Here is a 225758-nt window from a genome sequence, read left to right on the forward strand (position 1 = left end):
GGTGTCGAGCGTGCGCGACATTTCGATCCGCTTGGTAATCGCGCCGCCATCGACGCTGTCGCCGTTGCGGTCGCGCAGGATGTAATCTGCCGTCACCAATGCCGTACCCCAGCTTGTGCGATACGAGGCATCGCCGCGCACAGGCTGGCTAGTTGCAGGCGGGGTGGAGGAAATGTTCGAGATGCGAATGTCGAGCGTGTAGCCCCCTCGCCCGACAGTCAGCCTGCCGGTCGAGGCAAGCGAGGCTTCGACAGTGCTGCGAAGGCTTGCGAAGTTATCTTGGCAGTCTTTCACGACCCAGCTGCGCCAGGTGGTGTGCGACAGGTAATACCGCCTCGCCGCCGCCGCACCCCAGTATCGCGCATATTCCGCTTCGGAGTATGTGAGGCGGCTGCCTTCATAATTGCGCCACGTGGTGCAGGTCTGCCCCGCCGTGATCGTACCCACGCGCACGCGCGCCTCGTCCTGTGCGCTTGCCGAGGTAGTCGTCAGGGCGAACAAGCCGCCGAGCAATCCGAGCGCGAACGCTATGCGTGCAAGAAAAGCCTTCATCGTGTTCCCCCCTCTTTGGGATGCACCTTGAGCGCCGAGGCCAGGCAATCCTGCCCGCCTCCGAGCGCGTCTGTCAGCGGCGACGCCTTTGTGCGCGTTCGAGATCGCGTACCGTGTCGCTGTCCGTCGGGCGCGCAATAGCGCCGACCTGCAAAGGCTGACTGAACTGGGTCACCTGCACTGCGCGGCTGAAGCCGGTCTGCACATCGGTGACCTGGATCGCGCCGAATTGCTCACCATCGATCTTGATGGTGCCGGTGCCCGAGGGGTCCGGAATTTCGGTTGCTTCGCCGTAGATCATGAGGAAGTCGCCGCGCTGCACCGCGCCTTGTCCAAAGTTGAGGATGACCGTGCCATCGCCCTGAACCGCTGCAACCTGGATCGGGAAGATCGCGGTGACCAGGCCAGTCGCGATCTGGTCAGCCGATGAACGCAGCAGAGCCGCTGAATCGATCTGGCTGCCCCCGCCGCACACCGTTGCCGAATCCTGTTCCTCGCTGATGCGGGTTGCGTAGCGCACTTCGCCGGAATTGGTGTCGGTGATGCGAATGTCGGCTTCCATGCGGACCCGCGTTTTGTAGCAGTCGGGCTGGCTGCGGCTGCCGCCCAGAAGCCCGCGAAGCATGCTTCCGCCGATATCCGAACGGTTGGTCGCCGAAATGGACGAGATCGTGCCGTAAACGAGGTAATCCACCCCTTCGAAACCGCCGGTCTGGCCGGGACGATTGGTGGTGGTCGTGCCGCTGAGCGCCAGTCCCTGCTCTTCCATCAGCGTCGCAAGGCGCGCGCGTTCGATGATGCGGAACTTTCCCGAACCGATGATCGCGGTCTCGATCATGGCGACAAAGTTTTCTGCGTTGCCGCCGCCGGTCAGGTCTTCCATCTGCGCGATGCCGACAATCGGGCGATTGTCGTCCTGCGCTGCCGCTGGCGAAATGCCTGCAAAGCCCAAAGCCAGAATTGCCGCGAATACAGCAAACAGCCGTTCGAATTTCATGATTGCCCCCATCGAATTCCCCGATTCGGTGAGGATTAAAGCGACAAGCCGCCAGCTTGTCACCCTCTTATCTAACCAATGTTAGTCTCGTCTTGAGGATAACAAAGCCGCTGGCGGACGCTCGCGCAATGATCTTGCCGACGACTTTACGATCTGGTCGCAGCTTCAAACAGGCTTTTGCGAGCGGGCACCATACCCGGCATTGTTATCGCTTGGGCTTGAACGACTTCTTGGGACCGCCGCCCTTGCTGGGCTTGCCATGCTTTGGCTTGAAACCTGCGCCCTTTTCCTTGGGTTTGGCGTTCTTGCCTCGGCTAAACGGCTTCACGAAGGGTTTGCCCGCATTGTTCTTGCGATTGTTTCGAGCCTCCATCCGGGGGCCTTCCGCCGATTCCTCGATAAGGATGGCATCCTGATCGTCGTCGCTTGAAACTGTCTGCTCAATCGTGGCTGCAAACTTGGCAGCGATCGGACGGGGTATCTGGAACCAGGTTTCATTCTGTCCAACCCGGATCGCGCCGATTTCGTTACGGGTGATGTGACCGCGACGGCAGATAAGCGGCAGGAGCCAGCGCGGTTCGGCATTCTGCCTGCGTCCGATTCCCATCTTGAACCAGACGGTGTCTTCAAAGCCGGGACGGTGACTGTCCTTCTTGGCCTTGTCGCGCGCTTCCGGCGTGTTGGCGAGCATCTCTTCGGGTTCGGGCATCTTGGCCCGGTGTGCCTTCACCAGTGCGGCGGCAATGTCGGCAGGCGACATGCGGTCAAGCAGTTCGCTGGCAATCGCGCGGTCGTCGGCTTCGTACTCATCGGGCAGAGTCAGCTTCTCCATCAGCCGCGCGTGATCCTTCTTGCGGATCGCCTCGGGCGTGGGAGCATCGATCCACTGAGCCTTGATCTGCGCACCGCGCAGCATCGAATCGACGCGCTTGCGCCGATTGAAAGGCACGATGATCGCCGCCGTGCCCTTCTTGCCAGCGCGGCCTGTTCGGCCAGAGCGGTGCTGAAGCGTTTCGGCATCGCGGGGCGTCTCGACATGGATGACGAGGCTGAGCGTCGGCAGGTCGATCCCGCGCGCCGCAACGTCGGTCGCAACGCAGACACGCGCACGGCGGTCGCGCATGGCCTGCAGCGCCTGATTGCGTTCGGACTGCGAATTCTCACCCGACAGGGAAACGACGCCAAAGCCCCGGTTCTGCAGTGCGGAATGAAGCCGCCGCACGCTCTCACGCGTGGCGCAGAAACAGATCGCCGATTCCGCCTCGTGGAAACGCAGCAGGTTCACGACAGCGTTCTCGATCTCGGACGGCGCGACGGTGATCGCCTGATATTCGATATCGCCATGGCCGCGATCCTTGCCCCCGAGCGAGAGGCGCAGCGCGTCCGACTGATATTTCTGAGCGAGCCGCACGATGGCCTGCGGCATAGTCGCCGAGAACAGCAGCGTCCGGCGCTTGTCAGGCGTCGCGTCGAGGATTTCTTCAAGGTCTTCGCGAAAGCCCATGTCGAGCATTTCGTCCGCTTCATCCAGAACGACACCCACGAGCCCGGAGAGGTCGAGCGGACCGCGTTCGAGGTGATCGCGCAGACGGCCCGGCGTGCCCACGACGATGGCGGGGCCAGACCGCAGGGCGCGGCGTTCCTTGCTTGCGTCCATACCGCCGACACAGGTGGCAATCCGCAGACCGGCCTTGGCGTAGAGCCAGCCAAGCTCGCGGCTCACCTGAAGCGCGAGTTCGCGCGTGGGCGCGATCACGAGTGCCAGCGGCTTTTCCTGAAGCGGCGTCGCGCTGATCTCGTTGAGGATGTCCTGCGCCAATGCGATCCCGAATGCGACGGTCTTGCCCGACCCGGTCTGGGCCGAGACGATCAGGTCGCGTCCGGCGGAATCGGGGGACATCGCAGCGGCCTGAACGGGAGTGGGCTCGGAATAGCCGCGTTCGGCCAATGCCTCGCCAATGGCGGGCGGAAGTGTTTCAAATGACATGGTATTTCGCTTGAATGTCAGCGCACGGGAAGCGCGCTTGGAAAAGGGACGAGCCCAATGCGTTCTGAGCGCACGACTCGATCAGGCCGCTGCACGTGCAGCAAGGCCCTGTGTGCCGCGCTCATAGCGCAAGAAAGCGGTCTTGGCTTGTCTTATTTCGCAGGTGCAAAAAAGTGTCTGCAATCAGCCGCTTGGCCGGCGATGTTATTCCTCACCCATCCGCAAGGCGGCAATAAACGCCTCCTGCGGGATGCTCACATTGCCGTATTCGCGCATGCGCGCCTTACCCTTTTTCTGCTTTTCGAGCAGCTTCTTCTTGCGCGTGATGTCGCCGCCATAACACTTGGCGGTGACGTCCTTGCGCAGGGCCGCGATGGTTTCGCGGGCGATGATCTTGCCCCCGATTGCCGCCTGAATGGGGATCTTGAAAAGGTGGCGCGGGATGAGGTCTTTCAGCCGCTCGCACATACCGCGACCGCGCTCTTCGGCGACGGAGCGGTGTACGATCAGTGAAAGCGCGTCGACCGGTTCGTTATTGACGAGGATGTTCATCTTCACGAGGTCGCCTTCGCGAAGGCCGATCTGCTCGTAATCGAAGCTCGCATAACCGCGCGAGATCGACTTCAGGCGGTCGTAAAAATCGAACACCACTTCGTTCAGCGGCAATTCGTAGGTCACCTGCGCACGGCCACCGACATAGGTAAGGTTCGTCTGGACGCCGCGACGATCCTGACACAGCTTCAGGATAGAGCCGAGATATTCGTCCGGCGTATAGATCACCGCCTTGATCCACGGCTCCTCGATGGTCGCGATGCGGGTGACATCGGGCCAGTCGGCAGGGTTGTGGATGTCGATAGTGGTCGCGTCTTCGGTCTTCGATTTGTTGAGATGGACGCGGTAAACCACGCTCGGCGCGGTGGTAATGAGGTCAAGATCGTATTCGCGGCTAAGGCGCTCCTGAATGATCTCCAGATGCAACAGGCCTAGGAACCCGCAGCGGAAGCCGAAGCCCAGTGCAGCCGAGCTCTCCATTTCGAAGGAGAACGAGGCGTCGTTCAAACGCAGCTTCCCGATGCTTTCGCGCAGCTTTTCAAAGTCGGCGGCATCGACCGGGAACAGGCCGCAGAACACCACGGGTTGGACTTCCTTGTAGCCCTTGAGCGCTTCGCTCGCCCCGTTCTTCACCGTCGTGATCGTGTCACCCACGCGGGCCTGTTCGACCTCTTTGATCTGCGCGGTGATAAAGCCGATTTCGCCCGGTCCAAGTTCAGGCAGCTGCTCGATCTTGGGCCGCATGCAGCCAACACGGTCGACAAGGTGCTGCGTCCCGCCCTGCATAAACTTGATCTGCTGACCCTTGGTCAGAACCCCCTCGATCACTCGCACGAGGATGACGACGCCGAGATACGGATCGTACCAGCTATCGACGAGGCTGGCCTTTAGCGGCTTGTCACGCTCGCCCGTGGGCGGCGGGATCTTGGCGACGACCGCTTCGAGCACATCTTCGATGCCGATGCCGGTCTTGGCCGACGTAAGGACCGCATCCGATGCGTCGAGACCGATGACTTCCTCGATCTCTTCCTTCACGCGCTCTGGCTCGGCAGCGGGAAGATCGACCTTGTTGATGATGCAGACGATTTCGTGATCGTGCTCGATTGACTGGTACACGTTGGCGAGCGTCTGCGCCTCGACGCCCTGCGCCGCGTCAACCACCAGCAGCGCGCCTTCGCATGCGGCAAGGCTGCGGCTTACCTCGTAAGCGAAGTCGACGTGACCTGGCGTATCCATCAGGTTTAGCTGATAGGTCTCGCCATTCTTCGCCGTGTAGTTGAGGCGAACGGTCTGGGCCTTGATGGTGATCCCGCGCTCGCGCTCGATATCCATATTGTCGAGCACCTGCTCGGACATCTCACGATCGGTCAGGCCGCCGGTGAACTGGATCAAACGGTCAGCCAGCGTGGACTTGCCGTGGTCGATATGCGCGATAATCGAGAAATTGCGGATTTTGGAGAGGTCAGTCATTTGGATGCGCATTTAGCGACCCGTCACCCCAATGTCATTCGCGAAAATTGCAATCGATCGGCGAAGTGTTTCAGGCCGCTTCGTTGCGAGGCGGCGGTGCATATGCAAATTGCGGAATACTGCCGGATTGGCCGATCCCGCCACCCGGCATCGCCTTGTAGTCACCCTGCGCCAAAGCTTCGAGTGGCCGGCCTGCCGAAGCGAGCGCATAGGGGCTGACGCGGTACCGGGTGCAAAGCCCGCCTGAACCATCGTCGATCAGCGACTGCTCGAATTCGAGGCCCTGAATATCGCCATTGGTCCGTATCACCGTCGCGACCGCGAGCTGTCCGGCACCGAGGTCAACCACGAATTGCGTACCCTTGGGCACGTTCGCGAGCCCCTGGATCAATGCGCCGCTCTTGGAAAGATTGCGCAACGTAACTTCGTAGGAGTGGTCGTCGTGGATGACCTGGATCTTGCGGAAGACCGTGCGGCGGCGTGCCCGCTTGGTGCGGTCGCCGCTTGGTGCGATCTTCCATGCCTCGCCGACCAGTTCGGTCTCGACTACATCGCGGTTTACCGGCTCGGAATAGATCGGGCCTTCCATGAATTTGACGCCGCATGCCTTGAGACGGTCGAACAGCGCCACAGATTCGATCCCATTCGCGATCGTGTCCATTTCGAGCGCGCCGGCAAGCGCGACAATCGCCCGGATAAGGCCAAGCTCGCGGCCGTCATGCTCTTCCGCCTCGGCGACCAGTTTCTGATCGATCTTGATCGTGTCGAAAGGCGCACGGCGAAGGTAAGCGAGCGACGAATAACCGGAACCGAATTCGTCGAGCGTCAGCCTGATGCCCTGCTTGAACAGCAATGCCAGCACGCGGTCGACAACGTCGGTGTCGCCAAAGAAGACCGCTTCGCTGATTTCAAGCTCGAGGCGATGCGGCGGCAGATCGGCTTCTTCCAGCGCTTCAGATACCGAGTCTACAAAGCCATCGGAGGTGAACAGCGCAACCGGCACGTTTACAGCGACGCGAATACTGTCGGGCCATGTGCTCGCTTGCTGACAGGCCTCGCGAATGGCCCACAGACCCACTTCGGCGACCTGGCTGGAGCCTTCGAGGATGGACGCAAATTCGATCTCGTCGATCTCGCCGCGCTGTTCGTGGTTCCAGCAGACATGCGCTTCGAGCGCGCGCACGGTCTCTGTCGCTGCATCGACCATCGGTTCGTATTTGAGGAAAAGCTGCTCGTCGCGGACGGCCTGACCGAGATTTTCTTCCAACCGGCGCCTGAAAATCGCCTCGTTCTCAAGTTCGCCCGAGAAGAAGCGGTACTGACCGCGCCCGCCATTCTTGGCAGCATAGAGAGCAAGGTCAGCGTTTCTGACGATTTCGTCGAAGGTAACACCGTCATGCGGGGCAACTGCGATCCCGACCGAACAGCCAATGATGGCGCGGCCTTCGTCGAGGGAATAGGGCTGTTTGAGCATCGTGATGATCTTCATCGCGATTTCGCTGAGCACGCCGCGATCGTCCTGATCGGGGATCATGATCTGGAATTCGTCACCGCCCAACCGGCCAATCTCGCAATCGACCTCAATCGAGCGCTGGAGGCGATCGGACACCTGTCGCAGCAATTCATCACCAGCCGAATGGCCCAGCGTGTCGTTGACGTGTTTGAACTTGTCGAGGTCGAGCATCAGTATCGCGCAATTGCGCTTCGCCGCTTTGAACGCGGTGAGCGTCGTCTCGATCTGGTGCTTCATGCGGTGGCGGTTGGAAAGGCCGGTGAGCGAATCGTACTTGGCCAGTCGCTCGGTTTCTTCCTCGCGGTGATATTCATCGGTGATGTCGGAACCGGTGCCGCGAAACCCGATAAAGGTTTTGCCTTCAAAGGTCGGTTGGCCTGAAAGCCTCAGCACAGCGCTATCCGGACGCTTCTCTGCCCGCACGGCAAAGCCGCTGAACGACTTGTGCGCGCCAAGCATCAGCGAAAGCGACTTCGTGCGCCCTTCCCGTTCTGCCGATACAAACACGCTTGCCAGCGGTTGTCCGATAATGTCGTTGAGCGGAAGGTCCAGCCGTTCTGCGATGGCCGCACTGAGATAGGTCACCTTGCCGGTCTGGTCGCTCGCCCAAAACCAGCCGAGGCCGGATCTCTCAAGCTCGTCGAGCATGGAAAGTTTCTCTGAATCCGACAGCGCACTTGCAGCACTGCCTGCGCCGCTTCGTTTCGATGACAAGAAACCCTTGAGGGGCACCCGGTGACTTCCCTTTCCCTACGCCCGCCATTGGACGCGTTGCGTTCTTGCTCAGCCGTAAATCCGGTTGGTTATTATTACACTAATGGCATGGGTTAACGTGTAAAAAATCCTGACAATCGCCGCGAAAAGTCGGCCTGCCGCAGATCAGAGACCGTATTTGGTAATGTCGACCTCAAGGAAGGCCTTGGACCCGCCAGAGCCGCCCATGACGGCTGCAACGTCTCTGTCGTCAATGGCTCCGTAACCGCGTCCAGCCGCCTCGATCTGATATGGCGAAACACGGTGACGGGTGCAGAGGCCGCTCGATCCGTTGCTGATCAGCGGGGTTTCAAATTCCACCCCCTGGATCGAACCGTCCGACCGCTTGACGGTCGCGACCGCCAGCTGGCCACCGCCAAGATCGAGGACCACGTCCGTATCGACCGGCACATCAAGCAGCCCGTCGATCATGGCGCCCGTCTTGGAAATGTTGCGCAGGATAACATTGTATCGCGCATCGCCATGGACGAGCCCGATCTTGCGGAATTCGGTGTGGCGCTCTGCACGGTATTTTTCCGGGCCGCGCGGCTTGAATTCGATCTCACCCGCCTCGAAGCGCTCCATGAGCTGTTCGAGCGTAAGCGCGCCGGAGAAGAGATACCCCTGAAGGAGATTCGCGCCATGCTGGACGACCATGTGGTACTCGTCCTTGGCCTCGACACCTTCGGCGACGGTTTCCATGCCCATTGCCGACGCCATCGAGACGATTGCGGCGACGAGAATCCCGTTATTCGCGTCTTCGGAAGCACAGCCGCGAACGAAGCTCTGGTCGATCTTCAGTTTGTCGAACGGTGCGTTCTGCAAATAGCTCAGCGACGAATAGCCTGTCCCGAAATCGTCGAGCGCCAGTCGGATACCGATGCGCTTCAGCTTCTTGAACTGCGCGATGGTTGCTTCGAGATCGCCCACGAACACGCTTTCAGTGATTTCGAGCTCGATCCGGGACGGCTTTACCCCGGTGTCCTGAATGACCTCCTTGACCATGCCGACGAAATTCTCGCCCTGGAACTGGATCGCCGACACGTTGACGGCAACCCGGATCTCGGGCGGGCAATGGACCAGATCCTCGCACACCTTGCGCAGCGTCCATTCACCGATCTCACCGATCAAGCCCTGCTCTTCTGCAACGGGGATGAAGTCGGCAGGTGAGACGAAACCACGATGTGGATGCTCCCAACGGAGCAGCGCTTCAAGACACGCGACCTTGTGCGTGCGGGCGTCGACGATCGGCTGATAATGAACCGCGAGTTCGTCATTCGCGATCGCATCGCGCAAGTCATCCTCGATGCGTTGACGAAAATCGGCGTCCGCGCTCAATTCAGCGGAATAGAACTTGAACTGCCCGCGCCCTGAATCCTTGGCGGAATAGAGCGCCAGGTCGGCAGACTTGATCAATTCGTTTGCGTCGATCCCGTCATAGGGAGCCACCGCGATACCGATCGAGCAACCGATTATCGCGCGCGTCCCTGCAAGCGTATAGGGCTGCGAAATCATCTGAACCATTTTGTTCGCAAGGTCGGCCAGTTCACCGCGATCGTCGACATCGGGCAGGATGACCTGGAACTCATCGCCGCCCAGACGCCCGATTTCGCCGCCGCGCTGGTCGAAAATGCGGTTGAGCCGCTCTGCCACCTGCACCAGCAATTCGTCGCCTGCCGGATGACCGAGCGTGTCGTTAACCTTCTTGAAGCGGTCGAGATCCATCAGCATGATCGCGACCGAACGCTTGGACTGCTTAAAGGCGCTCAGCGTGGATTCAAGCATGCGGGTCATTCGTGAACGGTTGGCAAGACCGGTCAGGGAATCGAATTGCGCGGCATGCTCCGCCTCGCGGGCCTCTGCCAATGCCTTGGTAACATCGCGCGCGGTCCCGTGCAGGCCGCGAAATTCTCCCTGCTCGTCAAGCCGAGGTCCGGCGGAGATTTCCCACCACACTTCCTTGTTCGCAGCGGTAATCTCGACATTCAGGCACGAGATCGGACTGCGCGACTTCAGGCGAAACCTGAGCGGTCGCGAAGTGCCCCCGGTGGCAGCCGAATTGTCGGTTGCCATGAAATCAGTCAGTTCCTTGCCAAGCAGTTCATCCGGATTCAGCCCCAGAGAAGAGCTCGCCTTGGGTGAAATGTAGGTCAGACGGCCCGACGCGTCGGTCTGCCAGAACCAGCCCAGATCGGCTTTCTCCAGACCTGAAAGAAGGTCTGCGCGCCGGTCCTGTTCCTGCGCCACTTCTTGCGCAGCCTGTTTTGAAGCAGATCCAGCCCCGCCACCGCCGGCCAATTTCGAAAGCAATGAAGCCATTTTCCCTAACCGTGATTTCTAATGCACCAAATTCCAGTAACCATGAACTGGTGAAGGAATGGCTAACCCAGACAAACGCGCAATCCGCCGGTTCGTGGCGACAACCCCGCTTGCCTCTCGCCCAAAGGCACGCCATCTAGGCGCATGACACGCGCTATATGCTTAAGCATAAGCTGCCGGAAACAAGGGGAATAGGATGTCGGAAGCCAAGGTAACGCTCGAGAACGAAGCCGCACAATCGACCAATGCGCTGGGGCCGCTGATCGGTGTTGCGCGCGAAGATTTCGTCGGAGCGGTCGCATTGCTTCTGCGCGAGACCGCTTCCGATCCGAGCCGCGCCATGCGCCATGCGCGCACGATGGGCGAAGACATGGTCAAGATCATGACCGGCCAGAGCGACCTTGCCCCTCACCCCAAGGACAAGCGTTTCATGGACCCGGCGTGGCAGTACAACCCGTTCTTCCGGGCTGGCGCGCAGTATTATCTCGCGATCCAGAAGGGGATGAGCAACTGGCTCAAAGAGCTTGAACTGGACGAGCTGGAGCGCAACCGCGCGAACTTCATCGCCAACATCATTCTTGACGGCATCGCCCCGACCAACACGCTTGCCGGCAACCCTGCGGCGCAAAAGCAGATCATCAATTCCGGCGGCCTCAGCCTAATCAAGGGTCTGCAAAACGCCTATAACGACCTCGTCCATAACAAGGGCATGGTCAGCCAGGTCGACAAGCGCCCGTTCAAGCTGGGCGAGAATGTCGCGACCTCGAAAGGCAACGTCGTCTACCGCGATGAGATCATGGAGTTGATCCAGTACGCGCCGACCACGGACGAAGTATACGAGACCCCGCAACTCACCATCCCGCCTCAGATCAACAAGATGTATATCAACGACCTCTCGCCCGAGAAGTCGGTGATCAAGTGGCAGGTCGACAACGGTATCCAGACCTTCGTTATCTCATGGCGCAACCCGTCCAAGGAACAGGGCCACTGGGGCATGGACGATTACATCGCCGCTTGCGAGAAAGCGCTGGAAGTCACTTCCGAAATCACCGGATCGCCCAAGGTCAATGTGTCTTCGGGCTGTTCGGGCGGTCAGACGGCGGCGGTGCTCGCATCGAAGCTGGCAGCGCAGGGCAACGATATTCTCGGCACGCTGACGATGATGGTGTGCGTGCTGCACCCCAAGGCAACCGATATCGAGGCAGGCTCGCTCGTCAGCGAGAACGGTATGCAGATCGCCCGCCAGCGTGCGGAAAAAGCCGGGATCATCAAAGCAGACGATCTTGCGCGCGGCTTTGCCTGGCTGCGCCCCAACGATCTCATCTGGAATTACGTCATCAACAACTACCTGCTCGGCATGGACCCGCCCGCATTCGACGTGCTGTTCTGGAACGCCGATGCGACCAACCTGTCGGCGAGCCTCATGGGCGACTTCCTGACGATTTACGAAACGCTCGCTTTCACCAAGAAGGGCGAGGTCGAGATGGCCGGCCACAAGATCGACCTGTCGAAAGTCACCAGCGACCTGTTCATCCTCGGCGGCGTGACCGACCACATCACCCCATGGAAAGCAACATACCGTTCGACCCAGCTGTTCGGTTCGAAAGACGTGACCTACGTTCTTTCGCAGTCGGGCCACATGCAGGCAATCCTCAACCCACCCAGCAACCCCAAAGCCAAGTATTTCGTCCAAAAGAAGAAGGACAAGCTTCCCGCTACAGCAGACGAGTGGCTGCAGGGCACCGAAGAGGTAAAGGGCAGCTGGTGGCCGCTATGGATGGAATGGATTCAGAAACGGTCGGGCAAGAAGGTGGCAGCGCCCGAAACTGTGGGCAGCGACGCGCATCCGCCGATGGAAACCGCACCGGGACTCTACGTTCTCGAAGAAGTCTGATAAGGCCCGTTTCAGATAACAACCAAAGAGCTTATGGGAGGCACGTTTCGCAAGGGATCTGCGACACGTGCCTCCCACCCAATAAAGCGCCGGGATCGCGCGCATGAAAAGGACGATACTTACGTGAGCGAAACCAGGGACGACCCCATGCACGGGGCGGACGTTTCGATGGAGCAGGTGGGCGGCCGGACGCTCAGGGTGGCACGCTGGAGGCTTGATGAGCCTTCCGACCATCTGCCGGTCCTTTTCTTCAACGGCATTGGCGCGAATATCGAGGCGGTGGCCCCGCTGGCTGAGGCTTTGCCAGAGCGTCCGTTCATCATGTTCGACATGCCGGGAGTGGGCGGTTCACCTGACCCGCTCATGCCTTACAATCCCTTCACCATGAGCTGGACGGCTGCACAGCTGCTCGATCATCTGGGCGTTGGCGATGTGGATGTCATGGGGATCAGCTGGGGCGGCGGCATGGCACAGCATTTCGCGATGCAGCATGCAGGCCGCGTGCGCCGCGTTGTCCTGATCGCCACCAGCGCGGGCATGCTGATGATGCCGGGCAGCCCCAAGGCGCTGACCAAGATGGCCAACCCGCGTCGCTACGTCGACACAGACTACATGATGCAGAATTTCGAGACGCTCTATGGCGAGGGCCTGGGAGCAGGTCCGGGCAAAAAGGGGCACATGTCGCGCCTTCAGCCGCCATCACCGCGCGGCTATATGTACCAGTTGCTCTGCATGATCGGCTGGACCAGCGCGCCTGCCCTGCCTTTCCTGCTCAATCAGGAAACGCTGATCATGATGGGCGATGAAGACGCCATTGTTCCGCTGGCGAATGGCAAGTTCCTGAACACGCTCATTCGCAACAGCGAGCTGAAAATCATGCTGGGTGGCGGGCACCTGTTCCTGCTCAGCCACAAGGATGAGAGCGTGGACGCGATCCGCGAGTTTCTTGACCGGGCCGATAGTGAAAGAAAAGCAGCAGCCGCCGCCTAAACGTCGGGTAGCCATTCGCTCATGGCGGCGTTGATTTCATCGGGAATATCCTGCTGAACCCAATGCGAGGCGTGGGGATAGCGGCGCACGGTGAGGTCGCTCACATATTCCTCCATCCCGTCGAGGACGTGGATGTCGATCGCGACATCCTGCTCACCCCAAAGCACCAGCGTCGGCACGTCGACCAGCCCCGCGCCGGTGTCGCGCGCATCGGGCCGCCTTAAAAGCGCGCGGTAGTAATTAAACATCGCCGTCAGAGCGCCGGGCTGCGCCGCCGCTTCGCGATAGGGAGCGACTTCCTCGCGGGTGAAGAGTGCCTTGTTGACTGCGGAATCCCGGAAGATGCGCCCGATTGGCGCTGCCCTTCCCCGCCCGAGCAACCATTCGGGTATCCATGGCAGCTGGAAGAAGAAGATGTACCAGCTTTTCTTCTGCTGACGCCACTTCTTCAATTCGCGCCTCGCACAGCGCGGATGCGGAACGTTGAGGATGATGAGGCGGGTCAAAGGGCGCACCTTCAGGATTGCAAAGTACCACGCGATGATCGCGCCCCAGTCATGCGCGATGAGCGTGACCTTCTTCGCGCCGCTTCCATCGATCAGCGCCGCCACGTCCTGTGCGAGCGTGCGCAGGCGGTATGCGTCCGTCCCCTTGGGCCGATCCGTCGCTCCATAGCCGCGAAGGTTCGGTGCCCAGACGCGGTAACCCTTGCCAGCAAGCATCGGCATCTGGTGCCGCCACGAATAATGCAGCTCGGGAAAGCCGTGCAGGCACAGGGCCAGATGTTCGCCCTCACCCGCCTCGGCGACTTCGAATGTCAGCCCGTTCGCCTCCACCCAGCGGATGGCGATGTCGCTATCTGCGGGCGGGTTCCAGCTTGGTTTTCTCTCCATCCCGCATCGCTATCATCACCTGTTCACAGGAGCTAGCCTTCGCCGCGGATGACCCCGCATGATCCGGCCTGCGGCAACCGCCCCGCCTCGGCTAGCGCGGCAGCGGCTTCGCGCGGGCGATCGGTGGCGAGGATATCCACCCCGCCTTGCGAAAGTTCGGCATACCGTTCGTCAGTGCCGAAGCGGTCGATCACATTGTCGATCGAATTGGGAGAGCGGCCCAAGGTCCCGAAAATGACTTCGATGTCTTCGCCATCCAGCTGCGAGTAGAGGTCGGGTCGCGGAATGCGCGTTCCGGTGAAGGCTATGATGTTTGCATCCGGGATTCCGGCGGCCCTCGCCGCGTCCAGCTCGCCCAGATCACTGAGCGATAATGACAACGGCGCCTCGGGCCACAATTCGAGCATCCGGTTCGCAGCGTCCAGCGAGTAGGCGATCAGGATCACGTTCCCCTCGCTTGCGGTTTCCCGGACAAGTCCGATCACTTCCGCATAATCGGCAGTGCGCTTGAAATCGATCTGGAGCACGGTGCGACCTTTCGCCCATTCGAGCGCAGCGCGCAGGGTCGGCACGCGGTACGGCGTCACCCAGCCAGCTTCGTCGACCAGCCGCAATTGTTCGACTTCGCTCCACGCAACGTCTGTTACCGCGCCGGTGCCGGTTGTGGTCCGGTCGAGCGTGCGATCGTGCATCAGGTAATGCACGCCATCAGGACTGCGCGCGACATCGACTTCCATGATAGCCGGGATGGCGGTGAGGACAGCGTCCATCGTCTCAATCGCATTTTCCGGCAGGCCCGGCGACGGACCGCCGCGATGAGCCGAGATCAGGGTCCGCCCGTTCTCCTCGTGACAATCCACCATCGCCGACAGCCCGTTTGCTGGCACAATTCTCCAGCCGCCATCGTCAGACTGACCATGGGCCGGAAGGGCGAGAGCGGCGATCGCCAGAGCGGCAACGAGGGGTTTCCAAACAATCATCAAGGGCATCTCCTTCGATCCGTCTGATAGCGAGATCGCCCTGCATTTGCATGACTGTCTCGTTCTGGACAATCAGGTTTCATTGTGAGACCTTCCGCAGCCGAGAGAGGAGACATTTCATGCCAGCATTCGACCTCATCATCAGGGGCGGAACCATCGTCGATGGAACCGGGCGAGAGCGCTTCACCGGAGACGTCGCAGTAAGGGACGGCATCATCGCGCAGGTTGGCACTGTCACCGGCGATGCGGAGCGTGAAATTGACGCAAGCGGCAAGATCGTCGCGCCCGGCTTTGTCGACATCCATACGCATTACGATGGGCAGGCGACCTGGGATCAGGAGATGGCTCCGTCGAGCTGGCATGGCGTCACGACGGTCGTCATGGGCAATTGCGGCGTCGGCTTTGCCCCTGCCAAGCCCGACCGGCACGAATGGCTGATCAGTCTGATGGAAGGGGTCGAGGACATTCCCGGCACTGCTCTTGCCGAAGGGATCACCTGGGATTGGGAGACCTTCCCCGAATATCTCGACGCGCTCGAAAAGCTGCCGAGGACGGTCGATATCGGCACGCATGTCCCGCACGGCGCGGTGCGCGCCTATGTGCTCGGCGACCGCGAGCAGCCGGGTGCCGTTCCCACCTCCGAAGATATCGCCAAGATGAGCGCAATCGTCGAAGAAGGCGTGCGCGCCGGTGCTCTTGGTTTTTCGACCTCGCGAACCGTCCTGCACAAGTCTGTCGACGGAGAGCTAGTCCCCGGAACCACCGCGACGCCCGAAGAACTGGTCGCAATCGGTCACGCCATGGGCCGCGCCAAGGATGCGGGCGGCCACGCGGTGTTCGAAATGGCAAGCGACCTCCAGCGCGACTGGAACGAGTTCGAATGGATGGGCAAGCTGAGCCGTGAGGCAGGCATTCCGGTGACCTTTGCAGCGCTCGAAAGCATCGCCAAGGAAATGCCGCTCAAAGAACAGATCGAGACGATGCGGACCGAGAACGACAACGGCGCGAACATCGTTGCCCAGATCGCTCTGCGCGGAAACGGGATCATCATGGCGTGGCAGGGCACGGTGAACCCCTTCGTCTACCGCCCCAGCTGGCAGGCCATCGCAGAACTTCCCTGGGAAGAGCAGAAAGCAAAACTGCTTGATCCTGCCTTTAAGAAACAGCTGCTATCCGAAGCCAACGACTATTCCGAAGCGCCGATGGACATCATCGGTGTCGTCATGGTCATCACCCAAGGCTGGGCGCTGCAATATGAGATGGACCCGGATTTCGACTACGAACCGGACGAAACCGCCAGCGTGAACGCGCGCGCCAAGGCCGCTGGCGTGGACCCGCAGGAATATGCTTACGACATGCTGTGCCGCGAGGATGGGACCGGCTTCATCTACCTGCCGATCCTTAACTACGCGGAAGGCAATCTCGACTTCCTCCACCCGCTCCAGCACGCCGACGATACCGTCAATTCGCTGTCCGATGGCGGCGCGCATTGCGGAACGATCTGCGATGCGGCCTCGCCCACTTTCATGCTTGAACACTGGGTGCGCGATCGCAAGCGCGGTGATCGCATCACGCTCGAAAACGCCATCAAGCGCCAGTGCCGCGATACTGCGATGCTTTACGGTCTCGAAGATCGCGGGGTCATCGCGCCGGGCTATCTCGCCGATATCAATGTGATCGACATGGAGCGCCTGAAGCTGGGCCGCCCGTGGCTTGCCTTCGACCTTCCTGCTGGTGGTAAGCGCCTGCTGCAAAAGGCCGATGGCTATGTCTGCACGATCAAGAACGGCGTGGTCACGTTCGAGGAAGGCAAGTGGACCGGAGAGGCACCCGGCGGCCTGATCCGAGGCCCGCAGCGCGCCGAGCTTGCGGAAGCGGCCGAATGACCGCATTTGCGGCCCAGCCCGGCGACTGGGCCGTCATTACCGGAGCCGGGCGCGGGATTGGCCGGTGGCTCGCGCAGCACTTCGCCGCCAAGGGCATGCACATCTGCGCGCTCGATATCGACGCTTACGAGGCGGAGGAAACGGCGCGGCTGTGCGGCGATCAGTCGGTTGCGCATGGCTGCGATGTGTCGGACGCCAAAGAGACGCAGCGGGTGGCCGAGAAACTGATCGCCCAGGGGGTCGAGCCGTCGCTGCTGTGGATCAACGCAGGCGTGGGGAGCGCAGATACGGTCAGTTCCGCAAAGGATAGCACGCTTGAATGGTTGATGGGCGTCAACGTGATGGGCCCGATGCATACGGCGCGGGCGTGGTTGCCGTCACTCAAGGCCCGCAAAGGCGCGCGCCATGTCGGCATCACCGCGAGCTCTGCCTCCGTCGTACCGGTAAGCGGCCCCTTCACGCTCTACGCCACGACCAAGCAGATGACTGCCGCCATTGGCGAAGCGCTGACCGCTGAGCTTGCGGGGGACGATATCGGCGTCACGATCCTTTGCCCCGGCATCCTCAACACCCAGATCTGGAACGCCGCGCAAGCCCGGCCAGAACGCTTTGGCGGTGCGCGCCAGAGCCCGGATGAGATCGGAGACCATTGGCGCGCTCAGCCCGGTCCCGAAGTGCTGGCCGATGGGGTGGACGCAACGCTCGCCATGGGCGGCGGATGGTGCATTATCCCCACCGAAGCCAACACCCGGCAGAAGATGGCCGAACGCCACGGTGCGCAGCGTTCGGGCCTGTTCGATTACGCCATCGTGGAGCCTGATTGAACCCTACGGTTCGATCACGATCCCCTTTGCCGGATCAACGCTTCCACCGACCATTTCGAGAAAGGTTTCCCGCGCAGCGTCGAGGCCCTTGAGCTTGACGATCTCCACTTCTCCCTCGACCGAGTCGAGAAATGCGTGCCACGTTGCAGCGACAAGCTTGCCGCCTTCGACAGGGCCATGCTCCTTGAAGAACGCGACCGCATGGTCGGGCGCAAAGAACAAGGTCGGCTTTGGCCCGGGAAGCTCGCCATCCTGATTGAAGCTCGACCGCGCCTCTATGTGAGTTGCACCGACGAGGCATGAATATTTGAGCATGGCGTTGAAGTGTTCGTGCAGCTTGCCAAGAACCTCTGCATTGCCGGCAAAGTCTACCGTCACGCAATCATTGAGCGAGAGCGTCCCGATCTCCGCGTAGGTGTAGACATCATCGTAAAGTCCGGTTTCCTCGACGAATTCGACATTCGCTTCCGAGGTAAGGCCAATGCGCTTGATGTCGGGCGAATTCTGCTTGGCGACGCTGGCGAGGCCCATGGCCGTTTTCGAAGAAGCGCTGGTCATGATCACCTCGGTCGCATCGAACCAGCCTTCCTTGCGCATGAAGTATTCGATCAGGAATCCGGTCTTGAACAGAGGACCGTAGATCATGCGCTCCGCCTCGCGGGCCGGATCGTGCTCGGGGTCGGCGGCGAGGCGCGAATACTGGTTGTAGATCGGGCTCATGGGCTGGCGATGCTCGGCCATGTCCATAAAACTGCTGTCTGAGACCTTGCCCGGGATGACATCGAGATGCGTTGCCATGGGGAGGTAGCCATAGACCCTTTCGCCAACGTCGATCTCGTCGGAATTGCTTTCGATCACCTTGGCGTGCCCCCACATCGGGACGATCCCCTTGCCATCGGCATCTGCTCCCGCAGGCGGGAAGAAATTCCAGTACCCGAACCCGTCACCCACGACCGCGTAGGTGATGTTGTTCGCCGTGACCGAAAAGCTCTCAACCTCTAGCCGGATCGCACCTTCGGCAAGATCGCCGGGCTGGATCGCGACATTCTCGGCATCGGTCAGCGCGTCTTTTCGGGCCTGGATTTGATTAAGGGTCATGCGTCGGTGTCTCCTCTTTACGAGGAAGCCTTAACCGATCAAACTTCGCTTTCCCACCGTGTAGCGACGATCGAGGGGCGTTTTTCGCACGAGGCGAGCCAGCCGTGCAGCCGGTCGCATTGCACAATCCCGGCCTTGCCTTGCGGGGTGAGCTGTACCGACCGCACAATCGGGTAAAGGAAGACATCTGCGAGCGTAAACCCGAGCGATGTCCAGGCACCGTCTTTGCTCAATTCACCTTCGATAAAGCCGAGCGCGCGGCTGACAGCGGGAAGCGCGCGCTGGATCGTATCCTCGTCCAGAGGAAAGCCGCCCACCCGGTGCATGATCCACGGCATGACGAGACCGTTCTCGAAGATCGGGAAGAGATAATTGTTTGCCAGCGCGATCCATCTGTCCATCACCGCACGCTTTGCCGGATCGCTTGGCTGAAGCGCGCCAGCATTGTGGACGTTGTCGAGATAGTGCGAGATTGCGACGCTTTCTATCAGTTCCAGCCCGTCCACCTCGACAACCGGCACCTTGCCGAATGGGTGGCGGTTTTGCGGAGACTGCGCGGCGGTTGCGATTGTTTCGTGCGAAAGCCCTGCCTCCTCGCACGTAATCTCGACGATCCGTGTGTAGGTGGAGATCACCGTCCCGAAAATGCGAACGTCGGGCGGCGACAAATCGCCCATCGCGCGACTATCCGGCAGGCTGGCCGTCAGCGGGCGCAGCGTCGGCTTCGCTCGGCATCATTTCGGCCATGGCCCGCCCTGCCCGTTCAAGTCTCGCTCCAAAAGCGCGCATGCGGACCGAACAGGTTTGCGCGATCTGTTGCGGGTCGGACGCGGCATAGGCGGGGTAGCGCGCGGTGAACGCCTCGGTCAGGCCCGTACCGCGCAGCGCCTCGTATCGTCCGGTGAAATAGGTGAAGGCGCTGGTTAGAGCCGCTCGGCTCTCTGGCGTCATCTCTGCCTGGGATTCGGCCATCAGCGCACCGACATACATGGCACAATCGAGATCGTCTTCGGGCGTGAAGGCGGTGTTTTCACCTGCGCTCTGCGCGAAGCTAGCGCTCGCCAGTATCAGCAATCCCGATCCTGCAAAGATTCCCCCCAGAACCCTCATCACACGCGCATCGGCATGAGAACGTAAAGCGCCGGGCTGCTATCGCTTTCACGGATCAGGGTCGGAGCGCCCGCGTCCGCAAGGTGAAGCTCGATCTCTTCCGAATCGAACTGGCCGAGGATGTCCTTGAGATAATTCGCGTTGAAGCCGATTTCGAACCCATCGCTCTTGTAATCGGCCATCAGCTCTTCGGCAGCGTTGCCGTTATCGGGCGACGTGACCGAAAGAGTGACCTTGTCCGCATCAAGCCCCATCTTGACCGCGCGGGTCTTTTCCGTGGCGATGGTCGCCACGCGGTCGACGCCTTCGAAAAACAGCTTGGGATCGACCCGCAGCAGCTTGTCGTTCCCCGTGGGAATGACGCGGCTGTAATCGGGGAATGTCCCATCGATCAGCTTGCTGGTCAGGACCACGCCGCCCTCACCGCTAAGCGTGAAGCGGATCTTGGAGGCCGACAGGTCCACCTGGACAGAACCGTCGAGCGCCTCTTCGAGCAGCTTGCGCAGTTCCGCGACTGCTTTTCGCGGCACGATCACGTCCGGCATGCCCTCCGCCCCGTCAGGACGCGCCAGCGTGAAGCGCGCGAGGCGGTGACCGTCGGTGGCCGCCGCCTTGAGCACGGGCTCATCCTCGTCGGTGACGTGCAGGAAGATGCCGTTGAGGTAGTAGCGCGTCTCTTCGGTCGAGATCGCAAAGCGGGTTGCGTCGATCATCTGCGCCAGAGTGCGCGCGGGGATTTCGAAGCTGGTCGGAAGATCGCCTTCGACAATTACCGGGAAATCGTCGCGCGGCAGTGTCGGCAGCTTGAACCGCGCACGCCCGGCCTTGACCTCCATCCGGTTCTCGGCCGTCTCGAGGCTGACCTGCGATCCGTCGGGAAGCTTGCGAGCGATGTCGAACAGGAGATGCGCCGACACCGTGATCGCGCCGGGGCTTTCGACCGAGGATGCGCTCATCGTCTCGACCACTTGCAGGTCGAGGTCAGTCGCCATCACCCTCACGCTTCCGCCGTCGCTCGCGTCGATCAGGACGTTAGACAGGATCGGAATGGTGTTGCGGCGTTCGACAACCGACTGAACATGAGAGAGACAACGCAGGAGCGTCGCGCGTTCGATCGTAGCCTTCATCAGCTTTCAACCTATCGTTGTTTTGTGTGCGGCCCCCACGGATGCGGAATCGCTCCCGAAAGCGCCCTTGGTCCGGAAAACCTTAGCGCGGCTGTCACCACGGGCAAGTTTGTCGCTGTGCGAGTGCAGATTCGCTTGGGGATAAGGGGGCAAATCCTTATCCCACCATCGCCATTCCGCCGTTCACGTGCAGTGTCTCGCCCGTAATGTATCCAGCCTCGCGGCTTGCAAGGAAGCTCACCGCTGCGCCGATATCATCGCCTGCGCCCATTTTGCCCATCGGGATGCGCGCATTGATCGTCTCGGTCTGCTTTTCGTCGAGAGCGGTGGTCATCGCGGTGCGGATGAAACCGGGGGCGACGCAGTTGGCGGTGATGCCGCGGCTTGCGACTTCCTGAGCGAAGCTTTTGGTCATGCCGGTCAGGCCTGCCTTGGCAGCGCAATAATTCATCTGACCCGGATTGCCCGTGTGGCCGACGACGCTGGTGATGTTGATGATACGGCCAAAGCGCGCCTTCATCATGGGCCGAGCGCTGGCGCGCATCAGGCGAAACGCCGCTTCGAGGTTGACCGAGATGACCTGGTCCCAGTCATCGTCCTTCATCCGCATGGCAAGGCCATCGCGCGTGATGCCTGCATTGTTCACAAGGATGTCGATCCCGCCCAGCGTATCGAGCGTTGCGGGGATCAGTTCCTCGACCTGTTCGGTGTTCGACAGATCGCAGGTGATCTCGACGTGCTCGCCGCCATGCTCTTCGTGTAGCTGCTCGCGAAAGGCGCGCAGCTTCTGGCCGTTCGAGCCGGACAGCGCCACCCGCGCGCCCTGCTTTGCCAGCGCAATCGCAATTGCCGAACCGATGCCGCCGCTTGCGCCGGTGACCAGCGCATTCATTCCATCAAGCCTAAACATATCTCTCTCCTCACCGGTTGAGGTAGTAAATCACCGCATCCTCACGCGTGTGGCCAAAGCTTTCATAAAGGCCGCGCGCGGGCACGTTATCGATTTCAGTACCCAACCAAATCTCTTCAATGCCTTCAGCATCGGCGCGTTCGAACAGCTTTTCGATCAAGGCGCGCGCAATGCCTTTCCGTCGCCAATCGTCGCCTGTGCCGATCTCGTCAAGGAACAGTTCGGTCGGTTTGTCGGGATGGTCGTGGATGACCGCCATGAGCATGCCCACCACCTGCCCATCTTGAACCGCGACCGCCATCCAGTTGGCAGGCCCTGCAAGATACCGAGCGAGCCGGTCCGGATCGATGTCATGGTCGAATGTGCCAGGCGCGACGCGCGTGAGCAGATGCGCGTTTTCCCGGGTGATCCAGTGGATGGTGAATTCCGGCGTGCTCAAAGCGTCTTGGCGAACCCCTCCAGGTCTTCCATCGTGATCAGGCTGTCAGTCGCCGCTTCCTTGTCGATGCGGCCGATCATGGGACCAAGCACCTTGCCGCCCAGTTCGACGAAGCGTTCGACCCCGTCGGCGCGCATGGCGATGACGCTTTCACGCCAGCGCACTCGGCCTGTGACCTGCTCGACCAGAAGTGCGCGCTCTTCCTCCGGGTCCGAAACCTTGGCCGCAGTGACATTGGCGTAAACTGGAAGCGCGAGCGCACCCGGAGGCGTCTCGGCGAGCGCTTGCGCCATGCGGTCGGCAGCGGGCTGCATCAGCGAACAGTGGAACGGTGCGGAAACCGGCAGCGCGATGCCGCGCTTGATGCCGTGGTCCTTGGCCATCGCGATGGCGCGGTCGATGGCGCTCTTGTGGCCGGAGATCACGACCTGCGTTGGATCGTTGTCGTTCGCGACTTCGCACACGTCCTGTTCCGATGCGGCGGCGGCAAGCGCAGCGGCCTTCTCGACGTCTGCGCCGAGCAAAGCGGCCATCCCGCCCTCACCCACGGGCACGGCTTCCTGCATCGCGCTTCCGCGCAGTTTTAACAGGCGTGCAGTGGTAGCAAGATCGAAAGCCCCGACACCGCAAAGCGCGCTGTATTCGCCGAGCGAGTGCCCCGCGACGCAGGAGCCGGTTTCTGTAAGCTTCACGCCGAATTCGTTCTCAAGCACGCGCAGGGTCGCAATCGCGTTGGCCATGATCGCAGGCTGTGCGTTTTCGGTGAGGGTCAGCTGATCTTCCGGCCCGTCGCGCATGATCGCCGATAGCTTCATGCCCAGCGCATCATCGACCTCTTCGAAAACCGCTCGCGCGGCAGCGCTTGCAGCGGCGAGATCGGTGCCCATGCCAACCTTCTGGCTACCCTGGCCCGGAAAAACGAATGCAATCATTGTGATTATCCCTTGTTTGTCCCGCGCCGCTAGCCAGCCGACGCTGGACCCGCAAGTCCGAAGGGCACAACCCTGTTGGCAGCCGTATGTCCGATCTCGGCGCGGCCAAGGTAAGGCACGCCCATTCGGTCGCACCAGTATTTCGCGATTTCTTCCTCGCTCTGCCCGAAATCGACGTAGTTTTCGGGCACGGCGGTGACTGCCCCCAGCCTGATCCCGGCAATCCTCGGCAGGCTGCCAGCAAGTGCGAAGAACATGCGGTCGATGGCGTAGAGGTGTTCTGCGACCTCCTCGACCATGACGACGTGGCCGGTGAGGTCAGGCATGGCAGGCGTCTTTGCGAGCATGGCCAGCGTGATGAGATTGAAGGCGGCTGCGGGTGTGACCCCGTCCAGGCTCGGCTCCAGCCCGGAATTGTCCCCGCCAAACCAGCGCAAGACCCGCCGAACCGCCTCGCGCCCCGTTTCGGAGCGGGCGCTGACCGGCATCGAGCCGTGCGCGCACTGACCGATCCCCGCCTTGTACAGCGCGCCGAGCAGGTAGCCGCAGTCGGAAAAGCCCACATAGGTCTTTTGCCGCGCGCTCGCATTCATTTGAGCGACGGCGGCTTCGGCGATGCGGTTGGAGCCGTAGCCACCCTTGGCAAACCACACGGCGTCGAACTGGGGATCATTCGCGCAATCAAGCAGCGCGGTGAGCCGCATGAGGTCATCGCCTGCAAAGTGGCCTTGCTCGGCGAAGCATTGTTCGTGGAATGTAACCCGCACACCGGGAAATTCATCTGCGACCAGTTGCCTCAATGCATCGGCGTGGTCGCGGGTGATCGGCGTTGCGGGCGCGCAAATGGCGATATTCGTCATGGGCTGAGCCTATGGCGCTTGTCAGTCACCTTGCAAGCCCATAACCATAACCATCATGGATCGCGACCCCCAATTACTCGACGCTGATGCGCCGGATGCGCACCCCCTGTTTTTCTGTGGGATCGGTGGATCGGGCATGCTCCCGCTTGCGCAGATTGCGCATGGGCTTGGCCTCGAAGTCGCTGGCTCCGACCGTTCGTACGATCAGGGCCGCACGCCCGAAAAGTTCGCTTGGCTCGCTGACAATGGTTTCACCCTGTTCCCGCAGGACGGGAGCGGCATCACATCGCCTGCGCAGATCCTGATCGCTTCTGCCGCAGTAGAGGACACCGTGCCCGAGGTCCGCCGTGCCAAAGAGCTTGGCTGTGAGCGGATGAGCCGTGCTGAGTTGCTCTCCAACCTGTTCAACCGTGCCGAGCATTCGGTCGCTGTCGGCGGCACTTCGGGCAAATCGACCGTCACCGGAATGATCGCGTGGATCATGGCCGAAGCCGGGCGCGACCCCACGGTCATGAACGGCGCGGTGATGAAGAACTTTGCCGATGCCTCCAATCCCTTCGCCTCGGCACGGATGGGGTCGGGCAGGAGCTTTGTCAGCGAAGTCGACGAAAGCGACGGATCAATCGCGCTTTATCGGCCCAGCGTCGGGGTGCTTCTGAACGTCAGTCTCGACCACAAGAGCATCGAGGAACTGCGCCAGCTTTTCGGCGATTATGTCGCGGTGTCCGACCGGGCCGTGGTCAATTTCGACAACGAGGAAGCCCGTTTCCTGGCTGAGCGCGCAAAGGACGTGGTGAGCTTCGCTGTGAACGACCAGAGCGCGGATATCACGGTAGAACCGGAATCGATCGAACAGGACGCATTGGGCATCAGGGCGGCCGTGATCGACAATCGCACGCGCGAGGTTTTTCCCCTGATCCTGCCGATGCCGGGCCTCCACAACCTGTCAAACGCGCTCGCAGCCATCGCTGCGGCGAGCGCATCGGGGATAGAGGTGCGTTCGGCTGTCTACGTGCTCAAGGATTTCGCAGGCCTTGCGAGGCGTTTCGACGTGGTCGGGACGAACGCCTCTGGCATAACGGTGATCGACGATTTCGGTCACAATCCCGAGAAATGCGCGGCCACCCTGCGCACGCTCAAGGCGACCGGGGGGCGCGTGATCGCGTTCTTCCAGCCGCACGGTTACGGACCGCTCAAGCAGATGCGACACGAACTCGCCGAGACCTTCGCGACCGAACTTGGCGCCGACGACATCACTATCATGTGCGACCCGGTCTATTTCGGCGGCACGGTCGACCGCAGCGAAGGGACCGAACGGATCGTCGCGTTGATTGAAGAGCGTGGCGGCACGGCGGAGCATGTTGCCAAACGCGAAGCCTGCGGCGACCGGATTGTCGAACTCGCCAAGCCCGGCGACCGCATCGTCATCATGGGCGCACGCGACGACACGCTCAGCGCCTTTGCGCGCAGCGTGTTCGAGCGGATCGCATGAACAGCATCTACCTACAAGCGCGCCAGCACGCATGGTTCATGGCCGGTGCGCTTGTGCTTTCAGTGCTTTTCGTGATGCTGGTCGAGCGAAATTTCGGCCATTCTAGCATCGCATTCGGTATCGCAATTGTCGGCCTCGTATTCGCCAACCGACGAATGCTCAGCTACAATTGCCCGACCTGCGGCAAGAACCTGTTCTTTCGCGGCATGTTCGCGGTTCCGTGGCCGAAAAAGACTTGCGGAAAATGCGGGACGCAGCTCGCCCCGCCTTCCGAAGACTGATCAGGCCGATATCGCTTTCAGCCCTTCCTCTTCACGCGCCACCGCGCGCTGATAGGCGGGTCTCGCCGTCAATCTCTCGCGATAGGTCTTGAGGCTTTCCGGCACGCGCTCGTCTAGCCCGACCTTGCCTGCAAGGACCAGCGCATAGCCAACGCATATGTCGGCCACCGTAAAGCGATCCGCGCACAGATAGTCGCGCCCCTCCAGCCTGCGCTCGACCTTGACCAGACGCTTCTCGAACCACTTGGCGTAGGCGAGGCCGGCATCGCCCCACCCTTTCGCCTTCTCGAAGATGGCGAAGCGCATATAGACCGTCTGCGGGAAGGTGATCGTTGCATCGGCGTGGTAGGTGTAGTCGAGATATTCGGCATAGTCCGCTTCGCCCGGTGCGATCACGAGATCGCTCGAACCGCTCGTCACCGCCAGATAGTGTGCAATGGCACAGCTCTCGGTCATCTGCGCGTCGCCATCCACCAGCATCGGAACCGTGCCGAGCGGATTGATGTCGAGATATTCCGGCGCGAGGTGGCGCGGCGGGAATGGCAGGACCTTGAGGTCCAGATCGACCCCCGCCTCCTCTGCCGCCCACGTGGCGCGAAGACCCCTCGAACCGGCACAGGTGTAAAGCGTCAGTCCGCCGGCCATCAGTGAGCGCCCTCGTACCCGATAACCTTGTGCAGCACGATCGCGATCACGAAACCCAGAGCCAGTCCGAATACTGCCGAAACCGCGGCATATGTGACCCATCCGGCCACGCCGGACATCGCGGACAGCGCGCCGGCTGCCGCATATTCTGCGCCATGTGCAATGTCGTAGAACAGGTCGAAGCCGATCTCGTGCGTACCGTGGATGATAATCCCGCCACCAACCCACAGCATCGCGATGGTTCCGATAAACGAAAGCGCGATGAGCAGGTTTGGCACAAAAGCGACAAGCCCTTCACCGAAACTGCGAGTCGCGGCGCTGTCCGATCTGGTGAGCGAAAGCCCGATATCGTCCAGCTTCACGATAATCGCGACGGCACCGTAAACCACTACGGTCACCGCCACCGCAACCAGTCCAAGCGCCAGCCCGCGTTCCCACCAGGTCGGCAAATCGAGCTCGTTGAGAACAATCGCCATGATTTCGGCGGAGAGAATAAGGTCGGTGCGCACCGCGCCTGCCACGCGCTGCTTTTCGAATTCGACCGGGTCCTCGATCACGTCCTCGACGGTCTTGCCGTGCTTGTCGCCGCCGAGCTTCTCCATCACCTTTTCAGCGCCTTCGTAACAAAGGAAAGCGCCGCCCAACATCAGGATGTAGATGATGAGCCATGGCAGAAATTCAGACAACAGGATCGCGCCCGGAAGCAGGATGATCAGCTTGTTGAACAGGCTGCCCTTGGTGATCTTCCAGATGATCGGCAATTCACGCGCGGGCGACAGTCCCGTGACGTAGCTTGGCGTTACCGCCGCATCGTCGATCACCACTCCTGCGGTCTTGGAGCCTGCCTTGCTGGCTGCGACCGTGATGTCGTCGGCTGAAGCAGCCGCAGCGCGCGCAATAACCGCGACGTCGTCGAGCAAAGCGACCAGACCTGATGGCATTCATGTTCCCCTTTATCTATGCCTACCCCAACTGCCGCTTGGCCCCGCTGTTCCCGGCGCACAAGACTTGCATTACCGGCGAAAACCGTTATGTGCGCGCAACCGCTTCTTCCGGGAGGCGGCGTTAAAGAAAGCCGGAGGGGCCCCGCAATGGTGCGGACAAGCCAGCGATCGGCATTGCAATTGAAGGAACGCGAGATGGCTCTTTACGAGCATATCTTCCTCGCGCGTCAGGACCTTTCACAGGCCCAGGTTGACGCGCTGGCGGCCACGGCGACCGAAATCGTCGAAGCGAACGAAGGCAAGGTCACAAAGACCGAAACCTGGGGCCTCAAGTCCCTCGCCTACAAGATCGACCGCAACCGCAAGGCGCATTTCGTCATGCTCAACATTGACGCACCGGGTTCGGTCGTCGCCGAGCTCGAGCGCCAGACCCGTATCAATGAAGACGTCATCCGCTACATGACCATCCGTGTCGAAGAGCACGAAGAAGGTCCCAGCGTAATGATGCGCAAGAACGAGCGCGACAAGAAGCGCCGTTCAGACCGTGAGGAGCGCGACTGATGGCCCGCCCGTTTTTCCGCCGCCGCAAGTCCTGCCCGTTCAGCGGCAAGGACGCCCCCAAGATCGATTACAAGGACGTGCGCCTGCTTCAGGGCTTCATGTCCGAGCGTGGCAAGATCGTGCCTTCGCGCATCACCGCCGTTTCTGCAAAGAAGCAGCGTGAGCTGGCCAAAGCCATCAAGCGCGCGCGTCACATCGGCCTGCTGCCGTACATCGTGAAGTAGAGGAGACAAGAGACATGGATATCATTCTCCTCGAACGTATCGAGAAGCTCGGCACGATCGGCGATGTCGTCACCGTCAAGGATGGCTATGCCCGCAACTTCCTTCTCCCGCAGAAGAAAGCCCTGCGCGCGAACGAAGCCAACAAGGCCGTGTTCGAAGCCAACCGTGAGCGTCTTGAACAAGAGAACGCCGAAAAGCGCAGCGAAGCTGAAAAGCTTGGCGAAAAGGTTGCAGGTGCAGAGGTTATCCTCATCCGTGCCGCTTCCAACGCCGGTCAGCTTTACGGTTCGGTCAACGTTCGCGACATGGTCGCTGGCCTTACTGAGAAGGGTCACGACATCGACAAAAAGCAGGTCATCATGGGCGCACCCATCAAGACCATCGGCATGCATGACGTAACCGTCGCCCTCCACCCTGAGGTGCACGTGATCGTCAAGGCAAACGTCGCCCGTTCGGACGACGAAGCTGAGCTTCAGTCGCAGGGCGTCGACGTTCTTGCCCAGCTGTTCGAAGAAGAGCAGCGCGAGATCGAAGAAGCTGCTGCCGATACGCGCATCGACAACGCTGGCCTGGAACCGGGTGAAATCCCCGAGGAGCTTTTCGAAGACGGTGTCTCCAAGCCGGAAGACGTGACCGAAACCGAAGCTCTGATCGAAGCGACGGACCACAAGGCCGAAGACGAAGCCTAAGCGCTTTCTCTCTTCGAGCGAAAAAGGGCGCGAGGGTCACGATGACCTTCGCGCCCTTTTTGTAAAAGGCCTGCAAAGGTCCTAAATTAAGAGACAAGAACAACAACGAGGACATTTGAATGACCCCAATCCCCACTATCCTGAAACAACTGCAACAGCACTTTGACGACGCCGTCGCCACCCTTCGCGCCGACGTTATCGCTTTTGGCCAGAACGGCACCATCCCTCCGCAGCGAAAGCGCGAAGATGGAAGCTACGCCTATCCTCAGCTGACCTTGCATTATTCAGGTGTGGGCGATCCCCAGGATCGCAGCCGCGCATTTGGCCGGCTGGAATTGCCCGGGACATACACCACGACGATCACCCGGCCCGATCTGTTCGGCCCTTACCTTGCCGAACAGCTGGAACTGATTTCAGCGGAATACGAAATTGACCTGACCGTCAGCCGCTCGCGTCAGGAAATTCCCTTTCCTTATGTGCTAGACGGTGATGCGGGCGCTGCGATGCAGGGCACCCCGCCCTATGAAATAGCTCAGTATTTTCCATCGACCGACCTCTCGCTGATCGGTGACGAGCTGGCCGACGGGATCGAGTTCGATGACAATGCTGATATGCCGCTATCGCTGTTCGATGGTCTGCGCACCGATTATTCGCTCGCCCGTCTCGCCCACTATACCGGCACCAAGGTCGAGGATTTTCAGGATTTCATCCTGTTCACGAACTACCATCGCTATGTCGATGAATTCGTGAACTGGGGCGCGCAGCAGATCTGCGACAACGACGATGGCAGCGGCTACGTCGCGCTGAAAGGCGCGGCCGGTCTCGATATCTCGCAGCGCACCGACAACGCGCAAGGTCAGCTTAACGACACGGCATGGCGCAAGCACCAGATGCCAGCCTATCACCTCATTCGCGAGGACGGCAAAGGGATCACGCTGGTCAATATCGGCGTCGGCCCCTCCAACGCGAAGACGATTTGCGACCACCTCGCCGTGCTTCGCCCGCACGCATGGATGATGATTGGCCACTGCGGCGGTGTTCGCTCCAGTCAGAAGATCGGCGATTTCGTACTGGCTCACGCATATCTGCGCGACGATCACGTGCTCGACAACGTGCTGCCGCCTGAAATTCCGATCCCGCCGATTGCCGAAGTCCAGCTGGCGCTCGCAGGGGCGGCAGAAGCGGTTTCGGGCGTTCAGGGCGCCAACATCAAGGAGCGTATGCGCACAGGGACGGTCGTCACCACCGACGATCGCAACTGGGAATTGCACTACGCATCGAGCGCCAAGCGCTTCTCGCAAAGCCGCGCTATCGCGGTCGAAATGGAAAGCGCGACGATTGCAGCGCAGGGTTACCGCTTCCGCGTCCCTTACGGCACGCTTCTGTGCGTGTCGGACAAGCCGCTGCATGGCGAGATCAAGCTGCCGGGACAGGCGAACAAGTTCTACGAGGAAGCTATTGCCGCGCACCTGCAGATCGGCCTTGAAGCGGCGGCACGGCTCCGCGACGAGGGCGACCGCCTGCACAGTCGCAAGCTGCGCGCGTTCAACGAACCGCCCTTCCGGTAAAGCCCCTAAGGGTCATTCCGCTGCGGTCATATACGTGGTGAACCGGGGAAGATGCGCTAACCAAAATTGGCGATATCCCCGGCCATGCCTGTTCATTCTTCGCATGGAAACGGTCGGTTCGAGCAAGCCCTAATTGCGGTCCTTGTGATCGCGCTCTGTGTGACAGCGCTGGCCTTTGTCGCCCTGCCGCGTAGTGGCGATCCCGTTGCTCTGGTGCCATTGAATGCCGAGGCCGCTCGCAGGCTTCCGCAATTGATCAAGGCACCCGAGACGCTGCTGCTCGCACATGGCACACTCGAAGGCTCCTTGATCGTTCAGGGGGGGACACCCGGCTTCTTGGAGGTCCTGAGAAGCCACGGCGTCCTCGCCATCAATGCGACCGCACCGGGCTGCGGTCCTGCGAAAGCGGGAGTGACCCCATGAACGCGCTTCCGGAGATGAGCGCGCTTGCCATGCCTGACTTGCCGGCCGCCACGGGCTCGGGTGAACCCGCCAGCGTCTTCGAGCTTCTGGCAAGGGACGCGGTGCAAGGTCGGGTGCCCCCGCCGAAACGGTCTCATTCACCCGGCGAGGAAACCGCGTCCGAAATCATCGAGGGACTACGCCGCAAAGGCGTATTGCTGATAGCAATTGCCAGCGCAGGTGTGCTCATGGCTCTTGCGCTAATGGCGGTTGTGCACGGCGAACATGCCCGCAACGCAGCCATCGCCAGCGCCTTGGTGGCCCTGATACCGATATGGGCGACGGTCAAGGCACGCACGGATGAAACGGTGCGCGTGCTGATGGGGCTGGTTGCCGCTTTGCAGCCCGCATTGCTCGTCTACGCCACGCAGAACAGCATATGGCAGCTCGACACGCATCTCTTCGTCTTGCTCGCACTGGGACTGCTAGTACCCCTGTGCGATACGCGCGCGGTGCTGGCGGCGAGCGCTTTGGGCGCTTTTCACCATCTGACGCTCGCTTTTGTGAGCCCTCAAACAGCGTTCGCAGGCGCTGGTGGTGTTCTCGCAATTGCCCTTCACATTGCGGGCTTTATCCTGACAGCAGGCCTTTTGGGCTGGGTCACGTCACGCCTCACAATGACGATTGAACGGATCGCCAGTCTTGAGTTGGAGGCAAAAGATCACACCGCGCAAGTGGATGGGTTGCGAAGCAAATTGTCCGCTGCGCACGACCGACTGGAGGAGGAGCGCAAGGCGAATACTCACAAATACGAGCAGCTTGGCGCCTCGCACCGCCGGACAAATCAGCGGATCGCGACTGATTTCGAACAATCCATCAGCGCCGTCACCCATTCGGTAGCAGGCACCGTGACCATGCTGGAGAGCAGCGCGCGTCACTTGAAAACCATTGCCCAGGAAGCTGGCGAGGAAGCGACGAACGTGGCGAGTTGCGCCGAAGGGGCGAGCCGCGCTGCCAATGTCGTTGCAGCAGGCCTTGCAGAGCTGTCTATGGCCATCAGCGAAATCTCGGCTCTTGTTCGCAAGCAAAGCGACCTTTCAATCGAGGCCAACAATCGTTCGGAAAGCGGAGGTCAGGCGATCGGTTCGCTTGCGGACCAGTCTCGCACAATCGGGGAGGCGACCCGCGCAATCGTGCGCATTGCTGAGCGTACCGACCTGCTCTCTCTGAATGCAGCGATTGAAGCTGCCTCGGCAGGCCAATCGGGCCGCGGGTTCAGCATCGTTGCGCAGGAGGTGAAAGCCCTCGCCTCGCAGGCGAGCGAAGCCGCGACACAGATCGACTCATTCCTTCAGGGCGTGCGCGATGGCACACTGAGCGCCGAACGCAGTTTCGCAGGAATTGACGCAGCCGTCTCCGAACTCGGAAAGACCGCCACCGCCATCCTTCACGGCGTCGACAACCAGACCCAATCGGCCGATACGATCGAACAATTCGCAAGGCGCGCCGCTGGCGAGGCAGACCAGATGGTAGAGAGAACCAGAACGCTCGCAAAACGAGCCAGCGCTGCAAGCGAGCTATCCGACCAGTTGGAGCGCGCCGCCGCAGGATTGGCCCAGACGGTGAGGGAGCTGGAGCACTCGACCAGCACCTTCACCGAAGGGCTCGGGGTCGGCCCGCCCTCGGCCTAGCCGTTTTCGAGAGCGATCAGCTCGCGGCTCAGCGTGGTGATATTCTGACCGAACACGACCATCTGAGCGAGCAGATTGCGATAAGTTATCCCGTTGGCGGCGTTGATATATGCCTGCAGCGCAACCATGCCTTGTGGATCGCGCATGACCTTGGCCGTGGGCTGCCGGTCGTTGAAGGCATTGATGAACGCATCGAGCCGCGCAGCGCTGTTCACATTGACGTCGTTGAACAGGGCGATGACCACCAGACCCACGCAGCCATTCTGGTCTTCACACGACCGGGGCACGAGAACGAAGTTGATCCCGCCCTCGGCGCTCGCCCGATAGGTCAAAACCCCTTCCGAAGACTGCTCAACCGTCCACGTTGCACGCAGATCCTGAAGAAGCATCCCCATCAGCTGGTCGTCGAAACGACCAACCCAGTCGGGCCGCGCCGATTGCGCCTGCTGCTGGGCGGGTGCCTGCTGCTGGGCCGGTGCCTGCTGCGCCGCTGCCGGCGTTGAAACAGCGCCGCCAAGCGCCAGCGCGGCAATCGAAGTCGAGATAAGCGAGCGAATAATCATGTCGGCTGGATAGCCAGTTTGCGCTTCTGCGCAAAGGGCCACCGTCCACTTCTTCGGGAGCTGTCGCGAATTAGCCCCTGCCCTTGGTCTTGGTCGCGCCGACCTTGGCATTGGTCTGGATAAAGTCGATGATCTGCCCGGCCACATCCTTGCCTGTGGCGGTCTCGATGCCTTCAAGACCCGGAGACGAGTTCACCTCCATGATAACGGGCCCGTGGTTCGAACGCAGCATGTCGACACCGCACACATGCAGCCCCATGTGCTTTGCTGCCCGAACGGCGGTCGAGCGTTCCTCGGGCGTGATTTTGATGACCTCAGCGCTTCCGCCGCGGTGAAGGTTGGAGCGGAAATCGTCTGCCGCGCCGGTTCGCTTCATCGCTGCGACGACCTTGCCGCCGACAACCAGCGCGCGAATGTCGGTGCCGCCCGCTTCCTTGATGAATTCCTGCACCAGAATGTTGACGTTCGCACCGCGAAACGCCTCGATCACCGACTTTGCGCTCGACATGGTTTCCGCAAGCACGACGCCGATGCCTTGCGTACCTTCGAGCAGCTTGATGACAACCGGCGGACCTTTGACCGCCTTGATGATTTCTTCTGCCGCCTTTGGATCGTTGGCATAGGCGGTGAGAGGCAGACCGAGACCGTATTTGGCGAGGATCTGCATGGAGCGCAGCTTGTCGCGGCTGCGTCCGATCGCAACGCTTTCGTTGAGCGGCCACACCCCGGCCATCTCGAACTGCCGCAACACCGCCAGACCATAATTGGTGATCGATGCCCCGATGCGCGGGATCACTGCGTCATAGCCTGCCAGCGTCTCACCATTATAGGTCAGCGTGGGCCGATGGCTGGCAATGTTCACGGTGCAGCGCGTGGTGTTTAGGATATCGAGTTCGTGACCCCGTTGCTCTGCTGCCTCTTTCAGACGTTTGTGCGAATAGAGATTCGGATTGCGAGCCAGCATGGCAATTTTCATAAAGGGGGTGTTCCTTGGAAAGGCGTGGGCGTGTCTAATTATCAGGGCGAGTGGGCGATTGCAGCCACGAATGTCCGCTATCGACTACAAAGCGTCGTCGCAGGGCCGTCCGCCCGATCAGCATCGGAAACTTCATGTCCGAACGGTCGGCAAGACTGAATTCAGCGCGAAATTCGACTTCACCGATGCGCAACGGAGTCTTGATTACGAACCTGTACTGCGTTTCGCCATTCGAGCTTGTTATGCCCCTCCTGTCAACCTGAACCGCCACGCCCTCGTGAGCGATATCGTCCCAGTCTACGGCAAAGCGCACGAAGGGTTTACCGTCGCGCTCGAACTGCTCGATCACTCGGGCATGGAGCGACGACGTGCGCGCGCCTGTGTCGATCTTCGCCGGAATTCCGGTGAGGCCGATATCAGGCAGGTCGACCAGCTCTCGCCAACCTACCGCAGGCAGCAATTTGCGAGGCGTTTTTCCGGTCACGGCAGGATCGCGAGCCCGTCCCCGCCCTCGCCGCCGGGCAGCCGGCGCAAGACTTCGCCGGTCGCGTAATCGACCTCGGCAACGGTATTGCTTGCCGTTTCAGCGACGTACACCCGCTCGCCATCTTCGGACCACAGGATTGTCACCTGAAAGCGTTGCTGCGCGTTCGCAGCGTCATCAACGGATATCTGCCGTGTGACCTGCGCTGTATCGAGGTCGATCACCGACAGACCGCTATCCATCAGGTCCGATGTGACCGCTACATCGCCCTGAGGCCGTATCGCGAGCCGAAGCGGAAACGCCCCCGTTGCGATCGTGCTGCGGACCTCCATACTCTCCGGATCGAGAGCAAAGGCTTCGTTCGACCCACGCGCCGAAACCCACAGCGTTTCGCCGTCGGGGGTCAAGGCGATCCCTTCCGGTTCCTCACCCACTGTCACCGAAAGCGGGGCGCGGCGGGTCAGCAGGTCCACCCGCGTGACTGTGCGCGATCCCAGATCGGTCGTCCACGCGGTGCGCGCATCGGGAGCGACGACAAGCATGTGACTGCCCTGCTTGCCAGTCGCATATTCGAACAAGTCGGGCATCTGGCTGAGCGGGCTGCGGATCCAGAAGATCGACTGACGCCCTTCGGCGGTCGAGTAGATGTGGCCGTTCTCATGCCAGACGATGCCATGCGGGCGCGCGTTCTCGCCAAGCTCAATGCTGTGCGTGCGCTCAAGCGTGTCCGTGTCGAAAATGTCGATCGTCGTTCCGCCATAGCAGGCGAGAGCGACATGCCGACCATCGGGTGAGGTCGCTAGCTCGTGCGGGTTGGTGCAGCTGTCGTTGCGCAGGACTTCCTCACCGCTGGCAAGATCGACCTTGGTGATCGTGTTGCCGCGCTTTTGCGCCACAAACAAGGTGCCGGTGACATCGGATGCGACCGGTGCGCTCGCCTCCGGCTCCTGCGCCCAAGCACAGGAGGCCAGAAGCGGCGCTATTGCTGCGAAAGCGGCTGCGTATTTCACCAGCCTTCTTCCTGCCCCTCGTTCTGCTCTTCGAGCCACGCCATGAGCGGTGCGAAGTACTCGACCATGGCCGTGCCGTTCATCTGACGCTCTCCGGTGAACGCTTCGAGCGCGTCGGGCCACGGAACGCTTGCGCCGAGTTCGAGCATGGCGTTGAGGTTCTGACCCACTTCTTCATTGCCGTAGAACGAGCAGCGGTGAAGCGGCCCTTCCCAACCGGCCTGATCGCAGGCTGCCTTGAAGAACTGGAACTGAAGCAGGCGCGCAAGGAAGTAGCGCGTGTAGCTGACATTGCCCGGAACGTGGTACTTCGCGCCCGGATCGAAACCGTCGGCAGGACGCTCAACCGGCGGGGTGATGCCCTGATATTCGAGGCGGATATCGGTCCACGCTTTGTTGTAGTCCTCAGGTGCAACGCTGCCGTCGAACAGGCTCCAGCGATAACGGTCGATCAGAAGACCGAAGGGCAGGAACGCGACCTTGTCCATCGCCTGTCGCAGCAACAGGCCGATATCCTTGTCGGCGCTCGGCACCTGATCGGCATCGAGCATGTCGATCTGAACCAGATATTCGGGCGTGATCGAAAGCGCGATCATGTCGCCAATCGCCTCGTGGAAACCGTCATTCGCGCCGGTCAGGTACAGGAAGTCCTTCTCGTTATAGGCGCGCTGATAGTAGTTGTGGCCAAGCTCGTGGTGGATCGTGATGAAGTCGTCCGCGTTCTGCTTGATGCACATCTTGATCCGCAGATCATCGACATTGTCGAGGTTCCACGCAGAAGCATGGCAAACGACTTCGCGGTCGGCAGGCTTGGTGAACTGGCTGCGCTCCCAGAATGTCTGGGGCAGCGGTTCGAAACCCAATGAGGAGAAGAACTGCTCACCCACGCGGGTCATCTCAACCGCATCGAGGTCTTTTTCGACGATCAGGTCGGTGAGGTCATATCCGATATCTCCAGCACCCTCCGGCGCTACAAGCGGATAGATATTGCCCCATTCCTGCGCCCACATATTGCCGAGCAGGTCTGCGCGGATCGGGCCGGTCGCGGGCTGAACGTCATCGCCGTAATGCTCGTTCAACTTGCGGCGGACATAGGTGTGAAGCGCGACGTAAAGCGGCTTCACTTCCTGCCACATACGCTCTGTCTCGGCGGCGAATTCCTCGGGGCTCATGTCATAGCCCGACCGCCACATCGTGCCCAGGTCGTTAAAGCCGAGCTCCGCAGCGCCTTCATTGGCGAGGCTCACATATTGCGCGTAATCCTCGCGCATCGGAGCGCCGACATTGTCGTGCCAGCTGGCCCACATTTCGGCGAGTTCCTCTGGCGAGCGGTCGAGATTGCCCATTTCGGCCTCGATATCAGAACCGCCGATTTCCTCGCCATTCAACGTCCCGCGACCTGCCCCGTAAGCCGCGCGAAGGCGGGTGGCGATGTCAGAAAGCTCCTCTGCCGCGCCATCGCGCGCCGGGGCCGGAAGACCGATCGAATAGCGCAGCATACCAAGCTTGCGCTCAACTTCGGGATCGAGTCCTTCGACGGCGGCATATTTCGCCGCTTCGTTCGCGAAACCCACACTCATCGTGGTCAGCTGCGCCCCGTATTGCGATGCGAGCGCGTTGGAATCGTGGTTGATATACGTGGCGTTCAGCCAAGAGACGTGCGCGTATGGCTGAGAGAACGCGCGCATCTCATCCTCGACGCTGGCGACAAATTGCGCCGCGCCTTCAGGCGTCAGCGGAAACTGAGTGCCAGCGTCCTGCATTTCGGCGCTGTCCTGATGCGCCTCTGCCATTGCGGGGACCGAAGTAGCGGCCAGCGATACGGCCAGTGCAGCGGCCGAAGCCTTGAGCGAAAGTTTGGTGAATTTCATGGTGGAGTGACCCTCTTCTCTAGTCTTTTCCAGTCAATGTCCTCAGGCCAGCGTGATTGCGCGGCTTTGAGGCGATTATCAAGATGCTCTCGACGAAAGGCGTTCCGCCAGAAGCGCGCCGATTACGGCCAATGTCGCCGCTATAAACGCAAACACCTTTACCAGGCGCAACGTCGCGGCAAATCCGGCCAGATCGTCGTCGCCTTGCAATTCCATCAGCTGGATGAACTGCGCAATGGTCTCGCCATAATCGGTGGCGAGAAACAGCACGCCTGCGACAAGGGCAGTCAGGCCGAAAGCCTTGAGCACGATCTGCGAGCGCGAGCGGTAATAATAGCCCGCCAGCACACAGCCGATGCCGTAAATGCCGATGAAGACAAGATCGCCGATCATGGCGATCCGAGCGAGGTCCAGTACGCCTCCCGCGAGCCATTGCTGTTGTATCTCATCGACGCGCGCCGCACTTCCAGCCGCCTGATGATCGAGGATGCCAAGTGTGACATCGCCCCCTGTGATCCCGCTGCTCAGCCAGATAACGATCCCGAAAGCGACGAGCCCGCCGATCCACCAGATCAGGAATGCGCGCCTGGAAACGGTCATGCGGAGAGGAACTCCACCAGAGCCTCGCCAAGCTCGGGCTTGGTCACCGAGTTGAGATGGTTACCCGGAACCTCGTAATAGGTCGCATTGGGAAGCATCGCGGTCAGCTCTTCTGCAGAGCCGTTGTCACCATCCTCATCCCCGCAGATTACGCCGGTGGGCATGGTGATGTTCGCGAGGCGAGCGAGGTCGAAATCGTCCATCGCGTCCAGCAGCAGGCGCGCTGCAACCCGGTCGACCCCCTGCGACTTGAGGAAAGTGCGCGCGGTGTAGGCCGGATCGCCCGGCTTGATCGTGTCAAACTCGTCGATCACCCGTTTGAAGTGAGCCGCGCGCCGCTCCCATTCGGCCAGACCCGCCACGCCCATACCGCAGATCGCCAGCTTGCGCGGCTCGAGAATCCCGTGCGCAACCGCATGGATCGCGGTCCTCGCGCCAAGCGAAAAGCCGACAAGGTCGAACCCGCCCGGCTCCAGCCCCAAATGCTCCACCAGCGCCGCCGCATCGCGCACCAGCACGCCTTTGGGATAACAGGCCGGATCATGCGGCGCATCGCTGTCGCCGTGAACGCGAAAATCCATCATGATCGCTTCAAACCCGGCATCGGCAAGCCGCGTGTGATGGCCCCACTTGGTCCAGTTCATGAAGGCGCTGGAGAACAGGCCGTGCAGAAGCACAACCGGAGGCCCCTCACCCGCTCGGTGGATCGCGAGGCGCGTGCCGTCGAAGCTTTCGAAACTGTCCTCAGCCAAAGATTTTGCTCTCCTGTGTGAATTCCGGACGGCCAAAAATTCGATATCGACTTAAGTGAGGCAGAAAAATGAGTTTAGCGGCGAATGGCGTTGCCCAAGCTGTCGCTGTGACATGCCCCCACCCAACTTCAAACGTGCGCGGGTCAGTGCCTCGGAACCAACCGACCAACCTTTGTTCGAACTGGCCCAATCCGAATGCCACAACTGTTGATGATGTCGTCAGGTTGGCAAGAGTCCAGTCGAGCAGCCCAAAGCCGACCTCCGTCGCTCTCATGCGCTGGTCATGGGCAAGCTCATCCCAACTCGGACTTCTGAAAGGGACCAACTGAAAACTTAGCATGTGGTCCGGCTTGACGTCTCTGAAATGACGCGATTTCATCGCCTGTATCTGAATTTGCAGGGGTGTGAACTGGCTGTTGTCACCCCAAGGTTGATCCAGATAGGCGTTCACAGTCCTATCGGTGTCTTTGTAAATAAGGCGCTTGTCATCGCCCCAATCAAAATCACCGCGACCCCCGCCTGGATTTAGTCCGATAGTTACAAGCTGCGGGTGCCTTCGACTATTCTGGTTGCTGTAAATGTAAGACCAGCCCGATTTGTGGCGTCCGTGAAGATACTCCGCTTCTATATGTGCGCTCACGTCTTGTTCTGTTGCGTCCGCGGGTATGATCACCTTTTCGCCAGCCCCTTCTGCTCCATGCGCCATTTCGCCATGTCGATGCGGTCCTGGCCGAAGAAGGGTTCGCCTTCGAACACCAGCGTGGGCACGCCCCAGTGTCCGGCGGCTTCGAGTGCGTCCTGATTTTCGGCGATTTCGGCATCGAGAGCGGCTGCGTCGCTCAGGACTTCGGCGTCGAGTTCGGCGAGGTTCAACCCTGCCATCTCGGTCGCTTTGGCCAGATGATCGCCTTCGTGCCAATCGTCGACTTCACCGGAGAAGATAATCCGCGACACCTCGTCGGCGAATTCCAGTCCCTTGCCCCGTCGCGTCGCCGCCTGCCCAAGACGGCAGATGCGGTGGATCAGCGGCTGCTCTTTCGCGATCTCTCGCGTTGCCAAGTTCTGCACCACCGGATCAGGACGCGGCCAGCGGAAGGGGATGCCAAGCATCTGCGCGCTGCGCATCGAATCCATCAGGATGTAGCGCGGCGCTGCGGGATTGCCTGTAAACAGGATATCAGGATCGCGGATGGCAATCGGCCACACCGTGCGAAGCGTGATGTCGAGATCGTATTCGCGCGTCATGTCGCGATATCGCCCCACGGCGAGGTAGGAATAGGGCGAGCGGAAGCTGAAGAACAGGTCTGCTTTAAGCGTCATGAAGCCTGCTTAGCGCGCTTCATCGGAAAAAACACTGCGTCCCGGAATATAGCATCGACACCGCATCATCCTCGATAAAGCCGGCCAAGCGGTCGCCAAGCATGAATTCCTCTCCCAGTGTGCTGCCTTCCATCATCGCAAAGCCGGGCATGGCCTCGATCTGCGCGCGAGCGGTGCCAACCGGCAGCCCTTCAACGCCGATCTTTTCGGCAGGCTCGCTAATCAGCCAGCCGACAAAGATGCCGTCCTGATAATTGACCGTCAGCCCGCCGGGATAGGTTGAGCTTTCCATCGGACCCGCTCCGCATTCAGGCATGTCCATCACTTCGCCCGGCTCGCCTATGGCGCGGGCGATCGCTGCCTCGACCTCGCTTTGCCCGGCGGCGAAGAAGAACGCATCGGGGCCTGCAACGAGGCCCTCGGACTTGAGGGTCACCTGACCCGGATCGATGATCTCGGCGACCGCGCCGCCATCGCGCTGCTCAAGCCGTTCGGCAGGCGAGGGCACGCCCGAGTCCCCGCATGCGGCGAGTGCCAGGCTGGAGGCGGCAATAACGAGCGCTCTCATCACCTCAGCCCTTCTTCAGATGACGTCGGCCAAGCAGCTCTGCGATCTGGACCGCATTCAATGCCGCGCCTTTGCGCAAATTGTCCGAGACACACCACAAAGTGATGCCGTTCTCGACCGTCGGATCCTCGCGCACACGGCTGATGAAGGTCGCGCTGTCACCGGCGCTTTCGACCGGCGTGACGTAACCTTCGTCCTCGCGCTTATCGACCAGCATGATGCCGGGCGCCTCGCGCAGGATATCCTGAGCCTGCTCTGCCGAAAGCTCGTTCTCGAACTCGATGTTCACGGCTTCCGAATGGCCCACGAAGACCGGCACGCGCACGCAGGTTGCGTTCAGCTTGATCTTTGGATCGAGGATCTTCTTGGTCTCGACCATCATCTTCCACTCTTCCTTGGTCGAGCCATCGTCGAGGAAGACGTCGATATGCGGGATCACGTTGAAGGCGATCTGCTTGGTGAACTTGGTCGGCTGGACCGGATCGCCCACGAAAATTGCGCGTGATTGTTCGAACAGCTCGTCCATCCCCGCCTTGCCCGCGCCGGAAACCGACTGATAGGTCGAGACCACGACGCGCTTGATCGTCGCCGCCTTGTGCAAGGGAGCGAGCGCCACAACCAGCTGCGCGGTCGAGCAATTGGGATTCGCGATGATGTTGCGCTTGGAGTAATCGTCGATCGCATCGGGGTTCACCTCCGGCACGATCAGCGGCACGTCGGGTTCCATGCGGTAGAGCGAGGAATTGTCGATCACCACGCAGCCCGCAGCCGCCGCTTTGGGCGCGTATTCCTTGGCAGGGCCACTACCGGCGGCGAATAGCGCGATATCCCAGCCCGACCAGTCGAAATGCTCGATATTCTTGCATTTGAGCATCTTGCCGGTGTCGCCGAACTCAACCTCTGATCCCTGGCTGCGCCCGCTGGCGACCGCCGCGATTTCCTCAATCGGGAATTCGCGCTCGGCCAGCACCTGCATCATTTCGCGTCCGACATTGCCCGTCGCGCCGACGATAGCCACCCGGTAACCCAATTCACATTCTCCGATTAAGTTTCTTGCGCCGTGAGGTGGCGACACTATGCCCCATTGGCAAGGGGAAAGACGTGACGCTGACTACGCGAGACTGGCACAACCGGGCCAAGCAATTCCACTTTGACGGGCACAAGATCGCCTATTGGACAGGCGGCGATCCCGAAGCGCGACCGCTGCTGCTGGTGCATGGGTTTCCGACATGCTCGTGGGACTGGGTGCCGGTGTGGGACATGCTGGCGGAGAAACACCATCTGATCGCTTGCGACATGCTGGGGTTCGGCCTGTCTGACAAGCCGCGCTCAGGCTATTCGATCCATCGCCAGACCGATCTTCAGGAAGCGCTTCTGAGCGATCTTGGCGTGGGTGAGTTTGACGCGCTGGTGCACGATTACGGCGTATCGGTCGGACAGGAATTGCTGGCGCGGCAACAGGACGGCTCAGGGGCGAAGGGCCTTGGCACGATGGTGTTTCTCAATGGAGGCATCTTCCCTGACCAGCACCGCCCTCGCCCGATGCAGAAACTCGGCGTTTCGCCATTCGGGTTCCTGCTGGGCCTGCTGATGAGCCGAAAGGGGTTCGGCAAGAGCTTCTCCGAAGTGTTCGGCCCTGACAGCCAGCCGAGCGAAAAGGAGCTCGACGAATTCTGGGAGTTCATCAGCTACAAGGACGGCAACCGCATCACGCACAAGCTTCTCCACTATATCGCCGACCGGGTCGAGCATAAGGAGCGGTGGGAAGCGGCTCTGGTCGCAGCGCAAGGCAAGATCGGCCTCATCAACGGCGCGCTCGACCCGGTTTCGGGCAAGCACGCCTATGACAAGTGGCGCGAAGTGGTGCCGGATGCGAAGGCCCACCTGATCGAGACAGTCGGCCATTACCCGCAGGTCGAAGCGCCTGAGGAAGTGGCCGCCAAGTCGCTGGAGTGGCTCGCCTGAATTACTCCGGCGGCGTCACTCCGTGGCCTTCTAGAAAGCGGAACATCGTGTTCCACAGATGCGGGCTGACCTGCTCGCCGCCAACGCGGTGGGTGTAGCCGGGATAAAGCATCATCTCGAACGGGACATTGTTTTCCTGAAGCACGCTGATCAGCTCTGAAGAGTTCTCAAACACCACATTGTCGTCCGCCATGCCGTGGATCAGCAGCAGCGGATCACTGATCTTGGTCGCGTTGGGAATGGCGCTCGAGGCCTCATAAGCCTCTGGCACTTCGCGAGGGTCGCCCATGAAGCGTTCGGTGTAGTGCGTATCGTACAGGCCCCAGCGGGTCACGGGCGCGCCTGAGATACCGGCTGCATAAAGCCCCGGATCGGCCTGCAACTGCTTGAGCGTCATGTAGCCGCCATAGGACCAGCCGTAGATCGCGATCTTGTCGCCATCGACGTAATCGAGCGTCTTGAGGAACTCGGCGCCCGTTTTCTGGTCGCGCACTTCGACCCCGCCCATGGCGCGGTAAAGCGGCTGTTCGAAATCGACCCCGCGATTGGCCGAGCCGCGATTGTCGAGCGCGAACCAGATGTAGCCCTTGTCAACCACCGCCTGCGCCAGAGCGCCGCCCCAGCCCTTGTCCACGACCTGCGGACCCGGCCCGGAATAGTGATAGTAGAACACTGGATACTGCTTGCCCGGCTCCATCTCAGGCTTGAGCATCATGTAATGCAGCGGCGTGCCGTCCTCGGCGGGGATCGTGCCGTATTCGGGCGGCGTGTGGCTCAGCAGAAACGGCGTGTAGGGATGATCCGCGTCGAGCGCGTTTTCCTCGACCCAGACAAGCCGTTCCCCTCTCGTATCCGCGATGTAGCTTTGGGTCGGCTGGTCGGTCGCCGAACGGCTGATGAGGAGACCCTTGCCGGTCGGGTCCATGCTGGCCGAGTTGGTGTAGTCGGGATCGGTGAGCAGCGTCGGTTCGCTTTCGGCGGACAGGCTGGAGACGTAGACCTGTTCTGTCAGGACGTCGGTCACCGCACGATAATACAGCTTGTCCCCGTCCTCATCCACTCCGACCAGCGCGGTGACAGGCTCCTTGCGGCTCGTAAGCTGCGTCCAGTTCTCTCCGTCGAAGCGGTAGAAATTGCCGAAGCCATCCCGCTCCGACCACCACAGCAGGCTGCCATCTTTCAGGAAGCGGTAATTGTCCGACAGGTTGATCCAGTAATCGTCGCGCGCGGCGGTTTCGGTGAACCAGACCTCGCTCTCGCCCGTCGAAGGATCGACCTTGAGCATGTCGAGCACGGTCTGTTCGCGGTTCTGGCGCTGGACATAGAGATAGTCGTCCGGCCCCCAGTTCACGCGGGCGATGTAGATGTCGGTGTTATCACCAAGGTCCACCTTCACACGGTTCCCGCCATCAGGGTCCATCACATAAAGTTCGACAATCGCGTTGTCCGAGCCAGCGACCGGATAGCGCTGGTCGAAGACCTGCGTGCCGGTTGCACCGATAGCTGCGCGAGTGACGATGCCGACCGGGCTTTCATCTGTGCGCTGAACGGCGATGCGCTGGTCGTTCGGGCCCCACCAATATCCGGTGAGACGGCTCATTTCTTCCTGCGCGACGAATTCGGCCTCACCCCAGCGGATCGTGTCTTCTTCCTTTGGCGTGATCGGAGCCGCTTCGCCTCCCACTTCCCCGACCCACAGCTGGCGATCGCGCACGAAGGAAACGTAGCCCGCCTTGCTCGAAAGCTTGGGGTTGAGTTCGCTTTCCTCAGTATCGGTCAGGCGCTGAACGCTGCCATCAAGCTTGGCGAAATAGAGGTCGCCGTCGATGGGCACGAGAACGCCCGAGCCATCGCTCGCCCATTGGTAGGAGATGATACCCTTGAGACTGCCAACGCGTGCGCGCTCGCGCTGCATTTTTTCGTCTTCGGATAGCTCACGACCCGAACCGATCGCCTCGCTGTCGACCAGCATGCGCCATTCGCGCGTGGCAAAGTCATAGCCCCACAGGTCGTAGCGCGATGAATCCTCCTCGCGGTTGCGGAGCAGGGTCAGGTACTTGCCATCGGGCGAAAACTTCACCGCGCGCGGGGTCGGCCCGTTGAGCGAAGGCGAGGCAAAGACGCGCTCGAATGTGAGTTCAGGAGAGCTTTCGGTCATGTGCGCATCTGCCAAAGCAGTGGTCGGCAAAAGGATTGCGGCGGCGGCAGCAAGCAAAGCAGTTCGCATTTCAAGGAAAGCCCCTTCGTTGTCATTCGGGTCAGGCTCTCGCAATCGCGGACAATCTTTGCAACCCCGCAACGAAAAAGGGCGGCCCTTGCGAGGACCGCCCTTTAATGATTTCGCTATGCCAGCGAGGCGTTACGCCTTGGTCGTGTTGACCTTGCGCTCGGCGATACGCGCACGCTTACCGGTGCGGCCACGCAGATAGTACAGCTTCGCACGGCGCACGACACCGCGGCGGACCACGGTGATGCTGTCCACGATTGGCGCGTAAAGCGGGAACACACGCTCAACACCTTCGCCGAAGCTGATCTTGCGGACGGTGAAGTTGGAGCCCATGCCGCGGTTCGAACGCGCGATTACGACGCCTTCGAAGTTCTGCACACGCTCACGCTGGCCTTCAACCACCTTGACGCCGACGCGAACGGTGTCGCCTGCGCGGAAGTCGGGAATTTCACGTTCAACCTTGCCGATTTCCTCGGCTTCGATTTGCTGGATCAGGTTCACTGGTCCGTATCCTTGTTCTTTCGCCGCGCGCCAGAGGCAGACTGGTCCCGAGCGCCCTCATGACGCTCCCAAAGGTCCGGCCTGCGTAACCGAGTGATCTCTTCGCTTTTTGACTTTCGCCAAGCCGCGATCTTCGCATGATCCCCCGATCGCAGCACTTCGGGGATCGTGCGCCCTTCCCATTCGTAAGGTCGGGTATATTGCGGGTATTCAAGAAGGCCGTCCTCAAACGACTCCTCGGTCCCGCTAGAAGCCGCGCCCATTACTCCGGGAAGCAGCCGAATGCAAGCGTCAAGTATGGCAATCGCCGCCGTCTCTCCGCCCGAGAGGACGATGTCGGCGAGGCTCACTTCCTCGATCTGCGGGCGCGCTTCGAACAGGCGCTCATCGAAGCCCTCGAAGCGGCCGCAGATGATGGTGACGCCGGGACCTTCTGCGATCTCGCGAATGCGGGCCTGGGTGATGGGTTTCCCACGCGGTGTCATCGCAAGAATCGGACGCTCATCCGCGACGCTGTCGACCGCCGCGCCGAGGATATCCGCCTTGAGGACCATTCCTGCCCCGCCCCCTGCGGGCGTATCATCCACGGTGCGGTGCTTATCCGTGGCGAAATCGCGCGGGTTGACGGTTGCGCAAGACCAGTCTCCGCGCTCCAGCGCCTTACCCGCGAGGCTAGTGCCGAGCGGGCCGGGAAACATCTCGGGGTAGAGCGTCAGGATGGTAGCGACGAAGGTCATTCGAAGACTTCACTTTCGCTCTCGTTGCAAAGCGCCAAATTCTGCACGCACAAACGAAAGGCGCAAAAGAATGAAAGCAACGCTGCACCACCCAGAAGAAAAACATCCCACTGGCTCGTTTCGGCGATCGCTGGAACAACGCCTTCAATCTGCCAGTGCGCTCTGCTGCCGACATAAAGCAGCACCAGCGAACCAATCGACCCGATCACCGAGAGGACGACAATCGTCCCGGTGGTCAACCCATCTTGCCGTCGCAGGAGCAGCCTAGCTATAAACCGCGAGCCAAAGAACGCGATTGCCAAAGAAGCCAGTACTTCGATCACGCCTGCACCTCAATCACTCTCCGCCCGCGCCCCAATTCACCCCATCCTTCGCCCGCGTATCAACGTGAAGTTCAAACACATCGGGCCGCGAATAATGCCCGTCGGTGTCGAGGCTCGCGAGGCCCTGTCCGATCTCGCTCAGGTCCAGTTCGGCGTGCAGAATTTCCTCGCCCTCACCCGCCTGCGCTAGCACCCGGGCATCGGGCGCGATGATCATCGAACCGCCGCCGTTGAGCATGTCGCCTTCGATTGCTTCGAACAGCGCTTTCACGTCTGCATCCCCGCCGACCCGCTCCAGCCCCTCGAACAGGTCGCCGCGCCGTTGCACCAGTCCCGCCGCCAGCACGAAGCAGCGTCCCTCCATCGCGTAATGGCGTGAAGCGATCCCGTATTCCTCCCGCACAGTCGGCCAGGCCGCCACATGCACGCTTTCGCCCAAATTGTGCATCGCCGCGCGGGCTAGCGGCATCCAGTGTTCCCAGCAGATGAGGTTGCCCGCCCGGCCCCATTCGGCCTGATGCACGCCCAGCGTCGAGCCATCGCCGCGCATCCAGATCAACCGTTCGCCATGGGTCGGCACCAGCTTGCGGTGGTCGAGCGGCGCTTCGCCCGGGCGAAACAGCAGCTGGTTGTTGTAAAGGCTCTGCCGCACCCGCTCATGCGCGCCGATGGAAATGCACGCGCCGCTCTCGTCGCACAGTTCCTGCAAGGGCAGCAACCGCTCGTCCCCCGGCACAATCGCATTGTCGAGCATGATCCGGTGGCACGCCTTGGTCCCAGGATTGTCCCACAGCGCCGCGCCCCTCGCCTCGTCCAGCCACAGCGGATATCCGCCCAGAAAAGTCTCTCCGAAAGCGACCATCTGCGCGCCCGCATCAATGGCTTGCCTGGCAAGGTGCGCGGCCTTTTCGAGCCCGCCATCAAAGTCGAGCGGGATCGGGGCCGCCTGACAGATCGCTACGTTCAGTTTGGTCATGGCCCGCCCCTACTCGCGCGCGCTAGCCCCCGCAACCGCCGCATCCTCCGCCGCAGCCGCTGCCGCCGTCACCGCTGTCGCTGGATGCGCCGCCATCGCCGCCTGTACCGGCCTGACGCGCGGCATGGACCGGCTCCCACGGCGTGCCGACCAGTACACCTGTGCCGAAGATCGCAACGGCATAGCCCGCCTCGTTTGCTTGCGGAGCGCGGCGCAACCGGCTGCTGTTCTGCTCAAGCGAGCGGACAATCTCGTTGCCCGCCATCGTCCGCGGATTGCCGGTCACGAAACGCAACAGGCCAAGGACCAAAGTGATGATGATGAGCGCCACGAGGAACCCGGTCGGCTCCCCAATCGCGGAACCCGCCTGTTGGCGATAAAGCCCGATGGCGATCAGCGCGGCATAGGGCGCGGCTGACAGGGCGCGCAACTTCCACCGCTCGCCTTCGTCCATCATCAGGCCGCGCCGGATCAACCGCGTTTCCACCGCCGCCGCCTGCGCCTTGATCGAACGGCCAGCCTCGGCGGCGCGAAAGCCACCAACTTTGGCGAGGATCGCGCGTTCGCTGGCATTTTCCGCCACCCCCGTCTGCCGGACCGCGAGTCTTTTCTTCTCGTCCACATCGAGAGCGCCTTTCGCAAAGAGCGAGGAGAGCACCGCAACGCTCAATCGGTCAGCGCCGCCGGTCAGGACAGCGACCTCCTCCATATCCTCGACCTCTCCGCGCCTGCCTTCGGGGCGCAGGTTCGCCGGAATCCAGAGGCCTGCGAAAATGCAGGTGACGAGCATTATGCAATAGAAAACGAGGAAATCGCCGCCGGTGTAAGACGCGAAAAGCTCCATCAGAATATCACTCCCACTACGACCGCGATGCCCACACCGAGCGCGATCCAGCCAAACGCGCCGAGGATAGCGACGCGCCTTTCCAGTACCATAACATCATCGCGATTAACGCGAATACCCTTGGGGTCGTGGCCAAAACGGCGCTGTGCGGCGGGCCAGATGTCGGGCGGCGCAGGCTCGCCAAACGCGTCTTCGTAGAGTTCGAGCGTCTCTGCGTACTGATCGTAGAACCGCGACTTTTCCGCCGCTCCCCCGGCGGTGGGACCGTGGTGCATGTCGCATTGCAGGATTTCCTCGCAAAACTCGCCCCAATAGTCGCGGCTGTATGTGAGGTGCAGGTGCCATGCCTGATCGACGGCGTCAGATGGCGTGACCTCCTGCCCGGCGGTGACCGCGAGGTAGCAGAAGCGCTTGTATTCACAGATCACGCGGCTGGTGAACCCGGCCTCCCAGCGGTTTTCGCGTGCGAGCCGTGCGGGAAAGGACAAGGTGGCCGTTTCCGGGCCGATCACATAGCTATCGAGCCGCTTCCACAGATCGGTGGAAGTCGCGTAGTCGATAGGGGGACCGGACGCGCTCATAAGCGCTACTGGTCGGCGAAATCCTGTGAAATGACAAGCCGGACGCTGTCCCATTCTATCACGGCAGCCTTGGTCATCGGGACCATGATCGCCTTGAGGCCCTTTTCAGGCGGCGGGTCGAGCGCGATTTCGATGATATCGGTGGCGCCGAAATTCTGGACCGCGATTACCTTGCCGATCGCGTTTCCGGCGTCCGTTTCGACGGCAAGCCCGATCAGGTCGGCGTGGTAATACTCATCGTCGTCAAGTTGAGGCAGCGCCCCGCGCGAAATCGTGAGCACGGTGCCGCGCAGCTTTTCGGCCTCGCCGCGCCCATGCACCTCGGCAAAGCGGGCGATTGCGCCGCCCTTGTTGTCCGAACGGATTTTCTTGAGGGTCAGCGTGCGCTCACCCGATTTTGTGTCGAAGCTCTTGTGCTGGCGAAGGGTATCGAGCCCCTCGCCAAACAGCTTCAGGCGGACCTCGCCCGCCACGCCGTGCGCGCCGGTGATGGCGGCCAATTCGACCAGACCGGGCGCAGCTTGCGTGTCGGACGTTTCCTTCAAGACGAGGCTTAGCCTTCGGCCTTGTCTTCAGCAGCTTCTTCCGCCGGTGCTTCTTCGGTCGCTGCTTCTTCAGCAGGAGCCTCTTCAGCGGGCGCTTCTTCTGCGGGCGCTTCTTCTGCCGGAGCTTCGGCTGCTGCCTTGGCTTCTTCTTCAGCGGCCTTGGCTGCTTCTTCGGCTTCCTTCAGCTTATCAGCCTTTTCCTCGGCGCGTTCCTTGGCCTTTTCGCCCGGTTCTGCCTTGTTCGGGTTGTTGCGGGCCGGACGTTCCATGATGCCAGCCGCATCGAGGAAGCGCAGGACGCGGTCGGACGGCGTGGCGCCAACGCCGAGCCAGTACTTGGCGCGGTCTTCGTTCAGCTTGACGCGGTTCTCGTCATCCTTGGCGAGCAGCGGGTTGTAGGTGCCGATCTGCTCGAGATACTTGCCGTCACGCGGGGAGCGCGAGTCCGAAACGACGATGCGGTAGTAAGGACGCTTCTTCGCGCCACCGCGCGACAGACGGATTGCAACTGCCATTGTAGATTACCTTTCGAGTTTAAATATCTGAATTTGTTTATTTTGTGAGATTACTTTTTCTTCGGCCCGCCAAGGCCGGGAAGTCCGGGTGGCAAACCGCCAGCGCCGCCGAGGCCGGGCAATCCGCCCCCACCGCCGGGGCCGCCCATGCCGGGGGGCATTCCGCCCGGCAGGCCGCCAGAGCCGCCGAACATGCCGGCCAGCGCCTTGAGCCCGCCCATCTTGCGAAGCTGTTTCATCGCGCGGCTCATTTCCTGGTGCATCTTGAGCAGCTTGTTGACGGTCTGAACGTCAGTTCCGCTGCCCGCCGCGACGCGCTTCTTGCGCTTGGCGTTCATCAGTTCGGGACGCTCGCGCTCCTTGTTGGTCATCGAGGAGATGATCGCATCCATGTGGACCAGAACCTTGTCGTCCATGTTCGACGCGGCCATCGCCTGCTTGGCCTTCTTCATGCCCGGCATCATGCCGGCGAGCATTCCGAGGCCGCCCATGTTCTGCATCTGCTTCAGCTGCATGCGCAGGTCGTTGAGGTCGAATTTGCCCTTCTCGAAATTCTCGGCGAGCTTGGCGGCCTCTTCTTCCTTGATCGTCGCCGCCGCTTTTTCGACGAGGCTGACAACGTCGCCCATGCCGAGGATGCGGTCCGCTACAGAGCCGGGGCGGAAGGTTTCGATCGCGTCGAGCTTCTCGCCCGTCCCTGCAAACTTGATCGGCTTGCCCGTGACTGCGCGCATCGAAAGCGCCGCACCGCCGCGCGCATCGCCGTCCATCCGGGTGAGCACCACGCCGGTGAGCGGGACTTCGCCGGAGAAGCTCTGCGCGACGTTGACCGCGTCCTGACCCGTCAGCGAATCAACGACCAGCAGCACTTCGGTCGGCGCGGAGACTTGGCTGACGGCCTTCATCTCGGCCATCAGCGCTTCATCGACATGCAGGCGGCCTGCGGTGTCGAGGAGCAACACATCGAAATTCTGCAAGCGAGCCGATTCCATCGCGCGGCGTGCGATATCGACCGGCTGTTGCCCTGCAACGATCGGCAGGGTCGCGACTTGCGTCTGCTCGCCCAGCACCGCCAGCTGTTCCTGCGCCGCCGGACGGTTAACGTCGAGCGAGGCCATCATGGCCTTCTTGCCGTAGCGTTCGCGGATCAGCTTGCCGAGCTTTGCAGTGGTGGTCGTCTTACCCGAGCCCTGAAGCCCGACCATCATGATGACGACCGGAGGCTTTGCATCGAGGTTCAGCCCCTCGGTCGCCTCTTCGCCTTCCTCGCCCGAAAGCATCGCGACGAGTTCGTCGTGGACGATCTTGACGACCTGCTGTCCCGGCTTGACCGCTTTCAGGACTTCCTGACCGATCGCCTTTTCAGTGACGGCATCAATGAAGCGCCGCGCAACCGGAAGAGCAACGTCAGCTTCGAGCAGCGCAACGCGTACTTCGCGCATGGCATCGCGAACGTCCTGTTCGCTGAGCGCACCGCGTCCCGTGAGGCGATCGAAGACGCCGCCAAGGCGGTCGGACAGATTGTCGAACATCGTCTTCAAACTCCTCTCGGACCTGCGAAGTCCGATAAACGCGAAAAACGCCGGCGGACGAAACCTCGTCGGCCAGCGTGCGGAGCCATCACAAAGGACAACTCACTGTATGTCTTTCGATGGTGGAGCCTAGCGGGATCGAACCGCTGACCTCAACACTGCCAGTGTTGCGCTCTCCCAGCTGAGCTAAGGCCCCAATTCATCGATGTCGTGACCTCATCAAAGGTAAGGCCACACCCCTGCTTTCGCAAGGGAGCGCCCCATTAAGACGCGCCCCCATCAAAGGCAAGAAGTAATTTCGGTTGCATTGCAACCGCAAGGGCGACCGCCCGCCCGCAGGCGCCCGGAGCGCAGCGGAGGAGCGGCGCCGAGGACGCGCGCCCTGATGGGGGCGCGCAGGCTTCGATCAGGTATCGTCGTCTTCGTCGTCGCCCTTGCCCTTGGCCACGCCAAGGTCATCGTCGCCGCCAAGGTCGACGTCGTTGTCGGGCGAATCGTCGTCGTCGTCGATGTTTTCGATGTCTTTCAGTTCATCATCATCGTCGCCGCTCAGATCGCTGTCGGCTTCCTGATCCTTCTTCTTGGGATCGTCGATCGGGATCGGCTGCTTCGACTTCAGCACGGGTTCCGGTTCCCAGGTGTTGCCGCATTCGATGCAGGTGACGGGATCGTCCTTGCCCAGGTCATAAAAGCGGGTTCCGCAGTCGGGGCAGGAACGCTTGGTTCCCCATTCAGGCTTCGCCATTTCGATAGTGTCCTTAGTCTTGCCGCCAGTGCGACTGCGGCACGGGTAGTTTGTAAGCTTGTGTGGGACCGGATCGCCTCTTTATCAAGGTATCGGTCCGAAAGTGCGGCGCGCCTTGCCAGATGGTAGAGCCGCTGTCAAAGACCTGCGCGCCATGGGATCGTACACATTCACCTCATCAGCGCCGCTAAAGGGTCGCCTTCGCGTGCCCGGCGACAAGTCGATCAGCCACCGCGCGCTGATGTTTGCAGGGCTTGCCGTGGGTGAGAGCCGGATCACCGGCCTGCTCGAAGGTGAAGACGTGCTCGCCACCGCCGCCGCGATGCGCCAGCTCGGAGCGCAGATCGTGCGCGAGGATGACGGCAGCTGGCGCGTGAACGGGGCGGGTCTGGGCAGCCTGATCGAGCCGCGCGCCGCGCTCGATATGGGCAATTCGGGCACCTCGACCCGGCTGATGATGGGCCTGCTCGCCAGCCATGGGCTTACCGCGACCTTCATCGGGGATGCGAGCCTTTCAGGCCGTCCGATGAACCGGGTGATCGAACCGCTGAGCCAGATGGGCGCGAGTTTCGAGGCCTCCGCTGGAGGCACCCTGCCCTGCATGCTGCGCGGCGCATCGCCCGCCGTGCCGATCACCTATCGCCTGCCCGTCGCAAGCGCGCAGGTGAAAAGCGCCGTGCTTCTCGCAGGGCTTAACACGCCGGGGATAACCCGCGTCATTGAGCCTATCGCGACCCGTGATCACACCGAACGAATGCTGACCGGGTTCGGCGCGAAGCTTGAAGTGGGCGAAGAAGACGGAGAACGCGTCATCGCCATCCATGGCGAGGCTGACCTTCAGCCGATGGACGTCACCGTCCCCGGCGATCCGTCGTCCGCCGCCTTCTTCCTGGTTGCCGCCAGCATCGTTCCGGGCAGCGATCTTGTGGTCGAGAATGCTGGCCTCAACCCGACGCGCGCTGGGATTGTCACGGTGCTCAAGCAGATGGGCGCAGATATCGAGGAACTGGACCGGCGCGAGGTCGGAGGCGAGCCCGTTGCCGATCTGCGCGTGCGCCATGCTCCGCTCAAAGGCATTGAGGTCGACCCCGCCATCGTCCCGAGCATGGTCGATGAATTCCCGGTGCTGTTCGTCGCCGCCGCTCTGGCCGACGGGACCACGCGGACAACGGGCCTCGAAGAACTGCGCGTCAAGGAAAGCGACCGCATCTCCGTCATGGCCGCCGCCCTTACCGCAGCAGGCGCGCGGGTCGAAGAGCAGGAAGACGGCCTCATCATCCACGGTACGGGCGGAGAACCGCTGCGCGGAACCTCCAACGCGCGGGTCAAAACCTATCTCGATCACCGCATCGCGATGAGCATGGCGGTGGCGGGTCTTGCAAGCCGCGACGGCGTCGAAATCGACGACACCGACCCGATCGCGACCAGCTTTCCCACCTTCATTCAGCTGCTCGAACACGCCGCGCAATGAAGGAGAAGATCGCGCTCTACTCGCTTGGCATCGGCATCTTCGTGCTCGGGTCGGTCATCTACGACCATCTCGTTCACGGCGAGGCGATCCAGCTCGGCAGGCTGTGGCTGGCGGTGCTGTTGCTGCCGGTTCTCGGCTATTTCATCTGGCTGCGCTGGGACTGGGCGCCGAACGAAGGCCGTAAACGCTTCAAGCGCGAGAGGCAGGCCGCGAACGAATTCCGGCAAAAGGTCGAGGCGGAAAAAGCCGCTGTCGCCCAGAGGGACCCACAATGACCACCCCGCTCGATATCTATTCGATGATCGGCTTTGTCGGCACGGCCTGCATCATCGGAGCCTACGCCTATCTCACCTATGTCGAGAAGCCGAACCCCTTCATCCTGCACGGCACCAACCTGACCGGCGCAGGCCTGCTGACGATCAGTCTGCTGGTCCACACCAACTGGCCGAGCCTGGTGCTTGAAGGGTTCTGGGCTGCCATCGCGATCTTCGGGCTGGTAAAGGCATTTCAGAAAAGGAAATCCGCTCAATGATCATCGCCGTCGATGGCCCAACCGCATCGGGCAAAGGCACGATTGCCCGCCGGCTTGCCGAGCATTTCGGCGTGCCGCATCTCGATACGGGGCTTCTTTATCGCGCGGTCGGGCGGCAGGTTGCCATCAACGGCGGCAATCCGGACGAGCCGGCCGATGCGCTGGCGGCCTGCGACTTTCCCGATGAGCTGATGGATGACGACATTCTGCGCGCCGAGGAAACCGGCGGGTTGGCAAGCCGCGTCTCGGTTCATCCGGCAGTGCGAGAGGCGCTGTTCAAGCGCCAGCGCACCTTTGCCGAGCAGCCGGGCGGCGCTGTCCTCGACGGGCGCGATATCGGGACCGTGATTGCGCCTGATGCCGATGTGAAGCTGTTCATCACCGCCAGCGTTCAGGAGCGCGCAAAACGGCGCTGGCTGGAAATGATCTCGAAACAGATGGACCACGAGGAGGAAATCCCGCTGGTCGAGATTGAAAAGGACATCGTTGCCCGCGACGCCCGCGACATCAATCGCAAGGACGCCCCGCTAAAGGCCGCGCCCGATGCGCTGGTGATCGACACCACCGCCTTCGACCGTGAGCAGGCTTTCGAGACGGTTCTGGAGGCGGTCGAAGAGGCGTTGCGCACGAGATAGCGGCAGGACGAAAGCGCTTTCCTACAGCCGGGCAGCGGAGGCATTGTCGCGGCGATGAAAACGTTCTTTCTCACCGCGACAAAACTGGAAAGTCACACATCCAACACGGCTTCGCGCCAGATCCTTCGTTCGAAACCCGCGGAAAACGCGCGCTTGCAGGCTTATGCGCGCCAAAAGGCGTTTTTCCAAAACCACCCCTTGCGCGGTCCACACCCCACCTGCACACCCCCCTCACCCAGCGCAAATCGCTTGCTTTCGCGCCCGCTTTGGCTTAGGCGCGCGCCCGTTCTCGCAATCAATCCGATTGAAGGGACCTCTGCGGATGCATTCGGCTTCGCGGAGAGATCGGCCTCTTGCCCCGCTAGCCCGCGCAATGGTGCGTGGGAGGCGGTTTAAGACCCCGGTAAAACCGGTGGCCGGTAGCAAACGTGAAACAGGAAACGCCAACCTTATGGCAACTGCACCTAACCCGACGCGCGACGATTTCGAAGCGCTGCTCAACGAACAACTCGGCGGCGCCGACGATGGTGGCTTTGAAGGCCGCGTCGTAAAAGGCACCGTGACCGCAATCGAAGCCGGTCACGCCGTCATCGACGTAGGCCTCAAGAGCGAAGGCCGCATCAACCTCAAGGAATTCAGCAGAGGCGAAGACGATCACGGCCTGTCGGTCGGCGATGAAGTCGAAGTCTATGTCGACCGCGTAGAGAACGCTGACGGCGAAGCCATGTTGTCGCGCGACCGCGCCCGCCGCGAAGCAGCCTGGGACAAGCTCGAAAACGAGTTTGGCGAAGGCAAGCGCGTCGAAGGCCGCATCTTCGGCCGCGTCAAGGGCGGCTTCACCGTCGACCTCGACGGCGCAGTGGCGTTCCTTCCGGGCAGTCAGGTAGACATCCGCCCCGTGCGCGACGTCACCCCGCTCATGGAAGTGCCGCAGCCCTTCCAGATCCTCAAGATGGACCGTCGCCGCGGCAATATCGTCGTCTCGCGCCGTGCCGTTCTTGAAGAGACCCGCGCAGAACAGCGCAGCGAACTCATCGCCGATCTGGCAGAAGGTCAGGTGATCGACGGCGTGGTCAAGAACATCACCGATTACGGTGCGTTCGTCGACCTCGGCGGCATCGACGGCCTGCTTCACGTCACCGACATGAGCTACAAGCGCGTCAACCACCCGAGCGAAGTGATCGCCATCGGCGACACCGTGACCGTGCAGATCGTGCGCATCAACGCCGAAACGCAGCGCATCAGCCTCGGCATGAAGCAGCTTGAAAGCGATCCGTGGGATGGCGTTGCTGCCAAGTATCCGGTCGACATGAAGCTGACCGGCCAGGTTACCAACATCACCGAATACGGCGCATTCGTCGAACTCGAGCCGGGCATCGAAGGCCTTGTCCACGTCTCCGAAATGAGCTGGACCAAGAAGAACGTCCACCCGGGCAAGATCGTCTCGACCTCGCAGGAAGTCGAAGTGATGGTCCTCGAAGTCGATAGCGAAAAGCGTCGCATCAGCCTCGGCCTCAAGCAGGCCCAGCGCAATCCGTGGGACGAGTTCGCCGAGAAGCACCCGGTCGGCACCGAAGTCGAAGGCGAAGTCAAGAACGCCACCGAATTCGGCCTGTTCATCGGTCTCGACGGCGACGTCGACGGCATGGTCCACATGTCGGACATTGCATGGGGCATTTCGGGCGAAGACGCTCTGGCGCTCCACCGCAAGGGCGAGCAGGTGAAGGCCGTGGTCCTCGACGTCGATGTCGACAAGGAACGCATCAGCCTCGGCATGAAGCAGCTTGAAAAGGGCGCTCCGACCGAAGCAGGCGCAGCCGCAGCCGGTTCGCTCCGCAAGGGCCAGACCGTCACCGTCACCGTTCTCGAAGTCCGCGATGGCGGCCTCGAAGTTCAGGTTGGCGACGATGGCGCAACCGGCTTCATCAAGCGCAGCGACCTTGGCCGCGACCGCGACGAACAGCGCCCCGACCGCTTCCAGGTCGGCAGCAAGGTCGACGCGATGGTCACCGGTTTCGACCGTTCGAAGAAGCCAAACTTCTCGATCAAGGCGCGTCAGATCGCCGAAGAGAAGGAAGCAGTGCAGCAGTTCGGCTCGTCCGACAGCGGCGCATCGCTCGGCGACATCCTGGGCGAAGCGCTCAAGAAGTCAGACGACTGATTGCGTGGGACCGCGCATCCGGGCGGTCCTCCTCGCTAGACGCGCGGCAAGCCGCGCCCGCTGCGGACGGCCAGTCGACCTTTGACTGCCGTGACCAGGATCAAGGAAGGCCCGTTCTCCAACTCGGAGAGCGGGCCTTTCCTTTGGGATGATCGCCGAGCACGGGCCGCAGGTCCGCAAGGGCGACCGCCCGCCCGCAGCGGGTCCGTAGCAAAGCGAAGGACGTCTAGCGAGGACGCTCGCCCGGATGGGTGAGCGTAACACGAAGGACGCCGGGCCTTTCCTACTGCCGAAGACGTGCGTATGATCGCACCCATGCTCACAGTCCACCAGTTCCCCTGTCTGTCCGACAATTACGGCTTCCTGCTGCACAATTCGGTCACGGACGAGACCGCCGCAATCGATACGCCTGACGCAAAGGAATATCTGAAGCAGGCCGAGGCCAAGGGCTGGACGATCACTCACATCTGGAACACCCATTGGCACCCCGACCATGCTGGCGGGAATGTCGAGATCGTGGAGGCGACCGGCGCTCGGGTGCTGGCTCCCAAGGAGGTCGAGAAGCTTTCGCCGATCGACCGCGTGGTGAGCCACGGCGATACGGTCAACTTGGGTGAACACCGCGCCGACGTAATCGACGTCTCGGGCCATACCAACGGCCATATCGCCTATCACGTGGTCGAGGACGGCATGGCCTTCGTCGGCGACAGCGTGTTTGCGCTGGGTTGCGGACGCATGTTCGAAGGGGAGCCTGAGCAATTCTGGCGCAGTCTCGAGCGCATCAAGCGGCTCTCCACCGGCACCGTGCTCTATTGCGCGCATGAATACACGCAGGCGAATGCGAAGTTTGCGCTTCACGCGGACCCGGACAACGAGGCGCTTCAGGAATACGCGCGTGAGATCGACGAGAAGCGCGCACGCGGCGAATGGACCGTTCCCACCGTGCTCAAGCGCGAGCTTGAGACCAACCCCTTCCTGCGCGCTGACGATCCGGCGATGATGGAGCGCTGGGGTGGTGATGCACCGCACGAGACCTTTGCAGCGCTCAGGGCGGCCAAGGACAGTTTCTGAGACCTCCATTCGTCATTGCGAGCGAAGCGAAGCAATCCGTGGACCGATTGCCGAAAGCCATGTCAGTGGTCCATGGATTGCCGCGTCGCATCGCTCCCCGCACTGACGAGGCAAACCCATGAAAGCTCTTCGCGTAAACGCGCTGTCTGACGATCTGTCAGGCGTCGAACTTGTCGATATGCCCTCCCCCGAGCGCGCGCCCGGTGACGTTCTGGTCCGCGTGCGCGCCGCCTCGCTCAACTTTCCCGACCTGCTGATGACCAGGGGCGATTACCAATTCAAGCCTGAGGTGCCCTTCATCAGCGGCCTCGAATGCGCGGGCGAGGTGATCGAGACGGATCCGGACAGCGGCTTCGCGCCAGGCGACCGGGTTATGGGCGGCAACAAGACGGGCGCCTTTGCCGAACTGGCCAGCCTGCCTGCGCGCGGGCTGTCGCGCATTCCGGCAGGGTTGGACTACGCACAGGGAGCCGCGATGGGCGCGGCCTATTCGACAGCCTACACGGGTCTGGTCGAATTGAGTGGGCTGCAAGCGGGGCAGACGGTGCTGGTCCACGGAGCGAGCGGCGGTGTAGGCCTCGCGGCGTGCGACCTGGCCAAGGCGCTGGGTGCAAAGGTGATTGCCGCGACGGGCGTCGTGGACAAGCGCGACGCAATAGACGCCGCCTGCTCGCCGGACTCTGTCATTCTGGCTGAAGGACGCTTTCGCGAGCAAGTCGCGCGCCTCACCGATGGCCGTCTGTGCGACATCGTGTTCGATCCGGTCGGGGGCGATATATTCGACGAATCCACCCGCTGTGTGAGTTTCGGTGGGAAGCTCGTCGTTGTCGGCTTCACAAGCGGAAGGATTGCCGAGGTCGCAACCAACATCCCATTGATCAAGGGCTTCTCGATAGTGGGCCTGCGCGCCGGTGAGTACGCTCGGCGCTTTCCAGAGCGCGGTGCTGCAATAAACGCAGCGATTGCGCAGCTTGCGGAGGCTGGCCGGATCAGCCCCGCAATCGACCGCACCCTACCCCTCTCCCGCTGGCGCGAGGGCTTCGAAGCGATGGCGCGGCGGGAGTTGGTCGGAAAAGTCGTGTTCGAGCCAAGTGCCTGAATCAGAAAGGGCGGCCCAACTGGACCGCCCTCTCAAATCTGGTACCGGACAAAGCCGCTAGAGCGAGGCGATGACCTCGTCAGCCAGAGCCTTGTCAGCCTCGGCGTCGTGCTTGCTGGCGATGATCGTGCGCGACGCAGCGGCGGCAGCGTTGGCAGCGCTGGCGCGAACGCCGTCGACTGCTTCGCGTTCGGCTGCGGCGATCTTGTCTTCGGCCATGCGCTGACGGCGAGCGACCATCGCTTCGCTGTCGGCCTCGGCCTTGGCAAGGATCGCGTCGGCTTCGCGGCTAGCGGTTTCCATCATCGCTTCGGCGTCTTTCTCGGCCGAGGCGATCTTGGCGGCATATTCGTCGCGCAGCTTTTCGGCTTCGGCGCGAAGGTCCTTGGCCTCGTCGAGCTGCGCCTTGATCTGGGCGATCTTGGCGTCGAGACCGCCGGCAATCGCGCCGGGAACCTTCTTCCAGACCACCACCCCGATCAGGACGAGCATCGCGAGCGAAACCCACTGATAGTCCTGCAGACCGAAGGCAGACGGCGCACCGTCTGCGGCGACGATGAGAGTGAACAGCTTAGCCATTGGCGAGAGCCTTCTGCACGGCGGACTTGGCAGTCCGCTTGTCTACCGTGGCTCCTGCGAGCCGGGCGACGATGTCCTGGGTAGCCTCTGCCGCCACGTCCTCGACCTCGGCCATGGCGCTGGTGCGTGCGGCCTCGATCTCGGCCTCGGCGGAGACGAGTTGAGCGTCTAGACGCTCCTGCGCCTTGGCCAGCTTCTTCTCGGACGAAGCGGAGGCCTTGGCCTTAGCTTCGGCGATCAGGCCCTGGGCCTTGGCGCGGTTGGCGTTCTCACGCTCGCGCCATGCCTCTTCCTGGTCGTCGGCCGCGTCGCGGGCGGCCTGCGCGGCGGCAAGGTCGTCGGCGATCTGCTTGTCGCGCAGCTCCACGGTGCCCATCACCTTGGGCACCATGCCGCGACCGATGACGAAGAATGTGAGGCCGAAGAAGACCAGCAACCAGAAGATCTGGCTGGAATAGGTCTCGGCGAGCTGGGCTATCTGGGGCATTGAGCGCTAGTCCGCAGGTTCAGAAATCGGGATGGATGCGGGCCGGACGGAGCGAATCCGTCCGGCCCGGCGATCCGAATAGGCTTAGGCGCCGACGACGAAGATCAGGATCATCGCGACAACGAACGCCAGCAGGCCGAGAAGTTCGGCAGCTGCGAAGCCGATGAACAGACGACCCTGCTGGCCGTCAGCTGCGCCCGGATTGCGCAGTGCGCTTTCGAGGAACGAACCGAAGACGTTACCAACGCCGATCGCGGCCATACCGGCACCGATCGCTGCGAGGCCGGCGCCAACGAGTGCTGCTGCTTGAGGTTCCATCGTAAAAACTCCTTGAAAATCAAATCTGTTGGAAAGGGAAGGTTGTGAAAATCAGTGAAGATGCTCGGCGTCGTTGATGTATAGCGACGTGAGCAGTGCAAAGACGTAGGCCTGAATGCCTGCGACCAGGATTTCGAGCGCCGAGATGCCGATCATCAGCAGGAAGCTCGGGAAGCTGACCAGCAGCCCGAAACCGACGCCCGCATTGATGCCGTCCATGACGAAGCTCGACAGAACCTTCAGCAGAACGTGGCCCGCCATCATGGCGACGAAGAGACGAAGCGCCAGGCTGAACGGACGCACGAGGAACGAGATCAGCTCGATCGGGAAGATGATCGGGATCATCGGCAGCGGCGTACCGTGCGGCACGAACAGGGTGAAGAACTTGATGCCGTGCTTCCAGAAGCCGACGATCAGAACGATCGAGAAGCTGATCACCGCGAGCACGCCGGTCACCGTGAAGTGGCTGGTGAAGGTGAACGGGTGGAGGAATGCAAGACCGATCGGCAGCAGGCCAAGCAGGTTGCCGAACAGGATGAACATGAACAGGCTGAAGATATAAGGAAGGTACTTGCGCCCTTCCTTGCCGATGTTCGCTTCCAGCATGTCGTCGATGAAGCCGGTGAAGGTCTCAACCGCCATCTGCCAGCGACCAGGGACCAGTTCACGCTTCATGCCGCCAAAGACGAACGCCCACAGCAGAACCGTGGTGATCGCCATCCAGAGAGCGGAATTGGTGAATGCGATGTTGAAGCCAGCGATTTCCCAGGATTGGCCGAGCAGCGGCTCAATCTGGAATTGCTTCATCGGATCGACTTTGCCTTCTTCGGCTGCCACGACCTTGTTGTATCCCTGATACCTGTAAAAACGCGGCCCCTTTATGAGGACCTATTCGGGGTCCTTGGGGGCCGTGTTTGCCGCACGAATAATGTTCCTGAAGGCCACGCCAATTCCGAGGAAAAGACCAACCAACAGACCCCATGGAAGCGTTCCGAACAGGGCATCGACTGCCCACCCGATCACGCTGCCTCCAAGAATACCGCCGAGCAGATCTGCAAGGACCCGGTTGCCGCTGCGATAATTCGCATCAGCCCCCTGGACCTTCGATCGGTTGCGTTGATCTTCACGCTCGCGTGCGGCCTTGAGCCGCGCTTCGAGCGCGTCGATCCGCGCATCCTCAGCGATGGGTTCTTGGGCGGGTTTCTCGTCGCTCATACTGCTTTCCGGATTGAGGTAAGCGAAGCACGCGACAACGAGGTGCCCGCCAAGGGCGTGTGCCCCCTAGAAGAGGGCAAAACCCGAGTCAATGGTAGGGTGTTGCGCTTTCCTCACGCATTGAAGCGTGGAGTGGAAAATCACGGGCAGGCAGGCAGGCGCTGCGGGGGTGCATCGGTGCGCGTTTGCCAGCTTCCATCGGGCGCTTCGTACTTTTCACCGGGCACCGTGCGCGCGATTGCCTGACACCCTGCGGTGGTCGCATACTGTTCAAGCGTCGCGTTGTTTTCCTTGGCTTTTTCGGCATAGACCGCGCGGCGACGGATGTTGATATCGTCCACCATCCGCTGAAGCGCAGGCGTCGCATTGCCGACAACTCCCAGATAACCGTCCATTTTTTCGCCAACGGAACCGTTAGCACGCGCGGCGGCATAAGCGGGATCGCGCTGCGCCGAGGCAGGCGCGACGACGCCGGTAACGGCAATGAGGCCAGCAGCGGCAGCAAGCATGGTGTTGCGGATCAGGGTCATGGGTCTATCGTTCCTCCAATCTTCATCGAGCGCGTTCGCTTATCAGAAGATATCTGCGTTCTCTTCAATCGTGTTGCTGGCATCCTCTGCCAGCCGGTATAGCACTTCAGCACGGATATTGACGTTCAGCTCGATCACGATGGGTTCTTCGGGTGCAGAAACATTGATACACCCCGAAAGCGCCAACGCGCCCGAAACTGCCAGTCCGGTCCCGAAAATCCGGGTCCTCGCCATATCTTTTCCCCTGTTGCGCCCTTTGCCATGTCTTTCGCACGGTGTGGCATCCGGGTGAACCGGGGTCAATTTATGCATCGTCATGGCAGATTATCGCTTTCTGGAGGTTGAACGGTCGATTCATCGCGCAGGAGCGCTTCTGTGGATTCATCGCGCCTTGGTATGATTTCCTCGACAGGCGCAGGAAGTTCGGGGCCCGGAGAGGGCTGCGGTTCGGTCTCGATCGGCGCAAATTCTCCGATTCCCAGAGACTCGCGCATCGCAGGCGTGTCGAAGATCGTCGGGTCGAAAATTCCGCGAACGATGGTGGCGAGCAGGTAGAAGTTTTCGGAACGTACATTGACGTTGAACCGGATCGGCAGGTCGGCAAGCTGGCGGGTGATGAAGTTGCGGCTCGCCCCCTCACCCTGCCTCACACCGTCGATCTTGAAGTTCGTGACGATCTCGCCGGCAAGGTCGCCGTTCAGTTCGACTGCCATCTGGTTGTAATCGAGCGAACGCAGCGAGTTGAACGCGTAATTGGCAATCGCGCCAAGGTCTTCGTAGGTCAGTTCGCCGACATAGGAGACGTTGCCGCCCGGTGGTCGCGAGATCAACAGCCCTCCATTGATCGAGCCATTCCCGTCGGCATCGAAAAACATCGGAATCGTCCCGTCGAATGTGCCGGTCGCGCCTATGTTCGAAAGCTCCATCTGCGTGACGAAGGTCGCCGCATCGAGAGCGATGAGTTCGAAGACATAGCTCTGGCCTTCACCGCCGCCGAAATTGATCTTGGTCGGGCGAAGGATCAGCGTGCCGCCCATGAAGGGCCAGCGCCCCTCTTCCACGGTGACAAGGGTACCGCCGGTCAGCGAATAGGCGACCTGCCCACCAAGGGCCTCGATACCGGGATTGACCGTTCCGATGTTGAGCACCTGACCCGGCGCGGTCGTAAGGCCGAGGAGGTCGGTGAACTCAATCTCCCCGCTCACCTGCTGCACCGGTCCGAATGCTGCGGCGAAATCGAAGTCATCCGTGCGGAACATGCCGGAGGAATCGATGCCATCGGGCGTCCATGTGATCACGCCATCGCCTCTGATCGTGCCTTGCGCTGCCGCCACGACACCGCGCGCGAGAATGGACAGATCGTCAGGCTGGAGGGCGTCGCCAAAGCGGATGCCGGGCACATCGATATCAGCCCTGCCGGTCCCTTGCGAAAGGTCATGCCGGATCGAGACGTTCGTAATGAGCGTGTCGCTTTCAGGATGGCGCAGGGCGGCGTCGGCAAGGATCGTATTGTCTTCGAGCACAAGCGATGCGCCGCGCGCCATCAGCGGTTCAAAGCGAGGGTCTGCGCCGTTTGCGGGGTCGACCCTGTCGCTCACCCTGAAAGCGCCATCCTCCACCAGCAAAGCGCCGTCTTGGTAGCTCCAGTTGCCGGAGAGTTGCGACAGGTCCAGCGGGACCACGTCCATTGCCGCGCTCGCTCCACTGAACGTGCCGCCCATGCTTTCGCCTAAACGCCCTTCCAGCTGCTCTGCTGCAAAGCGCACTGCGTTGTCCGGGTCGCCAATGACCGCCTCAAATCCCCTGAGCTCAAAGGGCCCCGGATAACGCAGCACTGCTGAGGACGCTGACAGCCGGGCGCGCGAATCCCCGATTGCACCTGACAAATCGAGCGCCTGGGTCGCAATCGATATGTCGAGCGCATCACGGTACCTGACCATCGCCGAGGCTCCCGCCTGCGGGCATACGGTCACGCGCCGTTCGTCGAGCGATAGCTGGTACAGTTCAAGCCCGCGCACCGCGACAGCGGTGCAGCGGCGACCGATCGCAAGACCAGCGGACGCAGAATAGGTGCCTTCCAACGGTACAAGCAGCCCATCCACCTTCCCTCCGGGTAGCGCCCCTTCAGCCTGAACCAGCCCGTTAAACGAGATTGCACCACCCGCGCTTTGCAGCAATGTCAGCCGCGGCACAGCGAGCGCATCATCACCTGAACCAAACTCGGCCGTCGCCATGCGCACCGCGATGTCACCATTCGCGCGGCGGTCCATCCGGCCGTTGATCTGAGGCAGGTCCGCCCCGCCGGTGAAGAAGTTCCCTGTCAGCAAGTTCCCAGCCTCGTCCGACTGCGAATAGCTTACCCGCGACAAGGCGAGCAGCGTTTGCCCGTCTGCGCTTCTCAAACGTGCTTCGGGGACAATCACACGCAACCCTTGCGGGTTGGTGCGAACCGTCACGTCCCCTGCAAGCCGTGCGTCGCGAAGCCCGTTGGTAAGGCCGCGCTCAGCCTTGGCAAGCAAGCTGGCGATGAACGTTCCCTCGCTTGCTTCTCGCAGGTCAGCAAAGGCGCTCCTTGCATCAAGCGCGAGCTCGGCGCGCTCGCCTGTGAACCGCGCGCTCCATTCGCCGCGTGACATGCTGTTGGTGAAACGAAGCTGCCCTTCGGCACCCAACTGACCGATATTGGCGTATGCGCTGGTGACGCCTGATGCGACCAGATCGTGGCGCGCGCTGAAATCGCCCATCGCGCCCTGTCGGTCACCCCCGAACCGCCACAAAAGGTCGACCTTTCCATCCAGAGCGCTCGCCGCGTCCCCTCCATATCCGATGTCAGCTGCAGCGATGCCCAGATTGCTGTCGAAAGAATCGAATGTGTCTGAGAATTCGACGCGCGCCGCAATGTCCGCGCTCGCCATCGAGGCGCCTTCGCAATCGAGGCCTCGCAGGCGAACGGGGCCATCGAAGATCGGCCTGCCGCTATCGACCAGCACATCGCCATAGACCGTCAGGCTATCAACGCTGCAGTTCTCGGTCCCGATTCCAGGCGCGGTCGCCGCTATGATCCCTTCGAACCCGCCGTCGAGCCGCCCTGCCCCATCGAGCTTTGCACCGATGACGCCAAAGTCGCTCTCGATCCGCGCACGCCCATCGACAATCGCGATATCGAACGCGGGAAGCCCCGGTGGCCCGTCGCTTTCGGCGTAGAGTACGGGATCGAGCGCGCCGAGGCTCAACCGACCATCACGGATTGCGCCGTAGAGCCTGGGCCGCACCAATTCGACCCGTCCGATCTGCGGTGTGCCGAGTGTCAGCACGACGTCGACATTGACCTGTTCGATCACGAGATCAGGCGACAAGGGATCGCCCACAACCACATCCTTGATGACCTGACGCTGCGGCCCGATCTCCGAGATTTCGTAGGTCGCCTCGATCCCATTCGCTTCGAGCGCGTCGTCGATCAGGTTCGCGGCTATTCGATCCCGCTCGATCCATGCAGCCGATCCGAACACGATGACAAAGATCACCGTCAGCAAGCTGAACCGCCAACGCCAGCGATCAGGCCACATTCCCCTCAGAAGCGATCGGCGCTCCATTGTGGAATCGAAAGGCGAAGGGGCGTCGGACATCTGTCTCTTCACTTGCGCGACACGGCTAGCAAAGGCAATTATGGCTTTGACAGATCGCAAACTTTTTACGTGACGGGACCCGGATTGCCTCAACCTGAAGACAGTTTCGATTTCGGCCAGACCTCCGCTTCAAAGCCCCCGCAAGTTTCCGATGCAGGCAAGATGGCAGGCAAAGGGCACCGCGAAAGGCTTCGAGAAAGGCTCTTGAAAGGCGGTGCGGAAGCGCTCGCAGATTACGAGGTGCTCGAATACCTTCTGTTTGCCGCGATCAAACAGGGTGACACCAAGCCGGTAGCGAAGGCCTTGATCGAGCACTTCGGTTCGCTCGCCAGTGTGCTGAACGCCGATCCGGCCGCGATGCAGCGCGTCAAAGGGGTTGGGAAGACCAGCGCCGCCGCGCTTAAATGCGTCGCCCTCGCCTCACGCCGTATGGCCCGCAGCGAAATCATTCAGAAGCCGCTTTTAGGAAGCTGGCAAGCGCTGATCGACTATCTCACGACCGACATGGCGCACCTCACGGTCGAGCGTGTACGCGTGCTTTATCTCGATGCGAAGAACCGGCTGATCGACGATCATCATGTCGGCGACGGTTCAATCGACGAAGCCGCCATCCACCCGCGCGAAGTGATCCGGCGTGCGATGGATGTGGGCGCGAGCGCGCTGATCCTCGTGCACAATCACCCGTCCGGCAGTCCCGAGCCAAGCCGGGCCGATGTCCAGATCACGCAGAAGATTGCCGAGGCCGGAAGGCTGCTCGGCGTGACCCTGCACGATCATGTCATCGTGGGACGCGAAGGTCATGTAAGCCTGCGCGCGAAAGGGCTGATCTAGACCTGCTTTTCGGTGATGAGCCTGACGCCCGAATGCTTGGCAAAGAAGCTCCACGCCCAGTTTACCGTTACGGTGACGCGGTTGCGCGCTCCGGTGAGAAAGCCGACATGGACAAGGCCCCACAGCCACCACGCAAGAGCGCCCGACAGTTTGAACAGACCGAAATCCGCGACCGCTGACTTTCGGCCAATGGTCGCAAGACTGCCCTGGTGCTTGTAAGCGAAGGGTCCCGGGCATGGCTTACCCAGCAATTCGGCCTCGATGACCTTGCTAACATGCACACCTGCCTGCTTTGCAGCCGGTGCCAGACCGGGAACGGGCTTGCCATCCCACGCCATGCTTCCAGCGGTGTCACCGATGGCGAAGACATCATCAATCGCCGAGCCGTGCTGATCTAGCACTCGCAAATTGTGGTTCACCTCGATCCGGCCTGCCCTGTCGGCCTTGGCGTCGAGCCATTGGGCGGCAGGGGACGCCTCCACACCCGCTGCCCAGAGAACGGTCTCGGTTTCGATCAGCGTGTCCTCGCCGATCCGCACATGGCGCTCCGCAATTTCGGTCACGCGCCCGCCAAGGCGCACTTCGACGCCAAGCTTTTCGAGCGAGGCCATCGCTTCGGCTGAGAGTTCTTCGGGGAATGCGGGCAACACCCGGTCGCCCGACTGGACTAGGATGACCTGCGCGCTTGACGGATCGCAGGTGCGAAACTCGCGCTCAACACTGACGCGGGCGAGTTCAGCGATGGCGCCGGCCAGTTCGACCCCGGTTGGCCCCGCGCCGACAATCACGAAAGTGAGCAACCTCTTGATCCGTTCAGGATCGCCCGACGCTTCTGCTTCTTCAAAGGCGTTCAGGATAGAGGCACGCACGGCGACGCCGTCTTCGATCGTCTTGAGGCCAGGTGCAAACGGGCCCCATTCGTCACGTCCGAAATAGGAGTGTGTCGCGCCCGTGGCGAGCACCAGCTTGTCGAATATCAGTTGCTGCTCGTGGTCGGTCTCGCTCGTGCGGTAGGTGATCGTGCGCGATACATTGTCGACGCCCTTCACCTCGCCTTTGATCACGCGCACATTCCCGTCAGACCGGAACAGACTGCGGATAGGCGTCGCGATATCAGCCGGGTTCAGCGTCGCCGTGGCTATTTGGTAGAGAAGCGGCTGGAACAGGTGGTAATTGCGCTTGTCGATCAGGGTGATGCGCACCGGTAGGCGCTTCAATCGTTCGACAGCTGCCAGACCGCCAAATCCGGCGCCGACAACCACCACATGCGGCCAGCGGTCGGGTATCTCGGAATAGTCGCGGTCGAACAGGATGTTCTTTTCGAGCCATTTCAGGATAGCGCGGTCAACCGATAGCCACCCTGCCCCCTTAGCCTCGTAAATCGCGAGGAAGAGAAACGGGAACAGAGTTATGTTGGGATGCGCGCCCGCAATCATGAAAAACGCGATCAGGAAGAACAGCGCGTAGGATACGATCACCGCTCCAAACCCGGTGAAGAAGAACGCTGCCCAAAGGATCGAAAGCCACGCAGGGAAGCCGGAGAAGATGCTGATCGGCAACCAGGTTTGCACGGCGACCGGAGGTTCGAAAATGCCTGCGGCCACCAGCAAGGTCACACCGAACCAGACCCGGATCGCGGCCATCACTTTTGGCGCGATGTGTTCGCGTGATAACTCCCACGCATTGACCGTTGGCCGGGCAAGAGGAAGCGCGCTCGCTTTCATGCCTGATGCAAGCACGCGGTCCATAGAAAGCGCGCCCGGTCCGTGAAACACGTACCAGATCAGCATGGCGCTCACGATGAGGTTGGTTGTGGTCGGGATATATACGGCCTGGCTGATCACAGTCAGCGCCGCCATCGCGAGAGCAGCTGGTCGGGTGAAGAAGCCCGCGATAAACAGGATCGGCCCGATCAATTCGATCGCCAGCCCCGTCATGGCCGCATTCGCCGGGCTCATCCATGTGACGGGATATTCATTCGCCGCGAGATAAAGCGCGGTGTCCCAGTCGGCAGCTTTGACGAGACCGGAACGCAGGAACCACATGCCGATGAAGAATCGCACGGCCAAATCGCTGAACGGCCAGAAGGTTTCCGTGCCCTCAAGATACCATTTGGTCCAGCGGCGCACCGTCACCCTCAGGAACGGCGGAAAGCGCTCCTCCTGAAGCTTGTCTGCATCAGCCACCGGCGCAGCAGACGTCGGCACGCTGTCAGGCGATGCATTGGTCATGGTTGTTCCTCCTGCCCGTCATTCGCGCTGAACGCGTCCCCGGTTACAGGTGATACCGCGAAGGCTGCTCTTGCCAAATTGCGCCTTCCGGCATAGCCGCGCCGGGAAAGCCGCTCTTCCACACTTTTCGAACGAAAGCCTTCCGCTCATGGTCCCCCGCTATTCCCGCCCCGACATGTCCGCCCTGTGGGAACCGGAAGCCAAGTATCGCATCTGGTTCGAGATCGAGGCGCATGCGACGCAAAAATTGGGTGAGATGGGTGTCGTACCGGAAAGCGCGGGCAAGGCGCTGTGGGACTGGTGGGCGACCAATCCCAAGATCGACGTAGAAGCCATCGATGCGATCGAGGCTGTGACCAAACATGACGTGATCGCGTTTCTCACCTGGGTGGCAGAGCAGGTGGGCGATGAGGCCCGCTTCATGCACCAGGGCATGACGTCCTCGGATGTGCTCGACACGACGCTGGCGGTTCAGCTGGCACGCGCTTCGGACATTCTTCTGGCCGACCTCGATGCGCTGCTGGCGGCGATCAAGAACCGTGCTGAAGAGCACAAATACACCCCCACCATAGGCCGCAGCCACGGCATTCACGCAGAGCCAGTGACCTTCGGGCTAAAGCTCGCGCAGGCCTATGCCGAGTTCGACCGGTGCAAAAAGCGCCTGATCGCTGCGCGCGAAGAAATCGCGACCTGCGCGATCTCGGGCGCGGTGGGCACTTTCGCCAATATCGACCCCGAAGCCGAAGCCTATGTTGCTGAGCAACTGGGTCTCAGCGTCGAGCCTGTCTCCACGCAGGTCATCCCGCGCGACCGCCATGCGATGTATTTTTCAACGCTCGCAGTCATCGCGGGCAGCATCGAACGGCTTGCAGTCGAAGTGCGCCATTTGCAGCGCACCGAAGTGCTAGAGGCAGAAGAATACTTCTCCAAAGGCCAGAAGGGTTCGAGCGCGATGCCGCACAAGCGTAACCCGATCCTCACCGAAAACCTAACCGGTCAAGCGCGCATGATCCGCGCCTATGCCCTGCCCGCGCTCGAAAACGTGGCGCTGTGGCACGAACGCGACATTTCGCATTCCTCGGTCGAGCGTTTTATTGGACCCGATGCGACGATCACGCTGGACTTCGCGCTCGCGCGTTTGACCGGGGTGGTCGAAAAGCTGCTCGTCTATCCCGAGCGCATGCAGGCCAATCTCGATTCGATGGGCGGGCTTGTCCATTCCCAGCGTGTGCTGCTTGCGCTCACGCAGGCTGGCGTCAGCCGCGAGGACGCCTACCGCCTCGTTCAGCGCAACGCGATGAAAGTGTGGGAATCGTCGGGCGCGCTGTCGCTTCTCGAACTGCTGAAAGCTGACGATGAAGTGACCGCAGCACTGTCCAACGAAGAGCTCGAAGAAAAGTTCGACCTCGAATACCACTTCAAGCATGTGGACACGATTTTCGCTCGCGTCTTCGGGTAAGCCGATTGCCAACTGGCGATACTTGTCACACCGCTAGACTCGTGCGCCAAATCGCCTAGGTTTGCGTCAACACAAAATGCCCGGAAAACACGGGTCGCGAAATCAAGGGGATCGAACACGTGCAGATCGTGCGTACAATTCTGTGGGTCTTGCTGGCGATATTCATCGTCGTCTTCGTTATGCTCAATTACGGAGAGCCGCAGCGCGTTCGGATCTGGCTGTCGGAAGACCCGGTTGGGTTCGACTGGCCTGTGGGTATCATCGCCCTCGTATTCTGGTTGCTCGGAGTTATCCCCACCTGGCTCTATCATCGCAGCGTCAAATGGAGCCTTGGCCGCCGCATCCGCAGCCTAGAAAACTCCATCAAATCCAACGCTTTGTCGCAGCGTCACCAGCCCGATGCGACCGTGGACAAGCCTGCGGATATCCCGGCAGAGCCTGGGGATACATTCGCCCCCACCCAAAGTTCAGCTCAGAAAGACGACACAGCCGAATGAGCAATCCGGTATACCTCGCGCTCGACGTCCCGCAGATCGAGCCAGCAAAGGCGCTCATCTCGAAGGTCAAAGCGCATATCGGCGGGATCAAGCTGGGGCTTGAATTCTTCTGCGCGCATGGCGGGCACGGCGTCCACGAGATCGCGCATATGGGCTTGCCGATCTTCCTCGACCTCAAGTTCCACGACATTCCCAACACCGTTGCGGGCGCGATGCAGGCAATCCACGTCTACGAACCGGCTATCCTCACCGTCCATGCAAGCGGCGGACGCGCGATGATGGAGGATGCCAAGGCGGCGGCAGCAGAAGGCTGCAAGGTCGTCGGCGTCACCATGCTCACCAGCCTCGATGAACGCGACCTTCGCGCAACCGGCACCGAAGGTACGCCGCACGATCACGTGATGCGCTTGGCCGAGCTGGCCCATTCCGCTGGTCTCGATGGAATTGTATGCTCCGGCCAGGAAGTCGGACAGGTGCGCAAGCAATGGAAGGACGGCTTCTTCGTCGTCCCAGGCCTTCGCCCGGCTGGCTCGCTGACCGGCGACCAGAAACGCACTGTCACCCCTCGCCAGGCACGCGATGACGGTGCAAGCGTGCTGGTCATAGGCCGTCCGATCAGCCGCGCCGACGACCCCGAAGCGGCAGCGCGGGCGATTGAGGCAACGCTGTAGGCGCGCGATGACCGATTACGCTACGCCCAACCTTCCGGCGCGCAATTTTGGGTCTACGGCGGCCTTCTATGCGCAGCTCGGATTTGATGAGGATTACCGATCGGAGAGCTGGATGATCGTGTCGCGCGGAAATGCGACGCTGGAATTCTTCCCCTATCCGGACCTTGAGCCCTACGAGAGTTCGTTCAGCTGCTGCATCCGGCTCGATGACCTTGCCGGGATGATGGCGCAGATTGAGGCCAGTGACGTGCCCGATGCGCGACAGGGCATTCCGCGATATCACCCAGCTGGTCCCGATCCGAGCGGTCTGACGATTGCCTATCTCATCGATCCTGACGGTTCGCTCATTCGGTTGATCCAGAACGACTGATCCGCGACAAGCGCAACTGATGACGATTGAGATCAAGATCTGCGGTATTTCGACAGCCGAGGCCGTTCTTGCCGCCGCACATGCAGGGGCGAGCCATCTGGGGTTCAACTTCTACCCGCCCTCACCGCGCTTTGTGTCGCCGGACCGCGCAGCTGAACTTGCTGCGATCACGCCTGCAAGCGTGAAGAAGGTCGGTGTGTTCGTGAATGCCGAGGATGCGTTTCTGGCCGAAGCCGTCACAAAAAGCGCACTCGATACGATCCAGCTTCACGGCAAGGAAGCGCCGGACCGCGTTGCCGAGGTGAAAGCGCGCTTTGGCCTGCCGGTCTGGAAAGTGCTGAGCGTCGAAACCGCCAACGATATCGATGCAGCAAGCGCCTATGCCGAAGTCGCTGACCTTATCCTGTTCGATACCAAGACGCCCAAGGGCGCGCTGCCCGGAGGGATGGGAATGGGGTTCGACTGGTCCCTGCTCGATGGCTTCGACAAGTCTGTAACATGGGGGCTAGCAGGTGGTCTGACACCGGAGAATGTCGCCGATGCCATCCGCGCGACCGGAGCCCCCCTTGTGGACACCGCATCGGGCGTCGAAGCTGCTCCCGGCGTCAAGGACGTGGACAGAATCGCCGCCTTCTGCAAAGCCGCGCTCGACCATGACTGAGAACACCCCTAATTCCTTCCGCACCCAGCCAGACGAGCGTGGGCATTTTGGCGACTATGGTGGACGCTATGTAGCCGAGACGCTGATGCCGCTGATCCTCGATCTGGAGCGCGAATATCGCGCTGCGCAGGCGGACCCGGCTTTTGCCGCCGAATTCGACGACCTGATGAAGCATTATGTCGGTCGCCCCTCCCCGCTTTATTTTGCGGAACGGCTGACGGAGGCTCTTGGCGGCGCGCAGGTATGGTTCAAGCGCGACGAGCTCAATCACACCGGCGCGCACAAGATCAACAATTGCATCGGGCAGATTCTGCTGGCGAAGCGCATGGGCAAGACCCGAATCATCGCCGAGACCGGAGCGGGTCAGCACGGCGTTGCAACAGCCACGGTATGCGCGCGCTTTGGCCTGCCTTGCGTGATCTATATGGGCGCAGAGGACGTGAAGCGGCAGTCGCCCAATGTGTTTCGCATGAAGCTGCTGGGGGCTGAAGTTGTTCCCGTCACCAGCGGCGGCGCGACACTCAAGGACGCAATGAATGAAGGGCTGCGCGACTGGGTCGCGAATGTTCACGACACCTTCTACATCATCGGCACCGCCGCCGGCCCGCACCCCTATCCGGAGATGGTGCGCAACTTCCAGAGCGTCATCGGCACCGAAGCGCGCGCGCAAATGCTCGAGCGCGTCGGGCGTTTGCCCGACCTGCTGGTCGCCTGCATCGGAGGCGGGTCGAATGCGCTGGGGCTGTTCCACCCGTTCCTCGACGATCCCGACGTGGCGATGCTCGGCGTCGAAGCCGCAGGCCACGGCCTTGATGGTGAGCAGCATGCAGCAAGCCTGCTCGGCGGCGCGCCGGGCGTGCTCCACGGCAACAAGACCTATCTCTTGCAGGACGAGGACGGCCAGATCACCGAAGGCCACTCCATCAGCGCCGGGCTCGACTATCCCGGCATCGGGCCTGAACACGCATGGCTGAAAGAGTCAGGCCGCGTCGAATACACGGCTGTTACCGACGAAGAAGCACTCGAAGGCTTCCAACTGCTCTGCCGCACCGAAGGGATTATCCCGGCGCTTGAGCCGTCGCACGCCATCGCGGCTGTGGCCGAGCGTGCCAAGCAGATGCGCGAGGACGAGATCATCCTGATGAACCTGTGCGGACGCGGCGACAAGGATATCTTTACAGTGGCGGAGAAGCTGGGAGTGGAAATGTGAGCAGGCTCGCCGACGCATTCTCCAAGCCCCACTCCGCATTCGTCGCCTTCATCACCGCTGGCGATGGCGACACCGCGGCCAATCTCGATGCGCTCGTCGCGGGCGGTGCGGATGTGATCGAGTTAGGCATGCCCTTCACCGATCCGATGGCCGATGGTCCTGCGATTCAGAGCGCCAACCTGCGCAGCCTTGCGAACGGCACGACCACGCAAACGGTGCTGATGATCGCCAACGAGTTTCGCGCGCGGCATCCGGACGTGCCGCTGGTCCTGATGGGCTATGCCAATCCGATGATCCGGCGCGGCCCGCAGTGGTTCGCCGAGCACGCGCGTGGCGCGGGCGTTGATGGCGTGATCTGCGTCGATATCCCGCCCGAAGAGGACGATGCGCTCGGCCCGGCCCTGCGAGCCAAAGGCATCGCGCCGATCCGCCTCGCCACGCCGACCACCGACGCAGCACGGCTGCCTGCGGTGATCGACGGGAGCGAAGGCTTCCTCTACTACGTCAGCGTCGCCGGGATCACCGGCAAGCAACAGGCCGCAATCGACTCGATCGAAGCCAATGTCAGCCGTATCAAGCAATCGACCGACCTGCCGGTCGCAGTCGGCTTTGGCGTGCGGACACCTGAACAGGCCGCCGAAATTGCCAAAGTCGCTGACGGCGTGGTCGTCGGCTCTGCTTTCATCGACCTCGTCGAAGAATTTGGCGATGCGGCTCCTGCCAAGCTACAAGAGCTGACGAACGCCATGACTTCGGCCATGCGCGCCGCACGTTCCTAAGGGATTTTCGAGAAATGAACTGGTTCACCCGCGTCCGCAATTCTCTGGGCTTTGGCACCGAAAAGACGAGCACCGAGAAAGACCTGTGGGTCAAATGCAAGAACTGCCAGGAAATGCTCTTCGTGCAGGAATACGAGAACAACCTCTCGGTTTGCCCCAAATGCGAGCATCACGGACGCATCGACGCCGATACGCGCCTCGCGCTGTTGCTTGATCCGGGTTTTGAGCTGCTGCCGATCCCTCAGGTCACCGAAGACCCGCTGAAGTTCAAGGATTCGAAGAAGTACACCGACCGCATTAAGGCGGCGCGCGCAAAGAGCACTCACGAGGACGCCTTTGTCGCAGGATCAGGTGCGATTGACGGGCGACCAGCGGTGGTCGGCGTGCAGGACTTCAGTTTTATGGGCGGTTCGATGGGAATGGCCGTGGGTGAGGCTTTCTGCCAGGCCGCGCAGAAAGCAATCGAGCGCCGCTGCGCCTTCGTGGTGGTGACTGCTGCTGGTGGCGCGCGCATGCAGGAAGGCATCTTGAGCCTGATGCAGATGCCGCGCGCAACCGTGATGACGCGCCGTCTGAAGGCCGCCGGGTTGCCGTACATTGTCGTCCTCACCGACCCGACCACAGGCGGCGTCACGGCAAGCTACGCGATGCTCGGTGACGTGCATATCGCGGAGCCCGGCGCACTCATCGGCTTTGCCGGACAGCGCGTGATCCAGGACACGATCCGGGAGCAGCTGCCCGAGGGCTTCCAGCGAGCCGAATACCTCCACAAGCACGGGATGGTCGACATGGTCGTCCCGCGCAAGGAGTTGAAAGACCGGCTCGCGCAGGTGCTCGACTACCTTCAGCCCAAAGCGGCTGCCTGAGCGTTTCCATGAAATCCGGTCAGCTCGATTTCGGGCGGTCCGACGACCCCCGCGTCCAAGCCCAGCTTGACCGGCTCTCGGCGCTGAGCGTCCCGCAGGGGCGGCTCGGCTTGGAGACGATCCGGGCGCTGATGGAGCGGCTCGGCAATCCGCACCGCACGCTGCCGCCCGTATTTCATGTCGCCGGAACAAATGGCAAAGGCTCGGTCTGCGCCTTCCTGCGCGCAATGCTGGAGGCGGATGGCAAGCGGGTGCACGTGACCACCTCGCCGCACCTCGTGCGCTATAACGAGCGCATTCGGCTAGCGGGAAAGCTGATCGAGGATGGCCCGCTGGCGGAGCTTCTTGAGGAAGTCTTGGACATAGGCGAGGATCTCTCGCCCAGCTTCTTCGAAGTCACGATTGCCGCAGCCTTCCTGGCCTTCAGCCGCACACCTGCCGACGCCTGCGTTGTCGAAGTGGGCCTTGGCGGGCGTTTTGATGCGACCAATGTGCTGGAGCCGGAAGCGGTCGCGGCGTGCGGGATCGCGGCGCTGGGGCTGGATCATGAGCGCTTCCTGCTGGCGCCAGAGGAAGGGGTTCCGCTGGAGCCGATGGCACGGATTGCGTTTGAGAAGGCGGGAATTGCGAAGAGGGGCGTGCCGTTGGTGACGTTTGGGAGACGCGAGTATCCGCCCGAAGCTTCGAATGCGATAGCTGACGTTGCCGCCAAATCCGGAGCGCAAGTCCGCTCAATGGGTGACGGCTGGGATTGCTCACCAACCGAGAATGGGATGTATTACCGAGACCACCGAACTGACGGTGCTCCAGAATATCTCTCGCGACCTGACATGCTTGGTGACCATCAGGTTCTAAACGCAGGTCTTGCGATGGCCATGCTCAGGGCGCAGCGGGGTATTGAATTCTCAATGTGTAGCCTTGAAAAGGGAATTGTCTTAGCCAACTGGCCAGCAAGGCTGCAGCTGCTTGCTAGCGGGCCCCTTGTTTCTCTTGGAAACGGTGGGCGCATCTGGCTCGATGGCGGTCACAACCCAAATGCCGGAGAAGCGCTGGCAAGTGCAGTGGCCGACGAGCCATGCTCGCTCCACCTCATCATCGGCATGCTCGACAACAAGGATCCGCGCGCTATCATCGAGCCGCTCGGCGACCGTATCCGCACGCTCCAAGTTGTTCCGGTGCCCGACCACGATTGTCACCACGCAAGCGCCTTCGGTCCAAATGCAGTTCCTCGCGCCGACCTTGAAGAGGCAATGCTCAATCTGCCCAATGACGGGAATCCCGTCCTCATCGCAGGTTCGCTCTACCTCGCGGGCGAGGCGCTCAGGCTCAATGACGAGGTGCCGGACTAACCCGGCTCGACCCGCGGCTTTGCGTTGACTGCCTCGGGCGGGTCATCGACCTCCTGCTCACCTGTCTGCCTGACGCTCTCGACGACGAAGCCCTTGCGCCAGAGCATCCACAACAGTGCCATGCCGGGGATCGCTATGATCACGGTAAAGGTCCAGAAACCGACCCATCCGAGATTCTCAGCCAAGTAACCTGAGGGGGTCGCCAACCATGTGCGCCCGACCGCCGCAAAACTCGACAGCAGTGCAAATTGCGTCGCGGTATATGCGAGGTTCGAAAGGCCCGAGAGGTACGTCACGAAGACGGTCAGCCCGATCCCGCTCGTTAGGTTTTCGGTCCCGACAGCCAGCGCCAGCATGATGTTGTTATCGCCTACGATGGCGAGCAGCACGAACATGAAGTTCGACAGCATCATCAACAGGCCCGAGACGATAAGCGCGCGGCCCATACCGAGCCATGCGATGAACGGACCGCCCAGCGCAGAGCCGACGATCAGCGCGCCGAAACCGACGAACTTGTTGATCGTGATGAATTCGGTGTCGGAGAAACCAAGCTCGACGATCATCGGATTGAGCATACCCTGCCCCATCGCGTCGCCGACCTTGTAGACCAGCACGAACAGCAGGATCAGCACCGCGCCCTTACGGCCCAGGAACTCCTTGAACGGGTTGACGACAGTTTCGATCAGCCAGGTCGAGAACTTCTGACCCGCGGCGCGCGCGCTCGACGGGTCATAGCGCCCCGCCCCCGCCCACAAGGCACCCAGCGCTGCGGGCAGGATAAGGAAGCTCGTGATCCCGTAAGCCATCGCCCAGCCGACGTCGTAACCCTCGGTTGAAGCGAGATAGATCGTGCCTGCGCCTGCCAGCAGGTTGCCGGTGCGATAGCCGAACTGGTTCATCGCGGTGCCGTGCGCCATTTCTTCGTCGGACAGAATTTCGATCCGGTAAGCGTCGATCACGATGTCTTGCGTCGCGGAAAGGAACGCTACGACGATCGCCCAGAAGGCGAAGAGGCCGATGTTGTCGTTCGTCGGATTGCTGCTGCCAAGTTGCCAGAGCGCAAGAACAAGCGCTCCCTGAACGAGGTAGAGCCATGCACGGCGCTGACCCAGCATGTCGGACAGGATCGGAATGCGGGTCTTGTCGATCAACGGCGCCCACAGGAACTTGAGCGTGTAAGGTGTCGTCAGGCCGATGGCGAAACCGATGGTCGACTTCTCGATGCCGACTTTCGAGAGCCAGAAGGTCATCGTTCCCAGCAGGAGCGTCAGCGGAAATCCGGAGGAAATTCCAAGCAGGAACGCCACAAATGGCATTTTTCGGCGATAGGGTGCGAAAGAGGGGACGACGTAAGCGAGGCCGACCATGGCCGCGATGACCCCAAAGAGAATTGCTGTGCTCCAGTCCATTCCGTCGTCGTCGTCCTTTTGCTTCCCAAGAATTTCGTGCAACACTAGCCGCGGAGAAGAGCGATAGGGAAGCCGCGATGAACGCGCCGACAACAGATTTACCCAAGGATTCGTCGAAGATGCAGCCGACGCCGGGTCAATTGGCCCTCGCGCAGGCTGTTGCCGAGGGGGTAACGCGAGAAGGCGAGCCGGGCCAGAAGGTGCCTGCGAGCCGTTACACTGATCCCCAACACTTCGCGCGCGAAAAGTCTGCGCTGTTCGATAGACTGCCGCAAGTGCTGGTTCCCTCTGCGCTGATCCCCGATGAAGGCATGGCCGTCCCCCACGATGCAACCGGACGCCCGTTGCTTGTCACGCGCGACAGCGAAGGGACCGCGCATGTCTTCCTGAATGTGTGCCGACACAGGGGCACTCGCCTGGTCGAGGGACAGGAGGTCCAGTGCGCCAAGCGATTGGTTTGCCCGTATCACGCATGGACCTACAAACTCGACGGCAAGCTCCTCGCCCTGCCCCGGCCCGAGACCTTTCCCGGCCTCGACAAGAGCGAGCATGGCCTGGTCGAACTACCCAGCCTCGAGGCTGGCGGCCTTATCTGGTTCGCTCCCGAGCAAGGTGCGGATTTCGCCGATGCGAAGGCGGTGAGCGCCGATTTCGACGCCTTCGGAATGGGCGATGCCTACCTGTTCCGCCGCAAGACCCATACGGTCAAAGGCAACTGGAAGCTCATCATGGATGCCTTCCTCGAAAGCTACCATGTGACCCGCCTTCACGCGAATACGATCGGTCCGTTCTTCAAGGATGGCGTCACGGCGGGGGACAGCGTCGGTCCGCACATGCGCAGCGCTGTTGGACGGCTGGAGGAAATGGAAGGCGTCGACCTCACCGATATGGAGGCCTTGCGCCGCGTGATCACTTTCGCCTACCAATTGCTGCCGGCGACCGTGATTGTGCCGAGCCCCGATTACGTCAACGTGATGGTGCTCATGCCTCAGCGCCATGACCTGACACTGGTCGAGGACTTCATGCTGATCCCGGAGGAGCCGAAAACCGACAAGGCTCGCGATCACTGGGAGCGTTCTTGGAAACTGCTCGATGGCGGCGTTTTCGCGAGCGAGGACTTTCGTGCGGCAGAGCTCGGACAGCAGGGTCTTGAAAGCGGCGCGATCGAAGAACTGACGCTCGGCACGCTCGAAGGCGGGATCGCGCGTTTCGATGCGATTGTGCAGGAAGCCCTGAACGCCTAAGGGGCGCGGGGTAAAGGAACATAATGCCCACCAACCCCAAACAATCCGAAGACCGTCCCGAGGGCGATCGTATCGCAAAGTTGCTCGCCCGTGCCGGCGTTGCGAGCCGCCGTGAGATTGAGCGCATGATTGCCGATGGTCGCGTCACGCTGCGCGACAAGGTGGTCGAGACGCCTGCTACCTTCCTCACCAGCCTGAGAGGCGTGTCGGTCGATGGGAAACCCGTTGCCGGGCCCGAACCGGCGCAGCTTTTCGCGTTTCACAAGCCGACCGGCCTCATCACGGCAGAGCGCGATCCGGCCGGGCGCGCAACGATCTATTCCGCTCTTCGCAACGCGCTGCCCAAGGACACGCCGCGCCTGATGCCCATCGGCAGGCTCGATCTCAACACCGAGGGGCTTTTGCTGCTGACCAACGATGGCGGTCTGAAACGTCAGATGGAGCTTCCATCATCGGGCATCCCGCGCACCTATCGCGCGCGCGCCTTCGGCGATGTGAGCCAGGAACAGCTCGAGGCCCTGATCGAAGGCGTTGAGATCGACGGTGTGCGCTATGGCTCGATCGACGCCAATCTTGAGCGAGGCGGTGCCAGCGGCAAGAACCAGTGGATCGAGATGACCATCACCGAAGGCAAAAACCGCGAAGTGCGCCGCGTCATCGAATATCTGGGGCTCAAGGTGAACCGCCTGATCCGAACAGCCTATGGCCCCTTCGGTCTGGGTGATCTGCCGCGCGGACAGGCCGTGCGCATTCGCAAGGGCGATCTCGATCGCTTTGTCAGCACATTGAAGAGGCCCGCGAAGTAATGCGCGTAATCGCTGGCGAATGGCGCGGACGCAAGCTTGTCGCGCCCAAGGGCGATGCGACACGCCCCACCGCAGACCGAACGCGAGAGACGCTTTTCTCGATGCTTACCAGCCGCCTTGGCAGCTTTGAAGACCTGCGCATCGCCGACCTTTTTGCAGGATCGGGAGCGCTTGGGCTGGAAGGTCTATCGAGGGGCGCGGCACATTGTCTGTTCGTCGAGCAGGATCGCGATGCCCTGAGCTCGATCCGCGCCAACATCGCAGCGCTCGGATGCCGCGACAGAACGCAAGTCGAGGCGGGATCGGTCATGGGCCTGCGCGCGGCGCAAGAGCCCTATGACCTGATCCTCGCCGATCCGCCCTACCGCACCGAAGCAGGCGAAGTCGCGTTCGACCGACTGCTTCGTCTGGGTTGGATCGGGGAAGCGACCTGGATCGCGCTCGAAACGGCGTTTAACGAAGAGCCGGAGGTCAAAGGCCTCTCGGTGGAGGTAAGTCGCAAGGTCGGCAAGGCGCGGCTTACCCTGATGCGGGCATCGCAAACGGCGCATTGAACCGGGGCAAGGCGATCCCGGCGTTTTTCTCCCCAGATCCTCAAAAAGAAGGCAGACCCGCGTCCTCAACGGCGCGGGTCTGCCAGTGGGCCTGGATCGGGCAGTTTAGCCTTCGCTTGGTCCAGGATCTGCAAAGGCGTTTTCGATCTGGGTCCACGCTGCCTCTCGTTCCGGGCCGGTCATCGCGGTGATGGCGATCTTGTCGCTGTCCTCCAGTCGCCAGAACATCGTCTGCCGCTCGGGTGTGAGCGTCCAGTAATAGCCTTGTGTTTCTGGAGGCCAGGCGTCGTATTCGGCCTGCTTTTCAGCGGGCCATCCGTCGTAATCGGCCTTTGCCTCGGGTGCCATCGGGTCCGGCGTTGCAGGTGGCGCGAGTTCTTCGACGTCCTGCGCCGAACCGGGGGCTGAGGCAACGACGCCAAATGTAACGGCGGCAACAGCGCCAAGGAAAAGATGGGATTTGCGCATGAGTGGTCTCCTGATGATCGAACACAGTTGCGCGACGAACCCTTCTGCGACCCGGACGAGTGCTCCCCTTCGATCCGGATGAACCTTGTGTGGCACGACCTCGGGCGTTCGCGAAGCCTGCGGGAACGCCCATATCGCTGCGCGCGCACGGGTAAGCGAAACCTGTGGCGCAAACAGGCTGAGGTGATAACGGGCTGTGTCCTGCGGGCATGAAAAAAGGCGGCTGGAAGCGCCGCCTTTCTTCAAATTCGCTTTTTACCGAAGCTCTTACTTCGAGCTTGCCGGCTTGCCGGGCCAGTAATCGAGCGGGCGATTGCCCCAGTTGAGACCAGCGGCGCGCGGGTTGATGCAGCCATCCTGATCGTCGTTCATGCACACGTCGTAAACCTTACCGTCGATACGCACCTGCGTCGCCTTTCCGGCTTCGTTGCGCTCTACAACGACCGGCGATTCGGCCTTAGTCGAGCCGTCATTCGTGGTGGTCTGGTCGTTCTGCGCAATAACCGGAGCCACCGCGAAAAGGGTAGCGGCCGAAATTGAGGTGATCGTGGCTGAGATAAGGTTCTTCATCGTGCGTAATCCTTTGTTGTTTCCCGTCTTCCCTTGTCAGTTCCCGTGTTGCCCATTCCAATGCAGGGGATGACCTGATGGTTCCGAAAAAGATGGGATAGGCGTTAAGCGCGCTTGCCGAGCGGGCATTCGTTCCCTACCTGTTCGCATAACGCCTCGAAAAAGATGTCATGAGCTCTAACCTTCCCATCACCCCGGACGACAGTGTCCCCGACGGGCCTGTCCCGCCCTATGCGGCGCGGCTGAACCAGCCACAGCGTGAGGCTGTTCTGACGACCGAAGGGCCTGTGCTCATGCTCGCGGGTGCCGGCACGGGAAAGACAGCGGCGCTGACCTCGCGGCTGGCTCATCTGGTGGCAACGCGCCGTGCGTGGCCGAGCCAGATCCTGTGCGTGACCTTCACCAACAAAGCCGCTCGCGAAATGCGCGAGCGCGTGGCCGGGCATCTGGGTCCGGGCGCGGAAGGCATCCCGTGGCTCGGCACGTTCCATTCCATTTGCGCAAAAATGCTGCGTCGCCATGCCGAGCTTGTCGGGCTGGAGCAGAATTACACGATCATCGACACCGACGATCAGTTGCGGCTTTTGAAGCAGTTGATCAATGACAACGACGTCGATGAAAAGCGCTGGCCTGCGCGCCAGCTTGCCGGGCTGATTGATCGCTGGAAGAACCGCGGGCTCAATCCCGAAGACCTCGATCCGGCCGAGTGTGAGGCTTACGTCAACGGGCGGGGAGCGGAGTTTTATCGGCTTTATCAGGATCGCCTGAAGGCACTGAACGCCTGCGACTTCGGCGACCTGATGCTCCACATGCTGAACATTTTCCGCAAGCACACCGATGTGCTCGCCGATTATCAGCAGCGCTTTAAATACATCCTCGTCGACGAATATCAGGACACCAATGCGGTCCAGTATCTGTGGCTCAGGCTCCTTGCGCAAAGCCACAAGAACATCTGTGTCGTCGGTGACGATGACCAGTCGATCTATTCCTGGCGCGGGGCCGAGGTCGCGAACATTTTGCGATTTGAAAAGGACTTTCCCGGCGCGCATGTCGTGCGGCTGGAGCAGAATTACCGCTCGACCCCGCATATCCTTGGCGCAGCGTCGGGCCTGATCCGCGCCAATTCGCAGCGCCATGAAAAGACGCTGTGGACCGAGGTGAACGGCGGCGACAAGGTGCGCGTGATCGGCGTGTGGGACGCTCCCGAAGAAGCGCGACGGGTGAGCGAGGAAATCGAACGACTGGAACGCGAAGGCGCGCCCTTGAACCAGGTCGCCATCCTCGTGCGCGCGCAGTACCAGACCCGCGAATTCGAAGACCGCTTCATCCAGACCGGCATCAATTATCGCATCATCGGCGGTTTCCGTTTCTACGAGCGCGCCGAAATACGTGATGCGCTCGCTTATCTGCGGGTGATTGCGCAGCCTCAGGATGACCTCGCCTTCGAACGCATCTACAACCAGCCGAAACGCGGGCTTGGTGCGAAGACGCTGGAAAAGATGCACCAACATGCCCGCCGCGTGGGCATGCCACTCGCCGCGGCCTCGCTCGAACTTGCTGACAGCGACGAACTGCCCAAGCGCGCGGCGAACACGATCGGCTCGCTGATGCGCTCTTTTCTCGTCTGGCGCGAGGCGTCCGAGCAGATGACGCCTTCGGACCTTCTTCGCCTTGTGCTGGATGAAAGCGGCTACAACGATATGCTCGCCGCCGACCGCTCCGCAGAAAGCGCCGGACGTGCGGAAAACCTCTCCGAACTTGCTCGCGCGATGGAGGAGTATGAAACGCTCGGCGACTTCCTCGAACATGTCAGCCTCGTCATGGACAATGATCGCGGCGATGAGGAAGACACCGTCACGATCATGACGATCCACGCGGCCAAGGGCCTCGAATTCGACAACGTGTTCTGCGTTGGTTGGGAAGAAGGCGTCTTCCCCTCGCAGCGCGCGATTGACGAAGGCGGTCTTGCCAGTCTCGAAGAAGAGCGCCGCCTTGCTTACGTCGCGATCACCCGTGCACGGCGGCGTTGCATGATCCTTCACGCGGCCAACCGGCGCATTTATGGGCAGTGGACCAGCTCGATCCCCTCGCGCTTCATCGAGGAACTGCCCGAAGAACATATCGAGCAGGAGACTACCATGACCGGCGGAGCTTCGCTGTGGCGCGCCAACTGGTCGGAGAACGAAGACCCCTTCGCGCACGTCGCACGCGACAGGCCGGATCGCGCTCAGGCCCGCGGCCCCGGATGGCAGCGAGCGGTCGCGACAGGCTATGAGACGCGGCAACAGCGTGTCGCCGAACCGGGCCGTTCAGCGGCAAGCTTCGCTGCAAAGCCACGCTCCGACATCGCTATCGGCGCGATGGTCGAGCACAAGAAATTCGGGACCGGCTGCGTGATTGATCAGGAGGGCAACAAGCTGACGATCAATTTCGAGGAAGCTGGCGAAAAGCGCGTGATCGACAGTTTCGTGACGGTGGTGGGCTAAGTCGAAGCCGTGCTTCGGCAGCCAGCGATCACACCAGCTCCGCTATCGCCATCCAGATCGCTGCAAAGAATGACGCGCCACCCAATGTCCCGAACGCGTGCCAGACAGGGTAGCGGAAACGCATGATCTTGTTGCGATAGAACAGCGTCCCGATCGTGTAGAAGACACCCCCGGCGGCGATTGCGGCTGTCGAATATCCGGGTAGCGCATTCCAGAAGCTCGGCAAGGCGATCAGCGCGGTCCAGCCCAGTGCCAGATACGAGATCAGCGACCAGCGCGAATCGCCATTGTCCGCCATCAGCTTGAAGATCACACCGACTGCCGCCGCCACCCAGATGATCGCCAGAACGGCGTGTGCCATCACAGACCCTGCAATGATCAAAAGCGGGCTGAACGTCGCTGCGATCACGACATAGATCGCCGCATGATCCAAGCGCCGGAATGCCGCGCGCCATTCGTGCCTTGGGTGAAGGTGGTAGGCGAAGGAAATGAGTATCGAGAACAGCCCCGCCAGAACGTAGACAATGGCCGCGCTCGTCAGCCACATGTCACCCGCCACCGTGCTCATACGGATGAGGAAGGCTGCGGCAACTGCGAACCCGGCAAGGCTCACACCGTGGACGAGCCCATCGGCAAAGCGCTCTTGTGCGGTTTTGCTCGGATACATCGAATGCCGCGCGCCAGGTCCGGACCAGTAGTCGAGCAGCTCAGGCCGCCGAACTGTCTTTTGTCGCCGCGTTCTCAATCGCTTTCTTGATATCCTGCACGAAGCGCGAATTGCGCACGCCGAACAGAAACAGGTTCTGGATCGCGTTACCCTTCCAGCGGCACGGACGCTTGATCTGGATGAGGAGGATGTAGCGATCCTCGTCCGTCTCGTTCCATACCTCGTGATTGAACATGTCGTCGAAAACGAAGCTTTCGCCATCGCGCCAGTTGAGGACATGCGTGGTTTCGCCTTCCTCAAGGTGCATGCGGCACTTTTCCGTCTCCGCAGGTGACTTCAATGCGAGGTGATAGGTCAGCATCCCCTTGGTCATGCCCCAATGACGAGGGATATGACCGCCTGCTTCGAGAACCGAGAAGTTGGCCGTGACCAGCCCCGGCACCTCGTCGAGCAGCTTCGACGTGATCGGCGCACGCACGGCGTTCGGTTCCATCGTGTAGCCGTAACCTTTGAGGAAGAATGCGCGCCAGCGTGGATCCTTGCCGATCCGGCCATGGTCGAACGAAATCTCACCCAGCGAAGGGATGTCCTGCGCGCGAATGCGCACCGCCTCGTCACGGATATCTTCCCAGCGCGATTCGAGCTTCTCGATCCACGGCCAGAACGATTTGTCCTGAATCGCCGCATCAGGAATCTTCGAATTTTCCATGATGATCGCGTCGATCTTGGGGCGCAGTTCCTTGCCGATCTGGAACAGCGACTTGCCCACGAACGGGATTTTCCATCCACGCGCGTTGAGGGTGTCTTGCCAGGCCAAGGGTATTCTCCAAAAGGTATATCAAACGGGGTTGCGGAGCCTTTAGGCGATCGGCTCGATTGGCGAAAGGGGCCGGATTTGTCACTGCCCGAAGGCGGGCATGTCCGCAGTTCTCAGTCTGATTGCCACGCCGCGCGCGTGACGCAGCAGGAAGGCTATCTCAGGTCGCGCCTACGTCGAGGAAGCCGGGCTTGGGCCCGTTCCATTCGCCCGCAGGGACCGGATCGTCGCTCTCATCATCGCGGCGGCGGGAGCGGCTTTTGCGCTCGGGCTTTTCCTCGCTGCGCTCGCGGCGCGGTTTGCGAGGCGCTTCGCCTTCGTCATCACGCTTGCGACTGCGCGAACGGCTTTTCTTCTCGGCGGGCTTTTCGTCCTTCGCCTCGTCTGCGTCGCTGGTGCTCTTGGCCGAACCATCTGCCAGCTCGACGCGAACGTCTTCCTTGCCGAAAACCTTGATCTTGGCGCCAGTCAGCTTCTCGACGTTGGAGATCGCTTCGGCGTCTTCATCCGCGACCAGCGTGAACGCGCGGCCCTTTGCCCCGGCGCGGCCTGTGCGACCGATGCGGTGGACATAATCGTCAGGGTGCCATGGCGTATCGAAATTGAACACATGGCTGACACCCTTGATGTCGAGCCCGCGCGCTGCGACGTCCGACGCGACAAGGATGTTCACATCGCCGGACTTGAACCGGTCAAGCTCCTTGAGGCGCGAGCTTTGATCCATGTCGCCATGGATTTCGCCGCTGGCAAAGCCGCGGCGCTGCAAATGCTTGTTAAGCTCTCGAACAGTGGTCTTGCGGTTCGCAAAGATGATCGCCGTTTCGACCTGGTCGTTCGCCAGCAGCCATTCGAGCGTATCGCGTTTCTGGCGCGCCTTAACCGGCACCTTGAACGCAGTGATGTCTTTATTCGTGGTAGCTGCGCGCGTCGTCTCGATACGCTTGGGATTGCTCAGGAATTTCTTCGCCAGCTTCTCGATCGGCGCAGGCATGGTTGCCGAGAAAAGCATGGTCTGGCGCGTTTCGGGCAGCTTGTCGCAGATGAATTCGATGTCCGGGATGAAGCCCATGTCGAGCATCCGGTCTGCCTCGTCGATGACGAGCAATTCGCAACCGTTGAGCAGGATCTTGCCCCGCTCGAACAGGTCCATCAGGCGACCCGGCGTCGCGATAAGGACATCGACGCCTTCGTCGAGTGTCTTGAGCTGATCGCCCATCTGCACGCCGCCGATCAGCAGCGCCATCTTGAGATCGTGGTTCGCGCCGTACTTCTCGAAATTCTCGGCAACCTGCGCAGCAAGTTCGCGCGTCGGTTCAAGGATGAGCGAGCGCGGCATCAGCGCGCGCCTGCGGCCAGCGGCCATCACATCGATCATCGGAAGCACGAAGCTGGCGGTTTTCCCCGTCCCGGTTTGCGCGATGCCGATGATGTCTTTCATCATCAACACGGCGGGGATTGCTTCGGCCTGAATCGCGGTCGGCTCTGTATAGCCGGCGTCCTCGACGGCTTTTAGCAATTCAGGAGATAGGCCGAGATCGGCAAAAGTCATGCGGTTCAAAATGTCCGGATAGCGGGCAGCCAGGCTGCCGGATTGATTGCTGCACTGAAGGTTCACCTTCAACAGCGCCGCTGCGATTGGCGAAAAAGGCCACAAAAGTCAAGAAAAGGGGCAGGTTGTCGCGCGTATTGGCACGAGGCGGACCATTATCGCTGCCCGGCGGCTATTCCTGGACGACAACCAATTGCCGCATCGCCTCGACTTCGCACTTGGCTCCGCTGCGCGATTGCAACTCGTCGCGCTCGACACAAAGCTGTCCGTCCTCGCTCCGCTCGATGTAGAAACCGGCGTAGAAATCGCGCGCACGGCAGGCGCGTTCCAGATTGACGCTGAAGATGCGGTTGTCGCGCAAGAACAGGAGCAAGCGATTGCCAGTCCCCGTCTGCACCCCCGAAATGCCCGCCATCGGCACGCAGCGTTCGGTATCGCGTTCTTCGTAGGCGAGGCTCATCCCGCGCTGAGGCAGACGCGCCAACAAGCTGTTACGGGGACCTTCACGGCGCGGCGTGATGCGGATGGTCACTCGCCTGTCGATCCTGACCTGCCGTGCGACCTGCCCGCCATAAAACGCATCGAGCGGCGATACAGCGGCGTTTGCAGGCGAGTACGGGGCCTCGGGCTTCTCTTCAAAATCGGGAGCCGCCGACTGAGCGATTGCATCACCTTCCCGATCAATCGCCCCGCTTTCAGCCTGCAACAACCCCTGCCCCAAAATGGGCAATATCAGCGCAAATGGCGCTGCAATTGCGAGCATGCTCGGCATGGGTTTTCGGGAGTTCCTCCAATATTCGAGGGCCGCTTGATCCTTGTCGTCGGCCTCTGACGCGATCCGAATGTGGCACTAGCATGAGCGATTGAACGCTGGCTTAACTAAGCATACGGCGCAGTGTAAGGCACTGGTACAATCGCAGCCGAGTGTGGCATAGTCGCCACAATGACGACAGTGACACAGACAAAAGAAACCTTTTTAACCGAAGCGGCTGAATTGCTCGGGCCCAAGGGGCTGACACGGGTCGCTGAAGATATTGAGCCTTGGGAGACCGACTGGCGCGGACGATACACCGGCAGCGCGCTGGCGCTTGCCTCTCCGGCTTCCACCGCTGAGGTATCAGCGCTCGTCAAACTATGCGCCAGCCACGGTGTTCCCATCGTGCCGCAAGGCGGGAACAGCGGGATGGCTGGCGGGGCCACCCCCGACAAGAGCGGCGCGTCCATCCTGCTGTCACTGAGGCGTATGAACAAGATCCGCTCCATCGACGCGGGAGCAGGCCACGCGGTCTGTGATGCTGGGGTCATCCTGCAAACCTTCCACGAGGCGGCAGAGGCAGAGGGCCTGCGGTTCCCCCTGACATTGGGTGGCAAGGGTTCGGCGACAATCGGCGGACTCATTTCGACCAATGCCGGCGGTACGCAGGTGCTGCGCCACGGCACGATGCGCGCGCAGGTGCTCGGGATCGAGGCTGTCCTTGCAGATGGCAGCATCCTCGATGCGCTGACCGTGCTCAAGAAGGACAATCGCGGCTTCGATCTCAAGCAATTGCTGATCGGATCGGAAGGGACGCTGGGTATCGTGACCGGTGCGACCTTGCGTTTGCTCCCCGCCCCGCAAGCGCGCGCGACCGCGTGGGTCGGCCTGTCCTCGATCACCGATGCGCGTACCCTGCTAAGGCGGGTTGATCGGGCGCTTGGCGACACGCTTGAAGGCTTTGAAGTGGTTCCGGCCCACTGCCTCGACAGCGTGCTGGCTCACCTCCCAGACGCGCGCTCACCATTGCAGCACCGTCATGCGTGGAACGCGCTGGTCGAATGCGTCGCGCTCGACGGCGATGATTTCGCGCTTCGGGAAAGGCTTGAACAGGCGCTAGCGGATGCAGCCGAAGCTGAGCTTTTGGACGATGCCGTAATCGCTTCGAATGAGAGGCAGGCAGAGGATTTCTGGACCCTTCGCGATTCGATCTCGGCGGCGGAGCGCGCACTTGGCCCAGCGATGCAGCACGATATCTCGGTCCCTGTTGAGCGAATGCCGGAGTTTATCCTCGCCGCATCGCCCGCAATCGAAGCGGCCCATCCGGGCGCATCGGCGATTGCATTCGGGCATCTGGGCGATGGCAATGTGCACTTTCACGTCCTTGCCCCCAAGGGCGCAGAGCCCGGCGTGTGGGAAGAAACGCAGGGCAAGGAGGTAAGCGCGCAAGTCTATGATCTTGTTACGCAATGGGGCGGTTCGATCAGCGCCGAGCACGGCATCGGTCAGATGAAAGTGGGCGAACTTGGCAGGCTTGGCGATCCGGTCGCGCTGGCGATGATGCGCAGCGTCAAACAGGCATTGGACCCGCAAAACCTGCTTAATCCGGGCAAACTCATCCCGCCCAGGAGTAATTGAGCCCCTCGCGCTTGCGCCTGTCCACGTGAACGCCTAAAGCGCCGCAATCGCGGCCTTGTGGGAGGGGCCACTTTTCCGCTTTTAGCCGCGAACAGATTTCCAATAGCTTCTCGGAGAGTATTTCATGGCGACCGCGCCGCAGCCGCAACTTCCGCTGTTTTACAAAGACCTGCTTCCACTCAACAGCCGCGATCACGGCGACTGGAAAGTCAGCCCGTTCAAGGATGCATCGTTCCTGGCGAACACGCACGCGATCCCGCTGACCGTCGACGAATTCGTCGATGCGCAGCGCCACTTCCCGATCGTGTTCACCGCCGGCGAAAACCCGCTGCCGATCGCGCTCATGGGCCTCAATGACGGCGTCAACACCTATATCGGCGAAGATGGCAAGCTCGAAGGCGGCGTTTACGTGCCCGCTTATGTGCGTCGCTATCCCTTCATGCTCGCCAAGCTCAACAAGGACAGCGATGACATGTCGCTGTGCTTCGACCCGCAGTCGGGCGTTGTCGGCGCAAGCGACGAAGGCCAGGCGCTGTTCCAGCCGGGCGAAGGCGACGAACCGCGCAAGCCCACCGAATACACCGACGGCGTTCTCGAATTCTGCCGCCGTTTCGAACAGTCGGGCCAGCGCACCCGCGCTTTCCTCGAAGAGCTCAAGAAGCTCGACGTGCTGATGGAAGGCCGGATCGATATCACCCGCAACGATATGCCTAACAAGCCGTTCGTGTACACCGGTTTCCAGATGGTGAACGAAGAGAAGCTGCGTGAGCTCGACAAGGACGTGCTCGACGGTCTCAACAAGAACGGCATGCTGATGCTGATGCACGCGCACCTGTTCTCGATGAACCTGATGCGCACCCTGTTCGAACGTCAGAGCGCGCAGGGCAAGGTGCCGATGCCTGAAGGCGGCACACCTGCCGTTCCTGCCGGCGGCACCATGTAATCACGATGAGGCTTCGGGCGTCTTGTGGCGCTCGCGGTATCACCAAATGCGATCTTTTTTGGGGGCTCCACGTCTTGAACGCGGGGCCCCCAATTCTTATTTTAAACCTACGGACGGTACCCCCTCATTAGCCGTCCGGGATACGCCCTTTCGAGGGCGTTTTCCTCCCTGAACCTGGCCGCCTCGTGTACCCCCCCTTACAAGCACGAGGCGGTCTTTTTCTTCAGGTTCTACAGGAGGTTGAGAGGCAAACCTACTCCGCCGCCTGAGCTGCCTGACCGCCCGCACCAAGGCCAGCTGTCTCCGCTCCCAACTCGCGCACCAATCCCGCAATCATGTTCGCAAGCGGCTTCACCGCCGCCGTCGTCTGCGACATCGTCGCATCGAGATAGGTAGAGCGGCAAAGCTCAATCTGAATTCCGTGAATGCCGCGCGCAGGCGCCGCGTGGCGGTCCAGCACGTAGCCTCCCGAATAAGGGCGATTATGCGCAGCAGCGCACCCATGGCGATCAAGATAGCTCAGCGCACGAGCCGCCAGCGTGTGGTGGCACGAGGCGCCGAACCGATCGCCCAGTACGATTTGAGGCGCGCGCTCTTCCCCGCTCGGTCTGCGAAGGGGCGGCATCGAATGCAGGTCGATGAGCAGCGCCGCCCCCCAGGCATCGCGAATACGCTCAAGCTCCTTGCCGAGAAATTCGTGATAGGGGCGATGGATGCGATCAATCCGCCGCGCAAGCTCGCGTGCGGGAAGACGCTCCCGCCAGATCTCGCCGAAGCCGGGAAGTCGGCGCGGGACCAGACCCAGCCCGCTTCGCGCGCGAGAATTCGGCATTGCCCGACCGCGCCGGTGCGAACGCGACGAGGAACGCATTTCCTCAGGCGCGCCGACAATCATCTCCCAGTCGATATCGTCGGCTGAACGGTTGAGGTCCAGCATCGCTCGCGGCGCCTGCGCGACCAGAAGCCCGGTACCCGTGGCCTTCGCGACCTCGACACCAACAGCGTCAACATACCGATCTTCAAGGCGCAGCTGGCTCAGCCCTGCATCGCGCATCGTCGCAAGCACATCGCCGGGATAGACCCGGCCCGCATGTGGAACCGCGATCAGGACCGGCAAGGGCATCGCCCGCGGACGTACATGGACGTAAGCCGCGTTAGTCGCGTCGCTTTCCGAACCATCCGGGCCGTTGGCCCCCTCTGGCACAGGCGCAATCGCTCCACCGCTGGTGGTGGTGGTGCGACCGCTTGACCCAGCCGAAACAGGGCGCGACGGGGTCTTTTGGGAAAACGGCGTCATCGGGCTTGGGTGCTGCCCAATTTGGACAATTGAGTCAAAGTCTCGTTTGCCTGGGCGCGCACCCGAAGCGCGTGACTTGCACGTTAAGCCTGTGTGGTAACCCCATAAGGTCACCCGTCTCAAATGAGGGCACGCGGCAATCGCGCCAAGGACTTCTTAAGCGAAATGGGGTAGAGGGCCTCGCCATGACATCGAATCTTGCTCCACGAATCCTCCTTGCTGAAGACGAAGAGGCCATGCGCACCTATCTTGAGCGCGCCCTCACCAAGGCCGGTTATGAGGTCACCAGCGTCGATCGTGGTACCGAGGCACTGCCATTGCTCGAAGACGGAGAGTTCGACCTCCTTCTTTCCGACATCGTGATGCCTGAAATGGATGGCATCGAGCTCGCCCAACGTTGCGCCGAAGTTAGCCCGCGCACCAAGGTGATGTTCATTACCGGCTTTGCCGCCGTTTCCCTGCGCGCGAGCCGCGAACAGCCGCATGCGAAGGTTCTTTCAAAGCCGTTCCACCTGCGCGACCTCGTTCTGGAGGTTGAGCGCGTGTTTGAAGAGCAGGCGCAGGCCCAAGTCTGACATTATTTGCATGAGCGCTGCGCGAATCGCTTGCACTGGCGACGCGCTCTCGCTAATGCGCCGCTTCCCGCACCGGCTTCGGCCGGATCGGGGTCAAGATGATGGTTCGGGCGTATAGCTCAGTGGTAGAGCACTGTGTTGACATCGCAGGGGTCGGAAGTTCAACTCTTCCTACGCCCACCATCTTCCTCTTCTGATCCGAAAACCTTCCAAATGCCAAGTTTCTTGGCACTTTTTGCGCTCTTGTGAATTGGCAAGGGCATGAGCAACATACTTCTATTCGGATCGACCGGCGACACCGGTACCCCCCTCCTTGAACAAGCATTGGACGCAGGCCACACAGTACGCGGCGCTGAACGCGACTGGCCGCGCGGTTTCATCGAGCATGAGCGTTTCGAGAAACGCGAAGCCGATCTGCTGGATGGCGACCTCGCGCATCTGATGGACGGCATCGACGTCGTCATTTCCGCTGTCGGCTTGGGCCGCGATCCGCAGACGTTGATCAACCCTCCCCCCCTTTACACCGAAGGCGCGGTCAACATGGTGGAGGCCATGCGCAAGACCGGCAAGAAGCGCCTTGTCGTCATCTCCGCAGCCTTTGCCGATCCGAAAGCCACCGTGCCGCTCTGGTTCAAAGGCGCGACGGCTGCGCTTGATCGCATATTCCGCCAGATGGGCGAGATGGAGCGCGTCCTGCGGGTGTGCGACGATATCGACTGGACGGCAGTGCGACCCGGATGGCTGCTCAACCGCAAGCTCACGGGCGACTTCGAGGTTTCGTTGGATGACATGCCCCGGAATACACTGCGCACCAGGCGCCCCGACCTTGCGCAATTCATGCTCGAATGCGCGCTTGAGGACAAACACGTCCGTGAGCGTCCCTTCATCGCGCGCAAGGAAGATGTGAAGCTTGAGACACCGCCAGCCCTCATCGAGGAACTCTGGCCGTTCTGAGCCGGCGCGCTGTTGATGCGCGCCACCCAACTCCCGTTTCCGCTTTTGCATGTCGATTGCAACAAGTCGGGTCGCATTAGACCTTCGACACCTTGCGCCCTGCGCAGCCTCTGCTAGAGCGCTCGCAAGGGATCACATCAGACATCCTAACGCTCACAGACATTCCACAAGGATGAGGCGCTAGCCATGCAGAAAATTCAGGTCAAAAACCCGGTTGTCGAACTCGACGGCGACGAGATGACGAAGATCATCTGGCAGTGGATCCGCGAAAGGCTGATCCTGCCCTATCTCGACGTTGACCTGAAGTATTACGACCTCTCGGTCGAAAAGCGCGACGAGACCGACGACCAGATCACCATCGATGCAGCCAACGCGATCAAGGAATATGGCGTTGGCGTGAAATGCGCCACGATCACCCCTGACGAAGCGCGCGTTGAAGAATTTGACCTCAAGAAAATGTGGAAGTCGCCCAACGGCACGATCCGCAACATCCTTGGCGGCGTGGTGTTCCGTGAACCGATCGTGATCGACAACGTCCCGCGCCTCGTACCGGGCTGGACTCACCCGATCGTCGTCGGCCGTCACGCATTTGGCGACCAGTACCGCGCGACCGACACGCTAATCCCCGGACCGGGCAAGCTGCGCATGGTCTATCACGGCGATGACGGGACCGAGATCGACCTCAACGTCTTCGACTTCCCGAGCGCCGGCATTGCCATGTCGATGTACAACCTCGACGATTCGATCCGCGACTTTGCGCGCGCTTCGATGAATTACGGCCTCGACCGCAAATGGCCGGTCTACCTGTCGACCAAGAACACGATCATGAAAGCCTATGATGGCCGCTTCAAGGATCTGTTCCAGGAAGTGTTCGACGCCGAATTCGCCGACAAGTTCAAGGAAGCCGGCATCACCTACGAACACCGCCTGATCGACGACATGGTCGCATCGGCGCTGAAGTGGTCGGGCAAGTTCGTCTGGGCCTGCAAGAACTACGACGGCGACGTTCAGTCCGACACCGTTGCGCAAGGGTTCGGATCGCTCGGCCTGATGACTTCGGTCCTGATGACGCCCGATGGCAAGACTGTCGAAGCGGAAGCCGCACACGGCACCGTCACCCGCCACTATCGCCAGCACCAGCAAGGCAAGGCAACCTCGACCAACCCGATTGCATCGATCTTCGCCTGGACCCGCGGCCTTATGTATCGCGGCAAGTTCGACGATACCCCCGACGTGGTGCGCTTTGCCGAAACGCTTGAGCGCGTGTGCATCGAAACGGTCGAGAACGGCCAGATGACCAAGGACCTCGCTCTGCTCATTGGTCCGAGCCAGAACTGGCTCACCACCGAGCAGTTCTTCGAGGCAATCGTGCAGAACCTCGAAAAGGAAATGCAGAGCTGGGCCTGATCCGCGTCCACCACTGGAACAACGCCCGCATTGCGGCGTAGCATCAGGGCGGCCTCTCTTTTGGAGCAGGCCGCCCTTTGTGCATTTGGAGACAAGCCTAAATGACCCAGACCCGCAGTAAGGCCCGGCTTGAAGTCCGGCAGGCCAAGCTTAAGGACGTGCGCGCCATCGGTGATCTTGTGCGCCGCGCCTATGACGACCTGCCCGCTTACACGCAGGGCGAGATTCGCGGGCAGATCAACAATTACGCCGAAGGCTGCTTCGTCGCGAAACTCGATGGTGAGATCGTGGGCTACTGCGCCTCGATGCGGCTCGACGAGAAGGTCGCTCTCTCCGATCACACATGGGACGAGGTCACCGGCAACGGCTTTGGATCGCGCCACGATCCCACCGGCGACTGGCTCTATGGTTACGAGTTGTGCGTCGATCCCAATGTTCGCGGGAGCCGTCTTGGACGCAGGCTTTACGAAGAACGGCGCGCGCTTGCCGAGCGGCTCGACCTCACTGGCATCGTGTTTGGCGGGCGTATGCCGGGATATGCGCGGGCCAAGCGTCGCAAGACCAACCGGGCGGAGAACCCGCAGGAATATCTCGACCTGATCCTCGAAGGGAAGGTCCACGATCCTGTCCTGCGCTTCCAGCTCGCAAACGGGTTCGAACCTGCCGGCATCCTTCCCAAGTACCTGCCCGAGGACAAGGCAAGCCGCGGCAATGCGGTTCGCATGGTCTGGCGCAATCCTTACGTCGATGCCGACGCGCCCAAGAAGCACCGCCTGCCCCGCGATGTAGAGGGCGTGCGCATCGCGACCTGCCAGCTTCAGGCGCGCGCCGTCGCCGATTTCGACGAGTTCATGAAGCAGGTGGAATATTTCGTCGACGTCGCCGCCGACTACGAAAGCGACTTCATCGTCTTTCCCGAACTGTTCACGCTGATGCTTCTCAGCGCCGAGGAGGACGAACTCAGCCCCTTGGAAGCGATCGAGTGCCTGTCGGAATACACGCCGAAAATCCGTACCAAGCTTTCCGAGATGGCGCTCGCTTACAACATCAACATCATCGGTGGATCGCATCCCACGCGCATGCCCGATGGCGATATTCACAACGTCGCCTATGTGTGCCTTCGCGACGGGTCGATCTACGCGCAGGAGAAGATTCACCCCACGCCTAACGAGGCGTACTGGTGGAACATCAAGGGTGGCGACAGCATCGATGCAATCCCCACCGATTGCGGTCCTATCGGCGTCCTCATCTGTTACGACAGCGAGTTTCCAGAGCTTGCCCGCCGCCTTGTCGATGAAGGGGCGCGGATCATTTTCGTGCCGTTCTGCACCGACTCACGCCAAGGCTACATGCGGGTGCGCTATTGCGCGCAGGCCCGCGCTATCGAGAACCAGTGCTATGTCGTCATGAGCGGCAATGTCGGCAACCTGCCCAACGTCGCCAATATGGACATCCAGTACGCGCAAAGCTGTATTCTCACGCCTTGCGACTTCCCCTTCGCCCGCGATGGTATCGCAGCCGAGGCATCGGAGAACGTGGAGACGCTAACCATCAGCGACGTCAATCTCTCAGACCTGCAATGGGCCCGCGCAGAGGGCACGGTGCAGAACCTCGCTGACCGGCGTTTCGACCTCTACCGGATCGAGTGGGACAAGCGCGTTGGCAATATTTCCGATCCACTTGGCGAAAAAGTCGATGCGCCTGCCGCTTCTGCGAGCGGGTCAAGAGGGCACGGTGGCGGATGACAGCCTCCCTCGACGCGGGTAAGTTCTAGACATGGCAGGCGAACTTACCATGTCCCCGGTGATGCAGGATGCGCTGGTGATCCTCGGATCGGCAGGCATCGTCATACCCGTTTTCGCCCGCTTCCGGATCACGCCGATCATCGGGTTCATCCTGATCGGCATCCTGGTGGGTCCATATGGGCTCGGGTCGCTGGTCGATCAGTTTGAGTGGCTTCGATACGTCTCGATCTCCGACCCGGACCGATTAACGCCCTTCGCCGATTTCGGCATAATCCTGTTGCTGTTCGCCATCGGGCTGGAGCTTTCGTTCAACCGCCTGTGGCAATTGCGCAAGCTTGTCTTCGGGCTCGGCAGCCTAGAACTGCTCATCATCGGCAGCATTTCGGCGGGCTTCTTCGGCTATGCGAGCGGCATGGCCACCGAGGCCGCGCTCGCGCTGGGCTTTGCGCTCGCCTTCTCTTCGACCGCTATCGTGCTGCCGATTTCTGGCACGAAAAGCCCGGTGGGACGCGCGGCGCTCTCGATGCTTTTGTTCGAGGACATCATGATCGTCCCGATCATCTTCATCCTCGGAGCCCTTGCTCCGACGGCCTCCGGCGACAGTGTAGGGGATCTCACCAACACCCTGATCCAGGGCGGGATCGTCATCCTCGTGCTGCTGGTCGTGGGCCGTTTCGCCCTCCCCAGCCTGTTCAGTCAGGCCGCGCGGACGAAAAGCCCGGAGCTGTTTCTCGCCGCATCCATGCTGGTCGTCATTGGCGCAAGCCTTGCCACCGCCGCCACCGGTCTATCGCCCATCGTCGGCGCGCTGATCGCAGGCCTGCTGATCGCGGAGACCGAATATCACGGCGAAGTCGAAAGCATCATGGAGCCGTTCAAGGGCCTCGCGCTTGGCGTGTTCCTCATCACCATCGGCATGAGCATCGACCTGCGCGTAATCTGGGCCGACTTTGGCACGATCATGGGCGCGGTTGTCGGTGTGCTGGTGTTCAAGGCAGTGGTCACCGGCGCGCTTTTGCGCATGATGGGCGCGCGGCGTTCGACCGCCGCTGAGACAGGCGTGCTGATGGCGAGCCCTTCGGAAACGACCCTGATCGTTCTCGCTGCGGCGACCAGCGCCCTTGTCGTCGATGCAGAGACCGCACAATTCTGGCAGATCGTGACGGCAATCGGTCTCACGATCACCCCGCTCCTTGCCAAGCTTGGCCGGGCCATCGCGCGCCGGGTCGAGGCCGTCCCCGACCTGCCCGACGATGACGATGGCGAGCCGCGCACCATCATTGTTGGTGCAGGACGCGTGGGAAGGCTCATCGCCGATATGATGAGCGCCCACGACCAAGCCCATGTGCTGATCGATTCCGACCCGGACGTGGTCGATGCGGCAAAGCGCAAAGGATACCGGGTCATGTTCGGCGACGCGGCCCGCGGCGACGTGCTCGCCCGCGTCGGCATAGACCGTGCGCCAGCTCTGGTGTTCACGATGGACGAACCGGTCCTCGCACAGCGTCTTGTCGCCAGACTGCGCGCCGATCATGCCGAATTGCTGATCGTGGTGCGCGCCCGCGACACCGACCACGCAGCCCAGCTTTACCGTGCCGGGGCAAGCCATGCGGTGCCCGAAAACCTCGAAAGCTCGCTGCAACTCTCCGAAGCCGTGCTGGTCGATATCGGCGTCGCCATGGGTCCGGTGATCGCGTCCATCCACGAAAAGCGCGATGAGTTTCGCGAGCAGCTCGAAGTGGACGGGGGGCTCAAATCCCCGCCGAAGCTAAGGACTTCGACAGTCGAAAATTGAACCAAGCGGGCGGCTCGGGGGTATCTGATATAGATACAGGAGAAATATGATGACCAAGGACGTCGACCCCACCAAGCCCACGCCAAACGATGAAAAGTTCAAGCCGCAAAATGTACAGGACCCCTTGAAGGATCGGGCACCGACCGATCAGGGACGCGGCCACCCCGGTGATACCGGCGGGAACGATGTCGAACAGGGCAGCAGCGGCGTGACGAAGCAAACGCCCGCCGCGTAACGCTTACGCGCTTTCCAGCATGGATTTGACCGAGGCGATGGCCTCGGCGGCTTTTGAGCCGTCGGGGCCTCCGCCTTGCGCCATGTCCGGACGACCGCCGCCGCCCTTCCCGCCAAGCGCTTCCACGCCTGCGCGCACCAAGTCGACCGCGCTGAACCTTTCGGTCAGATCATCGGTGACGGCGGCTGCGATGCTTGCCTTACCATCGTTCACGGCGACAATCGCAGCAACGCCGGTGCCCAACCTCGCCTTGGCCTTATCGAGAAGCGGGCGCAGTTCCTTGGGATTGAGGCCGTCGAGAACCTGCCCACTGAAGGCAACGCCAGCAACTTGTTCATCAGTCGACGCAGCACCGCCGCTTCCCGATCCACCGCCACCAAGGGCAAGTGCCTTCTTCGCTTCGGCCAGCTCCCTCTCAAGCCGCTTGCGCTCATCGAGCAAGGCCGCGACGCGCGCCGGGACTTCCTCGGGCGTTGCGCGAATTGCGCTAGCTGCGGACTTCAGCGCTTCCTCGCGCGCGACCAGCCAGCTGCGCGCAGCATCGCCGGTGAGCGCCTCGATCCGGCGCACTCCCGAGGAAACCGCCCCTTCTGACACGATCCGGAAAAGGCCGATATCGCCTGTCGCGTTCACGTGCGTGCCGCCGCACAGCTCGACCGAGTAATTGCGGCCGCTGCCGCCCGCGCGGCCCATCGACAGAACGCGGACTTCGTCGCCATACTTCTCACCGAACAGGGCGAGTGCACCTGCCTCGACCGCATCGTCGGGGCTCATAAGGCGTGTCGCCACGGGCTCATTCGCGAGAATTTCGGCGTTCACCTCATCCTCGATCGCGGCAATGTCTTCAGCTGACAGCGGCTTGGGGTGTGAGAAATCGAAACGCAGGCGCTCTTGCGAGACAAGCGAACCCTTCTGCGTCACGTGATCGCCGAGCTGGTTGCGAAGCGCCGCGTGGACGAGGTGTGTTGCTGAGTGGTTGGCACGGATTTGCGTGCGGCGCTCGGCGTCGACATCAAGCTGCACATTGTCACCCACGGCAATCTCGCCAGCGGTGATTTTCGTGCGGTGTGCGTGCAACCGGCCAAGCGGCTTGTTGGTTTCGATGACTTCAGCCGCCAGCCCACCGGGCGTGCTGATCGAACCGGTGTCGCCCGTCTGGCCACCGCTTTCGCCATAAAAGGCTGTCTGATTGGTCAGGACGACGACCTCTTCACCCGCAGACGCGCGTTCGACTTCCGCACCATCCTTGACGAGCGCGACGACCGTGCCCTCGCCCGAGGTTGCGGCGTACCCTATAAATTCGGTCGCGCCTTCGCGCTCTGCAATGTCGAACCAGATTTCGTCCGAGGCCGCTTCGCCCGACCCTTTCCATGCAGCGCGCGCGGCCGCTTTCTGACGGGCCATGGCACTTTCGAAGCCTTCGCGGTCGACGCTGATTCCCCGCGCGCGCAGCGCGTCTTCGGTGAGATCGTACGGGAAGCCGAATGTGTCGTAGAGCTTGAACGCTGTCTCGCCGTCTAGCTCACCGCCATCGGACATCGATCCAGTCGCCTCGTCGAGGAGCTTCAACCCCTTGTCGAGCGTTTTGCGGAACTGCGTTTCTTCGCGCAGCAGAACCTCTTCGATCAGGGCTTGCCCGCGCTGAAGACCGGGATAGGCCTGACCCATCTCGGAGACGAGCGAGGGCACGAGGCGATGCATCAAGGGCTCGCTTGCGCCCAGCAGGTGGGCGTGGCGCATCGCGCGGCGCATAATCCGGCGCAGCACATATCCGCGCCCCTCGTTTGACGGCAGCACGCCGTCGGCCATCAGGAACGAGGTCGAACGAAGATGATCGGCAATCACGCGGTGCGAGGCGGTGTTCTCGCCGGTCGCGGGAACCTCGGTCAGGTTCTCCGATGCCGCGATGAGCGCCTTGAATGTGTCGGTGTCGTAGTTGTCGTGAACGCCCTGCATGACGGCGGCGATGCGTTCCAGACCCATGCCGGTGTCGATCGAGGGGCTTGGCAGGTCGCGGCGCGTGCCGTCGGCGGCCTGTTCGAACTGCATGAAGACCAGGTTCCAGATTTCGATGAAGCGGTCGCCGTCTTCATCAGGGCTGCCGGGAGGGCCGCCGGGAATGTGGTCGCCATGATCGTAGAAGATCTCTGAGCAAGGACCGCAGGGGCCGGTATCGCCCATCGACCAGAAATTATCGGCGGTTGCGATGCGGATGATGCGCTCTTCCGGGAGGCCGGAAATCTTGCGCCAAAGGTCGAAGGCTTCGTCATCGGTGTGATAGATCGTCGCGGTCAGCTTCTCAGGCGCAAGTCCCCATTCTTTCGTCAGCAGGGTCCAGGCGTTGAGAATAGCCTGTTCCTTGAAATAGTCGCCAAACGAGAAGTTGCCGAGCATCTCAAAGAAGGTGTGGTGGCGAGCGGTATAGCCGACATTGTCGAGATCGTTGTGCTTGCCGCCCGCGCGCACGCACTTCTGCGAGGATGTTGCGCGTGGCCCCGGAGGTGTCTCCAGACCGGTGAAGACGTTCTTGAACGGAACCATACCCGCATTGACGAACATGAGCGTCGGATCGTTATGCGGGACGAGCGGCGCGCTTTGCACCTCGACGTGATCTTCATTCGCGAAGAAGTCGAGAAAGGAGCGGCGAATATCGTTGGTCGAAGTCATGCACTGGCAGTTAGGCAATGCTTGCCGAAGCGACAAGCGAAAGGAGCGCTTCATTCCCCATTCGGGTCATCCCTGTTGCAGCACCGCCCATCCTGCGAGAAAGTCGGGAAAGGGCGGTGAGATGCTGCACAACGAAAAACCGGCGCGGACCTGTCGCTCCTGATGATCAGGAGCAAGGCACGCGCCGGTATTCCGTTTCTCCGGGCGGCGGGACCATCTGCCCGCACTTTGATCCGCCCCTCCCTCGTGAAAGCCGAGGTTTTCAACAGGGCGCCCGCTTGAGGATCAGCTGTCGGTATCCGCGTCCGGGCCCGTCATCATTTCCTCGGCAACCTCGTCGGTTTTACCGCGGATGGCGGCTTCCAACTTGTCGCAAACTTCAGGGTTTTCCTTGAGGTAGACCTTCGCATTCTCTCGGCCCTGGCCGATGCGAACGCTGTCATAGGAATACCAGCTGCCCGATTTCTCGACGATGCCGGCCTTCACACCAAGATCGAGAATTTCGCCGATCTTCGAGATGCCTTCGCCATACATGATGTCGAACTCAACCTGCTTGAACGGCGGGGCGACCTTGTTCTTGACCACTTTCACGCGGGTCGAGTTGCCGATCACCTCATCGCGGTCCTTGATCTGGCCTGTGCGGCGAATGTCGAGGCGGACCGAGGCGTAGAACTTGAGCGCGTTACCGCCCGTCGTCGTCTCAGGGTTGCCGTACATCACGCCGATCTTCATGCGCAGCTGATTGATGAAGATCACCATGCACTTGGAACGGTTGATCGACCCGGTCAGCTTGCGCAGCGATTGGGACATCAGGCGCGCTTGCAGGCCGACGTGGGAATCGCCCATTTCGCCTTCGATTTCTGCGCGCGGGACAAGCGCCGCGACCGAGTCGACCACCAGCACGTCAACCGCGTTCGAGCGGACCAGCGTGTCGGTAATTTCGAGTGCCTGTTCGCCGGTGTCGGGCTGCGAGACGATCAGTTCGTCGATATCGACGCCCAGCTTCTTCGCATAGACCGGGTCAAGCGCGTGCTCGGCATCGACGAAGGCCGCCGTACCGCCAGCTTTCTGTGCCTCGGCAATGCAGTGCAGTGCGAGCGTCGTCTTGCCCGAGCTTTCCGGGCCATAGACTTCGATCACGCGGCCTTTGGGCAGGCCGCCAATGCCAAGAGCAATATCGAGGCCAAGCGATCCGGTCGAAATCGATTCAACCTGCATAGCCTCTTTCGAGCCCAGCTTCATCGCCGAACCCTTGCCGAATGCGCGATCGATTTGTGCAAGAGCGGCGTCGAGCGCCTTTTGACGGTCCACGTCTTTTTCCTTCTCTACGAGCTTAAGATTGGTAGCCATCGCATGCACTCCTTCGCTTGCCTAGGGCCGATTAGCGAGTTTTAACCAGCCGGTTGGAGATGCCCATTGAGCGTCCCCTGTTGGAGTGGATGTATACGGTTTGTTCCATAAGAACAAGAGTGGAACAGAACTTTTTTCCACCACCCCGCGAACGGACAGGAAATCAGGCGTCCTGCGCTGCCTTGGCCGCCCTCATGACTTCGCCGACCTTGTCGCTGATCGCGGCCACGCTGAACGGCTTTGGGATGAAGTGCATGTTGGGAATGTCGATATCCTTGCGCAGCGATTCCTCCGCATAGCCGGACATGAAAAGCACAGGGATATCAGGACGCGCCTTCCTGATTTCGCGCACCATCGCAGGTCCGTCCATTCCAGGCATCACCACATCGCTGACGACAAGGTCGAAACCGTCCTCGCCCTCGATTGCGGCGAGCCCCTCTTCCCCGCCTGCGCACGGTGTGACCTGAAATCCGGCGCGGGACAATGCGCGTTCCGCGACCACGCGGACCATGTCCTCATCCTCGACCAGCAGGATTTTGCCGCCGACCGACCATTCCGAGGACGCCTCGCTGACAGGAGCGATCGGCTTGCGCGGTACCTCGCCCTTGTGGACGGGGAAATAGATCGTGAAACGCGCTCCCTTTGGCCTGCCGGCGGCGTCGGTCGCGTTGTCTGCGAAGATGAAGCCGCCCGATTGCTTGACGATCCCATAGACCGTGGAAAGGCCAAGGCCCGTGCCCTTGCCCTGCTCCTTCGTGGTGAAGAACGGCTCGAACAGTTTGGGCAGAACTTCGGTCGGGATGCCGCCGCCATTATCCTCGACTATAAGCACGGTGTAATCGGCAGGCGGCAAAATCTCAGAACCCAGCTTCACGACCTGGTTGGATTCGAGGCTGCGGGTCAGAAGCGCAATTCGACCCTGACGCTTTCCGCCCAATGCGCGCCCTTGAGCAATATTGGAATTGATCGCATCGCGCGCATTGACCGCAAGGTTCATGATGACCTGCTCAAGCTGCTGAGGGTCTGCGCGCACCGCGCCAAGGTTGCGGTCGTGCTGAACGTAATAGTCGATCTTCTCGCCAAGCAGCCGCTTGATAAGGGGGCTTACCTCGCTCACCACGTCGGGCAGTTGCAGGATTTCCGGACGCAGGGTCTGCTGGCGCGAGAAGGCGAGCAATTGCCGTGTCAGCGATGCGGCGCGGTTGGAGTTGGCGCGGATCTGCTGGATGTCGTCATAATCGCTGTCGCCCGGCGTGTGGCGCAGCAGCATGAGGTCGCAGGTGCCGATGATCGCGGTCAGCACGTTGTTGAAATCGTGTGCGACACCGCCTGCAAGCTGGCCCACCGCCTGCATCTTGGTCGCCTGCGCAACCTGTCGCTTGAGCTGGTTCTCCTCGCTCGAATCGGCAAGGCTGAGCAGCACCGCCGCCTCGCCCAGCCCGCGCACTCCGGCAAGGCCCATGGACACCGGCTCTTCAGGGCTGGAAGTCAGACGCACGGCCATGTCGCCGCTGGCCGCTGGGCCGCGTCCGTGGCGGCGCACGGCGTCCGAAAGCGCGCCCTTGTCCTCTCGCACCACGAGATCGGTCGGGAACGGCGGAAGACCCCGCCCCTCTCGATTGACCGAGCGCAGGAAAGCCTCGTTCCCGAACAGGAAGCGCCCGTCGCGGTCGGCCATCGCGAGGCCGAGCGGCAATTGCGAAAGCAGCGCTTCAAGCTGAGCGACGCCTGCCTGTGACGCGCCGTCCCAGCCGGTTCCGATGCCAACGCCGCTATCGACAAGCAGCATCATCGAAAGCCCCTCGTCCGGTCCAGGCGTAATCCCTGCAAGTCCCGGCTCGCTCAGCGGCACGTCGATCAGGGTCTGCGGTGTACCGCTGCGACCCTCGCGCGCAAAAAAGATGCGATCGCGTTCGTCGGCGCGGAGCAATGCGACGAACTCCTGACCGGCAAGCGTGGCGGCATCGTCACCCGAAGCGCGCTCTGCGAACCCGGCGCTGACCGAACGGATGATGCCGTCGGGACCGGTGATCGCGGCCTCGATCCCGGCGCGGCTGAGCATGGCGCCAAACGGCCCGGCGAGGTCGATCTGGGCAAGCGGATCGTTTGTCGCAGCGATGATCGGGACAAAGCGCCAGATAAGATGATCATCGCCCCGCCCGGCTCGCACCGCAGTGACCGAAAATTCCCTGCCGTCCTGACTATCAAGCGACGCCAAAACAGCATTGCCATCGCGCCATGCCTCGCGCGCGAGCTTGCTCATGGCTTCGAGTTCGGGCCGGTCCAGCGGGAGCGCCGGCGGGGCGCTTTCTCCGCCAAAGGCGTTGGTAAAGGCGCTGTTGGCGCAGACTAGCCGGTTTGCCCTGTCGGTGATCGCGATGGCTTCAGACGCGCGTTCGTCCACTGCGCCGCCGCTTGCCTCTATCGCCGCGACGGTTACCGACCAGTCCGGCGCAGATATCTCGGTCTTTGACGGTTCCGACGAGTAGCGTTCGAAGGCAAAGGCGGCGGCCAGAAGCACGATCAGGCCCGCCGCATATGCAGTGCCGACGACCCAGTCCCCGCTGACGAGGAACACCGCAAGCGCGCTCAGGAACAGCCCTGCGCCCACTCCTGCAAGCAGAAGCGATGGCGAGGATTTTGACGCAATGTCGGTGCTGGGGGATTTCACGCTTGGTACGGCTCTTCGTAGATTGTCGGCTGCAAAGTGGGCGCGAAACGCCCGTTTCAATCGGCTTTCCAGCCTAGTTTGCGTCAGCGCTCAGGTCGAGCCGCCCGCCATCACTTTCAGCCGTTTTGCCCGCTTGCGTGCAACGATAAATCGCCAGATAGCGCCGGAGATGAGATAACCGATCGCCGATGAAACAACGGCGAGCACGACAAAGCCTGCAACGGTCACTCCGGCAAGTTCGAAAAAGTCGACGAAGGACGCCCACCAGGTCGAACCCTTTGCGCTCGCCACTTGCGCTGCGGCGGCGTCGATCTTGAGCACGAACGTGCCCACACGATTCGCGACCACCGCCCAAAACGCGATGGTGAACGGGTTGGTGACGAAGGTCACCGCCGCTGCGAGCGGCACATTGGCCCTTGCAGGCAGAGCGAGAAACGCGGCGAGGAAGATCTGCCCGACCGGCAGAATGAATGCGCTGAACAGCCCCAGCGCCACCCCGCGGGGAACCGACCGCCTAGTAAAACGCCACAGTTCCGGCGACAGGAAACGAGGCGCGATGGGGGCAAGATATCTGCTACGCGCCATTTCCTCGCGGCTTGGCATGTAGCGCGCAAGCGTGTGCCCTATCCAGCGAAACGGGCGCTGGAAGAAGCTGGGGGAGGAGGTTCGCTGACTGCTCATGACGATGGGCGCGCCTTGGCCTGCGTTTTCACGCAGTGCAAGCGCCCTTCGCTCAAGTGCAGATTAGCCACCATGATCGCCATATGGGTAGCAACAGGCGTCTGACCAATGGGTGAACTGGTGCAATCGGTAATTAACCGGGCCGCTGCGCGTTCGGCGGCAATCACGTGCGGTCGCGCATGATCCTTGCCTTGTCGCGCTTCCAGTCGCGCTCCTTGATGGTCGCACGCTTGTCATGCGCCTGCTTGCCCTTGGCAAGAGCGAGCTCAACCTTCGCGCGCCCATGTGCATTAAAATAGATCGACAGCGGGACGAGCGTCATGCCTTTCCTCTCGACCGCACCGAACAGCTTGTTGATCTCGCGTCCGTTGAGCAGCAATTTTCGCGGGCGGCGCGGTTCGTGGTTCAAGCGGTTGCCGTGGCTGTATTCCGGAATGTTCGAATTGATCAGCCAAACCTCTCCATCGCGCACCTCGGCATAGCTTTCGGCAATCGTCGCCTCGCCCGCGCGCAGGGCCTTTACCTCGGTCCCCTGCAACGCAAGGCCGGCTTCGAACTTGTCCTCGATTGCATAGTCGAAGCGCGCGCGGCGGTTTTCCGCGACGGTTCTCTGTTTGTCGAAAGTCTTTGGTTTGAGCCGTGCCATGGTGGCAGGCGAGATAGGCGCGCAACTTGCGCTTGCCAAGCGCAGGTTTTCCGGCGCATCAGGCGGATCGAGGGGCAGGTCAGACAATGGACACATCTGAAGTGAAAGCTTTCGAACTCGGCGGAGAGACCATCGCGCCGGGGACCGAGGCAGATATCGGCCTGCCCATCACGACGATGGCGACCGGCTATTCCTCGCAGCTTGCGGTGCGCGTTCTGCATGGGGCCAAGCCGGGGCCGACTGTTTTCCTCAGTGCGGCGATCCACGGCGACGAGATTGTCGGCACGGCAATCATCCAGCGGATCGCCAACCAGCTTTCGCCAGAGAAGTTATCCGGCACGCTGATGCTGGTGCCGGTTGCGAATATCTACGGCTTTCTCACCCACACGCGCTATTTGCCCGACCGGCGCGATCTCAATCGCTCGTTTCCGGGCAACGCCAACGGCTCGCTCGCGGGGCAGGTCGCCAACGTGTTCTTCAGCGAAGTCGTGAGCCGCGCCTCGCTCGGCATCGACATCCATACCGCGGCCGTCCATCGCTACAACCTGCCCCAGATCCGCATTGCTGCGGGGGACAAGAAGCTGGTCGAGCTTGCCATGGCCTTTGGCCCGCCGGTCATTATCGAGAGCCCTCTGCGCGACGGTTCGCTGCGCGCGCTCGCCGCCAGGGAGAACGTGCAAATGCTCCTGATGGAAACGGGAGAGGCGCTTCGCTTCGATCGCTTTTCCATGGAGACCGGCGTTGCAGGCATCATCCGGGTGCTCGCGCATCTCGGGATGATCGAAGCCGACGACGGCCTTACCGAAGTTGCAATCCCCGCCCGCTCGAACAAGACGCAATGGGTCCGCTCCCCGCGCGGGGGAGTGACGCACCGGATGCGCAAGTCGGGCGATGCCGTGAAGAAAGGCGATCTGCTCGCAGCCGTCGCGGGTCTGTTCGGGGAAGAGCCGCTGGAAATCCTGAGCCCCACCGACGGCATCATTATCGGCCACGCGACGCTCCCTGTCGTTCATCAGGGCGATGCTCTGTTTCATATCGCCCATGTCGATCACCCCGAACGCGTCGGCGCCCGGATCGAAGGCCTCGCCGATGCGATCTATGCCAGCGAACCCGAAGGCTTTGCCGAAACGCTGCTGGACGAGGACGAAGTGCTTTAGATCAATCCCGCATGCTCAAGCGCCGCGTCCACCGCTTTGCGCGATGCCTCGCTAGCCTCGACGATGGGCAGGCGCACGGAGGGCGAAAACCAGTCATGCACGCGGCTCAGTGCGTACTTTACGGGAGCAGGCGATGCGTCTGAGAACATCGCATAGTGGAGCGGGAACAGGCGGTCATTCAGCTCACGCGCTTTCTTGAGGTCGTTCGCGGCAATCGCTGCGTGGAATTCCGAACACAGCGCAGGTGCAACATTGGCCGTCACCGAAATCGCCCCCCTGCCCCCGGCGGCCGAATGAGGCAGCCACAATTCGTCATTGCCCGAAAGCTGGCAAAACTCGCGCCCGATCCCCATGCGATGATCGGCAACCCGCGATAAGTCGCCTGATGCGTCCTTGATCGCGATGATCTGTTCGGGGAACATTCTGACCAGTTCGACGACCGTTTCGTCCTCGATGTCCGTCACCGTCCGGCTCGGCACGTTGTAGAGCACGATCGGAAGGTCGCAATTTTCGGCAAGGTAGCTGAAATGCGCGATGAGCCCCGCCTGGCTTGGCCGGTTATAGTAAGGCGCCACGCACAGGCCCGCTGCCGCGCCCGCTTTCTTCGCAAAGTTCATGTGAAGCGCGGCGTTGCGCGTGTCGTTCGATCCGCAGCCGGCAATCACCGGAACGCGCCCAGCGGCCTGTTCTATGCACACCTCGATCACGCGGTGGTGCTCTGCATTGGATAGCGTCGAGGCCTCTCCGGTCGTGCCGCAGGGAACAAGTCCCGAGCTGCCGTTTTCTATTTGCCAGTCAACCAGTTTGCGAAACGCGCTTTCATCAAACGATCCGTCGCGAAAAGGAGTCGCCAGAGCCGGAATGGAGCCGCTGAACATTGTAATCTTCCTGTATGACACAATAACTTAAAAGCTGGGGCAATCTTCATCACCCGAGTAATCCTGTTAAGCGCCTGATAAGGAGCCAATCCGCACTATGTCCAGCATGGTCAGAAATTTGCTATCCCGCCCTATTGCCCTTGCGGCCCTCGCCGCAGCTTCTGCGGGAGCGCTTTCGACCCCTGGCTCGGCCATGATGGAAGCCCCGCAAGCGAGCAACGCTCCCGAGCGCAGCAACCTTGTCGCGCGCGCTCCGGGTGAAATCGGGGCTGCTATCTCGCAATGGGAGCGGCTCACTGGCAATGGCGACTATTCCTTCGCCGATTATGCGGGCTTTGCGCTGCGTTATCCCGAATTTCCGCGTATGGAGATGATCCGCTCCCGCGCCGAGGGCACGCTCGACGACGAAGTGCCGGAACAGGGCGATGCGCTTGCATTCTTCGACGCTTACCCACCGCTCACCAATCATGGCCGTGCGCTTTATGCGCTGACGCTGGTAGCCGCGAACCGCGACGAAGCTTTCGACATGGCGCGCGAAGCATGGCGCGGCGGCGATATGAGTGCGACTGCCGAAGCCTACATCTTCGGCCTGTTCGGCTCGCAATTTTCCGATGAAGATCACGCGGCGCGCATGGACGCTCTGCTCTGGCAGGGGGATGCCGAGGCTGCCGAGCGTCACATCGTCAATCTCGCAGCGCCTCAGCGCGATCTTGCGACCGCGCGCATCGCCCTTGTTCGGGGCACCTTGCCTTCCGAAGCGGGCATCCCCGTTCCCGCCGACGCTCAGCGCGATGCAGGCTATGTCTTCAACCTCGTGAATTACTATCGCACGCGCCGGATGACCGATGCGGCGATCAATCTCCTCTCGAACCGCCCCGACTTCAACGCACCTGCTTTCGATTCGGCGGAATTCGTTGGCGACATGCTCGCCATTGCCAAGGCGGCGGGAGCGACGAGTTCGGTGCGTATCGCGAGCAAGACCGACGATCTGTTCGAAGAGGGCGAGGACATCTCGCAAGGCTCTTTCTCACTGCGTGACCGGTACACCGACCTCATGTGGCTTGGCGGCACGAATGCGCTTTGGCAGCTTGGCAATGGCGCAGCAGCTGCTCCGCTGTTCCTGCGCTATGGCGAGGCGGCTCGCACGCCGCTGACCCGCGCCAAGGGCTTTTACTGGGCAGGCCGCGCCGCGCGTCAGGCGGGCCTTTCCGAAGATGCGGCGCGCTATTTCGAGATGGCCGCCGAATATCCGCATTATTATTACGGTCAGCTCTCGCTTCAGGCGCTTGGCCGCCCGATGCCGCAGTTTGCACAGCTTCCGCAGTTGCAGATCGACGCGGCCACCCGCGCCGAGTTTGAAGCGCGCCCGCTGGTCCGCGCGATCCGCACCATCGCAGGCAACCGCCGCGACTGGCGCACTGAACGCCGGTTCTTCCAGGCTATTGGCGAAAGCGCAAAGACGCCCGAAGAGCTCCTGATGGTCAACCAGCTCGCATCGGAAACGGGGCTTGAGGAAATGGCCGTCGTCGTCGGCATGGAAGCAGGCGCGAACGGGCTTTCGGGCTTCGAACGGGTCGGGTTCCCGACCGTCCCCACCCCGCGCGTCAACGACTGGACCATGGTTCACGCCATCGCCCGTCAGGAAAGCGAGTTCGACCGGACCCGTACTAGCCACGCCAACGCCATCGGTATGATGCAGCTCCTTCGCAGCACCGCGCGCGAGGAAGCGGGCATTCTGGGCATCCAGTATATGAGCGCGAACCTGACCGAGGATCCGCAATACAATATCCGCCTTGGCGATGCGCACTTTGCCCGCCGGATGGACCTGTATGGCGGCGCTTATCCGCTTGCGATTGCGTCCTACAATGCAGGGCCGGGGCGCGTACGTCAGTGGCTCGCGCTGAATGGCGACCCGCGCCGGGGCGAGATCGACTGGGTCGAATGGATCGAGAAGATCCCCGCCAATTTCGAGACGCGCTATTACGTAATGCGCGTAATTGGAAATGCGGTGAGCTATTCGCACATGTATCCAGAACAGGCAGGACGTCCGCGCACGGTAGACACTTTTCTTCCGTGAAGCATTCGCGCTAGGCTTGCCATCATGGCAACAAAACCCGGTCCTCCGATCACGCCCGCTGGCATGGCGGCGCTGAAAGCGCGCTACGACCACCTGCTTGGCAAAGAGCGCCCTGAGATCGTCGAGATCGTCAGCTGGGCGGCGGGCAATGGCGACCGGTCGGAAAACGGCGACTACATCTACGGCCGCAAGCGCATGCGCGAGATCGACCGCGAGCTTGGCTACCTCTCGCGCCGGATGAAAGCGTGCCGCGTGGTCGACCCGTCGAACCAACCGGACCGCAGCCGCGTGTTCTTCGGCGCGCGGGTCGAGCTTGCCGATGAGGACGACGAGCGCCGCAGCGTGACAATCGTGGGCGATGACGAACAGGACGCCGGCAAGGGGTTGGTGGGGTGGTCTTCACCCATCGCGAAGGCCTTGAAAGGTGCATCTGTCGGGGATTTGCGCATTGTGAAGCTTCCCGGCGGGCTCAAGGAATGGGAAGTCATGACCATCGACTATGACTAGGCTTGCCCTCCCCCTGCTGGCCATCGGCCTCATCGCCTCGCCTCTCGATGCGAAAGACAGCCTCGGCGTCTATTCCAGCTGGGCCGCGTTTCGCGACGACAGCCCCGCGCGCTGCTACGCCATTGCCAAGCCCATGCGCGGTCGCGAGGCCGGTCCCTTCGCGAGCATCGCCAGCTGGCCCCGGCAGAACATCCGCACGCAACTCCACATCCAGCTTTCACGCCCAGCGCGCGATGGCAGCGACGTGCGCCTCACCATTGGCTCTGAACGCTTCACTCTCGCCGCCAATGGCCGCAACGCATGGGCGCAGGATGCCCGCATGGATGCAAGCGTGGTCGCCGCCCTGCGCGCGGCCACCCGCATGAGCGTCAGCGCGCTCGACGAACGCGGGCGGCGCTTTACCGACCGATACGATCTTGCAGGTGTTGCGACCGCGATTGACGCTGCGGTGGTCGGTTGCGCCTAAGCAAAAAGGCCGGACGCACCCTCGTGCGCCCGGCCCCTTTTGCGGTCTTCGCCGGAGCTTAGAAGCGCCAGCCCACGCCCGCCATCACCTGGTGACGGTCGGTGTCGATCTCGCCAAGGTCGACGTCGGGGATATCGCCATCTTCGAAATCGAGCTCAGCTTCGGAATAGTTCGAATAGCGATACTCGAGCTTGGCATAAGCGTTGTTGCCGATCATCTGCTCGATCCCTGCGCCCACGCGGTAGCCGTCGGTGTCGATCGAGCTGTTGTAGTCCTCACCGTCGAACGAGCCTTTGATGTTGTAGCGCGCGTTGGTGTAGCCGCCCTTGGCATAGAGCAGCGTGGTATCGCCGATCGTCGTGCCGATACGGGCGCCGAGATAGATGTCGCGTCCGGTTTCGACATTGCCGAGGCCGAAGCCTTCGAAGTCGCCATCGGCGAACTCGGTGTCTGCGGTCGAGTCGGTCAGTTCGGCCTCGACGCCCAGCACCACGCCGCCTGCGTTGAAGTCGTAACCGACGGCGGCACCATAGACGAGACCGTCGATCGACTGGTCGTTGTCCTGGTTGGCGTCATCGTCGACGCTGCTGCCTGCCCGGCTGGTATCGTAGCCGCCAACGCCCTCAAGACGGAAGCCGGTGAAGTTGTCGTCGGCGTCCTGCGCAAATGCTGGGGTAGAGAGCAACGCGACCGAGGCTGCGGACAGAAGGATAGTCTTGGTTTTCATTACATAACTCCGTTGGGTTCACACGATCATGAGATCGCGATAGGGGGACAACGCATCCGGGATGGGAATTGTTTCATTAACGTCAGACAACATGAATCTGTTGTTCTTGAGTAACATAGTTACGCCAAGTCGTGTCCCATCAGCGCCAATCCGTTGACGGTCATCGATCATCGACGCTCAATTGACGTGAGTGCCGGGTGAGCCGAAGCGCAGCGGCGTCCATGGCCAAATCTGCGATTGCGACCAGCCGCCCCGCTTGTGCTTTGATTTGTGGCGCAAGCCGCATTATATGCGCGCTCAATCATGGCAGACACGACCCTCATGACCATCCCCGGGCAGGTGGACCCGGTTCCCGTCGCGCGTGACATCACGCCGCGCGCCGATGGTCGTATCGACCTCATCGGCCTCCCCCGCCCGCGCATCCGCGAGTTGTTCGCCGAAGCCGGTCTCGACGAACGGCAGGCGAAGCTGCGCGCGAAACAGGTGTTCCACTGGCTCTATCACCGAGGCGTCACCGATTTCGAGGCGATGACCGATATTTCGAAAACCATGCGCCCGTGGCTGGCCGAGCGGTTTGTGATCGGTCGTCCCAACATCGTGGAAGCGCAGCATTCGTCTGACGGCACGCGCAAATGGCTGCTTCAGACCGATGACGGCCACGATTTCGAGATGGTCTTCATCCCGGACGCCGATCGCGGCACCCTTTGCGTATCGTCGCAGGTCGGCTGCACATTGAACTGCACCTTCTGCCACACCGGCACGATGCGGCTCGTGCGCAACCTCACTCCGGGGGAGATCGTCGGTCAGGTCATGCTCGCGCGCGATGCGCTGGGCGAATGGCCCAAAGGCGTGATGGACGGTTTGGACGATGCAGAAGACGCCAAAGATCCGGTGGGCCACTACACCGCCGATGGCCGCCTGCTCACCAACATCGTGATGATGGGCATGGGCGAACCGCTCTACAATTTCGACCATGTGCGCGATGCGCTCAACCTCGTGATGGACGGCGACGGGCTTGCCCTATCGAAGCGACGCATCACGCTTTCCACCAGCGGCGTCATTCCGGCGATGGAACGCTGCGGCGAGGAGATCGGCGTCAATCTCGCGGTTTCGCTCCACGCGGTGACCAAAGATGTGCGCGACGAGATCGTGCCGCTCAACAAGAAATACGGCATCGAGGAGCTGCTTCAGGCCTGCGCCGATTATCCGGGCGCTTCCAACGCGCGGCGCATCACGTTTGAATATGTGATGCTCAAGGACAAAAACGATTCGGACGAAGAGGCGCGCGAGCTCGTCCGCCTGCTCAAAAAGTTCGACCTGCCCGCGAAGGTGAACCTCATTCCGTTCAACCCCTGGCCGGGCGCTGAATACGAATGTTCGACGCCTGAACGGATCAGGGCGTTTTCCAACATCGTGTTCGAAGGCGGCATCAGCGCGCCGGTGCGCACCCCGCGCGGCCGAGATATTGACGCGGCCTGCGGGCAGCTCAAGACCGCCGCTGAAAAGAAAAGTCGCGCCCAAAGGGACCGCGAGGCAGCGGAAGCGGCTGCAGCAGAAGCCGAGACTTCAAGCTAAAGCGAAAGAGCGCCGCCGCGCGCAATCGTCCGGCACAGCCCGCCGATCCAGATCGCTCCTTGTGCATCCCTGCTCACATAGACCTGGCCATCGGCCCCGGTGCAGCGACCCTGCGTTGCCAGATAAGTAGGCGGAACCAGACCGTTCTCGATCAGGTGCCGGGCAACGCCGGCATTGAAGCTCCCGGTTACGGGGTCTTCGACAAGCTGGCCATGCTGGTTGCTGAAGAAAGCGCGCAATTCCCAATCAGAACCGGCTCCCTGCGCACACGGGCCTGCAAGCCCAATATCGGTCCCGATTGCCGCCCTTGCCGCAGGCTTTGCCGCAAGCACGTCCTCGGCGCTCTTCAAGCGCAGAAGCTGCCAGTTGGGCCCGTTCGCAACATGGACGGCTTCGACGACACTGGCAGGATCGACACCGGTCACGGCCACGGCCTGGGCAAGTTCGCTTTCGCTCAAGGGTCCGCTCCTCATCAGGGCAGGCGCTTCGAATGCGAGCCTGTTGTCGTCGCGCCGCACCTTTACCAATCCGACACCGCATTGCTGGACGATCACGCCATCTTCGCGCGCCTTGCCCCCTTCAGCCAGCCACGCATGACAGGTGCCAAGCGTGGGGTGCCCGGCAAATGGCAGCTCGCCCGCAGGGTAGAAAATCCGTACCTTGTAATCGGCTCTCTCGTCATCGGGAGGCAACAGGAATGTGGTTTCGGAAAAACCGAGCCACTGGGTCAGCCGCAACATCTGATCGTCTGACAGCCCTGCGCCGCCATGCACCACCGCAAGGGGATTGCCGGCCATTGCCGAGGCACCGAAAACATCGACAAGATCAAGGCGCATCACGAAACTCCCTGTTCAAAGCGCTTGTGCGACCCCTGCTCTAATGCTGTCAGGGGAGAGTTGCGAGACAGCTTTACTCTGACCACAAGCACAAAAGCCATGATCGACCCGGCCACATTCGAATTCTACCAGAAGCGCGTTCCGTTCTACACGTCGAGCGCGGGCTGCGGGCCAAGCCGCCATCTTGACGCGTTTCTCGACCGGCTCAAACCGGGCGCGTGCATCCTTGAACTGGGCTGCGGCACAGGCCGGGATTCAGCGCGCATGATCGAACGCGGCTTCGATCTCGATGCGACAGACGGCATCCCCGCAATGCTGGTCAAGGCGAATGAGCGGCATAATATCGGCGCACGTCTTATGCGTTTCGATGAGCTGTCTGCCGAACAAGCCTACGATGCGATTTGGGCACATGCGTGCCTGCTCCATTGTCCGCGCGCCGAGCTTCCCGGCGTGCTCAACCGCATCCAGACAGCGCTTCGCCCCGGTGGGTTCCACTATGCCAGCTACAAGCTCGGCGATGGCGAGGGCCGCGACCTCCTCGGGCGGTTGCACAACTTCCCGACCGCCGATTGGCTTCGCGCTCGATACCAGGAGGCCGGGTTCGATATCTTCAATGAAGACGTCTTTGCCGGGAAAGGGACGGATGGAACCATGCGCGACTGGCTGGCGATCACCGTCAGGCGTCCCGATTGACGGGCGTTACACTTTCCTACTGGCGCGCAATGTGCTGCAAGGCTGGTATGAAAATCGTCGCCCCACCCCATTTTCAAACGCGCTATTTCGCGCCGGTTTCAGAGCGCGCGGTTTTTGCTTTTGGACCGTGTAACATGCGGTCCACTTCTCATGCGTCGCCCCAGAAGGAACAGCCATGAAACGCACGCTCGAAGCGATCTGCACCGGGACGGCGCGCCCCTTCAACGGCGCGGAATTCAGCGCTTTTGCCAAGTATCCGCGCGAGGGCGCAGTGCAGATCCTCGAAGAAGGATTCGCGCCGGACGAACAGGCCGACCGGCGCGTTCATGGCGGGCCGGAAATGGCGCTGCATCTCTATCCGCTCGACCACCATGCCTTCTGGCGAGAGACGCTTGGCGATATCGACCTGCTCGACCATCCCGGCGCGTTCGGATCGAACCTTGCGGTCAGCGATCTCACTGAGAAAGACGTGCATATCGGCGACTGCTTCCGGCTTGGCAGTGCGCTGATCGAAGTGAGCCAGCCGCGCCAGCCATGCTGGAAGATCGAGCACCGCTTTGGCGAGCATTGTGATGCCAAGGGCATGGTGAAGACCATCATCGAAAGCGGACGCTCTGGCTGGTACTTTCGCGTGCTCGAAATCGGGGAAGCGTGCGCTGGCGATATGTTGGAGCGAGTCGGAACAGGCGCGAGCGATTGGACTGTCGAGCGAACCTTCGCCGCGCTGGTCGCGGGAAAAGCCACTCGGGATGAGCTTGAAGAGCTTGCCGAACTGGAACCGCTCGCGCCCAAGCTGCGGGAAAGGGCGCGTTCGAAGCTGGGGTAAGGTCGATCAACTCATCGCAGCAGGACCGCAGTTCATCTTCCTGACTCGTAATCCAACATTTCGTTCATCCAGCGTTCGGTGAAGATGAACGAAATAGGGCGTGCCTTCACGAACAAGGCCGCAAAGGAAAACGACGATGAAAATGATCGCACTGCTTGCCGCAACAGGCTCCCTCGCCGCCATCAGCGCCCCCGCACAGGCCGCCGATATCGCTCCCACCCCGGTCGCGGACGCCGTGTTCTCATTCGACACGGGGCTCGACCAGGTCGCCGCTTACGGCGATCCGCCCCGCCATGCTCGGGCCTGGGGTCGCCGCCATCGCGACCGCGACTATCGCTATTACGATGATGACGATGACGACTGGGACGATGACGACCGCCGCTATCGCCGGGGTCGCGGGCATTACGACGATCGCATCTATGACCGCCGTGGCCGCTACCACGAACCGCGCCGACTGCGCCGCGGGGACCGCGTCTGGCGGGGTCGTGATGGTCGCTACTACTGCGAACGTGGAAACGGCACGACCGGTCTGGTGATCGGTGCCGGCGTCGGTGCCCTGCTTGGCCGCACGATCGACACGCGCGGCGACCGTACGGTCGGTACGCTGCTCGGCGGAGCGCTGGGCGCAGTCCTTGGCCGCGAGATCGACCGCGGCGACGCACGCTGCCGCTAAGCGCTTAACCAGCCACACAAATAGCGCCGTCCGCAAGTCCCAGCGGGCGGCGCTTTGCTGTGTGCAAAGCGCGTGAGCGCTGATAGGGGCTAGGGTCATGGCAGATGACGCACCCCTCCCCGCCATCCTCATAACAGGCGGCGCCACGCGGATCGGCGCCGAGATCGCGCGCGGCTTCGCTGGCAGGGGCTGGCACGTCGTCATCCATTACCTGAGCTCGGGCGAACAGGCGCAGGCGCTGGCCTCCGAACTGCCAAGTGCGCAGGTGGTGCAATGCGACCTCAGCGACGACGCAGCAGCAGCCGCGATGATCGAACAGGTGGCAGCGCGCCTCCCCGGCCTGCGCTGTCTCGTCAACTCCGCGTCGATCTTTCGCTATGACGATGCAACCAAACTCGATCCCGCAACGAATAGAGAGGCGATGCAAGTCAACGCCCTCACCCCGGCCCGAATGGCGCAAGCCTTCCTGGCACATGCGCAAGGCCCCGGCCCGCGCTGCGTCATCAATGTCACCGACATGAAGATCGAGAACCCCAACCCCGACTTCTTCAGCTACACCATGTCAAAGCACGCGCTCGCATCCACGATCCCTATGATGGCGATGAGCGCAGCAGAAGATGCGCGGGTCTATGGCATCGCGCCCGGAGCGATCCTTGCAAGCCATGATCAGAGCGAGGATGAAACCGAGCTTTCGCACCGCCTCAACCTGCTCGAGCGCAAGACATCGCCGCAAGAGATAGTCGATGCCGCGATCTTCCTTGCGACCGGCACTGCGAAAAGTGGCACGACGCTCTTCATTGACAGCGGTCAGCACCTGATGGACCAGCCGCGCGACGTCATCTACCTCGCTCGTGAAGAGGCGATGCGGCGGAGGGACAGGGCATGAAGCGCCACGCGCTCTCGACGCGGATCTGGCACTGGATCAACGCGGTTGCCTTCATCGTTCTGTTCGGGTCCGGCCTCACCATCTCGAACGCGCACCGCTACCTCTATTGGGGCGACTATGGCTTCGATCCTGCCGATGCTTGGCTGGCAGTCATGCGCTTCCCTTCATGGATGACGATCCCGCAGCGTTATGACCTTGCCGAGGCGCGCGACTGGCACAATTTGTCGGCATGGATCTTCGCGCTCGCGCTGCTCTTCATGTGGATCGCAAGCCTCATCAACCGCCACTTCTGGCGCGATGTCGCGACCAGTCCCGGAGACTGGTCGCCGCGCCGCTGGCTTGAAGTCATTAAATCGCACATTTCGGGCGATCACGAAAAACCAGCCAAGTTCAACCCGCTGCAACGCATCATGTATGGCGTGGTCCTCGGCATCCTCTTGCCACTGATGGTCTTCACCGGCCTTGCCATGAGCCCCGGTTTCGAGCCCATCGCGCCGTGGCTGGTCGACCTGCTCGGCGGTCGTCAGAGCGCGCGCAGCCTGCACTTCCTCGCCGCATGGGCGCTGGCGGGCTTCGCGGTCCTCCACATCCTCCTCGCTCTCTTGCCAAGCCAGTGGAAGGAGCTTGGTGCAATGATCACCGGGGGCAAGAAGGAGAGCCGACATGGCTGACACCACCCGCCGCGCAATGCTTGCCGGAATGGCTGCGCTTCCCGCCGCCGCCTGCACCGAGCTTGCTGAAACAGGGCCTGCGGGCGACCTGTTTGACGCTGCCGAGGACTGGCACCGGGCCGCGCACCGCGCGCTTGCCAGTCGGCAGGCGCTCGCCCCGGAATATGCACCGGACGAGCGCTCCCCCGACATTCGCGGCAACGGATCGCTTACGGTCGACACGCCCGAATATCGCGAGCAACTGGCGAACGGCTTTGCCGACTGGCGGCTCGAAGTCGGCGGGCTGGTTGCAAATCCGCTGAGCCTGAGCCTCGCCGATCTCAAGGCCCTGCCGCAGCGTACCCAGATCACGCGCCACGATTGCGTCGAAGGCTGGAGCGCGATTGCCGAATGGACCGGACCGCAGCTTTCCCGCCTGCTCGACGAAGCAGGGGTCCGCGAAGAAGCCAACTTCATCGTCTTCCGCTGCGCCGACACGCTTTATGGCCGCGCCTATTACGAGAGCGTCGATATGGTCGATGCCTACCACCCGCAGACCATCATCGCGCACGAACTCAACGGCGAACCCATCCCTGAGAAGAACGGCGCACCGCTAAGAATGCGGATCGAGCGACAGCTGGGATACAAGCACGCCAAATACCTGACCGGCATCGAAGCGGTCGCCAGCTTCGATGACATCCACGGAGGCAAAGGCGGCTTTTGGGAAGATGTCGGCGATTACCAGTGGTATGCTGGCATCTGACGAGCGCTAGTCGGGATATTTGCGGTTCATCGCGTCCCAGCAGATATCGACCACCTCTTCGAGCACGTCGAGATCGATATCGGCAACCTTGTTGACATAGACGCAGCTTGCCCCGGTTTTGTGCTTGCCCATCTTGTCCAGCAGTGCATCGACGCGTTGGCCTGTTGCTTCATCGCAATACCGCCCCATCAGATAGAGCGAATGCTTCGCCTTTCGGGGTGAGAACCCTGACCGCATCCAGTGTACATCGCGCCCGCTTGCATAGGTCGTTCTGTATTCGCCAAAGCCGATGATGCTGTCGCCCCACATGCGGCCTTTCTCGCCTGTCACCCTCTCGAACAGGTGCAGCAAAACCCGCGCATCGTCCTGCTTCGAAGGTGGCTCAACCGTGGCGATGAAGTCTTCCACCGGCACGTCTGTCACTTGTGTCTTGGCTTCGCTCATCCCCGTCTCCCCTGACGACACTTTCCTACTCTACATTGACAGCATAACACAAAGCCCGCCAAACCTGTCGCCGAAGTAACATGAAGTCAGTTTCGGGGGATCAATCAGACATATGTGGCTACTCGACAAGTTCCTGACCAAGGCGATCAAGCTCGGCAAGCTGATCGTGACGAACCACGATGGCAAGGAATACACTTACGGGCCCGGCGGAGAATACGACCCGCTGGTAGGTGGTCGTCCTGGGCCAATCCGCATCAGGTTGACCAACAAGAAGGCGGCGAACCACATCGTGCGCTATCCGCAGATGGGCGCTGGCGAAGCGTTCATGTGGGGCTGGCTGGTGGTCGAGGAGCCGCACGACATTCGCGACATGATCCTGCTGGTGACGATGAACGCAAAGCGGCTTGGTGCGTCATCGCTCAAGGCGAAGGGGCCGGTCCGCAAGGCGGTGCAGAAGGTCAAGGCTGCGGTCGACGGGATAAACCTGCGCAGTTCGGCACGGGCCAATGCCGAACACACCTACAACCTCACCCGCCAGCTGTATGAGCGTTTCCTCGACGAGGATCGCCAATACACGATGGCCTATTACCGCGAGGACGATCCGACTCGCACCAGCCTTGAACAGGCGCAGATGGACAAGAAGGCGCACCTTGCCTCCAAGCTCTATCTCAAGCGGCCGGAGGACAATGGCGGCAAGCGGATGCGCGTACTGGACATTGGCTGCGGCTGGGGCGGTTTCGCGCTGTACCTGCACAAGATGTACGATTGCGAGGTGCTCGGCGTTGCGCTGGCGCCCGACCAGATCGCTTTCTCGAACGAGCGGGCTAAAGAGCTGGGCGTCGACGAGCACGTCAAGTTTGAGCTGATGGATTATCGCGACGTGACCGGCGAATTCGACCGTATCTCGAGCGTCGGCCTGCTCGAGCATGTCGGAACGATCCACTACCCGCAATTCTTCGAGCACACGAACCGTCTGCTCAAGAAAGACGGGGTGATGATCTCGCATTGCTGCGGTCGATCGGGCGCGCCGGGTTATACCGATGCCTGGACCCGCAAGTACATCTTCCCCGGCGGTTACATCCCTGCGCTGAGCGAGCTTGTGACCGAGAGCGAGAAGAACGGCTGGCAGGTGATGGATGTCGAAGCGATGCGCTTCCATTACAGCCACACGCTTCAGGAATGGTACGCGCGCACTGTCATGCATCAGGCAGAGATCACCGAGATGTATGACGAGGTGTTCTACCGCATGTGGCTGTTCTACCTCGCAGGCGCAGAGCAGAGCTTCCGCAACGGGACGATGGTCAACTGGCAGCTGCAATATGTGAAGGACAGGAGCGCCATCCCGATGACACGCGAATATATGGAGCGCGAAAGCGAGCGCCTGCGCGAGATCGGCGAAATCCCGAGCTGGCGCTTCGATCCTCAGCTTAAGGAAGCGGCGGAGTAGCACTCCGCCGCTCGCAATGGTCAACGGCGGGCGAGCTGCTCTTTGCTGACCATCTTGACCGGGCCGTGATCGTCGAAGTGGTCGCCGTGCATGTGGTGGAGGCGGCCTGCGTGGACGAAGTCCATATGTGAGCCGTGCTGAACCATGGCGTGTTCTTCGCCGTCATGCCCATGCGGGTGGTCGTCGCTGACCGAGGCGGAAAGTTCATGCGAGGCGGGATTGGTCGAACTGACCGCGATCTTGTGCTCATCGACATGGTCGGAGTGCTTGTGATGCAGGTGCATGTCGTGGAGGTAGTCAACATGGCCGTCATGCTCGATCGCGTCATGACCGCAATCGGCCCCGTGCGCGTGGTCTGAGTGATCGGCGTGCAGGATTTCGTGGGCGAAAGCTCCGCTGGTGGCGAAGGCAGTAAGGGCAACGGCAGCAAGAAGGTGTTTCATCGCTTGTCTCCAATCCGTGATCCCGCCTGTCCGATACACTTGTCCAAATTGCTTGTCACCCCGTATGTCGCGCCGCGCTAACACGTCAGTCCGGCGATCTGGAGGTCTCGCCAGATCGCATTGCCTCAACGGCCCGCCCTCGGTACAGCGCGCCATTCCTGCCAACCCGCGAGCCCCAGCGTCGCACATTCGAGTAATCCGACCATGTCCGAGATCAAACGCGTAGTCCTCGCCTATTCCGGCGGCCTCGACACATCCGTCATCGCCAAGTGGCTGAGCGTCGAGCGCGGGCTGGAGGTCGTCACTTTTACCGCCGACCTGGGGCAAGGCGAAGAGATCGAGCCTGCGCGCGACAAGGCCCGCGCGATGGGCATTCCGGACGAACACATCTTCATCGAAGACCTGCGCGAAGAGTTCGTTCGCGACTTCGTCTTCCCGATGATGCGCGCCAACGCTCGGTACGAAGGTGACTACCTGCTCGGCACCAGCATCGCCCGCCCCCTCATTTCCAAGCGCCTTGTCGAGATCGCGCATGAGACGGGCGCCGATGCGGTCGCTCACGGCGCGACCGGCAAGGGGAACGACCAGGTCCGCTTTGAACTCTCCGCCTATGCGCTCGACCCCAGCATCAAGGTGATCGCCCCGTGGCGCGAATGGGATCTGACCAGCCGCACCGCGCTCATCGCATGGGCCGAAGCGCACCAGATCGCCGTACCCAAGGACAAGCGCGGCGAAGCCCCCTTCTCCACTGACGCCAACCTGTTGCACACCTCGTCCGAGGGCAAAGTGCTGGAGGACCCGTGGGAGGAGACCCCGGACTACGTCTATTCGCGCACCGACCACCCAGAGAACGCGCCCGACACTCCCGAGTACATCGAGATCGGGTTCGAGCGCGGTGACGGCGTAACGCTGAACGGCCAAGCGATGAGCCCTGCCACCCTTCTCTCCGCTCTCAACGACCTTGGTCGCAGGCATGGTATCGGCCGGCTCGACCTTGTCGAGAACCGCTTTGTCGGCATGAAGTCGCGCGGCATGTACGAGACGCCGGGCGGCGAGATCTACGCCCGCGCTCATCGCGGTATCGAGCAGATCACTCTCGACCGGGGCGCGGCTCATCTCAAGGACGAGCTCATGCCCAAATATGCCGAGCTCATTTATAACGGCTTCTGGTTTGCGCCCGAGCGCGAGATGCTGCAGGCGGCGATCGACCTTAGCCAGGAGAAGGTGACCGGCACCGTCCGGCTCAAGCTTTACAAGGGTCAGGCAAGCGTCGTGGGCCGCAAATCGCCGCATTCGCTCTATTCCGAGGCACACGTCACTTTCGAGGACGATGCCGGCGCCTACGATCAGCACGATGCGGAAGGCTTCATCAAGCTCAACGCGCTGCGCCTGAAGCTGCTCGCCGGTCGGGATCGCAAGCGAGATTGAGCCTTTGGATTGCAGCGATCCGCTTTCGCCGCGAGTCGCCGTGAGTCGCGTGCGCAGCCGTTTCACAGAAGCGTAACATTCGAAAAGCTGCGCTTGCGCCTTGCTGCAATCGCAACGTCTCAATCATCCGCTGGTTCCCGGCGAGCAGTGTCAAATACGATGAACCGTTGACTTGTCCACCGCCCTCCACAGCTGATCTGGTGAAAAGTGGATAACCCGCTCTTGCCCGGCTTGCGAACCGAGCGATTCGAGCGCAGTTTCAACTTGTCTTCGGAACATGGAAGGCACTGATTGAAGCGCCGCAAGGCACTGAAAACCAGAGCAATTTGAGTTGCGAAGATACGGTGGCTGCTGTCCACGCGCTGTCTTAGAGGCGGTATGCAGAATGCTCACGCAGGAAGCAAACCGGCTTGTTTGAGGAAAGTGCGAAAGCGTTGTCATCGTTAAGGCTGCAATACCGGCAGGCGATAGCTGTAGGAAAGCGCTTTCGAGCAGGGACCGACAGTGTTTGAACCGCCCGCCACCAAGGGATTGCAGTCACGGCCTTCGTCAAGGGGCTGTTAGCGCAAGGGGAAGGCTTCGGCCGGATCCAGATCGCAGCAGTCACGAAGCAAGGTCGGATGCCGGTGCGAGCGCCGGTGACGAACCGCGAAGCAAGGCGGTGCAAGAACGGAAGAACCCGCAAGGGTTCTGAAGGAACAGCACAGCCGGACGCGGATGAGAAACCGGGCGCCAAGCGCGCAAACGGATGCAGAAGGCGAGGTTCGCCAAACCGGACGCAAAACCGATGCGACCACGCGCTGGTAAGAGTGGGGTCGGCAGCAATGCCGGCCCCATTTGCTTTTGCCCCTTCCGCCCCCGCCATTTCGCCCTGCTTCTTGTATCTTCGCCTACCGATTCGCCCCTTCCGCTCCTCACCTTCCACGCCGCACTGATCCTGCGATGCAGGCCACGTCGAGCACCCTTCGGCTCGCCGCAAATGCGCCCCGGATCGCGCCAGGCGGAGGCCGGCAAGCGCCGCTCGGAATGGCGCAGATTTGCCTTTTCCAGCTCCTCTCGTGTATCTGCCGGCTCCCATGAGACAGTCAGATCGCCTCCTGGACCCGCACCACCGACGGGCGCGCACCCCGCGCGCAGCTTCGCGTTTCGTGCTCGCCATGTGCCTCGCCAGCCTTCCGCTTGGCGCGTCAAGCGCGCAGGAGACGCTCTCTTTCCAGGCCAGTCCCGGCACCGGACAAAGCTTCGAAGAGGGTGCCGAGATCGTCCCCTTCGCGGCCCAGTTCACCGACTTGATCGAGCCGCTTGGCCCGGACCTTCAGAACCTCGACCTCATGGTTCCGCCAGACGCAGTCGACCTCGACACGTTCGAGCCGCCACGCGGTCCCACGATCCTTCGCAGCCTCGGCAGCGGGGTGGCGTCCTATTACGGTCGCCGCTTCCATGGCCGCCGCACCGCCAATGGCGAACGCTTCGATATGGGTGCGATGACGGCCGCACATAAGACCCTGCCCTTCGGCAGCCTTGTGCGCGTCACCAACACCCGTAACGGCAAGAGCGTGACCGTTCGCATCAACGACCGCGGCCCCTTTATCCGTGGGCGCACAATCGACCTCAGCCGCGCAGCAGCGCAAGAGATCGGCATGCTCTCACGCGGGCACGCAAGCGTTGAGATGGAGCTGCTGGCGCCCTGAGCGCCCCAGCGCCTGTCGGCCGCTCGCCCTCAGCTTCCCAACTGTCCGCGTATGGCACCCGCCGGAAATTCGGACGTGTGCACGTTGACGTAGTAGTCCTCGTGATCGCTCGCGATTGCGGCCAGCACCTCGCCATCGACTTGCGCGCAGGTCTCCTCGCCATCCTCGCCGGTCAGTTCAAGGACGACCACGGGCGGGCCGTTCTTGCCTTCCTTGCCCTTGTGGATGTGCGCCGCGGTGAACCCGTCCAGCTCTTCGACTTCGAGGTAGTAGCACAAGGTGCCCGTCTCCATGTCGATCTCGCCTGAGAAATCGCCGCTCGCATCCTCCCCCGCGCCCTGATGGCCAACCTCGTTGGCCCCGAACAGCGAGGCTCCGAGCGCGTGAAGATGTTCGTCGGCAAGAGCGGCAGGCGCCGCCACAATGCTCGCCCCCAACAAACCTGCGCCGCAAACGAGCGTGATACCCGGTTTATGCATCAGTCCCATCGTCTCTCTCTCCTTCACTAAGGAGCCTTCAAAATACGCCTCTTTTCTGAGTCGTGGAAGCCGGATTTGCCACCGGCCTCTGCGCCGTTACCGGGCTTTTTGGCATCCGCTCCGGTGACCTTCCACCATGCGGTGTCGCCCGCCTCGAAGGCGGCGAGTTGCAGCGCCTCGATCTCGTCGATCTCCTCCGGTTTGCTCGCCAGTGCGCTTGGCAACGGTGCATCATCGGGCCGCGCATCGTCCATCGCGCAAAGGCGTTCCTCAAGGCTTTCGATGTCGGGGGAGCAATACGCCTCTTCCTCCATGTCTTCTCCGACATCATCCGCGCCCTCTTGATCGAGCGCGCGATCAGAAGTGGACCGCATGTTACACGGTCCAGGCACAAACTGACCAAACGCATCCTCGCTCTCGTCCTCGGCGGTTTCGAATGCCTCGATCAGATCGTCAAATGAGCCTGCGACCACGGCGACATCCTCGCGCTCTGCCAGGCGGTCGAGCCGCGCGAGATGCGCGAGCAGCAGCCGGTCCGAATAACGCCGCCGCGTGGCTACGACCTCGCCGTGATAATAGACCTCCTCCTCAATCCCGTTCATTGCGCGGCTTGCAAGCAGATCCTCGGCCAGTTCGCGCGCGATCAGGAACGCTGCGTCCATCGCCGCGCGAAAAACGGGCGATGCGCGGCGCATTCGGTAAACGGTCTGGTGTGAGACCGCCGAAGCTTTCGCCGCCGCGCGAACCTCTCCGCAATCGGCGAGCTTGCGCAGGAAGCCCGCCTGCCGCTTGCGGGCAAAACGCAACTGGCCCGAAAAGTCGCTGTCGGGAGGCAACATCTCGATGAGGGCGGGCAGCGCCTCGGCTGCGGGGATGAAGGGGCGCGGGGTTTGTGCTGACATTTCTGGTGCTCCTTGAAGCGGAGCCAGACCAGCTACACACAAATGCGTGAGTAGGAAAATGCTGCTTGCCCTTCGTCTCAAAGGCGCAAGGGTCGGCGGTGAAACCATCGCGGGCAATTCCCCGCTGCATGAACGCGTGCCTTAAGTGTTCCTGCGTGGCCCCGCTGCCACGCTTGCTTTGAGATTGCGGGAGTATTGCGTCCCTCTCGGACGACCCACTTTAGCCGATCGCGAATCAGCCACCATGAACCAGCACTTCCCACCCCCCAGCGTCGTGCCGAGCGAGCTTGCTCCGGGCTCAGGCCAGGAGAACGAGGCGTTTACGCTCATCTTCAACAATTCGCCCTACGGCAAGATCATCATAGGTGAGGACGGCCAGATCACCGCTGTCAACGATATGGCTGTGAGACTATTCGGCTATGACAAGGCCGAGCTGATCGGCACCAGCATCGACCAGCTTCTTCCCGCACGATACCGCGAACAGCACGTCCGCCAGCGCGGGAGCTTCAATGCGGCCCCGTCTGCTCGCGTCATGGGCCATGGCCGCGACCTCACCGGCCTTCGCAAGGATGGGGTCGAGTTCCCGCTCGAAATCGGCCTCACCCCGTTCGAGACCAGCGAGGGCCCCATGACCTGCGCGGCTATCGTCGACATCACCGAACGCCAGCGCACCGAGCGCCGCCTGCGCGAAGTCAACGCGCAGCTCGAAGAGTTCACCTATGTCGCCTCGCACGACCTGCGCTCTCCCATTCGCGGCATCTCCAATCTCATTGAGTTTATCCGCGAGGATTTCGAGGACGGCCAGCTCGACGGGGTCCTCAAGAACATCGACCGCATGGAAGCCCGCGTCCACTCGGTCGAGAAACTCATCGACGACCTGCTCACCTATGCCCGCGCCGGCAACCGCGCGGTGCAGCTTGAACCCACCACCCTTTCCGAAATCCTTTCCGACATCATCGCGATCGAGGACATCCCGGACGGCTTCGCGGTCAAGGTCGAGGCTTCGGACGAACCCTTCGACGCCGCGCGCACCCCGCTCACCACAGTGCTGCGCAACCTCATCTCCAACGCGATCAAGCACCATGACAGGGACAAAGGCACCGTCACCGTGACCGCCCAGATGCGTAAGCACGAATGCCAGATCGACATCGCCGACGACGGCCCCGGCATCCCCGAGAACGCGCGCGAGCGGGTGTTCCGTCTGTTCCAGACACTCAAGGCATCGGAGCGCGGCTCATCCGGCCTTGGCCTTGCCGTCGCCCAGAGGCTTGCGACCGGCCATGGCGGCGCGCTCGACCTCGTCCCTTCCATCACCGAGCGGGGCACCACCTTCCGCCTGACCTGGCCCCGTTTCACAAGGACCGACCTCAATGCCTGACACCGCTTTCCAGCCCGACCGCGCTCACATCCAGACGCGCGAGCCCAAGATCCTCATCATCGATGATGACGACATCTATTCCGAGCTGGTCGAGCGCGCCCTGCGCAAGGCCGCGCCCGATATCAGCGTCGTCGCCGCCGAGGACGGTCAGGAGGGCATCGAGGTGCTCACCGGACGCGCCGCCAATCCGTGCAGCAAGCCGCTGGTGATCCTGCTCGACATCAACATGCCGCGAATGAACGGCTTCGAGTTCCTTGAGGCCATCCGCGAGACGCCCGAACTGCGCAACCACGTCGTCTTCATGTTCACCACCTCCGAGGCCGAGGAAGACCGCGACCGCGCCTACGAATTTGGCGTCGCAGGCTACATCGCCAAGTCGCGCGTCGGTCCGCAGATGGCGGGCATGACCGAGCTCTTGAAGTCCTATGCCTCGACCGTGATCCTGCCGGGGTAGCGAGGCGCCCTTGTGGCGCGCCTTAGCGTCTTGCGTTCAGCCGGCCTCGATCCCGAGGTCGGCGGCGCAGCGCAGCAGGGCCCGCTGCGTTTCGGAGCGCGCGACGGTGCCATTGGCGATCGGCCTTTCGGTCCCCTGCGCGATGCGTTCGTCGAGGCAGGTGCACAGGCTCTCCGCCTGTTCGCGCGTGATCGAGGGGTTGTCTGTCTCTGTCCGGGTGACGCACTGGGCGAAGATCCGCCCCTCGGCCCCGCCCCCGTAATCGCGCGGATCGGCAAGGTCGCTGCACCCGGCAGCAAGCATCAGCACCCCCGCGCCAAGCGCCATGCAGACAGCCCGGCGAGGCGATAGAGCAAGGACGCGCGCGTCCGGGCGACAAGGGTTCGATTTGAAAGCCATCACCCGCCCTACATCATTGCAGGGATTATGATAGCGCCCATGGCAGCAAGAGCACCCGCCGAGCTTCGAGCCAGCCCGGGTCCGCACCACCCTCCCCAACCCCGCAGAAACCGGAGAAGTGGACCGCATGTTACACGGTCCTGGGGGTAAACTGGGTGGTGGTCGTTGGGCGGTGTGATAAGCCGTCTGAGCCGAAACACACGCCGAGCGGCACGCCAGCCTGATATTGCCGAAGAGCTGGAGCGACTTGAGGAACACAGCCTGTCGGTTGGCGGTGAGGACGGTGTGGTGATTTTGCGCGGAGGTGGCGGTGGTGTCTGTGAAGTGGAGGTGTTCGATGATTTGGGTGGGGACGTGCATTGTTCACCTTGTAGGAGAGGAAGGGAACCGGCTTATTTATACCCAAACGCGCGTGTAGGACAGGTCTCTAAATAGAAAAAGAGAAGATCCAACACCTTTCATTTCATTTCCTACAGTCGATCGCATTCAATAATTTTTTTAGTCATCCGCTCATGCTTGTAGCGAAGCCAGAGGAGTATTGTCGATGATTGCAGAATGGTATGAAATTCCCGCCGACCAAACTGAATGGGAGGAAAGTCTGCCCGTCGAGTTAGACCCCGAAGATGATCGCCAGTTTGTCGTCGTTTTCGAGGATGTGACCGCGGGTGAAACTGGAGAGGGTCCCGGGTTCGAGGCGCAAGCCACGATCTCCTTTGGCAAGAACGGAACCGAATTCTACAATTCAGTACCATTTGGCGATGCACCCGAATGGCGAGCGCAGTCCTTCGTTTATGAGGTTCAGCCTCATGCCGAAGCCGTCGGCGCGCGTGTCAGGAAAAAGCCAGGACGACTGATGCGCGTCTTCATCGGGCTGATAGAACGGGCGTTGCCGAGCGACGTTTGCGCACGCTGCATTGCGCTCGTCAAGCTTGCTCTTCGTTCAATCAAAGTCCTCTCGGGTGGCGTCGGCCCCGATGATGTGTTCGAAATGGCGGACAATCTGAATATCGGCATTCCCGAATGGCTTACAGACTTTCTCAACAAAGCCTTCGGCGAAGCGGGTATGTGGGATCAGATCAAGGCTGCTGCGCGGCGCATCGGTAGAGCGCTTCGCTGGATGGACCGCCTTGCGCAGGCAATATGCGAAGATCTGGACAAATGTCCATCCAAAGAAGCGGTTCCTTAGATCACCAGACCGGGACGCGATACTCGCCGAGGACGACAAACTCATTGCGAGCGCGCTGGGCGACGATCTTTGGATCGGTCGGAGGGCGCTTATCGATGTGCCCGGCACCGTAATGCCGCGGCCACTCGCGCTGATGATCGAGCGCATCGCGATGAGTGTGGCGGTACCGTGAAGGCGAGATGGGCGGAAGGTGCGAGGTCTTCGATTGGCTGGCGGCTATGATTTAGGATGTGAAATTACACATCCAAATGCATTCGAATTGATCTTCAGGAAGATCGACTCATTGTTAGTGATTCAGTCCGAATTGACCCAACGCGCTGATTACAACTCATTCAATCTCTTAAGAAATGGCGCGAGCGTATCGATCTTAATTTTTTCCAATTCTCTGCTATAAAGCTTCGCGATTTTTTCAAGATAGTCCGCCAGCTCGGTCGGCTTATTGAATGTTGAAGATCTAACCAAGAAGTCATCCAAGACCTCTTCGCCCTGACCAATTACAAATACTCGAAATGCATCGCCAGATGTAGAAGATTTTCTGTCAAAATGCACTTCAAATTTATCAAACTTGCCCTGCGCAGATTTTTCATCCTCCTTAAAGGTCCAAGAAATCTTGTCCTCGGAGTCCTTTTTAAATACCAAATCAAGAACGCGCCTGCGTGTTTCGTTGAGAGTATTCATTCCAATATATCCTGATTCGAAGATGAAACCTTTGCATCCAATTTACTTGCAAACTTTCGAACACGCATGATCAGTTCTTTTGCCTCATATTGAGTTTCGCTTTCAATGCAGTCCTCAATATCGGAGATTGCGATGATGAGCCCTTCTGAGGTTTGGGCAGCCTCTTCCTGTAACTGCTCCGCCGCTTGGGGTGAAACCGATATTCGATTAATCGATGTCTGCGCATCGAGTAGCGTACCAACTGCTTCATCCCACTGCTTATTATTCAATGCGCGTGCAGCATGTTGAAGAGACTTCGTAGCTATTAAACATTCGGACAGAAGGTCGTGTTTAGCCATCCTATTCTTCAGTGCACCAATCGCATTTGCCGCATTTTGCGTGGCCGTGGCAGTTCGCCTCAGTTGAACAATTGTGACCAGAAAGCCTAGAGCTGATGCCAGTGTCCCGGCGACGCTCAGAGAAAGGGCAAAGTCCATGCACAATGGCTAATGGCAACGTTATGGATTTGTAAAGGGAGCAACGTTACTGTTCCACATACAATACCGTTTATACAATACGCCAATCGGCATTTCATTTCGATTGAATTATCGCATCACTCCGCCGCTTCCTGCTGGCGCTTGAGCATCGGCGCGAGATAAGCCCCAGTAAACGACCGCTCCACCTGCGCCACATCCTCCGGCGTGCCCTCCGCCACGATCTCGCCGCCGCGCACGCCGCCGTCCGGGCCGAGGTCTACGATCCAGTCGGCGGTTTTGATAACGTCGAGGTTGTGCTCGATCACCACCACCGAATTGCCCTGCTCCACCAGCCGGTGCAGCACCTCCAACAACTTGCGCACGTCCTCGAAATGGAGGCCGGTGGTCGGCTCGTCCAGAATGTAGAGCGTCTGTCCGGTGGATCGCTTGGCAAGCTCCTTGGCGAGCTTCACGCGCTGCGCTTCGCCACCTGACAACGTCGTCGCCTGCTGGCCGACCTTGACGTAGCCAAGCCCAACCTCGTTCAGCATCCGCATCTTGTCGCGGATCGGGGGGACCGCCTTGAAGAACTCCTCCGCATCCTCGATCGTCATGTCGAGCACGTCGGCGATGGAATGCCCCTTGAACTTCACCTCCAGCGTCTCGCGATTGTAGCGCTTGCCGCCGCAGGTCTCGCAGGTGACGTAGACGTCGGGGAGGAAGTGCATCTCGATCTTGATGAGGCCGTCGCCGGTGCATTGCTCGCAGCGCCCGCCCTTGACGTTGAAGGAGAAGCGGCCCGGCTTGTACCCGCGCGCCTGGCTTTCCGGGAGGCCGGCGAACCAGTCGCGGATCTGGGTGAAGGCGCCGGTGTAGGTCGCCGGGTTGGAGCGCGGGGTGCGGCCGATGGGGGACTGGTCGATCTCGATGACCTTGTCGCAATATTCGAGGCCGGTGACCTTGTCGTGCTTGCCCGCGATGACGCGCGCGCCGTTCAATGTGCGCGCGGCGGAGGCGTAGAGCGTGTCGATGGTGAAGGACGACTTGCCCGACCCGCTGACCCCCGTGATGCAGGTGAAGGTGCCAAGCGGGATGGCGGCGGTCACGTCCTTCAGGTTGTTCGCCTTTGCCCCGTGGACGGTGAGCATGTGCCCGTTGCCCTTGCGCCGGGTCTGCGGGACCGCGATCTCGCGCCTGCCGGTGAGGTAATCGGCGGTGAGCGAGTTTTTCGCGCGCATGATCTGCTTGAGCGTGCCTTGCGCGACCACCTCGCCCCCGCGCACCCCTGCGCCCGGGCCAAGGTCGACGATATGGTCGGCGGTGCGAATGGCGTCCTCGTCATGCTCGACCACGATCACCGTATTGCCGAGATCGCGCAGCCGCTTGAGCGTTTCGAGCAGCCTATCGTTGTCGCGCTGGTGGAGGCCGATGGAGGGCTCGTCGAGGACGTAGAGCACGCCTGACAGGCCGCTGCCGATCTGAGAGGCGAGCCGGATGCGCTGGCTCTCCCCGCCTGAAAGCGTGCCGCTGGTGCGGTCGAGGTTGAGGTAGTCGAGCCCGACATTGTCGAGAAAGCCCAGCCGCTCGTTGATCTCTTTCAGGATCGGGCGGGCGATCTGGCTCTGCTGCTCGGTCAGGTGATTGTCGAGGTCGAGGAAGAACGCCTTGGCATCGGCGACGCTCATCTTGGTCGGCTCGGCAATGTCGGTCGGGCCGCCACCGTCTTTGCCGACGCCGCTCGGTATCTTCACCGCGAGCGCCTTTTCATTGAGGCGCTTGCCCCCGCAGGTCTCACACGGCTGGGCGGTCTGGAACTTGCCCAGCTCCTCCTGCATCCACGCGCTTTCGGTCTGCATCAAGCGGCGGTTGAGATTGCCGATGACGCCTTCGAACGCCTTGTTGACGGTGTACTGCTTGCGCCCGTCCTTGAAGGTGAGCGCAACCGGCATGCCGCCCGTGCCGTGAAGGATGATCATGCGCTGGTCAGGCTCAAGGTCCTTCCACGGCGTCGTAATCGTGAAATCATACGCCTTTGCAAGGCTGGTGAGCACCTGCATATAATAGGGCGAAGGCGGGTTTGACTTGGCCCACGGCGCGATGGCGCCCTGTTTGAGAGTCAGTTCCTCGTTAGGGACCACCAGCTGCTCGTCGAACAGCTGCTTCTCGCCGATCCCGTCGCAGGTCGGGCACGCGCCCTGGGGGGAGTTGAACGAGAACAGGCGCGGTTCGATTTCCTCGATGGTGAAGCCGCTGACCGGGCATGCGAACTTTTCGCTGAACACAATGCGGTTGGCAGCGAGCCCCGCGCCCTTCATCGCGCCGCCCTGATCCGCCTCATCCTCGCGCCCGGGCACAACGCCATCGGCGAGGTCAACATAGGCGAGGCCGTCCGCAAGCTTCAGCGCTGTTTCGAACGAGTCCGCCAGCCGCGTCTCCAGCCCTTCCTTCACCGCGAGCCGGTCGACCACCACTTCGATGTCGTGTTTGAACTTCTTGTCGAGCGCAGGCGCTTCCTCGATCGGGTAAAGCTCCCCGTCGATCCGCACGCGGGTGAAGCCGGCCTTCTGCCATTCGGCGAGCTCCTTGCGGTACTCACCCTTGCGCCCGCGAACCACCGGCGCGAGCAGATAGAGCCGCGTGCCCTCGGGCAGGTCCATGACCCGGTCCACCATCTGCGACACGCTCTGCGCAGTGATCGGCTTTCCGGTCGCAGGCGAATACGGCACGCCCACCCTCGCCCAAAGCAGCCGCATGTAATCGTAAATCTCGGTCACGGTTGCCACGGTCGAGCGCGGGTTGCGGCTGGTCGTCTTCTGCTCGATCGAGATTGCAGGAGAGAGCCCGTCAATATGCTCGACATCGGGCTTCTGCATCATCTCGAGGAACTGGCGCGCATAGGCCGAAAGGCTCTCGACATAACGCCGCTGCCCTTCGGCATAGATCGTGTCGAAGGCTAGGCTCGACTTGCCCGAGCCCGACAGCCCCGTCACCACGATCAGGCTATCGCGCGGCAGGTCGATATCGACGCCTTTGAGGTTGTGCTCACGGGCACCACGGACGCTTATTTTTGTCAGCATGTGGCAGCCCAATGCTTCTGAATTTTCGTAAGGCTCATAAGGGGCGTTTGTTCCGCAAATGTTCGCTGATGTAAAGGGGCGCGCAGAGGGCTGCGCCCGCTTGGGTGTGAGGTGGCGACGAGGCTTACCGATTACAACGCCCGAGGCGCGACTTGGTGCCGCCTTGCAACATCGGCAACAGTCATCGACAGGTTGAGGCTCAGCGGCGGCGATCCGAGGCTTTCGGGTACAGCTTTTTGCGGCAATCGCGCTAGGATGGAGGCTGGTGGAAAAACAACAGTTTGAACGTGTCTTGTTCTGAAGGAATCCACCATGCGCCCCGCCACTGCCCTCCCCGCCCCTCTGGCCGCAATCGCCGCTCTCATGATGGCCGCGCTGGCCGCAAGCGCGCCTGCCCCCGCTCTCGCCTGCTCCGACCCGGATGATTGCAAGGGCCTCTCCCGCGAGGAACTGGCCCGTGACCGCGCCGAAATCCGCCGCCTCAATCGCGAGCAGCTACGTTATGTCGAGCGCCGCGATGCAGAATATGCGCGCGGCTGGGAAGCCTATGACCGCCACGCCTACGACATGGCCGATTATGAGCGCGAGCGCGCCGAATACGAACGCCGCATGCGCGAATGGCGCGATGCGGTGCGACGGTGCCGGGACGGGGATTGGCGGTATTGTGGGGGGTAATCGTGCGCCGCTAAAGGCTGAGCGCCTTGAAGAACGCCTCGACCAGCTCTCTCGCTGACAGCATCGCCTGAACCGCTGCGGGCGAATCCGCGATCGTGGCCATGGCACCCAGCGCGTTTATGACCGCAAAGCCGATCCCGCCGACGTACATGAGGTAGCGCCGCTTGCTGCCCTGCTCCCTCGTGTCGGCGTCGGGGGCGCTCGCGGCATGGGCGACGTCCCGCCCTTCCTCGATCACGTCGTCGATCAGCGTATCGAGCGCTTTCGTGGTGTGCCCCGCTTCGCGAAGCGGTTCATGCATGGCGCGCAGTTTTTGCGTGATATCGCGCACGGCCTCCTGATCGGCGTCCTGGACCGGAACCTGCGACAATGCGCGCTTTTCGAGATCGAGGCTGGGCAGAGCAGACATGCAATGGTTGTGCGCACCGACCAGTTCTTCGAGCGTTTCGCGTTGTCCGTCTGCAAACTCCGCGCTCGACATGGTCGAGAGCCCGCCGGTCACGATGTTCACCAGTCGGTTGAGCCCGCCCCACGCCGATTTCGCGCCGTGGGTGCGGACCTCCTCGTCATAGCGTTCGAGCGCGCGCTGCATGCTGCCGGGCAGATTGTGTTGGGATGCGAAGATGATATCGAGCACCAACAAGAGTTCACGCACAGCCTTGTCCAGCGCGCTTTCGCGCACGGGCACGTCGATCAGGGGATTGGGCCGGGTGTCAAGCTTTCCATCATCGCTAGGCGCGATCTGCGGGCTGAGCAGGCGTTCAACCGAATCCGCCACGCTCTTTCGCGTCGCGGTTGGAGGCTCCCACTCGATCCACTCGCGAATGGCCTCCTCGCGCTCGGCACTTGGGTATCGGGTCAGGTCGCGGTGATTGACCGTCTGCATGAGCGGCTTGAGATCGCCCCGGTCGAGTTTGAAACCGACAATGCGCCGCTCAACCGAGGACGGGTCGCGATGATAGTAGTAATTCCACTCAGCATTGCAGTGATCGGAGGCAACGTAACTGCTGGAATAAAGCGGGATGAGCCGGTCGGCGCGGTCCATCGCGTCATTCATTGCGTTGACGAAATTGGCCTGCGGAAAGTCGCGATACTGGACGATGTAGGACTTGCCGATCTGGTCCAGGACCGCCGCAACCTCGCGCGCTGCGGCTTCGTCGGGGGAGGCGTAGGAGACGAAGAAGTCGACGCGCGGCTTGTCGTCGGGTTTTGGTGTGCGGAGGGAGTCGACGAATTCCTTGATGTCCGCGTTGACTTCGGCTGGTTCTCGGGACCACCATTCGTCGTCCTGCTCCACGATCCAGCGGTAGAATGCATCGTCGGCAGCGGCATCAAATCTGGCGAAAGCGTGGGGTAGGCCTTCAAGGCGACCATAGTACCATTCGCGCCAGATTTCGAAGCCGTCCTCTGGCCGGGAAAGCCAACGTGATGCGTTTGTCCAGTTTCTTTCCAGCCAATCTGGTCGTTCCTGCCAAACAGGTTCTGCCTTGACTTGTGCGACCTCCAGCCCAGAATCGAGCATTGCAAAGTCTGACCAGTGTTGTTTCCAAGCTTTGAGGTTCTCGCCATCGAAGTGCTCTGCAACAACTGATCCGTGCCACACGGATTGGGCTGACGAAACTCTAGGGCTAGTCGCCATCGTTGCCTCAAGCGCGCGAACAGCGGACAAATTAACGGCCTTCACAACTCCGCGAGCAATTGATCTTCTATCGATGGAAATACTGTCACGAGCAGAAGGCAAACTGATCCACGTCCTCGTATCTTCATCATAACCGAAGCATAGCGATAAGGCCCGAAAAAGCGCCAAAGTATTCCGCTTGTCTGTATGAGAGAAGGCCCAATTGTCGCGATTTATTGCAACGGGCAAGACACGCAGAGCCGCTCGAAGTGCGATCACCTGCGCCCATTCACGCGGCTTGTCCTCTAGCCACGCCGCAAGCTCCTCCCTCGATGTGATCTCCACAGCCATGCCCTCTCTATCCTGCGGTGGCTCTTCCAAAGCAAGCTTCTGCTCCCCCCATCCCGTGCCTCACGCGCGCTGAACCGTGGATCGAAGCGGCAATTCCGTTTGTAGGTTAGGTGAACGCACTCGCGGCCCGGATCTCAACAGGCGCTGACCATTGGCGCCGGGGTCCGCACAGACATATTCTTGAAGGACATGCGGCATGCTGCTCGGCACGCAGCATTCGCTCGCACTAATTTCGCTGCATCTCATGCGCGCCCGGTCCTTCATTCGAAAGGACAGCCTTATCTTTAGCTCGACACGCAATCCTCTCCTCGCCTCTGGCCCTTACAACCGCACACCTGCCTTTTCGATCAACGCCGCGTCGGGCGGCGACAAGGGGTCGCGGCTGACTTCGCCTGACAGGCCGCCGGTCACGCAGGCTGCGGACATTTCGACCGTCAGAAAGGCAGCCCGGCGCAATTTTGCCAAGTCCTTTCGCAAGCGGTGGAACGACCGGCGCGAGCGCAGCAGGGCGCGGCGCTTCAGCACATTCACACCGCTTCAGAACGCGCGCGTTCGTGGCAAGCGCCGCAAGCGTACCGCGTTCGCGCTGGGCGTCAGCGCGCTGGGGCTATCGGGCACGTCTAACCTTGCCTTTTCCGCCGATCCAATTGCTGCGGGAAACATGCTGGGCGAATTCGGGCACGCGAACGAATTTGAACTCGTCGATCCATCCGAACGCCGCGATGCGAGGAAACTGAGCGTCAGCGACCGTTTGATCGAAGCGATGATCGAGGAAGAGGGCGTGCGATATGACGTCTACCGCGACGTTGCGGGCTATCCCACGGTCGGCGTCGGCCACCTCGTCCTGCCCAAGGACAAGCTCAAGGTTGGCGACATGATCTCGCATGAACGCGCGATCACGCTGCTTGAACAGGATCTGGGCAAGGCGGAGAAAGGCGTGCGCAAACTGGTCGGCGACCTGCCAGTGAACCAGAACGAATTCGACGCGCTGGTCGACCTTGTGTTCAATGTCGGCATCGGGACGGTCGGCCCCGACAAAAGTCCCAAACTCAACGCTGCGATCGAAGCGGGCGATTACGACAAGATCGCCGAGGAGCTGGCATATCACCACGCGGCAAGCCGGGTTGCCAAGGGCCTCGTCTATCGCAGTGAACGGCGCACCAACATATTCCTCAACGCCGACTATTCAGACCCGCGCGAAGCGTAGCGGCTAGGTTTCGAGGGCGAGGACTTCGCGCCTCTCGCGATCGAGATTTGCGCGGATCGGGTCGAGGACTTCGCGAACCTCGGGAAGCTTTCGGACCTCGTCCAGTATCGGATTTCCCGACACCAACCCTACCGACAGGGCATCGATGTGACCCATCATGTAGGGCCACCCATATTCAGGCAGCTTTCGGACTGCGGCGATGGCTCTCTGATTGTCCTTTTTGACCGCCGCCAGATGCAGGTCCCAGATCACGGGCATCAACCAATCAGTATCTGCCGCCTTCCACCTTGCGAGCCAGTCTTCCGCGTCGCGCAAATGCTCCTGCGCCTCGCTTTCACGGCCCGCATTGCGCAACGCCAGGGCAATGAAGGGAGAGAGCGCCGGAACAATCTCATCAGACTGGCCGATGTCCTCGCCCAGCTTAGTAAACGCGCGGTGGTTCGCGAACTCTTCATCATAGAGTTCCAGCAGCTCATCTTCGCGCCCGAGCGAGAAGAACAGCGGCAATGCAGGGATCAGGAAAGTCGGTGAGCGCCAGAAACGTTCGGCATCCATTCCCTCTGCTTCCATCTGGGCACGTGTCGGCAATTGGCCCAGAAGAACGCTCTTCAAAAGCGCGGGCGGAGATTCCCGCGCTGCGATTTCTTCGTCGACCGGGGGAAGACCCAGAATTATTCGCATGATCCTCTTTTGCAGAGTCGCACCATAGCGACGTTCAGCAGCGGTCTGGGTTGATGCTGCTCTGTTCGACAGCACCACGAACTGCGAAAAATCGCCCTTCATTCGCGCTGTACGCGCGTCGGACAGGAGTTGCTGCGACGGCGAAACGGCTGCCGAGCGGATTGTCCGCTCAATCTCGTAAGCCTTGTCCATGTCCCCGAATTCGGCGGCAAGGTCGGCCGCACGCCAGCTTGCGGGCCACAGCGGATCGAGCTGGGCCATGCGGGTGGCAGCTTCCAATGGATCTTGCGCCTTGAGCAGGAAATCGCGCCTCGTGATGCTAAGCCAGAACCAGGCTTCGGAATCACCGGGATCAACCTCTACGGCGCGGTTTAGCAGGGCCAGCCGTTTATCCGGATCATCGTCAAGCATCCCTGCGACCTTGAGCGCGTCGAGCGCATCCGGGTCGAGCGAAAGCGCGTGGCGAGCGATCTCAAGCGCCTTCTTGCGTGAAGCCTCCAAGTCGCTGCGCTCGCTCCAGGGATAGAGGTAATTCGCCTTGGCCAACCCGGCCCAGCCATCGGCAAAATCCGGACTGCCCTGCGTGACCTGTTCGAGGATCGAGTGAGCCGCGATGCGCTCCTGCATGCCCCGGCTCTTTATGAGGCCCAGAGCCGTGAGATAGAGACTGAAGTCGCTCGCCGATACATCGCTTTCGGGCATCCGACCCGAGACCGGGCGACCGAGCGAGGAGGATATCGCGCGCGCAGTGCGGATGGGCAGGTATTGAGCCGATTCAGGCGCGCTGGTGAAATCCTCCTGAAACGTGGTCTGCTTGTTCGCGGCGTCAATCAGGCGAGCGGAAAGCGAGACGCGCTCTGCCCCGACCTTGAGCGAGCCCATCCATGCGAAATCGGCACCAAGCCGGCGGCAAATCTCGGCGGCGCTTAATCCCTCTTCGAACAATTGACGCGCGGTTTCGCTGCTTGTGACTTCCATCTTGCCGACGCGCGCCAATTGGGTGCGCAACTCCGCTTCGAAGCCCTTGGCATAGAGAGGGTCGACTTCCTCGCCGACTGTCATCGGCAGCATTGCGATGCGCAGCGGGCGTACTGGCGCCTCCGGTGCGCTCGGCCACAGTGCAAAGCTTGCAGCGACCACCGCCAGCATAATCGCAGCGGCAGCCGCGAGTTTCTTCCAGCCGAAAGAATTGAGCCGGGACGGATGCTCAATCGCGGGATCGGGCCTTGCATCCTCTTGCGGCGTCTCCACCGCGTCTGCGCCGGAAACCATCAGCCGATAGCCGACCTTGGGCACGTTCTCGACAATGACCGCATCGCCCGCGACATTCTTGAAGCCGGAGCGCAGCAGGGAGATCACCCGGTTGATCGAGGTGTCGCCGACAACGCGCCCTTCCCAGCACCGTTCGATCAGATCATCGCGGGACAGGATGCCGCCCTGCGGCGTCGCAAGCGCGACCAGCACCTGCATCACCTTGGGCTCGAGCATCAATTCACCGTCGGGACCCCATATCTTTCGCAGGCTCGGCTGCACGCGCACCGGGCCCAGCGCGAAGTCAGGCTCATGCGCAAGGTCGATACGGCGCGCACGCATGTCGAGCTCTTCATCGCTTGTATCAAGTGGCTTGTTCACGCGCTTAGCGCTCCCCCCGACGTCCTGACCGAAGTGATTCCCGATCCGTCAGCCCGATTCATGCATTATCCTGCGCCAATGTCACCGTCTGAGCTGCGAAATAAGCTTTTCATAAGCGCAAAATCACTGGAATTTCAGCGTTTCTGCGCAGCGCCATAAGCGCGCACCCTTCATTCTCCATCTCGTTCAGCAGGCACATCGCATCGATGAAAAACGCCTCAGTCGAACGGCACATGACACGCCGCATCGCTCGAAAGCGCCTCCACTAACGGGAGGGGGACCGGGAGGCGGCAGGACTTAACGAAGGAGAACAGACATGAATACCCTTATGAAGATCGCCGCCGCCACCATCGCATTGGCCGCCACCCCGGCCCTTGCTGCTCAAGCCCTGACCGACGGCAAGACCGCCAGCGTGAGCTACGCAGACCTCGATCTGTCGGGCAAGGCCGGACAGGACATCTTCGACCGCCGCATCGAAAGCGCGATCGAACAGGTCTGCGGCCGTATCCAGAACCGCCCGAGCCTCGATGCAAACGTGCGCGATTGCCAGCGCGAAACGATGGAAGCGGCAAAACCGTCGCGTGACCTTGCCATCGCCAACTTCTCGGCCACCCGTCTCGCAGGCAGCGAGGCACGCGTGATCCGCTTTGCCGTGCGGTAACCGCACATAAATGTTCCGGGTGAGCCCTCTTCAGCAAAGTGCTCACCCACCCTATGGTGCCGGGCGTCTCAATTCCCTTTGGAGCCCGGCACCATTTTTCGTGTCCGCTAGAAAAGGGTTTGTCTGATCGGGACCGTGATGCCCGCCTGATCCGCGATCATCGCGATCCATTCTTCGAGCTTCGCGATTTCATCCTCTACCACGGCGCTGCTTGTGGCCTTTGCATCGCGGGCGGATTTGGTCGCGTAGTCCTCGCCGGTTTTGGCATCGCTGGTAAAGACAGGGCCGCTTGCGATAGCAGCGGCTTGGTCCGGGCTGATCGCCACCCCCGTAAACCGTCCGATGGCTTCGAGCGTCTTCGCAGGCTCATCGCCGAACCTGTCGCCATCGAGCACCCTTATCCGCTCGCCAAAGCGGCTCTCCATCCCGGCCATGAAACGCTGGCCCAGAAACCATGCGAGCGCGCCTGCCTGAAGGTCGGTCATGGCAAATTGCTCGCGCTCGTCCATGCCAAGGTCCATCCCGGCATATCCCATCATCTCGAGATAGAGCTGACGCGCCCAGCGGCGGCCCAGCATTCCCTTTCGCACTACGGCAGCCAGAAAGGAGGGGAGCGGATTTGTCATTATTACCGCTTTTGCATCGGGCACCGCTTCCATCAGGGCAGGCGCGATGGCGTTGGCGTGGTTGGTAGGCTTGACGAACACTGCCTCCCCCTCACCCCAGTTGCGGGCGAGCAGCGCCATGATCGGCCTGATCGCACCGCTTGCCCGCGGCCCTGCATTGACGAGGCTCGCGATGATGCCCGGTTCGCTGAGACCCGCAGACATACCCGGTCGCTCAAGCGCCCTTGCGAGCAGGGTCGAGCGGCAAAAAGCGGTGTGGAAGATGAAGTGAAGCGGAGCCTGCGGGATGTCGGCCTGTGCGATTTCGGACAGCGGCACGCTCGCAATCTCGCGCCCGTCCTCGCCGCCCGCATCTGCCAGAAAGCGCGAAGCGGCGAGCCGTTCACGGTCCAGCCTGATGAAGACGACAGTCCCCGCTGCCGGATCGAGTGCGTGCGGGAGCCAGCGGGAATCGGTGAGAATCTGGTCGGAAGTGGCCATTAAAAAGGCTTAGTCGGGCAGGTAATCTGGTTCCAGCGAAACTCTTTTTTTCGCTCCAAACCCGCAGAAATCAGGGAATTTCGCGGGGGTACAGAAAATATGAAGTCGCCAAAATGGCGGGAATTGTTGATGAAATGATCCTCTTTGTAGGTCTTTGCACTTCCGCCCTTCGGGTCGCACCTTGGGTTTAAAGATTGCAACAAACATTGAGATGCGGCGCACCCTAACCCGCCGCTCCGGGTCGGTATGCTCAGGTCTCCTGTGGTATTCGGCGACACTGCACCTGTCGCTAAGGACGGCGAATGACCAGTGCATGCTGGCCCGGCTTACCCAACCAATCGGCGTCCACTCCCCACACGCGTTTGATCGTCTCACGCGTAAGAGCCTCAGCCGGAGCGCCCGTCGCAACGCATTGCCCCTCGCTCAGCACGACAACCCGGTCCGCATGGTTCATCGCGATGGTGAGATCGTGCACTACGATGACGACGCCAGATCCGCTCGCCGCTATTTCGCGCAGGTGGCCGGTCAGCGCCTGACCATGCGCAAGGTCGAGCGCGGCGAGCGGTTCATCGGCAAGCACCCAGCGAGGGGTTCCGGCAAGCACGCGCGCCAGCAACACGCGCGCTTTCTCACCACCCGACAGTCGGCTTGCCGGGCGATGGCGCAGGTCTTCGAGCGAAAGCATCGCAATCGCCGCGTCGACTTCTCCGCGCCCTCGGTCTCCATGCGGGAGGCGGCCCAGGGCGACCAGCTGCTCGACCGCGACGTCCCAGGCGATGTCGGTGTCCTGCGGGAGATATCCGATCGTGCGGGCCCGCTCTCGCGGCGGCAGCGCATGGACTGACCTTTCATCGAGCGTCACGCAACCGGCAACCGGATCGAGCAACCCGGCAAGCGCGAGGATGAGGCTCGACTTGCCCGCCCCGTTCGGCCCTACGATGGCGGTGATTTCACCGGCAGCAAACCGGGCGCTTATGCCGTTCAGCACCGCGCGACCGCCGCGCTCGATAGAAAGGTCGTCTGCCTTGAGCATTACAGCCGCCCCCTTCGCATGCGGATCAGCAGCCACAGGAAGAACGGCGCTCCGATCAGCGAAAGCGCGATGCCCAGCCGCAGCTCGGTCACCAGCGGCAGGATGCGCACCGCGCTATCAGCGACCAGCACGAGGCAGGCCCCGGCCAGCGCGCTGGGCATTAGCAGCGAGGATGGCAGGCGATCGGTGAGCGGCCGCACGAGATGCGGGACGATCAGGCCGACAAACCCGATGATCCCGGCCACCGCGACACCCGACCCGACGGTCAGCGCCGTTCCCACGACCAGCAGGAAGAGCAGCGCTCGTGGATTGACCCCGAGCGAACGCGCCGCCTCTTCGCCAAGCGTCAACGCATCGAGGCTGCGCGCTGCCAGCATCAGCACCGCGATCCCGGCAAGCGTAAGCGGCGCTGCGATCCAGACCTCCGCCCACGACCTGTCGGTGATCGCGCCATTGAGCCACATGACGATCTGGCTCATCGCGAAAGCACTGGGCGCCATGGTGATCGCGAGCGCGGTGAGCGCGCCTGCAAGGCTTGCGATCATCAATCCGGCGAGCGTGAAGAGCGCAATCCCTCCCCCCGCTCCCGCGCGGCCATCCGACACGCTTCTTCCGGCAATCGCGGCCAGCAGCGCCATGGCAAGCGCGGCTCCGGCAAGAGCGAAGACCGGAAGTGCCCATGTCTGTCCGACCCAGAAACTTGCCACCGCGCCAAGCGCCGCCATCGGAGCGATGCCGAACAGTCCCGGATCGGCAAGCGGGTTGCGCAGGTACCCCTGCATCGCCGCGCCCGCCGCGCCCAGCCCTGCTCCGATCACGACGGCGAGGACAGCGCGCGGCAGGCGCAATTCCATCAGGATCAGCGCGGCGTTTTCAGGGCCGCTCATGTCGAGCGGGTCGATCCACACGCGCCCCGCGAGAAGCGAAAGCGGGAGCAGGACCATGAGGGCCGCTGCGAATATCAGACTGGCACGGTTCATCCGCGCTGTCCCGCAACGCTCAGCCGCAATCCATGAAGCTCTTCGCGCGCTTTCAGGATGCTCGGCCCGCCGCAATAGAACAGCGCGGGGTCGAACTCGCGGACCCACGTGTCCTTGAGGCGCAGCAATGCGGGGTGGCGCTGCCCGGCGCTGTCGCCTGCGACAAGCAGGACGTCGGGAGGGTCGGCCAATATCTGTTCAAGGCCAAGATGGTCAGCCTGCCCCATGCCCAACGCCGCGCTGTGACTGACGAAACCTTCTTCGCGCAGCAAATCGGCGATCAGGGTCTCATTGCCCGCCACGATCTGTCCTGCCTGCCAAAGCACGACGGAAGGATCGGGTTCAGGTTGCCACATGGGTCCGGGTTCGGGCGGGTTCTGCGGCGGCCATAACGGCGTCGTGATGGCGCGCGCGAGATTGTCAGCGATGACTTCGTTGCCGGTCAGGTCGCCAAGGCGGCTGACCTGCAGTGCGCTTTCGCTGGCAGTGCGCGGACTGTCGAACGTCTCCACCCGCAGCCCGCTTCGTTCAAGAGCAGCTTTGGTCGCAGGGGCGATGAAGGTGCTCGCGAGAACAATATCCGGCTGAAGCGCGATCACCTCTTCGGCTGTGCCGCCAGTGACGCCGTATTGCCGGGCCGTGGCGACATCCATCGAGCTGGCCGCCGGGTCGCGGCTGTAATGCGAAAGCGCGAGGATCTGGTCAGGATCGGCGACCTCCACGAGAATCGCATCGAGGCACGGATTGAGGCTGACGAAGGTGGCGCCGATCTCGTCCGACCGCACCGCCCTGTCGGTTCCGCAAGCGGCAAGCGAAGCGACTACGCACGCCATCGCCAACCCTTTGGCTGCCCGTCTGATCGCCATGAATCCCATCCCTGCCAGCCGATAAGGCCGCGAGGGGCCGACCACAAGCGCGCTTGGCGAGCGTTAACGATTTGATGGTGCGTGTAGCCTTTCGGGACGCCTCCCTACGGCGCGCTCGTCGATTGGGGTTTGTCTTGGTACGCGCTTGAGGCGCGCTATGAACTTCCTCCGCAACCTTTCAGCCTTCAAGGCAAAATCCGGCCCTGAGCCGGTCATCCACCTGCCTGCAGGCGATGCCGCTGCGCCTCAACCGCGCGCGCAGGGCGGCATCCAAAAGCACACGATGCGCTCGCGCCTCATGGTCCTGCTCGCCGCGATCGCAGTGCCCGCCATGGCCGCACCCGGCGAATTCGGCGCACTTGCGGGCAACGCGCCGACCGAAGCAGAACTGGTAAACGCGAAACTTTCAGCACAGCTCAAGGCCAATCCTGCGATGCCGTTCGAAAGGCCGGGTCAAAGCTTTCCCGGCTCTGCCTTCTTCTTTCTTGCAGCGCCCTCACCCGGCGATGGGCTGATCGCGCTGCCGACGACCGACGCTTTCGACACCGGTGCAGAAGCCGGGCGCGAACTGGGACAGGTGATCGACACCGGCCCGGCTGCAAGGCCCTTTTTCAGTGCGGGCGGATCGAACCACCTGCGCGCGGCAGAATGCCTCGCCCAAGCCATCTGGTACGAAGCGGCCAGCGAAAGCGAAGCGGGCCAGCGCGCCGTCGCGCAGGTCGTGCTGAACCGTGTTTCCCATCGCAGCTGGCCGGGAAGCGTGTGCGGCGTCGTCTATCAGGGGTCCGAGCGCAGGACCGGCTGCCAGTTCACCTTCACCTGCGATGGCAGCCTTTCGCGCCGCGCCAGCGGGCGGTCATGGGAGCGCGCAAAACGGATCGCCGACGAAGCGCTCGCCGGAAGCGTCTACGCGCCGGTCGGCCACGCGACGCATTACCATACGCTCTGGGTCAATCCCTACTGGGCTCCCAGCCTCGACCATGTCGGCACTATCGGAGCGCACCGTTTCTACCGCACTCGCGGCTCGTCTGGCGAGGGCAGCGCGTTCACCGCACGCTATACCGGTGTCGAACCGGGGGTTGCTCAAAGAGGGCGCGGCGCTGGCGCTGAGCCGGTCGAAACATTCGTACCGCAAGCCAGCCCGGCAGCCGGACCCGCAGCAGTTTCGCGCATCGCGGCGCAGCCTTCCTCGCAGCCGGCAGCAGGCGGCGCTCCGCAACCGGTCCTCGCCGATCCTGCTTATGCCGGCGTAGGTCAGGTTCGCGAGAATTATGCCAGCGCCGGACAATGGAAAAGCGATGCCGCGCGCGCCGCTCTTGAACGTGATGAGCGATCGTTAGCGGGGCAGACCACCGGCTCACCGCCTTCTCCACAGCGGTGAAATCGGGATCGTCGGACCGAGGGGTTAACGCGATCTCAACCTTAGCTCCACACCAAGCCTTAGCGCGTCATGCCCTAACCCGCTGACATCGCTGAAATCCTTTTTCGCGCTTGACTGCAACGCCGCACCCCCTGGCGGCAGCGAATTGCACGGCCCGCGCCAAGACGAGAGACCAAACCGCCTCATGTCCCTTCGCTTTGCCCCTGCCAATCGCCCCGGTCACTCCCCCGCCTGCACTCCGATCGCAAGGGCTCTTGCTGTGCGAGCGCAGGAGCGTGTTGCCAACGACAACAACCCGAAAACGGGAACCAAGGGGCCTGTGAAGCGCGCAGATGCGGGCCAGAACAAGCCTGCAAATGATCATATGCTTCGTGCAGCGCTAAGGCACTTTGCCCAGCACGGCCTTGGCGCCGCGCGTCAGGCACGCGCCCAGGCCGAAAAAGCCTTCTTCGAGGGTGACCGTCAGGCGTATGACTGGTGGCTTGGGATTACGCGCACCCTTGATCGCAGGCTCGCCGCAGAAGCTGCAAATCTCGGGCCTGAGGGCGCAGCCAGTTAACGCCTCGCAGCGCCGTTACATTCGCATCGCGTTTGCCGCTCCTGATCGCTCGGGTCGGCACGAATTCCGGCGTTGGTAAACGACCATTTCAAACGGGATGACAGGCTTTGCCTTCAATCGATGCGCAATAAGCCGTGGCCGCGTTAACCACCCCTTGACCTGTTTTGCGTAGGCCCGGACCGTTATGGGAGTGACCAGTGCATTAAGCCGCCTGAGAGGGCGGTTCGACAAGCGGCAGTCGTCGGACCAATTGTCCGAACGCGTGCGCCGTCTGCTGGTTACGACACTTTACGCTCAACCTTCCAGCCTCGCCATCGGCGCGCTGTGCATAATCTGCGCGGCTTCGGTGTCCGCGTGGATTGCGGACATGCCCGAATTGTATGTCGCAGCAGCCGTGCTCACCGTTATCGCGACCGCCCGCGTTGCAGCGGCACTGGCGCTCGACGCGGAGGCCGAGGGCAACAGCACCGCAACGCTCGAACTGGTTTACGAAATCGGCGCATTCAGTTTCGCACTGGCGCTTGGCTGCACCGCCGCTTTCGTGATCATCGACGGCAGCAGCACGCAGGTCGAAGTGCTGATGGTGTGCAATGCCGTGGGCTACGGGATCGGCGTAAGCGCTCGTAACGCAGGGCGCCTGACTATCGCCATGGGCCAACTGTGTCTCACCTGTGTCCCGATTGCGATTGCCTGTTTCTGGACGGCAAAGCCGGGCTTCATTACGCTGGGCGTCACCATCTTGCTGCTGATCCCGGCGATGATCTCGATCTGCGGCAACATCTTCACCGTCCTGCGCGATTCGATAGCCTCTGCCGAAACCAGCGCGCGTCTGGCCGACAAGATGCAGGTGCTTGCACGCACCGACGTCGTGACCGGCCTTGCCAACCGCGCAGGGCTTAATCACGCGATGGTCGAAACCATGATGGGCGTCGATGAGAAGAGCCGTCTCGCACTGATCTGGGTCGACCTTGACCGGTTCAAGGAAGTGAACGACCTGCTCGGCCATCCGGTCGGGGACCGCGTGCTCAACGGCGTTGCCAAGCGGCTGCGCGAAGTGTCGCCGGAAGGGTCGACCGTGGCGCGTTTCGGCGGCGATGAATTCATCATCTTCTGCCCGATCAACAATCGCCAGGACGCAGAACGCCTTGCAAGTGAAATCCATGCGGAGATCATGCGCCCGTTCCGCATCGACGGAGAACGCCTCGAAGTGCGCGCTTCGCTGGGCGTTTCGCTGCTTCCGGAAAACGGCAACGATGCCGACACGCTCATGCAGAGCGCTGACCTTGCGCTGTACCATGCCAAGGTTGGCGGGCGCAGCCGGACATGTTTCTACGATTCTTCCATGTCGCGCGACCTTGCCCGCCGCCGCGAGATCGAGGACGAGCTTCGCGCCGCAATCCAGCGCGACGAGCTTTCGATCTACTTCCAGCCGATCGTCGATCTGGAAACAGGCCGCATCAAGACTTTCGAAGCGCTGGTTCGCTGGTTCCACCCGCACAAGGGCGAGCTGCGGCCTGACGAGTTCATTCCGGTGGCAGAGGAAACCGGCGTTATTGTGACGCTCGGCAACTGGATCACCGCGCAGGCCGCTCGCGTTGCCGCGACATGGCCCGATGACGTGACCGTCGCGGTCAATCTCTCACCGCTCCAGATCCGCGCTCCGGGTGCGGCATTGGGAATCAAGAGCGCGCTTCGTGAAGCCGGGCTCGACCCGAGGCGCCTTGAACTTGAAGTCACCGAGAGCCTCTTCATCGAAGACAACCACGCAACCGCTGCCTTTATCGAGGAACTGTCGGATATCGGCGTGCGCTTTGCTCTCGACGACTTCGGAACGGGGTATTCCTCGCTCGGCTATATCAACACCTTCCCGTTCTCGAAGATCAAGGTCGACCGGTCCTTCGTCTCGGGCGCGCAGGTCGGACGCAAGAGCGATGCGATCATCCGCGCCGTGGCCGAAATGGGAACGACGCTCGGCATGGACATCGTCGCCGAGGGTCTCGAGACGATCGACCAGGTCCAGGTTGTCCGCGATGCGGGCTGCAATCTTGGCCAGGGCTATTATTTCAGCCGCGCGGTGCCGGACTACCTCGCCGCGATGCTGCTGGCACAGGAACGCGAGCAGGACGGCCGCCGGGCGTCTGCCTGATCCGAAGCGTTCACCGAACGCTTTGCTTTTCATGAACCGAGCCTAATTCACGCCCAGTCGTTGGGAGCGCAGGAAACTCGCGCTTCTCAGCTTAATGCAATTGCGAACTATTTGCGAAGATAGTTGGCATATCAGACCTTTTGACGGTTGCAATCGCCCAATTCGGGGCCTACCCCGCCGCCAGAAGCGGGTGCCCGGCCATTTGGGACGAAAGCCGGGCTATTAAGCCTCGCTTGGATTATTCGTCCCGAAGATTTTGGGAAGGATACACATGGCCCGCAAGAAGATCGCGCTTATCGGCTCCGGCATGATTGGCGGCACGCTCGCCCACCTCGCTGCGAAAAAGGAAATGGGCGACATCGTCCTGTTCGACATCGCCGAGGGTATGCCACAGGGCAAGGCGCTGGACCTTAGCCAGTGCGGCCCGATCGAAGGCTTCGATGCGAAGATCACCGGCTCGAACGACTATGCTGACATTGCCGGTTCCGACGTCGTGATCGTCACCGCAGGCGTCCCGCGCAAGCCGGGCATGAGCCGCGACGACCTGCTCGGCATCAACCTCAAGGTCATGAAGGCCGTCGGCGAAGGCATCAAGAACAACTGCCCCGACGCTTTCGTAATCTGCATCACAAACCCGCTCGACGCTATGGTCTGGGCGCTTCGCGAGTTTTCCGGCCTTCCCCACAACAAGGTGGTCGGCATGGCCGGCGTGCTCGACAGCGCGCGCTTTGCGACCTTCCTCGCATGGGAGTTCGGTTGCTCGGTCAAGGACGTCAACGCATTCGTCCTCGGCGGCCACGGCGACACGATGGTCCCGGTCAAGAGCTACACCACGATCAACGGTATCCCGGTTGACGACTACGCCAAGATCAAGGGCGTATCGGCTGAACGCATCGACGAAATCGTCGACCGCACCCGCAAAGGCGGCGGCGAGATCGTCGGCCTGCTCGGCAACGGCTCGGCCTATTACGCCCCCGCCACCAGCGCGATCAGCATGGCCGAAGCCTATCTGGGCGACCAGAAGCGCATCCTGCCTTGCGCTTCCTATGTCGAAGGCAAGTACGGCCTCGACGGGCTGTATGTTGGCGTCCCGACCGTGATCGGCGCGGGCGGCACCGAAGAAGTGATCGAGATCGAACTGTCGGACGAGGAAAAGAGCAACCTCAAAGTCAGCACCGACGCAGTTGAGGAGCTGCTTGAGGCCTGCAAGGGGCTGGACGAGAGCCTTAAATGAGCGTCGACCTGGTCGTCTTCGATCCAGCCGTTGCTCCGCGGGATGGCAATGCTTTTCGCGATTGGTATCACAGGCTTTCGGAAACCGACTTTCCCGAGGAAGGAGAGCTAGAACGGCTCAGCCCGCAACTGCGGCGTTGGTATGATGCAATGACTGAGCAATTTCCCGACTTCATACGGACCGACACCGACGATCCGTTGGGCATAGACTACCACCTTATGCCCGGCGCCATACATTGGGGGATGCCTCGCGGTCACAGTGATCGCGAGGCTGGCGAGAGAATTGGTTTTGCGAAAGCCAAGGAGCTCCAGCTGGGCATCTACGATATGATGTCAGATGACGGCCGCCTCGGGCGACACATTGTATTTCCGGACGCCCCCCTTCCCGACTTACCTAAACCACCGTCATTCTTCTCGAAACTCTTCGGCAAAGCGAAGGACTAAAATGCCCATCCTCGTAAACAAAGACACCAAGGTCATCACTCAGGGGATGACCGGCAACACCGGCACTTTCCACACGCAACAGGCGCTCGATTATGGGACGCAGATGGTTGCGGGCGTCACGCCGGGCAAAGGCGGCACGGAACATATCGGTCTGCCGCAGTTCAATACCGTGCGCGAGGCTAAGGCCGAAACTGGCGCGACCGCTTCGTGCATCTACGTGCCCCCGCCCTTTGCCGCTGATGCGATTTGCGAAGCCATCGATGCCGAGATGGAGCTCATCATCTGCATCACCGAGGGCATTCCGGTGCTCGACATGGTGCGCGCCAAGGCCGCGCTTGAAGGCTCGAAATCGCGCCTGATCGGCCCGAACTGCCCCGGTGTGCTGACGCCGGAAGAATGTAAGATCGGCATCATGCCCGGCTCCATCTTCAAGAAGGGTAGCGTCGGCGTTGTCTCGCGCTCGGGCACGCTGACTTACGAAGCCGTGCACCAGACCACGCAGGTTGGCCTCGGCCAGACCACTGCGGTCGGCATTGGCGGTGACCCGGTCAACGGCACGAACTTCATCGACGTGCTCGACCTCTTCCTCGACGATCCGGAAACCAAGTCGATCATCATGATCGGCGAAATCGGCGGATCGGCTGAAGAAGAAGCCGCAGAATTCATCAAGCAGGAAGCCGCCAAAGGCCGTTCGAAGCCGACCGTCGGCTTCATCGCAGGCCGCACCGCGCCTCCGGGCCGCCGCATGGGCCACGCTGGCGCCATCGTCTCGGGCGGTCAGGGCGGCGCTGACGACAAGATCGCGGCGATGGAAGATGCGGGCATCCGTGTTTCGCCCTCGCCTTCGGAACTCGGCACCACTCTCGACGCTATGCTGAAAGAACTCGCATAAGCGCGAGGGCTCGAAGAACTGGCGTAACCCTACCCTCCCCCGGAGAACCCTGATGGGCGACGAACCGCTAAACTTTCTCCCCGAAATGACCGACCAGGAAGGCCCGCAGCCGGGCCCTTCCTGGGGCAATCCCAAGTGGCTTGCCGAAGTCGCCGACGCAGACGCGGACCTGGCGAGCGCCATGGACCCGACCCAGATGCTGCTCGGGGCGAAGGAGGCGGTCGGCAAGGCTGCGCAGGCGGCTGGCAAGGCGGCTGATCCCAAGACGATTGAAAAGGCGGCCAGCCTTTCGATCGCGGCGATGACGCTTGTGCGGCTCTACCGTGTTCGCGGACACCTCGCTGCCAATCTCGACCCGCTGGGCACGTCTTCGAAGCGCAGCGAGACCCCGCCTGACCTTACGCTCGAATTCCATGGCCTTTCGGGCAAGGAGAACGAGGAAGTCTATGTCGGCGGCGTGCTGGGCCTGGAATGGACAACCGTGGGCGCTCTGTATGAGCGGCTGCGCGTTGTTTATTGCGGCAAGGTCGGCCTTGAATACATGCATATCGCCGACACCGAAGAGCGGCGCTTCCTTCAGGACAAGTTCGAAAGCCCGGGCGACACGATCCAGTTCTCGCCCGAGGGCAAAAAGGCGATCCTCGCCGCCGTTCTTCGCGGCGAGCAATATGAGGAATTCCTCGGCAAGAAATATGTCGGCACCAAGCGCTTTGGCCTTGATGGCGGCGAATCGATGATCCCGGCGCTGGAAGCGGTCATCAAGCATGGCGGCAGCGCGGGCGTGCGCGAGATCATCTACGGCATGGCGCACCGTGGGCGATTGAACGTCCTCGCGAACGTGATGGAAAAGCCTTACAAGGTGATCTTCCACGAATTCTCCGGCGGATCGGCCAACCCCGAAGATGTCGGCGGATCGGGCGATGTGAAGTACCACCTTGGGACGAGCACCGACCGCGAATTTGACGGCATCAGCGTTCACATGAGCCTGGTCCCCAACCCCTCGCACCTCGAAACGGTGAACCCGGTCGTGCTCGGCAAGACCCGCGCGCAGCAGGCGATCCGCGACGATCTGTCGAAGAAGGAGCAGGTGCTCCCCGTCCTGATCCACGGCGATGCGGCCTTCGCAGGGCAAGGCGTTGTCTGGGAAAGCCTCTCGCTTTCGGGCGTGCCGGGCTACGACACGGGCGGCTGCCTGCACTTCATCATCAACAACCAGATCGGCTTCACCACTTCGCCGATGTTCGCGCGTTCCTCGCCTTATCCGAGCGACGTGGCGAAGGGCGTGATGGCGCCGATCCTGCACGTCAACGGCGACGATCCCGAGGCGGTGACTTTCGCTTGCAAGCTCGCGGTCGAGTACCGCCAGCGCTTCCACCGCGACGTTGTGATCGACATGTGGTGCTATCGCCGCTTTGGCCACAACGAAGGCGACGAGCCCAAGTTCACCCAGCCGATCATGTATGACGTGATCTCCAAGCACCCCAAGGTCAGCCGCGTCTATGCAGAGCGCCTGATTTCCGAGGGCGTCATCGACGAAGGCGATCGCAAGCAGATCGCGGATGAATTCGTCGCTCACCTCGAAGACGAGTTCGAAGCGGCAAAGAGCTACAAGCCCAACGAGGCCGACTGGTTCGGCGGTCGCTGGGCGGGTCTGCACCGCCCTGCCGATGACGAGACCGCGCGGCGCAATGTCGACACTGCGATCGAGCGCAAGATGTTCGATTCTTTGGGCCGCACTCTGACCGAAGTGCCCGATGACGTGAACATCCACCGCACGCTGGGCCGCGTGCTCAAGGCGAAGGGCCAGATGTTCGAAACCGGCGAAGGCTTCGACTGGGCCACCGCCGAAGCGCTCGCTTTCGGCAGCCTCGTGATGGAAGGCTACAATGTGCGCCTTTCGGGTCAGGATTCCGGGCGCGGCACCTTCTCTCAGCGCCACGCCGTCTGGGTCGACCAGAAGACCGAAGACAAATATGTGCCGCTGAACACGCTGCCGCACGGCAAGTTCGAAGTGCACGATTCCACGCTTTCCGAATATGGCGTGCTCGGTTTCGAATATGGCTATGCGATGGCCGATCCCAAGACGCTCACGCTTTGGGAAGCGCAGTTTGGCGACTTTGCCAACGGCGCGCAGATCATGATCGACCAGTATATCGCGTCGGGCGAGGTCAAGTGGCTGCGCGCCAACGGCCTCGTGATGCTGTTGCCGCACGGATATGAGGGACAGGGGCCGGAGCACTCGTCTGCGCGCCTCGAACGTTTCCTGCAGCTATGCGCGAACGACAACATTCAGGTCTGCAACATCACGACGCCGTCGAACTACTTCCACGTGCTTCGCCGCCAGATGCTTCGCTCGTTCCGCAAGCCGCTCGTCATCATGAGCCCCAAGTCGCTGCTGCGTCACCCGATGGCAAAGAGCCCGCGCGAGGAATTCTTGGGCGATTGGCAGTTCAAGCGGATCAAGTCGGACATCACCGATATCGCCGACGAGAAGATCAAGCGGCTCGTACTGTGTTCGGGCAAGGTTTATTACGACCTCCATGAAAAGCGCAATGCGGAAGAGCTGAAAGACGTCTCGATCGTGCGGATCGAACAGCTCTACCCCTTCCCCGGCGACCCGCTGGCCGTGCGTCTGAAGCGCATGACCAACCTCAAGGACGTCATCTGGTGTCAGGAAGAGCCCAAGAACAACGGTTCGTGGTTCTTCGTGCAAAACCAGATCGAGGACGCGCTCACCGCCGCCGGCCACAAGGGCAAGCGCCCGCAATATGCCGGACGCGACGCGGCGGCATCGCCCGCCACCGGCCTCGCCAAGCGGCACGTCGAACAACAAGAGAGGCTGGTCGCCGACGCGCTCGGCCTGTCGAACTAATACGCCAACTGAAACACTCGAGGATAACGAGAAATGGCCACTGAAATCACTGTCCCGCAGCTCGGCGAATCAGTTACCGAAGGTTCGATCGGCGAATGGCTCAAGCAGCCCGGCGACGCGGTTGCCGTCGATGAACCGATTGCGAGCCTCGAAACCGACAAGGTCGCGGTCGACGTGCCCTCGCCTGTGGCTGGAGTGCTGTCCGAGCACCGCGCCGAGGTTGGCGATACGGTTGAAGTTGGCGCTGTCATCGCGGTGATCGAGGAAGGCGCGACCGGCGCTGCGACCAAGGGTGAAGAGCCTGCGCGCGCTCAGGAAATGCGCGAGGAAGGCGAAGACAAGCGGGCCAAAGGCGATGGGGACCAAGAGGTCACCCAGACGCTTTCGCCAGCCGTTCGCCGCGCCGTGCTCGAACACGGCGTCGATCCCTCGACCATCAAGGGCACCGGCAAGGATGGCCGCCTGACCAAGGAAGACGTCATCGCCGCCGCCAAGGCGAAGGGCGACAGTCCCGCGCCTTCGCCTACGCCCAGCCCTGCTCCGGCACCGACCGCGACAGCCACCGGTGAAGGCCGCAACGAGGAACGGGTCAAGATGACCCGCATGCGCCAGACCATCGCCAAGCGTCTGAAGGGCGCGCAGGACACCGCCGCGCTGCTCACCACCTTCAACGATGTCGACATGAGTGCCGTCATCGAAGCGCGCACCAAGTACAAGGACCTCTTCGCCAAGAAGCACGACATCCGCCTTGGCTTCATGGGCTTCTTCGCGAAAGCCGCCTGTCTCGCATTGAAGGACGTGCCGAGCGTCAACGCCTATATCGAGGGCGACGAGATCGTGTACCACGATTATGTCGACATCTCGGTTGCGGTCTCGGCTCCCAACGGCCTTGTCGTTCCGGTCGTGCGCGACTGCGACAAGAAGAGCTTTGCGCAAATCGAAAAGGACATCGCCGACTATGGCAAGCGCGCCAAGGACGGCACGCTCACCATGGCCGACATGACCGGCGGCACCTTCACAATTTCCAATGGCGGCGTATTCGGCTCGCTCATGTCGACCCCGATCATCAACCCGCCGCAAAGCGCCGTTCTTGGCCTTCACCGCATCGAGGACCGTCCGGTTGCGATCAATGGCGAGGTCAAGATCCGCCCGATGATGTATATCGCGCTTTCCTACGACCACCGCCTGATCGACGGGCGCGAGGCGGTGACCGCGCTCAAGATCATCAAGGAAGCGATCGAAGATCCGACCCGGATGCTGATCGACCTTTAAGTCAGCCCCACCCCCACCAAGGAACCTGCCCATGCGCGCGCTTACCCTCATATCGCTTCCCTTTGCGGCTCTCGCCCTGACCGCGTGCGATGCGGCAACCGAAATGGCGGGCAATGCGATCAAGGACCAGATCCGCACCGAATTCGTCGCTCAGTGCGAGCAGATCGCTCAGGATAACGGGATCACGTCCGAGAACGTCACGCCCGCTTGCGAATGCGCTGCCGACAATCTGGCAGAAGATGCCTCGGACGGTTCGCTGGACATAAATCGTGAGAGGATCGAGGACCTCCTGCGCACTTGCAGCGCGAGCGCCAGCGGCGGAGCCGAGAGCGCACCTGCGGACGGGGCCGAGAGCACGCCTGCGGAAACACCGCCCGCAACCTGACGCCGCGACGCGGCACTTTGGTTTCGCGCCGAACCGGAGGCTAAGGGTAAAGCCATGCTGACTGCGATCCGCAAACGCCTTTACTTCGCCTTCGCCGCAATCCGCCGCCTGTACCTGCGCACGGTTTGGGGCATGGATATTGGAAAGGGCGTGCTGATTTCGGGCAAGGCGTTTCTCGATTACACCCACCCCAAGGGTATCCATATCGGCGATCACACGATCGTCACACCGGGTGCACGGATTTTCACGCATGATTTTGTCGGCGCACACCACGATGACACGCGCATCGGCAAATGCTGCTTCATCGGCGCGAATGCGGTCGTGACTGCGGGCGTGACCATCGGCGATCACTGCGTCATTGCTGCGGGAAGCATCGTCAACGGCCATGTGCCCGACCGATCGATGGTGGCGGGAAACCCGGCGAAGATCGTCAAGACGGGCATCAATACCGGCCATCACGGACGCATGGTCGCATGGGCCGAAGGTCGTATTGATGAACCAGTGCAAACTTTGCATGGCACAAGTGCACCCAAGCCACTAGATGGACCTCAACACCCTCAAACGTCAGACTGAACGGGATCATTCGAAACATGGCTGACCACCCATACGACTACGATTGCCTTGTTATTGGCGCAGGCCCCGGCGGCTATGTCGCCGCCATTCGCGCAGCGCAACTTGGCCTCAAGACCGCCTGCATCGAATCGCGCGAAACGCTGGGTGGCACCTGCCTCAATGTCGGCTGCATTCCGTCGAAGGCGTTGCTTCACGCATCTGAGCTTTTCGAGGAAGCCGAAGGCGGCCATTTCGCCACCTGGGGCATCGAAGCCAATGCGACGTTCGACCTTTCCAAGATGATGGCGGAGAAGACCAGCGCGGTCGGCGATCTCACCAAGGGGATCGAATTCCTGTTCAAGAAAAACAAGGTCACCTGGCTCAAGGGTCACGGCGCATTCGAAGATGCGCACACGGTCAAGGTTGGCGATGAAACCGTCACCGCCAAGGATATCGTGATCGCGACCGGTTCGAGCGTAACCCCGCTCCCCGGAGTAGAGGTCGACAACGCGGCCAAGCGGATCGTCGATTCCACCGGCGCGCTTGAACTCGAAGAAGTGCCCGAGCACCTCGTCGTCATCGGCGGCGGCGTGATCGGTCTTGAGCTTGGCAGCGTGTGGCGCCGCCTTGGCGCGAAAGTCACCGTGGTCGAATTCCTGCCGCAGATCCTCCCCGGCATGGATGAGGAAGTGCGCAAGGAATCGAACAAGATCTTCAAGAAGCAGGGCATCGAGATGATGCTCGGCCACAAGGTCACCGGCGCTGAGGTCAGGGGCAAGACCGTGACGCTAACCATCGAAAAGGCTGATGGCGGCGACGAGCAGAAGCTGGACGCCAGCCACGTGCTCGTGTCGATTGGCCGCCGCCCCAACACCGACGGCCTCGCGCTCGAAAAGGCAGGGCTTCAGGTCAACAATCGCGGCCAGATCGAAATCGATCACGAATTCCGCACCGGCGTCGAAGGCGTGTGGGCTATCGGCGATGTGGTCCCCGGCCCGATGCTCGCGCACAAGGCCGAGGATGAAGGCGTTGCGGTGGCAGAAAACATCGCAGGGCAAACCGGCATCGTGAACCACGATGTCATCCCGAACGTCGTGTACACCACTCCCGAAATCGCGGGCGTCGGCCTCACGCAGGAACAGGCGATCGAGAAGGCAGGCGGCGACAAGTCCGCGATCAAAGTCGGCAAGTTTCCGATGATGGCGAACAGCCGCGCCAAGGCGAACCGCGACACCGACGGCTTCGTCAAGGTGATCGCCGACGCCAAAACCGACCGCGTTCTGGGCGTCTGGATGATCAACAGCCTTGCGGGCACGATGATCGCACAGGCCGCGCAGGCGATGGAATTCGGCGCGACGAGCGAAGACATCGCCTACACCTGCCACGCGCACCCGACCCACGCCGAAGCCTTCAAGGAAGCGGCGATGGCAGTTCAGGGCAAGCCGATCCATATGTGATCGGGAGCAATCGCGATGGCCCGTTCAGTCGCGATAATCGGTGCAGGCCAGATCGGTTACGCCGCAGCCTACAATTTCGCCTTCCACGGCTGGGACGTGCGCATCCACTCGCGCACCCGCCCAGCGTGGGCATTGGGCGAACGCGAGAGCTTCGTCCCATACATCGCAGGCGAAGACCCTGCCCCGCATGCCGATGTGGTCCTCGACACTATCGCGTTCGATGAAGAGGACGTTGCCCCCTTTGATCCGGACGCGGTCGGCAGGCTGATCGCGATCTCATCGGCGAGCGTGTATTGCGACGACAAAGGCCGCACTCTGGACGAAGCAGCCACCAACGGCTTTCCCGAATTCGACGGCCCGATCACCGAAAAACAGTCCACCGTCGTGCCGGGCCCGGATACGTACTCCACCCGCAAGGTCCGCATGGAGAACAAGGCGCTCGACCTGTTCGGGAATCGAGCCACGATCCTGCGGCCCTGCGCGCTGTTCGGCAAATACAGCCGCCATCCGCGCGAGTTGTGGTTCGTCAAACGGCTGCTCGACGGGCGCAGCCGCATCCCGCTGGCATTTGGCGGGCGAAGCCAGTTCAGCACGACCAGTTCGTTCTGCCTTGGCTCGAATGCGCAGAAGATGGCTGCCGACGGCGCGGGCGGTGTCTTCAACATGGCGGATGATCCCGCACGAACGGTCGCCGAGATCGGACGCGTGTTGGCCGAATGGCTCGGCTACCAAGCCGAATTTCACCTGATGGACGGGCCTCCCCAAGGCAGCGTAGGCCGCACGCCTTGGTCAGTGCCTGAACCCTTCGTCGTCTCGAACGCCAAGGCCGACAAGGCTGCGTATTTCTGCGTTGCATCCGAGCTTTTGAGCAGCGCGCAATGGCTCATCGACCTGAACCCCGCCGACTGGCGCGAAGCTTTCCCGCAGCTTGCGGCCTACCCTTGGGACATGTTCGACTACGAAGCCGAAGACCGCTTTTTCGCATCGCTCTGAGGAACCTGCCTCGTATCACAGCTTGCACCGCGCGCGTGTCCGTGTATTACTCGCATAATACACGATCGGGAGGAATTCACATGCTCACCTCGCGCCGCTTTGCGCTTGCCTTTGCCTCATTCGCCATCGCTCTCGCCGCGCCAGCCGCGGCGCAAGATACCGAGCGCATGGTCGAGATCGCTTCGGCAGAGGCGGAATCGGGCGCATTCATGGGAGCGGTTATCGTCGCGAATGACGATGCGGTGCTGCTTGAGCGCGCATGGGGTTCGGCCAACCTCGAATGGGACATCGCCAACACGCCCGACACCAAATTCCGCATCGGATCGGTGACCAAACAATTCACCTCGGTCGCGATCATGAAGCTGGCCGAACAGGGCAAGATCGACCTCGACGCGCCGATTTCGACCTATCTCGAAGAAACGCCCGACAGCTGGAGCGCGATCACCGTGCGCAACCTGATGCGTCACACATCCGGCATTCCCAATGTCACCTCGCTCGACGGGTTTGGCAATCTCAGCCGCCTTGAAACCTCTCAGGACGACCTCATCGCGTTCTTCCGCGACCTCCCGCTCGAATTCGAGCCGGGCAGCAAGTGGTCTTATTCAAACTCGGGCTATGTCCTGCTCTCGCGCATCGTAGAGCGAGTGAGCGAACAGGATATCGCCGCATATTTCGATGAGCATTTCTTCTCGCCGCTCGGCATGGAAAACAGCGGCTTTGACGTAAGCGCTAAAATCCTGCCCAAACGCGCTGCGGGATATTCGCCCAGCGAAGATGGCCGGGTGAATGCGGGCTATGTCTATATGGGCATCCCCACCGGCGCAGGCGCGCTCTATTCGACCGTCAGTGACCTGCATCGCTGGAACCGCGCGCTGTATTCCGGAGCAATCCTCTCGCCCGAAAGCGTCGCCGAGTTCTTAGAACCCGCTCCGCACGACGCGATTGGCGAAGCGAAATACGCGCATGGCGTGGTGGTCAGCGACGGCGAAAACGGCCCGTTCATCTGGCATGGCGGCGGCATTCAGGGGTTCAATGCCTGGCTCGGCTATGACCGTGCAAAGAACATGACGGTAGCCGTACTCGCCAACCTTAATGGCGGATCGGCTGAGAATATCGGCCGCAAGCTGATGACGCTCGCGCAGGGCGGCGAAGTGGCTCCTCCGGCTGAACGCGTGGCCGTTGCCGTCCCGGTCGAAGCGCTGGCCGAGTATGTGGGCGTCTATGCCCTCGCCCCGACCGTCAAGATCACCACCTTCGTCGAGGATGGAAAGCTGATGGCGCAGGCGACCGGGCAAGGCGCGAACGAGATTTTCCGCGAGGAGGGAGACATGTTCTTCCTCGAAGTCGTCGATGCGCAGGTCCGCTTCAACCGCGATGACAGCGGCACGATTACGGGCCTCACGCTGTTTCAAGGTGGTCGCGAAATGCCTGCAACCAAGGAATGAGCGCGCTCAACATTGCCCTGCGCAGTTTGCTGGCTTAACCCCCTCACCCGAGGGGAAGACAGACCATGGCCTATCCGAAATTGACCGACAAACCCGGCGCGCTCGAAACCGCAGCCTCGATCCGGGCGGGCGAGATGAGCGTTTCCGAAGCGGTCGATGCAGCGATCACGCGGATCGAACATCTCGATGCCGAGATCGACGCGCTGGCCGTCCCCGATTTCGAGCGTGCTCACGAAGCCGCGATGGCCCTCGACAAGGCTGGGCCCAGGGAGGATCAGCCGCTGTTCGGCGTGCCGATGACGGTCAAGGAAAGCTTCGACGTCGAGGGGCTACAAAGCTGCTGGGGGCACAAGCGCCTGACCGACTACATCGCCCCGCGCGACAGTGAGCTCGTGCGAAGGTTGAAGGCGGCGGGCGCGGTGATCCTTGGTAAGACCAACGTGCCGACCGACCTCACCGACTGGCAAAGCTTCAACCCGGTCTATGGCCGCACCAACAACCCGCATGACACCGCCCGGTCCCCCGGCGGATCGTCGGGAGGAAGCGCCGCAGCAGTCGCAAGCGGCATGGTTCCTTGCGAGTTCGGAACCGACATCGGCGGCTCTGTCCGGGTGCCTGCGCATTTCTGCGGGGTCTATGGCCACAAGCCAAGCTGGGGCCTGATCTCGAAGCGCGGTCATGACCATCCGCAGATGGCGCGGCGCAAGGGATTTGTGGCCGCCCATGACGGCGCGCTGTCAGTGGCAGGACCGCTGGCGAGAAGCGCCGAAGACCTTGCAGCGTTAGTCGCGGTCGCCAGCCAATACGCGCTCACGCGGACGGGCAAACCGCTCAGGGATTGCCGGGTGCTTGCGATCACCGAATATCCCGGCGCGCCGGTCGATGCCTCTGTCACAGAACCGATCGAGGGAGCGATCGAGACGCTGCAAGCCGCCGGTATCACGATAGATCGCGCCAGCACTCTGATCCCCGATCTGGAGGCGCAGCAGGGCCATTACATGCGCATGCTCAACACCGCGATGGCGCGCGGCGCACCTGCACCAAGCGGGAAACGGGCAACGGCAACGGACTGGTTCGATCTGCTCGACGCGCAGGCAGCCAATATGGCCGAGTGGGAGAACCTGCTGGCCACCTACGACTTCGTCCTCGCCCCTCCTGCGCCGGTTCTCGCAGTGCCGCACAGCGAAGAGCGCGTGTTCGATTCGACCATTCGCGTGAACGGTCAGGACATCCCCGGAGCAAGCGCCCTTGCCTGGGCGGGGATCGCGACATTCCCCAACCTCCCCTCCACCATCGTACCGGTCGGAAGCGGGATGTACGAAGGCTCGCAGCTCCCTTGCGGAATGCAGGTGATGGGGCGGTTCATGAGTGATCTCGATTGCATTTATGCGGCCGGCGAGATCGGGAAAATCTTGCACAGCTGACCCTCCTTCGCCAAGGGCGCGGGACTATGGCGAAAACATCGATCATGCGCCGCCTCGCGAAGTGGCATATCTGGCTCGGCTGGCTGGTGGGCGTTCCTATCGTGATGTGGACCGCGACGGGCCTCTTCATGGTGGCAAAACCGATTGAGGAAGTGCGCGGCAACCATCTGCGCCTATCGACAGAGGAAGCTGCCCTGCCGCCGGGCAACCCCGTTCCGATTGACTTCCAGCTTACCGGTGCGCCGCCTGTCCGTTCGTTCGAAACGCAGATGGAGTCGGGCCGGGCGATCACCCGCGTTACGTATATGGATGGCCGGATCGAACGCTTCGACGCGGTAAGCGGCGATCGGATCGCCCCGCTTGACGAGGCCGAGGCGCGCGTGGTCGTGGCATCACAGATCGTTGGCGGGGACGATGTCGTCAGCGCGAACCTCTTCGAAGCTGATGAGGTTCCCTTCGACTTTCGCCGCCCCCTGCCCGTCTGGCAAATCGCGCTCGAAGACGGGACGCATGTCTATGTCGGGCGTGACACAGGCCGGATCGAGGCGGTGCGCACGCGTTGGTGGCGTTGGTTCGATTTCATGTGGGGACTGCACATCATGGACCTATCCGAACGTGAGGACACCAGCCACCCGATCCTGATCGGCTTTGCAGCGCTGTCGCTGATCGGCGCAATCTTCGGCTGCATCCTCATGTTCCGCCGCCGCAAGGCACGCGTCAGGACCGCATCAGCTTGAGGAAGGTGGCATGAACGAGACCGTCCTAACCCCGATCCTCGACCTGCTCGACATTGCAGGCATCGCGGTCTTTGCGCTGTCGGGCGCTTTGGTGGCCGCGCGCGAGCGGCAGACATTCGTCACGATGGCGTTCTTCGCGCTGGTCACCGGCGTCGGCGGGGGAACCGTGCGCGATCTCCTGATCGAGGCGCCGGTCTTCTGGATTACCGATCCGTGGGTGGCGGTGGTGTGCCTTGGCACAGCCTTGTTCGCGTGGTTCACCCCGATGCGCATGTGGGAAGGCAAACTGCTCGACTATGCCGATGCGCTGGGCCTTGCCGCTTATGCCGTCCTGGGCGCTGCCAAGGCGATGGCTTACGGCATCCCGCCCGTGCCTGCCGCGCTGATGGGGATCATTACGGGCTGTGTCGGCGGGATCATCCGCGACGTGGTAGCCGGGCGTCCGTCGATCATCATGCAGCCGGAGCTTTACGTCACCGCAGCCGCGCTCAGCGCGACGCTGACCGTGGGGGGAGCGATTGCGGCGGCTCTGATCGGTCTGCCGACCCAATGGGCATGGGCATTTGCGTTTCTGGCAGGCTTCATCCTGCGCGCGGCCGCCATTCATTTCGAATGGGGGCTGCCAAGCTATGGCCGCTCGGCACCAAAAGAAGCAAGGGCGGACAAAAGGCCCGCCCCATCATCGCAAGATCAATCCTCCGGATAACCCTCTTCACCGGGAAGCGGGCCACCGGGATAGGCCGGCTGCGGCTCATTCGCGCTCGCCGCGTTCAGAGGCTGGCGGTTGGTTTCCACCTCGTCAGCATAAGCGAGGGTCGCCGTGGCATTTGGGGTCAGATCACCGGTCTGCGCCCGCGCTTCGCGATAGCGATCATCGGACCACTGGCCTTCGGCAGGCTGAACCGTCTCACCGCTCTCAAAGTTGACGCCGCGAAAATCGGAGTAGTCCACGCCAGAGACGCGGCCATTGTTGTCGATGCGGCAGTTGAACGGCGCGCCGTTGAAGAGCGTACCGCTGACCACCCAGCCACTGGGAGTGCGGCTTGCATTGTCGACCGAGTCCACGCGAACGTCGCGTTCGATTTCGTCGAGGCAGATGGAAACCGCATTATCGAGGCCCGAACCTGTCGACGCACGCGGGTTTGATCGGCGATCGTCATAGCGCCGGTCGTCGCGGTCGCGCACGCGATCACGCTCGACGATCACGACATCGCGATCACGGCGACGGTTGTTGCTGGCAGCGCTTGCAATGGCAGCAATCCCGCCGAGTACCAGCACGCCTGCAAGCACATCGCCCCCGCGAATGCCGCGCCTGCCACGCCAGCCTCCGCGCCATCCGCGGCCCCAGCCACGGCGCCAGCGGTGATATTCAAGCTGCTCCGCGCCCGGCGCGTACCAGTCGCCGCTCACCGCGCCCTCTTCGGAAAAGACGAGGCCGAACGCGCTTCCGCCTGCCTCGCTCGAAGCCAGCGGCATTTCGGCAGCGTGAGCGGGCGATGCCGCCATGGATACGGCCGCGACCATGCCGGTCAGCGCGCCGATGCGAAATGCCTTAGTGTTTTGAGCCATGGAAGCTCCCTCCTGTTTGTTGTCACCAATGGTGAGAGGCGAGCGGCCACCAATCGCTCATAGATAACCCATAGTTAGGCGGCCCAGGCTTGCGCAAGCCTGAACCGCCCTTGGTGGACACTGCCCCGTCCGAGCAGCGTTGGTTTATGAGTTAGCGAAGGCCGCGAATGCCGTCGAAATCGATCTGCGGACGTCCGCGACCTTCGAGATAGCAGGTGAAGCGTCCGCGATCGAAGTTGCGACCATTCCAGCCGCGATTGCCCTCGACTTCCATCCGGCCACGGATACGCCAGCCATAGCGGGTGCGATCAACGTCGCGGATCTGGGTCACATCGGCAAAGCGGTAACCTCCGAAACGGCGGGCCTGGCGTTCTGCGGTGCGCACGCAACGCTCAATCGCGCGCTGGCCGCCGCCACGCCCGCGATAACCGTCGTGCCAGCCGCCATGCCTGCGATCGCGCCAACGGCGGTCGCGGTCGCGGTCGCCATCAAAGGCACCGGCCAGCGCAGCAATACCGCCGATCACGACGGCTCCGGCAATTACGTCTCCGGCGCTGATCCCGCGATCGCGGTGGCGATCACTGGCGGCGGCCGGAGTTGCGGACGCAAGGGCCATCGCGCCAGCCGCGACAGTCCCGAGCGCGCCCTTGGTGATGGTCTTGGTAAGATCGATCATGGGGTCTCATCCTCGGGTTTCCAGCGACGGAGGAATTTCCGTTCACTGTGATCCCGGAGTAGATGAACGTAACTGAGGCGATTCTGAGCGAGGCTTGCAGGAAGCGTTCAGATAAATGTCGTCTAACCTGAATGGACGTCTTAATCCTCCAAGGCCGCCAGCACGTCGCGCGTGAAGCCGGCAATGTCGAAACGCGTGCCCACCATGTCCTCGCCCCGCCGCACGATCACGACATCGCGACTGGGGACGACGACGACATACTGCCCGCGATTGCCAAACGCTGCGAAGGTATCGCTTGGAACGCCATCGGTGGCGTTCATCAACCACCAACCCGCGCCATAGCCGAATGCGCTGCCTTCGGGCTGGGGTCCGGATGGGCTTGAAACATAGTCGGTCCAGCCTTCGGGAAGGATGCGTTCACCCTCCCACATACCATCCTGAAGGTAGAGTTGGCCCAATCGCCCGAGATCGCGTGCGGTCGTCCAGGCCTGGCTGGAGAGCACATATTGCCCGCGCCAATCGATCTCGGCGACTGTGTGATTCATGCCGAGCTTGGCGAAAAGCTGAGCGGGCGGATGGTCCTGCAAGCTGGCGGAGACGGCCTGAACCGCGACCAGCGTGTCATTATTGGCATAGCGATAAACGGTGCCCGGCTTTGCGATAAGCGGCCATTGAAGCGCTCGCTCGCGCACCCCGGCGCCGCCCCAATAGATCGGATCGGTCCGGTTGCCCGGCGTGTCCGAGTATCGCCCCGTCGACATTCGCAGCGCATGGTCGAGAGTTATCGCGCGGCGCGGATCGCCTCTGCTGTAACCCAGCCCCGCAGACGCGTTCACGTCCGCATCGCCGCGCTGAACCGCCGCACCGACCAGCGTCGCGGCGAGGCTTTTTGCGACCGACCACGTGCGCTGCGGAGTCATCGGGTCGAAACCCTCGACGTAGCGTTCGCCGATGACCTCGCCGCCGCTTCGGACCAGCACTGCGGTCGTTCGCGAGCCTTCTCCGAAGCTGCCGTCGAAGGCCTTGTCGAAGGAGCTTGCCAGCGCGCCAGATGCTTCGACCACGGGCGGATCGGTACGTCTGCGGCTGGCAACGGGATTTGCGGGTCGCCCGTACATTTCGAACGCGCCGCCAATCGGGTTGATCGCGCAGCCCTTGTCATTGTCGAGATGCACGGCGTAGCGCGGCTCCTGCTCGTCATCCCAGCTGACCTGCACACGCTCAATCGTACCGTTGGCGTGCCGCAGGATCTCGTATGGCAGTTCGCGCACGATATCGTCGAGGGGCGCCTGAATGCCTGTCAGCTCCCACCTGTGCAAACTTTCAGGCGACCGGGTGGTTCCGTTCGCCTCCGCATGAGAAATCGCGCTGCACAGGAACAGCGCCTTGTATCCAGCGGCCAGTGCGCGGTCGTAGAGCGCGTCGAGCCGTTCCTGCGGGCTTTGAGCGATGCTTGGCGAGGAAAGGGCGACGGTCGCGGCGGCGGCAAGGGCGAGTTTTCTCATACCCACGGAGCCTAGCCGTGCGCGCCCAAAAGAAAAGGGCCAGCGGATCGCTCCGCCCGCCCCTCTGTTGTCTCTTGTGATAGGACCTACGCGTCGGCGTATTCGTCCTGCTCGTTCATGGCTGGACCGGAGTCCTGACCGCGTGCGTCTTCGTCGCGGTCGACGAATTCGATGATCGCCATCGCGGCTGAGTCGCTGGCGCGGTAGCCGGCCTTGATGATGCGGGTGTAGCCGCCATCACGGTCGGAATAACGCTCGGCCAGGGTGTCGAACAGCTTCTTGAGCTGCGTTTCGTCCTGCAGGCGGCTCATTGCGAGACGACGGTTCGAAAGACCGCCACGCTTTGCCAGAGTGACCAGCTTTTCGACGTAGGGACGCAGTTCCTTCGCCTTGGGCAGCGTGGTGACGATCTGTTCGTGCTTGATCAGGGCCGCAGCCATGTTGCGGAACAGAGCCGTACGGTGGCCCGACTTGCGCGAAAGCTTACGCTGTGAAATTCCGTGACGCATTTGTACTTCCTTCGTTTGCTGACCCTTCCGGGGGGGAAACCGGTTCCCACTTTCCCTGAAGGGATCAGCGGTTTGAAAAGGGCCCGTGTGAGGTAGCCCAGTGCTGGCGGCGCTTAAGGTGCGCCGCCGGAACCTGGTTAGCCGAGCAGCTCTTGTTCGAGCTTCTTGGCCATTTCTTCGATGTTCTCAGGCGGCCATCCGGGGATGTCCATGCCAAGGCGCAGGCCCATGCTGGAGAGAACTTCCTTGATCTCGTTCAAGGACTTGCGGCCGAAATTCGGCGTGCGCAGCATCTCGGCTTCGGTCTTCTGAACCAGATCGCCGATATAGATGATGTTGTCGTTCTTGAGGCAGTTGGCCGAACGCACCGAAAGCTCCAGTTCGTCGACCTTCTTGAGAAGGTAACGGTTGAGCTGGTTGGCGTCGTCTTCCTGCGGCGTTGCAGCCTGACCGATCATGGCCGACTGCGGCTGCGGGATACCGTCTTCGAAATGGACGAACAGCGTCAGTTGGTCCTGAAGGATGCGCGCAGCGTAAGCCACGGCGTCTTCCGGGGTGACGGTGCCATCGGTCTCGACAGTCAGCGAAAGCTTGTCATAGTCAAGCTCCTGACCAACACGGGCGTTCTCGACCTTGTAGCTCACCTGACGGACAGGCGAATAAAGCGAGTCGACCGGGATCAGGCCGATCGGCGCGTCGGCCGGGCGGTTCTGAACGGCGGGCGAGTAGCCCTTGCCCACGTCAGCGGTCAGCTCCATGTTGAGCGTCGCGCCTTCATCGAGGTGGCACAGGACGAGGTCCTTGTTCATGACTTCGATATCGCCGGTGACAGCGATGTCGCCTGCGGTGACTTCGGCAGGACCGGTCATCGAAAGCTGCAGGCGCTTGGGCCCCTCGCCTTCCATCTTGAGCGCGATCTGCTTCACGTTGAGAACGATGTCGGTCACGTCTTCGCGAACGCCGGCAAGCGACGAGAATTCGTGAAGGACGTTTTCAATCTTGATCGAGGTGATCGCTGCGCCCTGAAGCGAGCTAAGCAGCACCCGGCGCAGCGCATTGCCGAGGGTCAAGCCAAAACCGCGTTCGAGCGGTTCTGCCACGAAGGTGGTCTTGCGCTGTTTGTCGCCGCCTTCCTTGATTTCGAGAGCGTTGGGTTTCTTTAGTTCCTGCCAGTTCTTCATGTTGACGGACATGGATTTCCCCTAATTCGCTTACGTAAGCGGGTTTTGGAATTGTGAGGCGGGCCTGAAACGCTCGTCAGCGGACCAGACCCGGATGGTCGGCGGCGATCCGAAAAAGGACCGCCGCCGACCAAATTCGGATCAAACGCGGCGGCGCTTGGAAGGACGCACACCGTTGTGCGGGATCGGCGTCACGTCACGGATCGAAGTGATGTTGAAGCCCACTGCGGCGAGACCGCGAAGCGCGCTTTCACGGCCCGAACCCGGACCCTTCACTTCAACTTCGAGAGTGCGAACACCGTGTTCGGCAGCCTTCTTGCCCGCATCGTCTGCAGCAACCTGTGCTGCATACGGGGTCGACTTGCGGCTGCCCTTGAAACCCATCATGCCGGCGCTGGACCAGCTGATCGCATTGCCCTGCGCATCGGTGATGGTGATCATGGTGTTGTTGAAGCTGGCGTTGATGTGCGCAACGCCGCTCGTGATGTTCTTTCTGTCGCGGCGCCTTACTTTGCCGGGTTCGCGTGCCATTGTTCGGTTATCCTTGTGTCTCGGGAGAAGGAAAAAGCGTGCTGGAAGCCATTACGACTTGGCCAGGCAGCTTACTTCTTCTTGCCGGCGATCGGCTTGGCCTTGCCCTTGCGGGTGCGGGCGTTGGTGTGCGTACGCTGACCGCGAACGGGCAGCTGGTTACGATGGCGCAGGCCGCGATACGAACGCAGGTCCATCAGGCGCTTGATGTTCATCGCGGTGTTGCGACGAAGGTCACCTTCGACTGTATGGTCTTCGTCGATCGTTTCGCGAATGCGCAGCACTTCCTCATCGGTGAGGTCCTGCACACGGGCGCTGTGCGCAATGCCAAGCTTGTCTGCGATCTGAACAGCCGTCGTGCGGCCAATTCCGTGAATGTAGGTCAGCGCAATGATTACGCGCTTGTTTGTGGGGATGTTTACCCCGGCAATACGAGCCACTTAATTCTCCATGCTCCACAGGGGTTTGCGAACCTTGGGCCGCTGCCCCTATCTCAACGCTCAATTCACCCGGAGGCTTCGAACCCTGCTCAAACAGCAAAAGTCCGGTTGGTGCACCAAAGCCATGGTGCCCGCCGGACTGGACTCGAACCTGTCGAATGAACGGCGCGCTTACGGTGATTCGAGGGATACGTCAACCGGGCAAACGCGCAGGCGTCAATCGAGCGGCCCATATGGGTCGCTGTGACGTCGTTTCAAGTGGATGCTACACTCTCCGGTGCGCATGGTCAAAAGCTGCAAAGCACGGCGTCCCCACTATCCTCAGCAGTTCCAGTAATCGATACCCGTATTGCAGATGCGCTGCGATGAGTAATTCGATGTCGAGACATATGTCACACAATGATTGACCGTGTTGGTGCACCGCTTCGCGCGGTCGGACCGGATCTGCTCTCGCCGCTGTTTTTGACGTTCTGACAGGTTGGCAAAGTGACGGCGGGTCTGCTCGCCATTCTCTTTCTGCCACGCAACGGTGGTGGGATGCCCCCGCGCAAGCGCCTTGTCGATCCACGCGATCCCTTCTTCCGAGACATCGCCGTCATTGCGCTTCAGAAGCAGGAAGCCGAGGATCGACATCGCATGGGTGTCACCAGCGCCGGCAGCGGTGCGCAGCAATTCGTAAGCTCTTTCGCGGTCGCGGCGCACCCCGTCGCCTTTCTCGATCAGCAGGGCCGCGAGCGGAAGAGCTGCGAGGTGCCCCTGCTCCGCCGCTTTCCGATACCACTTGATGGCTTCGGCGGGATTGCGCTGCGTGCCGTATCCCAGCTCGAAATTCCGTCCGGCCGACACCATGGCCCAGTTCAGACCGGTTTGTGCCGCGAGCAGCGTGTAACGATGGCTTTCAGCGGGGTCTTCGGCGACCCCCGCTCCGGCACGGTAAAGCTCGGCAATTTCGAGGTTGGCCCAGGGATTGCCCAGCGTGGATGCGAAGGAGAGGTTGTCAAACCCGGCTTGCGGCTCCCCGTTCTGAAGCCGGTAAAGCGCGATCTCGAGGACGGCATCGCTGTCGCCTGCCTCGCCAGCGGTCCAGAACATCTCGTCAGCACCGGTCAGGTTATGACCCTTGGCAAACAGGTGAGCATCGGGCGTCACTTTCGGACAGGACTGACCGCGTCGCAGAGCGTCGACATATTCGTAGAAGAAATCGCCGGTATCGCCAGGCATCGCGTCCATGTCGTTGCCGAAGCGGTTGTACAGCGCATCAACCGCCAGGTGGCAATTCATCCGTTTGTGAGCCATGTTTACGGGCGGCAATCCACGATATCGCGCGACCAGATTCGCTGGCACCGGACGACAGTTCTGGACGCCGGAAAGCGTCGTATCGCGCGCCCACTCGACCTCGTCTTTCTCGTAAATGGAGAGCAAATCCACGCCCGCTTCGGCTTGCTCATTCACAAATTCGAGAGCTTGCGCACAGGTTACAGGAGAACCATTGTCCGGCGTCTGCCCGCCAGCGACAAATAAGGGCAGTGCCGCAGCACATGCCGCGAGAGCCGAAAAGCCAATCGATCGAACGCGCATCATAGTTTCCCCCCCAAGGGTTAAACTAAACACGCGCTCAAATCAGGATTGGACGTTTACGACATATCCGGCGCATTCGGGGTAGCACTCAGATCGTCGAACGCCTCATCGACTGCGCTGGGGCCTTCGGGCTCGTCCCCTTCGATGACGACTTCGGGATCGATCGTGGTTGGAGCGTCCCCATCGGTATCGGGTTCGGGTGATGGTTCAGGCAATGCGCCCGCTTGCGTAGGCGCGCTCACCGTGCCGAGCATATCGGCGAGCCGGGTCAGCTGGAGCGTCATCACACCGTCAACCGCAGGCGCGATCACGTCGAGCGGATAGCGCATCTTGCCGCCGACATTGTATTCCCACACGATCCGCGTGCCCTCATCGACCTCGCTGATCGCGATGGTCAGGATGCCGGTCACCGGTTCGCTCTGCAGCGGGCCGAGTGCGCCCACCATGCGAAGCGCGACTTCCGGGTAGGCCTGGATCACGCGCATATGTTCAACGCTGCCTTCAAGCGTGATGCGTTCGGCGTCTTCGACCTCGGGGATCTTCTCGCAGAAGCAGCCGCCCGCCTGCGGCCTCAGCGTGAGGTTTGCGGCATCGGCGGACCAGGTGTGCTCACCCGACCACCAGCGCGCCGGGCTGATGAGGGCGAGCCACGTCGCCTTGGGATCGGCTTCGACCACCGCCTGATTGCGGGTCACGAAGTGATCTTCCTTGGCCTCGACCACCTCGGCGACAGCCGGAGCAGCAAGCCCGGCTGCAAGCGCCAGCCCGCCTACGGTTTTCAGAACAGTGCGCACGAAAAATCCTCCCTCAAGGGATGCAAGGTTTAAAGCGAGCTTTGGCTTGTGGGAAGTGCGAAGCGCGGATCAGGCAAGGATTGCGTCGATAGCGCTTGCCACTTCAGCGATATCCGCCATGCCGTCGACGCGCGAGACGATGCCGCGCTCTTCATAGCCCGGAAGGATCGGCGCGGTCTTGGCGCGGTATTCCTCCATGCGGGTGCGCACGGTTTCCTCGTTATCGTCAGGGCGGCGCTTGAACTCGGTTGAGTGGCACACGTCGCACACACCCTCTTTCGCAGGCGGGTTCGCGGTGTCGTGATAGAGCGCGCCGCAATTTGCGCAGGAGAAGCGGCCCGTGATGCGTTCGACCAAAGCGTCGACGTTCACTTCAAGCTCGATCACGCGGTCGAGGCTGCGGCCATTCTTCTCAAGGATGCGGTCGAGGTCGCCCGCTTGCGCAGCGGTGCGCGGATAGCCGTCGAAGATCGCGCCCTGATCAGCGGGCATGGCGGCAAGGTTCTCGTCGATCAGGTTCGAGACGATCTCGTCCGAAACCAGCTCGCCGCGATCCATGACCGCCTTCGCCTGAAGCCCGACCGGCGTGCCCGCCTTCACCGCCGCGCGCAGCATGTCGCCGGTGGACAGCTGTTTCATGCCGTGGCGCTCTACAAGGCCGGCGCTCTGCGTGCCCTTGCCCGCGCCCGGAGGGCCAAGAAGAATGATGTTCACGAGCGCAAATCCCCTTTTATCGCGCCGGGCACTACGCCCGAACGCATTTGTGTCGCGTGATCACGCCACCATGCGTCAGCGCATGCGGCCTTTCAACTTAGCTTTTTTGATTAGGTCGCCGTACTGGTGAGCCAGAAGGTGCGACTGGACCTGACTGATCGTATCGACCGTCACGTTCACCACGATCAGCAGACTGGTGCCGCCGAGGAACAGCGGGATGCCGGTCTGGGCGATCATGTATTCCGGGATAACGCAGACAAGCGTCAGGTAGATCGCGCCGACCACGGTGATGCGGGTGAGCACATACTCAAGATAGTCGGCAGTCCGCTTGCCCGGACGGATGCCCGGAATGAAGCCGCCATTGCGCTTGAGGTTGTCCGCCGTCTCTTCCGGGTCGAACACGACCGCGGTGTAGAAGAAACAGAAGAAGATGATGCCGAGCGCATAGAGCGCCATGTAGATTGGCTGACCATGCGCGAGATACTGGTTGAGCCACACGATGGTCGAACCAAAGCCGCTGGTGGTATCGACCGAATTGCCCGCGAACGAACTGATCGTGAGTGGCAGCAGCAGCAGCGAGCTGGCGAAGATCGGCGGAATAACGCCGGCGGTGTTGAGCTTGAGCGGAAGGTGCGAACGATCCGCCTGCATCATGCCGCGCTGTGTCGCGCGCTTGGGATACTGGATCAGCAGGCGGCGCTGTGCGCGCTCGACGAAGCTGATGAGAAGGATGAGCACCACGACCATGAGCAGGAAGCCGATGATGATCGTCGGAGCGATCGAGCCGGTGCGGCCGCCTTCGAACATGTTCATCGCGAAGGTCGGGAACTGGGCGACAATACCAGCCATGATAATGAGCGAGACGCCGTTACCGATCCCGCGGCTGGTGATCTGCTCACCCAGCCACAGCAGGAACATGGTGCCGCCGACAAGGCTGATCACGGCGCCGATGCGGAAACCGTAACCGGGATTGATCACCGCCTCGATGCCCTGCGCACTGGCATAGCTTTCAAGGCCGGTTGCAAGGAAATAGCCCTGGATCGCGCACAGGAAGACCGTGCCGTAGCGAGTGTACTGGTTAAGCTTCTGACGCCCGGACGCGCCCTCTTTCTTGAGAGCGGCGAGCGTCGGGTGGAGCGCCGATGCCATCTGAACCACGATAGACGCGGTGATGTACGGCATCACGCCCAGCGCGACGAGGCTCATATTCGCAAGCGCACCGCCGGTGAACATGTTGAACATGTCAAGGATGGTGCCCTGGTTCTGCTGAGCCAGCAGGTCGAGCGCGAGCGGGTTGATACCCGGCAGCGGCACGAAGCTGAGGAAGCGGAAAACGATCAGCGCGCCGATCGTGAACCAGATGCGCTGGCGCAATTCTGTTGCCTGGGCAAAGTTGCCAAGGTTCAGGTTGCTGGCGATATTGTCGGCGCGTGAAGCCATGTTTCTATGTCGATCCTAACAATTTCCGGCCCCGGCGATCCCTGCCCTGTTCCGGTCATGCGGGCCTAAATAGGAACGGGCACGCGACTTGTCGAACCCTGCCGCCAGTTTTTGGGCCACTTTTCGTCAGCCCGGAACATCCTGGCGATGCTCCGGGCCGATGAATGTTACCGATTATTCGGCGTCGGCGCCTTCAGCCTTGGGAGCTTTGGCAGTCACTTCGACGCTGCCGCCAGCCTTTTCGACTGCTGCCACTGCGCCCTTGGTCGCGCCGGTGACGACGAACTTGACCTTGGCCTTAAGCTCGCCCTTGCCGAGCAGGCGCACACCATCCTTGCCACCGCGCGCAAGGCCAGCCTCGCGCAGAGCTTCTTCGGTGATGTCCTTCTTGCCGTCGAGCTTCTTCGTGTCGATGAACTTCTGGACCATGCCGATGTTCACTTCGGCGTAATCCTTGCCGAATGGGTTGTTGAAGCCGCGCTTGGGAAGACGCATGTGAAGCGGCATCTGGCCGCCTTCAAAGCCCTTGATCGCTACGCCCGAACGGCTCTTCTGGCCCTTCTGACCGCGTGCGGCAGTCTTGCCCTTGCCCGAGCCGATACCACGGCCCACACGCATGCGACCCTTGCGGGCGCCTTCATTGTCACGGATGTCGTTGAGTTTCATGAGTGCACTCGCTTTCGCTTTTGTTCGCGCTTAAAGGATGAGGCCCCGCACCATGCGAGGCCACATGAGGTTGGTTTAGTCCACGATCTCTACAAGATGCGGAATCTTGGCGACCGCGCCGCGAACTTCAGGGGTATCCTGACGCTCCACGACCTTGTGCATCTTGTTGAGCCCAAGACCGATAAGGATCTTGCGCTGGCTTTCGGGACGACGGATCGGCGATCCGATCTGCTTGATCTTGATGGTAGCCATCAGAGGTTACTCCACAATAGCCGCAGCATCGGCTTCCGCCTCGGCTGCGCTGGCACCGCCACGACCCAGGAGGTCGGCAACCTTCTTCCCGCGACGCTGGGCAACCGACTTCGGCGAAGTCTGTTCCTGCAGCGCGTCGAAGGTGGCGCGGATCATGTTGTAGGGGTTCGAAGTGCCGACCGACTTGGTGACAACGTCAGCAACGCCGAGGCTTTCGAACACGGCACGCATCGGACCACCGGCGATGATGCCGGTACCCGGAGGCGCGGTGCGAACGGTGACCTTGCCTGCACCGAAACGGCCATTGCCGTCGTGGTGAAGCGTGCGGCCTTCCTTGAGCGGGACGCGGATCATCTTCTTGCGAGCAGCGGCGGTTGCCTTGGTGATGGCCTCAGGCACCTCGCGTGCCTTGCCGTGACCAAAGCCAACGCGGCCCTGACCGTCACCGACAACGACGAGAGCTGCAAAGCCGAAGCGCTTACCACCCTTGACCGTCTTGGAGACGCGGTTGATGTGCACCAGCTTCTCGATGATACCATCATCTTCTTCTTCGCGCTTGCCACGACGGTTGTCGCGGCCACCACGACCACGACCGCCGCCATCGCGACCACCACGGCCACGACCGCGACCCTGGCGTTCGTCACCCTTGGGCTGTTCGGTCGGCTGAGCGCTGGGCTCTTGTGCCGGGCTCTGGTTGTCGGCAGCTTCCGAAGGCGTTTCTGCAACAGCAGGAACTTCAGCGCTGGCCTTTGCAGCTGCTGCTTCGGAAGTTTCCGTCACTTCAGGAGTTTCGTTGTTGTTTTCGGTGTTATTGTTCTCTGGCATCATCAGAACTCCAGCCCGCCTTCGCGAGCGGCATCGGCCAGCGCCTTGACGCGGCCATGGAACAGGAACCCGCCGCGATCGAACACGACAGTGGTCACGCCGGCCTTCTTGGCAGCAGCTGCGATGTCCTTGCCGACCTGAACGGCGGCATCGACATTCGCACCCGACGCCTTGGCACCAAGCGTCGATGCGGCGGCAACGGTCTTGCCTTGTGCATCGTCGATGATCTGGGCGTAGATGTGCCGGCCGGTGCGGTGCACCGAAAGACGCGGCTTGCCACCAGCACGCGACCGCAGAGCGGTGCGCACACGGCGACGGCGACGTTCAAAGAGGGAAAGTTTTGCCATCTTACTTCTTCTTTCCTTCCTTGCGGAAGATATACTCGCCGCGATACTTGATACCCTTGCCCTTGTACGGCTCAGGCTTGCGATATTCGCGGATCTCGGCGGCAAACTGGCCAACGGCCTGCTTGTCGATACCGCTGATTTCAACGGTGGTCTGGTCCGGGGTCTTCACTTCAAGACCTTCGGGCACGTCGAGCATCACGTCGTGGCTGAAACCAAGCTCGAGCTTAAGCTTCTTGCCCTGCGCGTTTGCACGATAACCAACACCCGAAATTTCGAGCGTCTTGGAGAAACCGTCGGTCACACCTTCAACCAGGTTGGCAACCAGCGTGCGCTGCATGCCCCAAAAGGAGCGCGCCTGCTTGGTGTCATTGGCCGGGTTTACCTGGATCTCGTCACCCTCGACCTTGTAGTCGATGAGGTCGGAAAGACCCATGGTCAGCGTGCCCTTCGGGCCCTTTACCGTCAGCGTGTCGCCTTCGATGTTGGCCGTCACACCGCCCGGGATCGGGACTGCCTTTTTACCAATGCGGCTCATCAGAACACCTCCGCGAGCACTTCGCCGCCGACATTGTTCTCACGCGCTTCAGCGTCCGAAAGGACACCGCGCGGGGTCGAGACGATGGTGATGCCAAGGCCGTTGCGAACGTTCGGAAGTCCCTTCGAACCCGAATAGACGCGGCGGCCCGGCTTGGAGACGCGAGCGACGTGCTTGATCGCCGGCTCGCCTTCGAAATACTTCAGTTCGATACGCAGCGCAGCGTGCTTGCCCGAGCTGTCTTCGCTGTAGCCACGGATGTAGCCTTCGCGCTGAAGCACTTCGAGAACGTTTGCACGCAGCTTGGAAGCGGGCGAAAGGACGCTGTCCTTCTTCGCCTGCTGGCCGTTGCGGATGCGGGTGAGCATATCACCCAGAGGATCGGTCATAGCCATCTATCAGTTCCTCACCAGCTCGACTTGGTCAGACCCGGGATCATGCCCCGGTTGCCGAGTTGACGCAGTTCGATGCGGTTGATGCCGAACTTGCGGTAATAGCCGCGCGGGCGGCCGGTGGTGGCGCAGCGGTTGCGCACGCGGGTCGGATTCGCATTGCGCGGAATCTCGGCCATCTTCAGGCGCGCAATCAGACGCTCGCTTTCATCAAGCGATTCATCGTCAGCGATAGCCTTCAGCTTTTCGTACTTCGCTGCGTACTTCTTAACGAGCTGCTTGCGGCGCTCGTTCTTGTTGATCGAACTCAGTTTCGCCATTGGACTTAAGCTCTCTTTCCTAGTGTCTTGTCCAAGGCACGCCCTCAGGCGGCCTTCTTCTCTTCGCCTGCTTCGCCCTGGAAGGGGAAGCCGAACAGACGCAGAAGCTCGCGGGCTTCTTCATCGGTCTTGGCGGTGGTGGTGATGATGATGTCCATGCCCCGGACCTTCTCGATCTTGTCGTACGAGATCTCCGGGAAAATGATCTGTTCCTTGATGCCCATGGCGTAGTTGCCACGGCCATCGAACGACTTCGGATTGAGGCCGCGGAAGTCACGGATGCGGGGCATCGCGATGGTCACCAGGCGGTCGAGGAATTCGTACATGCGGTCACGGCGCAGGTTGACCTTGCAGCCGATCGGCATGCCGTCGCGCAGCTTGAACTGTGCGATCGACTTCTTCGCCTTGGTGATGACCGGCTTCTGACCAGCGATCAGGGCCATTTCCTCAGCCGCGGTCGCGACCTTCTTCTTGTCCTGGCTCGCCTCGCCCACGCCCATGTTGAGCGTGATCTTCTCGATCTTGGGAACTTCAAGGCGGTTCTTGTAACCGAACTTTTCGGTCATCGCCTTGACGATCTCTTCGTCGAACTTGGCCTTGAGGCGCGGAGTGTAGCTGGAATCAACCATCGATGGTCTCCCCACTCTTCACGGCAACGCGCACCTTCTTGCCGTCCTTTTCTTCGAAACGGACGCGGGTGGGCTTGCCATCCTTGGGATCAGCCAGCGCGACCTTGGCAATGTGCATCGGAGCCGGAGTACGGTCGATGCCACCTTGCGGGTTCAGCTGGCTCGGCTTGCGGTGACGGGTCGCGATGTTGATACCCTCGACGATGATCTTGCCTTCTTTCGGCAGGACCTGCTGGACTTTGCCGGTACGGCCCTTGTCCTTGCCCGAGAGTACGACGACTTCGTCACCCTTCTTGATCTTTGCAGCACCCATCTTAGAGCACCTCCGGAGCGAGCGAGATAATCTTCATGAAGCCGCGGCCGCGAAGTTCACGAACCACCGGCCCGAAAATACGGGTGCCGATCGGCTCGTTCGACTTGTTGACCAGGACAGCGGAGTTGCTGTCGAAGCGGATAACGCTGCCATCGGGGCGGCGCACATCCTTGCGGGTGCGCACGATGACGGCGCGGTGAACGTCGCCCTTCTTCACCTTTGCGCGCGGCTGGGCTTCCTTGACGGAAACCACGATCACGTCGCCAACGGAGGCAAAACGACGCTTCGACCCGCCCAGCACCTTAATGCACTGGACGCGTTTCGCGCCGCTATTATCCGCGACGTCGAGATTGGATTGCATCTGGATCATTGATCCGGTTCCTTCTCTTGGCTTGCCAAGTCACCCGACAGTAACCGGGGCCTGGCAGTTCCTTGCTACGTCTTACTCTGCGCCGGTCGGGGTCGCTTCAGCGACGTCCAGATCGGCTTCGATTGCCTGCACTCCGCCGGCCACAACGCGGTCCTTGACGGCCCAGGTCTTGGTCTTGGAGATCGGCTTCGTCTCTTCGATACGAACGACGTCACCCAGGGTGTACTCGTTCTTCTCGTCGTGAGCGTGATACTTCTTCGAGCGGCGGATGATCTTCCCGTAAAGCGGGTGCTTCACCTTGCGCTCGACCAGTACGGTCACGGTTTTGTCGGTCTTGTCGGAGGTGACAGTCCCGACGAGGATACGTTTCGGCATTGTCTACTCCTTACGCCTTAGCCGCAGCTGCGGCCCGCTCGTTCTGCAGCGTCTTGATCTGAGCGATCGTGCGACGCACTTCGCGGATGCGCGAAGGCTTCTCGAGCTGGTTGGTCGCAGCCTGGAACCGCAGGTTGAACTGCTCGCGCTTGAGCTCGGTCAGCTCGGCGGTCAGTTGATCGTCGGTCTTGGTGCGAAGGTCTTCGGTGTTAGCCATTATTCGCCTCCCAGGTGCGAGGTGTCGCCAAAGCGGGCAACGACCTTGGTCTTGATCGGAAGCTTCATCGCGGCGCGTTCGAAAGCGAGCGCGGCGACGGGGCCGGGAACGCCATCGAGTTCGAACAGGATGCGGCCCGGCTTCACGCGAGCTGCCCAGTATTCGACCGAGCCCTTGCCCTTACCCTGACGAACTTCAGCCGGCTTCTTCGAAACAGGCACGTCGGGGAAGACGCGGATCCACAGGCGACCCTGACGCTTCATGGCGCGGGTGATCGCACGGCGAGCCGCTTCGATCTGGCGCGCGGTGATACGCTCAGGCTCAAGAGCCTTGAGGCCGTAGGAGCCGAAGTTCAGTGACGTGCCGCCTTTGGCCTCGCCCTTGATCTTGCCCTTGAAGGCCTTGCGATACTTGGTTTTCTTCGGTTGCAGCATGGTTCTTTCCTATATCTGCAATCAGCGGGCCGGACGCACGCCGGAAGTCTGAGCTTCCATCATGAGACGGTCCTGCGCGGTCGGATCGTGGGCCATAATCTCGCCCTTGAAGATCCAGACCTTGATTCCGATGATCCCGTAAGCGGTAAGCGCTTCGGTTTCGGCGTAGTCGATGTTCGCACGCAGGGTGTGAAGCGGCACGCGGCCTTCGCGGTACCATTCGACGCGGGCGATTTCAGCGCCGCCGAGACGGCCACCACACACGATCTTGATACCTTCAGCGCCAAGACGCAGGGCCGACTGAACCGCACGCTTCATCGCGCGACGGAAAGCGACACGGCGAACCAGCTGGTCAGCCACGCCCTGAGCGACGAGCTTGGCGTCGATTTCCGGCTTGCGGATCTCGACGATGTTCAGCTTCACTTCGCTCGAAGTCATGGTCGACAGCTTGGTGCGCAGCTTTTCGATGTCTGCGCCCTTCTTGCCGATGATGACGCCCGGACGCGCAGCATAGATCGAAACGCGGCACAGCTTGGCCGGACGCTCGATCACAACCTTCGAGATCGCTGCCTGGGGCAGGTTCTCGAGGATGTACTTGCGCATCTTGATGTCTTCCGCGAGCAGGCCGGCATAGTCACGCCCTTCGGCGTACCAGCGGCTGTCCCACGTGCGGTTGATCTGGAGACGCAGACCGATTGGGTTACTCTTCTGACCCATGGTTTAGGCCTCCTCTACTTCGCGAACGACGATGCGCAGCTTGCTGAAAGGCTTCAGAATGCGAGTCGACTTGCCGCGGCCACGGGTGTGGAAACGCTTCATCGTGATCGACTTGCCAACCGAAGCCTCGGCAACGACGAGAGCATCGACGTCGAGATCGTGGTTGTTTTCCGCATTGGCGATCGCGGATGCGAGCACCTTGCTGGCGTCTTTCGCCATCGCCTTCTTGGAGAAGGAGAGGATGTTCATGGCCTCTTCGGCCTTCTTGCCACGGATCAGCTCGGCAACGAGGTTGAGCTTCTGCGCCGAACCACGGATCGTGGTGCCGACGGCAAGCGCCTCATTCTCTGCAACGCGGCGGGGGGACTTTGCCTTGCCCATTATCGCTTACCCTTCTTGTCAGCCGCGTGACCCGGGAAGTTGCGCGTCGGAGCGAACTCGCCAAGCTTGTGGCCAACCATTTCTTCCGAAACGGAAACCGGGATGAACTTCTGACCGTTGTAGACGTTGAACGTGAGCCCAACGAACTGTGGCAGGATGGTGGAGCGACGCGACCAGGTCTTGATCGGCTTGTTGCTGCTCGCTTCCTGTGCGTCCTCGGCCTTCTTGAGAAGGCTGAGTTCCACGAACGGACCTTTCCAGACGGAACGTGCCATGTCTGCTTACCTCTTCTTCTTCGCGTGCCGCGAACGGATGATCATCTTGTCCGTCTGCTTGTTCTTGCGGGTACGGGCGCCCTTGGTCGGCTTGCCCCACGGAGTAACCGGGTGACGGCCACCGCTGGTGCGGCCTTCACCACCACCGTGCGGGTGATCGACCGGGTTCTTGGCGACACCGCGAGTGAGCGGGCGACGGCCCTTCCAACGGGTACGACCGGCCTTGCCGAAGTTCTGGTTCTGGTTGTCGGGGTTCGAAACCGCGCCAACCGTTCCCATGCAATCGGAACGCAGGTAACGCTGCTCGCCCGAGTTCAGGCGAACGATGACCATGCCGCGGTCACGACCGACGAGCTGGACATAGGCGCCTGCGCTGCGAGCGATCTGACCGCCCTTGCCCGGCTTCATCTCGACGTTGTGACAGATCGTTCCGACCGGCATCTGACCCAGAAGCATGGCGTTGCCAGGCTTCGTGTCGGTCTTTTCGCCAGCGACAACCGTGTCACCCACGGCGAGACGCTGCGGAGCGATGATGTAGGCCAGTTCGCCGTCTTCGTACTTCAGAAGCGCGATGAAAGCGGTGCGGTTGGGGTCGTATTCGATCCGCTCGACGGTCGCGGGGACATCCCACTTGCGACGCTTGAAGTCGATGAAACGATACTTCTGCTTGTGACCGCCCGCGATACCGCGCGAAGTCACGTGACCCTTGTTGTTACGGCCACCGGTCTTGCGCTTGCCTTCGGTGAGCGACTTGACCGGACCACCTTTGTGGAGGCCCGACTTGTCGATCAGGATAAGGCCGCGACGTGCGGGGCTTGTCGGTTTGTAGTTCTTGAGTGCCATGATCCGCCTCAGATACCGCTGGTGATGTCGATCATCTCGCCATCAGCGAGACGTACAACAGCCTTTTTGAAATCCGAGCGCTTGTAGGGCTTGCCCTTCCAGCGCTTGGTCTTGCCTTTGGTCAGGATGGTGTTCACCGATACGACTTTCTTGTCGTAGATGGCTTCCACCGCTTCCTTGATCTGCGGCTTGGTCGCGTCATTCGCCACCTTGAACACCACCGCATTCGATTCCGACGCCATGGTCGACTTCTCGGTGATGTGAGGTGCGAGGATCACGTCATAGTGCCGCGCGTCGATGCTGTCCTTCTTAGCCATTGAAGCGCGCCTCCAGCTTTTCGACCGCGTCCTTGGTGAGGATCAGCGTGTCGTGGTTGAGGATGTCGTAGACGTTGGCGCCCGCGGCAGGCATCACGTTGACGCCCTTGAGGTTGCCTGCAGCCTGCTTGAAGCCGTCATTCACAGCGTCACCGTCGATCACGAGGACCTTGCCGGCAAAACCGTGCTTGTCGAAGTGACCCTTGAGAGCCTGGGTCTTCGCATCCTTCAGCTCAAGGCTGTCGAGAACGACGAGGCCGTCTTTCGCCTTGGTCGAAAGAGCCATCTTGAGACCGAGAGCACGGATCTTCTTGTTCAGCGACGGGTTGAAGTCACGCTTGCGAGCACCGTGAGCCTTACCACCGCCGATAAAGATCGGAGCGCCGCGATCGCCGTGGCGAGCGCCGCCCGAACCCTTCTGACGGCCGAACTTTGCGCCGGTGCGCGCCACGTCCGAACGCTCACGCGTGGGACGAGCGGTTCCGCGGCGGTTCTCGAGCTGCCAGGTCACGACCCGGTGCAGGATGTCAGCGCGAGGCTCAACACCGAACACGTCATCCGACAGTTCGATATCGCCCGACGCCTTCCCGTCGATTTTCTGGACCTTCACCTTCATGGCTTAGTCTTCCTTCTTCTCTTCCGCAGCCGGAACTTCGGTTGCGGGAGCGTTGTCTTCGGCAGCGGCTTCTTCAGCCTGGCTTGCCACATCGGTGGCGTCCTGCTCGGGAGCTACGGCTTCGTCCTGCGGCTTGGCAGTCTCTACGACTGCGCCGGGGAACGGCAGGTCTTCAGGCATCGGAAGCTTGATCGCGTCGCGAACCAACAGCCAGCCATTCTTCGAACCCGGGACCGAACCCTTGATGAAGAGGAGACCGCGGGTCGCGTCGGTGCGAACCACTTCGAGGTTCATTTGGGTACGCTGGCGATCACCCATGTGACCGGCCATCTTCTTGCCCTTGAACACGCGGCCCGGATCCTGACGGTTACCCGTCGAACCGTGCGAACGGTGCGAGATCGAAACACCGTGGGTGGCGCGAAGACCGCCGAAGCCCCAGCGCTTCATAGCGCCGGCAAAGCCCTTACCCTGGGTGTGACCCGTGATGTCGACCTTCTGGCCGGCAACGAAATGATCGGCGCTGATCAGCGAACCGACGGGCACGAGGCCGTCTTCGCTCTCAACGCGGAATTCGGCAACGCGCTGCTTGAGGCCAACGCCTGCCTTGCCGAAATGCTCACGCTGCGGCTTCGCAACGTTCTTCTGTTTCGCTTCGCCTGCACCCAGCTGGACGGCGAAGTAGCCGTCATTGTCTGCGGTGCGGTGCGAGACGACCTGGCAATCTTCCAGTGCGAGCACGGTTACGGGCACGTGCCGTCCGTCCTCCTGGAAGAGGCGGGTCATCCCAACCTTCTTTGCGATCACGCCTGTGCGCATCGTCTATACTCCTTACAGAGGCACCCAAGGGACCATCCCAAAGGTGCGTGCGGAATGCCTCGTTTCCTTGGCATTCCAGTTGCCCAATTTGTTTATGCTGCGAGCCCCGTCCGGGCTTATGCCTCCCCTCGCCTTTATGGCGCCGGTTTGGCGAGACGGAGGACGCAGCCCGAGCAATGATGTTTCCGAAGAAACGCCCGGCGGTATCCAGATGTCTTGCGGGTCGTTTCCGACCTGCGGGGCCATCGGAGGCCCAAATTCTCGATCCGTTTAACGTCCCGGTCGAAGGACGGTGAAATCGAACGCGACTTAGGCGAGTTTGATTTCGACGTTCACGCCAGCAGCGAGGTCCAGCTTCATCAGAGCGTCGACCGTCTGGGCGTTGGGCTGCACGATGTCGAGCAACCGCTTATAGGTGCGCACCTCGAACTGCTCGCGCGACTTCTTGTCGATGTGCGGGCCGCGGTTCACGGTGAACTTCTCGATACGCGTCGGCATGGGAATGGGGCCACGAATAAGAGCACCCGTACGACGCGCCGTGTCAGCGATTTCGCCAGTCGCCTGGTCGAGAACGCGGTGGTCAAATGCCTTGAGGCGAATACGGATATTCTGTGCTTCCATTACCTATACCAATGCGAAAGAGCCGAAGAACGCCACTGTGGTGGGCGACGCCCTCAAAAACAAAAGGCCAGCCCCGCTTCTCGTTGCCGTTCTGCGGGCGGCCTTACCTAATTTCGTTACAACGGAAACGAATCTCCGCTGCGGTTGGCGCGCGTATATCGGGTGAGCCGGATTCTGGCAACCCATAAGTGTCACGAAAAGTACGCGCACGCGTCGAGTGCGGTCAGGGCATCCGCCCTTCCCTTGCTGTGCCAGCCCGTCTCCCCCTCCCAACCGCCCGATGATTATCCGATACGGTATCGGGTGGTTGGGAGGGGGAGACGGGCTGGCACCGAGGTCGGCACGGATGTGTCGACCATACCCTACATAAACTGAGGGCCGGCTCACCTATAGTGAACCGGCCCCCGAATTTGTCGCGCTCCGTGAGGAGCAACGGCTTACTTGGTGATCTTTGCAACCACGCCCGAGCCGACGGTGCGGCCGCCTTCGCGGATTGCGAAGCGCAGACCTTCGTCCATGGCGATCGGAGCGATCAGCTTGACGTTGATCGTCACGTTGTCGCCCGGCATCACCATTTCGGTGCCTTCGGGAAGGATCACTTCGCCGGTCACGTCGGTGGTGCGGAAGTAGAACTGCGGACGGTAGTTAGCGAAGAACGGCGTGTGACGGCCACCTTCGTCCTTCGAGAGGACGTAGACTTCTGCGCTGAACTCAGTGTGCGGCGTAACCGAACCGGGCTTCGCGAGGACCTGGCCACGCTCGACTTCTTCACGGCCAACGCCGCGGATCAGGGCACCGATGTTATCGCCAGCTTCACCGCGATCGAGCAGCTTGCGGAACATTTCAACGCCGGTGACGGTCGTCTTGGTGGTGTCCTTGATGCCGACGATTTCGACTTCGTCGCCAACGTTCACAACGCCGGTTTCGACACGGCCGGTAACAACCGTACCGCGACCCGAGATCGAGAACACGTCTTCGATCGGCATCAGGAAGTCCTTGTCGACCGGACGGTCGGGCTGCGGGATGTAGCTGTCGACAGCTTCCATCAGAGCCTTGATCGAGTTTTCGCCGATTTCCGGATCACGACCTTCGAGAGCGGCCAAAGCCGAACCCTTCACGATCGGAATATCGTCGCCGTCGAAACCGTACTCGCTGAGGAGTTCGCGGATTTCCAGCTCGACGAGCTCGAGGATTTCCTCGTCGTCAACCTGGTCAACCTTGTTCATGTAGACGACCAGCTGAGGAACGCCGACCTGACGGGCAAGCAGGATGTGCTCGCGGGTCTGCGGCATCGGGCCGTCAGCTGCGTTCACAACCAGGATAGCGCCGTCCATCTGCGCTGCACCGGTGATCATGTTCTTCACGTAGTCAGCGTGACCCGGGCAGTCGACGTGAGCGTAGTGACGGTTGTCGGTTTCGTATTCGACGTGTGCGGTCGAGATGGTGATGCCGCGCTCCCGCTCTTCAGGAGCCTTGTCGATGTTTGCGAAATCGACGGCCGAACCCTGGACCTTGGTGATTGCTGCGGTCAGCGTGGTCTTACCGTGGTCAACGTGACCGATGGTGCCGACGTTGACGTGCGGCTTGTTACGCTCAAACTTTTCCTTCGCCATTTCTCTAATAACCTTCTTTTTGAAATTGATTGCTTCGCGGGAGAAAGGGCGGGCCCGCTGAATCAGGCGCCGCCCCTAGCGTTTAGCGCCTGCTTACGCAAGCTTCTCCTTAACCTCTTGCGCCACAGCCTGCGGCACTTCGTCGTAGTGGCTGAACTGCATCGAGTACTGGGCACGGCCCTGAGTGAACGAACGCAGCTCGTTGACGTAACCGAACATGTTGGCGAGCGGCACGTTGGCTTCGACCGCCTGGGCGTTGCCGCGCGTGTCGGTGCCTTGAATCTGGCCACGACGGCTGTTGAGGTCGCCGATGACGTCGCCGAGGTAATCCTCGGGGGTCACGACTTCAACCTTCATGATCGGCTCAAGCAGCTTGATGCCCGACTTCTCGGCCACTTCACGCATTGCACCGCGAGCGGCGATTTCGAACGCGATCGCGCTCGAGTCGACGTCGTGATACGCGCCATCATACAGGTTAACGGTGAAGTCGATGATCGGGAAGCCGACGAGGTGACCGCTTTCGGCCTGCTCGCGGAAGCCCTTTTCAATCGCGGGGATATATTCCTTCGGAATGTTACCGCCCTTGATCTCATCTTCGAACACGAAGCCCTGACCGCGCTCACCCGGGGTGACCTTGATCTTGACGCGGCCAAACTGACCCGAACCACCCGACTGCTTCTTGTGGGTGTAATCCACGTCGACAGGACGAGCGAGATATTCACGGTAAGCCACCTGCGGCGCACCGACATTGGCTTCGACCTTGAATTCGCGCTTCATGCGATCGACGAGAATGTCGAGGTGAAGCTCGCCCATGCCTTTGATGATCGTCTGGCCCGATTCGTGATCGGTCGTGACGCGGAACGAGGGATCCTCAGCAGCCAGACGATTGAGCGCAACGCCCATCTTTTCCTGGTCGGCCTTGGTCTTGGGTTCGACGGAAAGCTCGATCACGGGATCGGGGAATTCCATCCGCTCAAGGATGATCGGCTTGGAAGGATCGCACAGGGTGTCGCCCGTGGTCGTTTCCTTCATGCCTGCCAGTGCAACGATGTCGCCGGCAAACGCCTCATCAATGTCTTCACGCTCGTTGGAGTGCATCAGCAACATACGGCCGATCTTTTCCTTCTTGTCCTTCACCGAGTTCAGGACCGAGCCCTTTTCGAGCTTGCCCGAATAGATCCGGGTGAAGGTGAGGCTGCCTACGAACGGGTCGTTCATGATCTTGAACGCCAGCGCGCTGAAAGGCGCATCGTCCGATGACGGACGCGATGCTTCTTCGTCGCTGTCGGGCAGGACGCCCTTAATCGCGGGAACGTCGAGCGGCGACGGCATGTAGTCGATGACCGCATCGAGAAGCGGCTGAACACCCTTGTTCTTGAACGCCGAACCACACAGGACGGGGACGAATTTCTGCTCAAGCGTGCCCTTGCGGATCAGGCGCTTGAGCGTCTGAACGTCAGGCTCGTTGCCTTCGAGATAGGCTTCCATGACGTCATCGTCCTGCTCAACGGCAAGCTCGATCAGCTTCTCGCGGTATTCTGCCGCTTCGTCAGCCATGTCGTCAGGGATCGGGCCGAACGAATATTCCGCGCCGAGGTCTTCGTTCTTCCAGGTGATCGCGCGCTGGTTGACGAGGTCGACGAGGCCTTCGAGGCTCGATTCAATGCCGATCGGCAGGTACAGGACAGCCGGGGTCGCACCGAGGCGGTCGATGATCGACTGCACGCAGTACTTGAAGTCGGCGCCGGTGCGGTCGAGCTTGTTGATGAAGCACATCCGCGGAACCTTGTACTTGTCGGCCTGACGCCAGACAGTCTCGGACTGCGGCTCAACACCGGCAACGCCGTCAAAGCAGGCAACCGCACCGTCGAGCACGCGCAGCGAACGCTCGACTTCAATCGTGAAGTCGACGTGGCCGGGGGTGTCGATGATGTTGATGCGGTGCTTGGGTGTGTTTTCGCGCAGCGCCTTGGGATCCGACATCGGATCCATGTCGGGGTCTTCCGGGTTCCAGAAACACGTGGTCGCAGCCGAGGTGATCGTGATGCCACGCTCCTGCTCCTGCTCCATCCAGTCCATCGTCGCAGCGCCATCGTGCACTTCGCCGATCTTGTAAGACTTGCCAGTGTAGTAGAGGATACGCTCGGTCGTGGTGGTCTTGCCGGCATCGATGTGTGCCATGATGCCGATATTGCGATAGCGCTCCAGCGGATAATCGCGGGCCATAATATCTTCCTTAGGGTCTCGTGGGGGCCGCCAATGACGGGTCGGCCCCCATATAGTGACGATTGTGACAGGCGAAAGACGTGAGCCCTCGCCTCCCCACAACCTTTACCAGCGGCGTGACTGATTCACCGGTTTACCACCGGTAATGTGAGAAGGCGCGGTTCGCGTCCGCCATGCGGTGCGTGTCTTCGCGCTTCTTGACGGCGTTGCCGCGGTTGTTGGCGGCGTCCATCAGCTCACCCGACAGACGGGCGCTCATGGTGGTTTCGGGGCGACCACGAGCCGCACCGATCAGCCAGCGGATCGCGAGAGCCTGGGCACGCTCGGGGCGAACCTCGACCGGCACCTGATAGGTCGCACCACCAACACGGCGGCTGCGGACCTCGACCTGCGGCTTCACGTTGTTGAGCGCATCGTGGAACAGCTGCACCGGATCGGCCTTGGCTTTCGCCTCAACCGTTTCGAGCGCCGAGTAGACGATACCTTCAGCAACGGCCTTCTTACCGTCAAGCATGAGGTTGTTCATGAACTTCGAGAGAACCTGATCACCAAAACGGGGATCGGGCAGGATGACCCGCTTTTCGGGACGACGACGACGTGACATGTTCAAAACTCCTTTGGAGAGCCGCTCGCATCCGCGAGCGTCTTGGCGGCGCCGGCCCTCTCCCCCGCCCTTCCACCCGGATTGTATCCGTATGGGTGGAACGGCGGGGGAGAGGCCCGTCACCGCGTCTCAATTACTTCGGACGCTTGGCGCCGTACTTCGAGCGGGACTGCTTGCGGTCCTTCACACCCTGCGTATCGAGCACGCCGCGAAGGACGTGGTAGCGAACGCCGGGAAGGTCGCGAACACGGCCGCCGCGGATGAGCACAACGGAGTGCTCCTGCAGGTTGTGGCCTTCGCCCGGAATGTAGGAGATGACTTCGCGCTGGTTCGTCAGGCGCACCTTGGCGACCTTACGCAGAGCGGAGTTCGGCTTCTTCGGCGTCGTCGTATAGACGCGCGTGCAGACACCGCGCTTCTGCGGGTTCTGCTCCATCGCAGGGACCTTCGACTTGGCCTTCTGCGGGGTGCGGCCCTTGCGGACCAGCTGGTTGATCGTCGGCATAAGTTACTCTTCACCGTTGTCTTGACCCATCAGCAAAAGTGGGCACCGGTTTTGCGCCCGGATGGATCAATTATGAATGGTGGCGACTTGCGGACGATTGTGCGTGGAGTGCTGCTCGTGCCCTGCCCGCCATTTCGCGGGCTGCTTGCGAGACGAACGCCGCGATCGCGGCGATCTCGCAAGGAAAGCACAAGCTGAAAACGCTCCACCCAAATCGGCCACTCGGCCACCGGGTTACTTTGTCGGACCGCCCCACACCCGCGCTTCCCCGTCAAAAGGTACGCGCGAGCCCAATAGAAAAGGCCTCACTCATTTCGAAGCGAGACCTGCAGGACGAACCGGCAATGTTCAGCTCTATTGTTCGAAGACTCGGGACAGGCGCATGGCAAGCCGGTCTTCGGATGGGCGCGCACTTAAGCGAGGATGGCCAGAAGGTCAACCCGAACGCAGCCGATTTTCGCGCTGCCCCGCGTGCCCGTCCATGATATAGCCTGCCCGCCATGCCCAGCAAGCCCGCCTCTCCCATCGAGATCCACACCCGGCTGGAAAACGGCAACCCCGTTTGCATTCGCACCATACGCGAGGACGACCGCGAGCTGATGCGCGCTGGCATCGCGCAGATGTCCGACCGGTCGCGCTATCTGCGCTTCTTTTCCGGCGCGCGCACCGCACCCGATTGGGTGATAGAGCGGCTGATCGCAGCCGACGGGCACGACCATATCGCATGGGGCGCAATCGACACGGGCAAGGACGACCAGCCCGCCATCGGCGCGGTCCACGCCTTTCGCGACCACGAGGATGACGATTGCGCGGAGTTCTCCGTTGCCGTGCTTGACGAGTATCACGGCCTTGGCCTTGGCAAGCTGTTGACCGCAACGATCCTGCTCGACGCGATAGACGAAGGCATCGCCGAGTTCGAGGTCAACATGCTGGCCGACAATGCGAGCGCGCTGGACTTCACCCGCTCGCTAGGCGGCAAGATCAAGGGCCACGACCGAGGGACGCTGGAATTCGTACTCGACGTAAAAACCGCCCTCGCCAGGCTGAAAGCCGAATGCGACCCACCCGGCATGGCAGAGGTGTTCGCGGCTTTTGGGTGAGAGGTTTGGTGGGGGTTGCGGGGCAAATGAACCAATTCAAGTCAAACTACGAGCTTAAGGCTAGCCCCGGTGAATGGCGAGGGGCTCCGACCTGCTAAATCGAAGATGAAGTTTTCGAGTTCCTCGAGCGGAATCTTTAAGCCATTTGCGATATCTGCTTTAGTCATTCGCTCAGACCAAAGAGCTATTAGTACTTTCTCCCACACGACCGATTTTTCTCGCTCCACGCCAACTGGCTCGCCACTCCGATATCCTTGCTTGCCGAGGTCGATACAAATTGATCGGTAAACCCAATCGCTAATCAGCCGAAGCTTGTGAAGGCGATAGGCAAGAGCCATTGCCGAAACTCTCCAGCGATCTTTCTTTCGTATTACCTGTGCCGCGGTCGAAATGCCAGAAATCTGCCCCTTAATGTCCGCTTCTGGCATTAGAAATGCGGAAGCGAACGCATCTGCCTGGTATTCGGCTCCTTTGTCATTCTTGGCCCCTGCATGGTGATGCATGACTAAGTGACCCAGTTCGTGAGCACTATCGAAAATCGAACGCTCAGGCGTCTTTCTCTGATTGAGAAAAATGTACGGGTTGTCCGCCTTCCAAAAAGAATAGGCATCTACATTCGCAGTGTTTTCAGAAAGCGATAACACTCGAACGCCGTTAGATTCCAGTAAGGCGAGCATATTACCAATCGGACGATCGCCTAGCCCCCAATGCTGCCTCAAAAGACGCGCAGCTGTATCTGGCCGATTCCGTTCTTTATTAAGGTCAATTAGATTCGGGGAGGGCAAGTTGAATCGGTGCTCAACCCATTCGTATAGCTCGACCCCTAAAGACCCCGCTGCAAGTGCGGCGTCACGCTCGGCAGCACCCATCTTTGAGAGGCTCCGAAAACTTACGCTCTCTGCATTGATGACTTGTGGTGGCTCCAACCAAAAAAATTCGAACGGAAAGCCTAAAGCGCTTGCGAGCGCTCTCGCTGTGTCCTCTTCGACTTGATGACCGTTCTCGGCCTTCGATACCGTCACAGATGTAAGGCCGGACTTTTTCGCCAGCTCCTTCCCCGTGAGTTTTCGCCTTTGTCGAGCGACCCTCAACCTCTCACCTGAAAAATGCATGGCCTACTTCTTCAAACTGACCGGTACGTCGAATTCAGAGATCGGACCTGTCTCGGGATCGATCTCTTCGGACCAATCACCTCCAACTCCACGAATGAGAATACGTTCGATGAAATCGGTGTAGGCCCCGTCCGAGATGATAGGATGCGATAGTTCTACTGAGCCATCCTCACCGACCATAACATAATACGTGGGGACACCGTCGGTTAGGGCTCCGGTAGGAGTTCCCATCTCAACCCCAGAGTAATCAAAAAGAGTTGGCCCACTCATCCCTTCAGCAGCTGTACCTTTCGCCGACCGTGGCATTGGTGGGAAGGTCACGTCACATGCATGGTCAACGTTTTGAAAACCGATTCTGAGGCCCAATTCACGATTAATGACAGACTCAATATTTTGCGTGCGATCAACGCTCCATATCCCGTCCAAGAGTTGGTTGCGCAATTCATTCACGCCATACACGTAAGCCAAGGTGCCCGGCGCATTCTTAGGCATAAGGGGGCTCGCGTCTTCTGCCTGCGCCTTAGCTACGTCCGCGATTGCGAGTATCTGGCCGCGAACCAATCCGAAATCGTGCAGGCGTGCGTCGACCTCTTGTTCAGTTTCGATAATTTGCGTGGCGAACGAGGTCATAGGGATTTCCTGCCGTTTAACAATTTCTCCATCATTGGAGGTGCAAGAAATTAAACGCAAGCCTTGATTCAACGCTTTCCACAGCGTTCGCAGAAGTCAAAGGCACGGCCTGTGCTGCCCATTTTCCTACACGCCCAAAACCTGCCAAATCCCCTGGTCCTTTCCTCTCCACAAAAGGACCGCGCGATGAAAACCCCTCCCTACGATCCCACGAAGCCCCTTCCGCCCGGTCGCCCGGATGCCGGGTGGCAGCCTCGTGGGGATACGGATCAGCATGCGCATAATGGTGGCTGGGCGGCGCATCTTGATGCTGGGACGATTGGGAACAACCCGCCCTGCCCTCCCGAAGTAGCGGCTCGGCGGGAGGCGAATGAGGCGGTTTTGCGCTCGCATTCGCGCTGGCTCGCGAATTATCGCTAGGACCGTGTAACATGCGGTCCACTTCTCGGTTTTCTGCGGGTTACGAGGGGGTCTGCCACTCGCTCCTGAGCAGGCCGTAGAGGTAGATGTCGCACAGGCCCGCATGGGTGCTCTCGTGCTCGCGCAAGTGGCCCTCGCGGGTGAAGCCGAGCGCTTCGAGCAGGCGGACCGAGGCGGCGTTGCGGGTGTCGACTTCGGCGGTGAGCTTGCGCGCGCCTGCGTCCTCGATTGCGGCGGTGAACAGGTGGCGGATCAGCGCCTCCATGCATTCGCGCGCGACGCCTTCGCGGGTGCGGTGGGTGGCGGTGATGTAGCCGACCTCCTCGACGCCCTTCTCATGCGCGGGAAAAGCGACGAAGCGGCCTGCGACGTCTCCGCCCGCATCCTCGGCGATCCAGGTGCGCCCGTTCCAGTCGGGATCGGCGAACCAGCCCCACAGCTCCTCCTCAGAGGTGAATGCGGGCCGGGTGAGGTAGAGGCTGACATCGTCGTCCGACATGGTCGGGAAGAGCGCGGCTGCATCCTCGCGCCGGAGCGGGCGCAGGGTGAAGCGGGGCGTGGTGAGGGTTTGGACGGCTCTCATCCCTCGCGCTGATACGCGAGGCGAAGCCGAGTGCAAGCCCGACCGGGCGCCCGCAGCGACGCGACCTTCAGGTCGTGTGAGCGAGGACACCGCACCCCGGATGGGGTGCGTCAGTCAGGAAGTGAGGTACTCGACGAGCGCCTTGACCTTCTTGGAGCGCCATTGCGGGACCGGGGCGACCAGCCAGTAAGCGCGGCGGCTCTCCACCGGCTCGTCCAGCGCGGTCAGCTGCCCGCGCTCGATCGCGCCCGCGACCAGCGGCAGCGGGAGGACGGTGCGGCCCATGCCGGCAAGCGCGCTCGCCAATGCCTGTCCGGCAGAGCCCGCCTTGATGCACGGGCGAACGCCTTCGGGCAAAGCGGCTCCGGGCCAGTCGATCCAGGAATCGCGCGCCTTGGGAGCTTCGACCGTGACGCGGCGGGCCTCGGCCAGCTGGGTGCCTTCGAGCTCTCCCGGCCCGTCGACCAGCCGGATTGCGAGGTCGAGATTGGCTTCGGTGAAGTCGGCGCCCTCATCGGCGAGGATGGTGTAGACGACGCCGGGGGTGCCCGCCTGGAATTCGGCAAGGCGCGGGCTGAGCCACTCGGCATAGAATTCGCGCGGGGCAGCGATGGTGTAGCGGTCGCTGGATTGGCCCGCCTGCATCGCGGCCACGCTCTCCTCGAAGCGCAGGAAGCCTTCGCGCAAGGGATCGAGACCGGCCTCGCCCTCGGGCGTGAGCTCCAGCCCCTTGGACGTGCGGCGAAACAGGACCACGCCGAGGTGATCCTCAAGCGCGCGGATCTGCTGACCGACGGCGGCAGGCGTCACCGCAAGCTCGTCAGCTGCGCGGGTGAACGACAGGTGGCGCGCGGCGGCGTCATAGACGCGCAGGGCGTTCAAGGGGAGGTGCGTGCGTTTCACGATGGCTCGCTTAGAAGCGAGCGCACGCTATCGCAAGATCAATGCAGGTTGTGGTCCTGAAACGCCTTCTATCAGGCGGCTGGACTACCGACCGTCGGCGGTTTCGGGCGCGGCGAGCGGGAAGAACGGGATGCGCACTTCGAGCGGGGTGCCGTCAGCGCGGTGAAAGGTGTAGAACCCTTCCATCGAGCCATGGGTGGTCGTCAGCGGACAGCCGGAGACGTAATCGTGGCTCTCTCCCGGAGCGAGGACGGGTTGTTCGCCCACGACCCCTTCGCCATCGACATGGTTCACCATCCCGCGCGCATCGGTGATCCGCCAGTGACGGGTCTGAAGCTGAATCGCTTCGTGCGATCCGTTCTCGATGCGGATGTGATAGACCCAGAACCACTTGCCCGCGTCGGGGTGCGATTGCTCGGGCAGGAAGTTGACCGCGACGCGCACGGTAATGCCCTCGGTGATGGCGGCGTGTTGGAAAAGTTCCTTCATACGAATCTATACGTAGCAATTCTCGTTGAGGCCTCAAGAGCGGGATAGCTCTTATTCACCTGCGAAACACGCAATCCCTGTACGACAGGCCGGCACAATGCACGATAAACGAACGTCTGCGCACTTCACCGGTTCCGACCAAGCGGAGTTTTGAGGGCCTTTGGCAAAGCCATGCCCTTGCCGCGCGCGCGGCGACTGCGCTAGGTGATTGCCGACTGCGAGGCGTGGCGGATGCACCGTTCGCCGACGCACTTCGATCATCCAACGAGCCAGCAAACCCGATCATGCCCCACCTCACCTGCGTGCTGCACCATCATATCGGGCAGGAAGGCGCCTTTGAGAAAGGGCTGGGCCTGACCAGTTCGCGAGAGGCGTTCGAACGGCATCTGGCTTGGCTGGGTGAGCGATACGAATTCGTCTCGCTCGATCAGGTGTTGAGCGGCGATCTGCCGAAAAAGCCCCTGCTGCTGACATTTGACGATGCGTGGCACTCGGTCCTTGGCATCGCCCGCGATGTGCTGAGCCCGCGCGGGATTCCAGCCGTCTACTTCATCAATCCCGGCATGGTGGAAGAGGGCGCGATCTCGCTCGATTCCATGCTGGCCTATGCGGTGAACACGTTCGGGATCGGTGAGGTCTGCAAGGCGCTTGGCCTGCCTCGCTGCGATGCGGTTCATTCGGTGATTGTGAACGACATGGCAAAGCTTGGCTCTGCCGAGCGTCAGGGCGTCGTTGCCGAGCTGATCGCTAAGTTCGGCCCCGTGGACCTTGACCAGCGCGCCCGGCTGTTGTCGGGAGATGACCTCAAGGAACTCGTCTCTCTCGGGATCGAGATCGGCAATCATACGAAGACCCATGTGCACTGCCGCAGCCTGTCCGCAGACGAGATGCAGGAAGAGATCGCGGGCTCAAAGGCATTGCTGGAAGAGCTGTCGCAAAGCCGCGTGCGCTCGCTCTCGATACCCTACGGACACGAGCTCGATCTGACCGACGAAGTGCATCGCCATGCGCGCGAAAGTGGGCATGAGGCGATCTTCCTCGTGCATGCCCGCGCCAACTGGCTGCGCCCGGCAAAGGACGTCTGGTATCGCCGCTCGCTGACGAACCAGTCTAATCGTGAATTGGCCATGGAACTTCAGATCAAACAGCATCTGCGCTCAGCCCGAAAAGCGGTGCTGGGATGAAGCGGCTGGTCATCATCACGGGCGACGGGCGCGAGCACAAATACGTGACCAATGCGCTTTGCAAGGCTTATGACGTTGCCGCGATCCTGGTCTGCGATCCGCCGGCCAAGAGGTCGTGGAAGAAAGTGCTCAAACGCAATCCCGAACAGTTCCTGGGCAAGGCGCTGCGCGGTGTCTTCCTCAAGATCACGCGCGACAGGGAAGCGCGCGAGGCGAGCCTTGCGCGGGTGCTGGGGGATACGTCCGAGCGGTTTGAGCGCGCAGATATCGTGCAGCGGGTCGGTAAGCCCAAGGCTGGCGGCCTTTTCAAGGCGGTTCAAGCCCTGCAACCACACGTGCTCGCGATTTATGGCACCGGCATGATCCCCGACAACGTGCTGGAGAGCGCCGGCGATATAGCGCTCAACATGCACACCGGGATCTCGCCGCATTATCGCGGGGTGAGCTGCGCTATGTGGCCGATCCTCGATGAGCGGCCGGACATGGTCGGGGCAACCGTCCACGAATGCACTTCTGCGGTCGATGGCGGCAGGGTGTTCTTCACCGGCCAGGCATCCTTGCAGTCAGACGACAACCTGCACACCGTCTTTGCCCGTGCGGTGGAGGTCGGCGCGCAAGGATACGTGACAGTTGTTGGCGAGGTGCTTCAGGGAACTGCCGTGGGTGAAGAGCAGGACCACGCGATCGGAACCGAGTATCGGGGCAAGGATCTCCACATCCGAACCGAACTTGCGGCGCGAAGGGCGCTCAAAAGGCTGCGCAAATCGGGAAGGCTGGCGACCTAGCAATCACCCCTTCTCAAGCTCATCCTCAATCTGGTCGAGCCGCTCTTTGCCAAAGAACATTTCCTGCGGCCCATCCTTTGGCCCGACAAACAGCGTGGGAATGCCAAACGCGCCGCGTTCGACCGCCCTGTCAGTGTTGGCGACAAGGCCCTGTTTCACTTCGTCGGTCTGAGCCCGCTCGAACAGGTCCTGCGCATCGAAGCCAGCCGCCGCGACCGCTGCGCCGAGAGCCTGCGGGTCGGTGATATCGATACCCTCTTCCCAGATCGCGGGGAGCAGGCTCTCGACAAACTGAACGCCGCGTCCGTCCTGATCGGCTGCAAACAGCATCCGCTGGAGCGTGATCGAGTTGAAGGGGAATTTGGGATGCAGCCTGTATTTGGTCAGCTGATGCTTTTCGATGAAGCGCCGCATCTCCAGCATCGAATACTCGACCTTGCCCTTCACGTCCGCATCGCGGATCATCGGGGGAGCATTGCCGGTCAGCTTGTGCATTCCACCCAGAAAAACGGGCGTCACGTCGAGTTCGGCACCCGTACGCTTGATCAGATCGCGTAGCGGCCACCAGATCATGTAGGCATTGGGACTGACGAAATCGAAGATCAGCTCGACGCGGCTTGCCATGGGAACTCTCCTGAAGAAGCTTTCCCAATGGCTCGCACGACGCGGCGAACGTTTCAAGTCTGTTTTTCAGACGTAGTATTTTTGGCGCCCTCAGACGCCGGGCGCGGCCCATGCGGGCCGCTTGGCTTCGCCGTATAAGCGACGGCGCGCGGTCGCGCTTGCGACGTCAATGACGTCGATGCGCCCCGCGCGTTACGCCGTGCAGCCCGCGACAAGGCTTCGCTCAACCCGTCGGTGACAGTCCCAGCTCAACCCCGGTCCTGTCTTCGAGAGCGAAGCGGTCGAACAGGTCTGCGCTTGCGGTGTTCAGGCCGACGACACGCGTGTGACGGCCATTGCGACGCATGCGTTCAATCACTTTCTCAAGCGCACCGATGGCAGAGATGTCCCAGAAATGCGCCTGGCTGACGTCGATCACCACGTGATGTGCCGCGTCCTCGAACTGGCTTTCCGGCCCGAGCAGTTCGACGAAGCGATCGACGCTGGCGAAAAAGATCTCGCCCCTCACGTGGTAGACTGCAGAGTGCGGTCGGCGCACACGCTCGACAGTGAACATGTTCTTCACCTTCTGCGCGAAGAAGATGCCCGACAGCAGCACGCCGACAAGCACGCCAAGCGCCAGATCGTGGGTCCACACAACCGTGACAACCGTCGCGATCATCACGATCGAGCTGGTCGGCGGGTGGCGGCGCAGATTGGGGATCGAATTCCAGCTGAACGTGCCGATGCTGACCATGATCATCACCGCGACAAGCGCAGGCATTGGCACCTGCCCGACCCAAGAGCCGAGCACGGTGAGGAGAAACAGCAGGAAAGCGCCGGCCGTGAAGGTCGACAGTCGCCCACGCCCGCCCGAAGTCACGTTGATGACAGACTGGCCGATCATGGCGCAGCCGCCCATGCCGCCGAAACATGCCGCAACCACATTGGCGATGCCCTGCCCTGCGCTTTCGCGGCGCTTGTCGCTTTCGGTGTGGGTCATGTCGTCGACGATCTGCGCGGTGAGCAGGCTTTCCAGCAATCCGACCGCAGCCATGGTCAGCGAATACGGTGCGATGATCTGCAACGTCTCCCACGTCAGCGGCACGTCGGGCAGCGCGAAGGTCGGCAGGCCGTCAGGCAGTGTGCCCTCGCCCGCGACATTGTTCACCGGCAAGCCCCAATAGATCGCCGCAGCGGTCAGCAAGACGATGGCGACAAGCGGGCTTGGCACCGACTTGGTGATGCGCGGAAAGCCGTAGATGATGCCAAGGCCGACCGCGACCATCGCCCATGTCCACGGGCCCACGCCCTCATTACCCGGCATCAGCTGCGGGATCTGCGCCATGAAGATGAGGATCGCGAGCGCGTTGACGAACCCGGTGATGACACTGCGCGAGACGAACTGCATCAGCAGGTCGAGCCGCAGGACCGCCGCGATACCCTGAAAAATGCCCATCAGGATCGTTGCGGCGAAGAGGTAATCGACCCCGTAATCGCGCACCAGCGGGATCACCACAACCGCAACCGCAGCCGTGGCGGCTGAGATCATGCCGGGTCGCCCGCCAGTAAAGGCGATCACCATGGCAATCGCGACACTCGCATAGAGGCCAACGCTGGGATCGACGCCCGCGATCAGCGCAAAGCCGATGGCTTCGGGGATCAAAGCGAGCGCAACAACGATGCCGGCGAGAATGTCCGCGCGCGGCTGAGCGAACCAGTCACGGCGGAAGTTTTCCGCGAAAGAGCGGGTCTGGGTCATGGTCGGATCTATCCGGGAATGATTGTGAGCCGGACAGGTGGAGAGAAAAAGCCCGGACTGGAAATGTATCCGCGCCCCATAGGCAATCATGCTGCATTGCACAACAGCGCGCGCTCAAGTGCGTGGTTAAATCGGCGTTAGCGTCGTTCGCACCTGAATTGTTAGGAGGCTCTGGTTCAGCAGGGTCAGCGTCCCGGTAGGCTTAACGGCACGCCGGGGCATGGCGAAGGCCACACGAAAAGTCGTTCCAACCGCTGCGCAAGAGACCAATCGATCGCAGCGGATGTGCTTAGGAGCCGGGGTGGTGCGTTGTACGCAGCGCCCCGGCTTTTGCATCGTGACGCTAAATCCCCGCCGCTGACAGGGCGCGGTCCATGTCTTCGGTTATGTCGGCAATGTCTTCAAGGCCGACATTGATCCGCAAGAGGCCCTCGGTCACGCCCATTTCCTCGCGCGCCTCTTCGCCCATATTGGCGTGCGTGGTGCTGGCCGGGTGACACAAGAGGCTGCGCGCGTCGCCGATATTGTTCGATATGTCGATCAACTCAAGCGCATCGAGGATCTGGAAGGCGCGCTCGCGGCTGCCGACGTCGAAGGCGAAGATTGGCCCGGTTGCGTCCATCTGGTCGAGCGCGAGTGCGTGGCGCGGATGACACGGCAGACCCGGATGGCGCATTTCGCCGCCCGCTGCACGAATACGATCCCGCATGAACTCGCCCAGTTTTACCGCATTCTCGCTCTGGCGATGAGCGCGCAGGTCGAGGGTCTCCAGCCCCTTGTGCACGACCCATGCGTTGAACGGCGATATGGTAGGGCCGGTGTTGCGCTGGAAAGGCATGAGCGTTTCATTCACCCACTCCTCACTTGCGCAAATGGCCCCGGCCAGCACCCTGCCCTGACCGTCCATCAGCTTGGTCGCGCTGTAAGCCACGACATCCGCGCCGAACTCCATCGGGCGTTGCAGCGCGGGCGAGGCGAAGGCGTTGTCGACCACGGTGGTAATGCCGCACCCGCGCGCAAGGTCGCACACGAATTGCAGGTCGACGATATCGAGCGTCGGGTTCGCGGGCGTTTCGAAGAAAAACACCTTGGTGTTGGGGCGCACCGCCTTTTCCCATGCGTCGTTATCGCCGCTGTCGATTACGCTGGTTTCAATGCCGAACTTGGGCAGGAGATTATCGACCAGCCAGCGGCACGATCCGAACGCCGCGCGCGCGGCAACCACGTGATCGCCTGCCGAAAGCTGGCACAGGAGCGCCGCCGTCATCGCCGCCATTCCGCTCGCCTGGGCGCGGCAGGCTTCGGCCCCTTCAAGCAGCGCGATCCGTTCTTCCAGCATCGCGACGGTCGGGTTCTGAAGGCGCGAATAGGTCATGCCCTCGGCCTCGCCCGCAAAACGATCGGCCACAGTCTGCGCATCGTCATAGGTGTAGCCCGAGGTGAGGAACAGCGCCTCGCTCGTCTCGCCATGTTCGCTGCGCCACGTCCCGCCGCGCACGGCCTGTGTCGCGGGTCGCCATTTGCGCGTCGTCGCGCGATCCATTCCGGTGCTCTTCTTCATCGCGCTACCGATTAGTCGTCGGAGGGGTCGCCCGCAAGGTCGCTCGCAAGCAGGCCTTCGCGGGCCGTGCGTGCGTGGCCGACAACGCCTAGCATCAACGTTCCTTCAAGGAGGGTCAGCAGATAGCGCGCTCCTCCTGCAGGATCAGGGTCGTCCTCGGGCATCTGCCCTTCCAGCCATGCGAGCTGGTCGGTAATCATCGCTTCGGCCGCTTCGGCATATCCGGGAAGCCCGCGCGCGCTGCCTGCCACGATCTCCCACCATAGCACCATAAACGACTGCATTCCCGGCTGACGTCCCTGCGCCAAGATGCGCGCAAAACACTGCTGACGCGATTGGGGGCGTCCCTCACCATGCTGCGCGGCGAGCGCCATCTCGAGCGCGTTGGCATAGACGCCCGCGACATAGCTCAGCAGCTCGCGCACCAGCGCTTCCTTGTTGCCGAAATGGTAGATCAGCATCCGGTCGCTGGTCCCCGCCGCTTTGGCCAACGGCCTGAGGCTCGCCCCGCCCAAGCCGTGCTGCAGCACATGCGAGGCGAGCGGCGGGAGCAGCATTTCTTTCGACATTTGAGGTTTTGTGGAAGGCATGATCTTTCCGCTTGTAGCGAATGCTACATTCGATTAGAAGGGTGCGTAGCAACTGCTACATGAAAGGCGGCATGATGGACTTTCTCCAAACTCTCTTCTTCCTTCTTCTGGGCGGCGCCACCATCGCGGGCGCCTATATTCTCATCGCCAAGCCCGAGCGAGGCAACCCCCTCGCAGCGGCGCTGCTATGCGCGATGTTCTCCGCATATACGGCGGTCCAGATCGCGCAGGAGGGCGTGGTGATGTTCTTCACCAACCATTCGCAAAACCTGACTGGTATTCAAGTGTGGTGGGATCTCGCCATGCTCGTGGTGATCGCTTTCTTCTTTATCGCACCGCGCGCTCGCGCCGTTGACATGAATCTGTGGCTCTGGGCGCTTCTCGTTCTGCCGACTGCTAGCATCGGACTTCTCGCCATGTGCGCGCGACTGTTCTATCTCGAACGCGCGCAGGCAGGCACGCCAACCGCCTGATCATAAATGCCTAACACGCTTGCAGGGGCCTGAGCGCTTGCCTAAGCGCTCAGCCTCATGAGCGAGGCCCAAGCACAGCCTGTCCAAAACGCACCAGAGTCGCTTCATCGCGCTCATGAAAGCGCGCCGGAGCATTCAGCCGATCCGTGGGGCTGGTGCCTTCTGATCCCTGCGATCTTCGCGCTGATCGCGGGCTTCAGGCTGACCACCCCTTCCGCACCCTATTTCGACGAGGTTCACTACCTTCCCGCCGCGCGCGAATTTCTCAACGCATGGGCGGGCGTGACCGGCGAGTATGTGAACCGCGAACATCCGCTGCTCGGCAAGGAGCTGATTGCGCTGGGCATGTATGTGTTTGGCGACAACCCGTTTGGCTGGCGGATCATGTCGCTCATCGCCGGGATCGTGGCCGTGGGCGCGAGCATGCGGGCGATGTGGCATACGAGCGAGGACCGGTTTGCAACCGTCGCTTTCGGCATCCTGCTGGTCACCGGCTTTCACCTGCTCATCCATGCGCGCATTGCGATGCTCGACATCTTCATGGCGGCATTTCTGTCTATCGCTGCATGGCAGTTTGCCGCCGCCATCCGTGAGCCGGAAACGGGCCGCCAGCGCCTGATCGTGACCGGCATTGCAATCGGCTGCGCGCTGGGAAGCAAATGGAACGCGGTGCCGCTGGCGATGGTGCCGGGCCTCACCTTCTTTGCAGCGCGTTTGTCTGCCGGCCGCCGCCGTTTGTTGACGAGCCGGCGGGGTGTGCCGGTACCGGGGATCAGCCTTGTCGAAGCGTTCGTCTGGCTCGGCATTCTGCCAATTGCGGTCTATGCACTCACCTTCATGCCGGGGCACTGGCTGGGCAGCGAGCTTCGCCCTTCGCCGCTCACGGAGCTTGGCCTGATCGGATTGCACGGCGATATGCTCGCTCTTCAACAGCAGGTGCTCGCGCCGCATTCCTATCAGAGCAACTGGCCGCAATGGGTGATGAACACGCGCGGTATCTGGTATCTTTACGAATTCGTCGACGAAGCGCAGCGCGGGGTGCTGTTGATCGGCAATCCGCTCACCATGCTGCTTGGCCTGCCCGCGATCGTGTGGTGCTTTGTCGCCGGGCTTTATCGCAGCGACTGGGCGAAGATCGCGATGGTCGTGGGTTACGGCGTCAGCCTCGGCCTGTGGCTGATCGCGCCCAAGCCGGTCCAGTTCTACTACCATTACGTGATGCCCAGCATGTTCCTGCTCGGCGCGCTCGCCCTGTCGCTCAGCGATGTGAGGCAGGCGGGCTGGAGCAGGTCCGCTTATGGTGTGATCGCGGCGAGCGTTGCCGTGTTCGCGGTGTTCTACAAGATCCTGACCGCCGCGCCTCTGGACGGCCCGATGAGCTTTGCCGACTGGACCTGGATCGCAGGCTGGAGGTAAGTTTTTTTGCGCACTCAGACGCCGGGCGCAGGCCATCCGGCCTGCTTGGCTCCGCAGCCGTCTAGGCTAAAACCGGCCCCACACGAAACGGCTGGATAGCGCATAGTTCCACACCGAACCGATCAGGATCCCCGCCAGCGCTGCGAGCGCCCAGAACAAGCCTTGCGATTGCAACAAAGTCGCCACCGCGACATTGGCAAACCCGCCGACCGCGCATGTCAGGCAAAAGCCCGCCCAACCCCGCAGAAACTCTCCCCAACCCTTCAACCGCCGGTCGCGATAGGTCAGCCAGTTGTTGAGCCAGAAGTTGAAGCTCATCGCGACAAGGACTGCGCCCAGTTGCGCCTTCCAGAAAGTCGCGGTCATGTGCGGGAAAAGCGTGGCGAGCACGGCGTAATGCACGATCACGCCGAGGCCCCCCACGGTGCCAAACAGCGCAAAGCGCGTGGGGATCACACGGCCCAGCGTCTTGTCATAGAGCCCTGCGAGAAAGTCGAAGGCAATGGCACGGTCGAGCTTGCTTTCACCTTCGCGGCGTTTGGCGAATTTCAGCGGGAATTCCTTCACTCTCATCGGCGCATCCGAGGTCGCAAGCAGGTCCAGCAAAATCTTGAAACCGATGCCCGACAATCGCGGCACGAGTGCGCGCGCAGTGGCGGTGGGGAGCATGAAATAGCCGCTCATCGGATCGGTCAGATCGACCCCGGTGATGCCTCGCGCAATGCGATTGGCGAAGGTTGACAGCCTCTCGCGCTCGGGCTGCTGCCAGTCGGCAGTGCTTGCCCCTTCGGCAAAACGGCTGGCGACGCAAATGTCAGCCTCGCCTGCTTTCAATGCCGCCAGCATCCCGGCAAGCAGCGCAGGGTCGTGCTGATGATCGGCGTCCATCACCGCCGCGAACGGTGCGGCAGTGGCGCAGAACCCCTCTATCGCCGCGCTTGCAAGGCCGCGCCTGCCGATACGCTGGATGACCCTTACGCGGTGGTCGCTGCGTGCGAGGTCGCGGCCTTCGTCGGCGGTGCCGTCCTTGCTGTCATCATCGACGATGAGGACTTCCCAGCCCCCGTCTCCAGCGACACTGTCAAGCGCCGCCTCGATGCGTTCGACCAGGGGCGCAAGGTTGCCGCGCTCGTTGAGCGTGGGAAGGATGATCGCAAGCTCAAGGCTCATTGCGCAAGTGCTGGCTAAAGCCGCTCCCTCACCGCGTCGCCAATGGCCTGCGTCCCGTGTTCGCCGCCCAGATCGCCGCCGAGAAAACCGTCGGAAAGCGCTTTTTCAACCGCCGCCTCAATGCGCGCCGCCTCGCCTTCAAGGCCGAAGGAATGGCGCAGCATCATCGCCGCTGAAAGGATGGTCGCCATCGGGTTGGCGATGCCCTTGCCCGCAATGTCGGGCGCGCTGCCGTGGATCGGTTCGTAGAGGCCGAATATGCCGTACTCGGTGCGGCGCTCGCCCATCGAGGCGCTGGCGAGCAGACCGATCGACCCGACCGCCGCGCTGGCCAGATCGGACAGGATATCGCCGAACAGGTTGCCGGTCAGGATCACGCCGAAGCTGCCCGGATTGCTGATGATCTGCATCGCGGCATTGTCGACATACATGTGGGCAAGCTCGATATCGGGATGAGCGCCCGCCGCCGCGTTGACCGTGTCGCGCCACACTTGGCTGGTTTCGAGCACGTTTGCCTTGTCGACGCTGGTCACACGGTATTTGTCATCGCCTGCGCGCGCCGTCCGGAACGCGACGCGAGCAATGCGGCTGACCTCGCTTTCGGAATAGGACATCATGTCCCACCCCTCGCGCGTGCCGTCGATAGCCACGCGTTCGCCCTTGTCGCCGAAATATACGTCGCCGGTGAGTTCGCGCACGATCATCATGTCAAGCTGACCCGCGATCTCCGGCTTCAGGGGAGAGAGGTGCTCCAGCCCCTCGTAAACCTTGGCCGGGCGCAGATTGGCGAACAGGTCCAGCTCCTTGCGAAGCCCTAGGATCGCCTGTTCCGGCCGCAGATGCCGGTCGAGCCTGTCGCAATCGGGATCGCCGACAGCGCCGAACAGCACGGCATCGCAGGACTTGGCAATCGTCAGCGTTTCGGGCGGGAGCGGATGGCCGTGGCGTTTGTAGGCGATACCGCCGACGTCGCCTTCGAACAGGGTCAGGCCCGGCAGGTTCACTGCCTCAAGCACTTTCACCGCCTCGCGGGTAACTTCGGGGCCGATACCGTCGCCCGGCAGAATTGCGATCTTCATAACCTCGCCCTCACTCGATCATGCGCTTCAGGCGCTCCCCCAGCGCATTCCTGGCGGCCATAACATCGCGGGGGTTTCCCGCAAGAAGGTAGTCGCGGATGGGGCGATGAAGCTGGCGGAAGGCTTCGAACTGGGTATCCAGATCGGCGGCCATATCGGGCTTCTCGCCGCCATAGCCAAGCTCGCGCAGCAGCATCGCCTCGAACGCCACCATCGCGGCGAGCCAGCCGCGCGCGCTGGGCGCATGGCAGATCGCCTCCAGCAGCGCTTCGAGCGCGGAATAGAGCGAAGGGTATGGATTGCGCTCGGCCAGTGTCGATGCGGTCAGGGCACAGGCCCATCCGATCGCCGCCGCAGGAAGCGGCTCGGTCATCCACGCCGCGCGGCTGGTCGAAAGCTCAATCCGCGCAAATGGCAGCTGGTTGTCCGACTTTGATCGGATCTCCGCTTCAACAGAATTGCCGGGAATGACCACGGGGCGCAGCTGCCGCCCTCGCCCACCGGCGACATAGGCGGCGACGAGGCCGTGTTCCTCAGTCATCAGCCGGGCAATAACCGCCGTCTCCCCATGCGCACGCGCTGCGACGAGGATCGCGGGGACGGAGATGTTCAAATCACGTAACCCTATTCGGCCTCGGCCAGACCCAGCTGCTCTTCGATGAATTCCGCCTGCTTGCGATAGTAGAACAGCTGGTTCGACAGTTTGCGCCAGCCGTGCCCTTCGTCGGGAATGCGCACGAAGGGTGCCTCGACGCCGTTCTCGCGAAGGGTCTTCACCATCACCTCGGTTTCGTAGATGTCGATGCGCGGGTCCATCACGCCGTGCGAATAGAGCACCGGCACGCGTATCTGGTCGGCTTTGCGGATCGGTGAGTTGACGCGGTAGAACTCGCGCCAGCGGTCTTCGGTGATGTCGCCATATTCGATCCGGTCAGACGCCTTGAGCGCGGGCGAAGCGACCTCTAGCGCGGTGATCCAGTCGGCGACACCGAACAGCGACACCCCTGCAGCAAATTCGCCCGGATATTCGGCCAGCACGGCGTTCACGGCATAGCCGCCGTATGATCCGCCCATCACCGCAGCTCGACCACCGTCAATCAGGCCATCGGCGGCAAGCGCATTCTTGAGGTCGACAAGGTCGCTGATCGAGTTCAAGCGGTTCTCCCGGTCGTCGAGCGTCGCATAGGTGCGCCCAAGTCCGGTGCTGCCGCGCACATTAGGCTCGAACACCGCAACGCCTCTTGCGACGTGGTACTGCGCAATCGGGTCGAAGCTTGCCTGCGACTGGCCCGAGGGTCCGCCGTGAACGGAGAAGACCACCGGCGGCGCGTCGTCGCCCGTACCGGCTCCTTCGGGAAGATAAAGCAGGCCCTGCAATTCCACCCCATCGCGTGCAGGATAGCGCACGACCTGCGGGCGGATGAGGCGTTCGGGATCAAGGCCGGCATAGTTTGCAGCGAACAATTTTTCGGCGGTGCCCGCGACCGGGTTCGTCATCCACAATTCGCCGGGCGTTTGCCAACCGCTGACGCGGATCAGCAAGTCGCCCTCTGCCTCGCAATCGAGCGCATAGGTGCCTTCGGGCATTTCGGGCATAGCGATGGGGCGCTTCTCCACCACCTGCCAGCCGCGAAGGCGGTCAAAGCCGTCATCATTCTCGGTCCAGTAGAGGGTGGAGCCACCCCCGCCTGCGCCGCACAGTTCAAGGTTCTCGACATCGCGGTCCGATCCGAAGACCATCTCGAAACTGCCGCTTTCGACATCGTAGAAGGAGAGCGCGCCATATTCGCGGCCAAGATTGGTCGAGAAATAGAAGCCGCGCGAATTGGGCCACCATTCGAACCCGCCCAGTGTATGGCTTGCGCGGTCTTCAACCGGAGGTTTGGAGATTGTGGTCATCTCCTTTGTCTCGAGATCGAGGAGGTAGAGATTGTCCGCATCCTCGCCCACCGCTTCGGTCACGATGGCGTATTTGCCATCCGGCGAGATCGAGCGTGCGGCAAGGCCAAGCTCGCTTTCGACCAGCAATTCGGACGCGCCGTCCATGGTGCCGCGATAGATGTCGAAGACCCCTGCCCCGCGCGCGGTCGAGGCGTAGATAAAACTGCCATCCTCGGCAAAGCCGCCAAAAATGCGAAAGTCGCCGCGCGCTGCGGGCAGGATTTCGGTTTCGCTCATCCCGTCGGGCGTGAGGACGAAATAGCCGGGCTGTTCATTGCCGTCGCGGTCTGCGGAATAGAACAGGGCTGACCCGTCCGGTGTCCATACGGGTGCGCCCACTCCGGTCTCGAACGTCACCTGCCGCGGCACGCCGCCGCTTGCGGGCATGACCCAAAGCTCGCTCTGCCCGGTAATGTCCCATGAAAACGCAATGGTCTCGCCATCGGGCGACAGGTTGGCTGAACCCGGACCGCCAGCGAGCAGATAGCGCGCAATGTCTGCCGGGTATTCGCCCGCGCGGCCCAACGTCACGGCGCCGCCATCAGGCTCCATCGCCTCAATCGACAGGTCCGCGCCCTTTGCGCCCCCGAACGTCTCCTCTGCATCTTGCGCATAGGCAGCGGACGACAGCGACAGCGCGGTTGCGGCGAGCAGAATGGATCGGATCATGGATGCCTCGTGGTTTGCTTTTCGAAACGAGAGTTTCGCACGCGAGCCTAGAGCATCGTGTTGTGTGTGCAATCCTGCGATTGGCAGGGAAGCGCCTGGAAATTACTTTCCGGCGAGCTTCTTTTCCAGCTCGGCCACCTTGGCTTCGAGAGCGTCAGCCTGTTCGCGGGCCTTTTGTGCCATCGCCTTGACCGTGTCGAATTCCTCACGGCTGACGAAATCCATGCCGCCCATCGCCTCGCGCATACGTTCGCGAGCGCTTTCGCGCGCTTCACGCGTCATGCCGGCCATGGTGCCAGCGGCGCTGTTAGCGAGTTTGACGAAATCGGCGATGATCGGGTTCTGGCTTTGCATGGCTCGCTATTTGGCGACGAGCGTTGCGATTGTCCAGAACCAACCCATCAAAACTCGATGCGCTCTACCGCCCCTTCGCCGGCATCCGCACCGCCATCGGGGTTGGCTTCGATGAACTGGTAGTTGAGCACTGCAGCAAAGCATACCCACGCAAGGTAAGGCAGCATCATCAGGGCAGCGATCTGGCGCACCCGCCAGAACGCGGCGATGACAAGCAGCAGGCTGACCGCGACATAGATCAGGACATAAAGGCCAAGGGTCATCTCCTGCATTCCAAAGAAGACCGGTGTCCATGCAAGATTGCCGATGAAATGGAGCGCGAACAATATGATTGCGAGGCCCCTGCCCGAAGCGCCCCACGCGCTCACCACAAGCGCAAGCGCAAAGCCGACGATGACGTAAAGGATGCCCCAAACGATCCCGAATGCCGCGGTTGGCGGGAAGATCGCGGGCTTGGTCAGGCTTTGAAACCAGACCGTGTCGGGACTTCCCAACTGACCGGCGGTAAAGCCCAGCAACACTATCAACGGAACCAGAAACAACGACCAGCGCAGGAAACTTGCCCGCAGCTGGGCTTTCGAAGCCAGAAAATTCATCTCGTCTCCCAACATAGTCGAGCCGCTTTCAAACGGCTCGCCGTGCCCTGTTTCCGCGTCCCCGCTAGCGCGCCTTGATTCGCAATGAGTCGCGCACTCAGCGGGCGATACACGAGCGAATAAGGCACGCCAAACCCTGCACGCACGGCCTGTGCGCAGACCGCGCCGATTTGGGACATTGCTCCTCAAAATCAGTGAATTGAGCGGCGCGAGGCGCGGATCGATCAGGCCGACATGATTAACAGCGTTCGCGCTTTCGCCACATTGTGATAGCTTCGCCACATTCTTGCCGTGATTCGGGGCGCCGTTCGGCAGGAATTTCCACTCGCGCGCCTCACCTTTGCCAACTGAGCCTTGGGTCGGGGGGAGGAAACCCGTGCAAGGTTCGATGAGGGGACGAATTAATGAAAAAGACCAACTTCGCATCGATGCTCGCCGTCGCTGGTGGCCTCGCAATCTCGACCGCAGCCTGCACCCCGCCGGCTGAAGAGGGCGACACCGCCGCTGACGAGACTTCGGTTGAAGAAGCTGCTGAAGAAGCTGCTGAAGAAGTCGCCGATGCTGCTTGTGAAGCTGCTGCAGAAGTCGCTTGCTGCGCCGCTGAAGGCTGCTGTGCAGCTGGTTGCTGTGCTGCTGAAGGCTGCTGTGCAGCTGGCTGCTGCGGTGCCGCCTAAGCGCACCTACGCATCAGCGTAATCACAATCCGGCCGGCGAGAACGAGAGTTGTCGCCGGCCGTTTTGCATTCTAGTCTCAGTGACATGGCAAGCTCCCCCGACACAATTTCTGCCCCGCCCTCCAGGCCCTTGACCACCGTCGAGGCCGCGCATGTGGTGATCGAAACCATCACGCAGATGGCGCAGGAGCAAAAACCGCTGATGCTGCGCGTCGTGCCCGAGGAAGGCGCGAATTTCTGGAAGCATTATCCGATCAAGGACGCGCGCGACAAATACTGCAAATCGCGCTGGTACTACCACGTCCATGCGCCCGGCGGCCGCGACACGGATGAACACGGGCATTTCCACCTGTTCCTCCACCGCACCCAGTTGCCCGAGGGGCTGGAACCGAAGGTGTGGCCGCCACAGGGCGAGGATTGCAAGGCGCACGTGACGCATGTGATCGGCCTGTCGATCGACACCAACGGCATCCCGCGCGCCTGGTTCACGGTGAACCGCTTCGTGACCAACGAATTCCTGTTCCCCGCCGACGTGATGATCGAGCACCTGCCCGATTTCAACACCGACCACACGCCCGAAGACGACCTCGTGAACCGCTTCGTCACTGCAATGGTCGCGCTTTACCGCGAAGAAATCGCCCAGCTCCTGCGCGAACGCGACGAAAAGCAGGCGGAACTGGTCGCACAGCATGGCGAAAAGGCAGCATACGAGAAGGACAGCGGGATCGAAGTGCTCTCGCAAATCCCGATCGACCTTGATGCCAAGCTCGGTTCGCTGGAGCTGGAGTAGCCCTCGGTTCGGCTAGCCCCGCCGCGCCGAAATCAGGAATTCTACATTGCCCTGCGGGCCGGTGATCGGGCTTTCGACAATGCCTTCGATGTCCCAGCCAAGCCCCTCCAACCATTGACGAACCTCGTTGCAGACCCGTTCGTGCAGGGCCGGGTCGCGGACCACTCCGCCTTTGCCGACCTCGCGCTTTTCAACCTCGAATTGCGGCTTGATCAGCGCGACCAGCTGGCATTGCGGGGCCGCCAGTTCGAGCGGGCGTTCAAGCACCTTGGCCAGCCCGATAAAGCTCGCATCGCAAACCACCCAGTTGCATGACCGGTCAATGTGATCGCGGGTCAGGATGCGCGCGGAGGTCTGTTCGTGGACGGTCACGCGGCTGTCCTGGCGCAGCTTCCATGCGAGCTGGTTGGTCCCGCTATCGACCGCGAAGACATGCACTGCGCCCTTGGTGAGCAGCACGTCGGTGAAGCCGCCGGTTGAGCTGCCCACGTCGATCGCAACCGCGCCCGATGGATCGATGTCGAAATGCTCGATCGCATGCGCCAGCTTGATCCCGCCGCGGCTGACCCACGGATGGTCGCGCCCTCGCACTTCGAGCGCGGCATCCTCGGCGACCTGCTGGCCGGGCTTTGCCACCTTCTCCTCGCCGACGAAAACGACGCCCGCCATCACCAGAGCCTGCGCGCGCGTGCGGCTCTCGGCAAGTTCGCGTTCGACCAGCAAGTGATCGACACGCTTCCTGGCCTGTTTCTTCTGAGGATTTTTCTTATCAGTCATGGACCCAAACGCCGTTAGCGCGCATTTAGTGGGCATGAAAGCTTGTCTCTTGCACGCCGTCGGCGCCATTGCCCTTACCTTTGGTATTGCAGCCTGCGTTCCGAGCGCTGAGCCGCCTGCCCCGTCGCCGCCTCCTCCGCCGGTCGCAACGCCAACGCCCACACCAACCCCGACGCCCACGCCGGTCGTTCAGGAGCCGCGCTACGACAATTACCTCGACGCGCCGCAGACCGAGGGGACGTGGAGCTATCGCGATGACGGGAGCGAAACGCTGGCCTATTTCGGGTCGGCAAGCTCACCGCGGACCGCACTTGCATTCTCGTGTGATCGCGCGGCACGCAAAGTGCGGATCGGTCGTCCCGGATACACCGCCGACCGCATGACCATCCGCACCGAAACGGCATCGCGCGCCCTGCCGGCCGGTTCCGGTCGGATCGCAGTCCCTCCCTCGACCGTGGCGGAGCTGTCTGCAAGCGACCCGCTTCTGGACGCAATGGCGATCACAAAGGGCCGTTTCGCAGTGGAGACGCCGGGCTTCCCGACGCTCTACCTGCCCGCATGGGCCGAAGTGTCGCGCGTCATCGAGGATTGTAGATGATCTGGTTTGCGCGCCCGCATCCGCAGGCGCGTCCTCGCTAGACGCGCAGCAAGGCTGCGCCCGCTGCGGGCGGCCGGGCGGCCGGTCGGCCTTGCGGTCGCTAATGCGACCGAGCCCCGGAGACAGCAGTTTCGGACCGGTGGGTCGACGCCTCAGGCGTCGCAAGCGCGACTGCGCGCCCGCAGGTGCCCCGAAGCGAAGCGGAGGGAACGGCACCGAGGACGCTCGCCCGGATGGGCGAGCGACAAGCAAAACGCCCGATTCTATACCTTAATATCCACAGGCTTGTGGACAGGCTGTCCACAAAGCTGCCCACATACGAAAAGACGCCAGAGGCTCCCCTCCGGCGTCCGCGTTGCGCGCCTTATGCGCAACAGCGATCAAGTATGACGTGGGAAAACTATAATTCAAGTCTTGTCTTGGGGGCCTCGACGACTCAAATATGTATGTGAGGCCAGCGGCGAACGCGGCTCTCGGCCCCCGGTGATACGGTTTGGGTCTTGGCTTACAAGCGCGAAAGGAGGTGATCCGATGTCTCATGGTTCAGTAGAGAGGTCGGCAAGTTTCCGCACGAGGTATATTCGGTAACCTAACGACCGAGTAAGACTTCGTGAGCGGCGCTTACCGCCGCTGACCATGAAAGGGCGTTTCCTCCCCCCGCAACATATGGCGGGCGAGGAAGCGCCCTTTTCATTTGGCGGTGCTGGCGAGGCGCGCAGCCGGTTTTCCTACTCGCGCCGCAGGGGTTATGGATCGCGCTTATGGAAAGCCTGACATCCTCCAAGACGATCAAGCCCGCGACCGCTTCGATGGCCCGCCAACGGAAAGTCACACATCCTACGAGCCAATCCGCCCAAAACCCGCTATTTAACAGGTACATGCTCCGGCATGGCGTATTTTCAAACACACCCCTTCTGCGGTCCACCGCAGCCTTCCACAACCCGCTTTCCGCACACACCGCTTGCCCCCGGCCTCGCCCGACATTATCCGCGTGACCTATGCAATTCGAGACGATCCCACACCCCTCACCCACGCCTGACGCGGCCCGCGAAGTCGCGATTGCCGATCCCGGTTTTGGCAAGGTCTTCACCGATCACATGGTCACCATCGACTATGACGAGGAGAAAGGCGGCTGGCATTCCGCGCGCATCGGCCCGCGTGAGCCGATTGCGCTCGATCCGGCGGCCTCGGTCCTGCACTATGCGCAGGAGATCTTCGAAGGGATGAAGGCGTTTCGCCACGCAGATGGCGGCCTCGCCATGTTCCGCCCGGAGCAGAACGCGCGCCGTTTCAACGAAAGCGCGAAGCGCATGGCGATGCCCGAAATCCCGGAGGACGTGTTCCTCGAAGCGGTGAAGCTGGCGGTGAAGACCGACGCCGACTGGATGCCGTCGGTCGAAGGCGGCTCGCTCTACATCCGCCCCTTCATGTTCGCTTCCGAAGCCTTCCTGGGTGTGCGCCCGGCCAAGCAGTACAAGTTCGTGGTGATCCTCGTCTCCAGCGGCAACTACTTCAAGGGCGGCGTGAACCCGGTGAAGATCTGGGTTTCGCAGGATTACGTCCGTGCCGCCCCCGGCGGGACCGGCGCGGCCAAGACCGGCGGAAACTACGCAGCATCGCTTGTCCCGCAAGCCGAAGCCATCGCCAATGGCTGCGACCAGGTCGTCTTCCTCGATGCGGTCGAGAAGAAGTGGATCGAGGAACTGGGCGGCATGAACCTGTTCTTCGTGCGCAGCGACGGCAGCGTCATCACCCCTCCGCTCACCGGCACGATCCTGCCCGGCATTACCCGCGACAGCCTGATCGCGATGCTGCGCGAAGAGGGGCTTGAGGTTCGCGAGGAGCCTTACTCGATCGCCCAATGGCGCGAGGAAGCCGAGAGCGGTGAATTGCTGGAAACCCTCGCCTGCGGAACCGCTGCGGTGGTAACCCCGGTCGGCACCGTCGCTTCCCCGGCTGGCGAGTTCACCATCGGCACCGGCGGCATCGGCCAGATGGCCGAGAAGATGCGCAAGAAGCTCGTCGGCATTCAGAACGGCGCGGTCGACGACAAGCACGGCTGGGTGATGCGAGTTTGAGCCATGACTGACGCGATCACGGTCGCCGCGCTCTACCGCTTCACGCCTTTCGAAGACCCCGCCGCCCTGCGTGAACCGTTGCTGGCCGCTTGTCGTGAGGTCGGGGTGAGGGGCACGCTGCTGCTAGCCCATGAGGGCATCAACGGCACGATAGCGGGGACCGACAATGCGATTGCCGCTGTGCTCGACCATATCCGCTCGTTGCCCGGCTGCGCCGAGCTCGACGTCAAGTTCTCAGCCGCTGCCGAGATGCCCTTCAACCGCATGAAGGTGAGGCTCAAGCGCGAGATCGTCACCATGGGCGAACCCGATATCGACCCCACGCAAAGCGTCGGGCGCTATGTCGATCCGCAGGACTGGAACGCGCTCATCTCAGACCCTGACACGCTCGTGATCGACACGCGCAACGACTATGAGGTCGCGGTCGGCACCTTCGAAGGCGCGGTCGATCCCGCGACCCCCAGCTTCCGCGACTTCCCTGCATGGTTCCGCACCCACCGCGAGGAACTGCTCGAAGGCAAGAAGAAGGTCGCGATGTTCTGCACCGGCGGCATACGCTGCGAAAAGTCGACCAGCTTCCTGCGGGCCGAGGGGATTGAGGATGTCTTCCACCTGAAAGGCGGCATCCTCAAGTACCTCGAAGAGGTGCCCGAAGAAGAGAGCAGGTGGCAGGGCGACTGCTTCGTCTTCGATGAACGCGTGACGGTCCGCCACGGCCTTGCGACAGGCGAATACGGGCTGTGCCGCGCCTGTCGCCGCCCGGTCAGCCTCTCGGACCGCGCCTCACCCGCTTTTGAGGAAGGCGTCTCCTGCCCCGCCTGCTTCGATGAACGCACCGAGGAGCAGCGCGCACGCTATCGCGAGCGCCAGCGGCAGGAAGCCATCGCCAAGGCTCGCGGAACCAGCCATGTTGGCGCGACGTTCGATACCGAGGATGACTGAAGCGCCGCCCCCCTTCCCGGTCCTCTACTCCTTCCGCCGCTGCCCCTACGCGATGCGCGCGCGCATGGCGCTGTGGATCGCAGGCGAAACGGTGGAGCTGCGCGAGGTCAAGCTTGCCGAAAAGCCGCCCGAACTGATCGAGGCGTCGGCCAAGGCGACCGTGCCGGTGCTGGTCCTGCCCGATGGCCTGGTGATTGACGAAAGCATCGCGATCATGCGGTGGGCGCTTCACCGCAGCGATCCGGAAGGCTGGCTGTCGGGAGACGATGCCGACCTCATCGCGGAGGCAGACGGGCCGTTCAAACATGCGCTCGACCGCTACAAATACCCCGTGCGATACCCCGATGAGAACGACGGGGACGAAAAGGCCTTCGGCCAGCATCACCGTGCCAAAGGGCTGGCCATTCTCGAGGATTGGAATGAGCGGCTCGGCCAAACGTCACAGCTTTGCGGTGACGGTCGGACTCTGGCCGATATCGCGCTCTTCCCCTTCGTCCGGCAATTCGCAAACCACGATCGCAACTGGTTCGACGCGCTTGATCTGCCACATCTCCAGCGCTGGCTCGAAGGGCACCTCGCCTCCGATCTCTTCGCCAGCATCATGCCCAAATTCACACCCTGGAAATCGGGCGATGCCCCCCTACGGCAAAGTCGCTAGAACGCTGTAATCGCGACATTAACCTTGCACCTGCGATAGCCGCATAATGAAGAGCCTCACGCCCACATATTCCGTGACCGCCCTTCCGGACAATCGGGAGGTCCACTTCGCGATGAGCGGACTGTTCGATATCGAAACCCTCGACCGCTTCACCGCCGACCTCTCCGCCGCCGGGATGCCTCTGGTGAAAAGCGGCGGTCCAATCCGCGTGTTCGGCGATCTGACCGGCTTCGTCGCCCAGACCAGACCGGTTGCGCAGCGCATCGAGAAGATCGTCCACGAATCGCGCAAGCTTGGCGTCGAGCGCACCGCGATCATCACAGACACCAAGCTGACAGCGCTGCAATACCGCCGGGTCAACGAAGGCATTACCGTCGAGATCTTCGACAACAAGGCGGATGCCATCTTCTGGCTCCGCAACGAAGTGGTCGCCTAAGCCGCCAGCCTTTCTCTGAACGCATCAATCAGCCAGCTTGTCGCCGGGCCCAGCCGCGTGTCGCGGCGCCAGAGCGCATAGAGAGTGTATTGATCACCGGGCTTCTCTGGCAGATCGAGCTCGACCAGCCGCCCCTCAGCCAGATCGCCTGCGACCATCTCGCGCGGCATGTTGCCCCAACCCAGCCCCTCCTTGAGCAGCGAGTGCTTCGCCCCGAGATCGCCCAGCCGCCACGTCAGCGGGCTGAGCACCGAGAATTCGCGCCCCTCGGTCCGGCTTGAACGGTCGGAAAGCACGAGTTGCAGATGCTTGCGGCTCTCACCAGGCGCGACATCGGGCGCACTCAGGGGATGCCCGGGAGCGGCGACCGGGATGAGATCGACGTTGCCGACCGCCTGGCGTTCAAGCTGGGGGTCTTCACCGATGATCGGGCCGCCGATGGCAAGTTGACCGTCTTCATCGAGCAGGCACTGCGCCACCGCGCCCAGCCCCTCAACGCGCAACCGCAGGGCGACCGTGGGGAACATCGCGCGGAAATCGGAGAGGACACGCGCAGTCACTTCGCCCGGCATCATCACGTCGATCACGAGGCCGAGATTGCTTTCGAGGCCTGCATGCAAACTCCGCGTCTTCGCGAGCAGCGCGTCAACGTCGTCGGAAACCGCGCGGGCCTCTGCCAGCAGACCTTCGCCTTCGGGGGTGAGCACCGGCTTGCGCGATCCCTCGCGGTCGAACAATATCACCGCAAGCTGCGCTTCCAACTGCGCGATGCCATAGCTTATGGCGGAGACCGCACGGTTCATCCGCCGCGCAGCACCGCCAAAACTTCCCTCTTCAACGACCGCGAGAAATATGCGCAGATGATCGAGGGTGGGATCGCCGAGTTTCATTTGCCAATGTTCGGATAGTTCGAACATCTCTGCAAGTTTTATCGCACTTATCCATCCGACCCGACGCGCCTATCTCTCGTTTCAACAGAGCGACACGCTCTTCCTCGAACAGGAGACAAACGATGATCGAACTTCGTCCCTTCAAGAGCCTCGGCGCTGCCAATCACGGTTGGCTGGATGCTCACCACCATTTCTCGTTTGCCGGTTATCACGATCCGGCACGCGTTCATTGGGGCAGTCTTCGGGTCTGGAACGATGACACGATCGCGCCGGGCACAGGGTTCCCCACTCACCCGCATAACGACATGGAAATCATCACCTATGTCCGCAAAGGTGCCATTACCCACCGCGACAGCATGGGCAACGAAGGCCGCACCGAAGCGGGCGATGTCCAGGTCATGAGCGCTGGCAACGGCGTGCGGCATTCAGAGTACAACCTTGAGGACACCGATACCCAGATTTTCCAGATCTGGATCATCCCCGAGGAGCGCGGCGGCGAACCCAGCTGGGGTGCCCGTGCGTTTCCGAAAGGCGACCGGGCCGGTGCCTTTGTTCCACTCGCGAGCGGTTCGGCCAACGACAACGACGCGCTGCCTATCCGCACCGATGCACGCGTGCTGGGCGCGACCATCAAGGCAGGTGAGAGTGTGACTTATACCCCGGCGTCGGCTGATCGACACCTCTACCTCGTCCCTGCGACTGGAAAGGTCCAGATTGACGGTGTAGAGGCCAACGCGCGTGACGGTGTCGCCATCACACAGCTCGAAAGCGTGACTGTCACCGCGCTTAAAGACAGCGAAGTCGTTCTGGTCGACGCCGCCTGATCAACATCCCTCCGGGGCCGACTGCCCTCCCCCCGCGGTCGGCCCCACCTCTCGTCACATCCAAAGGAGCGTTATGCCATGTCGAACATCCTCCATATCACCGCCAGCATTCGTGACGACGAAAGCGTCTCGCGCACTCTCGGGAACAAGCTTGTTCGCCGCCTCGCCGACAAGAGCGGCGCAAGCGTGACCACGCGCGACCTCGCCAGGAACGATATCCCCTTCCAAAGCTGGGAGCTGTTCAACGCAGGCCTCACCAGCAGGGAAGAGCGTTCCGCCGAGCAGCAGGAACTCGCAGCACTGGCCGACACGCTGATCGAGGAGCTTATAGCGGCGGACATGATCGTCTTTGCCACGCCCGTCTACAATTTCGGAGTTCCTGCAACCCTGAAAGCCTGGGCCGATCTCGTCGCGCGCGCCGGGATTACCTTCAAGTACACCGAGACGGGTCCGGTCGGTCTGCTCGAAGGCAAGAAGGCCTATATCGCAGGCGCTTCTGGTGGAACGCCGATCGGGTCGGGCATGGATTTCATGTCGAGCTGGCTCACATTCTTCCTCGGCTTCCTCGGCATTTCCGATGTCGAGATCGTCGCCGCTGACGGTATCATGGGCCGCGACGGTCCCGAGAAGATCGAAGCTGCCAAGAAACGCATCGAAGAGATGGTCTGAGCACCAATTCAAGGATCAGGGAGAATGACAATGTCCACGATTGCAAAACCAGATATCGCCGCCGCGAACCCCGCTTCCACCTCAATGCAGGATGTGCTTGCCTTGCTCGCCCGGCTGCTCCTCGCGCTCCTTTTCGTGCTTGCCGGGATCAATAAGATCGGCGCGATGGAAGGAACCGTCGGATATATCGGCTCGGTCGGGCTTCCCTTTCCCGAACTCATGTATTTCGGGACAATAGCGCTCGAAATCGGGGGCGGCCTGTTGCTCGCCATTGGGTTCAGGGCTCGCCACGTCGCTCTGGCCATGGGCACCTTCACAGTGCTTACCGCCGTCATCTTCCACAACGACTTCTCGCAGCAGATCGAGATCACGATGTTCCTCAAGAACCTTGCGATTGCAGGCGGAATGTTCGCGATCGCTGCCTTCGGTGCGGGCCGGTACTCGCTCGACCGCGGCTGATCGCTGCGCTGCCGACTAGAGAGGGCCGGAGCCTCGTTGGGCGCTCCGGCCCTCTCTTGCGTCAGAGCTTGTCGGGCAAACTCGCCTTCAGCTCATCCAACCACACATCGGCCACCGCGTCGCTCGGCGCTCTCCAGTCGCCGCGCGGGCTCAAAGCGCCTTGCGAGGAGACCTTCGGCCCGTTCGGCAAAGCGCTGCGTTTGAATTGCGAGAACCCGAAGAATCGCTTGAGGAACGCTTCCAGCCAGTCGGCAATCTCGGCGAGCGAATATTCGTTCTTGCGCTTATCCGGGAACCCGGCGGGCCATTCTCCGGCCTTGGCATCGCGCCACGAATGCCACGCGAGGAAGGCGATCGTGCCGGGCCGTTGCCCATAGCGCACGCAGTGGTGCAGGAAGAAGTCGTTCAGCTCATAGGGGCCGATATGCGCTTCTGTATCCTGTATCGCACCGTCTTCACCAGCGGGTACCAGTTCTGGTGAGATGACGGTGTCGTACACGCTCATCAGTACTTCGCTGCAGACCGGGAGGAATTGCTCTGTCTCCACCGTCCAGCGGATCAGATACCGGATCAGCGTCTTGGGCACACCTGAGTTGACGCCGTAATGGCTCATGTGGTCGCCCACGCCGTAGGTGCACCAGCCGAGCGCGAGTTCACTCAGGTCGCCGGTGCCGATAACGAAGCCGTGATGCCGGCCTGCGAGGCGGAACAGGTAATCCGTGCGAAGGCCCGCCTGAACGTTCTCGAAGGTGACATCGTAGACAGGCTCACCATTGGCAAACGGGTGGCCCATATCTTCGAGCATCAAACGCGCAGCAGGTTTGATGTCGATTTCTTCGGCAGTGATGCCGAAGACCTCCATCAGCTTCCAGGCATTGCCCTTCGTGCCTTCAGAAGTGCCGAAGCCGGGCATGGTATAGCCGCGGATGGTGCTGCGTGGCAGGCCAAGCCGATCGCACGCCTTGGCCGCGACGATCAGCGCGTGCGTGCTGTCGAGGCCGCCGGAAATCCCGATCACCAGCGATTTTGCCTTAGTCGCCTGAATACGGCGCATGAGCGCGTCGACCTGGATGTTGAATGCTTCGTAACAATCCTCGTCGAGCGTCTTGGGATTGTTGGGTACGAACGGGAAGCGGCGCACAGGACGTTCGAGCCCGATGTCGCCTTCGGCGAATTCATGGTCAAACACGACGCGCCGGAAGCTGTCCTCGGGTCGCCCGTGCGCCTCCGCTGCGTCGCTGAATGTCTGGTTGCGCATCCGCTCGCCGGCAATACGGTTGGTGTCTATGTCGACCACGCAAAGCTCAGGATCGAGATCGAAACGGACGCTTTCGCGAAGAAGTCCGCCAAGCTCATAGATGACGCCCTGACCATCCCACGCGAGATCCGTCGTGCTTTCGCCGTGCCCGCTGGCCGAATAAACATAAGCGCAGATCGAGCGGGATGAGGATGAGCGGCAATGCAGATGCCGATCGTCGGCGCGCCCGATTGTGATTGGCGATGCCGAAAGATTGCAAAGGATATGAGCCCCTGCGAGCGCCGCGAGAGTGCCGGGCGGGTTTGGTGCCCAGAAGTCCTCGCAAATCTCGACGCCGAAAGTGAAGCCCGGCAGGTTCGACGCGGCAAAGACAAGATCGGTACCAAACGGCACTTCTTCGCCGTTTACGCCGATCCACAGATCCTGGCAGTTGCGGCCATGCGCGAAATAGCGCTTTTCATAGAACTCGCGATAGTTCGGCAGATAGCTCTTCGGTATCACGCCAAGCACTTCGCCACGCGCGATGACGATGGCGCAGTTGTAGATCTTGGAATTGCGCCGCAAGGGTGCGCCGACCACGAGCACCGGGGCCAGGTCACGGCTTTCCTCGGCTATCGTGCCAAGCGCCGCCTCTGATGCATCGAGCATCGCATTCTGCAAGTGCAGGTCGTCAATCGCGTAGGACGAAACGCACAGTTCGGGATACACCACGAGATCGACATTCTGCTCATGCGCTTTTCGCGCTTCGGCAAGGATGCCCTGCACGTTGAAAGCCACATCCCCCGTGCGGACGCATGGCGTCGCGGTCGCCACGCGAACGAAGCCATGGGCGTGCATGTCGTAAAAGGGGTGAGGTGTATCGGCCATTGCGCCCTGCTCCCGCTGCGTTTGAGCTGTGCTCTAGCCGCTATCTTCCGGATACTCTAGGCAGTTAGCAGTTCGGCGGCCTCAGGGCTCTTCTCCAGCATCTCCAGCAGGCCGCGTTCGTGCCGGGTCAGAAACTTGGCGGGCCGAGGTATCGACAGGCTCGCTCGCCAATCCTCCCACGCGCCATCTCTTGAGAGGATGTCGATGACAGCGGGGTGAATATAGCTGTTTCGCGCCACCGCAGGCGTGTTGCCGAGCTTTTCGGAGACTTCGTCTAATACCGAACTGATGGTTGGGCGCTGTTTGGATTCGGCAATCTGCACGAAGGCAAGGACGCTGGCGTGCCAAGTGCGAAAGTTCTTGGCCGAGAACTCCTCGCCCATGTTTTCGCGAAGATATTCGTTCACGTCGCTGCTTGTCAGTGCGTGGCGATTGCCGTCATCATCGTAATATTGAAAAAGGTGCGGCCCCGGCACATCGCGCGCATCTTCGACCGCGCGTGCAAGTGCCTCGTCTTCCAAAAGGACCCGCCGGTCCTTGCCGCCCTTACCAGTATAGGAAAGCTCGACAGTGCTTCCGGAGATGGTCGCGTGCTCGTCGCGCAACGTGGAGGCGCCGAAGGATTTATTGGTCTTTTTGTAAACCTCATTCCCGATGCGAACAAAGCCCATATCCAGCAGCCGCACTATCGCGGCGAGCACTCGCTCGCGCGTTGCGGCAGTGCCTTCGATGTCGCGCGCCACGCGTTGACGCATCACCGGAAGGCGCTTGCCGAATTCCTCGCAGCGATCGAACTTGTCGCTCTCGCGCATCAGGCGGAAAAACGGGTGATAGCGATACTGCTTGCGACCAGCATCGTCGTAACCGGTCGCCAGGATGTGGCCGGTGCTTTGCGGGCAAAACCAGGCATCGCGATAGGCTGGCGGCAATGCGATTGCATTCAGACGCTTTCGTTCGCGGCGGTCACGGATGAGCTCGCCAGCCGGCGAATAATAGGCGAAGCCCCTGCCTGCACCCTTTCGCGTAATGCCGGGCTGCGCATCATCGACATAGATAAGCTTCTCCATGCCAAAGGAAATGCGCCGCACGTGTCCTTGGTTCCACCTTGCGGCGAATGCTTTAAGCCTCCAATTGATCGGTCAGAGGAACGCAACGACAAATCCCTTCCTTGAGAAAAGGAGAACGAAATGGCCGATCCTACCTACACACCGCCTGAAGTCTGGACCTATGACAGCGAAAGCGGCGGCAAGTTTGCAAATATCAATCGCCCCACCGCTGGCGCACGCGAAGAAGTGGCTCTGCCGCGCGGCGACAATCCGCTGCAGCTGTATTCGCTTGCGACGCCCAACGGCGTGAAGGCTACCGTGATGCTGGAAGAGCTCGTCGAAAAAGGGCACGGAGGCGCAGAATACGATGCCTACACCGTCAACATCGGCGAAGGCGTCCAGTTCACCAGCGGCTTTGTAGAGATCAATCCGAATTCGAAAATTCCCGCCATGGTCGACGCAAGCGGCGACAACGACATTCGCGTGTTCGAATCCGGCGCGATCCTTGTCTATCTGGCCGAAAAGTTCGGCGAGTTCCTGCCCACCGATCCCGCCGCGCGCGCCGAAGTGCTTTCGTGGGTGTTCTGGCAGGTGGGAACCGGGCCATTCATCGGCGGCGGTTTCGGTCATTTCTACGCTTATGCGCCTGAAAGGTACGAATATCCGATCAACCGCTACGCGATGGAAACAAAGCGCATTTTTGATGTCGCCGACCAGCAGCTTGGCAAGACGCGCTTCCTTGCGGGCGACGAATACACCATCGCAGATATCGCAAACTTCCCATGGCTCGCCCCCTTTGTTGCTGGAACAATCTACAACGAAGCCAAGACCTTCCTGTCAATTGACGAATACAAGAACGTTGGCCGCTGGGCGCGTGAGATTGCTCAGCGTCCGGGCGTCCAGCGCGGCCGTCTCGTCAACAAGGTCTGGGGCGATGAGGATCAGCAACTGGCCGAACGCCATTCGCCAGCTGATTTCGAAGGCAAGAACCTCGATTTCACGTTCTGACAAACGGGCATCGAAACTCGTCGGACAACCTCACAATTGGGCTGGTAGTCAGCGCGCTTCCAGCCCATTGTTACGTTCGTGAGTGAGAGAAGATTTTGAGCGCACAGGCGCATGAGCGGATTAGCCTGAGCGAGAAGCTTGGCTATGGGGTGGGCGATCTTCCCTCTGGCCTCTATCTCAATTTCTTCGGCGCATATCTTCTCTATTTCTTCGTCGATCTGGGTGGAGTGGCGCCTGCAGCCATGGCGCTCATGCTGCTGTTGTCGCGCGTATTCGATGCTGTCACCGATCCGGTCATGGGTGTGATCGCAGATCGCACGCGCACTCGCTGGGGACGGTATCGTCCCTATCTGCTGTTCGGCGCCCTGCCGTTTGGCCTAACGGGCTTCGCGATCTTCGCCGCGCCTGACATGTCGACCGGATGGCTGCTGGTCTGGGCCTATATCACCTATGGCCTGACCATGCTGGCGTTCACTGCGGTCAACGTCCCTTATTCGGGGCTGCTCGGAGTGATCTCGCCTTCGGCAAAACAGCGCGCCAACGTTACCGCCTATCGCATGTTCTTTTCAGGCCTTGCCGGGATCGTGGTTGGCGTGCTCGCCACGACGCTGATCCGTGAGTTTGGCGGAGATGACGAACGCACCGGTATCATGGTCACCATGGGCGTCTTCGCCGCAGTCTCAGTCGTCATCTACATAGTGACATTTGCTACGACGAAGGAGCGCATTCCCGCTGTCCCCACCAATACCGCGATCAGGCGCGACCTTGCCACCTTGTTCCGCACGGGCGCATGGATCTGCGTGGTCGTCGCTGCGGTGTTCGGAGTGCTCTCAATTGCGAGCCGAGCATCAACGGCACGCTTCTTCTTCAAATATGTTGCGGGAGATGACGGAACGCCGGTCTTCCTGTTCCTCGACCGCTTCGGCCTGTTTCTCACCGCCCTTGCGGTGGGACAGGTCAGCGGCGTCATCCTTGGCTTTCTGCTTCAGCGCAAGTTTGAAAAATCGCACCTCATCCTCGCTGGAGGAGCAATCAAAGTGGTTGGCATTACCGCATTTGCGATGGTACCGCTCGATGCAATCTGGCCTCAGACGCTCGCCCAGTACTTTGTCGGGCTGGGCTTTGGGTTCCTGATGGTGCTGTCCTTCTCGATGTTCACGGATATCGCCGAATACATCGACTGGAAATCCGGCCAGCAGATGACCGGCCTCACCGTTTCCGCCTCAATCTTCGGGGTCAAGGTGGGCACCGGATTGGGAGCATTCGCTCCCGGCATCGCTCTTGAACTGACAGGGTTTGTGCCACAGGGCGAACAAAGCGCAGAGGCGCTTGCGGGTATCAACTTTGCCTTTGCGATACTGCCTGCGCTCGCACTCTTGCCAGCCGGTGTGGCGATGGTTTTCTACCGGCTCAGTCACTCGGTGATGGACGAAGTCGAGCGCGATCTGGCCGTGAGGCGTCAGCGTTCGCAATAACCTTTCAAAAGCCCTTCACATTTGTGCCGGGGCCGCTATATCCGCGCCTCCTGCTGGGGTGTAGCCAAGTGGTAAGGCAGCGGTTTTTGGTACCGCCATTCGCAGGTTCGATCCCTGCCACCCCAGCCACTCTCTCACAATCGACGCCGTGATGCATCACTGCCATTCAGGCGGCACGTTTTCGTGGCCATAGGGACAGTGGCGGCAGGCGGAACCGCAGCATTCGCCGCGCTCCAGATGAGCGAGCCTCGTGAACACGACGTAACCGGTATCCGGGTCGGTATACTTGCGCTCACCTCGTGCACACGCCGCTTCGTGCAGCGCCTGCCATGCGGGTTTCGATCCGGTTTTGGGAGCTTGCGCCATGCTCTATTCCGAGAGCACTTTATCCGCGAGCGCACGGCCTGAAATCCACGCTCCTTCGACGCGCGGAGAATGTAGATAGTCGCCTGCTATCCCGATACCGCGATCACGATCAAATCGTGCCGCCTCGCCTTCGACAGGCCTTGGCATGGCGTAAAGCCAGCGATGCGCCGCGAGATGGATGGGGGCGACACATTGCGCGCCGGTCTGGTCGAAGAAATCGCCCAGCAAAAGCGGTCCGACTTCCTCTTTGGGAAGGTCGATAATCTCGCGGCTGCGTTTTGGTGAGGCGTGCAAGACCCAGGTTTCGCGCCCGGTGCGATCTGGTTTAGCGCTGTTCCGCGCCGCCCAGGAGACGGGAGCGTCATCGTCTCGAATACTGTCCGCTTCTACGTCCAATCCTTCAGCGAAAGCAGCCATCACCGCCCAACAGGGCTGCGACTGTACTTCTGCCGCAACCTGCGCAAAATCAGGCACTGGTGTGGCCAGCAACTCAGCCGCCTGCTCCGCCGGTACTGCGATGAGAACGGTAGATGCTGTGAAGCTCTCCGACCCTGCATCGACACGCCATCCTTCGCCGGTGCGGGTGATCGCTTCGGCTCTAGTATTCCAACGAACGTCGAGCGGATGGGCCAGCGCGCGGATCGGGCCATTCATACCGGGAACGCCGACGAACGATGCATCGTCAGATCCTGCTCCATCCCAGCGAGCGACCACGCCGAGCCGTTCCCATTCGGCAACGACACCGGCAAAGCGCGGATCGCGGGCCGTGAAGTACTGCGCACCGTGGTCGAAGGACAAAACATCGCCTGCGACCTCTGCCCGACGCGCGGCCATCCGGCCGCCCGGCCCCCTGCCCTTGTCGAGAATGCTGACCTTGCGGCCTGCCTCGGACAGCGTCTTCGCGCAGGCAAGGCCCGCCATTCCCGCGCCGATGATCAGAATTTCGCAATGGTGTGTGCTCATGCGCCCCTAACGCCCGAAAGCGCCGGCGGTTTCAAGGGCTAAAAGCCTATGGTGCTGACCGGGGTGCATGGGCCTCCGCCAGCATCAGCGAAAAGCGCCCCTGCTTATCGAGCCAGCGCTTGGTCGGCTCCCACCCCCCGGCAAGAAGCAGCATGTTTGAGGTGCGGCGATTGAACTTGTGGCTGTTTTCGGTGTGGATGCTCTCGCCTTCGTGCATCGCAAAACTCTTGCCATCGACTTCGAAGGTGATGTCACGGGTCGCCACCAAATGCATTTCGATGCGCGCGAAATCATCGTTCCAGCGCGCCTCATGCGTCAGCGCCTCTTCAGGAATAGTACCGCCAAGTTCCCTGTTTATGCGGGCAACGAGATTGAGGTTGAATGCCGCCGTCACACCGGCTGCATCGTCATAGGCGGAGACCAGCACGCTTTGCTCCTTGATCTGGTCCATGCCGATCAGAAGCTGCGCACCCACGCCCAGCGTCTCACGCATTGAGCGCAGGAGATCGACCGCAGTGCGCGCGACCATGTTGCCGATCGTCGAACCCGGAAAGAAACCGAGCTTGGGCAGGTCTGCGACCTCTTGGGGGAGTTCGACTTGGCGCATGAAGTCAGCCTCGACCGGATACACCGGAAGGCCCGGAAACTTCTTCGCCAGATCGGCAGCGCTTGCCCGAAGAAAGTCGCCCGAAATGTCGAGCGGCACATAGGCCGATGCTTCGATCGCGGACAGCAGGAGTGGTGTCTTCACCGAAGAGCCCGACCCGAACTCTACCACCGTCGAACCGGGCCGGATCAATTTTGCAAACTCGTCTGCGCGATCGGTCAGGATCTCGGTCTCGG

At 61.5% G+C, this 225758-nt stretch carries 232 protein-coding genes and 3 tRNA genes (2 of these 235 cut by a window edge); 97 read left to right on the plus strand and 138 right to left on the minus strand.

All coding sequences use genetic code 11. The annotated features are described in order from the left end of the window. The 6 genes from CD351_RS11120 to CD351_RS11145 all read right to left on the minus strand — a co-directional run. On the minus strand, positions 1–552 hold the 5' portion of the coding sequence (locus CD351_RS11120; protein WP_111992707.1) for a hypothetical protein. Its footprint begins 378 nt before the window's first position; the window shows 552 of its 930 coding nt (coding positions 1–552); its start codon is at positions 550–552; its stop codon lies beyond the left edge, outside the window. Positions 553–625: 73 nt separating this feature from the next. Next, positions 626–1549: a CsgG/HfaB family protein gene (locus CD351_RS11125; protein ID WP_162627700.1), complete on the minus strand. Its 924-nt coding sequence runs from the start codon at positions 1547–1549 to the stop codon at positions 626–628. A gap of 205 nt (positions 1550–1754) precedes the next feature. Beyond that, on the minus strand, positions 1755–3536 hold the full coding sequence (locus tag CD351_RS11130; protein ID WP_111992709.1) for a DEAD/DEAH box helicase: 1782 nt from the start codon (positions 3534–3536) through the stop codon (positions 1755–1757). Positions 3537–3740: 204 nt separating this feature from the next. Then, positions 3741–5558: a translation elongation factor 4 gene (gene lepA, locus CD351_RS11135; RefSeq protein WP_111993722.1), complete on the minus strand. Its 1818-nt coding sequence runs from the start codon at positions 5556–5558 to the stop codon at positions 3741–3743. Positions 5559–5628: 70 nt separating this feature from the next. After that, a complete protein-coding gene (locus tag CD351_RS11140) occupies positions 5629–7719 on the minus strand; it encodes a bifunctional diguanylate cyclase/phosphodiesterase (protein WP_111992710.1) in 2091 nt (696 codons plus the stop codon). 231 nt (positions 7720–7950) lie between these two features. After that, the gene (locus CD351_RS11145; protein ID WP_111992711.1) at positions 7951–10143 is read right to left on the minus strand and encodes a bifunctional diguanylate cyclase/phosphodiesterase; all 2193 of its coding nucleotides are present in this window, start codon (positions 10141–10143) and stop codon (positions 7951–7953) included. A gap of 196 nt (positions 10144–10339) precedes the next feature. On the opposite strand from CD351_RS11145, the gene CD351_RS11150 reads away from it, so the two are divergent. Beyond that, positions 10340–12037, plus strand: a complete 1698-nt coding sequence (locus CD351_RS11150; RefSeq protein WP_111992712.1) for an alpha/beta hydrolase — start codon at positions 10340–10342, stop codon at positions 12035–12037. Positions 12038–12160: 123 nt separating this feature from the next. Continuing rightward, on the plus strand, positions 12161–13027 hold the full coding sequence (locus CD351_RS11155) for an alpha/beta fold hydrolase (RefSeq protein ID WP_111993723.1): 867 nt from the start codon (positions 12161–12163) through the stop codon (positions 13025–13027). Here the strand turns inward: CD351_RS11155 and CD351_RS11160 are convergent. Beyond that, positions 13024–13920 (minus strand): alpha/beta fold hydrolase, encoded by an 897-nt coding sequence (locus CD351_RS11160; protein ID WP_111992713.1) that lies wholly within the window; start codon positions 13918–13920, stop codon positions 13024–13026. The genes CD351_RS11155 and CD351_RS11160 overlap by 4 nt on opposite strands. Before the next feature lie 32 nt (positions 13921–13952). Beyond that, complete coding sequence (locus CD351_RS11165; RefSeq protein WP_162627701.1) at positions 13953–14900, minus strand: glycerophosphodiester phosphodiesterase family protein; 948 nt, start codon at positions 14898–14900, stop codon at positions 13953–13955. A gap of 119 nt (positions 14901–15019) precedes the next feature. Here CD351_RS11165 and CD351_RS11170 point away from each other — a divergent pair, with 119 nt between their 5' ends. Both CD351_RS11170 and CD351_RS11175 read left to right on the plus strand, forming a co-directional pair. After that, a complete protein-coding gene (locus tag CD351_RS11170; protein WP_111992715.1) occupies positions 15020–16786 on the plus strand; it encodes an amidohydrolase family protein in 1767 nt (588 codons plus the stop codon). Further along, positions 16783–17610 carry an SDR family oxidoreductase gene (locus tag CD351_RS11175; protein WP_111992716.1) on the plus strand — a complete coding sequence of 276 codons (828 nt, stop codon included), beginning with the start codon at positions 16783–16785 and terminating at the stop codon, positions 17608–17610. The genes CD351_RS11170 and CD351_RS11175 overlap by 4 nt, the downstream gene beginning before the upstream one ends. Positions 17611–17613: 3 nt before the next feature. Here CD351_RS11175 and CD351_RS11180 read toward each other — a convergent pair whose 3' ends face one another. The 8 genes from CD351_RS11180 to CD351_RS11215 form a co-directional block, all read right to left on the minus strand. Further along, positions 17614–18708 carry a DUF2855 family protein gene (locus CD351_RS11180; RefSeq protein WP_111992717.1) on the minus strand — a complete coding sequence of 365 codons (1095 nt, stop codon included), beginning with the start codon at positions 18706–18708 and terminating at the stop codon, positions 17614–17616. Between the two features lie 38 nt (positions 18709–18746). Continuing rightward, the gene (locus CD351_RS11185) at positions 18747–19385 is read right to left on the minus strand and encodes a glutathione S-transferase family protein (RefSeq protein ID WP_111992718.1); all 639 of its coding nucleotides are present in this window, start codon (positions 19383–19385) and stop codon (positions 18747–18749) included. Positions 19386–19392: 7 nt separating this feature from the next. Further along, entirely contained in the window at positions 19393–19818 is a 426-nt protein-coding gene (locus CD351_RS11190) for a hypothetical protein (protein WP_111992719.1), read from the minus strand. Next, positions 19818–20945 (minus strand): DNA polymerase III subunit beta, encoded by a 1128-nt coding sequence (gene dnaN, locus CD351_RS11195; RefSeq protein WP_111992720.1) that lies wholly within the window; start codon positions 20943–20945, stop codon positions 19818–19820. The genes CD351_RS11190 and dnaN overlap by 1 nt, the downstream gene beginning before the upstream one ends. Before the next feature lie 157 nt (positions 20946–21102). After that, positions 21103–21855: a 3-oxoacyl-[acyl-carrier-protein] reductase gene (fabG, locus tag CD351_RS11200; protein WP_111992721.1), complete on the minus strand. Its 753-nt coding sequence runs from the start codon at positions 21853–21855 to the stop codon at positions 21103–21105. Positions 21856–21865: 10 nt separating this feature from the next. Next, positions 21866–22294, minus strand: a complete 429-nt coding sequence (locus CD351_RS11205; protein WP_199797870.1) for a GNAT family N-acetyltransferase — start codon at positions 22292–22294, stop codon at positions 21866–21868. Next, positions 22291–23226: an ACP S-malonyltransferase gene (fabD, locus tag CD351_RS11210; protein ID WP_111992722.1), complete on the minus strand. Its 936-nt coding sequence runs from the start codon at positions 23224–23226 to the stop codon at positions 22291–22293. Before fabD ends, CD351_RS11205 begins: the two co-directional genes overlap by 4 nt. A 29-nt stretch (positions 23227–23255) precedes the next feature. Next, positions 23256–24086 carry an LD-carboxypeptidase gene (locus CD351_RS11215; RefSeq protein WP_111992723.1) on the minus strand — a complete coding sequence of 277 codons (831 nt, stop codon included), beginning with the start codon at positions 24084–24086 and terminating at the stop codon, positions 23256–23258. 55 nt (positions 24087–24141) lie between these two features. Between CD351_RS11215 and CD351_RS11220 the strand changes: the two genes are divergently transcribed. Next, positions 24142–25578 (plus strand): Mur ligase family protein, encoded by a 1437-nt coding sequence (locus tag CD351_RS11220; protein WP_111992724.1) that lies wholly within the window; start codon positions 24142–24144, stop codon positions 25576–25578. Next, complete coding sequence (locus CD351_RS11225; RefSeq protein ID WP_111992725.1) at positions 25575–25859, plus strand: hypothetical protein; 285 nt, start codon at positions 25575–25577, stop codon at positions 25857–25859. Before CD351_RS11220 ends, CD351_RS11225 begins: the two co-directional genes overlap by 4 nt. Here the strand turns inward: CD351_RS11225 and CD351_RS11230 are convergent, their stop codons facing one another. Together CD351_RS11230 and CD351_RS11235 are read right to left on the minus strand one after the other, a co-directional pair. Next, positions 25860–26504 (minus strand): glutathione S-transferase family protein, encoded by a 645-nt coding sequence (locus CD351_RS11230; protein WP_111992726.1) that lies wholly within the window; start codon positions 26502–26504, stop codon positions 25860–25862. Continuing rightward, positions 26504–27445: a DUF808 domain-containing protein gene (locus CD351_RS11235; protein ID WP_111992727.1), complete on the minus strand. Its 942-nt coding sequence runs from the start codon at positions 27443–27445 to the stop codon at positions 26504–26506. The genes CD351_RS11230 and CD351_RS11235 overlap by 1 nt, the downstream gene beginning before the upstream one ends. Before the next feature lie 198 nt (positions 27446–27643). Here CD351_RS11235 and rpsF point away from each other — a divergent pair, with 198 nt between their 5' ends. From rpsF to CD351_RS11265, 6 genes are all read left to right on the plus strand, one after another. Next, positions 27644–28009: a 30S ribosomal protein S6 gene (gene rpsF / locus CD351_RS11240; protein ID WP_111993725.1), complete on the plus strand. Its 366-nt coding sequence runs from the start codon at positions 27644–27646 to the stop codon at positions 28007–28009. Then, positions 28009–28233, plus strand: coding sequence for a 30S ribosomal protein S18 (gene rpsR, locus CD351_RS11245; protein ID WP_007164455.1), 225 nt, complete (start codon positions 28009–28011; stop codon positions 28231–28233). The genes rpsF and rpsR overlap by 1 nt, the downstream gene beginning before the upstream one ends. A gap of 14 nt (positions 28234–28247) precedes the next feature. Continuing rightward, complete coding sequence (rplI, locus tag CD351_RS11250; protein WP_111992728.1) at positions 28248–28922, plus strand: 50S ribosomal protein L9; 675 nt, start codon at positions 28248–28250, stop codon at positions 28920–28922. 119 nt (positions 28923–29041) lie between these two features. Then, a complete protein-coding gene (locus tag CD351_RS11255; protein ID WP_111992729.1) occupies positions 29042–30490 on the plus strand; it encodes an AMP nucleosidase in 1449 nt (482 codons plus the stop codon). Positions 30491–30649: 159 nt separating this feature from the next. Then, on the plus strand, positions 30650–30913 hold the full coding sequence (locus tag CD351_RS11260) for a hypothetical protein (RefSeq protein ID WP_162627702.1): 264 nt from the start codon (positions 30650–30652) through the stop codon (positions 30911–30913). Next, positions 30910–32583, plus strand: a complete 1674-nt coding sequence (locus CD351_RS11265) for a methyl-accepting chemotaxis protein (RefSeq protein WP_111992731.1) — start codon at positions 30910–30912, stop codon at positions 32581–32583. The genes CD351_RS11260 and CD351_RS11265 overlap by 4 nt, the downstream gene beginning before the upstream one ends. Here the strand turns inward: CD351_RS11265 and CD351_RS11270 are convergent. The 11 genes from CD351_RS11270 to CD351_RS11320 form a co-directional block, all read right to left on the minus strand. Then, positions 32580–33188 (minus strand): YbjN domain-containing protein, encoded by a 609-nt coding sequence (locus CD351_RS11270; RefSeq protein WP_162627703.1) that lies wholly within the window; start codon positions 33186–33188, stop codon positions 32580–32582. The genes CD351_RS11265 and CD351_RS11270 overlap by 4 nt on opposite strands. 28 nt (positions 33189–33216) lie before the next feature. Beyond that, complete coding sequence (gene rimK / locus CD351_RS11275; protein ID WP_111992733.1) at positions 33217–34122, minus strand: 30S ribosomal protein S6--L-glutamate ligase; 906 nt, start codon at positions 34120–34122, stop codon at positions 33217–33219. A gap of 34 nt (positions 34123–34156) precedes the next feature. Then, positions 34157–34606, minus strand: a complete 450-nt coding sequence (locus CD351_RS11280) for a RimK/LysX family protein (protein ID WP_111992734.1) — start codon at positions 34604–34606, stop codon at positions 34157–34159. Then, positions 34603–35616 carry a YncE family protein gene (locus CD351_RS11285; protein ID WP_111992735.1) on the minus strand — a complete coding sequence of 338 codons (1014 nt, stop codon included), beginning with the start codon at positions 35614–35616 and terminating at the stop codon, positions 34603–34605. Before CD351_RS11285 ends, CD351_RS11280 begins: the two co-directional genes overlap by 4 nt. Next, positions 35613–37487, minus strand: a complete 1875-nt coding sequence (locus CD351_RS11290) for a M2 family metallopeptidase (protein WP_111992736.1) — start codon at positions 37485–37487, stop codon at positions 35613–35615. The genes CD351_RS11285 and CD351_RS11290 overlap by 4 nt, the downstream gene beginning before the upstream one ends. Before the next feature lie 78 nt (positions 37488–37565). Next, positions 37566–38087, minus strand: a complete 522-nt coding sequence (locus CD351_RS11295; RefSeq protein ID WP_111992737.1) for a hypothetical protein — start codon at positions 38085–38087, stop codon at positions 37566–37568. Next, positions 38084–38839, minus strand: coding sequence for an alpha/beta fold hydrolase (locus CD351_RS11300; protein WP_111992738.1), 756 nt, complete (start codon positions 38837–38839; stop codon positions 38084–38086). The genes CD351_RS11295 and CD351_RS11300 overlap by 4 nt, the downstream gene beginning before the upstream one ends. Beyond that, positions 38832–39479: a hypothetical protein gene (locus tag CD351_RS11305; protein ID WP_162627704.1), complete on the minus strand. Its 648-nt coding sequence runs from the start codon at positions 39477–39479 to the stop codon at positions 38832–38834. The genes CD351_RS11300 and CD351_RS11305 overlap by 8 nt, the downstream gene beginning before the upstream one ends. A gap of 29 nt (positions 39480–39508) precedes the next feature. Beyond that, positions 39509–40159 carry a 2-hydroxychromene-2-carboxylate isomerase gene (locus CD351_RS11310; RefSeq protein WP_111992740.1) on the minus strand — a complete coding sequence of 217 codons (651 nt, stop codon included), beginning with the start codon at positions 40157–40159 and terminating at the stop codon, positions 39509–39511. A gap of 19 nt (positions 40160–40178) precedes the next feature. Beyond that, on the minus strand, positions 40179–40727 hold the full coding sequence (locus CD351_RS11315; protein WP_111992741.1) for an aspartate-semialdehyde dehydrogenase: 549 nt from the start codon (positions 40725–40727) through the stop codon (positions 40179–40181). A gap of 4 nt (positions 40728–40731) precedes the next feature. Further along, positions 40732–41757 (minus strand): aspartate-semialdehyde dehydrogenase, encoded by a 1026-nt coding sequence (locus CD351_RS11320; RefSeq protein WP_111992742.1) that lies wholly within the window; start codon positions 41755–41757, stop codon positions 40732–40734. Between the two features lie 71 nt (positions 41758–41828). Between CD351_RS11320 and CD351_RS11325 the strand changes: the two genes are divergently transcribed. Beyond that, positions 41829–42692 carry an alpha/beta fold hydrolase gene (locus CD351_RS11325; RefSeq protein ID WP_111992743.1) on the plus strand — a complete coding sequence of 288 codons (864 nt, stop codon included), beginning with the start codon at positions 41829–41831 and terminating at the stop codon, positions 42690–42692. A gap of 1 nt (position 42693) precedes the next feature. On the opposite strand, the gene CD351_RS11330 is transcribed toward CD351_RS11325, so the two are convergent. From CD351_RS11330 to CD351_RS11385, 12 genes are all read right to left on the minus strand, one after another. Further along, complete coding sequence (locus CD351_RS11330; protein WP_111993726.1) at positions 42694–44919, minus strand: S9 family peptidase; 2226 nt, start codon at positions 44917–44919, stop codon at positions 42694–42696. 132 nt (positions 44920–45051) lie between these two features. Next, entirely contained in the window at positions 45052–45420 is a 369-nt protein-coding gene (gene rplS, locus CD351_RS11335; RefSeq protein ID WP_111992744.1) for a 50S ribosomal protein L19, read from the minus strand. Further along, positions 45417–46157, minus strand: coding sequence for a tRNA (guanosine(37)-N1)-methyltransferase TrmD (trmD, locus tag CD351_RS11340; protein WP_111992745.1), 741 nt, complete (start codon positions 46155–46157; stop codon positions 45417–45419). Before trmD ends, rplS begins: the two co-directional genes overlap by 4 nt. After that, entirely contained in the window at positions 46154–46480 is a 327-nt protein-coding gene (locus CD351_RS11345) for a hypothetical protein (protein WP_111992746.1), read from the minus strand. The genes trmD and CD351_RS11345 overlap by 4 nt, the downstream gene beginning before the upstream one ends. A gap of 13 nt (positions 46481–46493) precedes the next feature. Further along, on the minus strand, positions 46494–47456 hold the full coding sequence (locus CD351_RS11350; RefSeq protein WP_111992747.1) for a carbon-nitrogen hydrolase family protein: 963 nt from the start codon (positions 47454–47456) through the stop codon (positions 46494–46496). Positions 47457–47478: 22 nt separating this feature from the next. Then, on the minus strand, positions 47479–48300 hold the full coding sequence (locus CD351_RS11355; protein WP_111993727.1) for a TIGR04222 domain-containing membrane protein: 822 nt from the start codon (positions 48298–48300) through the stop codon (positions 47479–47481). Next, entirely contained in the window at positions 48300–48881 is a 582-nt protein-coding gene (locus CD351_RS11360; RefSeq protein WP_111992748.1) for a hypothetical protein, read from the minus strand. Before CD351_RS11360 ends, CD351_RS11355 begins: the two co-directional genes overlap by 1 nt. 5 nt (positions 48882–48886) lie before the next feature. After that, positions 48887–49426, minus strand: a complete 540-nt coding sequence (rimM, locus tag CD351_RS11365) for a ribosome maturation factor RimM (RefSeq protein ID WP_111992749.1) — start codon at positions 49424–49426, stop codon at positions 48887–48889. An 8-nt stretch (positions 49427–49434) separates the two neighbouring features. Then, complete coding sequence (rpsP, locus tag CD351_RS11370) at positions 49435–49941, minus strand: 30S ribosomal protein S16 (RefSeq protein WP_111992750.1); 507 nt, start codon at positions 49939–49941, stop codon at positions 49435–49437. A gap of 50 nt (positions 49942–49991) precedes the next feature. After that, complete coding sequence (gene ffh / locus CD351_RS11375) at positions 49992–51473, minus strand: signal recognition particle protein (RefSeq protein WP_111992751.1); 1482 nt, start codon at positions 51471–51473, stop codon at positions 49992–49994. Positions 51474–51593: 120 nt separating this feature from the next. Next, positions 51594–51669: transfer RNA gene (locus CD351_RS11380), tRNA-Ala, on the minus strand. 210 nt (positions 51670–51879) lie between these two features. Continuing rightward, on the minus strand, positions 51880–52218 hold the full coding sequence (locus CD351_RS11385) for a TIGR02300 family protein (protein ID WP_007164483.1): 339 nt from the start codon (positions 52216–52218) through the stop codon (positions 51880–51882). Positions 52219–52372: 154 nt separating this feature from the next. On the opposite strand from CD351_RS11385, the gene aroA reads away from it, so the two are divergent. The 7 genes from aroA (at position 52373) to CD351_RS11425 (ending at position 59187) form a co-directional block, all read left to right on the plus strand. Next, positions 52373–53689 carry a 3-phosphoshikimate 1-carboxyvinyltransferase gene (aroA, locus tag CD351_RS11390; RefSeq protein ID WP_111992752.1) on the plus strand — a complete coding sequence of 439 codons (1317 nt, stop codon included), beginning with the start codon at positions 52373–52375 and terminating at the stop codon, positions 53687–53689. Then, the gene (locus tag CD351_RS11395; RefSeq protein WP_111992753.1) at positions 53686–53964 is read left to right on the plus strand and encodes a hypothetical protein; all 279 of its coding nucleotides are present in this window, start codon (positions 53686–53688) and stop codon (positions 53962–53964) included. The genes aroA and CD351_RS11395 overlap by 4 nt, the downstream gene beginning before the upstream one ends. Further along, a complete protein-coding gene (locus CD351_RS11400; protein WP_111992754.1) occupies positions 53961–54221 on the plus strand; it encodes a permease in 261 nt (86 codons plus the stop codon). Before CD351_RS11395 ends, CD351_RS11400 begins: the two co-directional genes overlap by 4 nt. Then, positions 54218–54856: a d(CMP) kinase gene (locus tag CD351_RS11405; RefSeq protein ID WP_111992755.1), complete on the plus strand. Its 639-nt coding sequence runs from the start codon at positions 54218–54220 to the stop codon at positions 54854–54856. Before CD351_RS11400 ends, CD351_RS11405 begins: the two co-directional genes overlap by 4 nt. Positions 54857–55307: 451 nt before the next feature. Then, positions 55308–57017, plus strand: a complete 1710-nt coding sequence (rpsA, locus tag CD351_RS11415; RefSeq protein WP_111993728.1) for a 30S ribosomal protein S1 — start codon at positions 55308–55310, stop codon at positions 57015–57017. Between the two features lie 315 nt (positions 57018–57332). Further along, positions 57333–58088, plus strand: a complete 756-nt coding sequence (gloB, locus tag CD351_RS11420; protein ID WP_111993729.1) for a hydroxyacylglutathione hydrolase — start codon at positions 57333–57335, stop codon at positions 58086–58088. Between the two features lie 118 nt (positions 58089–58206). Next, on the plus strand, positions 58207–59187 hold the full coding sequence (locus CD351_RS11425; protein ID WP_111992757.1) for an NADPH:quinone oxidoreductase family protein: 981 nt from the start codon (positions 58207–58209) through the stop codon (positions 59185–59187). A 57-nt stretch (positions 59188–59244) separates the two neighbouring features. On the opposite strand, the gene CD351_RS11430 is transcribed toward CD351_RS11425, so the two are convergent. The 8 genes from CD351_RS11430 to CD351_RS11465 all read right to left on the minus strand — a co-directional run bounded on the left by CD351_RS11430 (position 59245) and on the right by CD351_RS11465 (position 65942). Next, positions 59245–59766, minus strand: a complete 522-nt coding sequence (locus CD351_RS11430; RefSeq protein ID WP_111992758.1) for a hypothetical protein — start codon at positions 59764–59766, stop codon at positions 59245–59247. After that, entirely contained in the window at positions 59759–60253 is a 495-nt protein-coding gene (locus CD351_RS11435) for an ATPase (RefSeq protein ID WP_111992759.1), read from the minus strand. Before CD351_RS11435 ends, CD351_RS11430 begins: the two co-directional genes overlap by 8 nt. Positions 60254–60337: 84 nt before the next feature. Beyond that, positions 60338–60571, minus strand: coding sequence for a F0F1 ATP synthase subunit C (locus CD351_RS11440; RefSeq protein ID WP_111992760.1), 234 nt, complete (start codon positions 60569–60571; stop codon positions 60338–60340). Between the two features lie 51 nt (positions 60572–60622). Next, positions 60623–61378 carry a F0F1 ATP synthase subunit A gene (locus CD351_RS11445; RefSeq protein ID WP_111993730.1) on the minus strand — a complete coding sequence of 252 codons (756 nt, stop codon included), beginning with the start codon at positions 61376–61378 and terminating at the stop codon, positions 60623–60625. 81 nt (positions 61379–61459) lie between these two features. Further along, positions 61460–61786 carry an AtpZ/AtpI family protein gene (locus CD351_RS11450; RefSeq protein WP_111992761.1) on the minus strand — a complete coding sequence of 109 codons (327 nt, stop codon included), beginning with the start codon at positions 61784–61786 and terminating at the stop codon, positions 61460–61462. Between the two features lie 140 nt (positions 61787–61926). Next, a complete protein-coding gene (locus tag CD351_RS11455) occupies positions 61927–62316 on the minus strand; it encodes a YdbL family protein (RefSeq protein WP_111992762.1) in 390 nt (129 codons plus the stop codon). A 42-nt stretch (positions 62317–62358) separates the two neighbouring features. Continuing rightward, positions 62359–62550 (minus strand): YnbE family lipoprotein, encoded by a 192-nt coding sequence (locus tag CD351_RS11460; protein ID WP_111992763.1) that lies wholly within the window; start codon positions 62548–62550, stop codon positions 62359–62361. Between the two features lie 80 nt (positions 62551–62630). Next, positions 62631–65942, minus strand: a complete 3312-nt coding sequence (locus CD351_RS11465) for a YdbH domain-containing protein (RefSeq protein ID WP_111992764.1) — start codon at positions 65940–65942, stop codon at positions 62631–62633. 84 nt (positions 65943–66026) lie between these two features. On the opposite strand from CD351_RS11465, the gene radC reads away from it, so the two are divergent. Then, positions 66027–66773 carry a DNA repair protein RadC gene (gene radC / locus CD351_RS11470; RefSeq protein WP_369880318.1) on the plus strand — a complete coding sequence of 249 codons (747 nt, stop codon included), beginning with the start codon at positions 66027–66029 and terminating at the stop codon, positions 66771–66773. Here the strand turns inward: radC and CD351_RS11475 are convergent. Beyond that, positions 66770–69004: an FAD-dependent oxidoreductase gene (locus CD351_RS11475; protein WP_111992766.1), complete on the minus strand. Its 2235-nt coding sequence runs from the start codon at positions 69002–69004 to the stop codon at positions 66770–66772. The two genes, radC and CD351_RS11475, sit on opposite strands and share 4 nt — an antisense overlap. A 148-nt stretch (positions 69005–69152) precedes the next feature. On the opposite strand from CD351_RS11475, the gene purB reads away from it, so the two are divergent. From purB to CD351_RS11520, 9 genes are all read left to right on the plus strand, one after another. Next, positions 69153–70463 (plus strand): adenylosuccinate lyase, encoded by a 1311-nt coding sequence (gene purB, locus CD351_RS11480; RefSeq protein ID WP_111992767.1) that lies wholly within the window; start codon positions 69153–69155, stop codon positions 70461–70463. A 119-nt stretch (positions 70464–70582) separates the two neighbouring features. Further along, positions 70583–70960, plus strand: coding sequence for a LapA family protein (locus CD351_RS11485; RefSeq protein ID WP_111992768.1), 378 nt, complete (start codon positions 70583–70585; stop codon positions 70958–70960). Next, positions 70957–71631, plus strand: coding sequence for an orotidine-5'-phosphate decarboxylase (gene pyrF / locus CD351_RS11490; protein WP_111992769.1), 675 nt, complete (start codon positions 70957–70959; stop codon positions 71629–71631). The genes CD351_RS11485 and pyrF overlap by 4 nt, the downstream gene beginning before the upstream one ends. A gap of 7 nt (positions 71632–71638) precedes the next feature. Beyond that, on the plus strand, positions 71639–72001 hold the full coding sequence (locus CD351_RS11495) for a bleomycin resistance protein (protein ID WP_111992770.1): 363 nt from the start codon (positions 71639–71641) through the stop codon (positions 71999–72001). A gap of 19 nt (positions 72002–72020) precedes the next feature. Beyond that, positions 72021–72662 carry a phosphoribosylanthranilate isomerase gene (locus tag CD351_RS11500; RefSeq protein WP_174214269.1) on the plus strand — a complete coding sequence of 214 codons (642 nt, stop codon included), beginning with the start codon at positions 72021–72023 and terminating at the stop codon, positions 72660–72662. After that, positions 72655–73872 carry a tryptophan synthase subunit beta gene (gene trpB, locus CD351_RS11505; RefSeq protein WP_111992772.1) on the plus strand — a complete coding sequence of 406 codons (1218 nt, stop codon included), beginning with the start codon at positions 72655–72657 and terminating at the stop codon, positions 73870–73872. The genes CD351_RS11500 and trpB overlap by 8 nt, the downstream gene beginning before the upstream one ends. Then, a complete protein-coding gene (gene trpA / locus CD351_RS11510) occupies positions 73869–74651 on the plus strand; it encodes a tryptophan synthase subunit alpha (protein ID WP_111992773.1) in 783 nt (260 codons plus the stop codon). The genes trpB and trpA overlap by 4 nt, the downstream gene beginning before the upstream one ends. Before the next feature lie 14 nt (positions 74652–74665). Continuing rightward, positions 74666–75517, plus strand: a complete 852-nt coding sequence (gene accD, locus CD351_RS11515) for an acetyl-CoA carboxylase, carboxyltransferase subunit beta (protein ID WP_111992774.1) — start codon at positions 74666–74668, stop codon at positions 75515–75517. 8 nt (positions 75518–75525) lie between these two features. Continuing rightward, positions 75526–76866, plus strand: a complete 1341-nt coding sequence (locus tag CD351_RS11520; RefSeq protein ID WP_111992775.1) for a folylpolyglutamate synthase/dihydrofolate synthase family protein — start codon at positions 75526–75528, stop codon at positions 76864–76866. Here the strand turns inward: CD351_RS11520 and CD351_RS11525 are convergent. Next, positions 76863–78275, minus strand: a complete 1413-nt coding sequence (locus CD351_RS11525; protein ID WP_111993731.1) for an MFS transporter — start codon at positions 78273–78275, stop codon at positions 76863–76865. The genes CD351_RS11520 and CD351_RS11525 overlap by 4 nt on opposite strands. Positions 78276–78352: 77 nt before the next feature. Here CD351_RS11525 and CD351_RS11530 point away from each other — a divergent pair, with 77 nt between their 5' ends. From CD351_RS11530 to rsmD, 3 genes are read left to right on the plus strand one after another with little or no spacing between them, the layout of a single operon-like run. Then, positions 78353–79519: an aromatic ring-hydroxylating dioxygenase subunit alpha gene (locus CD351_RS11530; RefSeq protein ID WP_111992776.1), complete on the plus strand. Its 1167-nt coding sequence runs from the start codon at positions 78353–78355 to the stop codon at positions 79517–79519. Between the two features lie 23 nt (positions 79520–79542). Then, positions 79543–80325, plus strand: a complete 783-nt coding sequence (locus tag CD351_RS11535) for a pseudouridine synthase (RefSeq protein WP_111992777.1) — start codon at positions 79543–79545, stop codon at positions 80323–80325. Beyond that, positions 80325–80879: a 16S rRNA (guanine(966)-N(2))-methyltransferase RsmD gene (gene rsmD / locus CD351_RS11540; RefSeq protein ID WP_111992778.1), complete on the plus strand. Its 555-nt coding sequence runs from the start codon at positions 80325–80327 to the stop codon at positions 80877–80879. Before CD351_RS11535 ends, rsmD begins: the two co-directional genes overlap by 1 nt. Before the next feature lie 105 nt (positions 80880–80984). Here the strand turns inward: rsmD and CD351_RS15745 are convergent, their stop codons facing one another. After that, positions 80985–81347, minus strand: a complete 363-nt coding sequence (locus CD351_RS15745) for a hypothetical protein (protein WP_162627705.1) — start codon at positions 81345–81347, stop codon at positions 80985–80987. 267 nt (positions 81348–81614) lie between these two features. Then, positions 81615–81917, minus strand: a complete 303-nt coding sequence (locus tag CD351_RS11550; RefSeq protein WP_111992780.1) for a hypothetical protein — start codon at positions 81915–81917, stop codon at positions 81615–81617. Positions 81918–82087: 170 nt separating this feature from the next. Here CD351_RS11550 and CD351_RS11555 point away from each other — a divergent pair, with 170 nt between their 5' ends. Then, positions 82088–84403 (plus strand): ATP-dependent helicase, encoded by a 2316-nt coding sequence (locus CD351_RS11555; RefSeq protein WP_111992781.1) that lies wholly within the window; start codon positions 82088–82090, stop codon positions 84401–84403. Positions 84404–84431: 28 nt separating this feature from the next. Here the strand turns inward: CD351_RS11555 and CD351_RS11560 are convergent, their stop codons facing one another. The 4 genes from CD351_RS11560 to CD351_RS11575 form a co-directional block, all read right to left on the minus strand. Beyond that, a complete protein-coding gene (locus tag CD351_RS11560; RefSeq protein WP_111992782.1) occupies positions 84432–85070 on the minus strand; it encodes a hemolysin III family protein in 639 nt (212 codons plus the stop codon). Positions 85071–85110: 40 nt separating this feature from the next. After that, positions 85111–85887 carry an aspartyl/asparaginyl beta-hydroxylase domain-containing protein gene (locus CD351_RS11565; protein WP_111992783.1) on the minus strand — a complete coding sequence of 259 codons (777 nt, stop codon included), beginning with the start codon at positions 85885–85887 and terminating at the stop codon, positions 85111–85113. Between the two features lie 160 nt (positions 85888–86047). Beyond that, on the minus strand, positions 86048–87436 hold the full coding sequence (locus tag CD351_RS11570) for a DEAD/DEAH box helicase (RefSeq protein WP_111993732.1): 1389 nt from the start codon (positions 87434–87436) through the stop codon (positions 86048–86050). Positions 87437–87608: 172 nt separating this feature from the next. Beyond that, positions 87609–88208 carry a hypothetical protein gene (locus CD351_RS11575; RefSeq protein ID WP_111992784.1) on the minus strand — a complete coding sequence of 200 codons (600 nt, stop codon included), beginning with the start codon at positions 88206–88208 and terminating at the stop codon, positions 87609–87611. A gap of 171 nt (positions 88209–88379) precedes the next feature. On the opposite strand from CD351_RS11575, the gene CD351_RS11580 reads away from it, so the two are divergent. Together CD351_RS11580 and CD351_RS11585 are read left to right on the plus strand one after the other, a co-directional pair. After that, a complete protein-coding gene (locus CD351_RS11580; RefSeq protein WP_111992785.1) occupies positions 88380–89828 on the plus strand; it encodes an FAD-binding oxidoreductase in 1449 nt (482 codons plus the stop codon). 124 nt (positions 89829–89952) lie between these two features. Continuing rightward, the gene (locus CD351_RS11585) at positions 89953–90771 is read left to right on the plus strand and encodes a SapC family protein (RefSeq protein ID WP_111992786.1); all 819 of its coding nucleotides are present in this window, start codon (positions 89953–89955) and stop codon (positions 90769–90771) included. Between the two features lie 253 nt (positions 90772–91024). Here CD351_RS11585 and CD351_RS11590 read toward each other — a convergent pair whose 3' ends face one another. Beyond that, entirely contained in the window at positions 91025–92068 is a 1044-nt protein-coding gene (locus CD351_RS11590; protein ID WP_111992787.1) for an N-formylglutamate amidohydrolase, read from the minus strand. Between the two features lie 185 nt (positions 92069–92253). On the opposite strand from CD351_RS11590, the gene cpdR reads away from it, so the two are divergent. The 7 genes from cpdR (at position 92254) to CD351_RS11625 (ending at position 98779) form a co-directional block, all read left to right on the plus strand. After that, on the plus strand, positions 92254–92643 hold the full coding sequence (cpdR, locus tag CD351_RS11595) for a cell cycle two-component system response regulator CpdR (protein ID WP_111992788.1): 390 nt from the start codon (positions 92254–92256) through the stop codon (positions 92641–92643). 108 nt (positions 92644–92751) lie between these two features. Then, positions 92752–92826, plus strand: a tRNA-Val gene (locus tag CD351_RS11600). A gap of 78 nt (positions 92827–92904) precedes the next feature. Continuing rightward, complete coding sequence (locus tag CD351_RS11605) at positions 92905–93597, plus strand: SDR family oxidoreductase (protein WP_111992789.1); 693 nt, start codon at positions 92905–92907, stop codon at positions 93595–93597. Between the two features lie 186 nt (positions 93598–93783). Beyond that, entirely contained in the window at positions 93784–95004 is a 1221-nt protein-coding gene (locus CD351_RS11610) for an NADP-dependent isocitrate dehydrogenase (RefSeq protein ID WP_111992790.1), read from the plus strand. Positions 95005–95105: 101 nt separating this feature from the next. Further along, positions 95106–96749, plus strand: coding sequence for a bifunctional GNAT family N-acetyltransferase/carbon-nitrogen hydrolase family protein (locus CD351_RS11615; RefSeq protein WP_111992791.1), 1644 nt, complete (start codon positions 95106–95108; stop codon positions 96747–96749). 31 nt (positions 96750–96780) lie between these two features. Beyond that, complete coding sequence (locus tag CD351_RS11620; protein WP_111992792.1) at positions 96781–98544, plus strand: cation:proton antiporter; 1764 nt, start codon at positions 96781–96783, stop codon at positions 98542–98544. 49 nt (positions 98545–98593) lie between these two features. Beyond that, positions 98594–98779: a hypothetical protein gene (locus CD351_RS11625; RefSeq protein ID WP_111993733.1), complete on the plus strand. Its 186-nt coding sequence runs from the start codon at positions 98594–98596 to the stop codon at positions 98777–98779. A gap of 3 nt (positions 98780–98782) precedes the next feature. On the opposite strand, the gene alaS is transcribed toward CD351_RS11625, so the two are convergent. The 5 genes from alaS to smpB form a co-directional block, all read right to left on the minus strand. Beyond that, the gene (alaS, locus tag CD351_RS11630) at positions 98783–101446 is read right to left on the minus strand and encodes an alanine--tRNA ligase (RefSeq protein ID WP_111992793.1); all 2664 of its coding nucleotides are present in this window, start codon (positions 101444–101446) and stop codon (positions 98783–98785) included. 285 nt (positions 101447–101731) lie between these two features. After that, positions 101732–102796 carry a recombinase RecA gene (gene recA / locus CD351_RS11635; protein ID WP_111992794.1) on the minus strand — a complete coding sequence of 355 codons (1065 nt, stop codon included), beginning with the start codon at positions 102794–102796 and terminating at the stop codon, positions 101732–101734. A gap of 163 nt (positions 102797–102959) precedes the next feature. After that, positions 102960–105467, minus strand: coding sequence for a response regulator (locus CD351_RS11640; protein WP_369880329.1), 2508 nt, complete (start codon positions 105465–105467; stop codon positions 102960–102962). A gap of 90 nt (positions 105468–105557) precedes the next feature. Then, on the minus strand, positions 105558–106148 hold the full coding sequence (locus CD351_RS11645; protein ID WP_369880331.1) for a DUF2062 domain-containing protein: 591 nt from the start codon (positions 106146–106148) through the stop codon (positions 105558–105560). 163 nt (positions 106149–106311) lie between these two features. Next, on the minus strand, positions 106312–106794 hold the full coding sequence (gene smpB, locus CD351_RS11650) for an SsrA-binding protein SmpB (RefSeq protein WP_111993735.1): 483 nt from the start codon (positions 106792–106794) through the stop codon (positions 106312–106314). An 86-nt stretch (positions 106795–106880) separates the two neighbouring features. On the opposite strand from smpB, the gene CD351_RS11655 reads away from it, so the two are divergent. After that, positions 106881–107951 (plus strand): succinylglutamate desuccinylase/aspartoacylase family protein, encoded by a 1071-nt coding sequence (locus CD351_RS11655; protein ID WP_111992796.1) that lies wholly within the window; start codon positions 106881–106883, stop codon positions 107949–107951. On the opposite strand, the gene dapA is transcribed toward CD351_RS11655, so the two are convergent. After that, positions 107948–108829 carry a 4-hydroxy-tetrahydrodipicolinate synthase gene (gene dapA, locus CD351_RS11660; protein ID WP_111992797.1) on the minus strand — a complete coding sequence of 294 codons (882 nt, stop codon included), beginning with the start codon at positions 108827–108829 and terminating at the stop codon, positions 107948–107950. The two genes, CD351_RS11655 and dapA, sit on opposite strands and share 4 nt — an antisense overlap. A 97-nt stretch (positions 108830–108926) precedes the next feature. Here dapA and CD351_RS11665 point away from each other — a divergent pair, with 97 nt between their 5' ends. Genes CD351_RS11665 through CD351_RS11675 form a run of 3 tightly spaced genes read left to right on the plus strand, consistent with a single transcriptional unit; the run spans position 108927 to position 111879 of the window. After that, a complete protein-coding gene (locus CD351_RS11665; RefSeq protein ID WP_234027119.1) occupies positions 108927–110906 on the plus strand; it encodes a lytic transglycosylase domain-containing protein in 1980 nt (659 codons plus the stop codon). A 24-nt stretch (positions 110907–110930) separates the two neighbouring features. Next, positions 110931–111413 (plus strand): transcription elongation factor GreB, encoded by a 483-nt coding sequence (greB, locus tag CD351_RS11670; RefSeq protein WP_111992799.1) that lies wholly within the window; start codon positions 110931–110933, stop codon positions 111411–111413. Beyond that, the gene (locus CD351_RS11675; protein ID WP_111992800.1) at positions 111406–111879 is read left to right on the plus strand and encodes an invasion associated locus B family protein; all 474 of its coding nucleotides are present in this window, start codon (positions 111406–111408) and stop codon (positions 111877–111879) included. The genes greB and CD351_RS11675 overlap by 8 nt, the downstream gene beginning before the upstream one ends. 58 nt (positions 111880–111937) lie before the next feature. Here CD351_RS11675 and CD351_RS11680 read toward each other — a convergent pair whose 3' ends face one another. Then, positions 111938–112606, minus strand: a complete 669-nt coding sequence (locus CD351_RS11680; protein WP_111992801.1) for an outer membrane beta-barrel protein — start codon at positions 112604–112606, stop codon at positions 111938–111940. A 303-nt stretch (positions 112607–112909) separates the two neighbouring features. Between CD351_RS11680 and rlmN the strand changes: the two genes are divergently transcribed. After that, the gene (gene rlmN, locus CD351_RS11685; RefSeq protein ID WP_111992802.1) at positions 112910–114181 is read left to right on the plus strand and encodes a 23S rRNA (adenine(2503)-C(2))-methyltransferase RlmN; all 1272 of its coding nucleotides are present in this window, start codon (positions 112910–112912) and stop codon (positions 114179–114181) included. On the opposite strand, the gene CD351_RS11690 is transcribed toward rlmN, so the two are convergent. Continuing rightward, the gene (locus tag CD351_RS11690; RefSeq protein ID WP_111992803.1) at positions 114178–115017 is read right to left on the minus strand and encodes a PhzF family phenazine biosynthesis protein; all 840 of its coding nucleotides are present in this window, start codon (positions 115015–115017) and stop codon (positions 114178–114180) included. The two genes, rlmN and CD351_RS11690, sit on opposite strands and share 4 nt — an antisense overlap. A 99-nt stretch (positions 115018–115116) precedes the next feature. Between CD351_RS11690 and CD351_RS11695 the strand changes: the two genes are divergently transcribed. From CD351_RS11695 to CD351_RS11720, 6 genes are all read left to right on the plus strand, one after another. Then, positions 115117–115710, plus strand: a complete 594-nt coding sequence (locus CD351_RS11695) for a class I SAM-dependent methyltransferase (RefSeq protein ID WP_111992804.1) — start codon at positions 115117–115119, stop codon at positions 115708–115710. A gap of 175 nt (positions 115711–115885) precedes the next feature. Then, entirely contained in the window at positions 115886–116536 is a 651-nt protein-coding gene (locus CD351_RS11700) for an MOSC domain-containing protein (protein WP_111992805.1), read from the plus strand. 136 nt (positions 116537–116672) lie between these two features. Then, positions 116673–117209, plus strand: coding sequence for a glycine zipper 2TM domain-containing protein (locus CD351_RS11705; RefSeq protein ID WP_199797871.1), 537 nt, complete (start codon positions 116673–116675; stop codon positions 117207–117209). Between the two features lie 97 nt (positions 117210–117306). Beyond that, complete coding sequence (locus CD351_RS11710; RefSeq protein ID WP_111992806.1) at positions 117307–118095, plus strand: SDR family oxidoreductase; 789 nt, start codon at positions 117307–117309, stop codon at positions 118093–118095. Then, positions 118092–118766: a cytochrome b/b6 domain-containing protein gene (locus tag CD351_RS11715; protein WP_111992807.1), complete on the plus strand. Its 675-nt coding sequence runs from the start codon at positions 118092–118094 to the stop codon at positions 118764–118766. Before CD351_RS11710 ends, CD351_RS11715 begins: the two co-directional genes overlap by 4 nt. After that, complete coding sequence (locus tag CD351_RS11720; RefSeq protein WP_111992808.1) at positions 118759–119508, plus strand: molybdopterin-dependent oxidoreductase; 750 nt, start codon at positions 118759–118761, stop codon at positions 119506–119508. Before CD351_RS11715 ends, CD351_RS11720 begins: the two co-directional genes overlap by 8 nt. A gap of 6 nt (positions 119509–119514) precedes the next feature. On the opposite strand, the gene CD351_RS11725 is transcribed toward CD351_RS11720, so the two are convergent. Next, the gene (locus CD351_RS11725; protein WP_111992809.1) at positions 119515–119952 is read right to left on the minus strand and encodes a DUF1801 domain-containing protein; all 438 of its coding nucleotides are present in this window, start codon (positions 119950–119952) and stop codon (positions 119515–119517) included. Positions 119953–120064: 112 nt separating this feature from the next. Between CD351_RS11725 and CD351_RS11730 the strand changes: the two genes are divergently transcribed. Then, positions 120065–121399: a cyclopropane-fatty-acyl-phospholipid synthase family protein gene (locus tag CD351_RS11730; protein ID WP_111992810.1), complete on the plus strand. Its 1335-nt coding sequence runs from the start codon at positions 120065–120067 to the stop codon at positions 121397–121399. Between the two features lie 20 nt (positions 121400–121419). Here the strand turns inward: CD351_RS11730 and CD351_RS11735 are convergent, their stop codons facing one another. Then, positions 121420–121842 (minus strand): hypothetical protein, encoded by a 423-nt coding sequence (locus tag CD351_RS11735; protein WP_199797872.1) that lies wholly within the window; start codon positions 121840–121842, stop codon positions 121420–121422. 204 nt (positions 121843–122046) lie between these two features. Here CD351_RS11735 and CD351_RS11740 point away from each other — a divergent pair, with 204 nt between their 5' ends. Together CD351_RS11740 and CD351_RS11745 are read left to right on the plus strand one after the other, a co-directional pair. Next, positions 122047–123270, plus strand: a complete 1224-nt coding sequence (locus CD351_RS11740; RefSeq protein ID WP_111992811.1) for an argininosuccinate synthase — start codon at positions 122047–122049, stop codon at positions 123268–123270. A gap of 1076 nt (positions 123271–124346) precedes the next feature. After that, entirely contained in the window at positions 124347–124961 is a 615-nt protein-coding gene (locus CD351_RS11745) for a septal ring lytic transglycosylase RlpA family protein (RefSeq protein ID WP_111992812.1), read from the plus strand. A 29-nt stretch (positions 124962–124990) separates the two neighbouring features. On the opposite strand, the gene CD351_RS11750 is transcribed toward CD351_RS11745, so the two are convergent. Together CD351_RS11750 and CD351_RS11755 are read right to left on the minus strand one after the other, a co-directional pair. Then, on the minus strand, positions 124991–125449 hold the full coding sequence (locus tag CD351_RS11750) for a CHRD domain-containing protein (protein ID WP_111992813.1): 459 nt from the start codon (positions 125447–125449) through the stop codon (positions 124991–124993). A gap of 17 nt (positions 125450–125466) precedes the next feature. Then, entirely contained in the window at positions 125467–126342 is an 876-nt protein-coding gene (locus tag CD351_RS11755) for a hypothetical protein (protein ID WP_111992814.1), read from the minus strand. A gap of 244 nt (positions 126343–126586) precedes the next feature. On the opposite strand from CD351_RS11755, the gene CD351_RS11760 reads away from it, so the two are divergent. Continuing rightward, positions 126587–127720, plus strand: coding sequence for a PAS domain-containing sensor histidine kinase (locus CD351_RS11760; protein ID WP_111992815.1), 1134 nt, complete (start codon positions 126587–126589; stop codon positions 127718–127720). Beyond that, positions 127713–128174 (plus strand): response regulator, encoded by a 462-nt coding sequence (locus tag CD351_RS11765; RefSeq protein WP_111992816.1) that lies wholly within the window; start codon positions 127713–127715, stop codon positions 128172–128174. Before CD351_RS11760 ends, CD351_RS11765 begins: the two co-directional genes overlap by 8 nt. A gap of 36 nt (positions 128175–128210) precedes the next feature. Here the strand turns inward: CD351_RS11765 and CD351_RS11770 are convergent, their stop codons facing one another. Beyond that, positions 128211–128573, minus strand: a complete 363-nt coding sequence (locus CD351_RS11770) for a hypothetical protein (protein WP_162627706.1) — start codon at positions 128571–128573, stop codon at positions 128211–128213. A gap of 544 nt (positions 128574–129117) precedes the next feature. On the opposite strand from CD351_RS11770, the gene CD351_RS11775 reads away from it, so the two are divergent. Then, a complete protein-coding gene (locus CD351_RS11775; RefSeq protein WP_111992818.1) occupies positions 129118–129759 on the plus strand; it encodes a hypothetical protein in 642 nt (213 codons plus the stop codon). Positions 129760–130080: 321 nt separating this feature from the next. Here CD351_RS11775 and CD351_RS11780 read toward each other — a convergent pair whose 3' ends face one another. The 3 genes from CD351_RS11780 to uvrA all read right to left on the minus strand — a co-directional run bounded on the left by CD351_RS11780 (position 130081) and on the right by uvrA (position 133969). Continuing rightward, on the minus strand, positions 130081–130437 hold the full coding sequence (locus tag CD351_RS11780) for a hypothetical protein (RefSeq protein ID WP_111992819.1): 357 nt from the start codon (positions 130435–130437) through the stop codon (positions 130081–130083). Further along, positions 130434–130913: a hypothetical protein gene (locus CD351_RS11785; protein ID WP_111992820.1), complete on the minus strand. Its 480-nt coding sequence runs from the start codon at positions 130911–130913 to the stop codon at positions 130434–130436. Before CD351_RS11785 ends, CD351_RS11780 begins: the two co-directional genes overlap by 4 nt. 116 nt (positions 130914–131029) lie before the next feature. Beyond that, a complete protein-coding gene (gene uvrA, locus CD351_RS11790; protein ID WP_111992821.1) occupies positions 131030–133969 on the minus strand; it encodes an excinuclease ABC subunit UvrA in 2940 nt (979 codons plus the stop codon). A gap of 312 nt (positions 133970–134281) precedes the next feature. Between uvrA and CD351_RS11795 the strand changes: the two genes are divergently transcribed. Beyond that, positions 134282–134644, plus strand: coding sequence for a hypothetical protein (locus tag CD351_RS11795; protein ID WP_234027120.1), 363 nt, complete (start codon positions 134282–134284; stop codon positions 134642–134644). 10 nt (positions 134645–134654) lie between these two features. Here the strand turns inward: CD351_RS11795 and CD351_RS11800 are convergent, their stop codons facing one another. Then, entirely contained in the window at positions 134655–136166 is a 1512-nt protein-coding gene (locus tag CD351_RS11800) for a toll/interleukin-1 receptor domain-containing protein (protein ID WP_162627707.1), read from the minus strand. A gap of 643 nt (positions 136167–136809) precedes the next feature. Between CD351_RS11800 and CD351_RS15960 the strand changes: the two genes are divergently transcribed. Continuing rightward, positions 136810–137820: a lysozyme gene (locus CD351_RS15960; RefSeq protein ID WP_234027121.1), complete on the plus strand. Its 1011-nt coding sequence runs from the start codon at positions 136810–136812 to the stop codon at positions 137818–137820. 3 nt (positions 137821–137823) lie between these two features. Here CD351_RS15960 and CD351_RS11810 read toward each other — a convergent pair whose 3' ends face one another. Next, entirely contained in the window at positions 137824–140133 is a 2310-nt protein-coding gene (locus CD351_RS11810; protein ID WP_111992823.1) for a winged helix-turn-helix domain-containing protein, read from the minus strand. Positions 140134–140449: 316 nt separating this feature from the next. Here CD351_RS11810 and CD351_RS11815 point away from each other — a divergent pair, with 316 nt between their 5' ends. After that, positions 140450–140794, plus strand: coding sequence for a UrcA family protein (locus CD351_RS11815; RefSeq protein WP_111992824.1), 345 nt, complete (start codon positions 140450–140452; stop codon positions 140792–140794). Between the two features lie 107 nt (positions 140795–140901). Here the strand turns inward: CD351_RS11815 and CD351_RS11820 are convergent, their stop codons facing one another. The 4 genes from CD351_RS11820 to CD351_RS11835 form a co-directional block, all read right to left on the minus strand. Next, positions 140902–141900, minus strand: coding sequence for a hypothetical protein (locus CD351_RS11820; RefSeq protein ID WP_111992825.1), 999 nt, complete (start codon positions 141898–141900; stop codon positions 140902–140904). A 289-nt stretch (positions 141901–142189) separates the two neighbouring features. Further along, on the minus strand, positions 142190–142933 hold the full coding sequence (locus CD351_RS11825; RefSeq protein ID WP_111992826.1) for an ABC transporter ATP-binding protein: 744 nt from the start codon (positions 142931–142933) through the stop codon (positions 142190–142192). After that, positions 142933–143913 carry an iron ABC transporter permease gene (locus CD351_RS11830; RefSeq protein ID WP_111992827.1) on the minus strand — a complete coding sequence of 327 codons (981 nt, stop codon included), beginning with the start codon at positions 143911–143913 and terminating at the stop codon, positions 142933–142935. The genes CD351_RS11825 and CD351_RS11830 overlap by 1 nt, the downstream gene beginning before the upstream one ends. After that, positions 143910–144779: an ABC transporter substrate-binding protein gene (locus CD351_RS11835; RefSeq protein ID WP_234027122.1), complete on the minus strand. Its 870-nt coding sequence runs from the start codon at positions 144777–144779 to the stop codon at positions 143910–143912. Before CD351_RS11835 ends, CD351_RS11830 begins: the two co-directional genes overlap by 4 nt. A gap of 157 nt (positions 144780–144936) precedes the next feature. Here CD351_RS11835 and CD351_RS11840 point away from each other — a divergent pair, with 157 nt between their 5' ends. The 16 genes from CD351_RS11840 (at position 144937) to CD351_RS11910 (ending at position 163277) form a co-directional block, all read left to right on the plus strand. Further along, positions 144937–146160: a cell wall hydrolase gene (locus CD351_RS11840; protein WP_234027123.1), complete on the plus strand. Its 1224-nt coding sequence runs from the start codon at positions 144937–144939 to the stop codon at positions 146158–146160. 184 nt (positions 146161–146344) lie between these two features. Continuing rightward, positions 146345–146719, plus strand: coding sequence for a hypothetical protein (locus CD351_RS11845; RefSeq protein WP_111992829.1), 375 nt, complete (start codon positions 146345–146347; stop codon positions 146717–146719). 190 nt (positions 146720–146909) lie between these two features. Then, positions 146910–148865 carry a putative bifunctional diguanylate cyclase/phosphodiesterase gene (locus CD351_RS11850; protein WP_369880347.1) on the plus strand — a complete coding sequence of 652 codons (1956 nt, stop codon included), beginning with the start codon at positions 146910–146912 and terminating at the stop codon, positions 148863–148865. A 271-nt stretch (positions 148866–149136) separates the two neighbouring features. Further along, positions 149137–150099: a malate dehydrogenase gene (mdh, locus tag CD351_RS11855; protein ID WP_111992830.1), complete on the plus strand. Its 963-nt coding sequence runs from the start codon at positions 149137–149139 to the stop codon at positions 150097–150099. Continuing rightward, a complete protein-coding gene (locus tag CD351_RS11860; protein WP_111992831.1) occupies positions 150096–150542 on the plus strand; it encodes a hypothetical protein in 447 nt (148 codons plus the stop codon). The genes mdh and CD351_RS11860 overlap by 4 nt, the downstream gene beginning before the upstream one ends. Position 150543: 1 nt before the next feature. Further along, complete coding sequence (gene sucD, locus CD351_RS11865; RefSeq protein ID WP_111992832.1) at positions 150544–151434, plus strand: succinate--CoA ligase subunit alpha; 891 nt, start codon at positions 150544–150546, stop codon at positions 151432–151434. Between the two features lie 52 nt (positions 151435–151486). Next, on the plus strand, positions 151487–154306 hold the full coding sequence (locus CD351_RS11870; protein ID WP_111992833.1) for a 2-oxoglutarate dehydrogenase E1 component: 2820 nt from the start codon (positions 151487–151489) through the stop codon (positions 154304–154306). Between the two features lie 33 nt (positions 154307–154339). Continuing rightward, a complete protein-coding gene (gene odhB / locus CD351_RS11875; protein WP_111992834.1) occupies positions 154340–155578 on the plus strand; it encodes a 2-oxoglutarate dehydrogenase complex dihydrolipoyllysine-residue succinyltransferase in 1239 nt (412 codons plus the stop codon). Positions 155579–155609: 31 nt separating this feature from the next. Next, positions 155610–155963, plus strand: a complete 354-nt coding sequence (locus CD351_RS11880) for a hypothetical protein (protein WP_111992835.1) — start codon at positions 155610–155612, stop codon at positions 155961–155963. A gap of 54 nt (positions 155964–156017) precedes the next feature. Then, positions 156018–156536, plus strand: a complete 519-nt coding sequence (locus CD351_RS11885) for a DapH/DapD/GlmU-related protein (RefSeq protein ID WP_111992836.1) — start codon at positions 156018–156020, stop codon at positions 156534–156536. A gap of 17 nt (positions 156537–156553) precedes the next feature. Beyond that, on the plus strand, positions 156554–157972 hold the full coding sequence (lpdA, locus tag CD351_RS11890; protein ID WP_111992837.1) for a dihydrolipoyl dehydrogenase: 1419 nt from the start codon (positions 156554–156556) through the stop codon (positions 157970–157972). Positions 157973–157987: 15 nt separating this feature from the next. Further along, positions 157988–158965 carry a reductase gene (locus CD351_RS15750; RefSeq protein ID WP_162627708.1) on the plus strand — a complete coding sequence of 326 codons (978 nt, stop codon included), beginning with the start codon at positions 157988–157990 and terminating at the stop codon, positions 158963–158965. An 80-nt stretch (positions 158966–159045) separates the two neighbouring features. Further along, positions 159046–160410, plus strand: coding sequence for a serine hydrolase (locus CD351_RS11895; protein WP_162627709.1), 1365 nt, complete (start codon positions 159046–159048; stop codon positions 160408–160410). Positions 160411–160475: 65 nt separating this feature from the next. Beyond that, a complete protein-coding gene (locus CD351_RS11900) occupies positions 160476–161834 on the plus strand; it encodes an amidase family protein (protein WP_111992839.1) in 1359 nt (452 codons plus the stop codon). Positions 161835–161860: 26 nt separating this feature from the next. Then, positions 161861–162571 (plus strand): PepSY domain-containing protein, encoded by a 711-nt coding sequence (locus CD351_RS11905; RefSeq protein WP_111992840.1) that lies wholly within the window; start codon positions 161861–161863, stop codon positions 162569–162571. A 10-nt stretch (positions 162572–162581) separates the two neighbouring features. Then, on the plus strand, positions 162582–163277 hold the full coding sequence (locus CD351_RS11910) for a trimeric intracellular cation channel family protein (RefSeq protein WP_111992841.1): 696 nt from the start codon (positions 162582–162584) through the stop codon (positions 163275–163277). On the opposite strand, the gene CD351_RS15880 is transcribed toward CD351_RS11910, so the two are convergent. The 36 genes from CD351_RS15880 to rpsL all read right to left on the minus strand — a co-directional run bounded on the left by CD351_RS15880 (position 163262) and on the right by rpsL (position 188717). Next, positions 163262–164140 carry a hypothetical protein gene (locus CD351_RS15880; protein ID WP_199797874.1) on the minus strand — a complete coding sequence of 293 codons (879 nt, stop codon included), beginning with the start codon at positions 164138–164140 and terminating at the stop codon, positions 163262–163264. The genes CD351_RS11910 and CD351_RS15880 overlap by 16 nt on opposite strands. Positions 164141–164291: 151 nt before the next feature. Beyond that, positions 164292–164816, minus strand: a complete 525-nt coding sequence (locus CD351_RS11920) for a hypothetical protein (protein ID WP_111992842.1) — start codon at positions 164814–164816, stop codon at positions 164292–164294. Between the two features lie 140 nt (positions 164817–164956). After that, positions 164957–166321 (minus strand): serine hydrolase, encoded by a 1365-nt coding sequence (locus tag CD351_RS11925; RefSeq protein WP_111992843.1) that lies wholly within the window; start codon positions 166319–166321, stop codon positions 164957–164959. A gap of 86 nt (positions 166322–166407) precedes the next feature. Continuing rightward, positions 166408–166830 (minus strand): 50S ribosomal protein L17, encoded by a 423-nt coding sequence (gene rplQ, locus CD351_RS11930; protein ID WP_111992844.1) that lies wholly within the window; start codon positions 166828–166830, stop codon positions 166408–166410. Positions 166831–166967: 137 nt separating this feature from the next. Beyond that, positions 166968–168023: a DNA-directed RNA polymerase subunit alpha gene (locus CD351_RS11935; RefSeq protein ID WP_111992845.1), complete on the minus strand. Its 1056-nt coding sequence runs from the start codon at positions 168021–168023 to the stop codon at positions 166968–166970. A gap of 129 nt (positions 168024–168152) precedes the next feature. After that, positions 168153–168542, minus strand: coding sequence for a 30S ribosomal protein S11 (gene rpsK / locus CD351_RS11940; RefSeq protein ID WP_007164597.1), 390 nt, complete (start codon positions 168540–168542; stop codon positions 168153–168155). A 71-nt stretch (positions 168543–168613) separates the two neighbouring features. After that, positions 168614–168982 (minus strand): 30S ribosomal protein S13, encoded by a 369-nt coding sequence (gene rpsM, locus CD351_RS11945; RefSeq protein WP_111992846.1) that lies wholly within the window; start codon positions 168980–168982, stop codon positions 168614–168616. A gap of 321 nt (positions 168983–169303) precedes the next feature. Then, positions 169304–170563, minus strand: a complete 1260-nt coding sequence (locus CD351_RS11950) for a tetratricopeptide repeat protein (RefSeq protein ID WP_111992847.1) — start codon at positions 170561–170563, stop codon at positions 169304–169306. Positions 170564–170616: 53 nt separating this feature from the next. Next, complete coding sequence (locus tag CD351_RS11955; RefSeq protein WP_111992848.1) at positions 170617–171354, minus strand: SRPBCC family protein; 738 nt, start codon at positions 171352–171354, stop codon at positions 170617–170619. A 69-nt stretch (positions 171355–171423) separates the two neighbouring features. After that, entirely contained in the window at positions 171424–172068 is a 645-nt protein-coding gene (locus CD351_RS11960; RefSeq protein ID WP_111992849.1) for an adenylate kinase, read from the minus strand. 75 nt (positions 172069–172143) lie between these two features. Beyond that, positions 172144–173508, minus strand: a complete 1365-nt coding sequence (secY, locus tag CD351_RS11965) for a preprotein translocase subunit SecY (RefSeq protein WP_111992850.1) — start codon at positions 173506–173508, stop codon at positions 172144–172146. 174 nt (positions 173509–173682) lie between these two features. Beyond that, a complete protein-coding gene (rplO, locus tag CD351_RS11970) occupies positions 173683–174174 on the minus strand; it encodes a 50S ribosomal protein L15 (protein WP_111992851.1) in 492 nt (163 codons plus the stop codon). Positions 174175–174249: 75 nt separating this feature from the next. Next, complete coding sequence (rpmD, locus tag CD351_RS11975) at positions 174250–174426, minus strand: 50S ribosomal protein L30 (protein ID WP_007164605.1); 177 nt, start codon at positions 174424–174426, stop codon at positions 174250–174252. A gap of 6 nt (positions 174427–174432) precedes the next feature. Further along, positions 174433–175254, minus strand: coding sequence for a 30S ribosomal protein S5 (gene rpsE / locus CD351_RS15965; RefSeq protein ID WP_234027125.1), 822 nt, complete (start codon positions 175252–175254; stop codon positions 174433–174435). Continuing rightward, positions 175254–175598 carry a 50S ribosomal protein L18 gene (gene rplR, locus CD351_RS11985; protein ID WP_111992852.1) on the minus strand — a complete coding sequence of 115 codons (345 nt, stop codon included), beginning with the start codon at positions 175596–175598 and terminating at the stop codon, positions 175254–175256. Before rplR ends, rpsE begins: the two co-directional genes overlap by 1 nt. A 1-nt stretch (position 175599) precedes the next feature. Further along, a complete protein-coding gene (rplF, locus tag CD351_RS11990; RefSeq protein WP_111992853.1) occupies positions 175600–176133 on the minus strand; it encodes a 50S ribosomal protein L6 in 534 nt (177 codons plus the stop codon). Continuing rightward, on the minus strand, positions 176133–176528 hold the full coding sequence (gene rpsH / locus CD351_RS11995; protein WP_111992854.1) for a 30S ribosomal protein S8: 396 nt from the start codon (positions 176526–176528) through the stop codon (positions 176133–176135). Before rpsH ends, rplF begins: the two co-directional genes overlap by 1 nt. An 11-nt stretch (positions 176529–176539) precedes the next feature. Continuing rightward, positions 176540–176845 carry a 30S ribosomal protein S14 gene (rpsN, locus tag CD351_RS12000; RefSeq protein ID WP_111992855.1) on the minus strand — a complete coding sequence of 102 codons (306 nt, stop codon included), beginning with the start codon at positions 176843–176845 and terminating at the stop codon, positions 176540–176542. A 44-nt stretch (positions 176846–176889) separates the two neighbouring features. Then, complete coding sequence (rplE, locus tag CD351_RS12005; RefSeq protein WP_111992856.1) at positions 176890–177474, minus strand: 50S ribosomal protein L5; 585 nt, start codon at positions 177472–177474, stop codon at positions 176890–176892. Beyond that, entirely contained in the window at positions 177467–177787 is a 321-nt protein-coding gene (gene rplX / locus CD351_RS12010; RefSeq protein ID WP_111992857.1) for a 50S ribosomal protein L24, read from the minus strand. The genes rplE and rplX overlap by 8 nt, the downstream gene beginning before the upstream one ends. A 1-nt stretch (position 177788) precedes the next feature. Then, positions 177789–178157: a 50S ribosomal protein L14 gene (rplN, locus tag CD351_RS12015; protein ID WP_007164614.1), complete on the minus strand. Its 369-nt coding sequence runs from the start codon at positions 178155–178157 to the stop codon at positions 177789–177791. A 72-nt stretch (positions 178158–178229) separates the two neighbouring features. After that, a complete protein-coding gene (gene rpsQ / locus CD351_RS12020; RefSeq protein ID WP_007164615.1) occupies positions 178230–178532 on the minus strand; it encodes a 30S ribosomal protein S17 in 303 nt (100 codons plus the stop codon). A 10-nt stretch (positions 178533–178542) separates the two neighbouring features. Further along, positions 178543–178749, minus strand: a complete 207-nt coding sequence (gene rpmC / locus CD351_RS12025) for a 50S ribosomal protein L29 (protein ID WP_111992858.1) — start codon at positions 178747–178749, stop codon at positions 178543–178545. Beyond that, positions 178749–179183 carry a 50S ribosomal protein L16 gene (gene rplP, locus CD351_RS12030; protein ID WP_111992859.1) on the minus strand — a complete coding sequence of 145 codons (435 nt, stop codon included), beginning with the start codon at positions 179181–179183 and terminating at the stop codon, positions 178749–178751. The genes rpmC and rplP overlap by 1 nt, the downstream gene beginning before the upstream one ends. A gap of 21 nt (positions 179184–179204) precedes the next feature. Further along, a complete protein-coding gene (gene rpsC, locus CD351_RS12035; RefSeq protein WP_111992860.1) occupies positions 179205–179900 on the minus strand; it encodes a 30S ribosomal protein S3 in 696 nt (231 codons plus the stop codon). Positions 179901–179903: 3 nt separating this feature from the next. Next, complete coding sequence (gene rplV, locus CD351_RS12040; protein ID WP_007164619.1) at positions 179904–180281, minus strand: 50S ribosomal protein L22; 378 nt, start codon at positions 180279–180281, stop codon at positions 179904–179906. Continuing rightward, on the minus strand, positions 180281–180556 hold the full coding sequence (gene rpsS / locus CD351_RS12045) for a 30S ribosomal protein S19 (protein WP_007164620.1): 276 nt from the start codon (positions 180554–180556) through the stop codon (positions 180281–180283). Before rpsS ends, rplV begins: the two co-directional genes overlap by 1 nt. Before the next feature lie 6 nt (positions 180557–180562). Next, positions 180563–181399: a 50S ribosomal protein L2 gene (rplB, locus tag CD351_RS12050; protein ID WP_111992861.1), complete on the minus strand. Its 837-nt coding sequence runs from the start codon at positions 181397–181399 to the stop codon at positions 180563–180565. An 8-nt stretch (positions 181400–181407) separates the two neighbouring features. After that, on the minus strand, positions 181408–181716 hold the full coding sequence (locus CD351_RS12055; RefSeq protein ID WP_111992862.1) for a 50S ribosomal protein L23: 309 nt from the start codon (positions 181714–181716) through the stop codon (positions 181408–181410). Next, the gene (gene rplD / locus CD351_RS12060) at positions 181709–182332 is read right to left on the minus strand and encodes a 50S ribosomal protein L4 (RefSeq protein ID WP_111992863.1); all 624 of its coding nucleotides are present in this window, start codon (positions 182330–182332) and stop codon (positions 181709–181711) included. Before rplD ends, CD351_RS12055 begins: the two co-directional genes overlap by 8 nt. 3 nt (positions 182333–182335) lie before the next feature. Then, positions 182336–183148 (minus strand): 50S ribosomal protein L3, encoded by an 813-nt coding sequence (gene rplC, locus CD351_RS12065; RefSeq protein ID WP_111992864.1) that lies wholly within the window; start codon positions 183146–183148, stop codon positions 182336–182338. Positions 183149–183457: 309 nt separating this feature from the next. After that, a complete protein-coding gene (gene rpsJ, locus CD351_RS12070) occupies positions 183458–183769 on the minus strand; it encodes a 30S ribosomal protein S10 (RefSeq protein WP_006831877.1) in 312 nt (103 codons plus the stop codon). A gap of 437 nt (positions 183770–184206) precedes the next feature. After that, positions 184207–185382 carry an elongation factor Tu gene (gene tuf / locus CD351_RS12075; protein ID WP_111992865.1) on the minus strand — a complete coding sequence of 392 codons (1176 nt, stop codon included), beginning with the start codon at positions 185380–185382 and terminating at the stop codon, positions 184207–184209. Between the two features lie 93 nt (positions 185383–185475). Then, positions 185476–187608: an elongation factor G gene (gene fusA / locus CD351_RS12080; protein WP_111992866.1), complete on the minus strand. Its 2133-nt coding sequence runs from the start codon at positions 187606–187608 to the stop codon at positions 185476–185478. Positions 187609–187741: 133 nt separating this feature from the next. Then, on the minus strand, positions 187742–188212 hold the full coding sequence (gene rpsG / locus CD351_RS12085; RefSeq protein ID WP_111992867.1) for a 30S ribosomal protein S7: 471 nt from the start codon (positions 188210–188212) through the stop codon (positions 187742–187744). Between the two features lie 133 nt (positions 188213–188345). Further along, positions 188346–188717, minus strand: coding sequence for a 30S ribosomal protein S12 (rpsL, locus tag CD351_RS12090; RefSeq protein ID WP_007164630.1), 372 nt, complete (start codon positions 188715–188717; stop codon positions 188346–188348). 500 nt (positions 188718–189217) lie between these two features. Here rpsL and CD351_RS12095 point away from each other — a divergent pair, with 500 nt between their 5' ends. After that, entirely contained in the window at positions 189218–189817 is a 600-nt protein-coding gene (locus CD351_RS12095; protein WP_174214270.1) for a GNAT family N-acetyltransferase, read from the plus strand. A 41-nt stretch (positions 189818–189858) separates the two neighbouring features. Here CD351_RS12095 and CD351_RS12100 read toward each other — a convergent pair whose 3' ends face one another. The 5 genes from CD351_RS12100 to apaG form a co-directional block, all read right to left on the minus strand. Further along, the gene (locus tag CD351_RS12100) at positions 189859–190929 is read right to left on the minus strand and encodes an ImmA/IrrE family metallo-endopeptidase (RefSeq protein WP_111992868.1); all 1071 of its coding nucleotides are present in this window, start codon (positions 190927–190929) and stop codon (positions 189859–189861) included. Positions 190930–190932: 3 nt separating this feature from the next. Further along, positions 190933–191559, minus strand: coding sequence for a hypothetical protein (locus tag CD351_RS12105; RefSeq protein ID WP_111992869.1), 627 nt, complete (start codon positions 191557–191559; stop codon positions 190933–190935). A gap of 460 nt (positions 191560–192019) precedes the next feature. Further along, positions 192020–192562 (minus strand): GNAT family N-acetyltransferase, encoded by a 543-nt coding sequence (locus CD351_RS12115; protein ID WP_111992871.1) that lies wholly within the window; start codon positions 192560–192562, stop codon positions 192020–192022. 114 nt (positions 192563–192676) lie between these two features. Then, positions 192677–193465: a LysR family transcriptional regulator gene (locus CD351_RS12120; RefSeq protein WP_111992872.1), complete on the minus strand. Its 789-nt coding sequence runs from the start codon at positions 193463–193465 to the stop codon at positions 192677–192679. A gap of 84 nt (positions 193466–193549) precedes the next feature. Next, positions 193550–193954 carry a Co2+/Mg2+ efflux protein ApaG gene (apaG, locus tag CD351_RS12125; protein WP_111992873.1) on the minus strand — a complete coding sequence of 135 codons (405 nt, stop codon included), beginning with the start codon at positions 193952–193954 and terminating at the stop codon, positions 193550–193552. Positions 193955–194238: 284 nt separating this feature from the next. Here apaG and CD351_RS12130 point away from each other — a divergent pair, with 284 nt between their 5' ends. Next, entirely contained in the window at positions 194239–195138 is a 900-nt protein-coding gene (locus CD351_RS12130; RefSeq protein ID WP_162627710.1) for a polysaccharide deacetylase family protein, read from the plus strand. After that, a complete protein-coding gene (locus tag CD351_RS12135; protein ID WP_111992875.1) occupies positions 195135–195923 on the plus strand; it encodes a formyl transferase in 789 nt (262 codons plus the stop codon). The genes CD351_RS12130 and CD351_RS12135 overlap by 4 nt, the downstream gene beginning before the upstream one ends. Before the next feature lie 3 nt (positions 195924–195926). On the opposite strand, the gene CD351_RS12140 is transcribed toward CD351_RS12135, so the two are convergent. From CD351_RS12140 to CD351_RS12155, 4 genes are all read right to left on the minus strand, one after another. Continuing rightward, a complete protein-coding gene (locus tag CD351_RS12140; RefSeq protein WP_111992876.1) occupies positions 195927–196547 on the minus strand; it encodes a 2-hydroxychromene-2-carboxylate isomerase in 621 nt (206 codons plus the stop codon). 223 nt (positions 196548–196770) lie between these two features. Further along, a complete protein-coding gene (locus tag CD351_RS12145; protein ID WP_111992877.1) occupies positions 196771–198288 on the minus strand; it encodes a SulP family inorganic anion transporter in 1518 nt (505 codons plus the stop codon). A 343-nt stretch (positions 198289–198631) separates the two neighbouring features. Next, positions 198632–199849: a PLP-dependent aspartate aminotransferase family protein gene (locus CD351_RS12150; RefSeq protein WP_111992878.1), complete on the minus strand. Its 1218-nt coding sequence runs from the start codon at positions 199847–199849 to the stop codon at positions 198632–198634. An 11-nt stretch (positions 199850–199860) separates the two neighbouring features. Next, a complete protein-coding gene (locus tag CD351_RS12155) occupies positions 199861–200418 on the minus strand; it encodes a TetR/AcrR family transcriptional regulator (RefSeq protein WP_111992879.1) in 558 nt (185 codons plus the stop codon). A gap of 95 nt (positions 200419–200513) precedes the next feature. On the opposite strand from CD351_RS12155, the gene CD351_RS12160 reads away from it, so the two are divergent. Together CD351_RS12160 and CD351_RS12165 are read left to right on the plus strand one after the other, a co-directional pair. Next, positions 200514–200912 (plus strand): hypothetical protein, encoded by a 399-nt coding sequence (locus CD351_RS12160; protein WP_234027126.1) that lies wholly within the window; start codon positions 200514–200516, stop codon positions 200910–200912. A gap of 57 nt (positions 200913–200969) precedes the next feature. Next, a complete protein-coding gene (locus CD351_RS12165) occupies positions 200970–202328 on the plus strand; it encodes a phospholipid carrier-dependent glycosyltransferase (RefSeq protein WP_111992880.1) in 1359 nt (452 codons plus the stop codon). Between the two features lie 66 nt (positions 202329–202394). On the opposite strand, the gene CD351_RS12170 is transcribed toward CD351_RS12165, so the two are convergent. The 6 genes from CD351_RS12170 to CD351_RS12195 form a co-directional block, all read right to left on the minus strand. Beyond that, on the minus strand, positions 202395–203498 hold the full coding sequence (locus tag CD351_RS12170) for a glycosyltransferase family 2 protein (protein ID WP_111992881.1): 1104 nt from the start codon (positions 203496–203498) through the stop codon (positions 202395–202397). A gap of 14 nt (positions 203499–203512) precedes the next feature. Beyond that, a complete protein-coding gene (gene leuB, locus CD351_RS12175) occupies positions 203513–204577 on the minus strand; it encodes a 3-isopropylmalate dehydrogenase (protein WP_111992882.1) in 1065 nt (354 codons plus the stop codon). A gap of 10 nt (positions 204578–204587) precedes the next feature. Then, positions 204588–205190: a DNA repair protein RecO gene (locus CD351_RS12180; protein WP_111992883.1), complete on the minus strand. Its 603-nt coding sequence runs from the start codon at positions 205188–205190 to the stop codon at positions 204588–204590. An 11-nt stretch (positions 205191–205201) separates the two neighbouring features. Continuing rightward, positions 205202–207187, minus strand: a complete 1986-nt coding sequence (locus CD351_RS12185; RefSeq protein ID WP_111992884.1) for a S9 family peptidase — start codon at positions 207185–207187, stop codon at positions 205202–205204. 102 nt (positions 207188–207289) lie between these two features. Beyond that, positions 207290–207541 (minus strand): accessory factor UbiK family protein, encoded by a 252-nt coding sequence (locus CD351_RS12190; protein ID WP_111992885.1) that lies wholly within the window; start codon positions 207539–207541, stop codon positions 207290–207292. A gap of 47 nt (positions 207542–207588) precedes the next feature. Continuing rightward, positions 207589–208137: a TspO/MBR family protein gene (locus CD351_RS12195; RefSeq protein ID WP_174214271.1), complete on the minus strand. Its 549-nt coding sequence runs from the start codon at positions 208135–208137 to the stop codon at positions 207589–207591. Positions 208138–208656: 519 nt separating this feature from the next. Here CD351_RS12195 and CD351_RS15755 point away from each other — a divergent pair. Together CD351_RS15755 and CD351_RS12205 are read left to right on the plus strand one after the other, a co-directional pair. Further along, complete coding sequence (locus tag CD351_RS15755) at positions 208657–208833, plus strand: hypothetical protein (protein ID WP_162627711.1); 177 nt, start codon at positions 208657–208659, stop codon at positions 208831–208833. Positions 208834–208896: 63 nt separating this feature from the next. Then, the gene (locus CD351_RS12205; protein WP_111992887.1) at positions 208897–209601 is read left to right on the plus strand and encodes a hypothetical protein; all 705 of its coding nucleotides are present in this window, start codon (positions 208897–208899) and stop codon (positions 209599–209601) included. A 12-nt stretch (positions 209602–209613) separates the two neighbouring features. On the opposite strand, the gene CD351_RS12210 is transcribed toward CD351_RS12205, so the two are convergent. Continuing rightward, positions 209614–210378 (minus strand): TlyA family RNA methyltransferase, encoded by a 765-nt coding sequence (locus CD351_RS12210; protein WP_111992888.1) that lies wholly within the window; start codon positions 210376–210378, stop codon positions 209614–209616. A 34-nt stretch (positions 210379–210412) separates the two neighbouring features. Here CD351_RS12210 and CD351_RS12215 point away from each other — a divergent pair, with 34 nt between their 5' ends. The 5 genes from CD351_RS12215 (at position 210413) to CD351_RS12235 (ending at position 215090) form a co-directional block, all read left to right on the plus strand. Then, entirely contained in the window at positions 210413–210976 is a 564-nt protein-coding gene (locus tag CD351_RS12215; protein ID WP_111992889.1) for a hypothetical protein, read from the plus strand. Between the two features lie 998 nt (positions 210977–211974). Continuing rightward, positions 211975–213054 carry a branched-chain amino acid aminotransferase gene (locus CD351_RS12220; RefSeq protein ID WP_111992890.1) on the plus strand — a complete coding sequence of 360 codons (1080 nt, stop codon included), beginning with the start codon at positions 211975–211977 and terminating at the stop codon, positions 213052–213054. A 3-nt stretch (positions 213055–213057) separates the two neighbouring features. Beyond that, positions 213058–213996, plus strand: coding sequence for a rhodanese-related sulfurtransferase (locus CD351_RS12225; protein WP_111992891.1), 939 nt, complete (start codon positions 213058–213060; stop codon positions 213994–213996). Beyond that, positions 213989–214654, plus strand: a complete 666-nt coding sequence (locus CD351_RS12230; protein WP_111992892.1) for a glutathione S-transferase — start codon at positions 213989–213991, stop codon at positions 214652–214654. Before CD351_RS12225 ends, CD351_RS12230 begins: the two co-directional genes overlap by 8 nt. Positions 214655–214700: 46 nt before the next feature. Next, positions 214701–215090: an STAS/SEC14 domain-containing protein gene (locus tag CD351_RS12235; protein ID WP_111992893.1), complete on the plus strand. Its 390-nt coding sequence runs from the start codon at positions 214701–214703 to the stop codon at positions 215088–215090. Here CD351_RS12235 and CD351_RS12240 read toward each other — a convergent pair. Further along, the gene (locus CD351_RS12240; RefSeq protein WP_111993745.1) at positions 215087–215980 is read right to left on the minus strand and encodes a LysR family transcriptional regulator; all 894 of its coding nucleotides are present in this window, start codon (positions 215978–215980) and stop codon (positions 215087–215089) included. The genes CD351_RS12235 and CD351_RS12240 overlap by 4 nt on opposite strands. 122 nt (positions 215981–216102) lie before the next feature. Here CD351_RS12240 and CD351_RS12245 point away from each other — a divergent pair, with 122 nt between their 5' ends. The 3 genes from CD351_RS12245 (at position 216103) to CD351_RS12255 (ending at position 217932) form a co-directional block, all read left to right on the plus strand. Further along, positions 216103–216804 (plus strand): pirin family protein, encoded by a 702-nt coding sequence (locus CD351_RS12245; RefSeq protein WP_111992894.1) that lies wholly within the window; start codon positions 216103–216105, stop codon positions 216802–216804. Between the two features lie 78 nt (positions 216805–216882). Beyond that, positions 216883–217473: an FMN-dependent NADH-azoreductase gene (locus tag CD351_RS12250; protein ID WP_111992895.1), complete on the plus strand. Its 591-nt coding sequence runs from the start codon at positions 216883–216885 to the stop codon at positions 217471–217473. Positions 217474–217503: 30 nt separating this feature from the next. After that, the gene (locus CD351_RS12255) at positions 217504–217932 is read left to right on the plus strand and encodes a DoxX family protein (protein ID WP_111992896.1); all 429 of its coding nucleotides are present in this window, start codon (positions 217504–217506) and stop codon (positions 217930–217932) included. A gap of 61 nt (positions 217933–217993) precedes the next feature. On the opposite strand, the gene CD351_RS12260 is transcribed toward CD351_RS12255, so the two are convergent. After that, positions 217994–220057 carry an NAD(+) synthase gene (locus CD351_RS12260; protein ID WP_111992897.1) on the minus strand — a complete coding sequence of 688 codons (2064 nt, stop codon included), beginning with the start codon at positions 220055–220057 and terminating at the stop codon, positions 217994–217996. A gap of 56 nt (positions 220058–220113) precedes the next feature. After that, positions 220114–221145 (minus strand): DNA topoisomerase IB, encoded by a 1032-nt coding sequence (locus CD351_RS12265; protein WP_369880379.1) that lies wholly within the window; start codon positions 221143–221145, stop codon positions 220114–220116. A 99-nt stretch (positions 221146–221244) separates the two neighbouring features. On the opposite strand from CD351_RS12265, the gene yghU reads away from it, so the two are divergent. The 3 genes from yghU to CD351_RS12280 all read left to right on the plus strand — a co-directional run bounded on the left by yghU (position 221245) and on the right by CD351_RS12280 (position 223715). Continuing rightward, positions 221245–222111, plus strand: coding sequence for a glutathione-dependent disulfide-bond oxidoreductase (gene yghU / locus CD351_RS12270; protein WP_111992899.1), 867 nt, complete (start codon positions 221245–221247; stop codon positions 222109–222111). A gap of 95 nt (positions 222112–222206) precedes the next feature. Then, a complete protein-coding gene (locus CD351_RS12275) occupies positions 222207–223586 on the plus strand; it encodes an MFS transporter (RefSeq protein WP_162627712.1) in 1380 nt (459 codons plus the stop codon). 54 nt (positions 223587–223640) lie between these two features. Next, a tRNA-Gln gene (locus CD351_RS12280) sits at positions 223641–223715 on the plus strand. A gap of 27 nt (positions 223716–223742) precedes the next feature. Here CD351_RS12280 and CD351_RS12285 read toward each other — a convergent pair. The 3 genes in view from CD351_RS12285 to egtD are tightly spaced (at most 46 nt apart) and all read right to left on the minus strand, a layout consistent with a single transcriptional unit that may run on beyond the window. Further along, positions 223743–223952 carry a DUF5522 domain-containing protein gene (locus CD351_RS12285; RefSeq protein ID WP_111992901.1) on the minus strand — a complete coding sequence of 70 codons (210 nt, stop codon included), beginning with the start codon at positions 223950–223952 and terminating at the stop codon, positions 223743–223745. Positions 223953–223955: 3 nt separating this feature from the next. Further along, positions 223956–224915 (minus strand): NAD(P)/FAD-dependent oxidoreductase, encoded by a 960-nt coding sequence (locus CD351_RS12290; protein ID WP_111992902.1) that lies wholly within the window; start codon positions 224913–224915, stop codon positions 223956–223958. A gap of 46 nt (positions 224916–224961) precedes the next feature. Continuing rightward, positions 224962–225758, minus strand: the 3' portion of a protein-coding gene (gene egtD / locus CD351_RS12295) for an L-histidine N(alpha)-methyltransferase (protein WP_111992903.1). The gene runs 190 nt beyond the window's last position; only the last 797 of its 987 coding nucleotides appear in the window; the start codon falls outside the window, past its right edge; it ends in the stop codon at positions 224962–224964.

The organism is Erythrobacter sp. KY5, from assembly GCF_003264115.1.
GTDB lineage: Bacteria > Pseudomonadota > Alphaproteobacteria > Sphingomonadales > Sphingomonadaceae > Erythrobacter.

Bases quoted from the DNA above. Each gene is read 5' to 3' on its own strand.
- CD351_RS11125 (WP_162627700.1), bottom strand. From the start codon at position 1,549: ATGAAATTCGAACGGCTGTTTGCTGTATTCGCGGCAATTCTGGCTTTG.
- CD351_RS11130 (WP_111992709.1), bottom strand. From the start codon at position 3,536: ATGTCATTTGAAACACTTCCGCCCGCCATTGGCGAGGCATTGGCCGAA.
- lepA (WP_111993722.1), bottom strand. From the start codon at position 5,558: ATGACTGACCTCTCCAAAATCCGCAATTTCTCGATTATCGCGCATATC.
- CD351_RS11140 (WP_111992710.1), bottom strand. From the start codon at position 7,719: ATGCTCGACGAGCTTGAGAGATCCGGCCTCGGCTGGTTTTGGGCGAGC.
- CD351_RS11145 (WP_111992711.1), bottom strand. From the start codon at position 10,143: ATGGCTTCATTGCTTTCGAAATTGGCCGGCGGTGGCGGGGCTGGATCT.
- CD351_RS11150 (WP_111992712.1), top strand. From the start codon at position 10,340: ATGTCGGAAGCCAAGGTAACGCTCGAGAACGAAGCCGCACAATCGACC.
- CD351_RS11160 (WP_111992713.1), bottom strand. From the start codon at position 13,920: ATGGAGAGAAAACCAAGCTGGAACCCGCCCGCAGATAGCGACATCGCC.
- CD351_RS11165 (WP_162627701.1), bottom strand. From the start codon at position 14,900: ATGATTGTTTGGAAACCCCTCGTTGCCGCTCTGGCGATCGCCGCTCTC.
- CD351_RS11170 (WP_111992715.1), top strand. From the start codon at position 15,020: ATGCCAGCATTCGACCTCATCATCAGGGGCGGAACCATCGTCGATGGA.
- CD351_RS11175 (WP_111992716.1), top strand. From the start codon at position 16,783: ATGACCGCATTTGCGGCCCAGCCCGGCGACTGGGCCGTCATTACCGGA.
- CD351_RS11180 (WP_111992717.1), bottom strand. From the start codon at position 18,708: ATGACCCTTAATCAAATCCAGGCCCGAAAAGACGCGCTGACCGATGCC.
- CD351_RS11185 (WP_111992718.1), bottom strand. From the start codon at position 19,385: ATGGGCGATTTGTCGCCGCCCGACGTTCGCATTTTCGGGACGGTGATC.
- CD351_RS11190 (WP_111992719.1), bottom strand. From the start codon at position 19,818: ATGAGGGTTCTGGGGGGAATCTTTGCAGGATCGGGATTGCTGATACTG.
- dnaN (WP_111992720.1), bottom strand. From the start codon at position 20,945: ATGAAGGCTACGATCGAACGCGCGACGCTCCTGCGTTGTCTCTCTCAT.
- fabG (WP_111992721.1), bottom strand. From the start codon at position 21,855: ATGTTTAGGCTTGATGGAATGAATGCGCTGGTCACCGGCGCAAGCGGC.
- fabD (WP_111992722.1), bottom strand. From the start codon at position 23,226: ATGATTGCATTCGTTTTTCCGGGCCAGGGTAGCCAGAAGGTTGGCATG.
- CD351_RS11215 (WP_111992723.1), bottom strand. From the start codon at position 24,086: ATGACGAATATCGCCATTTGCGCGCCCGCAACGCCGATCACCCGCGAC.
- CD351_RS11220 (WP_111992724.1), top strand. From the start codon at position 24,142: ATGGATCGCGACCCCCAATTACTCGACGCTGATGCGCCGGATGCGCAC.
- CD351_RS11225 (WP_111992725.1), top strand. From the start codon at position 25,575: ATGAACAGCATCTACCTACAAGCGCGCCAGCACGCATGGTTCATGGCC.
- CD351_RS11230 (WP_111992726.1), bottom strand. From the start codon at position 26,504: ATGGCCGGCGGACTGACGCTTTACACCTGTGCCGGTTCGAGGGGTCTT.
- CD351_RS11235 (WP_111992727.1), bottom strand. From the start codon at position 27,445: ATGCCATCAGGTCTGGTCGCTTTGCTCGACGACGTCGCGGTTATTGCG.
- rpsF (WP_111993725.1), top strand. From the start codon at position 27,644: ATGGCTCTTTACGAGCATATCTTCCTCGCGCGTCAGGACCTTTCACAG.
- rpsR (WP_007164455.1), top strand. From the start codon at position 28,009: ATGGCCCGCCCGTTTTTCCGCCGCCGCAAGTCCTGCCCGTTCAGCGGC.
- rplI (WP_111992728.1), top strand. From the start codon at position 28,248: ATGGATATCATTCTCCTCGAACGTATCGAGAAGCTCGGCACGATCGGC.
- CD351_RS11255 (WP_111992729.1), top strand. From the start codon at position 29,042: ATGACCCCAATCCCCACTATCCTGAAACAACTGCAACAGCACTTTGAC.
- CD351_RS11265 (WP_111992731.1), top strand. From the start codon at position 30,910: ATGAACGCGCTTCCGGAGATGAGCGCGCTTGCCATGCCTGACTTGCCG.
- rimK (WP_111992733.1), bottom strand. From the start codon at position 34,122: ATGAAAATTGCCATGCTGGCTCGCAATCCGAATCTCTATTCGCACAAA.
- CD351_RS11290 (WP_111992736.1), bottom strand. From the start codon at position 37,487: ATGAAATTCACCAAACTTTCGCTCAAGGCTTCGGCCGCTGCACTGGCC.
- CD351_RS11295 (WP_111992737.1), bottom strand. From the start codon at position 38,087: ATGACCGTTTCCAGGCGCGCATTCCTGATCTGGTGGATCGGCGGGCTC.
- CD351_RS11310 (WP_111992740.1), bottom strand. From the start codon at position 40,159: ATGACGCTTAAAGCAGACCTGTTCTTCAGCTTCCGCTCGCCCTATTCC.
- CD351_RS11315 (WP_111992741.1), bottom strand. From the start codon at position 40,727: ATGAGAGCGCTCGTTATTGCCGCCTCCAGCCTGGCACTCGCCGCATGC.
- CD351_RS11330 (WP_111993726.1), bottom strand. From the start codon at position 44,919: ATGCGAACTGCTTTGCTTGCTGCCGCCGCCGCAATCCTTTTGCCGACC.
- trmD (WP_111992745.1), bottom strand. From the start codon at position 46,157: ATGACCTTCGTCGCTACCATCCTGACGCTCTACCCCGAGATGTTTCCC.
- CD351_RS11350 (WP_111992747.1), bottom strand. From the start codon at position 47,456: ATGACCAAACTGAACGTAGCGATCTGTCAGGCGGCCCCGATCCCGCTC.
- CD351_RS11355 (WP_111993727.1), bottom strand. From the start codon at position 48,300: ATGGAGCTTTTCGCGTCTTACACCGGCGGCGATTTCCTCGTTTTCTAT.
- CD351_RS11360 (WP_111992748.1), bottom strand. From the start codon at position 48,881: ATGAGCGCGTCCGGTCCCCCTATCGACTACGCGACTTCCACCGATCTG.
- rpsP (WP_111992750.1), bottom strand. From the start codon at position 49,941: ATGGCAGTTGCAATCCGTCTGTCGCGCGGTGGCGCGAAGAAGCGTCCT.
- ffh (WP_111992751.1), bottom strand. From the start codon at position 51,473: ATGTTCGACAATCTGTCCGACCGCCTTGGCGGCGTCTTCGATCGCCTC.
- CD351_RS11385 (WP_007164483.1), bottom strand. From the start codon at position 52,218: ATGGCGAAGCCTGAATGGGGAACCAAGCGTTCCTGCCCCGACTGCGGA.
- aroA (WP_111992752.1), top strand. From the start codon at position 52,373: ATGGGATCGTACACATTCACCTCATCAGCGCCGCTAAAGGGTCGCCTT.
- CD351_RS11395 (WP_111992753.1), top strand. From the start codon at position 53,686: ATGAAGGAGAAGATCGCGCTCTACTCGCTTGGCATCGGCATCTTCGTG.
- CD351_RS11400 (WP_111992754.1), top strand. From the start codon at position 53,961: ATGACCACCCCGCTCGATATCTATTCGATGATCGGCTTTGTCGGCACG.
- CD351_RS11405 (WP_111992755.1), top strand. From the start codon at position 54,218: ATGATCATCGCCGTCGATGGCCCAACCGCATCGGGCAAAGGCACGATT.
- rpsA (WP_111993728.1), top strand. From the start codon at position 55,308: ATGGCAACTGCACCTAACCCGACGCGCGACGATTTCGAAGCGCTGCTC.
- gloB (WP_111993729.1), top strand. From the start codon at position 57,333: ATGCTCACAGTCCACCAGTTCCCCTGTCTGTCCGACAATTACGGCTTC.
- CD351_RS11425 (WP_111992757.1), top strand. From the start codon at position 58,207: ATGAAAGCTCTTCGCGTAAACGCGCTGTCTGACGATCTGTCAGGCGTC.
- CD351_RS11430 (WP_111992758.1), bottom strand. From the start codon at position 59,766: ATGGCTAAGCTGTTCACTCTCATCGTCGCCGCAGACGGTGCGCCGTCT.
- CD351_RS11435 (WP_111992759.1), bottom strand. From the start codon at position 60,253: ATGCCCCAGATAGCCCAGCTCGCCGAGACCTATTCCAGCCAGATCTTC.
- CD351_RS11440 (WP_111992760.1), bottom strand. From the start codon at position 60,571: ATGGAACCTCAAGCAGCAGCACTCGTTGGCGCCGGCCTCGCAGCGATC.
- CD351_RS11445 (WP_111993730.1), bottom strand. From the start codon at position 61,378: ATGAAGCAATTCCAGATTGAGCCGCTGCTCGGCCAATCCTGGGAAATC.
- CD351_RS11450 (WP_111992761.1), bottom strand. From the start codon at position 61,786: ATGAGCGACGAGAAACCCGCCCAAGAACCCATCGCTGAGGATGCGCGG.
- CD351_RS11455 (WP_111992762.1), bottom strand. From the start codon at position 62,316: ATGACCCTGATCCGCAACACCATGCTTGCTGCCGCTGCTGGCCTCATT.
- CD351_RS11460 (WP_111992763.1), bottom strand. From the start codon at position 62,550: ATGGCGAGGACCCGGATTTTCGGGACCGGACTGGCAGTTTCGGGCGCG.
- CD351_RS11465 (WP_111992764.1), bottom strand. From the start codon at position 65,942: ATGTCCGACGCCCCTTCGCCTTTCGATTCCACAATGGAGCGCCGATCG.
- CD351_RS11475 (WP_111992766.1), bottom strand. From the start codon at position 69,004: ATGACCAATGCATCGCCTGACAGCGTGCCGACGTCTGCTGCGCCGGTG.
- purB (WP_111992767.1), top strand. From the start codon at position 69,153: ATGGTCCCCCGCTATTCCCGCCCCGACATGTCCGCCCTGTGGGAACCG.
- pyrF (WP_111992769.1), top strand. From the start codon at position 70,957: ATGAGCAATCCGGTATACCTCGCGCTCGACGTCCCGCAGATCGAGCCA.
- CD351_RS11495 (WP_111992770.1), top strand. From the start codon at position 71,639: ATGACCGATTACGCTACGCCCAACCTTCCGGCGCGCAATTTTGGGTCT.
- CD351_RS11500 (WP_174214269.1), top strand. From the start codon at position 72,021: ATGACGATTGAGATCAAGATCTGCGGTATTTCGACAGCCGAGGCCGTT.
- trpB (WP_111992772.1), top strand. From the start codon at position 72,655: ATGACTGAGAACACCCCTAATTCCTTCCGCACCCAGCCAGACGAGCGT.
- accD (WP_111992774.1), top strand. From the start codon at position 74,666: ATGAACTGGTTCACCCGCGTCCGCAATTCTCTGGGCTTTGGCACCGAA.
- CD351_RS11520 (WP_111992775.1), top strand. From the start codon at position 75,526: ATGAAATCCGGTCAGCTCGATTTCGGGCGGTCCGACGACCCCCGCGTC.
- CD351_RS11525 (WP_111993731.1), bottom strand. From the start codon at position 78,275: ATGGACTGGAGCACAGCAATTCTCTTTGGGGTCATCGCGGCCATGGTC.
- CD351_RS11530 (WP_111992776.1), top strand. From the start codon at position 78,353: ATGAACGCGCCGACAACAGATTTACCCAAGGATTCGTCGAAGATGCAG.
- CD351_RS11535 (WP_111992777.1), top strand. From the start codon at position 79,543: ATGCCCACCAACCCCAAACAATCCGAAGACCGTCCCGAGGGCGATCGT.
- rsmD (WP_111992778.1), top strand. From the start codon at position 80,325: ATGCGCGTAATCGCTGGCGAATGGCGCGGACGCAAGCTTGTCGCGCCC.
- CD351_RS15745 (WP_162627705.1), bottom strand. From the start codon at position 81,347: ATGCGCAAATCCCATCTTTTCCTTGGCGCTGTTGCCGCCGTTACATTT.
- CD351_RS11550 (WP_111992780.1), bottom strand. From the start codon at position 81,917: ATGAAGAACCTTATCTCAGCCACGATCACCTCAATTTCGGCCGCTACC.
- CD351_RS11555 (WP_111992781.1), top strand. From the start codon at position 82,088: ATGAGCTCTAACCTTCCCATCACCCCGGACGACAGTGTCCCCGACGGG.
- CD351_RS11560 (WP_111992782.1), bottom strand. From the start codon at position 85,070: ATGTATCCGAGCAAAACCGCACAAGAGCGCTTTGCCGATGGGCTCGTC.
- CD351_RS11570 (WP_111993732.1), bottom strand. From the start codon at position 87,436: ATGACTTTTGCCGATCTCGGCCTATCTCCTGAATTGCTAAAAGCCGTC.
- CD351_RS11575 (WP_111992784.1), bottom strand. From the start codon at position 88,208: ATGCCGAGCATGCTCGCAATTGCAGCGCCATTTGCGCTGATATTGCCC.
- CD351_RS11580 (WP_111992785.1), top strand. From the start codon at position 88,380: ATGACGACAGTGACACAGACAAAAGAAACCTTTTTAACCGAAGCGGCT.
- CD351_RS11585 (WP_111992786.1), top strand. From the start codon at position 89,953: ATGGCGACCGCGCCGCAGCCGCAACTTCCGCTGTTTTACAAAGACCTG.
- CD351_RS11590 (WP_111992787.1), bottom strand. From the start codon at position 92,068: ATGACGCCGTTTTCCCAAAAGACCCCGTCGCGCCCTGTTTCGGCTGGG.
- cpdR (WP_111992788.1), top strand. From the start codon at position 92,254: ATGACATCGAATCTTGCTCCACGAATCCTCCTTGCTGAAGACGAAGAG.
- CD351_RS11605 (WP_111992789.1), top strand. From the start codon at position 92,905: ATGAGCAACATACTTCTATTCGGATCGACCGGCGACACCGGTACCCCC.
- CD351_RS11610 (WP_111992790.1), top strand. From the start codon at position 93,784: ATGCAGAAAATTCAGGTCAAAAACCCGGTTGTCGAACTCGACGGCGAC.
- CD351_RS11615 (WP_111992791.1), top strand. From the start codon at position 95,106: ATGACCCAGACCCGCAGTAAGGCCCGGCTTGAAGTCCGGCAGGCCAAG.
- CD351_RS11620 (WP_111992792.1), top strand. From the start codon at position 96,781: ATGGCAGGCGAACTTACCATGTCCCCGGTGATGCAGGATGCGCTGGTG.
- CD351_RS11625 (WP_111993733.1), top strand. From the start codon at position 98,594: ATGACCAAGGACGTCGACCCCACCAAGCCCACGCCAAACGATGAAAAG.
- alaS (WP_111992793.1), bottom strand. From the start codon at position 101,446: ATGACTTCGACCAACGATATTCGCCGCTCCTTTCTCGACTTCTTCGCG.
- recA (WP_111992794.1), bottom strand. From the start codon at position 102,796: ATGGCTACCAATCTTAAGCTCGTAGAGAAGGAAAAAGACGTGGACCGT.
- CD351_RS11645 (WP_369880331.1), bottom strand. From the start codon at position 106,148: ATGAGCAGTCAGCGAACCTCCTCCCCCAGCTTCTTCCAGCGCCCGTTT.
- smpB (WP_111993735.1), bottom strand. From the start codon at position 106,794: ATGGCACGGCTCAAACCAAAGACTTTCGACAAACAGAGAACCGTCGCG.
- CD351_RS11655 (WP_111992796.1), top strand. From the start codon at position 106,881: ATGGACACATCTGAAGTGAAAGCTTTCGAACTCGGCGGAGAGACCATC.
- dapA (WP_111992797.1), bottom strand. From the start codon at position 108,829: ATGTTCAGCGGCTCCATTCCGGCTCTGGCGACTCCTTTTCGCGACGGA.
- CD351_RS11665 (WP_234027119.1), top strand. From the start codon at position 108,927: ATGTCCAGCATGGTCAGAAATTTGCTATCCCGCCCTATTGCCCTTGCG.
- greB (WP_111992799.1), top strand. From the start codon at position 110,931: ATGGCAACAAAACCCGGTCCTCCGATCACGCCCGCTGGCATGGCGGCG.
- CD351_RS11675 (WP_111992800.1), top strand. From the start codon at position 111,406: ATGACTAGGCTTGCCCTCCCCCTGCTGGCCATCGGCCTCATCGCCTCG.
- CD351_RS11680 (WP_111992801.1), bottom strand. From the start codon at position 112,606: ATGAAAACCAAGACTATCCTTCTGTCCGCAGCCTCGGTCGCGTTGCTC.
- rlmN (WP_111992802.1), top strand. From the start codon at position 112,910: ATGGCAGACACGACCCTCATGACCATCCCCGGGCAGGTGGACCCGGTT.
- CD351_RS11690 (WP_111992803.1), bottom strand. From the start codon at position 115,017: ATGCGCCTTGATCTTGTCGATGTTTTCGGTGCCTCGGCAATGGCCGGC.
- CD351_RS11695 (WP_111992804.1), top strand. From the start codon at position 115,117: ATGATCGACCCGGCCACATTCGAATTCTACCAGAAGCGCGTTCCGTTC.
- CD351_RS11700 (WP_111992805.1), top strand. From the start codon at position 115,886: ATGAAACGCACGCTCGAAGCGATCTGCACCGGGACGGCGCGCCCCTTC.
- CD351_RS11705 (WP_199797871.1), top strand. From the start codon at position 116,673: ATGAAAATGATCGCACTGCTTGCCGCAACAGGCTCCCTCGCCGCCATC.
- CD351_RS11710 (WP_111992806.1), top strand. From the start codon at position 117,307: ATGGCAGATGACGCACCCCTCCCCGCCATCCTCATAACAGGCGGCGCC.
- CD351_RS11715 (WP_111992807.1), top strand. From the start codon at position 118,092: ATGAAGCGCCACGCGCTCTCGACGCGGATCTGGCACTGGATCAACGCG.
- CD351_RS11720 (WP_111992808.1), top strand. From the start codon at position 118,759: ATGGCTGACACCACCCGCCGCGCAATGCTTGCCGGAATGGCTGCGCTT.
- CD351_RS11725 (WP_111992809.1), bottom strand. From the start codon at position 119,952: ATGAGCGAAGCCAAGACACAAGTGACAGACGTGCCGGTGGAAGACTTC.
- CD351_RS11730 (WP_111992810.1), top strand. From the start codon at position 120,065: ATGTGGCTACTCGACAAGTTCCTGACCAAGGCGATCAAGCTCGGCAAG.
- CD351_RS11735 (WP_199797872.1), bottom strand. From the start codon at position 121,842: ATGAAACACCTTCTTGCTGCCGTTGCCCTTACTGCCTTCGCCACCAGC.
- CD351_RS11740 (WP_111992811.1), top strand. From the start codon at position 122,047: ATGTCCGAGATCAAACGCGTAGTCCTCGCCTATTCCGGCGGCCTCGAC.
- CD351_RS11745 (WP_111992812.1), top strand. From the start codon at position 124,347: ATGAGACAGTCAGATCGCCTCCTGGACCCGCACCACCGACGGGCGCGC.
- CD351_RS11750 (WP_111992813.1), bottom strand. From the start codon at position 125,449: ATGGGACTGATGCATAAACCGGGTATCACGCTCGTTTGCGGCGCAGGT.
- CD351_RS11755 (WP_111992814.1), bottom strand. From the start codon at position 126,342: ATGTCAGCACAAACCCCGCGCCCCTTCATCCCCGCAGCCGAGGCGCTG.
- CD351_RS11760 (WP_111992815.1), top strand. From the start codon at position 126,587: ATGAACCAGCACTTCCCACCCCCCAGCGTCGTGCCGAGCGAGCTTGCT.
- CD351_RS11765 (WP_111992816.1), top strand. From the start codon at position 127,713: ATGCCTGACACCGCTTTCCAGCCCGACCGCGCTCACATCCAGACGCGC.
- CD351_RS11770 (WP_162627706.1), bottom strand. From the start codon at position 128,573: ATGGCTTTCAAATCGAACCCTTGTCGCCCGGACGCGCGCGTCCTTGCT.
- CD351_RS11775 (WP_111992818.1), top strand. From the start codon at position 129,118: ATGATTGCAGAATGGTATGAAATTCCCGCCGACCAAACTGAATGGGAG.
- CD351_RS11780 (WP_111992819.1), bottom strand. From the start codon at position 130,437: ATGAATACTCTCAACGAAACACGCAGGCGCGTTCTTGATTTGGTATTT.
- CD351_RS11785 (WP_111992820.1), bottom strand. From the start codon at position 130,913: ATGGACTTTGCCCTTTCTCTGAGCGTCGCCGGGACACTGGCATCAGCT.
- uvrA (WP_111992821.1), bottom strand. From the start codon at position 133,969: ATGCTGACAAAAATAAGCGTCCGTGGTGCCCGTGAGCACAACCTCAAA.
- CD351_RS11795 (WP_234027120.1), top strand. From the start codon at position 134,282: ATGCGCCCCGCCACTGCCCTCCCCGCCCCTCTGGCCGCAATCGCCGCT.
- CD351_RS11800 (WP_162627707.1), bottom strand. From the start codon at position 136,166: ATGCTCGATTCTGGGCTGGAGGTCGCACAAGTCAAGGCAGAACCTGTT.
- CD351_RS15960 (WP_234027121.1), top strand. From the start codon at position 136,810: ATGCTGCTCGGCACGCAGCATTCGCTCGCACTAATTTCGCTGCATCTC.
- CD351_RS11815 (WP_111992824.1), top strand. From the start codon at position 140,450: ATGAATACCCTTATGAAGATCGCCGCCGCCACCATCGCATTGGCCGCC.
- CD351_RS11820 (WP_111992825.1), bottom strand. From the start codon at position 141,900: ATGGCCACTTCCGACCAGATTCTCACCGATTCCCGCTGGCTCCCGCAC.
- CD351_RS11825 (WP_111992826.1), bottom strand. From the start codon at position 142,933: ATGCTCAAGGCAGACGACCTTTCTATCGAGCGCGGCGGTCGCGCGGTG.
- CD351_RS11830 (WP_111992827.1), bottom strand. From the start codon at position 143,913: ATGAACCGTGCCAGTCTGATATTCGCAGCGGCCCTCATGGTCCTGCTC.
- CD351_RS11835 (WP_234027122.1), bottom strand. From the start codon at position 144,779: ATGGCGATCAGACGGGCAGCCAAAGGGTTGGCGATGGCGTGCGTAGTC.
- CD351_RS11840 (WP_234027123.1), top strand. From the start codon at position 144,937: ATGAACTTCCTCCGCAACCTTTCAGCCTTCAAGGCAAAATCCGGCCCT.
- CD351_RS11845 (WP_111992829.1), top strand. From the start codon at position 146,345: ATGTCCCTTCGCTTTGCCCCTGCCAATCGCCCCGGTCACTCCCCCGCC.
- mdh (WP_111992830.1), top strand. From the start codon at position 149,137: ATGGCCCGCAAGAAGATCGCGCTTATCGGCTCCGGCATGATTGGCGGC.
- CD351_RS11860 (WP_111992831.1), top strand. From the start codon at position 150,096: ATGAGCGTCGACCTGGTCGTCTTCGATCCAGCCGTTGCTCCGCGGGAT.
- sucD (WP_111992832.1), top strand. From the start codon at position 150,544: ATGCCCATCCTCGTAAACAAAGACACCAAGGTCATCACTCAGGGGATG.
- CD351_RS11870 (WP_111992833.1), top strand. From the start codon at position 151,487: ATGGGCGACGAACCGCTAAACTTTCTCCCCGAAATGACCGACCAGGAA.
- odhB (WP_111992834.1), top strand. From the start codon at position 154,340: ATGGCCACTGAAATCACTGTCCCGCAGCTCGGCGAATCAGTTACCGAA.
- CD351_RS11880 (WP_111992835.1), top strand. From the start codon at position 155,610: ATGCGCGCGCTTACCCTCATATCGCTTCCCTTTGCGGCTCTCGCCCTG.
- CD351_RS11885 (WP_111992836.1), top strand. From the start codon at position 156,018: ATGCTGACTGCGATCCGCAAACGCCTTTACTTCGCCTTCGCCGCAATC.
- lpdA (WP_111992837.1), top strand. From the start codon at position 156,554: ATGGCTGACCACCCATACGACTACGATTGCCTTGTTATTGGCGCAGGC.
- CD351_RS15750 (WP_162627708.1), top strand. From the start codon at position 157,988: ATGGCCCGTTCAGTCGCGATAATCGGTGCAGGCCAGATCGGTTACGCC.
- CD351_RS11895 (WP_162627709.1), top strand. From the start codon at position 159,046: ATGCTCACCTCGCGCCGCTTTGCGCTTGCCTTTGCCTCATTCGCCATC.
- CD351_RS11900 (WP_111992839.1), top strand. From the start codon at position 160,476: ATGGCCTATCCGAAATTGACCGACAAACCCGGCGCGCTCGAAACCGCA.
- CD351_RS11905 (WP_111992840.1), top strand. From the start codon at position 161,861: ATGGCGAAAACATCGATCATGCGCCGCCTCGCGAAGTGGCATATCTGG.
- CD351_RS11910 (WP_111992841.1), top strand. From the start codon at position 162,582: ATGAACGAGACCGTCCTAACCCCGATCCTCGACCTGCTCGACATTGCA.
- CD351_RS15880 (WP_199797874.1), bottom strand. From the start codon at position 164,140: ATGGCTCAAAACACTAAGGCATTTCGCATCGGCGCGCTGACCGGCATG.
- CD351_RS11920 (WP_111992842.1), bottom strand. From the start codon at position 164,816: ATGATCGATCTTACCAAGACCATCACCAAGGGCGCGCTCGGGACTGTC.
- CD351_RS11925 (WP_111992843.1), bottom strand. From the start codon at position 166,321: ATGAGAAAACTCGCCCTTGCCGCCGCCGCGACCGTCGCCCTTTCCTCG.
- rplQ (WP_111992844.1), bottom strand. From the start codon at position 166,830: ATGCGTCACGGAATTTCACAGCGTAAGCTTTCGCGCAAGTCGGGCCAC.
- CD351_RS11935 (WP_111992845.1), bottom strand. From the start codon at position 168,023: ATGTCCGTCAACATGAAGAACTGGCAGGAACTAAAGAAACCCAACGCT.
- rpsK (WP_007164597.1), bottom strand. From the start codon at position 168,542: ATGGCACGCGAACCCGGCAAAGTAAGGCGCCGCGACAGAAAGAACATC.
- CD351_RS11950 (WP_111992847.1), bottom strand. From the start codon at position 170,563: ATGATGCGCGTTCGATCGATTGGCTTTTCGGCTCTCGCGGCATGTGCT.
- secY (WP_111992850.1), bottom strand. From the start codon at position 173,508: ATGGCTTCACGCGCCGACAATATCGCCAGCAACCTGAACCTTGGCAAC.
- rplO (WP_111992851.1), bottom strand. From the start codon at position 174,174: ATGAAACTCAACGACATCCGTGACAATGAAGGCGCCCGCAAGGGTCGC.
- rpmD (WP_007164605.1), bottom strand. From the start codon at position 174,426: ATGGCTACCATCAAGATCAAGCAGATCGGATCGCCGATCCGTCGTCCC.
- rpsE (WP_234027125.1), bottom strand. From the start codon at position 175,254: ATGATGCCAGAGAACAATAACACCGAAAACAACAACGAAACTCCTGAA.
- rplR (WP_111992852.1), bottom strand. From the start codon at position 175,598: ATGGCAAAACTTTCCCTCTTTGAACGTCGCCGTCGCCGTGTGCGCACC.
- rplF (WP_111992853.1), bottom strand. From the start codon at position 176,133: ATGAGCCGCATTGGTAAAAAGGCAGTCCCGATCCCGGGCGGTGTGACG.
- rpsH (WP_111992854.1), bottom strand. From the start codon at position 176,528: ATGGCTATGACCGATCCTCTGGGTGATATGCTCACCCGCATCCGCAAC.
- rpsN (WP_111992855.1), bottom strand. From the start codon at position 176,845: ATGGCGAAACTGAGTTCGATCAACAAGAACGAGCGCCGCAAGCAGCTC.
- rplE (WP_111992856.1), bottom strand. From the start codon at position 177,474: ATGGTTGATTCCAGCTACACTCCGCGCCTCAAGGCCAAGTTCGACGAA.
- rplX (WP_111992857.1), bottom strand. From the start codon at position 177,787: ATGGGTGCTGCAAAGATCAAGAAGGGTGACGAAGTCGTCGTACTCTCG.
- rplN (WP_007164614.1), bottom strand. From the start codon at position 178,157: ATGATCCAGATGCAATCCAATCTCGACGTCGCGGATAATAGCGGCGCG.
- rpsQ (WP_007164615.1), bottom strand. From the start codon at position 178,532: ATGCCGAAACGTATCCTCGTCGGGACTGTCACCTCCGACAAGACCGAC.
- rpmC (WP_111992858.1), bottom strand. From the start codon at position 178,749: ATGGCTAACACCGAAGACCTTCGCACCAAGACCGACGATCAACTGACC.
- rplP (WP_111992859.1), bottom strand. From the start codon at position 179,183: ATGCTGCAACCGAAGAAAACCAAGTATCGCAAGGCCTTCAAGGGCAAG.
- rpsC (WP_111992860.1), bottom strand. From the start codon at position 179,900: ATGGGTCAGAAGAGTAACCCAATCGGTCTGCGTCTCCAGATCAACCGC.
- rplV (WP_007164619.1), bottom strand. From the start codon at position 180,281: ATGGGCAAGGCAAAGTCCCCCCGCCGCGTTGCAGAGAATGAGGCGCTT.
- rpsS (WP_007164620.1), bottom strand. From the start codon at position 180,556: ATGGCACGTTCCGTCTGGAAAGGTCCGTTCGTGGAACTCAGCCTTCTC.
- rplB (WP_111992861.1), bottom strand. From the start codon at position 181,399: ATGGCACTCAAGAACTACAAACCGACAAGCCCCGCACGTCGCGGCCTT.
- CD351_RS12055 (WP_111992862.1), bottom strand. From the start codon at position 181,716: ATGGCTAAGAAGGACAGCATCGACGCGCGGCACTATGACGTGATCCTC.
- rplD (WP_111992863.1), bottom strand. From the start codon at position 182,332: ATGAAGGTGAAGGTCCAGAAAATCGACGGGAAGGCGTCGGGCGATATC.
- rplC (WP_111992864.1), bottom strand. From the start codon at position 183,148: ATGCGCACAGGCGTGATCGCAAAGAAGGTTGGGATGACCCGCCTCTTC.
- rpsJ (WP_006831877.1), bottom strand. From the start codon at position 183,769: ATGGAAGCACAGAATATCCGTATTCGCCTCAAGGCATTTGACCACCGC.
- tuf (WP_111992865.1), bottom strand. From the start codon at position 185,382: ATGGCGAAGGAAAAGTTTGAGCGTAACAAGCCGCACGTCAACGTCGGC.
- fusA (WP_111992866.1), bottom strand. From the start codon at position 187,608: ATGGCCCGCGATTATCCGCTGGAGCGCTATCGCAATATCGGCATCATG.
- rpsG (WP_111992867.1), bottom strand. From the start codon at position 188,212: ATGTCACGTCGTCGTCGTCCCGAAAAGCGGGTCATCCTGCCCGATCCC.
- rpsL (WP_007164630.1), bottom strand. From the start codon at position 188,717: ATGCCGACGATCAACCAGCTGGTCCGCAAGGGCCGCACCCCGCAGAAG.
- CD351_RS12095 (WP_174214270.1), top strand. From the start codon at position 189,218: ATGCCCAGCAAGCCCGCCTCTCCCATCGAGATCCACACCCGGCTGGAA.
- CD351_RS12100 (WP_111992868.1), bottom strand. From the start codon at position 190,929: ATGCATTTTTCAGGTGAGAGGTTGAGGGTCGCTCGACAAAGGCGAAAA.
- CD351_RS12105 (WP_111992869.1), bottom strand. From the start codon at position 191,559: ATGACCTCGTTCGCCACGCAAATTATCGAAACTGAACAAGAGGTCGAC.
- CD351_RS12115 (WP_111992871.1), bottom strand. From the start codon at position 192,562: ATGAGAGCCGTCCAAACCCTCACCACGCCCCGCTTCACCCTGCGCCCG.
- apaG (WP_111992873.1), bottom strand. From the start codon at position 193,954: ATGAAGGAACTTTTCCAACACGCCGCCATCACCGAGGGCATTACCGTG.
- CD351_RS12130 (WP_162627710.1), top strand. From the start codon at position 194,239: ATGCCCCACCTCACCTGCGTGCTGCACCATCATATCGGGCAGGAAGGC.
- CD351_RS12135 (WP_111992875.1), top strand. From the start codon at position 195,135: ATGAAGCGGCTGGTCATCATCACGGGCGACGGGCGCGAGCACAAATAC.
- CD351_RS12140 (WP_111992876.1), bottom strand. From the start codon at position 196,547: ATGGCAAGCCGCGTCGAGCTGATCTTCGATTTCGTCAGTCCCAATGCC.
- CD351_RS12145 (WP_111992877.1), bottom strand. From the start codon at position 198,288: ATGACCCAGACCCGCTCTTTCGCGGAAAACTTCCGCCGTGACTGGTTC.
- CD351_RS12150 (WP_111992878.1), bottom strand. From the start codon at position 199,849: ATGAAGAAGAGCACCGGAATGGATCGCGCGACGACGCGCAAATGGCGA.
- CD351_RS12155 (WP_111992879.1), bottom strand. From the start codon at position 200,418: ATGTCGAAAGAAATGCTGCTCCCGCCGCTCGCCTCGCATGTGCTGCAG.
- CD351_RS12160 (WP_234027126.1), top strand. From the start codon at position 200,514: ATGGACTTTCTCCAAACTCTCTTCTTCCTTCTTCTGGGCGGCGCCACC.
- CD351_RS12165 (WP_111992880.1), top strand. From the start codon at position 200,970: ATGAGCGAGGCCCAAGCACAGCCTGTCCAAAACGCACCAGAGTCGCTT.
- CD351_RS12170 (WP_111992881.1), bottom strand. From the start codon at position 203,498: ATGAGCCTTGAGCTTGCGATCATCCTTCCCACGCTCAACGAGCGCGGC.
- leuB (WP_111992882.1), bottom strand. From the start codon at position 204,577: ATGAAGATCGCAATTCTGCCGGGCGACGGTATCGGCCCCGAAGTTACC.
- CD351_RS12185 (WP_111992884.1), bottom strand. From the start codon at position 207,187: ATGATCCGATCCATTCTGCTCGCCGCAACCGCGCTGTCGCTGTCGTCC.
- CD351_RS12190 (WP_111992885.1), bottom strand. From the start codon at position 207,541: ATGCAAAGCCAGAACCCGATCATCGCCGATTTCGTCAAACTCGCTAAC.
- CD351_RS12195 (WP_174214271.1), bottom strand. From the start codon at position 208,137: ATGAATTTTCTGGCTTCGAAAGCCCAGCTGCGGGCAAGTTTCCTGCGC.
- CD351_RS12205 (WP_111992887.1), top strand. From the start codon at position 208,897: ATGGCAAGCTCCCCCGACACAATTTCTGCCCCGCCCTCCAGGCCCTTG.
- CD351_RS12210 (WP_111992888.1), bottom strand. From the start codon at position 210,378: ATGACTGATAAGAAAAATCCTCAGAAGAAACAGGCCAGGAAGCGTGTC.
- CD351_RS12215 (WP_111992889.1), top strand. From the start codon at position 210,413: ATGAAAGCTTGTCTCTTGCACGCCGTCGGCGCCATTGCCCTTACCTTT.
- CD351_RS12220 (WP_111992890.1), top strand. From the start codon at position 211,975: ATGCAATTCGAGACGATCCCACACCCCTCACCCACGCCTGACGCGGCC.
- CD351_RS12225 (WP_111992891.1), top strand. From the start codon at position 213,058: ATGACTGACGCGATCACGGTCGCCGCGCTCTACCGCTTCACGCCTTTC.
- CD351_RS12230 (WP_111992892.1), top strand. From the start codon at position 213,989: ATGACTGAAGCGCCGCCCCCCTTCCCGGTCCTCTACTCCTTCCGCCGC.
- CD351_RS12235 (WP_111992893.1), top strand. From the start codon at position 214,701: ATGAAGAGCCTCACGCCCACATATTCCGTGACCGCCCTTCCGGACAAT.
- CD351_RS12240 (WP_111993745.1), bottom strand. From the start codon at position 215,980: ATGAAACTCGGCGATCCCACCCTCGATCATCTGCGCATATTTCTCGCG.
- CD351_RS12245 (WP_111992894.1), top strand. From the start codon at position 216,103: ATGATCGAACTTCGTCCCTTCAAGAGCCTCGGCGCTGCCAATCACGGT.
- CD351_RS12250 (WP_111992895.1), top strand. From the start codon at position 216,883: ATGTCGAACATCCTCCATATCACCGCCAGCATTCGTGACGACGAAAGC.
- CD351_RS12255 (WP_111992896.1), top strand. From the start codon at position 217,504: ATGTCCACGATTGCAAAACCAGATATCGCCGCCGCGAACCCCGCTTCC.
- CD351_RS12260 (WP_111992897.1), bottom strand. From the start codon at position 220,057: ATGGCCGATACACCTCACCCCTTTTACGACATGCACGCCCATGGCTTC.
- yghU (WP_111992899.1), top strand. From the start codon at position 221,245: ATGGCCGATCCTACCTACACACCGCCTGAAGTCTGGACCTATGACAGC.
- CD351_RS12285 (WP_111992901.1), bottom strand. From the start codon at position 223,952: ATGGCGCAAGCTCCCAAAACCGGATCGAAACCCGCATGGCAGGCGCTG.
- CD351_RS12290 (WP_111992902.1), bottom strand. From the start codon at position 224,915: ATGAGCACACACCATTGCGAAATTCTGATCATCGGCGCGGGAATGGCG.